Annotated in this window: 157 protein-coding genes and 11 pseudogenes (1 of these 168 only partly in view); 86 read left to right on the top strand and 82 right to left on the bottom strand. The window is 58.9% G+C overall.

Annotated features, from left to right (window positions below; translation table 11 throughout):
- Positions 1-127 precede the first annotated feature (127 nt).
- Both ACVWZM_RS08170 and ACVWZM_RS08175 read right to left on the bottom strand, forming a co-directional pair.
- Positions 128-676 (bottom strand): LabA-like NYN domain-containing protein, encoded by a 549-nt coding sequence (locus ACVWZM_RS08170; protein WP_456852473.1) that lies wholly within the window; start codon positions 674-676, stop codon positions 128-130.
- Between the two features lie 930 nt (positions 677-1,606).
- Positions 1,607-2,452 carry a Crp/Fnr family transcriptional regulator gene (locus ACVWZM_RS08175; RefSeq protein WP_456852475.1) on the bottom strand — a complete coding sequence of 282 codons (846 nt, stop codon included), beginning with the start codon at positions 2,450-2,452 and terminating at the stop codon, positions 1,607-1,609.
- A 1,545-nt stretch (positions 2,453-3,997) separates the two neighbouring features.
- Here ACVWZM_RS08175 and ACVWZM_RS08180 point away from each other — a divergent pair.
- The 9 genes from ACVWZM_RS08180 to ACVWZM_RS08220 all read left to right on the top strand — a co-directional run bounded on the left by ACVWZM_RS08180 (position 3,998) and on the right by ACVWZM_RS08220 (position 18,787).
- Positions 3,998-5,164 carry an acyl-CoA dehydrogenase family protein gene (locus ACVWZM_RS08180; protein WP_456852477.1) on the top strand — a complete coding sequence of 389 codons (1,167 nt, stop codon included), beginning with the start codon at positions 3,998-4,000 and terminating at the stop codon, positions 5,162-5,164.
- 515 nt (positions 5,165-5,679) lie between these two features.
- Entirely contained in the window at positions 5,680-7,392 is a 1,713-nt protein-coding gene (locus tag ACVWZM_RS08185; RefSeq protein ID WP_456852479.1) for an MFS transporter, read from the top strand.
- A gap of 1,151 nt (positions 7,393-8,543) precedes the next feature.
- Positions 8,544-9,662: a branched-chain amino acid ABC transporter substrate-binding protein gene (locus ACVWZM_RS08190; protein WP_253624311.1), complete on the top strand. Its 1,119-nt coding sequence runs from the start codon at positions 8,544-8,546 to the stop codon at positions 9,660-9,662.
- A gap of 1,158 nt (positions 9,663-10,820) precedes the next feature.
- Positions 10,821-11,039 (top strand): hypothetical protein, encoded by a 219-nt coding sequence (locus ACVWZM_RS08195; protein ID WP_456852482.1) that lies wholly within the window; start codon positions 10,821-10,823, stop codon positions 11,037-11,039.
- A 1,313-nt stretch (positions 11,040-12,352) separates the two neighbouring features.
- Positions 12,353-13,867 carry an FAD-dependent oxidoreductase gene (locus ACVWZM_RS08200; RefSeq protein ID WP_456852484.1) on the top strand — a complete coding sequence of 505 codons (1,515 nt, stop codon included), beginning with the start codon at positions 12,353-12,355 and terminating at the stop codon, positions 13,865-13,867.
- Positions 13,868-13,888: 21 nt separating this feature from the next.
- A complete protein-coding gene (locus tag ACVWZM_RS08205) occupies positions 13,889-15,196 on the top strand; it encodes an aminotransferase class III-fold pyridoxal phosphate-dependent enzyme (RefSeq protein ID WP_456852486.1) in 1,308 nt (435 codons plus the stop codon).
- 31 nt (positions 15,197-15,227) lie between these two features.
- A complete protein-coding gene (locus ACVWZM_RS08210) occupies positions 15,228-16,166 on the top strand; it encodes a sulfotransferase family protein (protein ID WP_456852488.1) in 939 nt (312 codons plus the stop codon).
- Between the two features lie 20 nt (positions 16,167-16,186).
- Complete coding sequence (locus ACVWZM_RS08215; protein ID WP_456852490.1) at positions 16,187-17,410, top strand: MFS transporter; 1,224 nt, start codon at positions 16,187-16,189, stop codon at positions 17,408-17,410.
- Positions 17,411-17,428: 18 nt separating this feature from the next.
- On the top strand, positions 17,429-18,787 hold the full coding sequence (locus ACVWZM_RS08220; protein ID WP_456852492.1) for a condensation domain-containing protein: 1,359 nt from the start codon (positions 17,429-17,431) through the stop codon (positions 18,785-18,787).
- 699 nt (positions 18,788-19,486) lie between these two features.
- On the opposite strand, the gene ACVWZM_RS08225 is transcribed toward ACVWZM_RS08220, so the two are convergent.
- On the bottom strand, positions 19,487-20,134 hold the full coding sequence (locus tag ACVWZM_RS08225) for an FkbM family methyltransferase (protein ID WP_456852494.1): 648 nt from the start codon (positions 20,132-20,134) through the stop codon (positions 19,487-19,489).
- A 1,046-nt stretch (positions 20,135-21,180) separates the two neighbouring features.
- Between ACVWZM_RS08225 and ACVWZM_RS08230 the strand changes: the two genes are divergently transcribed.
- A complete protein-coding gene (locus ACVWZM_RS08230) occupies positions 21,181-21,495 on the top strand; it encodes a co-chaperone GroES (protein ID WP_229158150.1) in 315 nt (104 codons plus the stop codon).
- Positions 21,496-21,574: 79 nt separating this feature from the next.
- Positions 21,575-23,215, top strand: a complete 1,641-nt coding sequence (gene groL, locus ACVWZM_RS08235) for a chaperonin GroEL (RefSeq protein WP_456852496.1) — start codon at positions 21,575-21,577, stop codon at positions 23,213-23,215.
- A gap of 1,315 nt (positions 23,216-24,530) precedes the next feature.
- Here the strand turns inward: groL and noeE are convergent.
- The 3 genes from noeE to ACVWZM_RS08250 all read right to left on the bottom strand — a co-directional run bounded on the left by noeE (position 24,531) and on the right by ACVWZM_RS08250 (position 26,777).
- Positions 24,531-25,787 (bottom strand): nodulation protein NoeE, encoded by a 1,257-nt coding sequence (gene noeE, locus ACVWZM_RS08240; RefSeq protein ID WP_456852498.1) that lies wholly within the window; start codon positions 25,785-25,787, stop codon positions 24,531-24,533.
- Positions 25,788-25,901: 114 nt separating this feature from the next.
- The gene (locus ACVWZM_RS08245) at positions 25,902-26,378 is read right to left on the bottom strand and encodes a hypothetical protein (protein ID WP_456852500.1); all 477 of its coding nucleotides are present in this window, start codon (positions 26,376-26,378) and stop codon (positions 25,902-25,904) included.
- 30 nt (positions 26,379-26,408) lie between these two features.
- A complete protein-coding gene (locus tag ACVWZM_RS08250; RefSeq protein ID WP_244558879.1) occupies positions 26,409-26,777 on the bottom strand; it encodes an antibiotic biosynthesis monooxygenase family protein in 369 nt (122 codons plus the stop codon).
- Positions 26,778-26,874: 97 nt separating this feature from the next.
- On the opposite strand from ACVWZM_RS08250, the gene ACVWZM_RS08255 reads away from it, so the two are divergent.
- Entirely contained in the window at positions 26,875-27,348 is a 474-nt protein-coding gene (locus tag ACVWZM_RS08255; protein WP_253624321.1) for a MarR family winged helix-turn-helix transcriptional regulator, read from the top strand.
- Positions 27,349-27,414: 66 nt separating this feature from the next.
- Positions 27,415-27,747, top strand: a pseudogene (locus ACVWZM_RS08260) (IS5 family transposase); the annotation flags it as partial.
- Positions 27,748-27,816: 69 nt separating this feature from the next.
- On the opposite strand, the gene ACVWZM_RS08265 reads toward ACVWZM_RS08260, so the two are convergent.
- The gene (locus tag ACVWZM_RS08265) at positions 27,817-28,200 is read right to left on the bottom strand and encodes a hypothetical protein (protein ID WP_456852503.1); all 384 of its coding nucleotides are present in this window, start codon (positions 28,198-28,200) and stop codon (positions 27,817-27,819) included.
- Positions 28,201-30,753: 2,553 nt separating this feature from the next.
- Between ACVWZM_RS08265 and ACVWZM_RS08270 the strand changes: the two genes are divergently transcribed.
- Positions 30,754-32,298, top strand: a complete 1,545-nt coding sequence (locus ACVWZM_RS08270) for an acyl-CoA dehydrogenase family protein (protein ID WP_456852505.1) — start codon at positions 30,754-30,756, stop codon at positions 32,296-32,298.
- Between the two features lie 460 nt (positions 32,299-32,758).
- Here ACVWZM_RS08270 and ACVWZM_RS08275 read toward each other — a convergent pair whose 3' ends face one another.
- From ACVWZM_RS08275 to ACVWZM_RS08320, 10 genes are all read right to left on the bottom strand, one after another.
- Positions 32,759-33,469: a hypothetical protein gene (locus ACVWZM_RS08275; RefSeq protein WP_456852507.1), complete on the bottom strand. Its 711-nt coding sequence runs from the start codon at positions 33,467-33,469 to the stop codon at positions 32,759-32,761.
- Entirely contained in the window at positions 33,466-34,686 is a 1,221-nt protein-coding gene (gene alr, locus ACVWZM_RS08280; protein ID WP_456852509.1) for an alanine racemase, read from the bottom strand. Before alr ends, ACVWZM_RS08275 begins: the two co-directional genes overlap by 4 nt.
- Complete coding sequence (locus ACVWZM_RS08285) at positions 34,652-35,740, bottom strand: NAD(P)/FAD-dependent oxidoreductase (protein ID WP_456852511.1); 1,089 nt, start codon at positions 35,738-35,740, stop codon at positions 34,652-34,654. Before ACVWZM_RS08285 ends, alr begins: the two co-directional genes overlap by 35 nt.
- Positions 35,740-36,078, bottom strand: coding sequence for a cupin domain-containing protein (locus tag ACVWZM_RS08290; protein ID WP_456852513.1), 339 nt, complete (start codon positions 36,076-36,078; stop codon positions 35,740-35,742). Before ACVWZM_RS08290 ends, ACVWZM_RS08285 begins: the two co-directional genes overlap by 1 nt.
- Before the next feature lie 53 nt (positions 36,079-36,131).
- On the bottom strand, positions 36,132-37,466 hold the full coding sequence (locus ACVWZM_RS08295; protein ID WP_456852515.1) for a lysine N(6)-hydroxylase/L-ornithine N(5)-oxygenase family protein: 1,335 nt from the start codon (positions 37,464-37,466) through the stop codon (positions 36,132-36,134).
- Positions 37,467-38,684 carry an MFS transporter gene (locus ACVWZM_RS08300; protein ID WP_456852517.1) on the bottom strand — a complete coding sequence of 406 codons (1,218 nt, stop codon included), beginning with the start codon at positions 38,682-38,684 and terminating at the stop codon, positions 37,467-37,469. It lies immediately after the preceding gene.
- The gene (locus tag ACVWZM_RS08305; RefSeq protein WP_456852519.1) at positions 38,681-40,285 is read right to left on the bottom strand and encodes a class I tRNA ligase family protein; all 1,605 of its coding nucleotides are present in this window, start codon (positions 40,283-40,285) and stop codon (positions 38,681-38,683) included. The genes ACVWZM_RS08300 and ACVWZM_RS08305 overlap by 4 nt, the downstream gene beginning before the upstream one ends.
- A 298-nt stretch (positions 40,286-40,583) precedes the next feature.
- A complete protein-coding gene (locus ACVWZM_RS08310) occupies positions 40,584-40,709 on the bottom strand; it encodes a hypothetical protein (RefSeq protein ID WP_456852521.1) in 126 nt (41 codons plus the stop codon).
- Between the two features lie 837 nt (positions 40,710-41,546).
- Positions 41,547-42,383: a YopT-type cysteine protease domain-containing protein gene (locus tag ACVWZM_RS08315; RefSeq protein ID WP_456852523.1), complete on the bottom strand. Its 837-nt coding sequence runs from the start codon at positions 42,381-42,383 to the stop codon at positions 41,547-41,549.
- Positions 42,384-42,889: 506 nt separating this feature from the next.
- On the bottom strand, positions 42,890-43,225 hold the full coding sequence (locus ACVWZM_RS08320) for a DUF7694 domain-containing protein (protein ID WP_456852525.1): 336 nt from the start codon (positions 43,223-43,225) through the stop codon (positions 42,890-42,892).
- 3,523 nt (positions 43,226-46,748) lie between these two features.
- On the opposite strand from ACVWZM_RS08320, the gene ACVWZM_RS08325 reads away from it, so the two are divergent.
- From ACVWZM_RS08325 to ACVWZM_RS08360, 8 genes are all read left to right on the top strand, one after another.
- Entirely contained in the window at positions 46,749-47,057 is a 309-nt protein-coding gene (locus ACVWZM_RS08325; RefSeq protein WP_456856641.1) for a hypothetical protein, read from the top strand.
- A gap of 182 nt (positions 47,058-47,239) precedes the next feature.
- Positions 47,240-48,289: an anthranilate phosphoribosyltransferase gene (gene trpD / locus ACVWZM_RS08330; RefSeq protein ID WP_456856643.1), complete on the top strand. Its 1,050-nt coding sequence runs from the start codon at positions 47,240-47,242 to the stop codon at positions 48,287-48,289.
- A 211-nt stretch (positions 48,290-48,500) separates the two neighbouring features.
- Positions 48,501-48,683 carry a hypothetical protein gene (locus ACVWZM_RS08335; RefSeq protein ID WP_253624336.1) on the top strand — a complete coding sequence of 61 codons (183 nt, stop codon included), beginning with the start codon at positions 48,501-48,503 and terminating at the stop codon, positions 48,681-48,683.
- 273 nt (positions 48,684-48,956) lie between these two features.
- Positions 48,957-49,259 (top strand): flavin reductase, encoded by a 303-nt coding sequence (locus ACVWZM_RS08340; RefSeq protein WP_456852527.1) that lies wholly within the window; start codon positions 48,957-48,959, stop codon positions 49,257-49,259.
- Between the two features lie 365 nt (positions 49,260-49,624).
- Positions 49,625-50,749 carry a M20 family metallopeptidase gene (locus tag ACVWZM_RS08345; RefSeq protein WP_253624338.1) on the top strand — a complete coding sequence of 375 codons (1,125 nt, stop codon included), beginning with the start codon at positions 49,625-49,627 and terminating at the stop codon, positions 50,747-50,749.
- 786 nt (positions 50,750-51,535) lie between these two features.
- Positions 51,536-51,811 carry a hypothetical protein gene (locus tag ACVWZM_RS08350; RefSeq protein ID WP_143271008.1) on the top strand — a complete coding sequence of 92 codons (276 nt, stop codon included), beginning with the start codon at positions 51,536-51,538 and terminating at the stop codon, positions 51,809-51,811.
- Positions 51,783-52,115, top strand: a complete 333-nt coding sequence (locus ACVWZM_RS08355) for a hypothetical protein (protein ID WP_456852530.1) — start codon at positions 51,783-51,785, stop codon at positions 52,113-52,115. Before ACVWZM_RS08350 ends, ACVWZM_RS08355 begins: the two co-directional genes overlap by 29 nt.
- A 120-nt stretch (positions 52,116-52,235) precedes the next feature.
- Positions 52,236-53,531: a preATP grasp domain-containing protein gene (locus ACVWZM_RS08360; RefSeq protein ID WP_456852532.1), complete on the top strand. Its 1,296-nt coding sequence runs from the start codon at positions 52,236-52,238 to the stop codon at positions 53,529-53,531.
- Between the two features lie 199 nt (positions 53,532-53,730).
- Here the strand turns inward: ACVWZM_RS08360 and ACVWZM_RS08365 are convergent, their stop codons facing one another.
- The 3 genes from ACVWZM_RS08365 to ACVWZM_RS08375 all read right to left on the bottom strand — a co-directional run bounded on the left by ACVWZM_RS08365 (position 53,731) and on the right by ACVWZM_RS08375 (position 60,234).
- Entirely contained in the window at positions 53,731-57,474 is a 3,744-nt protein-coding gene (locus ACVWZM_RS08365; RefSeq protein WP_456852534.1) for a Ulp1 family isopeptidase, read from the bottom strand.
- Between the two features lie 859 nt (positions 57,475-58,333).
- Positions 58,334-59,020, bottom strand: coding sequence for a 2OG-Fe(II) oxygenase (locus ACVWZM_RS08370; RefSeq protein WP_253624343.1), 687 nt, complete (start codon positions 59,018-59,020; stop codon positions 58,334-58,336).
- A gap of 5 nt (positions 59,021-59,025) precedes the next feature.
- Complete coding sequence (locus ACVWZM_RS08375; protein ID WP_456852537.1) at positions 59,026-60,234, bottom strand: GFA family protein; 1,209 nt, start codon at positions 60,232-60,234, stop codon at positions 59,026-59,028.
- A 13-nt stretch (positions 60,235-60,247) separates the two neighbouring features.
- Here ACVWZM_RS08375 and ACVWZM_RS08380 point away from each other — a divergent pair, with 13 nt between their 5' ends.
- Positions 60,248-60,451 (top strand): hypothetical protein, encoded by a 204-nt coding sequence (locus ACVWZM_RS08380; RefSeq protein ID WP_456852539.1) that lies wholly within the window; start codon positions 60,248-60,250, stop codon positions 60,449-60,451.
- Positions 60,452-61,131: 680 nt separating this feature from the next.
- A complete protein-coding gene (tcuC, locus tag ACVWZM_RS08385; protein ID WP_456856645.1) occupies positions 61,132-62,457 on the top strand; it encodes a tricarballylate/proton symporter TcuC in 1,326 nt (441 codons plus the stop codon).
- Between the two features lie 94 nt (positions 62,458-62,551).
- Here the strand turns inward: tcuC and ACVWZM_RS08390 are convergent, their stop codons facing one another.
- The 16 genes from ACVWZM_RS08390 to ACVWZM_RS08465 form a co-directional block, all read right to left on the bottom strand.
- Positions 62,552-63,394 (bottom strand): electron transfer flavoprotein subunit beta/FixA family protein, encoded by an 843-nt coding sequence (locus ACVWZM_RS08390; RefSeq protein WP_076829357.1) that lies wholly within the window; start codon positions 63,392-63,394, stop codon positions 62,552-62,554.
- Positions 63,395-63,613: 219 nt separating this feature from the next.
- On the bottom strand, positions 63,614-65,440 hold the full coding sequence (nifA, locus tag ACVWZM_RS08395; protein ID WP_456852541.1) for a nif-specific transcriptional activator NifA: 1,827 nt from the start codon (positions 65,438-65,440) through the stop codon (positions 63,614-63,616).
- Between the two features lie 177 nt (positions 65,441-65,617).
- Entirely contained in the window at positions 65,618-66,454 is an 837-nt protein-coding gene (locus tag ACVWZM_RS08400; protein WP_456852544.1) for an SDR family NAD(P)-dependent oxidoreductase, read from the bottom strand.
- Positions 66,455-67,427: 973 nt separating this feature from the next.
- On the bottom strand, positions 67,428-67,838 hold the full coding sequence (locus ACVWZM_RS08405) for a transposase (protein WP_456856646.1): 411 nt from the start codon (positions 67,836-67,838) through the stop codon (positions 67,428-67,430).
- A gap of 284 nt (positions 67,839-68,122) precedes the next feature.
- Positions 68,123-68,557, bottom strand: a complete 435-nt coding sequence (locus ACVWZM_RS08410) for a transposase (RefSeq protein WP_375166499.1) — start codon at positions 68,555-68,557, stop codon at positions 68,123-68,125.
- 433 nt (positions 68,558-68,990) lie between these two features.
- Positions 68,991-69,164: a hypothetical protein gene (locus ACVWZM_RS08415; RefSeq protein WP_456852546.1), complete on the bottom strand. Its 174-nt coding sequence runs from the start codon at positions 69,162-69,164 to the stop codon at positions 68,991-68,993.
- Positions 69,161-70,267: a nodulation protein NodZ gene (locus ACVWZM_RS08420; protein ID WP_456852548.1), complete on the bottom strand. Its 1,107-nt coding sequence runs from the start codon at positions 70,265-70,267 to the stop codon at positions 69,161-69,163. The genes ACVWZM_RS08415 and ACVWZM_RS08420 overlap by 4 nt, the downstream gene beginning before the upstream one ends.
- Before the next feature lie 179 nt (positions 70,268-70,446).
- A complete protein-coding gene (locus ACVWZM_RS08425) occupies positions 70,447-72,462 on the bottom strand; it encodes a carbamoyltransferase family protein (protein WP_253624349.1) in 2,016 nt (671 codons plus the stop codon).
- Between the two features lie 313 nt (positions 72,463-72,775).
- Positions 72,776-73,564 carry an ABC transporter permease gene (locus ACVWZM_RS08430; RefSeq protein WP_253624350.1) on the bottom strand — a complete coding sequence of 263 codons (789 nt, stop codon included), beginning with the start codon at positions 73,562-73,564 and terminating at the stop codon, positions 72,776-72,778.
- A gap of 3 nt (positions 73,565-73,567) precedes the next feature.
- The gene (gene nodI / locus ACVWZM_RS08435; protein WP_253624351.1) at positions 73,568-74,488 is read right to left on the bottom strand and encodes a nodulation factor ABC transporter ATP-binding protein NodI; all 921 of its coding nucleotides are present in this window, start codon (positions 74,486-74,488) and stop codon (positions 73,568-73,570) included.
- 1 nt (position 74,489) lies between these two features.
- A complete protein-coding gene (gene nodU / locus ACVWZM_RS08440; protein ID WP_253624352.1) occupies positions 74,490-76,199 on the bottom strand; it encodes a nodulation protein NodU in 1,710 nt (569 codons plus the stop codon).
- A 13-nt stretch (positions 76,200-76,212) separates the two neighbouring features.
- The gene (nodS, locus tag ACVWZM_RS08445) at positions 76,213-76,842 is read right to left on the bottom strand and encodes a nodulation methyltransferase NodS (protein ID WP_253624353.1); all 630 of its coding nucleotides are present in this window, start codon (positions 76,840-76,842) and stop codon (positions 76,213-76,215) included.
- 12 nt (positions 76,843-76,854) lie between these two features.
- Positions 76,855-78,231 (bottom strand): chitooligosaccharide synthase NodC, encoded by a 1,377-nt coding sequence (gene nodC, locus ACVWZM_RS08450; protein WP_456852551.1) that lies wholly within the window; start codon positions 78,229-78,231, stop codon positions 76,855-76,857.
- Positions 78,232-78,248: 17 nt separating this feature from the next.
- Positions 78,249-78,908, bottom strand: a complete 660-nt coding sequence (nodB, locus tag ACVWZM_RS08455; protein WP_456852553.1) for a chitooligosaccharide deacetylase NodB — start codon at positions 78,906-78,908, stop codon at positions 78,249-78,251.
- Positions 78,905-79,537 carry a NodA family N-acyltransferase gene (locus tag ACVWZM_RS08460; RefSeq protein WP_253624357.1) on the bottom strand — a complete coding sequence of 211 codons (633 nt, stop codon included), beginning with the start codon at positions 79,535-79,537 and terminating at the stop codon, positions 78,905-78,907. Before ACVWZM_RS08460 ends, nodB begins: the two co-directional genes overlap by 4 nt.
- Positions 79,538-79,578: 41 nt before the next feature.
- A complete protein-coding gene (locus tag ACVWZM_RS08465) occupies positions 79,579-79,926 on the bottom strand; it encodes a hypothetical protein (RefSeq protein WP_456852556.1) in 348 nt (115 codons plus the stop codon).
- Between the two features lie 444 nt (positions 79,927-80,370).
- On the opposite strand from ACVWZM_RS08465, the gene nodD1 reads away from it, so the two are divergent.
- From nodD1 to ACVWZM_RS08515, 10 genes and pseudogenes are all read left to right on the top strand, one after another.
- A complete protein-coding gene (gene nodD1, locus ACVWZM_RS08470) occupies positions 80,371-81,315 on the top strand; it encodes a transcriptional regulator NodD1 (protein WP_253624359.1) in 945 nt (314 codons plus the stop codon).
- A 633-nt stretch (positions 81,316-81,948) separates the two neighbouring features.
- Complete coding sequence (locus ACVWZM_RS08475) at positions 81,949-82,938, top strand: LysR family transcriptional regulator (RefSeq protein ID WP_456852558.1); 990 nt, start codon at positions 81,949-81,951, stop codon at positions 82,936-82,938.
- 604 nt (positions 82,939-83,542) lie between these two features.
- Positions 83,543-83,752: a hypothetical protein gene (locus ACVWZM_RS08480; RefSeq protein ID WP_456827067.1), complete on the top strand. Its 210-nt coding sequence runs from the start codon at positions 83,543-83,545 to the stop codon at positions 83,750-83,752.
- Positions 83,753-83,873: 121 nt separating this feature from the next.
- A complete protein-coding gene (locus tag ACVWZM_RS08485; RefSeq protein WP_456856648.1) occupies positions 83,874-84,587 on the top strand; it encodes a MerR family transcriptional regulator in 714 nt (237 codons plus the stop codon).
- A 444-nt stretch (positions 84,588-85,031) separates the two neighbouring features.
- On the top strand, positions 85,032-86,039 hold the full coding sequence (locus ACVWZM_RS08490; RefSeq protein WP_456852560.1) for a branched-chain amino acid ABC transporter substrate-binding protein: 1,008 nt from the start codon (positions 85,032-85,034) through the stop codon (positions 86,037-86,039).
- An 895-nt stretch (positions 86,040-86,934) separates the two neighbouring features.
- A pseudogene (locus ACVWZM_RS08495) lies at positions 86,935-87,192 on the top strand (transposase); the annotation flags it as partial.
- An 89-nt stretch (positions 87,193-87,281) separates the two neighbouring features.
- A complete protein-coding gene (locus ACVWZM_RS08500) occupies positions 87,282-88,385 on the top strand; it encodes an LLM class flavin-dependent oxidoreductase (RefSeq protein WP_456852562.1) in 1,104 nt (367 codons plus the stop codon).
- A gap of 1,232 nt (positions 88,386-89,617) precedes the next feature.
- The gene (locus ACVWZM_RS08505) at positions 89,618-89,965 is read left to right on the top strand and encodes a NolY (protein ID WP_456852564.1); all 348 of its coding nucleotides are present in this window, start codon (positions 89,618-89,620) and stop codon (positions 89,963-89,965) included.
- Positions 89,966-90,962: 997 nt separating this feature from the next.
- Positions 90,963-91,208 (top strand): hypothetical protein, encoded by a 246-nt coding sequence (locus ACVWZM_RS08510; protein WP_253624363.1) that lies wholly within the window; start codon positions 90,963-90,965, stop codon positions 91,206-91,208.
- An 871-nt stretch (positions 91,209-92,079) separates the two neighbouring features.
- The gene (locus ACVWZM_RS08515) at positions 92,080-92,802 is read left to right on the top strand and encodes an outer membrane protein (RefSeq protein ID WP_456856650.1); all 723 of its coding nucleotides are present in this window, start codon (positions 92,080-92,082) and stop codon (positions 92,800-92,802) included.
- A 317-nt stretch (positions 92,803-93,119) separates the two neighbouring features.
- Here ACVWZM_RS08515 and ACVWZM_RS08520 read toward each other — a convergent pair whose 3' ends face one another.
- Positions 93,120-93,845 carry a helix-turn-helix transcriptional regulator gene (locus ACVWZM_RS08520; RefSeq protein ID WP_253626025.1) on the bottom strand — a complete coding sequence of 242 codons (726 nt, stop codon included), beginning with the start codon at positions 93,843-93,845 and terminating at the stop codon, positions 93,120-93,122.
- Between the two features lie 1,332 nt (positions 93,846-95,177).
- On the opposite strand from ACVWZM_RS08520, the gene ACVWZM_RS08525 reads away from it, so the two are divergent.
- The gene (locus ACVWZM_RS08525) at positions 95,178-95,894 is read left to right on the top strand and encodes a sulfite exporter TauE/SafE family protein (RefSeq protein WP_456852566.1); all 717 of its coding nucleotides are present in this window, start codon (positions 95,178-95,180) and stop codon (positions 95,892-95,894) included.
- 970 nt (positions 95,895-96,864) lie between these two features.
- Here ACVWZM_RS08525 and ACVWZM_RS08530 read toward each other — a convergent pair.
- Positions 96,865-98,179: pseudogene (locus ACVWZM_RS08530) on the bottom strand (DUF2130 domain-containing protein).
- A 496-nt stretch (positions 98,180-98,675) separates the two neighbouring features.
- Here ACVWZM_RS08530 and hemN point away from each other — a divergent pair.
- The 3 genes from hemN (at position 98,676) to ACVWZM_RS08545 (ending at position 104,841) form a co-directional block, all read left to right on the top strand.
- A complete protein-coding gene (gene hemN / locus ACVWZM_RS08535) occupies positions 98,676-100,010 on the top strand; it encodes an oxygen-independent coproporphyrinogen III oxidase (RefSeq protein WP_456852568.1) in 1,335 nt (444 codons plus the stop codon).
- A gap of 1,099 nt (positions 100,011-101,109) precedes the next feature.
- Entirely contained in the window at positions 101,110-102,696 is a 1,587-nt protein-coding gene (locus ACVWZM_RS08540; RefSeq protein WP_456852570.1) for a carbohydrate porin, read from the top strand.
- A 333-nt stretch (positions 102,697-103,029) separates the two neighbouring features.
- Positions 103,030-104,841, top strand: a complete 1,812-nt coding sequence (locus tag ACVWZM_RS08545; protein ID WP_456852572.1) for a hypothetical protein — start codon at positions 103,030-103,032, stop codon at positions 104,839-104,841.
- A gap of 458 nt (positions 104,842-105,299) precedes the next feature.
- Here the strand turns inward: ACVWZM_RS08545 and ACVWZM_RS08550 are convergent, their stop codons facing one another.
- Positions 105,300-107,543, bottom strand: coding sequence for a hypothetical protein (locus ACVWZM_RS08550; protein WP_456852574.1), 2,244 nt, complete (start codon positions 107,541-107,543; stop codon positions 105,300-105,302).
- Between the two features lie 934 nt (positions 107,544-108,477).
- The gene (nopM, locus tag ACVWZM_RS08555) at positions 108,478-110,229 is read right to left on the bottom strand and encodes a T3SS effector NEL-type E3 ubiquitin ligase NopM (RefSeq protein WP_456828422.1); all 1,752 of its coding nucleotides are present in this window, start codon (positions 110,227-110,229) and stop codon (positions 108,478-108,480) included.
- A gap of 505 nt (positions 110,230-110,734) precedes the next feature.
- Between nopM and ACVWZM_RS08560 the strand changes: the two genes are divergently transcribed.
- Together ACVWZM_RS08560 and ACVWZM_RS08565 are read left to right on the top strand one after the other, a co-directional pair.
- On the top strand, positions 110,735-111,742 hold the full coding sequence (locus tag ACVWZM_RS08560) for a hypothetical protein (RefSeq protein ID WP_456852576.1): 1,008 nt from the start codon (positions 110,735-110,737) through the stop codon (positions 111,740-111,742).
- Positions 111,714-112,562 (top strand): NEL domain-containing protein, encoded by an 849-nt coding sequence (locus ACVWZM_RS08565; protein WP_456852578.1) that lies wholly within the window; start codon positions 111,714-111,716, stop codon positions 112,560-112,562. The genes ACVWZM_RS08560 and ACVWZM_RS08565 overlap by 29 nt, the downstream gene beginning before the upstream one ends.
- A gap of 667 nt (positions 112,563-113,229) precedes the next feature.
- On the opposite strand, the gene ACVWZM_RS08570 is transcribed toward ACVWZM_RS08565, so the two are convergent.
- The 3 genes from ACVWZM_RS08570 to ACVWZM_RS08580 form a co-directional block, all read right to left on the bottom strand.
- Complete coding sequence (locus tag ACVWZM_RS08570; RefSeq protein WP_456852580.1) at positions 113,230-114,270, bottom strand: pectinesterase family protein; 1,041 nt, start codon at positions 114,268-114,270, stop codon at positions 113,230-113,232.
- A gap of 223 nt (positions 114,271-114,493) precedes the next feature.
- Complete coding sequence (locus tag ACVWZM_RS08575; RefSeq protein WP_456827056.1) at positions 114,494-115,792, bottom strand: glycoside hydrolase family 28 protein; 1,299 nt, start codon at positions 115,790-115,792, stop codon at positions 114,494-114,496.
- 1,704 nt (positions 115,793-117,496) lie between these two features.
- Entirely contained in the window at positions 117,497-117,826 is a 330-nt protein-coding gene (locus ACVWZM_RS08580) for a hypothetical protein (RefSeq protein ID WP_456827055.1), read from the bottom strand.
- Between ACVWZM_RS08580 and ACVWZM_RS08585 the strand changes: the two genes are divergently transcribed.
- Positions 117,826-119,286: an MATE family efflux transporter gene (locus tag ACVWZM_RS08585; RefSeq protein ID WP_456852582.1), complete on the top strand. Its 1,461-nt coding sequence runs from the start codon at positions 117,826-117,828 to the stop codon at positions 119,284-119,286. The genes ACVWZM_RS08580 and ACVWZM_RS08585 overlap by 1 nt on opposite strands.
- A gap of 206 nt (positions 119,287-119,492) precedes the next feature.
- On the opposite strand, the gene ACVWZM_RS08590 is transcribed toward ACVWZM_RS08585, so the two are convergent.
- Positions 119,493-119,699, bottom strand: a complete 207-nt coding sequence (locus ACVWZM_RS08590) for a hypothetical protein (RefSeq protein WP_253624384.1) — start codon at positions 119,697-119,699, stop codon at positions 119,493-119,495.
- Positions 119,700-121,339: 1,640 nt separating this feature from the next.
- Here ACVWZM_RS08590 and ACVWZM_RS08595 point away from each other — a divergent pair.
- Positions 121,340-122,773 carry an NEL-type E3 ubiquitin ligase domain-containing protein gene (locus ACVWZM_RS08595; RefSeq protein WP_456852584.1) on the top strand — a complete coding sequence of 478 codons (1,434 nt, stop codon included), beginning with the start codon at positions 121,340-121,342 and terminating at the stop codon, positions 122,771-122,773.
- Positions 122,774-124,581: 1,808 nt separating this feature from the next.
- Complete coding sequence (locus ACVWZM_RS08600) at positions 124,582-124,833, top strand: hypothetical protein (protein WP_456852586.1); 252 nt, start codon at positions 124,582-124,584, stop codon at positions 124,831-124,833.
- A gap of 232 nt (positions 124,834-125,065) precedes the next feature.
- On the opposite strand, the gene ACVWZM_RS08605 is transcribed toward ACVWZM_RS08600, so the two are convergent.
- Positions 125,066-125,212 (bottom strand): hypothetical protein, encoded by a 147-nt coding sequence (locus ACVWZM_RS08605; RefSeq protein ID WP_456827052.1) that lies wholly within the window; start codon positions 125,210-125,212, stop codon positions 125,066-125,068.
- Between the two features lie 962 nt (positions 125,213-126,174).
- Here ACVWZM_RS08605 and ACVWZM_RS08610 point away from each other — a divergent pair.
- The 6 genes and pseudogenes from ACVWZM_RS08610 (at position 126,175) to ACVWZM_RS08635 (ending at position 128,968) form a co-directional block, all read left to right on the top strand.
- The gene (locus ACVWZM_RS08610) at positions 126,175-126,996 is read left to right on the top strand and encodes a type IV toxin-antitoxin system AbiEi family antitoxin domain-containing protein (RefSeq protein ID WP_456852588.1); all 822 of its coding nucleotides are present in this window, start codon (positions 126,175-126,177) and stop codon (positions 126,994-126,996) included.
- 22 nt (positions 126,997-127,018) lie between these two features.
- A complete protein-coding gene (locus tag ACVWZM_RS08615; protein ID WP_456852590.1) occupies positions 127,019-127,339 on the top strand; it encodes a nucleotidyl transferase AbiEii/AbiGii toxin family protein in 321 nt (106 codons plus the stop codon).
- Positions 127,236-127,871: a nucleotidyl transferase AbiEii/AbiGii toxin family protein gene (locus tag ACVWZM_RS08620; RefSeq protein WP_456856652.1), complete on the top strand. Its 636-nt coding sequence runs from the start codon at positions 127,236-127,238 to the stop codon at positions 127,869-127,871. Before ACVWZM_RS08615 ends, ACVWZM_RS08620 begins: the two co-directional genes overlap by 104 nt.
- Before the next feature lie 63 nt (positions 127,872-127,934).
- Positions 127,935-128,357 carry a hypothetical protein gene (locus ACVWZM_RS08625; protein WP_456852592.1) on the top strand — a complete coding sequence of 141 codons (423 nt, stop codon included), beginning with the start codon at positions 127,935-127,937 and terminating at the stop codon, positions 128,355-128,357.
- 113 nt (positions 128,358-128,470) lie between these two features.
- Positions 128,471-128,679 (top strand): annotated as a pseudogene (locus ACVWZM_RS08630) (nSTAND3 domain-containing NTPase); the annotation flags it as partial.
- Between the two features lie 52 nt (positions 128,680-128,731).
- Positions 128,732-128,968 carry an nSTAND3 domain-containing NTPase gene (locus ACVWZM_RS08635; RefSeq protein WP_456828420.1) on the top strand — a complete coding sequence of 79 codons (237 nt, stop codon included), beginning with the start codon at positions 128,732-128,734 and terminating at the stop codon, positions 128,966-128,968.
- Positions 128,969-129,307: 339 nt separating this feature from the next.
- Here the strand turns inward: ACVWZM_RS08635 and ACVWZM_RS08640 are convergent, their stop codons facing one another.
- The 4 genes from ACVWZM_RS08640 to ACVWZM_RS08655 form a co-directional block, all read right to left on the bottom strand.
- Positions 129,308-129,979, bottom strand: a complete 672-nt coding sequence (locus ACVWZM_RS08640) for a response regulator transcription factor (RefSeq protein ID WP_456827050.1) — start codon at positions 129,977-129,979, stop codon at positions 129,308-129,310.
- Complete coding sequence (locus ACVWZM_RS08645; RefSeq protein ID WP_456852594.1) at positions 129,976-132,657, bottom strand: PAS domain S-box protein; 2,682 nt, start codon at positions 132,655-132,657, stop codon at positions 129,976-129,978. Before ACVWZM_RS08645 ends, ACVWZM_RS08640 begins: the two co-directional genes overlap by 4 nt.
- A gap of 89 nt (positions 132,658-132,746) precedes the next feature.
- Positions 132,747-133,193, bottom strand: coding sequence for a hypothetical protein (locus tag ACVWZM_RS08650; RefSeq protein WP_456852596.1), 447 nt, complete (start codon positions 133,191-133,193; stop codon positions 132,747-132,749).
- 30 nt (positions 133,194-133,223) lie between these two features.
- Positions 133,224-133,604 (bottom strand): antibiotic biosynthesis monooxygenase family protein, encoded by a 381-nt coding sequence (locus ACVWZM_RS08655; RefSeq protein WP_456852598.1) that lies wholly within the window; start codon positions 133,602-133,604, stop codon positions 133,224-133,226.
- Between the two features lie 86 nt (positions 133,605-133,690).
- Between ACVWZM_RS08655 and ACVWZM_RS08660 the strand changes: the two genes are divergently transcribed.
- Together ACVWZM_RS08660 and ACVWZM_RS08665 are read left to right on the top strand one after the other, a co-directional pair.
- Positions 133,691-134,164 carry a MarR family winged helix-turn-helix transcriptional regulator gene (locus tag ACVWZM_RS08660; RefSeq protein ID WP_253624398.1) on the top strand — a complete coding sequence of 158 codons (474 nt, stop codon included), beginning with the start codon at positions 133,691-133,693 and terminating at the stop codon, positions 134,162-134,164.
- A gap of 253 nt (positions 134,165-134,417) precedes the next feature.
- Positions 134,418-134,914, top strand: a pseudogene (locus tag ACVWZM_RS08665) (transposase); the annotation flags it as partial.
- Here the strand turns inward: ACVWZM_RS08665 and ACVWZM_RS08670 are convergent.
- Positions 134,818-136,152, bottom strand: a complete 1,335-nt coding sequence (locus tag ACVWZM_RS08670; RefSeq protein ID WP_456852600.1) for an IS5 family transposase — start codon at positions 136,150-136,152, stop codon at positions 134,818-134,820. The pseudogene ACVWZM_RS08665 and the gene ACVWZM_RS08670 sit on opposite strands and share 97 nt — an antisense overlap.
- Before the next feature lie 171 nt (positions 136,153-136,323).
- Between ACVWZM_RS08670 and ACVWZM_RS08675 the strand changes: the two are divergent.
- Positions 136,324-136,444, top strand: a pseudogene (locus ACVWZM_RS08675) (IS630 family transposase); the annotation flags it as partial.
- A gap of 31 nt (positions 136,445-136,475) precedes the next feature.
- Here ACVWZM_RS08675 and ACVWZM_RS08680 read toward each other — a convergent pair.
- From ACVWZM_RS08680 to ACVWZM_RS08695, 4 genes and pseudogenes are all read right to left on the bottom strand, one after another.
- Entirely contained in the window at positions 136,476-137,123 is a 648-nt protein-coding gene (locus ACVWZM_RS08680) for a 4'-phosphopantetheinyl transferase family protein (RefSeq protein ID WP_253624399.1), read from the bottom strand.
- A 232-nt stretch (positions 137,124-137,355) separates the two neighbouring features.
- A pseudogene (locus ACVWZM_RS08685) lies at positions 137,356-149,830 on the bottom strand (amino acid adenylation domain-containing protein); the annotation flags it as partial.
- 11 nt (positions 149,831-149,841) lie between these two features.
- Positions 149,842-150,228, bottom strand: a complete 387-nt coding sequence (locus ACVWZM_RS08690) for an ectoine synthase (protein ID WP_253624401.1) — start codon at positions 150,226-150,228, stop codon at positions 149,842-149,844.
- A 625-nt stretch (positions 150,229-150,853) separates the two neighbouring features.
- Positions 150,854-151,573, bottom strand: a complete 720-nt coding sequence (locus ACVWZM_RS08695) for an aspartate/glutamate racemase family protein (RefSeq protein ID WP_456852602.1) — start codon at positions 151,571-151,573, stop codon at positions 150,854-150,856.
- A 119-nt stretch (positions 151,574-151,692) separates the two neighbouring features.
- On the opposite strand from ACVWZM_RS08695, the gene ACVWZM_RS08700 reads away from it, so the two are divergent.
- Both ACVWZM_RS08700 and ACVWZM_RS08705 read left to right on the top strand, forming a co-directional pair.
- Positions 151,693-151,968: an AsnC family transcriptional regulator gene (locus ACVWZM_RS08700; RefSeq protein WP_456852604.1), complete on the top strand. Its 276-nt coding sequence runs from the start codon at positions 151,693-151,695 to the stop codon at positions 151,966-151,968.
- Positions 151,934-152,152 carry an Lrp/AsnC ligand binding domain-containing protein gene (locus ACVWZM_RS08705; protein WP_456852606.1) on the top strand — a complete coding sequence of 73 codons (219 nt, stop codon included), beginning with the start codon at positions 151,934-151,936 and terminating at the stop codon, positions 152,150-152,152. The genes ACVWZM_RS08700 and ACVWZM_RS08705 overlap by 35 nt, the downstream gene beginning before the upstream one ends.
- Here ACVWZM_RS08705 and ACVWZM_RS08710 read toward each other — a convergent pair.
- The 7 genes from ACVWZM_RS08710 to ACVWZM_RS08740 form a co-directional block, all read right to left on the bottom strand.
- Positions 152,086-154,308 (bottom strand): prolyl oligopeptidase family serine peptidase, encoded by a 2,223-nt coding sequence (locus ACVWZM_RS08710; protein WP_456852608.1) that lies wholly within the window; start codon positions 154,306-154,308, stop codon positions 152,086-152,088. The two genes, ACVWZM_RS08705 and ACVWZM_RS08710, sit on opposite strands and share 67 nt — an antisense overlap.
- A gap of 815 nt (positions 154,309-155,123) precedes the next feature.
- A complete protein-coding gene (locus tag ACVWZM_RS08715; RefSeq protein ID WP_456852610.1) occupies positions 155,124-156,320 on the bottom strand; it encodes a Fic family protein in 1,197 nt (398 codons plus the stop codon).
- Positions 156,321-156,459: 139 nt separating this feature from the next.
- Entirely contained in the window at positions 156,460-156,768 is a 309-nt protein-coding gene (locus ACVWZM_RS08720) for a type II toxin-antitoxin system MqsA family antitoxin (protein WP_456852612.1), read from the bottom strand.
- A 48-nt stretch (positions 156,769-156,816) separates the two neighbouring features.
- Positions 156,817-157,125: a helix-turn-helix domain-containing protein gene (locus ACVWZM_RS08725; RefSeq protein WP_456827036.1), complete on the bottom strand. Its 309-nt coding sequence runs from the start codon at positions 157,123-157,125 to the stop codon at positions 156,817-156,819.
- Between the two features lie 63 nt (positions 157,126-157,188).
- The gene (locus ACVWZM_RS08730; protein ID WP_456852614.1) at positions 157,189-157,635 is read right to left on the bottom strand and encodes a type II toxin-antitoxin system RelE/ParE family toxin; all 447 of its coding nucleotides are present in this window, start codon (positions 157,633-157,635) and stop codon (positions 157,189-157,191) included.
- A 294-nt stretch (positions 157,636-157,929) separates the two neighbouring features.
- Positions 157,930-158,148, bottom strand: a complete 219-nt coding sequence (locus ACVWZM_RS08735; protein WP_456852616.1) for a hypothetical protein — start codon at positions 158,146-158,148, stop codon at positions 157,930-157,932.
- A gap of 1,197 nt (positions 158,149-159,345) precedes the next feature.
- A complete protein-coding gene (locus ACVWZM_RS08740) occupies positions 159,346-159,495 on the bottom strand; it encodes a hypothetical protein (protein ID WP_456852618.1) in 150 nt (49 codons plus the stop codon).
- A gap of 268 nt (positions 159,496-159,763) precedes the next feature.
- On the opposite strand from ACVWZM_RS08740, the gene ACVWZM_RS08745 reads away from it, so the two are divergent.
- The 6 genes and pseudogenes from ACVWZM_RS08745 to ACVWZM_RS08770 all read left to right on the top strand — a co-directional run bounded on the left by ACVWZM_RS08745 (position 159,764) and on the right by ACVWZM_RS08770 (position 166,223).
- Positions 159,764-160,453, top strand: coding sequence for an outer membrane protein (locus ACVWZM_RS08745; protein ID WP_456852620.1), 690 nt, complete (start codon positions 159,764-159,766; stop codon positions 160,451-160,453).
- A 70-nt stretch (positions 160,454-160,523) separates the two neighbouring features.
- Positions 160,524-161,645 carry a type III polyketide synthase gene (locus tag ACVWZM_RS08750; protein ID WP_456852622.1) on the top strand — a complete coding sequence of 374 codons (1,122 nt, stop codon included), beginning with the start codon at positions 160,524-160,526 and terminating at the stop codon, positions 161,643-161,645.
- A gap of 255 nt (positions 161,646-161,900) precedes the next feature.
- Positions 161,901-162,512 carry a hypothetical protein gene (locus tag ACVWZM_RS08755; protein WP_456852624.1) on the top strand — a complete coding sequence of 204 codons (612 nt, stop codon included), beginning with the start codon at positions 161,901-161,903 and terminating at the stop codon, positions 162,510-162,512.
- A gap of 653 nt (positions 162,513-163,165) precedes the next feature.
- A pseudogene (locus tag ACVWZM_RS08760) lies at positions 163,166-163,965 on the top strand (ATP-binding cassette domain-containing protein).
- Positions 163,962-165,521: an ABC transporter permease/substrate-binding protein gene (locus ACVWZM_RS08765; RefSeq protein WP_456852626.1), complete on the top strand. Its 1,560-nt coding sequence runs from the start codon at positions 163,962-163,964 to the stop codon at positions 165,519-165,521. Before ACVWZM_RS08760 ends, ACVWZM_RS08765 begins: the two are co-directional and overlap by 4 nt.
- Positions 165,522-165,893: 372 nt before the next feature.
- Positions 165,894-166,223: a hypothetical protein gene (locus ACVWZM_RS08770; protein WP_456852628.1), complete on the top strand. Its 330-nt coding sequence runs from the start codon at positions 165,894-165,896 to the stop codon at positions 166,221-166,223.
- Between the two features lie 179 nt (positions 166,224-166,402).
- On the opposite strand, the gene ACVWZM_RS08775 is transcribed toward ACVWZM_RS08770, so the two are convergent.
- Complete coding sequence (locus ACVWZM_RS08775) at positions 166,403-166,705, bottom strand: HU family DNA-binding protein (RefSeq protein WP_456852630.1); 303 nt, start codon at positions 166,703-166,705, stop codon at positions 166,403-166,405.
- A 344-nt stretch (positions 166,706-167,049) separates the two neighbouring features.
- Here ACVWZM_RS08775 and ACVWZM_RS08780 point away from each other — a divergent pair, with 344 nt between their 5' ends.
- Both ACVWZM_RS08780 and ACVWZM_RS08785 read left to right on the top strand, forming a co-directional pair.
- Positions 167,050-168,483 carry an ATP-binding protein gene (locus ACVWZM_RS08780; protein WP_456852632.1) on the top strand — a complete coding sequence of 478 codons (1,434 nt, stop codon included), beginning with the start codon at positions 167,050-167,052 and terminating at the stop codon, positions 168,481-168,483.
- A gap of 733 nt (positions 168,484-169,216) precedes the next feature.
- On the top strand, positions 169,217-169,408 hold the full coding sequence (locus ACVWZM_RS08785) for a hypothetical protein (protein WP_456852634.1): 192 nt from the start codon (positions 169,217-169,219) through the stop codon (positions 169,406-169,408).
- Positions 169,409-169,505: 97 nt separating this feature from the next.
- On the opposite strand, the gene ACVWZM_RS08790 is transcribed toward ACVWZM_RS08785, so the two are convergent.
- From ACVWZM_RS08790 to ACVWZM_RS08805, 4 genes and pseudogenes are all read right to left on the bottom strand, one after another.
- On the bottom strand, positions 169,506-169,877 hold the full coding sequence (locus ACVWZM_RS08790; protein WP_456856654.1) for a PIN domain-containing protein: 372 nt from the start codon (positions 169,875-169,877) through the stop codon (positions 169,506-169,508).
- Between the two features lie 105 nt (positions 169,878-169,982).
- Positions 169,983-170,111, bottom strand: a pseudogene (locus ACVWZM_RS08795) (type II toxin-antitoxin system RelE/ParE family toxin); the annotation flags it as partial.
- Positions 170,101-170,379, bottom strand: coding sequence for a type II toxin-antitoxin system ParD family antitoxin (locus ACVWZM_RS08800; protein WP_456852636.1), 279 nt, complete (start codon positions 170,377-170,379; stop codon positions 170,101-170,103). The gene ACVWZM_RS08800 and the pseudogene ACVWZM_RS08795, both read right to left, overlap by 11 nt.
- 1,353 nt (positions 170,380-171,732) lie before the next feature.
- Positions 171,733-172,056, bottom strand: a pseudogene (locus ACVWZM_RS08805) (nucleotidyl transferase AbiEii/AbiGii toxin family protein); the annotation flags it as partial.
- A 131-nt stretch (positions 172,057-172,187) separates the two neighbouring features.
- On the opposite strand from ACVWZM_RS08805, the gene ACVWZM_RS08810 reads away from it, so the two are divergent.
- A complete protein-coding gene (locus tag ACVWZM_RS08810) occupies positions 172,188-172,781 on the top strand; it encodes a hypothetical protein (RefSeq protein ID WP_456852638.1) in 594 nt (197 codons plus the stop codon).
- Positions 172,771-173,721, top strand: coding sequence for a nucleotidyl transferase AbiEii/AbiGii toxin family protein (locus tag ACVWZM_RS08815; RefSeq protein ID WP_456852640.1), 951 nt, complete (start codon positions 172,771-172,773; stop codon positions 173,719-173,721). Before ACVWZM_RS08810 ends, ACVWZM_RS08815 begins: the two co-directional genes overlap by 11 nt.
- 417 nt (positions 173,722-174,138) lie before the next feature.
- Here ACVWZM_RS08815 and ACVWZM_RS08820 read toward each other — a convergent pair whose 3' ends face one another.
- Positions 174,139-175,125, bottom strand: a complete 987-nt coding sequence (locus tag ACVWZM_RS08820; RefSeq protein ID WP_456852642.1) for a hypothetical protein — start codon at positions 175,123-175,125, stop codon at positions 174,139-174,141.
- A 795-nt stretch (positions 175,126-175,920) separates the two neighbouring features.
- Here ACVWZM_RS08820 and ACVWZM_RS08825 point away from each other — a divergent pair.
- The 6 genes from ACVWZM_RS08825 (at position 175,921) to ACVWZM_RS08850 (ending at position 180,971) form a co-directional block, all read left to right on the top strand.
- Positions 175,921-176,823: a DUF6662 family protein gene (locus tag ACVWZM_RS08825; protein WP_456852644.1), complete on the top strand. Its 903-nt coding sequence runs from the start codon at positions 175,921-175,923 to the stop codon at positions 176,821-176,823.
- An 18-nt stretch (positions 176,824-176,841) separates the two neighbouring features.
- The gene (locus ACVWZM_RS08830; protein ID WP_456852646.1) at positions 176,842-177,300 is read left to right on the top strand and encodes an FMN-binding protein; all 459 of its coding nucleotides are present in this window, start codon (positions 176,842-176,844) and stop codon (positions 177,298-177,300) included.
- A gap of 2 nt (positions 177,301-177,302) precedes the next feature.
- Entirely contained in the window at positions 177,303-178,118 is an 816-nt protein-coding gene (locus tag ACVWZM_RS08835; RefSeq protein ID WP_456852648.1) for an FAD:protein FMN transferase, read from the top strand.
- A 51-nt stretch (positions 178,119-178,169) separates the two neighbouring features.
- The gene (locus tag ACVWZM_RS08840) at positions 178,170-178,607 is read left to right on the top strand and encodes a cytochrome b/b6 domain-containing protein (RefSeq protein WP_456852650.1); all 438 of its coding nucleotides are present in this window, start codon (positions 178,170-178,172) and stop codon (positions 178,605-178,607) included.
- Between the two features lie 128 nt (positions 178,608-178,735).
- Positions 178,736-179,434 carry an AAA family ATPase gene (locus ACVWZM_RS08845; RefSeq protein ID WP_456852652.1) on the top strand — a complete coding sequence of 233 codons (699 nt, stop codon included), beginning with the start codon at positions 178,736-178,738 and terminating at the stop codon, positions 179,432-179,434.
- Positions 179,435-179,795: 361 nt separating this feature from the next.
- Entirely contained in the window at positions 179,796-180,971 is a 1,176-nt protein-coding gene (locus ACVWZM_RS08850; protein ID WP_456852654.1) for a Fic family protein, read from the top strand.
- A gap of 18 nt (positions 180,972-180,989) precedes the next feature.
- Here the strand turns inward: ACVWZM_RS08850 and ACVWZM_RS08855 are convergent.
- Positions 180,990-181,157, bottom strand: a pseudogene (locus ACVWZM_RS08855) (recombinase family protein); the annotation flags it as partial.
- A gap of 377 nt (positions 181,158-181,534) precedes the next feature.
- Here ACVWZM_RS08855 and ACVWZM_RS08860 point away from each other — a divergent pair.
- Positions 181,535-181,876, top strand: coding sequence for a helix-turn-helix domain-containing protein (locus ACVWZM_RS08860; protein WP_456852656.1), 342 nt, complete (start codon positions 181,535-181,537; stop codon positions 181,874-181,876).
- 312 nt (positions 181,877-182,188) lie between these two features.
- Here ACVWZM_RS08860 and ACVWZM_RS08865 read toward each other — a convergent pair whose 3' ends face one another.
- The 7 genes from ACVWZM_RS08865 to ACVWZM_RS08895 form a co-directional block, all read right to left on the bottom strand.
- Positions 182,189-182,767, bottom strand: a complete 579-nt coding sequence (locus ACVWZM_RS08865) for a DUF6035 family protein (RefSeq protein WP_456856655.1) — start codon at positions 182,765-182,767, stop codon at positions 182,189-182,191.
- Positions 182,768-182,792: 25 nt separating this feature from the next.
- On the bottom strand, positions 182,793-183,065 hold the full coding sequence (locus ACVWZM_RS08870; protein ID WP_456852658.1) for a DUF7830 domain-containing protein: 273 nt from the start codon (positions 183,063-183,065) through the stop codon (positions 182,793-182,795).
- Between the two features lie 106 nt (positions 183,066-183,171).
- Positions 183,172-183,843 carry a hypothetical protein gene (locus tag ACVWZM_RS08875; protein WP_456852660.1) on the bottom strand — a complete coding sequence of 224 codons (672 nt, stop codon included), beginning with the start codon at positions 183,841-183,843 and terminating at the stop codon, positions 183,172-183,174.
- Positions 183,844-184,399: 556 nt separating this feature from the next.
- Positions 184,400-185,155 carry a hypothetical protein gene (locus ACVWZM_RS08880; protein WP_456852662.1) on the bottom strand — a complete coding sequence of 252 codons (756 nt, stop codon included), beginning with the start codon at positions 185,153-185,155 and terminating at the stop codon, positions 184,400-184,402.
- A 284-nt stretch (positions 185,156-185,439) separates the two neighbouring features.
- Positions 185,440-185,853, bottom strand: coding sequence for a hypothetical protein (locus tag ACVWZM_RS08885; protein WP_456852664.1), 414 nt, complete (start codon positions 185,851-185,853; stop codon positions 185,440-185,442).
- A gap of 571 nt (positions 185,854-186,424) precedes the next feature.
- Positions 186,425-186,631: a cold-shock protein gene (locus ACVWZM_RS08890; protein ID WP_050424578.1), complete on the bottom strand. Its 207-nt coding sequence runs from the start codon at positions 186,629-186,631 to the stop codon at positions 186,425-186,427.
- 220 nt (positions 186,632-186,851) lie between these two features.
- A complete protein-coding gene (locus ACVWZM_RS08895) occupies positions 186,852-188,474 on the bottom strand; it encodes an acyltransferase family protein (protein WP_456852666.1) in 1,623 nt (540 codons plus the stop codon).
- Positions 188,475-189,446: 972 nt separating this feature from the next.
- Between ACVWZM_RS08895 and ACVWZM_RS08900 the strand changes: the two genes are divergently transcribed.
- From ACVWZM_RS08900 to ACVWZM_RS08910, 3 genes are all read left to right on the top strand, one after another.
- The gene (locus ACVWZM_RS08900) at positions 189,447-191,687 is read left to right on the top strand and encodes a tetratricopeptide repeat protein (RefSeq protein WP_456852668.1); all 2,241 of its coding nucleotides are present in this window, start codon (positions 189,447-189,449) and stop codon (positions 191,685-191,687) included.
- Between the two features lie 355 nt (positions 191,688-192,042).
- Positions 192,043-193,221, top strand: a complete 1,179-nt coding sequence (locus ACVWZM_RS08905; RefSeq protein WP_456852670.1) for an MFS transporter — start codon at positions 192,043-192,045, stop codon at positions 193,219-193,221.
- 16 nt (positions 193,222-193,237) lie between these two features.
- Positions 193,238-193,603: a DUF3088 domain-containing protein gene (locus ACVWZM_RS08910; RefSeq protein WP_456852672.1), complete on the top strand. Its 366-nt coding sequence runs from the start codon at positions 193,238-193,240 to the stop codon at positions 193,601-193,603.
- A gap of 14 nt (positions 193,604-193,617) precedes the next feature.
- Here ACVWZM_RS08910 and ACVWZM_RS08915 read toward each other — a convergent pair whose 3' ends face one another.
- The 3 genes from ACVWZM_RS08915 to ACVWZM_RS08925 all read right to left on the bottom strand — a co-directional run bounded on the left by ACVWZM_RS08915 (position 193,618) and on the right by ACVWZM_RS08925 (position 199,782).
- Positions 193,618-194,592, bottom strand: a complete 975-nt coding sequence (locus ACVWZM_RS08915) for a LysR substrate-binding domain-containing protein (protein ID WP_456852674.1) — start codon at positions 194,590-194,592, stop codon at positions 193,618-193,620.
- Positions 194,593-195,191: 599 nt separating this feature from the next.
- The gene (locus ACVWZM_RS08920; protein WP_456852676.1) at positions 195,192-197,312 is read right to left on the bottom strand and encodes a prolyl oligopeptidase family serine peptidase; all 2,121 of its coding nucleotides are present in this window, start codon (positions 197,310-197,312) and stop codon (positions 195,192-195,194) included.
- Between the two features lie 628 nt (positions 197,313-197,940).
- Positions 197,941-199,782 carry an alpha,alpha-trehalose-phosphate synthase (UDP-forming) gene (locus tag ACVWZM_RS08925; RefSeq protein WP_456852678.1) on the bottom strand — a complete coding sequence of 614 codons (1,842 nt, stop codon included), beginning with the start codon at positions 199,780-199,782 and terminating at the stop codon, positions 197,941-197,943.
- Between the two features lie 626 nt (positions 199,783-200,408).
- On the opposite strand from ACVWZM_RS08925, the gene ACVWZM_RS08930 reads away from it, so the two are divergent.
- Positions 200,409-201,245, top strand: coding sequence for a Crp/Fnr family transcriptional regulator (locus ACVWZM_RS08930; RefSeq protein ID WP_456852680.1), 837 nt, complete (start codon positions 200,409-200,411; stop codon positions 201,243-201,245).
- Between the two features lie 1,531 nt (positions 201,246-202,776).
- Here ACVWZM_RS08930 and ACVWZM_RS08935 read toward each other — a convergent pair.
- Together ACVWZM_RS08935 and ACVWZM_RS08940 are read right to left on the bottom strand one after the other, a co-directional pair.
- Positions 202,777-203,475 carry a DUF2285 domain-containing protein gene (locus tag ACVWZM_RS08935; protein ID WP_456852682.1) on the bottom strand — a complete coding sequence of 233 codons (699 nt, stop codon included), beginning with the start codon at positions 203,473-203,475 and terminating at the stop codon, positions 202,777-202,779.
- Positions 203,375-203,665, bottom strand: coding sequence for a transcriptional regulator domain-containing protein (locus tag ACVWZM_RS08940; RefSeq protein ID WP_456852684.1), 291 nt, complete (start codon positions 203,663-203,665; stop codon positions 203,375-203,377). Before ACVWZM_RS08940 ends, ACVWZM_RS08935 begins: the two co-directional genes overlap by 101 nt.
- Before the next feature lie 669 nt (positions 203,666-204,334).
- Between ACVWZM_RS08940 and aepX the strand changes: the two genes are divergently transcribed.
- From aepX to ACVWZM_RS08975, 7 genes are all read left to right on the top strand, one after another.
- Positions 204,335-205,300 (top strand): phosphoenolpyruvate mutase, encoded by a 966-nt coding sequence (gene aepX / locus ACVWZM_RS08945; protein ID WP_456852686.1) that lies wholly within the window; start codon positions 204,335-204,337, stop codon positions 205,298-205,300.
- Between the two features lie 253 nt (positions 205,301-205,553).
- On the top strand, positions 205,554-206,741 hold the full coding sequence (locus ACVWZM_RS08950; protein WP_456852688.1) for a pyridoxal phosphate-dependent aminotransferase: 1,188 nt from the start codon (positions 205,554-205,556) through the stop codon (positions 206,739-206,741).
- Between the two features lie 46 nt (positions 206,742-206,787).
- On the top strand, positions 206,788-207,582 hold the full coding sequence (locus ACVWZM_RS08955; protein WP_456852690.1) for a phosphocholine cytidylyltransferase family protein: 795 nt from the start codon (positions 206,788-206,790) through the stop codon (positions 207,580-207,582).
- Positions 207,583-207,589: 7 nt separating this feature from the next.
- Positions 207,590-208,195, top strand: coding sequence for a CDP-alcohol phosphatidyltransferase family protein (locus tag ACVWZM_RS08960; protein ID WP_456852692.1), 606 nt, complete (start codon positions 207,590-207,592; stop codon positions 208,193-208,195).
- Between the two features lie 214 nt (positions 208,196-208,409).
- A complete protein-coding gene (locus ACVWZM_RS08965; RefSeq protein ID WP_456852694.1) occupies positions 208,410-209,957 on the top strand; it encodes a hypothetical protein in 1,548 nt (515 codons plus the stop codon).
- Positions 209,958-210,008: 51 nt separating this feature from the next.
- Positions 210,009-210,806 carry an SDR family NAD(P)-dependent oxidoreductase gene (locus ACVWZM_RS08970; protein ID WP_456852696.1) on the top strand — a complete coding sequence of 266 codons (798 nt, stop codon included), beginning with the start codon at positions 210,009-210,011 and terminating at the stop codon, positions 210,804-210,806.
- A gap of 26 nt (positions 210,807-210,832) precedes the next feature.
- Complete coding sequence (locus ACVWZM_RS08975) at positions 210,833-211,966, top strand: NAD(P)/FAD-dependent oxidoreductase (RefSeq protein ID WP_456852698.1); 1,134 nt, start codon at positions 210,833-210,835, stop codon at positions 211,964-211,966.
- Positions 211,967-212,474: 508 nt separating this feature from the next.
- Here ACVWZM_RS08975 and ACVWZM_RS08980 read toward each other — a convergent pair.
- The gene (locus tag ACVWZM_RS08980; RefSeq protein ID WP_456852700.1) at positions 212,475-212,771 is read right to left on the bottom strand and encodes a hypothetical protein; all 297 of its coding nucleotides are present in this window, start codon (positions 212,769-212,771) and stop codon (positions 212,475-212,477) included.
- Between the two features lie 375 nt (positions 212,772-213,146).
- Between ACVWZM_RS08980 and ACVWZM_RS08985 the strand changes: the two genes are divergently transcribed.
- Entirely contained in the window at positions 213,147-214,664 is a 1,518-nt protein-coding gene (locus tag ACVWZM_RS08985; protein WP_456852702.1) for a DUF2235 domain-containing protein, read from the top strand.
- Between the two features lie 148 nt (positions 214,665-214,812).
- Here ACVWZM_RS08985 and ACVWZM_RS08990 read toward each other — a convergent pair whose 3' ends face one another.
- Positions 214,813-216,624, bottom strand: coding sequence for a S8 family serine peptidase (locus ACVWZM_RS08990; protein ID WP_456852704.1), 1,812 nt, complete (start codon positions 216,622-216,624; stop codon positions 214,813-214,815).
- Between the two features lie 157 nt (positions 216,625-216,781).
- Here ACVWZM_RS08990 and ACVWZM_RS08995 point away from each other — a divergent pair, with 157 nt between their 5' ends.
- The 3 genes from ACVWZM_RS08995 to ACVWZM_RS09005 form a co-directional block, all read left to right on the top strand.
- Positions 216,782-223,891 carry a hypothetical protein gene (locus ACVWZM_RS08995; RefSeq protein WP_456852706.1) on the top strand — a complete coding sequence of 2,370 codons (7,110 nt, stop codon included), beginning with the start codon at positions 216,782-216,784 and terminating at the stop codon, positions 223,889-223,891.
- A 30-nt stretch (positions 223,892-223,921) separates the two neighbouring features.
- Complete coding sequence (locus ACVWZM_RS09000) at positions 223,922-230,596, top strand: hypothetical protein (RefSeq protein WP_456852708.1); 6,675 nt, start codon at positions 223,922-223,924, stop codon at positions 230,594-230,596.
- A gap of 73 nt (positions 230,597-230,669) precedes the next feature.
- On the top strand, positions 230,670-230,686 hold the start of the coding sequence (locus ACVWZM_RS09005) for a hypothetical protein (RefSeq protein ID WP_456852710.1). 1,798 nt of this gene lie beyond the right edge of the window; only the first 17 of its 1,815 coding nucleotides appear in the window; it begins with the start codon at positions 230,670-230,672; the stop codon falls past the right edge of the window.

Below are 230,686 nucleotides of genomic sequence, written 5' to 3' on the forward strand. Positions count from 1 at the left end.
CATGAACTAGCGCGAGAAGCACCGACAGGAGGAAAGTCATCCTGAGATAGTCATGCTGTTGGATGGAGCGGGCGCGCCGCGGGTATCACGGCCACTTGTCATCAACCTGCACCGCATCACGCATGCGCTATTCCGTGTTGGCCGACTCTCGCTTGGCAACACCGGTCGTGAGCCCGAGCCGTTCGGTCGGATCGCGCCCGAGCTTCGGCTTCAGCTGCGCTAGTTCAATAAAATCGTCCGCCTGCCGCCGAAGCTCGTCTGCGATCATCGGCGGCTGGATCGCAGTGGTGGAGATGACGGTGACACTGACGCCGCGACGCTGCACCGCTTCAACCAACGAGCGGAAGTCACCGTCACCAGAGAATAGGACCATCTGATCGATATGCTCCGCGAGTTCCATGGCATCGACTGCAAGCTCGATGTTCGTGTTGCCCTTCGCCTTGCGCCGGCCGCTGGTATCGAGGAATTCCTTGGTTGCCTTGGTGACGACGGTGTAGCCGTTGTAGTCCAGCCAATCGATGAGCGGCCGGATCGACGAATACTCCAGATCCTCAGCAATCGTCGTGTAATAGAACGCCCGCAGCAGCGAGCCCCGCATCCAATACTCATCGAGCAGGCGCTTGTAGTCGACTTGGAGGTTTGGACCGTCGATAAAGAGGGCAAGCTTTTCCGACATTACTGCTCCAACCTCCAAAATGGATGCGCGGGGCCGCGCGGGCTATCGACTGTCCGTCTGCGAGGTAAACTGGGGCTGGCAGCCAAGGGGTGCCGTGCAATGACCCGGAAAGAGCTTTATGTCGAACTCATGCACCGCGGATCCCCTGTTTCATCCAGTTCATGTCATCGGTTCAAGGATCCAGCGGAGGCCCTTTCGAAGTTCTGTTGCTTGCCTGCGCCAGGCGCACGTGCAAGATCTAGCTTGTCAAGCTGACCGTTCGAAACGCTGAGCGCAGGTGCAGAACTGCAATCGGCGCTGCTTTGTACGAAGGCCGTTGAGCGCAAGGATAAGCGGAACGGAAGTCGCCACCGCAATCAGACCGTACTCGACGGAGGTCGCCCCAGCCCTGGCCGTCCAAAACCGCGGAAAAGCAGATGATCTCATGACAATGTCATTTCTGGCGGCTCCCTCCCCGCTTGGCATTCTAGCCCATAAATTCCGTTCAACTTTCAGCACTTTGCGCTAGGTCACGTGAGGTTATTTCAGATCACTTCACAACATGCGCTTTGATGCGCGCAATATCCCTCTTGCAGCACCGCTATTCGCACTATTCACCTATCGTCCCGCGGTGATCGACAGCAGTTCATGTTTCCGTCTGCATGCCCCGGCAAAGAATACTTTGATTCCCTTCGGCTGCGCTCCGACGAACTCAGTACGCAACGGACGAGCAAACTTCATTTTAGCCCGAGCGTCTCATTAGTGCCCTTCGCCCGAGAGTTGCCATCCCGATTAGGCTTTGACGTCATGACCGAGCCTGGATCCGGCGTCCAGCTCCAGGTGCCGTCGTCGCAAATCGGCGCAGCAACCGGGCATCAGACGTCGCGAAAGCGGCTATTGCCCGGGAAGAAACTAAGCTCCCTGAGCCTAACTCATCCGAGCAGGCCTCGCTCAGACCCTGACTGCTCGACCAAAGAACCCACGCGTCTCAAGACAATGAACCGAAGAGGCATAAGCGCTCGAGACACGCTTATAGCAACAGCATGCCTTTTGCTCGAGGGACTTGCGATCATCAATCTGCAAAACGCCGCGCACCTTGCGAATCAGCCCGTTTCCCTCGAATCGGACGAGCGTCTCCGTGACCGCGGCAAGGCGCAATCCTAAGCCGTCGGAAAGGCAATGATGGGTAATGGGCAGCATAGGGGCGTCAACAGCATCGCTTGCCAAACAGAGCCAGGAGGCGAGTCGCTGTTCGCGATCGTGCCGAACTCCGCACAATGCTGTCTGAACGCACTGAAACGTCATCGCTTGGATGTAACCAACGAGATGCTCTCGGATCTCAGGGCGTTCCTTTATCACTCGACGCAAATCCTCGATACGGGTCCGGTGCGCGATTCCCGCAAAGAGCACGACCGATTGACGCGTCGAAAGACGCCCTCCCCACAAGAACGCGGCGCCGAGCACGCCCCGATATCCTACGACTGCCGTTTCAAGCATGCTACCCGCCGTGAGAATTCTCAGCGAAGCGAGACCCGACTCTATGAAGTAGACGTGCTCGACATGCTTATTCGGTTCATGCAGAGTCATACCTTTTCTCAAGGTGATCGGCTCAAGGATCTCCCCTATTGCCGCAAGGTCTTGCAAAGAAAGTCGCCCCAGAATCGCATTTTTGATCAAGGCCGCTCCTTGGGCCGCACCAAGAGAGGACGAAGCATTGGCAGCCTGCTGAACGCCCTTGTGAGCAACACTTTCGGAGCAGTCCAGCGCATCGACAACGGCGGGCACGTGGTCGGCCATGGTCCCTTTTTCTAGCGTGCTTTTTGTGCTCCGCGCGGTAAGAGGCCCCGCCCCCACCCACTAGGGAGACGAGGGCGGAGCCCGCCCCCCTTGCCCTGAAGCGGTAAGCCAGGCTGTGCCATAGATTCACGGGAGTTCTGGTCTCCCGCGCGTTTTACGCCGTCGCGTAAGATAATTTCAGACAGCCACACCACCAGGCTTTGAGACGCGCATTCTCTTGCTTCGCAACGTTCCAGCTCGCACTGCTCGTCTGTCATTGCCGAAGCTTCATAGAGAACTTTTTATCATCGTTCGGTCATATTCATGTAGACCACACGTAGTTGAGAATGCTCCGACTAATGCCGTACGCGAGGTACAAACGATCCAGCTCCTCGACAAAGCGTGTCACCTCGGCCTCAGATTTGATCGTTTCGTACGAGCGCAAAAAGAGATCTCAGGGCGGTTTCCTTTGGGTATGTCCGACGTAGAATATCGCCTCGTCCAAGACCTGCGCTGCGGCGGCTATATGAGCAGCGACAGTTCGCTGAAGATAGAGCCGCCGGCGGCCGCGAAAGGTTGACTCACGCCAAGAATCTGCGCCAGTCCCTTGCGTTCGCTACGACAGACTACGAACAGGCGGATCACTTGCTGGGCAGACCTCCAAATTCTTCGTAGGCTGCTGGAAGCTCTCTAGTCGCTTGCATGAGCTGAGAACTCTCGTAGCACCTTAAGGCGGCGACTTGTGCGATGGCAGCGCCGGAAGCCGCCGTCGCATTCTACAAGCACCTTGCATCTGCTGTCCGCTTCTAATCAACAGCTCAAGCGGCGCGGACGAGCCTCGCTCAACTTCGATACAAGTACACAACTGTGCCAGCGCTGCCGTGAACCTTGGCTGCGACCAGCGATACGTCATGTTCCCAGCTACGATTAGCGGCAAATAGCTGAGGCCGGCTATCCGGCCTATTTCAGTCCGCTCGCCTCGCGCCATGTCCGCTTGATGACATCGTGACTGGAACCAGACACAGAGCTCGCACGCATCCTGTTGACGCAACTCGTGCCAGGCGATCTCGCCCCGTGCAAACACAGCTGGCGGACCATGTTTGATGGCACGTCGATTGCTGGGGAAACGGTAAGGGATCCGCGGGCTAGAGCGCGCCAAGTCAGGAATTGACGACGTGGGCTGAAGTGGCCTGCCACCATGTGTGAAAAATCGCCAGCTTGAGAAGACATGACAAGACATGCGCTGTCACCCCTCGCAGTCATCGTGCAGCCGAGTTGGATGGATCTCGCCGCCGCCTATGGTCTGATTTGCCGGTTCAGCCTCAGTACAACGCCGAGCCACATCTTGGCCAGCTTTCCCGGCCCTCAAGGCCCGTTTCTTTGGCCCGATCCGTTCGGGATGTGATTTAGAGAGGAGACCGCCTGCAATCCGATCACAATCGATATCAACGCAATCGACGATCTTCTCCGACTGGAATCAATCCGGCCGGGCCTCCGCCATGCGTGCACAATCCACATCAATCATGCCGCTGCGCCGCTGGGCGTCTCAAGACACCGAGGACAAATATGAACACTCCGCCAGAGATGATCGCGCCAGAAACCGACGTTACGGCAGCGACAAGGGATAATCTGTCGCCGCTGCTGGCCGATATCCGCGCGCGTCGGAACGAATTCACCCGCGCGCAGAAGCTTCCAGACGACATCATCGACGCTTTCAAGCGCGCCGGCGTCTATCGGGCCATGGCCGCCAAGCGCTTCGGCGGCGAAGAGCGAACGCCGGCCGATTTTTGCCGCCTGATCGAGCGCATTTCCGAAGCGGACGGATCGGCAGGCTGGGTCGCCAGCTTCGGTGACGGGGCTTGCTATCTATCCGCTCTTCCAGACGACACGCTTTGCGAAGTATACGCAAATGGACCTGACGTGGTGTACGCAGGTGCGGTCTTCCCGCTCCAGACCGCTAAACGAAGCGCCGACGGGTTTGTCGTGAACGGCGTGTGGCCATTCGCCAGCGGCTCACCGGGGGCGGAGCTGATAGGCGTTGGGATCACTGTGGCAGATGATCCAACAGGTGGTCTTGCACGTGTAGCCGTGATGCCGGCCGAGAAGGTGACAATCCGTCCCAATTGGGACGTCATCGGCCTGCAGGGCACCGGCAGCCATGACGTCGTTGTCGACGATGTCATTGTGCCGGAGAAGTGGACCCTGATCCGCGGCGGTCCGCCGACACTCGACGGGCCGATCTACCGTTACCCGTCAGTGGCTTTCGCTGCGCAGGCGCATGCGATTGTCGGCATCGGTATTGCGCGCTCCGCGCTAGACGAGGTGATCGCCATGGCCCGAAGCCGCGCCTCGATCACTGGAGCGCCCGTGATGGCAGAGCGCGGCTATATCCAACTGGAAGTGGCCAGAGCCGAAGCCATGCTGCGTTCCGCCCGCTCTTTCTTCTATGATGCAACCGAGGAGCTATGGAAGGAAGCGTTGGAGGGCACGGTCCGGCCGAACACGACGACGCTGATGCGGCTCGCCGCGACCAATGCCGCCCGACAAAGCGCTGAGGTCTGCAAGGTCGCGAGCGGTCTCGCCGGAACTGGCTCGCTCTATACGACGAGCAACCTGGCGCGCGCGATGTGCGACAGCTTCGTGGTTGCCCAGCACGCCGCTTTAAACGAAGGCACTCTTCAGAGCGCCGGCCGCCTCTTGCTCGGAAGTCCAGCGCCGCCGGGCTTTCCATGAAGTCGTTCAACCACGGCAACTCCGCACGGCCTGCAGCAACGGAGCGTCCGACCTGCGTCATGATGCCGGAACGCACAGCGTCGATCCCGCGCGATCGTGCGCAATCTAGCCGCCTCTGCACTTGGCCACTGCTATACAGATCGAATTGGATTAAAGCGCCCATGCGAGCGAGCAGTGAAGGAGCGCTTCACCGTATCTCGCGACGAATGATTCCGCACTCGTGGACTTCGCCAATCTGTCCGTTACGTACAAAGTTTGCGCGCAAGACATGTATCGGCAATGCAAGCGACGCACTGGAGCGAATAGGCACGAGGCGGATCTCACTCATCCGATCTACAGCGCCAGGTAAGCCAGGAATGCGTGCTTACTGAAATGGAGAGATCGGAAAACAAGCCGAACACCGCCATGCGATCGGCGCCTCGTTCACGACTAAGCCAATGTGACGCGATATCGCGCCAGGAACATCCTTGTGATCCGCATTAGAATCAAATCATGGTAGATCATCACGATCTGACATGACCGATTCAACCACAGTCCAGTCGCGTAGCGCCGAACGCATCACGGCGCCTCTGCGGCACGCGACGTTTCGCCGTATCTGGCTTGCGAGCCTCCTGTCCAATATCGGCAGCTTGATTCAAGGTGTCGGTGCAGCCTGGGCGATGACGCAGATGACGTCCTCGGCTGACAAAGTCGCGTTGGTGCAGACCGCGCTATTGCTGCCAGTGATGCTGATTTCGATGCCAGCCGGCGCGATCGCCGATATGTACGATCGCCGCATCGTGGCGCTGGTTTCGCTTGGCATCGCGCTTGCCGGCGCAACCGGCCTGACTGTGGCCGTCTGGCTTGGTTTGGCCACACCGAATGTCTTGCTCGTACTCTGCTTCGTGGTCGGCAGCGGGATGGCCCTTATGGGACCGGCGTGGCAATCGTCCGTAAGCGAACAAGTGCCGTTGGAAGCGCAGCTGCCTGCGGCCATTGCGCTGAATGGCATCAGCTACAATATCGCACGGAGCGTCGGCCCGGCAATTGGCGGCGTGGTGGTAGCCAGCGCCGGTGCAGTGGCCGCATTCGCGCTCAACACGCTGCTCTATCTGCCGCTGATGGTCGCGTTGTTCCTTTGGAAGCGCGTCAGCGCCCCCTCACGCTTGCCGCCCGAAAGATTGAGCCGCGCAATGGTGTCTGGCGTGCGCTACATCAGCAATTCGCCATCGATCAAAGTTGTATTGCTTCGCACCCTTATAACCGGCGTCGGAGGCGGCGCGATTACTGCGCTGATGCCTCTGGTGGTGCGGGATGTGTTGCATGGCGACGCCCAGACCTACGGCATCATGCTCGGCGCCTTCGGCCTGGGTGCCGTGGTCGGCGCGCTGAACATCGCCGAGATCCGCAAACGAATGAGCGGCGAGGCCGCGATCCGCGCGTGCGCGTTGTCCATGGGCGCGGCGATGGCCGCGGTCGCGCTCAGTCGCCAACCGGTGTTGACCGCGGCGGCACTGGTCCTGGCTGGAGCCGTGTGGATGATGACATGGGCGGTGTTCAACATCGGGGTGCAGCTGTCGGCACCGCGCTGGGTGACCGGACGCTCGCTTGCAGCCTATCAAGCGGCGAGCTCAGGCGGGATCGCCGTCGGCAGCTGGGGTTGGGGCCATCTGACCGACGCGGCCGGCGTTGAAATTGCGTTGCTGGTGTCGGCCGCCCTGATGCTCGCCTCACCACTCATCGGCCGTTGGCTACCTATGCCCCGTGTCGGCGCGCGCGGCGAAGAGCCTGAGCTGCTCGCCGATCCCGAAATACGGCTCGCGTTGACCGACCGAAGCGGGCCGCTCGTCGTCGAGATCGAATACCGAATTGCACAAGAGAACGCCCGCGCTTTTCACAATATCATGCAGGACGTGCAATTGTCGCGCCAGCGCAATGGCGCCTATGGCTGGTCGATCGCGCGCGACATCGCCGATCCCGAATTGTGGACCGAACGCTATCACTTTCCGACCTGGTTCGATTATTTGCGCTGGCGCAACCGCCCGACCCAGTCGGAACGTGCCCTGGAGCGGCGGGCCATTCACTTCCACATCGGTCCTGCGCCGGTACGTGTTCGCCGCATGCTGGAGAGGCCATTCGGCTCGGTACGCTGGAAGGACGACACGCCCGAGGGTGCGAGCGCGGAAATGCGGCCGGAGATGGCAAGCGCGGCAAACGCACGTAGCCGGGCGCTTCGGCCGACCAAGTAACCCGGTTTTCCGAAGCCCGGAACCTTCGCGGACGGACGTGCTCGAATATGCAGAAGGTCGAGTTCCGGGCAGGCTGCACGGCTAGTTCAACGTGCGAGCAGCCCGCCAGCGCCTGACCAAGGCCAGCTCGCCGGCCGTGTCACCCGAGCACTGATGCACTTCTGACAGGCTTCGAACTCCGCTCTTGCTACGCTGCGCTTCAACGAGTTGCGGCGCAATAACGCTGCAAAGATGCACCATCACGCAGAGAAAGCAGGAATAGTGCAATCAGAATCGCCAAGAATTTAGCTTAGCGAACTGCCACTCTGTGCTTCGTTATAGGTCCAATCGAGGGCGATTCATGCGCAATCATGACCTTGTCTCGGGTAGTCTCCTCGCGCTGACCGCAACCAGCGTCGCGCTCCTCTGCTCAAGCCTGCTCGTCTTTGCCTTCATTTGAAACGAGCGCCGGTTGCCTTGTCGCCTTATGAATTGCCGGCCTCGCCATCAAGTATCAAGAGTTCAACGACCTGTAAGGACGACAAGGATTTCTGACCTCGTCGCGGGCTCGGCTGACGCCGATGTCGGTGAGGCATGTGGTCCGTCTTTCGAATGGCGGACGATGTGAACGATCGCCTCATCTCTCTCCCGTCCAGACCGCTTACCTCTCACGTACGCATTCCTGACGCGACGAGCTCTGTACGTTGCGGACTGAGCTATTACTTTCCTGGCTGCACGTTTCCGCTAGTGTTCGTCCAACGTAGCGCCGCGCGTTGAACGAGCGGCGGGCGATATGAGATGGGCAACGCGTTGCGAGAATGAGACGGGACGAACGTTTGTACGTTAATGTTGCTCGTTGATATAGCTCTACCCTTGCGTACGCGCCCCGGCTCCTCCTCACTCTGCTGGAACGGCATCGGAAAATGTCCTTTGTACTGCTTTCGGACGATGAGCTGCCTGCCGATAGTTCACCGTTTTATAGGGTTCGGCGTGACGGACTGCTTCTCCACCGGCTCAAGGTGGGCTGCTCCTCCATCATGGCAGTGCACTCGAAGGGGTTCGATGCGCGACCATGACTTTATCTCCGGCTGCTTTTAGGCGCTGGCCGTCGCCCGGATCGCTTTGCTTTGTTCGACTTACTCGCCGCTGTATTTACCTTGTGAGGACCATCCATGACATCACTCAAGCTGATCGGCTTTGCGTTTGGAGCACTGATTGCGCTGTCCACCGCGGCACTGGCAGAGGACATCACCATCGCCGTCGCTGGACCGATAACTGGGGGCGAGTCCGCCTTCGGGCGACAGATGAAGAACGGCGCCGAGATGGCGGTGGAGCAGATCAACGCTTCCGGCGGCGCACTCGGCAAGAGGCTCGCCCTCGACATTGAGGACGATGCCTGCGATCCTAAGCAGGCGCGATCGGTCGCGGAGAAGATCGCTGCCGCCAAGACCCCATTCGTTGCCGGGCACTTTTGCTCTTCGTCGTCGATCCCGGCTTCAGAAGCCTATGCGGACGGCAACGTACTGCAGATCACGCCCGCCTCGACCAACCCCCTGTTCACCGAGCGCAAGCTATGGAACGTGGCGCGCGTCTGCGGCCGCGACGACCAGCAGGGCCAGGTTGCTGCCGACTATATCGCCAAGCATTTCAAGGGCAAGAACATCGGCATTCTCAACGACAAGACCACCTATGGCAAGGGGCTTGCCGACGAGACGAAGAGGGCCCTCAACAAGGCCGGCGTCATCGAGAAGATTTACGAGTCCTATAACAAGGGCGACAAGGATTTCAATGCGATTGTCTCGCGTCTAAAGCGGGACAATATCGACCTCGTCTATGTCGGCGGCTATCACCAGGAAGCAGGTCTCATCCTGCGCCAGATGCGTGATCAGGGCCTGAAGACCGTACTGATGTCGGGTGACGCCTTGGCTGACAAGGAATTTGCCTCGATCACCGGCGCAGCTGGAGCGGGTACGCTCTTCACTTTCGGGCCAGACCCACGCAAGAAGCCGGTGGCGGCTGCCATCGTCAGTAAGTTCAGAGCCAGGAACATCGATCCCGAAGGGTACACCCTCTACACCTACGCTGCGGTTCAGGTCTGGACCCAGGCCGCAACCAAGGCCGGCACCACAGATCCGAGGAAGGTGATGGACGTGATCAAGGCGGGCTCCTGGGACACGGTGATTGGCAAGCTGGAATACGACGCCAAGGGTGACATCAAGCAGCTCGACTACGTCGTTTACAGGTGGGATGACAAGGCCGGCTACAGCGAGACCAACCCGAGCGCGTTTTGACGCATCTTAGGCCGACGCATCAAAGCTGGCGTGTCTCCCGGAGCGGTGATCAATGCCGATCGATCGATTACTCCAGGGCAGTAAACTACGGCCGGAAGAAATTGAATGTCTGAGCTTGGCCTATGCACAGACACTGCATTCGCTTTGCTTGGTTGATCGAGACGACCCTATCGCTGAAATCGTCGCGAAGAAGGTCATCGCGATCGGCGCAAGTGGGGTTAGCGATCCAGCAGAGATATCAAAGCTAGCTGTGGAGCAGCTTCGTATCCATAGATCGCTATCCGCATAAAGCGACCACCGCGTGCATACGCCGATCGTTGACCTTTACCCGATCGATGCACGGCCCGCTCTCCAGGCTCAGCGCCTCCACCGGGTTGGAGGCAATGGAGCTTGTTAGACCTGCCTAACGCAGATCTATGAGGGATCGACAAGATGAAAGGGCTGATCGAGAGCCTGCAGACTCACATCCGTGCGATACGTATCACTGATGTTTATCGATCCACGAAGCGGTTCGACCGGAAATTACGCGGCCCCGCCCCATGAAGAACAAGGGCGGGGCCGCTCCCCTCCCCCAGGGGGACGCCGCGCGGCGGATCATAATGGCTTTGTCTAACGTCCATCATCTGCGGATTAACCATTCGGTATACGGCCGAGCGCGTCAGTCGGATTGCGGCTTTCGGCCCTCTGCATTCTGCGTGACATTGCGCAAGACGAGTTCAGAAAGCTGCACGACTAGCTGTTTGAGACGCGCGATCTCCTGTCTGCAGCGCACCAACTCACGCTCTTCATCTGTCGTTGTCGACTCATAGCGGCTCCCAACCGCATGATGCATTTGACCCTCTATCCGACCAATAGCCGCGAACGACAGTTCAAGCACACTCTATTGCCCTGTAATTTTACGGGCACATCGGCCTTTCTACGCCACTAAACATTGTACGCAGCGATCCAACTGTCTCGCCGGCCCTGGCAATGTGTTATCCGCGCTACAGATTGGACCGCTTCGTACTAAACTCACTGGCATGACCGGCAAGGACGTCGAGTTTTGTCCTCTTGGAGCCGGAACGACTCAGCAGGAACGGCGATCGCCTCGTCAGCCTGGGATAGGTTTCGGGTAGGCACGACCGAGCGCCGGTTGTAATTGGCTTTGAGGCGAATGCATTGTTCGTGGGCGAAATCCAGCGCAATTCGCCCACCCGGCCAGCGCCCCGCCGCGATCTCGCCGCAGCGAACGGCTGTCCCCGATCGGATTTCGGGGAAGGCCAGCAAGCTTCAGAAAATCCGCATCGTCAACCGCTGAAGAACCCGCGGCCACAGGAGAGCGATTTCCGTGTTGCCAGCACAGCTCTGGCGCTTGGCTGGGATGTGCCCGCCGAATAAGCCGTGCCCCGCAACTCCCCAGTAAGGATGCTCAGATCGGGCTCCAGGTCTGTCGTGCCCGGACCAATCTGCCGGTATTGGTAGAATGATCATCGCGCATTTGAGATCGTCGACGCCGACCGTGTCATTCGGCTGGCTAACAAGACACTCAAATGGTGCGCTGAAGATTCCCGGCCGCCAATCAGAAAGCACGTCAGCTTCTGGAAAGGCCAACAGGCATGAGCTCACATGGAAAACATGCGCGCAACGACGCCTCGATCGCGGTGCGGTGCACGACCATCAAAAAAAAGCGGATGCAACACGTGAGTCTATCCCTCTCGGAGCACTTAGCTGCTTGTGAAAGACGGTCAGCTTGAAATTGTATGCGGATCAGCTCAAAGAGCTTGATTCGCACGCGGCGTCACGTTGTACCATCTCAGAGCAGCTAACGAGGATACCCGAGCTGCCACAATGAGACGATGACGCCGATGCGGTCGGATGTGTACAGCAGAGTGCAATGCCACTGTTCCAATCATCGTCTATGAGATTACGCAAAGGAGGACAATTCACACCAGATTTGTCAGACATGATCCTTTCGCTGTTTGAATTTGCGGTGAAAGCCTTGCCGCAAATACCGCCGACAGTCCTCCCTCTGTCGACGGAAGTTGGCGCGATGCTTAGCAGCCTCGCTCCCCCAGACTGACTCACGCCCGGCCATCGATCAGGCCGGGCCTTTTTTTGCCGTCTATGGAGGGCGCAGCTTGAGTCACTCCAGCCAGCGTCTGATGATTGCGGAGAGTTGTGAAAGAAAATGCATTGCTGGTGGGTCCATCATCACACGGACCGGTTGAGTTTCCCGCGATCAAACCGCGCACAATTCGCACAATGATATATGAGAGTAGTGACCGATCGACGCTTTCCAGCGTGTGCGACCTTAAAAGCTCCCCGCATGGCGCCTCGAAGCGGAACTTGCGAGCGCCTTCTCGATCACGAAAATATATGTTTGGTGCTCACAACAGGAGCACAGGTGGGTGAATTTGCTTTGAGAGCTCTTAGATCTATCAAAAATTACGTTCGGAAGAAGCCGCTTGCTCATATTCATGCGGTTGCTGCCTCGAAGGGCTTGAATCGCACGCGGCGTCATATTGTACGATCTCACGGCGATGATCCTTGCAGATGATCCTTGCAGATGAGCGAGGCCAAACCGGATAATCCGAGGCGATCGTATGGATCAGCCGCGCGTTCAGCACTCGCGATGAGACTGATGGCACCTGCTCTCTAATGAATACGGCGCTATTGTGCATCGGCGATATTTGTTGCCAGAAGATGGGAAAATGATGGCCGATATTGTTGATGTATGCGTAATCGGGAGTGGCGCCAGCGGCTCGACGGTCGCTCACGAGATCGCGCAACGCGGATTGCGAGTACTGCTTCTCGAGGAAGGTCGAAGACTTCCTCCCGGCGCTTCGCTGGCGAGCGTCCAAAATGGGATGGATAGCGCGCTGGTGCAGTCTGCGGCAGGGACGTTGACGCCGTTCGGGCGTCCGTGGACCGTCTGCGCGCTCGGCGGCGGAATGACTTTGTATGCCGGAATAGCCTTCCGCTGTCGCGCCATCGATTTTGACGCACGAGCGCATGTGGCCGGGGACGCGCTCGACCCGAGCTGGCCGATTGACTACACCGAACTACGCCCATTCTATGATGAGCTGGAACGGCACGTCGGAGTCGCCCGCTTGGCCGGAGCGGACCCGCTCGAGCCGCCGAGCGATCCCCCCGTTCTGCCACCGCACCAGTACAGCGTGCAGGGCCAGTTGATTGCCGATGCCGGGGCACGCCTGGGCCGGCTGCCGTTCCCCACTCCATTGGCAATCAACTCGATGCCGTATCGCGGCCGGCCAGCCTGTGGCTGCGAGGGACCATGCAACGAACATCTGTGCCCGAGCGGCGCGAGGGCCGACGCACGCTCGCCGTTCACGGGTATCGCCCTGCCGCCGGACGCGCTGACGGTTGCGCCCGGCAGCAAGGCCGTCCGCATCGATCTCGGCAACGCCAGTCGAGCCGATTCGGTGGAATGGATGGATACGCTCAACCGACAACGCGCTCGGGTCCGCGCCCGCTGCGTGGTACTCGCGGGCAACGCGGTGCAGTCTGCCGCCCTGCTCCTACGGTCGACGCAACAGGCAGCGCCCAACGGCATCGGCAACGCATCTGGCATGGTAGGCAGTGGCATCTCCTTTAAGATCAGCGGCTACGTGTCCGGTAGGACCACGATAAATCCGCCGATCACGCCCCAGCTTGGCCGCCCCTTCTCCACTGTCGCGGTGTCCGATCACTACCTGGACGACGAGGCGCCTTCGGGGCTTGGCGGAATGATCTACGAAGCAAGTCCGCCTGAACGCACGGATTCCGACGGAGAGATAAGGCTACGGCTGCATTTTTTGGCGGCCGATCAGCCCATGCGCAACAATGCGGTCCGGCTGGCCACCAGCCGGGACGGGCTGGGTTTGCCCAAGATCATTCTCGATTATCGGACCCATCCCCTCGACAAGCGCCGACTAGGTTACTTGTCCCGACATGCGTCGAACTTGCTGGCCGAGGCTGGGGTAACACAAGTCGATTATCAAGATTCCAACTATCAGTTCGGCAGCGGCCACCTGCATGGCGGCTGTCGGGCGGGACTCGATCCGACACAATCGGTGGTTGACCGATGGGGTCGCGTGCATGACATCGACAATCTCTATGTCGCGGATGGCGGCTTCTTCCCCTATGCCGGAGGCGTCAACCCGACCTTCACCATTCAGGCGAACGCGCTGCGGATCGCTCGAAGAATAGTCACGCAACTGGCGTAAAGAGCGCAACGGAGACGGGTTTTGTCGATCAGCACGCCTACTGCCGCCGTGACCGCGACCGACGGGCATGGATCGGCACTGCGACGCGCCCTGCGCGTCACCGCCTCGCAGAAGTGGGATCTCAACAGGCGTTTTCCGGTCGTGATGACGCGCGCGTCAGGCGCGCATGCATGGGACATCAATGGAAAGCAATACGTCGATTTCACTTCCTGTAGCGGTGCTGCGCCGCTGGGGGCCGGATTCGAGCCGGTCGTGGCGCACGCAGCCGCTGAGATGCGCCGTACCGGCGGGATTCTGCCCGGACCGCTGTCCGTGCACCGGGTCGAATTGGCCGAACGGCTGGCGGAGATCTTCCCCGTCGCGGAACGCTCAATGTTTTTCCGTACCGGATCTTGCGCTACCACCGCAGCCGTGCGCCTTGCCCGCGCGTTCACGGGCCTCAACCATGTACTGACCAGCGGATATCACGGCTGGCATGACTGGCAGCTGCAGGACCGACCGGAGATGGGGCTGCCCAATCGGGACCGGGACAGCGTGGACTTCCGCTACAACCTAGACTTGCTCGACGAGCTGGCAAGTGTCCAGCGCGTCGCCGCGGTGATCATCACCCCGGAGGTCAACTTCTTCCCGCCTGAATACCATCAGGAACTGCAGAGGCTGGTGCATCGGCACGGCGCCCTGCTTATTCTTGACGAGGTGATGACCGGATTTCGCTACGCCCATGGCGGGTACCACATGGCGATTGGCCTCACGCCCGATCTGATTACACTGAGCAAAGGACTGGCGAACGGAATGGCGCTGTCGGCAGTCGCGGGCCGAGCGGACGTACTCGCCGCGGCCGAAAAGACATACATGGGAAACACCTACCAGCGCGAAGTCACCCCGTTCGCCGCTGCATTGAGCACCCTGCACGCCCTGCGCGATGGGACCGCGCTGGCCCGGATGGGCGAGGTCGGCGAGCAATTGATCAAGGGGCTCAACGGCGTCTTCACAAGACAGCAGGTCGCGGCATGGGCGTTTGCCTGGCCCACCATGTTCGACGTCGTATTTGCTGACGCCGAACTTGGCCATGCCTTCTTCCAGGAAATGTGGGGTCGGGGCTTTCTGATGCAGTATGGTGGGCGTTTCATGCCATCGGCGGCGGTATCCGACACCGATGTGCAGGCCGCCGTCGAAGCAGCTGGAGATGCCCTTCCGGCGGCGCTGTCCCGCATGGAGAGCCCGGCTCGCGACCCGGATCCAGTCGCAGCCGCAGTAAGGTTCGCCAGAGATCATTTCGTTGCCACCCCGGGAGCGGTTCGGCGCTGGTTCAATGCGCCCGTCGACTGACAAGCACGCATGTCGAACAGAGAACAAGGCCATGTCGCAACCGGATCCATTTTCCACATCGCCGGTGCTTCTCGGAGGTGACAACCGGTCGGGCACCACCCTGCTGAGTATCGTGCTCGACTCGCATCTGGATCTGGTAGCCGGGCCAGAGATCGACTTCCTCGAACCGCCCAATCTCGGGCCGCACATTCTTGGTGCCATCGATCTGCTTGCGGCCGATTCACGGCTCATGGGCGCACGCAAGAACACAATTGATCCGTTCTGGTACGACGGGATGCATTTTTTGGTGCAGTGCCGCCGCTTCGGTCTCGACTTCGATGACGTGCGCGAACTTGTCGGCAAGGTCATGGTCGTCACCGGCAATGACATTGTTTCGTTCGCCGACCGATGCCACCTCATCAACGAGATCGGCGAGTTGCGCCGGACGCGCAGCGGAGCCCAACGCTGGGGATTGAAACTGCAGCGGAAGATCACCCGGATCGACGACTTCGCCCGCCTGTGGCCGCGTGCACATTTCGTGCATATCGTGCGGGACGGCCGCGACGTTGCCGCCTCTCATCTGAGGACAGTTCCTGATTGGGGGTACCGAACAATTGCCGATGCCGCCCAGGGCTGGGCTGAAGTGGTATCCCGGCCGCACGGAATCGCGCCGCCTGGCCGTTACCTCGAGGTGCGTTACGAGGACCTTGTCAGCAGTCCCCGCAGTACTCTGGCGGCGATTTTGGATCACCTCGGCTTGCCTTGGGACGAGGCCGTGCTGCGTCACGCTGAATACGAACACGCGTTGTTCGAACAACCGCACGACCATCCGGCAGCCGAGGCTGCGGGAAAGCCGCTGCATCAGGGACGGATCGGTCGCCATGTCCAGGATTTGACGCCAGCTCAGATTTTGGAGTTCGAGGAGATCGCCGGAAGTGAACTGGCCCGATTAGGCTATCTGTCCACCTCAACCCCGTCTGGCGACGCGTGAGTCGCCGGCACCGATCTGGTGTGCCTCACCGGCTGCCAAACAGCTACCTTGCGCTGCTCGTTGGTCAGACCATTTCCTTGCTGGGCTCCAACGTAACCGTGCTGGCGCTGCCGCTCACTGCAATTACCCTGCTGGATGCCGGACCGGCGCAGGCGGGGCTCTTGCTGGCCTGCGGTCGGGCACCGTGCCTTTTCGTGAGCCTGTTCGCTGGGGTCATCGTCGACCGTCTCCCGCACCGACGAATCCTTCTGACCGCCAATGTGGTGATGGCGGTAACGCTCGCCACCATTCCGTTGTGCGCCAGCCTTGGACATCTGGGAATGGTTCAGCTGTACGTGACAACCGTGCTGGTTGGGGTAGCCGCGGTGATCGCCGACGTGGCTTATCTGGCGTGCATACCCGCAGTCCTGGACCGGTCTCAGCTGGTTCGGGCGCAGAGCTCATTGGAATTCAGCCAGGCGACCGCGATGGCCGCAGGTCCGTTTCTGGCCGGCTGGCTCATCAACGCGTTTTCCGCTCCAACCGCAATCCTGGCCGACTGCGTCTCCTTTCTGCTTGCCGCCGCGTTGCTCTCGCTGGTGCCGATGCGTGCCGCCTCATGCTCAGCGGCCCCCTCGAGCACTGTGCTCGTCCAAATGGCGGAAGGGTTGGCGAGCGTGTTCGGCAATCCAGTTTTAAGGGCCGTTACCCTGGCCACCGGCACATTCATCTTTTGGCACAACGCGTATTCTGCGGCTTTTCTGCTGCATCTGACCAGGACTCTCGAATTCGACAGCCGGATCGTCGGCATGGTTCTCGGCATCGGCGCGCTTGGTGGTGTGGTGGGCGCGGCAGGCTCACCATGGGCGGGCCGGACAATTGGGCTTGGTCCCGTATTAATGACCGGTTTGGCGGTGAGCGCGGCAGGCATGAGCCTTGCGGCCCTGCTCACCGGGCCCTGGTGGGCAGCAGTGGCATGCGTGGCGCTCTCCCAATTCATTCTGTGGATCGGCCAGGGACTCTACCACGTGCAGCAAGTTCCAATTCGATATGGGTTGGTCCCGCAGCACCTGCAAGGCCGGGTCAATGCGAGCATCCGCTGCGTCGTGTGGGGACTGGGCTCATTGGGCGCACTGGTCGGCGGCGCGGCCGCCGCTGCAACGGGCCTGCGCACCATGTTGCTGACCAGCAGCGTGCTAGGCACTGCCTCGATACTCTGGATCTGGCGCTCGCCGCTGCGCCGCATGCGCAGCTTGCACCTGTAACCATCGCGACGACCCTTCATGGACATCAAGGAATTTTGCGAGACTGATCGGCAGCCGGGTCGGCTGATGGTATGGCGGGTCAGCGTTCCCGACCCGGTCAGCTGGCGGCCCGACCCGCGCCGTCCGTCCCATGTTCAGGAGGACCATCTTCGCTTTGCGCAAGATGGCCGGCCCGGCTGGCTCGGCACCGCCTTCGACTTGCCGGGCGAGTTCAACAGCGCTGCGCTGACCAAATCGATCCTTGGCTGGGTCGACCGGCACGAGGCGCTACGCAGCCGGTTGGTCAAGGATGGATCGGCAATTCGTCGTGCCACGATTGATCGAGGCGCGGCAGCGCTTGAAAAAACCGTCGTGAGTTACTGCGCCGATCCCGATGAAATAGCTCAATTACTGGAAGAGCTGTTCGACGCAGAGACCAAGCCGCTGTCCTGGCCGGCATATGTCTTCGTGACGATCACCCGGCCGACATCGACAAGCCTCCTCTTGGCCTGCGACCACTCCGTCAGCGATGCCTATTCCATCGCCTTGGTGCCATACGAAATCCGCGAGCTGTACACAGCCGCAATCCTAGGAGTGGCGCCCGGGCTGGCACCGGTGAGCAGCTATCTGGACCACGCTGAATCCGAACGAGCGCGACTGGGCGATTTGACCGATGATCATCCTGCTATCGCTCACTGGCGCGAACTGATCGCCGCAACCGGCGGTCAATTGCCGGATTTTCCGCTACCACTCGGTGTCCCGGAGGGGACCTTACAACGCACAGGGCGAATGTGGCTGCTCGATGCGGCACAAGCATCTGAGTTCGATCGCGGCTGCAGGTCCCAGGGCGGAAACGCGACGACGGGATTATTCGCCTGTCTGGCGCTCGCCGGAAAGACACTGGCAGACCAACGAGAATTCCTCGCCGTTGCCCCCTTTCACACGCGGTACGATCTGCCCTCGATGCGCTCGGTAGGATGGTATGTCGGGATGGGCCCGGTGCGTTTCCGCCTGGCTGGCACGTTGCCGGAACTCCTGCGCGCCGCGCGGCTCGAGCTCAAGCGAGCCAAGAAAACCGCTCAGGTGCCATTTCCAAAAGCGATGGAGCTGCTCGGCACCGCGCTGCGCGACCGTTTCATGGTCTCTTATATGGACAATCGCATTGTGCCGGGGTCAGACCTGTGGCCGCGGTGGCGGACACGATTTATGATCAGTCGTAGTTCTGATGCTTGCGAGACATACCTGTGGATCAGTCGCTGGCAGGACGGAATTTATGTGCACTTCCGTCACCCCGGCACCGCCCTCGCGCGAACCGCGATGGATCACTATCTCGCTGAAGTGGCGGCGCACGCTCATTTCATCAGTCGCGCTCGTCCGCTGCCGCAAGTTTCGAACTGATCAAAAGGCGCACAGCATCCTCACCTGCCTTTTTTGCACTGAGCCTGGCGATGGCACAGTCCTTGCCAAGTCTCGGCCGTGAGATTAATTCGTCCCAGAACGGCCGAGGAGGCCTACGGGATGATCGGCTGCTGCAGTTATGCTCTCATGGATAAAGGGAGCTTCAAATGAAGCCTGCTGCGACCAAGTTGTCCGCAGATTCAGACCCGTTCGAACAAGGAAGACGCCAGGGATGGCGTGAGCAACGGCATGAAATAACAATAGCGGCGCCAAGTGCGTGACGAAATCCGACCAACTCAAGGAGCTACGCGAACTCATGCAATTGCTTTGGCATTTGTTCGAACGGGTGCACGAGCTTCCAAGAGGCCCAGAACATACAGCAGCCGTTCAGACGCTCAAACGCTTGGAGCGCCGGCTGGTCGTCCTGGTTCAAGCATCTGAAACGGCTCGGGCGACTGACCGCAAACTCGCCGGTCGTGCCGGCTCGCCAAGCCGGTGATTGTCACACTCTCACCAAAGCCTCGACGTGGCCGCCATCGGCGGGATCTGCAATAACAGCCGCGAACAAAAACGACGCTTGCAAGCCTGTCCGACCGCTACGTCTGTTCGCCCTATTGATCACTGGTTGTGCAGCTTTGGGCGGCATAACTGCGCAAATCAGTCTTCCAGCCACGAATGAGCGCCGTATTCAAGTAGCCGTTAGAAGCGCGTATTTTTGAGCAATACATCGCCTTCCACGTCGCGCGGATAATGCGCCGCCACTTCGAACGACGGTAACAGGTCAAGAATGGCCTGGAGAGACAGCTGCCCTTCGTACAGCTCGCGGTCGCTGTATTCCGTGTAGATGAAGCGCGTGTTGCTGACGGTCTGCATGCCGCCGGCGATGACGTCGGCTTCGGCTCCCTGGACATCCATCCAGATGAAATCGACGCTGTTCAGCCCGGCTTCGTTGCACCAATCGTCAAGCCGCCGCGTTTGAACCGGGACGGGAAGATCGAAACGAACCCAATCATACTCAGTCAAATGATTTTTCGGGCGGCGTATCGAGCCGGAAAGGTCCCATTCCTTCGCATCACCATCTGCATTGCTTGGATGGAATTCGATCACCCCGTTTCGATCGCTGATCGCGATTTCAAGCAACCTCACCTTGTCGAGAGATGGGCCCAGCTTCTTCTTGAAGCGCGCGATCGCTCTGGGGTCAGGTTCGAAGCAGTAGAGCTGCGCTTGCGGGCACAGGTTGAGAAAGTGTTGCGTGTCGGTTCCGTCGTTGCATCCGATATCCAGGATCACCGGATCCGACTTCTGAAGAAGGGAAACAATGTGCTGATGTATTTCCACAGAAGACACCGGTCCTGCCCCAATAGTTGAGATTTGTGCTCGAAGCCGCAATCACATGCCAGACGCCCCCGCACAATGCATATCAACGTATATAATTCATATGCCTATCCCCCTTTATCCAAGGCCATCTGGACGGTGATACCAAAGGGGAGTCTGTCGCGGTGGGAGCCGCAGCGATTGTCCTGGGGCGACAGAGCTATCCGGAAGGACGTAAATCGGAAAACGTGCATGAGAAGCGGATAGCCATGCCGGTGTGCGATCCCTCGCCCTCGAGACTAGAGATCGTCTTTCTCTAAACATCGTCGTGCCGGCGCATTACCCGTCGGCGGCTCTCGATGGAGCGGTCGAGGACAGAGTGACCGCTCCCACGCAACGATGACCAATCACCGTCTATCGCAGTTGCAGACCAGCCAATGTCGCCCTCCATCTGATAGTCGGCGTTCCGGATTCGCGCACTCTCGATCCTTCGGCTCACGACTTTTAGGCAGTTTGGCCTGAAGGAGCGCGATCACGCTGGAGATTCAGAGAGCGCGCCCCAGGCCACGCTGACCGCCGCTGAATGATGGTCGCAGAACTCACCGCAACGTTCGCCGATGGCGCTCGGAGAAAACAGCATTGGTGCGGCGCGAACTCCTTAAGGAGCATCGATCACGGCCACTCCGACGGGGCACGTGGCCTCCCAGGTGGTCGGGCGCTCCCGACGAATCGGCTCGGTTCCGGAAGGCTACGTCAATTCGGGCCGTCGACCGCGGGTCACGCTACGTTCCGCTACCCTTCACTTCGCGGGATCCGCGGCGTGCATCCAGAGACCGCGAGATAAGGGTATAGGGGGAATATGGTTGTGTTGACGAAATGCAATGTCATTTTCGCAACAGCTTGGCTGTCTCTAGACATGATGACGTCTGCTTCCGACCTAGGACACGCGCAGTCCAGGCGCACGATTCAGCAGAACCGCAGGCAAGAGGCGCTCCTCATCGTTGGCCTGGCTCTTGCTATCACCGATACTGTTGCAATGAGGCGAAACGCCAACTCGTTCAAACGCTCAGGAGGTCCGTATGAATTTCCGTCCGCTTCACGACCGCGTCGTGGTCAGGCGCATCGACGCTGAAGAGAAGACCGCTGGCGGTATCATCATTCCCGACACAGCCAAGGAAAAACCCTCGCAAGGCGAAGTCATCGCCGTTGGCCCGGGCGGCCGCGACGAGACCGGCAAGCTGATTCCGATCGACGTCCAGGTCGGCGACCGTGTTCTGTTCGGCAAGTGGTCGGGCACCGAAGTCAAGATCGACAGCCAGGAGCTGTTGATAATGAAGGAAAGCGACATCATGGGCGTTCTCACCGATGTGTTTTCCAAGAAGAAGGCCGCCTGACCCGGCTACTCGCACATCTCACCCCGACGGGCGCCTGTTGGCGCGCCGAAGGATGAGAGAATAACCGAAGGAATTGTTTATGACAGCCAAAGAAGTCAAATTCGGAGTAGACGCGCGCGACCGCATGCTGCGTGGTGTGGACATCCTCGCCAACGCGGTACAGGTCACGCTCGGTCCGAAGGGCCGCAACGTGGTGCTCGAGAAGTCGTTCGGCGCTCCCCGCATCACCAAGGACGGCGTCGCCGTCGCCAAGGAGGTCGAGCTGGAGGAGAAGTTCGAGAACATGGGCGCCCAGATGGTGCGCGAAGTCGCCTCCAAGGCTGCTGACGCGGCTGGCGACGGCACCACCACGGCGACCGTGCTTGCGGCCGCAATTGTGCGCGAAGGCGCCAAGTCGGTCGCCGCCGGCATGAACCCGATGGATCTGAAGCGCGGTATCGACCTCGCGGTCGAAGCCGTCGTGGCGGACCTCCAGAAAAATTCGAAGAAGGTCACCTCGAACGAGGAGATCGCCCAGGTCGGCACCATTTCGGCCAACGGCGATGCCGAGATCGGCAAGTTCCTCGCCGACGCCATGAAGAAGGTCGGCAACGAGGGCGTGATCACGGTCGAGGAAGCCAAGTCGCTCGAGACCGAACTCGACGTCGTCGAGGGCATGCAGTTCGACCGTGGCTACATCTCGCCCTACTTCGTCACCAACGCCGACAAGATGCGCGTTGAGATGGATGACGCCTACATCCTCATCAACGAGAAGAAGCTCTCCTCGCTGAACGAGCTGCTGCCGCTGCTCGAGGCCGTGGTGCAGACCGGCAAGCCGCTGGTCATCGTCGCCGAGGACGTCGAAGGCGAAGCCCTCGCCACCCTCGTCGTCAACCGCCTGCGTGGCGGCCTGAAGGTCGCGGCCGTCAAGGCTCCGGGCTTCGGCGATCGCCGCAAGGCCATGCTGCAGGACATCGCGATCCTGACCGGCGGCCAGGCCATCTCGGAAGACCTCGGCATCAAGCTCGAGAACGTCACGCTGCAGATGCTCGGCCGCGCCAAGAAGGTGATGATCGACAAGGAGAACACCACGATCGTCAACGGCGCCGGCAAGAAGGCCGACATCGACGCCCGCGTTGCCCAGATCAAGGCGCAGATCGAGGAAACCACCTCGGACTACGACCGTGAGAAGCTGCAGGAGCGTCTCGCCAAGCTCGCGGGCGGCGTCGCAGTGATCCGCGTCGGCGGCTCGACCGAAGTCGAAGTGAAGGAGCGCAAGGATCGCGTTGATGACGCGATGCACGCGACCCGCGCGGCTGTCGAGGAAGGTGTCCTGCCGGGCGGCGGCGTCGCCCTGCTCCGTGCCTCCGAGCAGCTCAAGGGTCTGCGCACCAAGAACGACGACCAGAAGACCGGCGTCGAGATCGTGCGCAAGGCGCTTTCCTGGCCGGCCCGCCAGATCGCGATCAACGCTGGCGAAGACGGCTCGATCGTGGTCGGCAAAGTCCTCGAGAACGATCAATATTCTTTCGGCTTCGATGCCCAGACGGGCGAGTACAGCAATCTCGTAACCAAGGGCATCATCGATCCGACCAAGGTCGTGCGCATCGCGGTCCAGAACGCGTCCTCGGTGGCGGCTCTGCTGATCACCACGGAAGCGATGGTCGCCGAGCTGCCGAAGAAGGCCGCGGCGGGTCCCGCAATCCCTCCCGGCGCCGGCATGGGCGGTATGGATTTCTGACGCCGGCCATCAAAGGCTCGACAATCGGGATAGGGGGAGTCTCGCGACTCTCCCCTCCCACACCACCGTCCATACGGGTCCGTATACGGCGGTTCACCGGATTAAGCGCGAACGGTTTGTTTTGCGTCCGCGCCAGAGGCTCAGATAGTGGTCTCCGTCGTGTCGGCTTCGGCCCCTTTGAGCGGCGCCGTCCGGGCTTCACCCTTTCCCGCCGCTCCAAAGGCCAGTGACCTGGATTTCAGCCGCATGGCCGGCTCGAGGCTTCCACATCCAAACGTCTTTCCAGCGTTCGGGCCTTCAGCGAAACTCGTTCCGCCTACTATGCCGTCTGCTGACTTCTCCGTCGCGATCACGGACCTTGCGGCCCGCTCAGTCCGGTCGCCCGGACACGCCGAAGATCTCCCGAGGTAAGTTCGACCGCCTTCCCTGCACGCCCGCCGAATTTACCACCCCAACCCTTGATGACTGTGGACTTTGCGATCATTGGCTCGCTCGTCCGGTTGGGTAGGCCTCGTTATCCGGTTTTTGTCCATCGGGCCGCAGGTTTGCTCCACGCTTCCTTCAGACCCCACCTCGCGATGACGCCCTTGCGCTTCGCTAACCCTTCGCCGCCATCAGGCTGGGTAAAGGACTTCCACCTCCAAGCTGTCGAACATGCTCGGCACACCATGCGGAGCCCTGGCAGGAATGCCAGGGCTTTTCAGCTTCGGGCGAACCATCCAGACACCATTTGAGCTGGATCGGCAGGTGGCGTCGAGAGCCGCATCGGTCATCCCTGCCAGCAGCGGTTGGTCCGATCAAGCCTCTTCTGACGTATCCTCCGCGCCTGTTGCTTTGCGAAGTAGAGCGGGACGACCGGTATCTTTTCGAGCATGGTATTATTCCATCTAGCTCGGTCCAGGTTGCCATCGCGAACACCCGCATGCTTTCACCTTGGTGGATCCGCGCATTGAACAGGCTCCAGAGCTCCGGCCGCTGGTTGCGGGGATCCCATATGCATGATTTCGATCGATTCAGATTCGAGACGGCGCAGATGTTTTGGCAGCATGTAAGTTCTTTGGATGCTGGATTTCGGTTCTTCACCGCTCCGCGACGCCGGCCTAGAGGAGTAATGTTGGCGGCGGACGGGCCCGGCGCTGCGCGTGGCTATTCAGAAGGTCGAGCGCGCGTTGGGCAGAAGACCGACACAGCCTGAGACCTGTCGCATTCCGCCGCAATGCTGTGGCATCAGCCTCACACCTATTACGTAGATCAGCTCGTTATAGGCTAAGGGCTAAATCAGCCAGCAGGTTTTGATCGCAAGCATGCAGATCACCTAAGCTACATTGATGATCTGCTCAAGCCGCGCAACCTGACCTCGCAAGATCTCGATAGCCGCATCGCGAGTTCGAATAGCATCCAGCCTTGCAGCTCGATCAGCTTCTGACGCCAACAGTGCCTGTTGCAACTGTGTCGGTGAATTGGCCAGCTGCAAATTCTCCTCAAGCTCGGCAGACGACGGATCTTGCGATTGCACCACGGAGGAGTCGGACGCGGAGCGAAAGTTCTGCGCAACCTGTCGAGCAATGTGGACTTGCCCACCAGATTGAGATGGCCCGGACGATGCCCCCTTGCCAACTCGCAAATCCCACCAGGTTCGGAATACCTGTCGATAGAGCTCAGTTAGCTGAGGTCCTCTATCGACGACCCCGGCTTGCTGTGCACGGAGCAGTTCCGCCTCATATCCGAGTTCTGTCAAGAGCTCGGTGCCAACCAGATCGGTCACGGTTTGCATCTCTTCAATGCTTAGTTGGGATTGCCATGCATCGACAGAGCTTTGGTCGACCGCGTTTCGTTCCAGGATTTTTCGATCTCCGAAGCGGCTTGATCGAAGATAGTCTACTTGTCCAAAGCCTGCCGATGCGTTCGCCGCCGGATCACAGCCGAGTCCAGTCAGCAGGCGTCGAACCTCTTCGTCCGAATGGGCCACAAGCAGTTCGTATCGCACGAGCTGTGTGTGCGGGCGCGTGCGCTGCGCCGCCAATCTGGGAAGGCCTAGAACCAAATCGGAAAGTGCAGATATCAAGACATCTGGCACGCGGAGCACGAGATCGGCGAGACTGGACACGCTGAGCGAATAGGAGCTTTCCGCCCGAAGCGGGATTCCCCACGTGGATTTCAGTGAAGCCGCGATGGCATAGGGATTGCGCATCAGAAGGATGTGTGGCGCTCGCGGATAGACACGTTCAAGAAATTCAAGCGCTGCCCAATAGCGTGGCGTTTTGTCTATGATGATTCGCTTGCCTGCTGCTGCCAGATACTGACCATATGCTGCGTCGGCGAAAGCGCGATCGGCAATCGTCCGATCGATACGCGCTAGGAATTCGGAGTTTGCGCCCTCAATCAAGGAGGGGCCTGCCGGGTGGCCTTGGTCCACCCTGCCAAAAGCCTCGAGCGCCAGCATCAACCAGGGTTCAGGCGGAGCCGCAATTTCTGGGTGTTGCTGAAGCAAATGCGCCAGGAGCGTCGTCCCCGATCGTGGAAGTCCAAGCAGAAAGCAGACCGCGGGCGGACGGTTAAAAGTACCATTCATAATTCAGACCTCATGCTTCAGCAGCGAATTCATAGCCGCTCGTTCGACTGAGCCAACCCAGCCGCGGGGCTAGGGGCGCGTACTCATAAAGTTACGACAATACCTGGCGTCAGGTCAGTTGTTCGCGCAGTTCCGGTTCAGGTGATCAAGCGGGATTGCGGCGCAACCATCCTTCATTTTGAGACCGTCCCGCATGTTGAGAGCAAGAAGTGTAATGTTTGTTGCGCCGGCGACGAGCTCGATCGCCTGCACAGCATAGAACGTGGCATCGAATTCTGCCGCCTGAGCCTTGGACGCAAGGAAGAGCGCAGACGGAATAAGAATCAGGATGCCGTTTCCTGTAACGAATGGCATGCGCTTGAATTTGGCCGCGATCAGTCCGGCCCGGCGCCCCTTTGCCAAGATGACACCTGTAGCACCGGTCACAGCGAGCACCGGAATCAGCAACAAGAAACCCCACGCTATGGTGTTCTTAACCGCTGCAACTGTGGCATGGAACGCGAACAGCTCACTGAGTACCGTCGATAGCCAAAATGTGCCGATCGTTGCGATAGCCAAGGCGCCAGCGACAGGATGGATCAACTTGATCATGAGTATCTTCACTTCCTAAAAACAGCAGGGCTAGGCAACGCAGATGCCGGGCACGGCAACTTTCTGGAACAGATGAGGGGAAGCTATCGCCGAGGCCGGATAGCTGGCGATTTTTGCTAGAAAGTCAGGATGGGTGAAGGCCGCGCGGAAGTGTGCGGTGGATTCCCAGACGGCGTAGTTCAGATAGGTCGAGCTGTCGCCGAGAGCCCTGTGCAGCTGAGTGGAAATGAAGCCCGGCTGTCGCTTCATGAACGCTGCGTCATCCTGCCAGGTCTTGAGAAAAGCCGCCTCATCGGCCTTGTCGAGAGTGAATGGGTTTACCAGGACGACAGAATTTGCCTCAATTGCGATCTGGCGGTCGATCGGGAAGGAAGGGTCGAGTGGGCGTAGCAGCGACATGAGTGCCTCCATGGCTATTTAATCTATGATACCTAATTGGTATTATGACTACATAACAACTTGACGTCATGATGTCAATATAAAGCAATGGTGACAAATGAAAAGAGCCAAGCGAACCCCCGAGGGTGACGCCCTGACCGACCTTGTTCTCGATCTATTCAGGCTCGACAGCCTACTTCTGACGGTCGGCGACCGTCTGGTCGCCCCGCTTGGCCTAACAAGCGCACGCTGGCAGGTGCTTGGCGCCATTGTGTCCGCCGAACGTCCCCAACCGGTCGCTTGGCTCGCTCGCGACCTCGGCGGCAACCGTCAAAACGTGCAGCGGATTATCAATGATCTGCACAGGGAGGGCCTCGTATCTTTTGAGGTCAACCCGCATCACCGACGGGCGCAGCTCGTCGTGCTCACTGATAATGGACAGCGCGCCTTCGAAGCCGCAATGGAATTGCAGGCTCCCTGGATCAACGATCTTTCAGAAGGGCTGTCGGTCAAGGATATACGGATCGTCCATCGCGTGATCACGGCCTTGCGAGATAAACTTGAGGGCAGCCGTGAGGACAAGTCGGCCTGACATGGCAAAAGCATTGTGCTCGGCCCGTCGCCCGCGATTCAAGCTCCCAAACTGGGGCCTCGAATCATGCGCCATAAACTAACGGACTACGAATGGGCAGCTATCAAGTCGATGCTACCAAACAAGCCGCGTGGAGTTCCTCGGGTAAACGACCGACGCGTCCTCAATGGCATCTTCTAGGTCCTGCGATCTGGGGCACCTTGGCGCGATTTGCCGGATCATTTTGGCCCTTACACTACCTGCTATAACCGCTTTGTTCGCTGGCGCCGGGCCGGTGTCTGGGGCCGAATCATAGACGCACTCGCCGCTGCTCACGATGCGGCCGTCCAGATGATCGACACCTCTATTGTCCGCGTTCATCAGCACGGATCGTGCATCGCCAAGAACCAGAGGCAATCGTGTGCACCGACTTGCGAAAGTTGACCGGCTGTGCCGCCAGCACCACCTTGAGATCAGACCGTAACGCAATCAACGGATGCGCCGAAGCGCCGATAGCACTGTCGAAAGCGTCGCCAGCTCCACTCCGGGCTCGACCCGGATGCGTGCCCCGCCCACCTCGATCTCAATCATCCCGCCAAGCTTGCCTGGGGGCGATGCGATCTGCGGCAGCACCTTATGCGCGGACGCGAACCGGTCCGGTTCGTCTGCCGTCGCCGGACCGCTCTCGGCAGCGATCCGGACCGGCACGAAGCCTGGCGCCTGAAAGCTCGCTGCCGTCGCGAACTTGCGCCGCCACACCGTCGCAGCCCACGGACAACGCCATGGCGCCGAGGACCTCGGAAATATTAGCCCTTCCTCGAAGCTCTCCGCCACGATTTGGGCCTTCTCTTCCGCCGTCCAGTACCGTGCCAACGCTGCCCCGTGATCACCTCGATCCCACGATAGGAGCCGCCTTCCTGCCTGGCATCAACCACGGCTTCATGCATCTGCCATAGCCCACCTCAAAAAACAGGTCATACCAGGCTGTATCGCAGCTCATTCGCGCGATGCCCAGGTGGGGCGTTCATGCCGGTTACCATGTGATTGATGCTGTTGAGTGTTCGACAGATCGCGGGATCTCTGGCGAAGGAACAACTTGCTCAAGAGGCTGCAAAGATACTCCACTGCTGCGAGCCGTTCGCTTGATCAAAGATCAAGCGGCGCGGCCAGTTGTCCGGGCTGTACAAGCAACGGCCAAAGCCCACAGAGCCAACCGAGCACCGAACGCAGCCGCAAGACCGCCAATCTGACGCATCAGTTTCACAAATTGAAGAGGTTCCTCGCTGAGGCCAGTTGAGATTGCCGAAACCGCTGGTCGCCGAAATCAGCAGCCGTACGTTGGGCTGAAAAAATACGAAATGAAAATTACCTGCCCATAGCAGCATAATCTGAAAAAATTTGGGTTCCGAAAATAACAGGTGTCAATCCTCTAGAGAATTGCCACATCTATAACGGCGGTATCATAGTCCCAACCTTCCAATTTTGCTTATCGGCTCCCGTTTCCAGGGGCAAACACTCAAACTCGAGCCCCGCGCACCCAGTTCGTGGGTGGACACGTCAATCCGCTATGGAAATGCGCGCAAGGTCGGCCGACTTTGAAGCAAAGCAGTGAGCCGCCGGGGCAGCGGCCTTGCGTTGTCCAGTGCTCCCAACTTATCCTCGCAACCCGAGCTGAGCCGAAGGCCCGGCATCGGCGAGCCACCGCCCTCGCCGACCTCTGGCGACACTCGGTCAGCCACTTCTCGACCCGGCCAGCTCATTATTGTTGAGTCCCAGACTGCTGATTGCTTGACGCGCCCGTGTTCTGATTTATTGAATTGCTTGGCTTCTGGCGACGCAGGACCTACCAGCCCCTGCTGTGCCTTCACTGCTTTCCGTCCCGTTCATTGCTTCCAACACAGACATTCCATGCGGACCAATGCTCATAACGAGAGGTTTGCCGTCCCGTGACTTTGCCTGAACAACGAACAACCTCGCAACGACTTTGACGTCCGTAAAGCCGGCGTTCTGGAGGTCTTGTCGAATACGACGGCTTCATCCCACGCCGACCTGGAGCGCACCGAGAGCCTCGACTCTCCATCAGAGCCGAGGTTCGCAAATGAAGCCTATGACCGCCTGCACCTAAGATGCGGATGAACTCTTCTTTTGTAGATCAAGCCACCTTGTCAGCTAGCGTTTTCAGCGCGTGGCTGAGAGGACGCGCCAGCTCCCCGAATACGCGGCCTGGCTGTAACACTTCGCCGATGGTAGCCGTGCGTCCGGATGTCTTCGCGGATTTGCTCGCTCACCGACCGTACGACGCGTTTCTTCCGCCAGTTCCTGTTGAAATGGAGCGGAATGGAATCGCCCCGAGGAACAACGAGAAGGTCGTTCCGTTCGTTCACGTAGATATCGTACATGGATCCTCGCTCCCGACGAACATAGGCCGATGCTCAAGCGTTTTGGTGACTTTGACGACACGGTCGCGAGAAACCCACATGAGCCGCTTTGCTCCTCGAGAGGGTCACAATCAAGCCGCCGCCTCCACGGCAACGCGGCGCCGAGCGTGAACTAGCCAAGTCGCAAGAATCCCGCACGCGGACATCGAAAGACGCCTCGGCGTCTTCCTCAAGTTCCGTTTCCACGTCGGTCTTCAAATTACTCAGCATGCTGCGGCAATAACCTGCAACGTAGTGAGCGAGAGGAAGGCCTCGGGGTCTACGAGCAGCTTGCCGACCAACCTTTTGACGTCCTCTGGAAAACGGCCCCAGCACCTCTGGGGGCCAAGGGCCGGTACTGGGGCCGCCATCTTGCCTGACTCAGGGATAAGAGACGGGCGGCTTGAAAATACGGAGCGGGCCAAACTGGGCAATTAGCATATCTGAATCTCGGCCACGTTTTCCAACGAGAAGCGATCGTAGCCGACCTTGCACCCCCGCCTGAACTGGATGCGCGCCAATATTCTTTTCACCAAAGCGGCGGTTGACTCGCTTCTGAACGTTGGGCCCCCTCTGTCGCGAGGTCGGCGCAGCGTCTCGGTTCGAAATCGCTCCGACATCGATCGGGCCGACTTCGTAAAGCTCGATGTGGGGAATCACCGGTGCCAGTCGGCGGGACGGTCCGGGTCGCCGTCTGGCAGACCGTCAGTCTGATCAAGACTCTTCCGCTTCGCAGAACTCTGCTGAGTGAGCGGTGCCACGAGCCTGCTGCACGTCGTTCGCTCATCGGGGAAGCGGACAACGCCGGGCGCCACGTTCTAATGCGGAGTAAAGGGGTCCTCAGAACCGACGATGCGCTCTGACCGGCAATTCCGCGGGCGTCCTGTTGCCTAGCGTCCCCCGCACAAATTCTGGGGCTCTGGCGAGCGAGCTATACCAATGTGTATTCCGGCGAGCCGCAGGGATAATTGGCATAAAGCGCAGGGGCAATCATTCTGGCTGCATGGCTATGTCCTCTCAAGTTTGCGCCCTTTTCGAGGAGGCGCCGGAACGCTCAGCCGGAGTTCGTGCTTCCAGCCTATACTCCACTCTGATCGATGACCTCAGTCAGTTAAATTTCGCAGACGCGGATGACCGTCGAGCATTCCCTCCGACCCTACATAGTATGCTGGCAAGGCATGGACTGTTCGGGCTCACCATACCGGCAGATCGCGGCGGATTGGCTCTTTCCCTCCAAAAGGCCATCGAGCTCATCTCTGCCACTGCATCTTTCGATGTCTCCGCTGCCTCTACCCTCGTCATCCATAACTTTCTGGCCTTGCCCTGCATCGAAGCGGCACCGCATCTCCCCAACCAAGAGCAGGTCATACGGGGTGCAACACGCGGCGATCTTTGCGCTTTCGCTTTGACGGAGCCTGGAGCAGGTTCTGCCCCGAGGCACATAGAAGCTTCGGCATTCATGCATGAAGATAAGGTTCGCATCTGCGGCCGTAAGATTTGGATTGGCCTCGCTGACTGGGCCCGGTGGATCGTTTGTTTTGCGCGAGCGTCTGGTCATGATGCCAAAGGTCGCCTCGTTGGTGTACTGGTTGATAGGCAGGCTCCCGGCCTTAAAGTCACGCACGAGCATCGCACCCTCGGTTTGCGTGGAATTATACAGAATACTCTCGAGTTCCAGGATGTCGAGGTGCCACGTGCTTACGTGCTTTCTCGCGACCAAGACGGTTGGGGCGCAGCGGCATCCAGCATGAACCGCGGCCGAATAGGCGTGGCTGCGATGGGCCTTGGCGCCCTTGAGCGCGCGATCCAGGTCGCGGCTTCATATGCAAATCATCGTCGCCTAGGTAAGCTGCGCATGATTGAGAACAGCTACATAGAGCAGCTGTTTGGGCAGATGGTACTTCGCCGCGAAGTCGTGAAGGCGATGCTTACGGCATCCTGCCGACTCGTCTCTGGGCAGGGATCTCCCAATAACCACCTTGCGTCGGCAACGAAGGTACTGTCGTCCGAATGGTGCGGCCTTGTCGCCGATCAATGCGTCCAACTGTTGGGTGGCCGAGGGTACGACGAGGGGACGCCCTTAGCTAAAATCTATCGTGACGCCCGTATTCTCCGCATCTTCGAAGGTCCGACGGAGACGCTTTTATCCCATCTTGGCCGTTGTCTTCTTTCCAGAGCCACACGCGACGAAATAGCCGATCTTTTTGTCTCTCTGGGTGCGGCGTCGGTCCATGCGGACGCCGTTGAGGAGCTCCGCGGCCTCGATGAGACAGATGGTGCCGTGCTAATCTATGCAGGTTGGCTCACCACATTGGGATTAGCAAAAGCTGTCATGACTGCTGGCACTTTCACTGCCTCGAACTGTGCCACAGCGGCGGCTGATCTGGTCAGCACCGAACTAGCTGCTGTGCGTTCTCGCGCGCCGACACGCCTAAGTGTCGAACGCCGCAGTCATGCCAGCCAGACGCTGGCCAATTTTCTTCAAGACGCGGCATGCTCCATCCGCTCCCCTGTTCTCACAGACGATTACCTTAAATTGGTACAATATGTCTAACGTCCAGCCACGAGCTGGAGCGAAGGCGAACTGCCACACAGGCATTGCGGATGCGCCGAGTCTCCTCGAGCATGACCTGACCTTGTCAGGGACAACAAGCCGCTGACCACGCAAAGCTGCCAGTTCATGATGGCGCATCGCGTCAGCCTTGAGATGCTCCATTCACCGCCCCGCCGGACGAAGGATCCACGATCGCGCGGCGCGGGACTTTCCGGCGAAAACGATCTGTGGCTCTTGCAGCATTTTCGCTCTGGACCGTTGCTTGCTCGCGGCGTCCGCATTTGAGACGACGTTGAACTACGCTTGCTAAGGCTCGGATCCGCGTAACAATCCCTACTTCACTGAATCGATGCTCAAAACCGACTTGCATTTCGTCTTTTCTGTTGATGCCCACGACGAAGCAAGCGCCGCTCCCCTCCTCCCCCTTCTGCATGTCTCGTAAGACGAACGCGAATAACCTTCACACCTGCTCGTTACTGAAATGAAGGAAATTACAGACGTCAAAGTACTTTGCCTCATTCAAGCGGAATCCAAATGCCGATATTCGGCTCGTCAGAACACGCGGATCGAAAGCAAACGCCTGGAAGCCGTTCGAGCAATCTAATCGGACGTAGTCATCTGTCCGCACGACAGCCTGAACGTTTATCCCGCACAGATCATAATATTCTAGCCGCGCCGCGGTCGCTGCCTCGCTCGTTGAAAAGAGCGACAAAGCGAGATCAAAGGGCGTCCGGCAGATTAGCGTGAGAAATTCGATTGGACGATCCATGGTGCCAAGAAAATTGAACGGCAAAATGCAAAGCACTCTTCCGTCATATCGCCGCATGATCTCATCGACCAGACGCCTTCTTTTGAAGAATCTGTTGGCCTCGCAGCGGACAATAGCCGCGTTGTCATCCTTTAACCTTCGCGCACGAGGTGGATTGATATCGACACCGAGGTAATCACTGTCATCGTTCTTGATGCCGACAAGGCGGTAGCAACTGCAACCTACCTCAATAATCAACCGGTATGTGGTCGAACGCAGGAGTTCAAGATAGAAGGCTCTCTCACGTTCATGGAACTGACGCACCCGAGCGGTGAAGTAGCCCGGACGCATGAGCCGCATACCTTCGTCGCCCAGATAGATCGCTCGATTCACTTGGCGAGATCGGAATGCAGAGGAGTTCATTGGCGCCTCATCTCATCCCGCTTGGCCGAAACATAAAGTCTGCGACATCGTTGTCCGATCGCCGTGGTTAATTCATCGCTCAGCATATTCGCGGCCGAAGCCACATCTGCGACGGTCTGCTCGGGGCAGATCAGGTCGACCGTTGTACCCGGCGCAGTCCAGCTCTCGGGCAGATCTGTCACATCGATACTGATGAGATCCATCGAAACGAAGCCGACGATTGGCGCGCGAGCACCACATATGAAGACATGACCTCGATTGCTGAGACTACGCGGAAACCCATCTGCATAACCGATAGAGGCGGTCGCGACACGCATCCGTCTCTTCACTGGGTATGACCTGTGGTATCCTATCGCTTCCCCGATCTTTACTCTGCGACTTTGAATGATTCGCGTTCGCAGGCGAACGACTTGCGACGGCCTGAAGTCGGGATCACCGGATACGGAAAGGCCGAGAATTCCTCCACCCGACCTTATGAGGTCGAAATGAAATTCACATCCGGCAAATAGCCCCGCGGAGTTCGACAGCGAAAGGATCGCTTTGGGAAACAGATAGGTGAGTTTGCGGAACTGATACAATTGTTGCCGACTGATTTCGTTGCGCCACTCCGCGCAGGCGAGTTGGCTCATGAACAGCACGACCGGCAACTCCGACAGCCCCCTTTCATTCTCGGCGGCTTTTTGCAGCTCATCGATGGGAAACCCCAGTCGAGACAAGCCCGTGTCGACATGGATACCTGCGGGCAACAACCGGTTGCGAAGGCGGCAATGCCCAAGCCATGCATCCAGCTGTTCCCTGCTGTTCAGGATCGGCAGCAAGTCATGGTGCTCGATAGCCGCCTCCGAACCGGGCATAACCCCATGAAGCAGGTAGATTTTCGCAGCTAAAGGCAGCACCTTGCGCAGGGCCACGCCTTCTTCCACATCGGCCACGAAGAAATGCCCGCAGCCAAGCCGCGCAAGAAACGGCGCTATGCGGAGCGCGCCAAGGCCGTAGGCGTCTGCCTTGAGAACTGCGCCGCAAGCGCTTTGGGGCGCCAGCATCCGAAACTTCCGGTAGTTAGATTCTATCGCGCCGAGATCAACAACCATGGTCGATCTCGATGTATTGGCATAACCGGCATCTGACAGATTATCAGAGAGATTGGAGTTGAGACCAATCACATCCGGCATATGCCGCCCCTCATGTCGCCGTACTGTCGTGCCGATCCGCAGCATATAGGGATCGTACCGCCTCTTCCGCACACGCCGGCCCAAAGCGAAACCCATTACCCGAACCACCGCCGATCACATGCAAACCTGCGATATCTTTCGCAGGACAGGAGAACGGGACACCATCCGCCGAATAGCCGTCGCAGAACACACGTGCTGATGCCACTGCTGGCACTTCGGCGGAAAACCACTTGGCCAGAATTGCGGTAGCACGCGCGAGATCATCCGAACTGAGCCGCAGTTCATCGGAGGCCGGATCCACATCCCATTCCTGCGAGGTAAAGCTAAACAGCCAGTAACCCTGCTCGATCATGGGAATGAGGAACGCGTAGTCATCGAATAGCCCGATCATTGGACAGTTCGGCGTGGGCCGTGCGGCCAAATGGAGCGCGACTACCTTCTTAACTCGCAATCCCGATTCGTCTGTTAGATGCCGGCGCAACGGTGACCCTGGTAACCAGGGCCCGATTGCAAGAATGGCCCGCTTCGTCGAGAGCTCGCTGTTATCAGAGGTCTGGAGAAGAATATTGCGTGGCCCCTTCCGTATTCTTGTAATTGATGTACGCTGGCTTATTGAAACACCTTCACTCTTGAGCCTTTGAGTCAGATCCTGAATGATGGAATCGACTTGACAGTACGAACCACGATCCAACAGGACGGCCACATCGCCGGGGACCAAAAACTGTGGCAGCGATAATAGCCTCTCGGCCAGAGCGAAGGATGTTGATGGGGTCGGGTGGCCCACGCTGCTCTGTCGCGCGAGTTCGCCGGGATTGCGCGTCAACCAAAACACATCACAGTCTCGTCCCTCGGGCCATTGTCCGTCAGGATAGATCCCGCGCCAGAATTTTGAACCACAATCGATGAGGCTCCTTTCCTTCTGGTTACGACAGATGTTGATCTGGATCCCAGGCGCAAACCCGCTGGTACCAGATCCAACGATATCTCTTTCGACGATGACTATTCTTTTTTCCGGGCCATCGCTCGCTGCGATGAAGGCAGCACTGAGGCCCATAATGCCGGCCCCGATGACTGCGAGGTCATAGATCTTGTCAGTCATTAAGTTTGTTTCCAGGAGATGGAGAAGGCGCTCAGAACTTCGCTGCCACTATTCCGCAAGTGATGGGTCTGATTTGGCCGCAGAAACACCAGATCGCCGGCCTTCACGGCCAACTCACCATCGTCGGTCACTACCTGACCGCGCCCGCTCGTGATCCGCCAGATCTCGGTCGAAGGATGGGAATGAGGCGTCGACACCGCGAGTGGATCGAGGCGGAATTCGATAAATTCAACCGGAACGGTGATCTCCGGATCATCTATGCCTTTGACGTCCTGTACCAGTACGCCGGGGCTATAGACCGTTACGTCCCCTAAAATCATCAGCTGAGCATTCTTCACGGTGTATCTCCAATCGTGCAGCGGGATCGCGACACGTTGCCCATTGCCGATCCTCAGCGGGCGCTCTCAGGCACCGCACCATGCCACTTGAGAGCTCCTGTTGCAGGCCCGCAATCGTAAGCTACCCGACCAATGATCGAATTGAGCACCGTTGAGGCGCGCCAAGGAACCAAACTCAGATTTGTGTCGGCGATGCCATGTTGAAATCGTGCGCCATTCTGGACGTATAAGCGGCAGCTTTCGGGGCCATCAAACCGGGCCCGGAACTCCTTGCCGACCACGATCTCCCGAGAGCCACCAGGCGCACTCACAATCGAAAGCCGGTTTGCGACCGGCTCCAGAAAGGGAGGGATCTCGGTACGGTAGCCCGTGGCCAGCACGATAATGTCAGCGACATGTTCTGCGCGGACGCCGGTGGCCTGCTGACGCACTCCCAGGCGAAATGGAGATGTGGCACGCAGCTCCTCAGCCATGGTGTCGACGCGTATTTCGACCTGAGCGGGATACGAACCTCGACCAACCTCGCGATCGTAAAGTGCGTTGTAGATCGCGCGTAGTGTCGATGGGTTGACGCCATCGCTCGCCAAAACCTGCCGTGCAAGGGTTTGCTTTCTGGCGGCGTCGCTTTGCTCAAGGAACCATGCGCCAAACTGTGGAAAGAACCACTCATTGACGAAGGGGCTATCTTCGAGGGCAAATATGCTTGCGCGGCGCGTGACCCAGACCAAGGCTCCCAGCGCGCCGCATGCACCGGTTAGCAGATGAAGAAATATTTCTGCTCCGCTTTGTCCTCCACCGACCACAACAACACGCTTGTTGGGAAACTCGCGGCGTCGCAGGAGAAAGGTACTCGCGTGAAACACCTGATTCTCCGGTGCATTTCTGCTCCAGTCAGGAACAGAGGGCACCCGGCCTACGCCGACCACTGCCGTACGGGTCTGATAATCGCGGCGGTTGGTAGCGATACTGAACGCATCACCGCGTAGTTCGACTGCAATAACCTGTTCGCCGAATTGAACGTTCGCTAGCTTTTCTGCTGCCCATTTCAAATAATCTTCAAATTCGCTCCGGCCAACCGAAGCGATTCCTCGAACAATGGCTTGATAAAGCCGTCTTTTCTCGTGCAGGTAGGCGAGAAAGCTATATGCACTGGTCGGATCTGCTGGCGTTACCAGGTCCTTTAAGGGGCTGGTTTGCATAAGAGCCCCGTCTAGAAGCAACCCTGGATGCCAACTCGGCGCCTCCGATCTTTCCAGGATGTGTAAGGAAATTTCCGGAATCGGGGCCGCGAGCGCTGCCAGGCTCAGATTCGCCGGGCCTGCGCCGATTGCCGTTACCTGATGGCCGCCGCCCTGCTTCGGCATCACACTGTCCGCGAGACGAGCCATTTAGCGCTCCCGGCCGGTTGAAAACACTTGAATTGCGAGAACGATGCCATTGCTACCGACAAGCATCATCATGCTGATCAGCAGATCATCGAAGCTGTGGGCACTCACGATCTGCCCGGCGATATATGGAAATCCGAATAGACCAACGAAGTAGGAAAGCGTGAAGACCTGAGAAGCAACCGCCAATGATGTCCCGTCTGTACCTGCAATGAAGACGACCATACCGTTCAGAGCCGAATAGCTAAGTCCGTATCCAAGGGCGAATATCGCTGTACCGAGGATGTAGATCTCCGCACTCCTTGCATTGATCAAAAGCAAGAATAGTCCCGCCATGGTGCACACGACGAGAAACGCAGCGACCCACTCAAGCCGGACCTTTCCGATGACGGGCGCCGCCGCGAAGCGCAAGAAAACAGCCGTCAACGTGAAGACTATAAAGAATGTATCGGCGGATTGCCCCCGCGATGAAGCGTAAAGCGTCTGGAACGTGGACAGACCGGAAAACACGCATGCGCCGATGCCGATCATGACGATCGGATAACGCGTATTCGACTTGAAGGCCTCTCGCACGCCCTCAAACGTGAGTCGAACAGTCGCCATTTTGATCTGAGGAGCCTGCGCCAGTGCCCTGCCGGCCAACTCCAGCAGCATGGCGCCAACGAGACATGCAGCCGCGAATAGAGAGTAGACTGCGATATAGGATCCGAAAATCTCCACGACGGTGCGCGCCAGGGGAACAGCAAGTCCGATCCCCAGCATCTGGGATCCGGAAAGCAAGGTGAGATACTTGACACGAGCCGCAGGCCGCACGCGTTCCAGTATTTGAAGCGGCGCCAGCATATAGAAGATTGACCATCCAATGCCGAGCGAGAGCCCGCCGAGATAAGCGAGGAACATAGAAGCCGGCGCCGCTGCAAAACAGATCATTGCAATTGCCATCACCGCGGCAGCAAGGGTGATCGTTCGCATCACCCCAAATAGATCGGCGATCCAGCCAGCTACAAGCGAACATAGTATTGTCGCGATTGTACCGGTCGAAATAACTGTTCCTGCTATGGATGCGCTCTGTGGAGCCGACCGCAGAGCATCCACGAGAAAGAAGCTCGACCCATACGACGCGGCCACGTTGATGCTACCAAGCATGAATGGAATCGAGACCTCGAGCGGCACTTCATCGGGCAACTTCTCGGCGGCGATAATGTTCGCTGCAGCGCTCATTGTGCAACTTTTCCCGGAAGGCATCGGTCAATGTCTGCGGCTGTCAAGCTGCGCCCATCGATTCTTGGTACGCTTCCGCTTCGTTCGGATGAGGGTCTCGCCGCGCAGGCTGCGAGGGGATGTCCTTCATGACCGAGCCAGTGCCACAGAGCTTCTGTTATCCTGGGCATCAGCGGCCAACCCAGTATGCTGAAGCCCATCAGCCATGTGTAAGCGATCTGATGGTTCGGATTGGAATCAAGACAATCGAGCCATTCGGTTACCGATCTGGACGCGTGCGATACGCGCAGATGATCTAGCGAGAGAGCGGAGCACTGTTGGTCGTACAGCCGGTCCAGCGTGATCATCATTGCATCATCTACGTGACACGCGGCGAAGGCCGGCATCGCGTTGATGATGTCCGTGCAACGGTTGATGACCCCAGCGCTCTTGTCGAGAATTGCATTATAGCGATTAATCAGTTGTTTTGGGATCAGATCGGTTTCCGCTTCTTCGGGGCAGATTTCCGACAGACATGCTCTGAGAATATCGATAGATATATCCGGCACTTGAGCTATTTCACCCGCCCAAATCACGTGGCCGCGGCTGGTGGAGAACTTCGATCCGTTCAACCGAAGGAAACGATTAAAGAAAATTCGGTCAAATTGACGAAATGACTCTTGGCCCAATGCGCATCCGGTAACTCCCACGAGCATCGGAATTGTATTGTCGATGCCGGTCGCGCCGATCAGGAAAGTATCGGAATTGCGCGCAAAGGCACTTGGCGTGCCGGATGTCTCCACATCTTTATGCCCGCAATAGAGGGAATGAGCATAGAGCAACGAGGAGTAGCTAAACAGGATCTGACGTGTGTTGAACTGCTGCGAATTCCAGGACAATCCATGCAGGCCAGGAACGGTCAACCGCATTTGCTGCCCTTTGCGTGCGATATACCGCTTCCCTATCTCCACAAAGCCAGGTTCGATAGCCGCATCGTCCCACGCCCGGACGAGTTGGTCTTTTCGTGCAATTGAGAGAAAGGCAGAAATGTTATCTGTCCATTCTACAATCCGTCCCCGCCTCGACACCGGATTTCGTGCTTCATCTGGCTCGAAATGATGTCCACACTGTTCGCAGAAGAAGCTCCCTGCGGACGCATCGCATACGGGGCAGGTTGCACCAAACCAGCCTCCAATGCAGAAACGCTCTTCCGTTGGCGTCAGAGCAGAACCAGCATCGTCGACGGGTAGCCGCGCTGCGCGAAATTCCAGCGATCCTGCTGCAGATAACGCATCCATGAGCACGTTGCTGACATTGGAAAACCGCTGAAGATTTCTACCGTGGGCTGGATCATCGAAATGGTCGAAAACGATCCCTAGTGAGGCGAGATCATCAGCAATCCCGACGTGGAAGCCATGAGCCAAGTCCGACGGGTCGATGTTCTCGCGGGCTGCTCGGACTAGAACATGGTTCTCGAAACCGTCGGTCGTCAGACCGGAGCGAACATGATGGCCTGCCCTCTTCAGGTGCCTTTGTAGAACGTCTATTCTGAGAAATGGGCCGGCAGCGTGGCCAAGATGTGCCCTGCCATTAGCCGTCAAGTTGACGGGCGAGATATACACGTCGGCGGGATTCGTATTCGTTACGCTTAGCGGTGTGATGATTGGGCTTCTTCTCATATCTGCACAAATGACATCCAGGAACAGATCCTGAAAACACCCGAATAGACATCCGGATAATTCGCCACGACAACGGGAATACGCGCGCGGCTTGATAGGTTACGGCTCCCATCGGGTTGCGGATCCAGGGCGTTCAAAGCGTGTCACACATTGTTTGAATACCTCTAGACCCTCTCCTAGCTGGACACGTCACGGGTCGGTTCATCTCAGCTCGCAACCTGGCCACCCTCTCCACCTCTGCTTAGTCAATCTCACGGGTCGCCTCTGGAGCGATCAAGATGACGCCGTGAAGAAGCAAGCGGCGCGCCAATTCAAAATCGTTGATTTTGCCCATGCCGCTGCCTGCATTTAGGTCGGCTACCAACATTTGGTCATGAATCTGACAGGCGGCTCGGCAGGGCCGGTAAGAGTCCGCCACAGGCTCTTTCCCATTACTCCCTCACGAGCAACAGGACCTGTGGAATGGGCAAGCGATCCCGGCCTGGGCGGCTTCGAGCTCACGATCTACACCGGGCGACCATTCTGGCCATTGCAAGGTTTCAGATGATGCCGCCCAAGCGGACGACCGCGCAGCGATCAAATCGGCCCGCGCGAAAGGGATGCATGCGCTCTCACTGGACGAGATCCGATAGCTTACTGCGAAACACGGACCTTACCGACCAGCCGATTGCGTTTCGGAGCAGGTCGTTTCCGCGCGTCGCTGAGAACTGGCCGGCGAACGTGCCGACCTCCGCAGGTCGGCAAGGCCATTGAAGCCGACACCAGGAGCTTAACCCTGTTTTTGGAAGGTTGAGACGGCTTCAATCCTGCGCCTCAAGGAGTCGAGTGGTCGCCCCAACTCAACCGAGACCATTCAACAGACACCGTTATTGCGCTTTCCCGCGGCGCGCAATCCTGGCGTAGGGCGACTCAGCCTCCTTAAGTTTGAGGCAGGCGTCCTCTGTCGTGCGTGAGCTGTCGGTCTCTTCCAAGCAAGCAAGGCAATCTCGCGAACGTACAGCACCTCATGCGCAACCATCGTGAATCTCGGCGCCAAGCTGCGACACCTTCAGGGCACTGCCGGGACGTGGGCAGCAAATTCGATCTTCGATGGCTTCGGTGTTGGCACCTCAAACCAATGCGGCTTCCGATCGCGATCGTTGCCGTCATGCAAAACAATTCGGGCGAGGACGTCGGAGCGGCCTCCGGAGCCCTGATATGCCACTCACGTCATTCTTTGCGTGACGACCGTGGATATTCGAAGCCTGTTCGGGGGATTCCTGTATCGGTCGCCGAGACTTTTAAACAACTCGCCCATCTGGTCTGACCGAACAGTAAATTCTCCATAATTTGGATCAAACAGGGTCGTCATTCCATTCGATGTCGAGGTCGCAATTGTATGCGCGTTACGCGGTTTAAAACGCAGGCTGATCAGATAGACCGATGGATCGTGGGTAACTTCACGCACTATCCGGGCAATTCCGGAGGACGTTCCAAACTCATATCGAGTCTGAGCGTTCGCAGGATCTAATCCCGCCTCCCGCAACATAGCGGTTTTTGCCTGAAGGTTGGTAGAATTCCCCGCCCTGTCACTTCGCAACAACGCCTTGAGATCTTCATACCGTTGCTGCCGCACTGCCGCCGAGGCATGATTTTCAGCGCCCGGTACCAGCGCGCTCATTCGAGACGATGGACTACTGGCGAGATTGAGGAGCCACTCAGCTGCCAAGCCCACGCAGATGCCATTGACATTGGCGCCAGATAATTCGGCAGTTCTGTATCGGAACAAAGGCTGGCTCGGCTCCGCCGGAGAAGCTGAACTTGAACCGGAAGACAGAGAAGAGGTGGTGAGGTCCGATGAGACCGGGGTGTGAACGTTCGCATCCGAGGTATACGGCCTGCTGCAGCAGAGCCCCATTTTATCCGACAGCTCTTCGGGAGGCAGGCTCTCTTCCTGCGCGAGAGCCGTAAGCACTTGCTCGAAGTTGCTGTTATCCGTCGACTGACTCAGTTCGTCAGCTTGATCGGCGCGCGTGGCTTGATCAATTACCGGATTGAACATGGCGGTCCCGTGCCTCTAGCGCATGCTTGCCTGGACCGAGTGGGGCTGGGCGAGCTCTACCTGCGAATGGTATTGCGGCAAGCTGACGACGAGCTGACGAGCAAGAACGGGTTGGAGAAGCCGCCGCATGGCGTCTCTTGGATGGCCACCTTTTCCGCTTACCTAATCTCGGCCGAAATGCCGGCGCCCTGATCGACGACTTCAAGGATACGGAGCGGTCGGGCACAGTCGTCGGAGGACGCAATTTTATCCCGAGCTCGGGTTTGGCGCGGCTCTCCACGCAGATTTGACGCGGCGATGGCCCGATTCTGACGCTGTCGTTCCCTCAATTCGCCAGCACGGGACTCGCCGGGCCGGTGCGTTATCATCGCCTCCTGCTTCGCTGGGCTGGCAAGCCCGCGACGTTAGGCAAACGGAACAGCCGACACCTTCCGTTGCGGTGTGGGGCTGACAACATCGCCGAACCACTTCTTTTCATCTGCCACGCGGACAATCCTTAGCCTACCTCATAATGCGGTCGCACTCATGCGGGCAAACCACATTGCCGCCTCCGATGGGCCGAGCCCAACGACGCCTACAAAGCCCGATGGCGGCATTGGGATGTCCCGATGAGTTGGCCTCCACAGATGCAGGCAATACCGACTGTTATTTACATATTGCGAGTGTGGGGGATGCAGCTGCATCACGCATTCCTCTTCATCCCAGAACAGGTCTTTGACGAAGCACATCTCTTCCCAATTCGGACAACGTCGCGGTGTTGAGACAGCGACATGCTCCCAGCCAGGACGAATTAATCCGCTGATCCTCAGTTCACAGCCGCAAGGTCCCTGTACAATGAACATGCCGCAAGGACCTGATCCTGGAAGGCTGGCAAACTGGCCATACTGTACGCGACCGGCCTCCAGCCTCTCTATTATTTGCGTCCGCACGTTTCCTCCTTTGCCTCGTGGACCGCCTTGAAGTCGATGTAGATGACGTTGTTGTTTTGCAACTCACAACTTGGCGCATGTTCCGTCCTCTTTGGGACGGCGCTCCAATACCATTCTTCAGCGAACCACCTGCTGAGAAAGCCGCAGATGTCCATCACTTGTTCTCCTGTCTTTTTGGACGCTGACGCCCTGCCCAGGCGCTTGCCAGTCCTTGCGGGGCCTTTATTGCCCGAATGCAAACCGTGCAAGATCCACTCGATAATGACCCGGCGCATAGGTTGAGAATTGCCACTCTGGGAGGCTCGGCGGCTATGGGAGCCGACATCTCGATTACCGCACGAGGCCCATGCGGAGCGCCTTGCTCATTGACTGCAGTGTACACCGCCGAACAACGTGCGCGTCAGCATACGATGTAGCGTTTAGCTTTAGCAGTTAACGCACAATGTTTCGTTGCGTGCGCCGCGTCGAGGTCTCGCGGAGATGCGCTTGATCCTACAGAGGCGTCGAGGGCCACCACCTCATCGCCGCCGGATCGACCACCATGCTTGGTATGCACTCCGACATGGCCTGACATCTACATTCCATTATCGCTCGCAATACCACAGCATATTTCGCCTATCCTCGTTCAATGCTTCGCGAGCGCGATTATTGCTGCCTCACCACCTGTCCTACGATCATTCGCTGCTTTCTGCTCGCCGGCTCTGAAACAGTGCCAATGCGTCATCTATGTGACCGTAATTGATTCGTGCGGTAGCAAAATCGAAATGGGCTCGCGTCACGCCGTGACGGTTAAGCATACATTGTCCCCATACCGATAACATCCATGGGTTGATGCGATCTCGTAAGCTAGTGGTCAGAGAAGCTGATTAGTCTATCTATCTTGAGGCACTGCAATCGCGCTGCCGCCGGCTGCCCCTTGCCGCGTCCCTACAATGCAACCCCCACCCCCTATTTGTCGAATGTCGCTAGCGAGCTCTTTCCTTCTTTCGATGCCGATGTCGCCTTCCGGACACCAAGGTGGCAACTCCGACCAAGGGCAGCGAGCTCGCGTAGCTTCCTTCGCATCAAGGCTGCGCCGGCACCTGTCTGCTCGTGGCATGCTGATTGCTGCAGTTGAGTCCAGGCTGAGTCCAGGCGCCACTTATCTGGCTATTTGTTTAGCTCTGAGCGATGCGCTGCCCAGCGCCCCTCAGCTTTGGTAACACCATCTCTAACCGCCCATTGCATGAGAACGCCATCACCTGGATGCGGGTGGCGCTGCAAACAAGACTCCGACAACCCGAACCATGAAGGAAGACTGCGAACTTATGAACGATACGATGCATCCGGAAACCAACCGTTCCCCGCGGACCAGTGCGGCACGTGGTCAATGACTCACTGGCGCGCACCGAAGGACCCCACTGTCAGGCATTATGGTGCCGATTGCCGTTGTTCGCAGGCGCAACGGCGATGGAACCTATGGCCGCTGGCCGCACTCCTCTTGGGTGCGCTGCTCTGGGCCAGCATTTACTGGATCGTCGCAGCGGTCTTATGAGCCAAAGAAGCAAGCAGAACCGAAAAATCGCAAGGAAAGCTGCGTCGGGTGGCACGCCCACGCACCTCCCGACCTCGGCGGTCCGATTGCAGGGCAGGAATATGCCCGCCGTCAGTGGGAAGCGGACACTTCTTTCACGAGCCAGCCTTGTCTTTCACGAGCCAGCCTTGCGCCCCGGCTTGGCTAGCGGGATATGAATTCGCAACTGAGGCAAGAAGACGCACCCGGCATACCATGCCGAACCAGCTTCGAGGCCACTCAATGTGCCTCGAAGCCAAAAGGCCGATCGTGGACCAAAGCGCCATATTCAGCGCTACTTGCTTGGATGCGCCGATTGCCGAGTGACATTTGCTCCGCGATTGGCGCTGCGGCCGTCCAGCTTTGGCGCAGCTTCTCGATGCCCAGCAAAGCCCTAGAGCTCTCGCTCTGGCCATGTTTCGTCCTCCCTTCTACGCGTCTGCCACTCTTGGGCACGCCGAGCCAGCTTATCGTACTCGATCGCAACGTTAAGAAGCCTGTCTCTGGGTTTACCGTAAGCAAGTCCTTCCGCCCTTTTTCGCGTTGCTTCCGCACGGCTTCGCCAGTGGTCGGGCTGATAGAGTTTACTTTTCGGATTCATGCCGTGAGCATGCAATTGAGACATCAAAGAAATGCGACACCGGCGCTCCGTATAATCACGTAAGAGCCGGCGGCCATCAAAGCGCCATTCGCCACCCAGCGGTTACTCGGTCGACTTGAATCAAGAAGAGGCTTGAATCATACGCAGCGTCAGATTGTACGATCCTGGACAGGCTGGGACCGCCTCCGACAATCCGGACGCTTGCTGCAGGCAGTGAGAAGAGCGAATGTGTCAAACATCTAAACTCACCTGGCGAGAGTCGCGCGGGATCACACGCTTCTACAGACACGTGCCTGTTCACACGTTATCCGAGGCTACCTCGGCCAACGGCGGAAGCAATCGGGCCCTTCGATATTTCTACAGAAGGCATCATCCCGATCGCCGTCTCCACATTAATGTGGCGCGCAGGCCGACTACACTAAACATGACCTGCTGGTGTCCCAGCAGGGTTCGTTATTCAGGATCAATTGCGTCATCAGCTAGCGCACCTGGCGTTTGGCCCTCTCTCTGCCTCGATAGGTCCGGCACCAGGCCGCAGGTCTTGTTCGATCCCGTATCGCGCCGGCGTGACGGCAACTATCGGCCGTGAGGTGGGGCTGCGCTCAAACACCGAACGACGTACCACGCCGAATACCTCAGGACATCGAGGCATACCAGAGTAGGCGAGACGGAACTCGGGAGCATTGCACCTGGCGCTACACGTCTATTGGCCGACGGACAGAGGATTTTGCGCTTCGCTCAAGACATCGCAGACCACCACTCTTAAGGAATGACATGACTCAAGACCAACTGACCGGTTTGGCTTCGCTCCTCAAATCCTGCCGCGCCGTCGCTCTAGCTGCCGCAGTGACTGCTGTAATCCCGCGGCAGGTAAACGCGCGAGATCAAGCCCCGACTCCCGAGGAGAGACAGGCGTGTATGGAGGACGTGTTCCGCCTTTGCAGCAATCACATACCGAGCTACGTCGCCATCCTTGCTTGCCTCAGATCCAAGCACAACAGCCTCAGCCAGCAATGCCGTTACGTGATCTCCTCACGAGATACGGGCAAGAATGGCGGCACCTCGAAGTAGAGGATCAAGTGGCCTGCTCGCCCGCCTCACGTTCCGAGATAGCCCACCTCGCACGCAGGACGGTCACGAAACGTCGGCAGGGAAGCAAGGAGCTCGGCCATTCACGACGGTTTGGTCCCTTGATGCTTATCTGGATAGGCAAATGCAACAATTGCCCTAGATAGCCGCCCGCATCGTCAAAAACATTACGTAAGCTTGGACTGCGTTCTGCAATTTCCTACGACGAACTAGATGCGAGAACACCCGCCGTCTCCATGGCCGACCTGGCCATTCAGGTCGGCGGCAGAACGCCGATCACAAGTTATCTCGATCCTGGGCAGATCATCGCGGCCGCCGACCAGGCGCGCGCCGGCGGGATGCTCCCGGCTATGGGCTGCTTTCCGAAGTGCGGAGTTCGCCAGAGCCGTGACAATCGCCGGTGTTGCGTTCGCCATCTTTGCTGGCGTAGCGACGGCCCTGCTCTCATCGGCCAGCGATCTCTTGACAGCATCCACGACATGGAGAGCTTGACCCTCACGTAGCGTCAGGTTGTAGCCTTGCCAAAATGGTGGTGCCCAAACCACCCGATCACTCAAACGTCGACGTTCGGCCGTGCGTCGATGGGCACGACGGCTTCATCAAGACAGGCAGTGCCATGTCTCTTCAACAAACGCCTCCGTTGAAGCGAAGCGCTTCGGATGCCGACAATGAACGTGTAAAGTCGATGGAAGCGCTGAAATCAATTATCGGTAAAGTTGCTACCGGCGCCACTCTGACCCGTGCGGAAGCTGCGTCAGCATTCGACGGCCTGTTGTCGGGTCATGCGACTCCGTCGCAGATCGGCGGCTTGTTGATGGGTTTGCGAGTCAGGGGCGAAACGATCGAAGAGGTCACCGGAGCCGTCTCCGCGGTGCGAGAGAGAATGCCGCGGATCGAGATCGCATGCGATCCCATCAATATGGTTAGTACGAGCGACAGCGTTGCGTATTCGGCCGCCGTCATGACCTGCGCCTCCTTTATCGTCGCCGGAGCCGACGTTCCTGTCGCCAGGCATGCCCACAGCGATACATCTTCAAGTCCTAGCACGGCAGGCCTGTTGGCGCATCTCGGTGTCAACGTTGACCTCAAGCCTGAGGCCGTTGCGCGCTGTGTCAACGAAGCCGGAATCGGCTTCTCATTTGCGTCGGCCCATTATCCAGCGATGCGGCGCGTCGGCCAGATCCGGACCGCACTTGGGACCCATACCATCCTTAACCTCATCGGGCCCCTGTCCAATCCGACCAGGGCCAAGCGGCAGATCGTTGGGACATTTGCTCGCGAATGGGTCCAGCCTCTGGCTTACGTGTTGAAAAACCTCGGCGCCGAATCGGCATGGGTGGTTCATGGCTCTGACGGGGTCGGCGAAGTTACCCTCGCCGGACCGACCTTTGTTGCTGCGCTTGCGGCCGGCACAGTGCGCACCTTTGAAGTAACGCCGGAACAAGCCGGGCTTGCCCGATGCGACAAGGAGACGCTGGAGAGCGGCGAAGCGAAGGCCAATGCCGTCGCCCTGCAAGACGTACTCAATGGCATTCCAGGTCCACTTCGCGACGCTGCACTTCTAAATGCGGCGGCGACACTGATCGTGGCCGGCCGCATCCAGACGCTGCAGGAGGGCGTCGCCCTTGCACAACATGCGCTTGACGGTGGCCGCGCAGCCGTTCGACTGAAACGCCTGATTGCGGTCTCCAACGGCTCCGGGTTCGAAGGAGATTCCGGCGGAGGCCGATCGTGACAAGCGCTAAGCAATTTCAGCTGCGAATGGGCGTCGACTCCTTGGAGCTTTCGATGAGCATGTGCCGCCTGCCGCGCGCCGATCAAGGCAATCCGCATTAAGCACGCGGGTTCGAGAGCCGTTCCTGTTCATCTGCGAGAGTCTGCTGCGGGCCTGTTGCCGAGAGAGAGACCCGCGGCGTGCGCTGCGTTCCAAAGGAGATAATCAGATAATGTCATCACAGAAGCTGGAGGCACTCGGATCCATCGCAATGATAGAACACATCATTCGAAAGTTTCGTGAATTGATCGATACGGACGGCTCGATCCCGCCCGAGCTGCGGGGTTCGCTGCATGCGACGCTCGATGTGCATCTTCTAGATGCGAAAAAGCGTGTTCTCTTGCGAGTGCATTGAGCGCGCTAACCAGGGCGGCACTCCGGTCGAAAGCTGATTATGAAGCACCAGTTATCCCCTGGCTAGGGAAACTGCTGTCTATCCAGCCGGCAGACCTCCGTCCGGCAATGCGAACTCTGGCAAACGGTGCCGCCATCGTGACATCGTGACGCCCGGAGCGGCCGGCGGACGACGTCGACCGATAGAGAATTACATGACTCCATCTGCATCGCACTCGTCGTGCTTGCTTGTCGGCATTCGCTCCTCTGAGTTGCACGACGCAATACTTGGTAGGTGCAGTTCTGCAATCAATCTTATCCGCAGCGACGAGGAGGGCTTAGTCTGCGTTTTTGCGGCCAGGATGGAGCGACACGTGTTCATCGCTTCGGCACCGCTTCCTGGACTCAAAGCATGATTGATGTGCCGTTATTGTACCAAGCATTTTGCGCGCTCGAATGCGCTTGGTATGACGACAAGATCATTGGCACACATAGGATATTTATCGGACAAGTTTCCGCAGCGCGGACTGGCCACGGCTATACATTGTTCAATTTCGAGCGCGCGCTTCGAGTTCTGCGCAGAACGTCGTTAGAATAGAATACGTATTGAGCGGACGACCGGTACTGGAGCGACAGTTATCAAACAATCATCCCGCCGACTCGTGGATTGGTTTGGTTCTTACGGGCCACCTCACGTTGAGAAACACGCATTCCTCGCGACTAGCTACACTTTCCTGCCGCATGCTGGACCCACATGGTCCACGACGTAAACTACCAGCTTTGGTAGCTCAGTTCTCCTCGGTAGGCGCGTAGCATCGCGGCAAGATCGTGGTTCAAACGCGCACTGCGTCGCAATAGACGGCCAAGCTGAGATCTCCGTGCTCGATCTCGATGCGGGCAAGTGGGCGTACCATGATCTTGGGCGAGTGATGAAAGTTCAGATTCGAGGGGCATCAGACAACTATGTCCAGTCACCCGTTTGAAACCTCCGCGATCCTCGATGGCATCCGCCGATGGGTCGAACTCGAGTCGCCGACGGAGCGGCCGGATCAGCTCAACAAGCTGGCTGACGTGGTAGCGGCAGGCTATCGCGACCTACCGGCGACCATCGAACGCATTGCGGGACGCGAGGGTTGCGGCGATCACCTGGTCACGCGCTCGTCCTGGGGTCAAGGCGTGCCGGGCATTCTGGTCTTGAGCCATCTCGACACAGTTCATCCGATGGGATCCATAAGACGACTACCGTTCAAAATCAACGGTGACAGCGCGTTCGGCCCGGGCACCTACGACATGAAGGGCGGTGCCTATCTGGCCTATCATGCATTTCGGCAGATCTGCGCCGACGACGCACGCCCACCGCTCGGCATCACCCACCTCTACGTGTCGGATGAGGAGATCGGCAGCCCGACCTCGCGGGCGCTGATCGAGGCAGAGGGCCGCAAGGCGAAATATGTGCTGGTTACCGAACCAGCGCGCGACGGCGGCAAGGTCATCACCGGGCGCAAGGGCGTTGGCCGCTTCGATGTGCTCATCAAGGGCGCATCGGCGCACGCCGGTACACGTCCCGAGGACGGCCGTAGCGCGATCCGGGAATTAGCCAATGTGATCCAGACGCTCGAGGCAATGAACGACCTTTCGCGCGGCATCACCGTCAACGTTGGCGTCGTCCGCGGCGGCACTAAACCAAATGTCGTCGCCGAACAGGCTTATGCGGAAGTCGATCTGCGCGTGCCGACCATGGCTCATGCAGACGAGTTGGTGCCAAGAATCCTCCGAATGACCTCGCGCACCGATGACGTTCGCCTGAAAGTATTGGGCGGCTTGAACCGTCCTCCCTATGAGAAGAGCAAGGCCGGCGCTACGCTCTACGAACACGCCAGGCAACTTGCCGCTGAGATCGGTTTCGATCTGCTCGACGCGTTCAGCGGCGGCGGCTCCGACGCGAATTTCACCGCGCCGCATACCGCAACCCTCGATGGCCTGGGCGTAGACGGCAAGGGCGCGCATACGCATTATGAGCAACTCTATATTTCATCGATCGAACCTCGCGCGCGGCTGCTGTATCGCCTCTGTCAGACACTGCGATAACCACGAAACGGGAGGTGAGCGTGCCTAAGCGGAAGTTGTCGCGGAATCGGCTACAGCTGCGAGCAGTCGATCGCTGGACGTGCGAGCCTCTCCAACAAGGACCCGGTCAGCAGCAGAACCGTTCTCATAAGAGCGCAACTTTCTGACGCAAATCGCGCTGCAAGCTCTCCACCCACCCCCGGGGTCTGCCCCGACATACCCATTGGGATGTACACGCAGGTTGTCAGAAAGGACTTGAAACGGACGTAACGTTAAGTTGTACGATATTTCGGTTGGCACGCATCTTCATCCGCCGCCGGGACTGACGAATGTCTCAGCTGGTCAGAACAATCCCGCACCCTGGTTGGTCATGATCTTCATCCCTGGCGGCCTGTCGGTCGAAACAGTAACGCAACGCGCCTTGAACGCAGCCTTACGCCTCGCGGCTAGTTGCAATGGTCGGGCATTGCAGAATCGCAACATTGTGGCTGGCGCAAGTCGGCCCAGCAACGAGCAGGTGACGTGAGAAGAGATCAATGCAGAGTTCGATGCAGCGCCCTTGCAGGGCGCGGCGGCCTCTTCCCGATATTGAACCCGAACCCCTCTTCTGGCGGAACACAGTCCCAAAAGCAGTCCGCCGAACCGGCTCTTCGCTCCGTTCATGCCGGCCTGCCGGTGGGTTCTCGTCGCGGAGATGTGCGACCGGCCGTGAACCTCCAGAGGATTTCAACGGGCCCCCGCTGCAAGTATCACTCGGCGTGAACGGAACGGCACCGAAGAGATTGCCTGGTATCCTGGAGCAGCAAGTTGAAAGAGCCTGACGGCGTCAACAAAGTCTTGTTGATCGATCATATTGAAGGCCAGTGCCGGGCCATCATCGGCTTCAAGGATGGAGACGCCAGAGCTGCCTATATGTGCGGCGAGCCTGTCTGTCAAAGACCAGGCAAGAAACAGTCATCATGGTGCGCTTACCACTACGGGCAGATGCACACCACCACTGCTGAGCCAAGCAGAATGAGTAATCAATCGCCAGCGATTGGCCAGGCAATATCCGTTGATCGCACCCGTAACGACCATCAATAGCTGCGTTGTCCTGCCGAAGGTCGTGATTATCGCTTGTGCAACGGACGCCAAACCATGTGATGGCGGCCTCGCGAGCGCGTTGCGAGGTCGCGCCCGGATCGAAGCAGAAGCGCTGATGGCGCATGTCCGGTCGCGGCTCGCCCGGCTCAAGGTTCCAAGCGAGATCATTTTCAAGCATGGGGAAGGTCCAGCATTTTGTGCCGAAGGAAGCCAGCAGGCAATCAAGCGGCAAGGGAGGCGGCAGTTGAGTTCGGGGGATGCAGACACGCCGTGCTTTCCAGCAACCCTGCCGATGATGCCGTGATGCCACGAAATGATCTTGTCGGCCGCATTTCCAGGTCACGGGCAGCCAGTTCATCCGTTTTTGCTAACGCTCTCTGAGTAACCGACTACGCAAAGGTGACCGATGCCACGGATCATAATCATGAATGCCGGTACGCCCCAAATGTCGGGCCCCGATCTGACAGCAGCTCAACTCGCGCTCGCTGCCAACTCGGCTTACCGTTCGACGTGGTTTGCTAAGGAGGGTGATCTGATCGTCTCGCCACTTTCCATCCCGGCAGATCTGCTCTCCTACATCGGCGAGACACTCGATTTCGACGCCTCAAGCGTTTCATTGCTTGTACCTGAATTTGGTCACGAAGCGCCGGTCTTGAATGATTGCACCCTGCTGTCCAGCAGCATCGTTGAGGGACTCAACAGCCATATTCGTCAAACATCTTCGTGGAGCATGTATCCCTGCTACTCCAGCGAAGGCGTCGCGCGATTGGCGGCGATGCTGGGCATTCCGCAAACCGGGGACGATTTCGCTCTGCAGCGAGGACCTGATCTGCTGAATCGCAAGAGCCATTTCCGTCAATTGGCGACAAGTGTCGCGCTTCCGATGCCAAATGGAATCGTCACGACGAACTCGAACGAATTGTTCCGGGCGGTCAACTTGCTCCGGCACGAGACCGGCAGGGTCATCGTGAAGCTGGACAATGGGGCCGGCGGCGTCGGAAATATCATCCTGGCCAGTAACGAAAGCGGTCCACTGCCTGGGGCAAGAGATACACGGCGGATTCTATGGCCGTCGTTTGATCCTGACGCACTTTGGGCCGAGATGGCCACGGCGTCGTGCAGCACGCTGGTCGTGGAATCATATCACCTCGCCAGGTCCCTCTTCTATCTTGAGTATGAGATCGAGAATGATGGTTTAATCTTCATCAACAGTGGAAACATACGTCTGCGTCGAAGCACAGATCAATCCGAAAAGGCTCTGATCTGGACAGGACTAGAGCTTCCAAGCGATCTGAGGAATGAGCAATGGTTGACTGCGCAGACGCATGCTCACCGCTTCGTGTCCCTTGTCCGCAATCTAGGATATCGCGGACCGGTTAATATTGACGCCATTTTCACGAACGACGGGCGGCTGCTCTTCAATGAAGCGAACGGCCGCTGGGGTGGCGGCTCGGTATTACACAGCATTGCCGTCCGGCTCCTGGGCTTCGACTACTCCGGTTCCCACGTTATTTCATCCGTGAGGAATGTTCGATCGGGTTCGCTCAAGGCTGCACATGAACGTTTCGCCAGGGAGGGTTTTCTATTCGATGGCACACGCAAGCAGGGCGTGATCCCGCTCGCCAGTGACCAGGAGGCTGGCACGGTGGAGTGCCTCGTGATTGCGTATGACCGGCCCGCCGCCGACGATCTCAAACAACGGCTACTCACATTGGTTTGATTGGGGTCATGGTAACCGCATGTATCCTGCCACTCCAATCATTCGAACTTACCCCTGCTTCCGACAGCGTGCTGGAGGACGGTACCTGGGAGGTGACCGGGATCCGCGTCCATCTCGCCTGATGCGGATATCCGTTGCCGGCTGCGCTGTTCAGCCGACAGACGGATCCGGGCGAAAACCGGCGGTCGGATGGAGTCCGTCAGCGTAAGGCGCGATCAGTCCCGAGGCGATCCTGAAGTGCCGGTCGATCGGCGATGAGGCGATCGAGGTGCAGCGGCTCACGGTCCGGCCGCTCTCCTTGCGCCAATCGTCCGACCAACGCTCGCGTCGCGTCCACCACGAAGACTCCGCAATCATGACCGTTCTGCTGCTGGGCCATCCGTGCCGCTTGCAAGCGGGAGCCAAGACGTGCTGCGAGCTGTTCTGCAACGGCACGGTTGCGAAGCCCGGCAGAGTCATAGTGATAGGCAACCGCGGCTGTCGGCACGCGCCGATCAACCAGCAGCAGCGACCAGTGCGATCCGCCGCCAGCAACTCCACCATCATTCACGGGGACGAACAAGAAGTTGGCGACATCTGTATGTTCCTCATTGAAGATCTGCAGCAGGATCTGCATGCGGTCGCTCTCACTTGGCACCAGACGCAATAGCTGGGCTTGCGCCGGGTGTACAAATCGCGTCTGGCGAGCAAGATCGGGATTGTTCCAATATAACTCCTCTTCAACCAGCGCGTAGTCGGCGGCGATATGTTCGTCGTGCAACCATTCGGTCAGGCCAAGCCGCTGTCCGTTGTGCCCGTCCACCTTGACCGCCGGAGCCACGCCTTGGATGCCGGCATCAGTTGGCGTGCGTGATGGCCTAAACTGGCCATCATCACGCAATTCTTGAGACAGCAAATCCATCAGGGCCTCGACACCGCGCTCGACATCAGACGAACGAGTCTCGACAGAGGCTGGCGTAGCCGGCAGCATGCTCCAATCAAAGTCGGGCGACATCGGCAGCGACCAGCTCGAGGTTGGTCCAGCGATTGCTGGCCTTGCTACTTGATCTATCTCTGGCGCGCGCTCGGGGCTGGCTAACCCGGGCCACGCCGGAAGGTCTACCAACGTCCCCCAAAGGTGATCCTGATCGTAAGCCGTCGGCAGAAGCAATGGCCAGCTGACAAGCCGCTGCGGTGATCGTTGCTGCGAAGCTTCGTCCACAACGTGCCCCGGGGCAGCTCGTGGCGGTGGCTCGTAGCCATGTCCATTCTGTTCCTGTGAAACGGAAGCATCTGGCTGATTGGCTGGAAGCTGCGCCAACGCTTCGGCTTCTGAACCGCTGTTGTGGCTCGACTGCCGCTCGAACGCGCCGTTTTGCGGATCATTGTCGATCCGCTGTCTCTTCGTCGATCTAGCGCCCGCCACCACGTGCTCATCATCGCCAACAACGTACTCGGTGGAGAGCAAATCGTCCCAATCAAGTGCGTTGATCAGCCCCTCCGCGGCAATCGCATTCTCGTAGTTCTCGCTCAAGGCATCCAGGCGCTCTCCAGGATCTGGAGCCTCGTGAGGGTGCGGGATCGGCGCGAGCAGCGAGGACGTGCTGGCCGCAGGCGGTCCCCCCGACAGATGGTCGTGCTCTTCCGCGGCAACATCCACAGGCGAATTGACGGCACCTAGGGGGGCATTGTCCGGCGCGACTTCATCAGTTGTGCGCCTGAGTTCCGTGGTACGCACACCTGCGGCCGATTTTGCCAGACGTGCCAGTGCAGCACCAGTCTTTGCATGACCGCCGGACCCGTTGTACGTCTGGAGATGTCCATCCAGCGACTCGTCGGATATCCGGGCGGCAATGCTCTGCTTATGCCGCGAGTAATCGCTGAAACTGATAAGGAAAGGTGCATCGTTTCTGGCAGTCGGCCACGATTCTGCGGTTTTGTAGTGTTCGATCAGGTCCGCATCTTCGGGATAAGGGCTGAGCTCAGCACCGTGCTTCCTCGGCGCAATTCCGGCAGCCGAGGCCCGCAAATGTCCCAGTGCCGTGAGGGCGCGCCGTTTGCCGCTCTTGTCAAAAGCTGCTGCATCCTTATCCAGCGACTTATCGTAAAGCCTGACAGCAATGGCCAGCTTTTCGTTTGCAACAAGCCATCGGCTGAATCTTCGGAGAATCCGTACATTGGTTTGGGCGGTTATCTTCTCGAAGTTCGCCTTGATGAGCGCGTTCTCCAGCCCGGAAATGAGCGGCGCATCCTCAGCATGCAGGGATACGGGTTTTCTCCCACCGGTCCGCACATGCTTTAGCGCGGCACGGATCGCGTTGGACCCACCGGACTGCTTATAGAGATCCATATCTTCGATGAGCGACTTATCCTTATCCAGCCAATCCTCAAGGCGAGCGGCAATGCTCTGCCTATTGTTTTCGCGCAGGTAGTGACTGAAATTGGTCATAACACTCGCATAGGTCCTGGCAAGCTTTGATGTGCCGGCGGCGGCCGCGTCTTCCTTGTACTGCTTGATGAGTGCTGCGTCGTCCGGATAGGCTTTTAGGTCAGGTTGGCCTGCGACGGGTGCAACTCCGCCCGCTGCCAGAGAGGTCCGCAGATGAGCCAGTGCCGTACGCACATTCGTGGCACCGCCCTTTGCTATGAATTCCTCGATCTCTTCATCCAGTCTCTCGTGGTCAAGCCGTTCCGCTATTGGTTGCCTGTCGTTGCCAAAGAGCCAGCGGTCGAAGCCTAAAAGATAATCTACATTGCTGCTGGCTGTGCGCTCGGCAGCCCCGCCCCTGAGGAGCGCTTCCCTGAGCCCGAGAATGAGGGGAATATCCTCAGAATAAAGGAGATCGGCGCTGCGCCCGATCTGGCCTGCTTGCCGAGCCAGATAAACCGAGGGGCTCGGTTGATCCATGACGCTCGAGGGCGCATCCCGCTCGTAACCTTGCGCAGGCAGCATCTCTGGCCAGCCGACCGTTCGCTGCCACACACTGTCGGGCGCAACGACGTCTGCCGACCGCATTTCATCCGTTCCGACCGAGGCTTCCGTATCGGGACGAAAGCCGCCATCAAGCTCGACCGCGTCATCGCCGGCCAGTGTCTTTCGCAAGTGGGCTAGTGCAGCTCGAACCTTCGGGTGATGATCGGGGGTGGCCTCATAGCGCATGAGGTCTTCATCCAGCGACTTGTCGTGAAGCCGGGCAGCGATGGCGAGCTTGGCATTGTTACGCAGGTACTCACTGAATTTGCCTAGGGCAGTTCCATACTTGTATGCCGTCGCTGCTTCCTTCTTGGCCTCGTTAATGACAGTCGACTTGTACTCCTTGATGAGCTCGGCGTCCTGAGCAAAGGGGCCAGTCCGCGATGGGATCACCCCCCCTCCGCCCGCCATCTGAGAGGTCCGCAGATGGCCGAGCGCAGTGAGGATACCCCGCCCGCCAATCTCTTCGAAAGCCGCTGCATCGCTGTTCAGCGTACTCTCGTGAAGACGCTGGGCAATTCCCTGCTTGCTATGTTTGACGAGCCAGCGTCCGAACCTGAGAAGCGAACCGACGTGCCCCTTCGCAGTACGCTCCTTGAATCCGCGCTTGATGAGTGCTGCTCTCAACCCCTCGACGAGAGGCACATCTTCAGAATAAAGGGGCTGCCTGCTACGGCCTGCGAAAGCCCACACCGCCTGGCCCTGGCTCGACTGCTGCACGGAGGGCAGCAGCATCGCCCGGGAGCTTCCGCCATGCGACAGCCTCGAATATTCTTGCTGATCGGTATCCGTAAGGGGCATCGCCACGCTTCGCGATGCGCCGACCAGCTGGGCGGAGGTCTGCTCCGGCACGCCACTACCCGCATTGGCGATCTCTCTCAGCTGTTGTCCGAATGCCGCCGCGTCCGCCAAGGGGGAGACCGACGAGTTGTCTTGCGCGCCCGCGCTGCCCGACTGCTGAAGCGCGCGACCAGGAGAGGGAAAGTTCATTCGCAGTCACTTTCGACGGTGAAATATCTGGGCCTCGGCTGCGGCAAGGGACAATCGGCGATCGAGCGAGTGCGATTAGAGCATCAGCTAACCGCTTCTCTTTCGCCTGTCCTTTGCACTAGACCCTGGTTTCGCCACACCGTCCCAAATGGTCCCAGCATCCGCCTGCTTTGCTAGGTCGGATAGCTGTCGAGAACCTGACGAGCCCATAGCTTTCTACGAGCGGCGCGACAACACGGTCGTGCACGCGCCGGAACACCCGCAGTTCGAAAACAGTGACGAAGTTCCGCGACGTTGCCCCGGTATACTTATGAGGCAGGTTGCGCGATTCTGCCGATCGTGGCTTCCATGGCCCGGATCAGCATTCTGGCAGCCTGGGCGAGGAGCAGCCTGTCCGCGCGGGTGTTTGCGTCGACTCCCTTAAGCCAGAGCAATTTCGGTCGCCGAATTCACCATCTACCGCCACGCTCATTGCAGCAAGCGATCAGCTGACGATGGGTGCCAACGAAGGCATCGCCGCATAGGCCCTCCAAAACAAATGGACCCGGCAAAAAACGTATTCACTGCTCGAAACACCCGGTTCCCGCGTTGACCAACGTTGGCGCACCTCGACCCGGTAGAATCTGGAACCGCCGACGCGCCTTTGTGGGCGCGAGCTCGCTCCGGGGATCCTGGCGGGTCACCACGTCATTCCTTTCCGAATGGCTCTCGCCGACGGCCCTCACCGGAGCCAACCTGAAAGCGCGCGCCGCAGCGACAAACCATCTCGCAAGACAGATCTTCTGCAAGATGGGTGCGATCTGCCGATCTCACTGCCTGAGAGCACTTGCGCCACTCAACCGATTCGTAAATTTTTGAGCTAGCTTGCTTTATGGCCGCTGCTAGAGCTTTCGATGACGCGCCGGTTTGTGCCGCTGCGCTTCGAACAGAAATAGACCAGCGACCGGCGCTCCCCGGCGGATACAGCCTTCACCTCATGGCGCAGCCTACATGTTGTGACGAGCACCGCACCAAGTGGTGGTCGAAATACCTGCTGCTCATACGCGCTCGGATATACGACGAATTCGCCCCCCTCAAAATCCTGCGCGAGCTGCACAATTACGGAGTACTCAAAGTCTGGATCGCTCTCCGCATCCAAATGGATGCCTACAAACGAACCAGGCGGCATACGATGCAATTGGCATCTGCGAATCACATAATCCGACGATGCTCCCAGGATCCGGTTTAAGGCGAAGCCGCGGTCCTTCCTTTCAAGTAGATCGATGATTTGCCCCGCCGCTGCGCCATCCACGTTGCTGGGATTGCGGCCGGGCGGGTCCACCCTCACGCGTTTGACAAAGACGTTGTGCGAGTCGCCAGCATCTCCCAATCGCACCTCTTCTTCGGGAATCTCAGCCTGCAGCTGATTGATCCTTGCCAATTCATCCTGCGTAAATAACGTCTGGGGGCTGATCACGATCGTACCCTTCACCAGCAGCTCTACGCGGAATTTCGTCAGAGCCTCTTCTGAAAGTAGGCCTTTTTTGTCGTTTGCTGAACGCGCCATTGGGTTCACTCCGGGGTTTGTTCTTCAATGCAGAGCCAGGCTCCTGGTCGCTTCGAGCGGAATGCTTGTTCCCAATGCTCGCCATCGAAGTCATCAATTCTGATGCCTTCGATCGTTCTTTTATCCAGGCATCGAACATTGACGCTGAATCCGGAGGGATTCGACCGCGGGCGATAGAATGGCTTGACGCCGCAAACGCGACAAAACGTGTGCCGGGCGATGTTCTTATTGAACTGGTAAGTGGTGAGGAACTCTTCGCCGCATTCAATCGTGAGCCTATCGCCAGGTACCAGCAAATGCATAAATCCGGACATCCGGCAGATCGAGCAATTGCATCGAACTGCAGATAGCTGCCGCGGCGCCCGCACGAGGAATTTGACAGAACCACAATGACAATGGCCACGGTGTTCGATTTCAGCTCGGTCATTTTGCTCAAGTGAGGAAATTCGGAGCAGATCCTGGCACCACTTTAAGTTCAGTCGATAGGCCCGATCGAACTCGTCCAGAAAACGACCATTGCGATCCGCCGAGACAAGTTCGCCAATGAGGCGGCTTGTCATCTCTCCATGATACTTCTCGGCTGGATCTTCTCCACCGACGTGGCTGCGGAAGTACTCAAGATCGTCGGGCCGCGTGTCAAAGGTTTTGACCGTGGTGGTCCACAGCGCCTGGATCATCTCCGCAGCGTGCAGCTCAAAGGCGACCATGTAGGCGCAACGCACCACGGGGTCTTTTGCTGATAATCCGTCATAGAGAGAATGCAGGTACCGGTTCGTCGTGGCGCTATAGTTGGGACGTATTGCTCTGCCGAGCAGTCGCGATGCATCCCTTCTGAACAGGTTCGAGTGAAACGCTTCGGTCAGCAGAATGTCGGGTAGCGCCGCCTTGCCACCCTGGATAATTCGGCCATAGCCGCCCGTCTCATCCCAGCAAATGAAATTTGCGACGACGCTGGTCAGCTCAATATCCCTGGGAAGATCCCGATTATGATGCATTGCATCGAATATGAGATCCTTTTGCGATCCTGCCTGCAGATAGGGAAACGCCTGCGACATCGCCAGATATTCAGGCAGCAGGCTAGCAAACTGCTTTTCGGACAGCTTCTCAGCAAAGGGATGTGTGCCAAACAGAGCTCGCGCGCGCTCAGTCAAATGCGCGCAAAATATCTGCGGAGGCTGATCCCGCGAAAATCGAGAAGCGTCAGAAGACGTCATTTGGACGATAGCCATGAGGAGAGAACAAACCCTGAAGAAACGAATTCTCGTCGTGACCAACTATTGGCCGGTCGAGACAGAAGAGCTCGATGGCTCGATGGCGCTCATGACCGCCGTCGCCTTCCAGGCGAACTCTACTCTTTGCATCCTCGCGGCCCCCTTAGCCGGGCGTCTTGAGCCCAATCCTTTTCACACATGGAGCACGCCCATTGATTGATGCGGCGACAACCCTGTCAGAAAAAGGAGGCGCATCTGCCGCGCTCTTGAGAGTTTCAGCCGCGATCTGCACGAGATGTCGGCAGCTCGCCGCCACGAGCATCTGAGAAAACACCGCCGCTGGTTCTTACCCGTTCCGCCTGCACTCGTCCGCTCCTGTTGTCTCGCACGTTTTCAGCAATCGTCATGCCAAAACCCGCTCTCACGCCATAAGCTTCGGAATAGTTTGGGAAAACGCTCATACGGGCTCGTCAGGGCAAGTGTCTTGAGTCTGACACGGTTTGCATGGCTGTCGGAGATCAAGCAGCGAATAAGTGTCAGCCTCTGCCCGCGAGGGGCATACGTCCTTGACCACCGAGATTGCTCCAACAAGCCACATAGCTGCCGTGAGCCGGCAAACGAATCACCTTCTGAATTCTCAACTTTGGTTTGAAATGAAGTTAGCTTGCGGCAATTGTCGTTGAGATCTGCTGGTGCTCCGCGAACCGGCGCTGAAATATCTGCACTAATCTAATTATCGCCGAAAATACGCCGAAAAGATCTGGCGCCTTCCGCGCGGCCGGTACTGTCACCAACGACAAAGTCACGGCCTGACGCAATTGGGCTGGCGTGAGGTTTTCCGAACCGGCCATTCTTGACGGGAAGGAAACTCGCGTGTCACAAAGACTTACTCAGCCCGGGATGGTTAAATCGCGCGTCAATGCGATCCTGCGTGCAACCAGCGGCAATTTCCTCGAGCAATTCGACTTTTTCCTGTTTGGCTTTTACGCCAGCGCTATCGGACGAGCCTTCTTCCCGTCCGAAAGTGAAACAGCCTCGTTGCTCAACACCTTCGGCGTGTTCTGGCTCGGAGCCTTAATGCGTCCAGTAGGCGCAATCGTCCTCGGCGCCTATATCGACCAGATCGGCCGTCGACAAGGCCTGATCATCACGCTATCGATCATGGCGATCGGCACTGTCATCATCGCCTTCTGTCCTAGTTACGCGACCATTGGCATTGCTGCCCCGATTATCGTTTTAGCCGGACGGCTGCTGCAGGGTTTTTCCGCCGGCGTCGAGGTCGGCGGCGTTTCAGTCTACCTGGCGGAGATCGCAACCCCAGGCAATCGCGGCTTCTATACATCCTTTCAATCGTCCAGCCAGCAGGTCGCGATCTTTGTCGCGGCGAGCGTGGGCTACCTGCTGAACGGGTCGATGCCGGCCGAAACCGTTGCCTCCTGGGGGTGGCGCATTCCGTTCTTTCTCGGCTGCCTTATCATCCCGCTTATCTTCCTTCTTCGTCGAACACTGGAGGAAACGCCGGAATTTCTGGCGATGAAAAAGCACCCGAAAGCCCGCGAGATCTTTGCCTCGGCGCTGGTCAGCTGGCGCGTGGTCGTTCTCGGAATGATGATGGCGATCCTGAGCACAACGACCTTCTATTTCGTCACCGTTTACACGCCCACTTTCGGCAAGACAGTCTTGAAGCTATCCGCTCAGGACGCTCTCCTTGTTACTCTCCTGGTCGCCATGACCAATTTCTTCTGGAATCCGATTGGCGGCGCCGTCTCCGACCGTATCGGCCGAAAGCCCGTTCTGCTCGCCATTGCCGGCCTTGCATTGATGACCGCGTATCCGGCTTTGAACTGGCTGGTAAGCGCTCCCACCTTCGGGAAGATGTTGGCGGTCGCGATGATGTTCTCGTTCTATTTTGGCACCTACAGTGGAACTATGTTGGGCGCGCTCGTTGAGATCGTGCCCGCGCATGTGCGCACAACTTGCTTTTCTTTGGCCTTCGCACTTGCGGCCGCCTTGTTTGGGACCTTTACGCCATTGGCCTCGACCTGGCTCATTGAGCGGACCAACGACAAGGCCTCCCCGGGGTATTGGCTGATGTTTTCAGCCGCGCTCGGCATCATCGCGGCACTGACGATCTATCGGGGCACCGCCAAACCGTCGAGAACCGCGGACCGTTCACACCCTGAACCAAAGGACAGCACTTTGGGCGTGCAGACGGCATCGCCCTAGCATGATGCTTCCTGATGCAGACCGATTTCGCCTCGTCGTCACTGCCACTTCGAAGCTGGCCTTGTGTTATGGCCTGACTGAGCTTCTATCCAGATCAAGCATCACGGGCGGATGCCGCAAGATCGGCTTCGAGCTTGGGTTGATGCTTGAAAATGGCGTCTATCAGCGCCTGCGCCGGTTGCTCTGTGGCCTCAACCAAAGCCGCCTTCTCAGCGCGTGCAGATGGCGCGAACACTCGCTTGACGACGGTCGGCGAGCCCTTGAGACCGCATTTGGAGATGTCCTCGACGCCAGCGTCGTGCGCGCTCCATTTCACGATCGGCGCCCGTGCGGCACGTAAGGCATCCGCCATCGCGCCGCGCCGAATCTGGTTTGTCGCCTCCAGCATGGTGACGAGACAGGGAAGTCTCGTGTGCAGCACCTGGATACCACCTTCCGAACGTCGTTCTGCTTCGATTGTATGTGCGACGAGATCCAGGGATCTAACCTTGGCGACGTAGGTAAGCTGCAGCACGCCCAGCCGCTTTGCGATGCCGGGCCCAACCTGCGCGGTATCGCCGTCGATGGTCTGCTTACCCGTGAAGATGAGGTTTACCGGGCCATATTCCTTACCAATCTTCCGGATAGCTGTTGCCAGTGCATACGTCGTGGCAAGGGTGTCGGAGCCCGCAAAGCATCGATCGGTGAGCAGTACGGCGCGATCGGCGCCATAGGTCAGCGCCTTCCTTAAAGAGTCTTCCGCCGAGGGCGGGCCCATTGTCAGCACGGTTATTTCGCCGCCGAACCGATCGCGCAGTTCCAGCGCGGCCTCAAGCGCAAAGAGGTCATATGGGTTGATGATGGTCGGCACACCCTGACGCATGATTGTATTAGTAACGGGGTGCACGCGGATCTGCGCAGAGTCAGGAACCTGTTTGATGCAGACGACATTGTGCACGGAGTTGCTCCAAAAGTTGCGACAGCTGCGAAGAGGCCAGCAAGTCTCGTACCATCACGACTCTCCTTGGGCTTTGCTCGCTATTACAAAGGCCTGGACCGGGCCGATCGAGCGACCTGGCCCGGTTTTGCGAGGGACGAATACCGACATGCGTCGGGGCCGCGACAGCGCCCTAACGCCGACAGGCACGCCAGGTAAGTGACGCCAAGATCCTTGCGTTCAAAACCGCTTGATTTCGATTCCGTATTTCCTCAACGCGTAACCAATCTGGCGCGGCGTTAGCCCCAGCAAGCGCGCTGCTTTTGCCTGCACCCATCCAGATTTTTCCATGGCCGCAATGACTCGCTCGCGATCGGCGATCTTCGCGCCGCTTACGAGGACTGTACCGGGAGGAGCAGTCAGCGAGGCCAACTCGCTGCCGCCTGGCGGAGCCGGCGCGGTCGCTTCCGATAGCGGAGCGATCGACTTAGCCAGCACCGGCGTGCTCGGGACCGGTGGCATGATCATCTGCTCCGATGTACTTTTCCACAGCATCGCGGAAAGACATTGGCCGTGGCAACAGGCGAAATCGTTTCTCACGATCGCTGGCCCAGCGGACAGCGTCGCCGTGCGCTGAATGCAGTTCTCGAGTTCTCGGACATTTCCGGGAAATCCGCAGTTCATCAGCACATCAATCGCGCTCGGCTCCAAGGTCAGCGTACGCCCGTTCTCATTGTTGAAGTTCCTGAGAAACTCGCTGGCCAACAGCGGAATATCACTGCGCCGTTCGCGCAGCGGTGGCAGGAGCAAGGGAACGACGCTGATCCGATAGTATAGGTCAGCACGAAACTCGCTCTTTGCCACGGCCTCTTCCAAATTCCTGTTGGTCGCTGCTATGACACGAACATCGACCTTGATGGTCTGGTTGCTGCCGACGCGCTCGAACTCTTGCTCTTGCAGAACTCGCAGCAATTTCGCCTGGAACGGCGCCGAGATCTCGCCGATCTCGTCAAGAAATAGTGTCCCTTTGTCAGCAAGCTCGAAGCGCCCCTTGCGCGAGCTGAACGCGCCGGTGAAGGCACCTTTTTCATGGCCAAACAATTCGGACTCCAGGACCGTCTCAGGCAGCGCCGCGCAATTCAGTTTGACGAAGGCCCGCTTGGCGCGAGATGACGACTCGTGAATGGCTTTGGCTACCAGCTCCTTTCCGGTCCCGGATTCACCGCGCAATAGAACTGTGCTGTTCGACTTGGCTACAATCGCGATCTTCTCGAGAAGCCCACGGAGCGCCGGGCTATCGCCAATGATGCCGTGGACCGGAACCTTCTTACGATCCCGTGCAGGTTGCCTAAGCTCAAACAATTGCTTTTGTAACCGGTCCTTCTCCACCATCAGCCGTTCGCGATCGCAAGCGAACAAGCGATGCAGCTTCACTGTCTGCCCCACCAAGTTGGCGATCATGGCGAGTAGCTGTGTATCGTGATCGAGCCGCAGACTCGACCTGTCGTCCCGGATACGGTCAACTGTCAGCGTACCCACGACCTTGGGGTCGATGCGAATTGGAACCCCGATGAACGACACGGGCGTACCATCCGAGGCGCCCAGCACCTCGAGATCGGCGGCGCTGAATGCCGGATCGGCTGCCACATTTTCGGCGACAAGAGGCCGGTCCGCCGCGACGACTTGCTCGATCGCCTTTCGGGGCAAGCGCAGCCGGTAGCGTTCGTCGCTGCCTTCGCTCCAACCGGCGCCCACGGTGATGTCTGGCATCCCATCATCGTCGAACAGTGAGACGATACCGTGTCGCATCTGCACAAACGATTGCAGAAGATCGAGGACGTTGGCCAATGTGACTTCAAGTCGGCAAGGAGCGTTCAGTATCTTCGATATTTCGAAAATGCCGGTCAGTGCGCTCTCGCGCAACGGCTCGAAGGAGAGCTCGCGTTCCGGCTCCACTTGTGAGGCAGGTCTTTCGCGTGCGGTAGCGATATGCAGCATGAGACGGTCTCCGATGTTTTGATCATCCTCCCTGGCGCCTTGTTCTGGTTTGCGAGCTTCGTTCTGCATGTCATTCTCGATCTAGCGCCAAGTGATAACGAGATGACATAGAAACGTAACAGCTTTTCGTAACACGACGATAAACTTTCAGTGCGTTTGCTTCTGCGGAATGGGTGACCGACGCCAGCGTAGAACGCACGTTCCACTGCTGCAGCTCACGTCAGCTGCGTTGCCAGACGAGGCCAATCACAGATGTTGCCCACCGTTGATTGGCAGCTCGGCTCCCGTGACGTAGCTCGCAGCATCTGAACACAGGAAGAAGATGACCTTAGCCACCTCATCGGGCGTTCCCACTCTGCGCAGCGGGATCGTTGGCACAAGACGCGCTTCGGTGTCGGGCGACAACATGTCCGTCCCGATTTCGCCGGGAGCAATCGCGTTCACACGAATGCCGTGCGGCGCATAATCATGGGCCATTTCGCGTGTGAGACTTGCAAGCGCCGCCTTCGACGTCGCATAGGCACTTCCAGCAAACGGATGCACCTTCGATCCGGCGATCGAAGTCACATTGACGATCGATCCCGACCCAGCTCTCAGCTCGTCAAACAAACCCTGCGCCAGCAGGATCGGAGCCACGAGATTGAGGTGGAAGACCCTCATCCAAGTCTCGGTGGATGTCGTCAAGGATGTTAGCCGGTCCCCGCTAGGTGTTTTGGGCGAAATCCCGGCATTATTCACCAGCGCATGCAAAACTCCGCCGCTCAGGCGTTTCTTCACTTCGCTCACCGCGCGCGGCAGCATTCGATGGTCGCTTAGGTCGATCTGGACATGATCCTCATTCCCTGATTCCCACGGGCAGCGCTCGCCGTCAAACGGCCGGCGCGCGCAAGAAATGATACGCCAGCCAGCTTCTGAAAACAGCTTGGCGGTAGCGTGACCAATTCCGCGCGACGCTCCGGTTAGCAGCATCGCCTTCCGTTCTCCTCGATGCACGCCAGCTTTATCGACATGAAAAGGACAAGTCGAGTGCATCGCCGATGGTGCGGCTGGGATCAGATCGTCATTTGGCAGATCGAGACCCACGCCCACCTCCTCTCCTGTTGCGTGCTCGCGCACTCCAAGCAGGAATTGGGCCATCATAACCGAGGCGACGCCGCTCCGGCTTTGCGGCCTGGTGTCGCGCACGCAGAACGGTCTGGCGGTGGCTGTGAGGCGTCGCGTTGTCTTTGCGACAATAGTGGCGCGCTACCGACAAAATGTCAGGAGTCAGTTCTCGTCTGTGTCGCGCGCAAGACAGGTCACGAGGCGTACGCTGAATCCTGAACGCACAATTGAAGGCGCTAACCGCGGGCAGAATTTGCGCAGCGCACCGATCGGTCAACGGAGTCCGGCCCGTCCCGCCGTAGCTCGATCGATCCAAAGCTAACGTAATCATCATCGCACGTCCGATTTTCCTGCGCGCGACTCTGACCTGCAGTTCATCGCCAATGATGGTCAGATTAGCCCCACCTCCGGGCTATCTGTGGACAACCACGCTCCCTGGCTGCGCCAGAACACCTTCAGAAGATCGCCGCAGCGAAGCACGGAAGACGAACCGACTGAGTGGATCTTTGCCCGGGACGTCCTTCGTCTGCATGGTCTACGTTCCGTCGACGATCTCGCCCAGATGAAGCCCATTTTTCGCTGAAGGGGAGATTGCGGCCCGCGAATAAAATTTGGGGCATCAGGGCCTAAAGGATCATGTCGGCTCCAGTGAACTGGACCCGCGGAGCATGAGCAATTGAACCGGCTTGTTAAACTCACCGCTCCTGATCCCTCTCTTCGCGCTGCCGGAGTCTCGCTCTGCTGCAGTTACTCTGGGCATGTGGTCAACGCATCAGCGTTGCCCTCCACCATGTCCACAGCCTTCGCGGCCTACATCCGTTCGCACCAGACCGCCATCGGCGTGCGATAGCCGTGCGCCTGATGAAAGCGACGATCGTTATAGAATGCGATCTAGCTCGCGACCCCTGCCTTGGCATCGTGGCAGTCGGCATAGCCCTTGAGATAGATGTCCTCATGCCTCATGCTTGAGCGACCGCCACAACCGTTCGCTGAAGACCTTGTCTATGCAACTACCGCGGGCATCCATGGAGATCTTGACCCCTGCGTTCGCTAACGCGCCGGTGAAGGCCGGACTGGTGAATTGGCTGCCCTGATCGGTGTTGAAGATCTCCGGAGTGCCATACTTCGCCAGCGCCTCGTCCAGAGCCGCTCCGAAGAACGCGACGTCCATCGTGTTCGACAACCGCCACGCCAGAACCGCACGGCTCGCCCAGTCGATGATGGCGACGAGATAAAGAAAGCCGCGACCGATGGGCAGATACGTGATGTCGGGCGCCCATAGCTGGTTTGGCCGTCGATCGTCATGTTGCGGAAAAGATAGGGATATGTCTTGTGGCCCGCACCGACCCCGTCGTGATCGGATTTGGTCCCAGTGCCGAGGTGCCCATCTTCCGCATCAACCGCTGCACCGCTTGCGATTGACCTGAAGCCCCTCCCCCTTCAGCATCGCGGTCATTCGCCGCGAGCCCGGGAACGGTCAGACGCTGAACAGCTCGTCGAGACGCCGCATGAGGGTAAGGTCGTTGTGGTTGCCCCGCCGTGGCAGCCGGCAGACCCCAGAGCGCGCGATACCGAGCAACATGCATTGCCGCCGAGTCGACAGGGCCAAGTCGGCGCTATCGAGCATTTCTCGACGGTCCGGCGCGCTCACCTTGCGGACCTTCGCGCTAACCAATCGCGCTCGACTGTCAGTTGTCCAATCTTGGCGTACAGCTTCTCGATCCCGCGTTCGCGAACATCCTCACTCTCGCCCGACACCCGCGTCAAAGGCCCGGGCCGCCTGGTCCAGCAGTTGCTTCTTCCAGGCATAGATCTGGTTCGGTGAACCTCATAGCGCTGGGCCAGATCGGCCACCGTCGCCTGCTCCCGCATCGCTTCCAGCGCGATCTCTGCCTTCAGTACCGCGTCGACCTTGCGTCTCGTCTTCGTCGTCACCATGCCTCCGTCTATCAAACGGAGCAGCCTCTTCCAACCAAGCATGCGGTCCCAAAAATCGGAGTCCATTTCACCAGCATGCCGCGACGAATTTCGGAAACGGTGAGCGAGGTGATGGACAAAGGGTTTTTCGAGCTGCGCAGCCATCCAAGCCGGGGGCGACTCCGACAGGCCGCTTGAGGACATTGCTGATGATGTTGTTGGCGAGAGCAAGGCCCATCCCGGTCGCCATTGCGGCCTCCTTCGCGACGCTTTCACGTCCAGATCAGCGGCGCCAGATCCCCAGCTTCCAACCCTTCTCGTCCCACTTACGCGCAAGCGCTGTGGCGAGGTCTTGCTCCGTCTCCAGGCCTTGAGGCTCGAACTGCACGGCGTCAGCTTTGGTTAGCGTAGCGCAGCACTTTTCGATTCCCCGCTTCCGCAGCGTAATAGCGCCGACTGTGTCGACCGTCCCCAGTAACGCCGGCGGCGAGAATATGGGTGGCCCTTCTCCGACGCCAGGATCAACGAGATTGACGAGGCTCGCGCGAGGCGATGACGAAGACTGGTTGCACCTTTTTGAGCGCGGCGGAGCCACTCTTCACGGATTTCGAGTACCGCGGTCGCCATCTAGCTCCTGGCGGGTGGCGTCCTTTGATGGATCCTCGCCGCCAGGAGCTGCTTTGGCAACAATTCTGCGCGCGGAGAAAAAGTGACAGTACTTCTCGATGCAAAGAGCGGCCAACAGATTAATCAGGCGAACAACGACTTTCATAGCGTCACAAGCTCTTGGGACGCTTCTTCAATCAAGATTAGCCGGCCCGGATCGTTCAGGTCGAATTCTACCACGCGTGGCGCAAACAGGCGGGCATAGCGCGTGAATGCGCTCGTCGGGGGAAAACGAATTGCAGTGTCGCACCTCGCAAGAAGATACATTTCGATAAGAGCGGAAAAGCCGCCCGCGGCTCCGAGCGCGCCACTGTGCAATGGTCCGGCTTGAGGCGACTGGAAACTCTTTGGAACCGTGAAGACATCAGGAAATATCGCCGAGATCTCTTCGAGGACGACCGCACTGTCCGTGCAAAGGAACACTCTCGCAGGTTTTGCGTGCGGCAACGCTTTGGCCATTTCGACGGCATTGCAGACCTGTCGCAGGGCCCGCTCCGGATCGGTCCAATACGGGGTATGCCCCATAATGTCTTCGCCGTTGCCATGTCGAACATGCACGCCGATCATGCTGTATGGCTCAAACTGCTCGCGGTAGATCGCATCAATCCTGGCCTGAATCTCAGATCGTGGTTTGATGGTCCGAAAAATTTCCCGTTCTGCTTCTTGATCGCAGCGCCACATCAGGCAGGCGTCACACACAACAGTGTTCGCATCACTGTCTTGCTCGCTTTGAAACAATTGATCGAGTTCGTCGCGCTCTTTGAAAATTTGCTCGTCCGGCCGATAGACGCAGTCGATCGATGGCTTATTCCACCAACTCGGGAAGAATGGTCCTGGAAACGAACGCTGATTGATCTGGTCGTCGCAAATCACCCGTACGCCGGCAATGTCTTGAACTGGTTCAAAGAACACTGGAAAGGCATTGATGAAGGGTTGGTCGAGATAACAGGATCCTCGCCAATCGATGACCAGGTTTCGCCCGGTCCGCTGTGCAAAACGCCAAGCTGCCGCCAGCGACCACAGGCAGTCACCGAATCCCGTACGTCGTCGGGAAACTACGAACCTATCATTCCTCGAACCGCTCCGCATGGCCTCCTCCCGGGCTCCTGGTTGGACAAGTGACGCCATTGTAGACATCTCATGTATCATCTCGTCCGACGTCACGACCTGAAATCGCGGTGCCGGCGAGCTGCGTCTGTAGAACTTCATAGCAGCGCTATCCGTGATGGGCCGCGTTCTCGCAACACTTTCCGTCTTGTCTTGAGCGGTGTTGCGGCGACGCGCCGATTTCAGCCGGATGCCCGATGCCCCTCGTGCGTCGGATGGCCTGGCCTCCTCCATGCAGGCATCGGCATGGCCATGCTCACGAGTTCCGGCTATGTTTCGCTTTACACTGTGTTGCGGCCGCAAGCCGCGCGCGGCGGATGCAGACGGATGCCTCGCAGCTCCCACACGAGGCGCAATTCCTTCACGAGATCTTCACGCCTGGCCTGGCCCAGCATGGTTGCGTCGAGCAGCCCGCCGAGCGACGCCTCGCCCTCGACCCGCATCAAGATCTCGAAAAGCTCCTGTGAGATGCGCATACTATCGCGGGTGGAAGGTCCCGTGCGGATCTCGCAGACCGTCTCCTGCCGATCTACCGCTACGTGAGAGCGGACACGATGTAGCGATGCATAGGGTGGCAATGAAACGCCCAGTGCGCTCCAATCCTGCAATGTTGCCGCCCGCTTCTTGACCAGGAACGGCCCGACCACAAGTCCGTCCAAATCGGTCGTCAAGAAGGTAACGATCGCGTCTGACACCGAATCAACGATCGGCTCGGCATTGTTGTTAAACGACGTGTTTAGAAGGATCGGTATTCCAGTTCGCTTCTTGAACGCGTTGATTAAATCCCAATAAGCTGGGTTTGTCTCGCGCGACACCGTTTGCAGCCGAGCGGTCCCGTCAACGTGCGTGATCGCACCGAGCACGCTACGCTGGGCTTCACGCACGCGAACCACAAAGTTCATGAACGGCAGCTCCCTCGTGCCGCCTGGAAGCTCGAAGAACTCGCTCGCATGCTCAACCAGTACAGACGGCGCAAACGGACGATAACTCTCGCGCTTTTTGACCATCTCGTTAATTCGGTTCTTGTTATCGGCTGGCCGCGGGTCCGCAAGAATGCTGCGGTTACCAAGCGCACGTGGGCCGAACTCAGAGCGCCCCTGAACCCAGCCGATTACAGCGCCATTTGCCATCCAGTCTGCCGCACTGGATGCTATGTCATCAGCTCGTTGAATGTCGAGGTGGCTTGACCATGCGTTGAGCTCACACTCTACGGCTTGCTCATTGCCGAGATCGGGCCCCCAATAAACGTCCGGCAGTCGCTCGCGCGGCGCCGGCCTGCCCAGCTCGTTTGACACGATCAATGCAGCGCCGAGCGCGCAACCGGCGTCGTGCGCCGCGGGTTGAACAAAGATGTCGTCAAATAGCCCGGAATAAAGCAGCTTACCGTTCAGCGTGCAATTATGGGCTACCCCTCCAGCCAGGCACAAGCGTGTCATGCCTGTCGCTTCACGATGGTGCCGCAGGATGTGAAACACGATCCGCTCCAGCGCCTCCTGCAGCGAAGCGCTGACATCTCGATGTTGTTGGGTGAATGGCATTCCTTTTCGCCGAACCTCGATGTGGCGGACCAGGGCCGGAGCGATCCGATCCAGGTGAACGCGATAGCCACCCTTGTCCAACAACTCGTAGAACTGCGCGAAGAGTTCGCGATAGGGAGCGGGATCACCATACGGGGCAAGCCCCATCACTTTGTACTCGTCGAACAATCCGTAGCCGAGATATCGGATCGTCTCGAGATAGAACAGCCCCAGGGAGTTACGTTCCGGGAAGCTTGCAAGTTGCGCAATTTCGATGCCAGACCCCACCGCCAATAAGCCGGAGAGAAAATCGCCACTACCGTCGATCGTAAAAATGAGACTTTGTTCGAACCCGGACATGGCAAACGCGCTCATGGCATGCGCTTCGTGGTGATTTACGAAGGAAAGCCGCGACGGATCGATCTCGGCGTCAAACTCCCGTGCCAGCAGCTGGCGCATCAACAGTTTGGCGTCCAACGGAACGGGCTTGGAAACAGAAAGACGCTCGAGCATTGTATTGCAGTAGGCTTCAGTCGCGTAGAACGCGATACGGTCGATCTCGCCGAGTTCAACTCCTGCGGTAGAAAGGCAGTATCGGATGGAGTTGCTCGGCAACTTGTTGGAGTGCTTGACGCGGTTGAGGCGCTCCTCTTCGACGGCAGCAATCACGCGGCCATCCTGCACAAGAACCGCAGCGCCATCGTGAAGAAATGTACTCGGCAGCTCCGACGATCTTTCATAGATTCTGTCAAGACCACCACTTAATCCCAGGCACAACATCCGGCTCTCCATTTGATTAAGGCGGGAACGACAACTGCGTTCCACCTATCCAATCTGTGCGGTCACGCTCCGTCGGGTGCGCGGGCCAGACAACACAATACAACTTTGCAATTCCGTCTCGGCGCCTAGCGACAGGCGCTCAGAAAGTAACGGTGCCGCCGTCCGCACCGATCGACGGAACAGATGGCCGGAGACCTTGCTCGATCGCGGCCTCTCAAGTCCATTGCAGCGGCCGCTGCGACAGACCAGGTCATCCCGAGCTACCGCACGACGCATCGTGACTGTGAATTTCTCCATTCTCGCTGAACTCACGTCAACGCAGCAGACGGCGCCGAAATACTGCTATCGACGCAAAAAAGGGCACGACCGTGTAAACGCAGAGCGCGGCGACATGCAGGGCAGCACTGTCGACACCGCGTTCAAGCATCGCTGGGCGAATAAGGTCGACCGAATGTGCGAGAGGCAACAAGCCGACGAAATGCTGAAATGAGCCGGGCAGTTGGCTCGTCGGAAAGACCACGCCACACAAAAACACCATAGGACTGAGGACAAGTGTCTGGTAAAATACGAAGTAATCGTAACTTGGCGCAAGAGATATGACGACCATGGCCAGGCTGGCGAAGACAAGGCCAGTAAGGGCGATTGTTGGCATCGCATACAGAATGGATAGCCAGGATGCATAACCCAGCGTGACAGCGACGATCCCGATCGCTGTTCCGGCCAGAACGGACTTACTGGCCGCCCACACCAGTTCACCCAAAACGATATCGCCAAGCGTGAGCTCAGTGGAGAGGATTGCTTCCCAAGTACGCTTGGCGTCCATGCGTGCAAAGGCTGCATACATGGTTTCAAAGGTCGCGGACGTCATGGCACTGGTCGCGACCAAGCCTGCCGCAAGGAACGCGATGTACGACGTCCCCTCAACGCGCCCCACGATCAGCCCAAGGCCAAAGCCGAGGCCAAACAGATGGGTCAAGGGATCTGCGAGGTTGCCGAGAATCGATGCAAGCGCAACTTTCTTCCATGCTAGGAAGTTCCGACGCCATACTGCGATCCAGTTGTACGCGTTAGTGGGCATCACCGCCGCATAACTTTCACCCATCGCTCACTTCTCCATCTCGCGCCCGGTCAGCCGCAAAAACACGTCTTCGAGATTTGGGGAGCGCTGCAGAACACGAAGTCCCGCTCGCCCCTGCAGTTGCACGCGGACCTGCTCCGGATATGGCGCATAACAGAAGAGCGTCTCTCCACTCACTTCGATGTGCCGCGCATGGGGCCTGATCAGCTCGCGAAGCTGATGTGGATCACCTCCATAGATTTCGACCACGTTGCAGCCGATATGCTCGTCGATTAGCACATCTGGCTTGCCTTCGGCGATCTTGCGTCCACCCTCGAGGACACACAGCCGATCGCACAGGCGTTCGGCCTCTTCCATAAAGTGAGTGGTCAAGAGAATCGTCTTGCCGCGCGCCAGCAGAACTCGCAGGCGCTCCCAGATCAAGTGGCGGGCGTGCGGATCCAAACCAGTCGTCGGCTCGTCCATCACGAGCAGATGCGGGTCATTTATAAGCGCGCGTGCCAAGGTCAGTCGCCGCTTCATGCCACCCGACAGTTCTGAGACCCGTGCGTCTGCCTTGGTTTCGAGCCGCGCGAACTCGAGCAGCGACGGTACGACGGCCTCGATCTTGCGGGCGCTCATGCCAAAATAGCGACCAAACACCAGCAGATTCTCGCGTACGGTAAACTCAAGCTCAAGGTTGTCGAACTGCGGTACGACACCGATCCGCATGCGTGCGACACGAGCGCGCGCCGGTACAGGTTCATTGAGTACCATTATCTTGCCTGCGTCCGGCGAGATCATGCCGAGGAGCATACGGGCGATCGTGCTCTTGCCGGCTCCATTTGGCCCGAGTAGACCAAAGCACTCTCCGCGGGCAACCGAGAACGACAGTTCATCGACGATAGTTCTGCCGCCAAATGACTTTGTGACGCCGGCAAGGTCGATTGCTACCGTGGACATGCTCATCTTAGGCCGACTGGAGCCGTTTAGCCGGCGGTTGCTTCCTTATGACCGGCTTAGTCCAAAGCTGGCCGTCACACCACACATGCTCAACGCGCCCCCATTGACAGGCTGCTGCGGCGTCCGGAAAGAATCCCCGCCCGTTTAGGTTTGCGCTCGTGTTGCAGAGCAGCGGAAGGCCCGTAAGGCGCTCGAATTCGACGAGCAGCTCAGCGACCTTGTGCGGAGAGCTGCGGGAGATTGTCTGCAGTCGCGCCGAACCATCCAGATGGATGACAGCGGGGATCTTGTCGCACCATTCCGCTCTGGTCTGATGATCGAACAGCATGTAGGGGTCCGGCGTACCTGGGTTGAATATCTCTGGCGCGCGATCCTCCAAGCAGATCGGCGCCACCGGTCGGAAGTGCTCACGACACTTAATGTCGTTGAGATGATCCTTCATCGCCGGTGACGTCGGAGCCGCCAGAATACTTCTGCCGCCCAACGCTCGCGGACCCAGCTCGGCGCGCCCGGACAGGAACACTACCGGCTTGTTGTCGGCGAGAATGCCGGCGAGCTCACGCAGACTGCACGGCTCGGCCTCCCATTCCGACAACCCCTCGGTGGCCTGCAGAGCCGGACCGCTGTAAACAGACCATTCCAACGGTCCAAACCCATTTCGCGCCGCCATAGCCGCGCAAGCAGCACCTATTGCCGAGCCGCTGTCATTCGGGAAAGGCGGTACCCACACCTCATCGAACAGGCCCGTCGCGCGAAGCGCACTATTCCACTTGATGTTGAGACCGCACCCACCTGCCACACATAGATTTCGCGCGCCCGGAAGAGAGGAGTGCTGCAACAGAACCATCGCGATTTCGCGAACCAGAAGACGTTCCAGGAACATATGGAACGAGGCAAGGATGTCCTCCGCTCGTTTGCCCGTAAGGCGCAATGCGCTTGCCTCGAAAAACTCGTGCGTGGCCGCAAGCAACGCTTCCGGATTGTGGATGTCTGCGCGGTAGCGACGAGCCTGCTCCGTGTCCGCGGCAAAGCGCTTCTCGTAGAGTTCTTGAAAAACTGCGACAACGCCTTCATCGACAGAGCCAAGCGCGATGTACGCCATCAGCTTGCCGGCGATGCCCAAATCCCAACTGGTGCGGCTCGGCTGCCTGTAAGGCCCGAAGTGAAGGCCGGCGGCAGCATAGGCCTGACCAATCATGGGAAACAGGGATCCCACGAGCCGCGTGCCGCGAGGTTCGACATAGTAAAGGCGGGGAAAGATGGAGCCGTCCCATACCAGACAGAACGCGGGTTTTCCGGTACTGGCAAAGGGGCTGGTGCTATAGGCTGACGCAACGTGGCCCGTGACGTGCGGGTAACTTTTATAGGGAAAGACCTTGTCGCCGAGGATCAGGCCAAAGCCTTCGACGGAATCAAGAAGGCCCTCAGCATGACGCTCGACATATGGCCCCCCTTTCAGCGTGATCGGCACCGCCCCACTAAGGACCTGGAACCGCGACTCGATCTCTCCATCCCAGCCATCGATGACGAACTGATCAATGTCTCGCGGATCAAGACCATGCTCTGCCAACACACGCACGACCTCATCGAGGTTGTCGATGGATTGATAGCGTGGGTTGTTGCCGCGCTTTTCCTGCTCGGTGCAAAAGACGAGCCGCCCGTCCTCGACAAGAGCAATTGCGCCGTCATGTGTTAATTTGATGCCGCAGATGCGCATACGACCCCCTGATCTAATGACCGACAATTGAGTGCTTTAACGACTGCCCCGACTTCCGGAACAGGACCAGCAAGCAGTCTTCGTTGACCGACGTGGTTTGGCAGTGCAGACGCTCCACCTCCAACAGACTCTCCTTGAAGAGAGAGATCACCGTCTCGGCACCAGCGGCATGACCCCAGTGCCGACAGGTGGCATCACGCGCGGACCCGAACACCAAAGAGCCGTCTGGGGCAAGCATGCTCACCAGGTTGCGGACCGCCGCGTGCATCTCGGAAACGTCATTGAGATAGTAGAGAACCTCGGCGACGACGATCAGGTCGAACTTCTCTGTGGTCGAAAACTGCTGAATATTGCAGGTTATCCAATTTATATGTGACCGATGCCCGGTCCGCAGGCGCGCTCGTTCGATCGCCTGCGGCATGACATCGACCACCGTTAGGCGTTGGCAACGCGGTGCAAGCATTTCCGTGAATGCCCCGGCTGCGCATCCGACTTCGAGGGCATGCTCGACACCCCCATTGCAAGACGACATCCGGAGCATCTGCGCGTACCGTTCCTGCTCGAACGCACTGCTGTCGAGATGCCATGGATCATCCACAGCGAGCTCGCGTTCCAGTAATTGATGGTTCTTGTACACAGTCATGCGCCGATAGACCTACTTATACGCGCTCGATCGTTTCCGACCGCAAATGCTCTCCGGCGCCGCCAAGCGCGATGGACGGTGAGGAACCGCCGACTTCGGAATTGTGCCAGAAGCCGTCCCTGTAGCCACAGGACCTGCTGCACTGTTCGGCACCGGCATGACCGCCTGCTCATCTCCTTCAGTCGGCTCGTTGACGATCGTGCGCGACAGCCAATCGCTGTTGCTCAATGTACAAAGGGCATACGCCTTGAGCGGCAGTAAAAGAAAGATGTTTATCGGTGTGTGGAGCGAGAAGCCGATAAATCGCAATTCCCCCGCCCGAAGTGCAGCTACACTGCACCGAACGATCGTCATCGCCGCAATTGTCAAGCCTGTCCACCAGGGTACAGATCCGCCGACTGCAAGCTCGGCAAGCGCAGCCAGTGCTGAAAGGGCGAGTAGCAGTGGGCCAAGATTCTGCCCGACAACGTCCAATGTGAGGTAGCCATCGAGTTCCGGCAGCAGACGCAATGCGAGAAACGTATCGCGAAAGGTGCTGCGCGCCCAGCGCAGCTGCTGACGCAGGTATGGCCCGAGAGTGTCAGGGACAACGGTTGCCGCAATCGCGTCCGGAACATACTCGGTTCGAAATCCCGCCTTGAGCATGAGAATCGTCAGATGGCGATCTTCGCCGAAATCACTCGGCTTGCCGCGAAAGAATTGCGTTTCGTATTGATCTAGCAGCAGGGCAAGAGCAGAGCGACGATACATCGCACATGGACCGCAGCAGCACATGACCGCACCGAACCGAGCTTGCGCCGCACGCTCTTCGTTGCACGCCAACCAGTATTCCATGTCGATCAGACTGGTCAGCCATGTATCGTTGCGATTGCTCGCTACCAGCTGGCCCATCGCGGCACCAATGTCGGGGTCCCGCATCTTCGCCGCAAGCTTGGTGACCACGTCGGCGGCCAGTATCGTATCCGAATCGACGTTAAGCACCAAGTCACCGGACGAGCCGCGTATTGCGGCGATCTGCGCTTTGCGCTTGCCAACATTCCTAGCAAGCAAGATGATGCTGAAGCGCGCATCGTTGGCATAGATCTCATGTACAGGCCCCACAACGTCGCGATTTGCCGAGCCATCGTCAACCACATAGACCCGCAGCTCTCCTTCGTAGTCTTGCCTGGCGAGCGAATCCAAACACTGCGCGAGCGTGTCCGGTTTCTCGTTGAAGCAAGGCACGACAATATCCACACTTGGCAGAGCCAGCGCGGATTGTCCCAGATCGTTCCGCAACGATGGGGCATTCCCCCGCCGCGCATACAGCGCCTGCGTGCTTTTGTAGATGGTCGAGAGCAGCGCGTAAGACGAAACCGCGACGGCGCTGGTTGTAGCGAGCAGGTCCATAGGGTGCCAGTTGTTGTTCAGTGAAGCTGAGGGAGCGGGCGGATCACGAAGCCGCGGCGTTGTAGTGCTGGAACCAGGTAAGAGAGCGCTCTAACCGTCTGGTCTCGCCAACTTGCATCAGCGCACGGCCCGTCCTCATCAGGAGGATATCCGTCGTGCAGGAGAACAATTGAACCCGGTCGAACGGCTCCGAGTACCGAAGTTACAATTCTGTCCACCCCGGGCTGGGACCAATCTCTCGGATCGACCGACCAGTGCACAGCCGTAAGGCCAGCCTGTGCCGACGTAGCGAGCACCTCTTCGGTCCATTTACCGTAGGGGGCCCGCATGTGCCTGGGCGCAGCCTGCCGACATGCCGAACGAATCGCCTCGCTGGCCATTAGCACCTCACCGCGCACCTGAGCCGGCTCGCATCTCGACAGATCCGGATGCGTCATCGTGTGGTTCGCCACCTCGTGGCCTTGCGCGATCATCCGCCGAATGAGCTCGGGCTGCTCGGCCGCGTAGGTACCGATCACAAAGAACGTCGCTGGCACCCGATGTTGCGTCAACACATCGAGAACCTCTGGCGTGCAGAATGGATTTGGCCCATCGTCAAAGGTCAAATAGACAGGGAAGCTCCCGCTCACATCGGCGTAGTCGCAAGGCACGGCAGACACGGGGACAAGCTCTTTCACAGCTCGGGCCCGTTCCGATCGATCATTGCGCCGGCGGGCCACTCGCTGATCGCGCTTTGAACCGGGAACACCACCACGATCACCTCTTCGATGCGGATCGGCGACAGATTGGGATAGACATCCGGATGCGTGGAGCGGACGCGAAGGCCCGACATGAGGGTCGCGAGGCCCTGTCTTTGCACAAGTCGGGTAAGATGCTTCTCAAGCGCGGGCCGGACCGTCCCGAAGCCGAACGGGACTCCAAGTTCGTGCAGCATAGGATACATCACCCGCATCGCGTGGCTGATTCCCAGTCCCTCGAGATCCGGCCGCACGGCATACAGCCCGAGTTCGGCCACGAGTAGATCGACTGCACCAATCTTGATGAAGCGGCGCAGTAGTCCGACGTGAGCAGCTACACCATGGGCGTCGCGACCAATCACGCGGACCTCAGGCCTGGCGCCCGCCCAACTTCTGTTGCCTTCAAATGGCTGCGCATTGAAAGCACCGGTCGGCCCGTAACTCTTGCGAAAAAATTCGGCGAGCTCGGCATGCTCGGTAAGCCGCAGCTCGTTTTCCCAGCGAACGCTCCAATGAACTTGAGTGCGCGCAGAAGGCGCTTCCGCGGTCCGAGATGCGACAATGTTCATGGCAGGCTTTCCTACGCGAGTCATTTCAAGAGCGGGCTCAGTCACGCAAACTCACTCACCGGACGCAGATCGATCGAGAAATGCGCCGTCGCGCTTTGTTGGATGCCGGTTCTCCTTTGCGCTCGGCGCCGGAGCAGATCGCCTGGGGTGGCGCCTTTGTGTGCGATCAGCTGATCGCGCCGTTGAGGCTCGTCATCCAGACCGAATGCTGTGCCGAAGGTGTACGGACGGGGCGATTTGATCGTACAGATGTTATCTGCACCATGGAGCCCTTCCGCCTCGTCTATGGCGGCCGTCGGCGCTTTGCCGCTCGTGACCGGACCATCGATGCGGACCACCTCGTTGAGGGAGCGTCCCAATGACACCAGATCACCTTGGTTCTCATGCATCTTCGACACGCCCCGAATGCGATCGACAGTCAAGCCAATGGACTGTCGCCAGATCTATTTGGCATCCGCAATCTGCGCTTGCCTCTGTGTTGCGACACTAGGTCGATGCTGATCCGGCCCTCAAGTGTACGCGGGTAAACCGCCGATATGGAAAGGGTTGGAATGCACATACGAAGGTTTACCGAGCGCATCGCGTTACTTCGAATGCGCGGGTCGCGCCGGTCAAGACCGACGCAACACGTACGCATTCGCTTTGAATTGCCGCCCAGGGCGTCGACAGCCGCCACTCGCGTTCAAGGACTTTCCGAGAGCCCGCGCAGCGACCAACAGCCATTGTGGTGTTCCGATTATTTTCCAAACTGATGTTTGCTATCCAACAACCCGCAGTTTGGTAAAATCGATTGTTTCGATAGAATGCATCCACACGATGGATAGACTCAAAAGATGCGATTCAAGGGACTCGATCTAAACCTGCTCGTTGCGCTCGATGCTCTGATGACCGAGCGCAACCTCACAGCAGCGGCGCGCAAGATAAACCTGAGCCAGCCCGCTATGAGCGCGGCAATCGCGCGGCTGCGCACCTACTTCGGCGATGAACTTTTCACGATGCGCGGTCGAGAGCTCGTCCCGACACCGGGCGCGGAAGCGCTCGCGGGTCCCGTTCGCGAGGCCCTGTTGCACATTCAAATTTCGATTATTTCGCGAGATTCGTTCGACCCTGCTCAGTCCAGCCGTCGCTTCAGGGTCATTCTCTCCGATTTCATGACAATCGTCTTTTTTCGACGAATTATGGACCGTATCGCACAGGAAGCCCCGGCTGTGCGCTTTGAATTGCTGCCCTTTTCGGATGAGCCCGACGAGTTGCTCCGCCGGGGCGAGGTCGACTTTCTCATTCTGCCAGAGTTGTTTATGTCGAGCGCTCATCCCAAGGCGACGCTGTTCGACGAGACTCTCGTATGCGTGGGATGCCGCACGAACAAGCAGCTGTCACGTCAACTGACATTCGAAAAATACCTTTCGATGGGTCACGTTACGGCCAAATTCGGACGGGCGCTGAGGCCCAACCTGGAAGAATGGTTTTTGCTTGAACATGGCCTAAAGAGACGGATCGAGGTGGTAGTGCAAGGCTTTAGCCTTATCCCACCCATAATATTGGACACCCGCCGTATTGGCACGATGCCTTTGCGACTCGCTAGGCACTTCGAAAAGCGGATGCCCGTGCGGATCGTCGCACCACCCTTGCCTCTGCCCATATTCACTGAAGCATTGCAATGGCCTGCGTTTCACAACACCGACCCAGCGAGTGTTTGGATGAGGCGAATATTGTTGGAAGAGGCGTCCAACATCGCATCGGGGCATTTCGAGACATCTACTCGCAGGCGATGTTAAGTTCAGCATAAGCCGATTCCGGCCGTGTCTCGAGTATGGCGGCACGCCATTAATTCTCCGCCGACGCTTTCCATTTCTCGACGCTCGATGTTGCAGATGCCTGACGTTAGATGACGAAGCGCTCCGAGGGCTTGGCAGGTTGAGCGCGTAATGTTCCGGCTGAGGTTGGGATACCGGCGGTACAGGTCAACGGACGTCCAGCGTTGCTGCGGTACATAATCCTTATTGGTGCGCAAATGTCCGGCACGTTCAATTATTCGCTTGAATCCCACGCTGCGTGAGGTTGTAGGCTGCGCGCCTTGGCTCGCGCTGCGTTAAGCGGCGGTCGACCGGGCGCACAGCCGAACTCACGGCTTTGGCGGAACACTTGGACTGGTGCCAATAGTTAACGACCGGGTCTTGTTACGAGGTTCGCCGGAGCGGCGAGCCTATTAGCTTCGGGCTTGTAACGGCCTCCGGCTCCTGATGTCCGCCAACGGCCGAACTGTCCATTGTTGCGATGATTCCGCGACCTTCTTCTCGCGATCGCAAGGTGGGACGAAACCGATTCGGACGAGCCGGTGAGACCGTCCCAGACGTGGCCGCGGCCGGTCGTTTATACACCGCAAGCCCGTTTGCGCCGGACAAGAAGATATGCGTTTCAAAGGACTGGATCTAAATCTTCTCGTGGCGCTCGATGCTCTAATGACCGAGCGCAGCCTGACTGCAGCGGCAGGTAAGATCAGCCTTAGCCAGCCGGCCATGAGTGCAGCCGTCGCCCGACTGCGCTCCTATTTTGGTGACGAGTTGTTTGCAATGAGAGGACGGGCACTTGTCCTGACCCCACGCGCGGAGGGACTCGCCGCTCCGGTTCGTGAGGCGCTGATGCACATTCAGCACTCGATTATCGCGCGGGAGGCCTTCGACCCTGCCCGATCGAACCGGCGGTTCAGGATCTGCCTGTCAGATTTCATAACCGTCGTATTCTTCCGCCACGTCGTGGAGCGCGTCGCGCGAGAAGCACCCAATGTCAGATTCGAGCTGGTGACGCTCACTGATGAGCACGATGAACTGCTTCGGCGCGGCGAGGTCGATTTTGTCATCCTGCCGGAACTATTCATGTCCGGTACGCACCCCAGAGCGGCCTTGTTCGAGGAGAGCCTCGTTTGCGTGGGCTGCCACACGAACAGTCACCTACTGAGGCGGTTGACATTTGATCGGTATATGTCGATGGGCCACGTTGCGGTCAAGCTCGGCGGCACACGCAAGACCTTCGTCGAAGATTCCTTGTTGCTCGATCTCGGCCTCAATCGGCGCATCGATATTGTTGTGCAGAGCTTCAGCATGATCCCGCCCCTGCTAGTGGGCACAGGCCGCATAGGGACCATACCCTTAAGGCTCGCAAAGCATTTTCAAAGAACCGCGCCGCTCCGGATTGCCGCGCTTCCCCAGCCATTCCCCACCTTCACCGAGGCAGTCCAATGGCCAGTCCTGAATAACAGCGACCCAGAAAGCATCTGGCTGCGGGAGATATTGCTGCAGGAGGCAGCTCGCATGGCAACTGCGCGTGAAGAGGCATTCAGCATTAGCGGTTCGGAGCAAGCAGATGATGCCGGCAGCTTCGCAGGATCGGTCTCGCCGTGAGCGCAAGGACGTTGGCAAAGGTGAGCGAACCCGGCACCCGGACCGTGTCGCAACGCGTGCAATTTCGGATCGTCTCGCTCGAACTCGTTGTCTCTCGTCAAAGCTCCTCATAGTTGGCGACCGTCACAAGCCCGAGGCCGTCCTTCTCGCACCGGCGACGGGCTCGACGTAAAGCGGTCGCTCGAGCATTAGCCCGGCTTTGAGAGACAGAGAGGCCGCTACGCGCCCGCGCCAAAGCTACGCTGGCGCATTGCAAGCCCGGCTTGCGGCCGCGCCGCTCCCGTGACGGCAGGATCGGCTCGGCGGCTAATCGCATCAACACGGCGAATCGGTCGCGGCGCTCGCAATGAGCGGACGGTTCGGACCCGTCTGAGACCCAGCACCACGACAGCGAACGCAGTGCCGATTGATTGTGCATATGAATGTTGGACTCGCTCCGTCCAAGCAAGGCATCGCACGTGCGTGTTGCTCTGTCGCATCACCCTGGAGCGCATCGCATCTTCGTCTCTCTACGCCGCCGGTCTGACTTCTTTTGGCCGCACCTCGGCCAAACGTCTTGACGAGGTGCGCTATGCCGACGCAATGACGAACAAGGAGCCGTACGTTGGAGCAATACAGTGGAGTATTCGATCCCGAAGAGCTTTCTGTCTTGGGAAGTCTTTTTGACAGGGCAGTCTCCGCGCTGCCGCCATCAATGCGAACTCCGGAAAATCGAACGGCGATCGCCAAACTCATCCTGGAGCGTACAGCGGCCGGCAATACCCAGCTGACATGCTTAACGAACCTGTTGATCACCATTTCCCCTCAGGGTTGATCGCGCGCCGTTCTAAGGATAGTCACCACACCTGCGCTGGAATGGAAGACGATCCAGCTAGAGCTTTGAAATAGCTTGAATCCAACGTGACGTCAGGTTGTAGGCTTTGAAATTGAACAACATGAGCAAAGCTACACCAAGACGGCGTCGATGGCGCATTGGCGAACTTGCGGAAGCGACCGGAGTGACGGTACGCACGCTGCATCATTATGAACACACCGGCCTGTTAGCCGCTTCAGAGCGCACGGACGGCGGCCATCGGATGTACGACCGCGAAAGCGTCCAGCGGGTTCATCAGATCCGGGCGCTACGCGAGCTCGGCTTCTCCCTTTACGAGATCCGTAAAGCTATGGAGGGAACGACTTCACTGACCGACCTATTGCGCAAGCATTTGGAGCGTATAGAGCTTCAAGTTGCTCGAGCAACGCTGTTGCGAGATCGATTGCGCAACATGACGACCGACAGTGACGTTCAGGTCAGCGTGGATGAGCTACCTGCCACCTTGGACGCCATGTCGCGGGTTGAGACACGTAGGCAAACATCCCGATGCACATGCAAGTTGGCTGCAGAACGCGAGGAGCGATGGCGACGCATTCGGGACGACCTCCGCGATTGTATGGATAGAGGCGAACACCCTTGCGGCGAGCGCGCGAAGGCCGTCGCGATTGCCGCGCGCTTGCTGATCGGCGAAATCGCTGGAGCGGATTCTCGGGTTTCGACGATCCTGAAGGTCCTTGCACGCCTAAGTGCCCCACGCAGTTTGGCCGGTTGGGATCCCTGCCTCATGCAATATCTCGATCTTGCCCTCACCGGCCTGGAGGATCAGCCATACTGAGATCACAAGGCGGCTTCGGACGGCTTGACCTGTCCGCTCTGCCGGCTCGATCGTCATGGCGGTTCGGCGTGATCCGCCGGCTTTGATGCCCGGCGGCAGCTCTACCAATCACCGGTCAGATTTTCTGCGAGGGTCTCGGCGATCGGCCGCTTTCTCTGATGCATTGAGCGAAGCTCCCGTTCAAGGAAGGCTTGAATCGCACGTAACGTCAAATTGTAGGCTCCGCCATGGTCGTTGCCCGAGCTGACGCATGCTTCGCTTGGCGATCCTTCGACCTGCGGACCCGTGCTGGCCGCAGACAGTTGGGCTTAGATCGAGGTGAGCACTAGGAGTTTTGCAGTGTTGAATAGGCGTTACACTCCGGCTGCAGCTGCAGCCTTCCTTTTCTGTGCCCTCGCCTCGACTGCGAGGGCTTCGGACGTTCCGATTGCCGTGGCCGGCCCAATGAGCGGAAGCAGCGCGGCGTTCGGCGCGCAGATGCGCAACGGCGCCGCCGCGGCTGTCGAGGCATTGAACGCTTCGGGCCTCCTTCCCGACACCAAGGTGATACTGAGTGTCGCTGATGACGCCTGCGACCCGAAGCAAGCGGTCGCCGTTGCAAATAAGCTTGCAATGGCCCAGGTGCGCCTGGTCGTCGGCCATTTTTGCTCGTCTTCGTCCATCCCAGCCTCCGACGTCTATGCCGAAGCAGGTATCATCCAATTGTCACCTGGTTCGACAAATCCTCAGCTAACGGAACGCGGCATCCAGACCGTGTTTCGGATCTGCGGCCGCGACGACCAGCAGGGCACCGTTGCGGCTGAATACATTCACCGACATTACCATAGCGACAAGATCGCAGTGCTCGACGACAAGAGCACCGCCGGCAAAGGTATCGCCGATGCGGTTGAGGCACAGCTTCAGGGATTCGGCGAACACGTCATTCGGCAGAGCTATATAGCCGGTGAAAAGGATTATACGGCGCTGATTTCTAGATTGAAGAAGGACGGGGTACGCCTCGCCTATATCGGCGGTTATCACACCGAGATTGGGCTGATCATCCGTCAGGCATCAGAAGCAGAGGCCGGCCTTACCGTCATGGCCAACGACCCGTTGATGACCTCCGAATTCTGGGGCATCACCAGCAGCGCGGGAAACGGTACGCTATTTACCTTTATGCCCGACGTGGCAACGAATGCCAATGCGGCCGACGCGGTGGCCAAACTCAAGGCTTCCGAGCTGTCGTCCGAAGGCTACACACTTTACGCCTATGCCGCAGTGCAGGCGTGGGCAGAGGCGGTGAAGCGGGCCGGTTCCCTCAATGCTGCGCGGGTCGCAACCGAACTCCGTTCACGACCGATCGAAACAGCCGTTGGTCCGGTCAGGTTCGATACCAAGGGAGACAATGCAGGCCCAGGCTTTGTGGTTTACCGCTGGCTCGACGGGCATGTTGAAGCGCTGGATCAGAATTGATCGACGCGACCACAGCCCTTCTCCCTTAACCCAGCTACCGACACAGATGATGAAACGACATCGGGACCTTGCTGCCGTTATACTCGCGAGCTCTCTTGTGCTCGCGGCTTTCGGAGCGCTTGTCGCCCTCGCTGCAGCGCTCGCAGAATTGCCAGACGTCGACGTAGAGGAGGAGTTACGTCCGATGTTAGACAAATAGCATCCCGATAAGGGCCCGTTCTTGCGACGCTTCACTGCCAAACATCCGCAACAGTCTGATTGGCAATGCTGCGAGTTCCGGCCGTTGCCGCTCATGCGACAGCAGCCATGACAACCAAACCGCCGCGGCAATCTCTCTGTCGGCCGCGCATGCTGACAAATGCAACTGTACTTCCCAACCTCCAGCGACCTCACATTGCGCGAAACGCGATTGCGATCCAATCGCTGTTTCGCCAGCGCGTCCCTTGTCGATTCTGCCAGCGCCTCGACCGATCCCCAAGCGACTTACGTCAAACTTAAGGTCTGTGCGAACGCGATCCCACCGCCGGCCAGTTTGATGCGACGCAGCTTGTTGCGAAGCGAATTGCCGATAACAACCTCACATTGATTCCGGCAGTCGGTAATTCGGGCATGGCGCCTCAACAATCGGGCAGAGTTACAACATTGAGAATATTATCGACATGACTTCGATCAGCTCTCCTATCGCCTGCGCGTCCTTGGACGTTGTTCTACTTTCGGGCATAGCCGCCGATCCGTTTGGCAAGAAGGATGGAACGCTCCATCTGACATCGCGGAAACTTGGAATATCTACTGCGTGTCTTGAGCCAACCTTCGTAAGGGCGCCGACGACAGCTGATGTCGCATTGCATATTGCCTGCACTTCGAGTGCAAGTGCTGTGCAAAACGGAACGGACAGATGAAACGACCGAGATTCACAGAAGAGCAAATTATCGCGATACTGAACGAGCATGGGGCTGGTGCGAAACCGGCTGATCTAGCTCACAGACACAAGATCTCTGAAGCGGCGATCTACGACTGGAAGGCCAAGTTCGGCGGCATGGACGTTTCGGCCGCCAAGCGGTTGAGCGCCCTGGAAGAGGAGAACGCGAAGCTAAAGAAGCTTCTGGTCGAGCACATGCTTGGCGTGGATGCACTTCGCGAACTCCTATCAAAGTAGTCGCAACCAATATGCAGGTTCTCACGCCCACGCTGCATGGCGCAAGCCCAGAGCGTTAGCTCCCGCAGAATAGCCAGATCGGCCAAGTGATGCACACCACGTCTTTGACGCCGAAGGCACAAAGCAACCAGGACTCCCATTCCGAAATCGGAGATGATCGAGTGAAAAGCGGCCTTCCTTCAAGACTGACATGCGCAATCTTTGACCACTTGGACGACGACGGCCGCGACATTGCGCGACAGTATGAAGATCGTCTCAAGCTGGCGGAGGCGTGTGATTCTCTGGGCTTTTATGCTTATCACCTGGCGGAGCACCACTGCACCCCTCATGGCAGAGGGCCCTCGCCGAACCTGTTTCTAGCAAGTCTTGCGCAGCGCACCCGGAGGCTTCGCTTTGGTCCGCTCGTTCTGTTGCTCAATCTCTATCATCCATTGCGCGCGTTCGAAGAGATCTGCATGCTTGATCAATTGAGCGGCGGCAGGCTCGAACTCGGTATCGGGCGCGGCTCCCAGCCGATCGAATGGGGCTATTTCGGCATCAGCGCAGGCGCGGCGCCAAGCCGCTATGTGGAAGCCAGCGAAATCTTAAATGTTGCGCTGAAGAGCGATACGTTATCCTACCAAGGAAGCCATTTTGAGCTGAACAGTGTACCCTTAACCTTGAGGCCTCATCAGCGCCCTTATCCACCGACCTGGATCGCCAGCAATCGGACCGAATCGGCGGAATGGGCCGCGGCAAATGGTGCAAATCTGGCGTGTGTCGGCCCCGCCTCTGCTGTCCGAAGCATTACGGATGCTTTTCGTTGCCGTCGAGCGCGCTGCACAGCCGCGGACGATCGAGAGCCATTCCTAGGGTTGGCTCGTATGATCGTGATTGCGAGATCTGACGGAGACGCTCATGCGGCTGCCGAAACCGCTTATGGACAATGGCTGGATAGCTTTAAGTTCCTTTACGAGTTGAACGCCAATCCGACACCGCCGACCCTGCCGCTGTCGTTCGATGCAGCGCTGGAGAGCCAATTGTGCGTCGTCGGAACGCCAGCTTCCGTCCGACAGCAGCTTCTTAACCAGATGGAAGAGGCAGGTACCAACTACCTACTCTGCCAGCTTGCATTCGGGAACCTTCCGCTCGACAATTCACTATACACCGCGAGCGCGATCAGAGCCGAAATCATCGATAGCTTTGGCTGACAATGTCTATTCAACTTCGCTACTTCGGGATGCCCGGCCCCTTCTTGGCATGCGGTACGTGCCCATTGGCGTACGATCAAGGCGTTCTTTCTTGCTCGACGGGAGATCCCAAACCGATAAGGATATAGGCGCGACCTCAAGCATCACTTTGCCGGCCGCGCAGCCGATGTCGTCGGCAGCGACATGACAGGTTGAATAGCGTTGGCATGACAAACCGGCTCAACCCGTATGCGGGCTTGTCTTATGCGTCGTCCAGAGCAGGTCAAGGATAGTCGCGCGCGCTATCCGCGGACTGGATGCATCCCATCAAAACTTTCGATTTTACGGATTTCAGCCAAATGCACCATAGTCGCTCACCGATTTCCGGAAAGCATCTTTGACGAAGCTCGTGTGATCATGGACCCCCTTTGCTTTCTGCCAAGTCGCAGGCCGGCTCAAGCCTTTCGCGCCAACATCACCAACGATATCCCTCGACCTTTGAAACCGCGCCACCAGCGGCCTAGCTTCAGCCGGCTGGCTCGCCGAAAAGTATGGCCTTCATTCGAAGTCGCCGACAGCAATTTCGTCATCCTAAAGGCGTTCCCGAAGATTAGGCGCTTCGCACGCGCATTGGCCGGGTTGCATGCGTGCGTCGCATAGAAGCCAGGCAGGCGCACTGCCTCTTGCGCCAGCCTCGGCAAGGCTTGTCGGCCTGACCAGGTGGACAGCCCCGTTACTTCCGCGATGTCGCGATTCCCATGCTATGCGACCTCAGCTATCTGACCTCCTTAAACACAAAAGGGACGTGCTGGTATCAGTGGCGCCTATCGACGTCGATTTCGGCGACGCGAAAGGCTATGCGACAACACTAGCCGCCCACTTACGCGCTGTGATCGCGGGGTTCTCATGCCGCCCATCCGCTCCGCGCTGTTTGATGGGCTCGACCTATGCCAACGGCGTTCCTGCGAGGTCCGCTAGCTTGGAGTGCGCCGGCGCGATAGCTCAATCAAGGACGAGCGTTCTACCACGCAGCGCACAGCGCTCTATAGCGACCAGACCTCCTTCGGGTTTTTCTGCGAAACCAGCCTGTCCCTTTCTTCGGTTGCACATGCGCGAGGTGTCTTGTCCAGCGGCAATTCGGTCACGCACCGCATCGGCGGCCTCGCAAACCGGAACGCACACAAAAACTACACGTCAATCTCGTTTAATTAGTCTGGAGCAACACTGTGGAACTTGATCCTTCGAATTCACGCATGCAGGACCTTGAGGATCGCATCGACCTACAACTCGATATCGTGGCAACTCTCGTACGCGAAGGAAGCAACGAGCTCGAGGCAATCCAGCTGCTCAACGCACTCACGAACGAAATGATATCAGCGGAACTGGAGCTCGGCCAGCTCGGCGATACGAGCGCCGGTGGCCATCCTGGCGGCGGGCGAGCAGCGCGAATGAGACGGGACCATGGCGTCTACAATCCAGAAGAGCTTCAAATCTTGGGGCGCCTTCTCGATCAGGCAGTGGCCGCCTTACCGCCTGCACTGCGCACTCCGGCCAACCAGATGCGGATTGCCAGATTGATTCTGGCACGTGCGGCGGGCTGAGAGCCGTTTTGCTCTTCTGCGATTGACGGCCGCCCGGCGAGAGCTTCATCGCTGGGCTGACCGTGGCTGTGCTCTCCTACCCACGGATAAGGCCGGTTCAAGACCGCGGCTCACCGCTACGTGAGTGAGCCGTTTCCACGTGCTGATCATTTCGCTTCGAGGAGCGAGACATCCATCCGATTTCCCCTGGACTGCACCTCAAACGCTTGATCATGGCATCTTACACGGTCGCAGTTTACTCCAAGGCAGATAGGGGGCGCACGATCCGAGATATTCGTGCGAGACACCGCACGGTTGACCGCGCCTTCCGATATTCGGATCTTGGCAGCATAAGCTAGCTCCCTGATCGCGGCCGCATTGTTCTAAAGTTGCGGGCCACCTGATATTTCGTTGCCAGAACGAGCTCCTGGCAGATCAACGCAATTGTCGCGATAGCTTGTCCCGTTTCTTTGGTGCGACCCATCCGGAGCAGAATCGTATCGCAAACGTGGTGCCGCGCGCAGGAACCGGCGGATGTGGCCAGGCTGTTGACGCATGTCGGGAAGCACACGAACGGATTGTCGAGAATGAGCCACACAGCTGGACGCGACATAAAGAGCGCATACGACATCTCCCAGAACACTTCTTAGCCTTGAAAGTGGAAGGTAGCGAACGGCCTGCTCCGTAAGACGGCTGTAGTTCGACTGCCCCTTGGGAGCGTGAGCCCGGCGAACGGCGAAGGGCGAACGCCGGGCAACAAGATGCGGGGCGCAAAGAGGCAAATGTCAACGCAGGGTCTCTTCAGACAATTCAGAATCGTTCGACTCGCGCTGGCACTTCAACACTCGGTCATCCGGACTTCAACAAGCGGCATTATAAAGTTCGCTGTAGCGCCGCGGGCAGCTCGACACACATTTTGGCTGTGGCTCCGACTTCTTGCCGGTCAGGACAGGCCGCAGCTCGTCGGTACGCTTCGGACGAATCTTTTACCTTGTGCTAGGAGTCGAGGAGTTTCGAGATGGATCAGGTCATATCCGACCAGGTGCAAGCGCCAGAGGCTATCGTAAGTATCGCATTTGAAAAAGCGTGGCGCTTTGTCGAGAAGGACCCAGTTCTGGCGCATCATCTCAAGACGTTCCTTCACCGCCGCTTGCGAGCATTACTGGAGTGTTCGATCAGGACCGGCGAACGGAATACCCTGCATCTGGCAAACGAAGCGATACGCAATTTACGAGCGGAACTGGCGTCGCCGAGCAAACAGTAGGTGGTTCGTTCCTCTAGCTGGCCGCCCCCCTTGTTATCGGCAGGAACGGGACGGTGTCGTCAACTCCGAAGGGTCAGGTCGTGGTCGAGCTGAGTTCTCACTGCTCATCTTCTACACCGACGACTGCGTCAGAGAGCGCTGCTCGTGCAGCTCTCGTGGTCCCTACACCAGTAGGATAGAAACGGGAGCACACCGGCAACGAAAGGCGGGACAAGCACGCGTTGCCCCGACGTGACACAATGCGCACCGTATCTGGCGGCCTGGCATGCGTCTCAGCAATTTCGATGCGGGCTTCATCCGGCGCGGTGACCAACATTCTGCGGCAGACGATCTTGGCGGCGCACCGGCTCGATTGGCTTTCCTGTCGCGGCAAGAGCAGTTACAGCTCGCCAGATACCGCTCCGGATCTTCAGGATGTCCGAATTTAGATCGATCAATGCCTCTGATGGGTCATTTCCGACGTTACCACAATCTTAAGTCGCCACACGACTCCTGACCCAAGATAAATTCAAATCCCATCCCGATAAGGACGCCTTCATCTGTGCGGCTCATGACGAAACCCGCTGAACGACGCGCAGCCGGACATATCGCCAGGAACCTGATTGTGGCGGTGCTTCAGCAAATGCGCTCGCAGCATTGCGTCGCACAGTGCCATCACGATCGCATCGCCTTCAGGTAAAGGCGCCACGAGGCGCCCTATCAATGTCGCTGCATCTTCGTCCAGGCGTCGCAAGTTAGGCGCCTCACAACCTGACGCACCGTGCGTTTCGACCCATTTCTTGCGGAGGAATGTTGTGCCTCAGTTACAGCAATTCGCAAGCATGTTGTTAAGACGCACGGCGCCGGGGGCATCAAAAGGAATGACACTGGAATGAAGAATTTGCTGATTCTGACCGCAAGCATCGCACTCAGCGCTGCAACTCCCACATTCGGCGCTGACCTCGCCGGGCAGCCTGTCAACATCAAGGCGCCCACATTGCCGGTGGTAGCCCCGATCAACGACTGGAGCGGCTACTATATCGGTCTCAATGGCGGCTGGGGATCGAGTCACAATTGCTGGAATTTCAACGGCGCCACTTCCGAGGGCTGCCATAATTCGACCGGCGGCACCGTCGGCGGCCAGATCGGCTATCGCTGGCAGATCTTCAGAACGGTGTACGGCATCGAAGGTCAGGGCAACTGGGCCGACTTCAGCGGCTCCAATGTCAGCACCGCTTTCCCAGCGGACACCGTTGGCACCAAGACAGATGCATTTGGATTGCTCACCGGCCACATCGGCTACGCATTCAATGCCGTGCTGCTTTACGCCAAGGGCGGTGCGGCGGTGACCAGCAACACCTATCACGTCAACTCAGTGGCTGCTGGCACCGAGCTTGGCAGGAATAACGATGTTCGCTGGGGTGGCGCGCTCGGCGCTGGCGCCGAAGTCGGCCTGACCCCGAACTGGTCGGCTGGCCTCGAGTATAATCACTTGTTCATGCAGGGCAGCAACGTAAGCTTCCCCACGGCCGTTGGCTTCGATCGCGTTCACCACGACATCGATCTTGTCACGGCACGGCTCAACTACAAGTTCGGCCCAGCGTTTGCGAAATAGCGAACACCACGCGCGCAAGCGTTAAATCGAGAGCCCCGACTAACGGTCGGGGTTCTTTCTCGAAATGCTGCCCTACCGCCTCGCAACCAGCCAGCGGAACCGGCTCGAACTCGTCTAGGCTTAGATCACTGGCTGGCAGAGCAGACCGCAGGCACACCCGAGGGCACCAAGCCAGTCGGCTTGACATGCGTCGTCAAACTCCAGAACCTCACGCAACGTGAGTTTCCCGTCGCCTGTCTCAACGAAGCACTGTTCGAATGACATGAGCCTTGCCAGGGCTTGGCGTCAATGGCACTTCCTGGCGTGAGGATGGGATCTCAAAGAATATTGAGGCGAATGGCTATAGCGGTCGCCTGGATCCGGCTGGTCGCACCCAGCTTTCGCATTGCATTCTTGATATGAAAATTGACCGTATTTTCGCTAATTTTTAGGATCTTCCCAATTTCCCAGGACGATTTCCCCTCTGCCACCCACCGCATGCAACTGATCTCCCGTTGCGACAATGCGATTTGTTTCCCGCCGCCGCCATTAGAAGGTCGAGCAATCTCGCCATAGGCGCTGTGAAAGAGCGAAGCCAGGGCATTGAGATGACCGATGCGATTCTGAGGATCAGCATCGTCGGACGGAGATGCGAAGGACACCACAGATACTTGGCCCAACGGGCCAAATAGAGGTACGCTCATGCCATGCTTCAGCCCGGCCTCCCTAGCCTCATCCAATACGCGTCTCTCGTCCGGTTGAAGCTGACAATGGTCAGCGAGTTGGTCCCACAGAAACGGACGCGAATGCATCGGCGTCCGCCGGACCACCGGATCGATGGTGTGGTACTTGCGTTTGAAGTATCGATCGCACCAGGCCGGCGGCCAATTCACAGCGACAGTCGGCGGTGGATACTCAGCCAACCGAAGCGGCTCTACGAAGTTGAGGGCTCCGTAAGCAACTTCACTGAATCCTTCCTCGGTGGCACGGTTTACAAGAAGATCGAACAACGCTCTCAGCGAATGCGTCTGGTTTGCGCATTCGGTGAAGCTAAAGAGATCCACGATGGGCGCTTCGGCACGCCGATCCGGCTCGCCATCGCTGCGTTCGATTGCATTTGTTTCAGGCCGAGCCAAATTCCATTCCATGAGCTGAACTCTCAGGTTTGCTCTTCGTGAAGTCCGGAGCGCGCGCTGCGTCAGACGCCATTCCCGAATTTTTCGTCTTCCGCCAACTGCGGCGCGACAATTGTTCCGTCAAACGCCGGGATCCAGCTGCTATCCTCGTCGGACACCCGACGGCACGCCGCAACCGAAGCGCCGTCAAATTCCGTCCGATCAGTCCTGCTCGCCGATGACGCGCTGGCCAAGCAGGCGATCACCGCATTGTCGTTCGTCTGATGGTCTGTGCCCTCGATGCTGCCTTAAATAGTGCGGCCAAAGCAGCCCTGAATGATAAGATCGGCTCTACTCAGATTAAATGGTAAGGAGCGACTGTCCTTCCCGAAAGACGCCTGGCTTCGCCTCAAGGTTGAGCGCGATGATACCCTGAACGTTGACCTTCGCGATTCAAGCGGGATGGAGCACGTTGGCCAACTTGGCGGTGCCGGACTCGATCTTCGCAGTTCTGACATCGGCCTTCTGCTTCCTGCCGACAGGAAGGTCATTTTTTCTTCCCCATCCTGCGAATTGCTGTCGCGGATTCTTCGCTCATCCTCCGTCCTTCGACGGCGTCGGGAATGCGGCCTGCGAGCAACGCGGAAGAGCCGCACCAGCAGGTGACCGCGTGATATAACGGCCCGGCGCCTGATCAGGCGCGTTGAAGAGGTCCAGCGCACCTGAATTGAAGGCACAGATGATCCGCGCGCCAGGTGCGCAATGGGAGATGCGTGCAGAAACGACACCTGCCGGCCGCAGAGGACACCTTGCATGCGCATCTCCATAAGGGAGAGGACCTGGGCGCGGATCAGCAAGTGCCGTACCAACTGGCGGCCTCGCAAGATTCAATCCTCGATACCAGGGATTCAAGGCAAGAGCCCGGTTTCGGCGCACGAGGGCTTGAAGCAATGGCGACAACTGGAGGAAACGCGACAGCGCCACTTGCGCTAGGCTCCCACGGCCTGGAAAGAGTGCTGCTCGGCGCGGCGGCTCCCAAGCGCCTTTCAAACAGCCGGGTGCTGGCACCACTTTCACATCTTGGTCAAGTACCAATGCTGACAATTGAAGAAGCCGATCCACAAATGGCAATCGTGTGGGAACCTGGTGCCAACTGCGGCGTGCGGCCGCGCGGCATCCGATTGAGCGCTCGCTTGGACTTCTTCCCTCGCGGAAAGACAATTGGGACTGCGTGCAGTTAGTGCAAGGCAAGCGAAGAACTTTTCGCAGGGCTGGTGACGTATGCTTTCTCTGTTCTTCGCGATTATCTCACTGCTCTATGCAATGGTTGGCCAAGCCGGTGGAACCGCGTTCCTAGCGCTTATGGCGTTTTCTAGCTTGCCGTCCACAGAGATGCGCCCGACGGCGCTTGGCCTCAACATTGTTGTCGCGAGTTATTCCACGTGGTTCTTAAACCGCAATAAAGTCATCGACTGGATAGCGCTCCGGCCGCTTCTACTGTCATCAATGCCGGCAGCACTTGCCGGCAGCTTGCTGGTGCTCGGGGAGCACGTTTACAGGACGTTGACCGGTCTTGTCCTCCTTTTGGCGAGCGCTGTGATGATCCTGCGGCGCGGCCGCGTTGCCCATCGTATTTTCGAAACTCCGCTCTGGGGAAGCGTGGGCATTGGAGCGGTCATCGGGTTTGTTTCGGGTCTGACCGGCGTGGGCGGAGGAGTATTCCTCGCGCCCGCGCTCATGACACTGAACTGGGCGTCAGCCAGGCAAGTCACCCTGCTGTCGCCTCCGTTCATCCTAGCGAATTCCACAGTGGGCTTCGTTGGAGTTCTTTTCACCGGCCAGTTTCCGTGTTCGGATTCGGCCATTTACGCAATCGCCGCACTGGGAGGAGCCGTCGCAGGAACGGTTATCGGCCTGAAATGTCTGAGCCAGGCAGCTATTAGGTTCATCCTCGTGGCGGTTCTGCTCATTGCCGGCGTGCAGTTGGTTCGCACCTAAATGCCGCTGGATCTGATTTTGCTGCAGCTGTCGTTGCGGTCATCGAGCACCACCGAGGCTCATCAATCGCAAAGATTCCAAAACGAACGATCCGAGCCCCTGAAGCAGAACAGACGCGTATCGTCTGACTTGGACGTGCCAGGGAGTGCAGAAGCTGACAATGCCCGCGCGTTGCGATTCCGGCACAGCCTGCGGCCTGTTTGGGAATTGGTGAACTCGCAGCGCTCCCAATGGCGCGGCCGAATTAAAGCGCCCCGACGCACCTGCCGGGGTTTGAAGTGCGCCGGGGCAGCCCCAGCATCATCAGTACATCCGTGACGACGCTTTGCGCAATGAGACAAGCGGCGTGGCGGAATTGAGGCTGATCCATCCTTATGACGTGGAATGCAAAAATGTTTTTCACGCCGGTTCGATGGCTATTGAAACTCACGTTGCGTCACGTTGTACGATCTCGCACCCTGCGTTTCATCAACCGAGACTCCTTGTCTGACAATCCCAGCTTGAAGAGCATTCCGCTCGTTGCATCCGGAGGCGCCGCGCTAAATACTGTCCCTACCCTCGTTCGCCTATACCATTTTATCCTGCACAACCTAGGCAGCCCGGAACGCAAATCGGAACACGACATCGCGTCCCAAAGCGTTTCCCGTCCAAGCCGCTGAATGCAAATGGGCTCAAATCCCGTCTGCGCAGGTTTGAAAAGGCGCGACTGACAACGATGCGGCAGATTGTGTAGCTTCAATACAAGCGCCGACTAGCGCTCCTCGACGAGCCCTTCTACCGTAAGAAAAACAACATCGACGCCGAGACCCGCCGGCGCTTTCTCACCATTACGTGCAAGCGTGCGGCAAAGGGGCTATTGCGCGAGGGAGAAGTGCAAGGCGCGAGCCGAACGGTAGCATGCCCACCTGTCGGTTCGCACAGGGTGTATGAAATCGAAGCCGAAAGAAGCTCAACTGTGCGTCGCATTTGATTATGACGCTTTGCGCTCCGATTGGGCCAAGCATTCCAGCAGCGGTGCATCGAGGCTCGGGATTTCCGGCATCGCCTTGCCGGCGATCGCCTGAAGGTCACCGACCATGCCAACGGTAGATTCGATGACAGAGAGGATCTGCGTCTCGCGCTTGGCCCATTGTCGGCCCATGAACTTGCGCTCCTTGTCGAGATCTTCTCGCATGTCGTTGAATTTTTCAACGACAGCTTCTACCCGCTGGCGGAACCTGGTGCCGGTCAGATACCGGTACACCTGCTCCATTTTGGTTTGCTGGCCTTGCTGCACCAGGCGCGAGCTGCTCAAATCAATCAGCCCCTGACGGAGCGCGATCGCGACCGCAACAGCACAGCGGGGATGAGCAACCCATATTCCGTCGATCAGATCGAAAAATTCGACGTGCTTCGGCAGCGCCTGTGAAATGATGAGGGCCACATCTGCGCCACACCGCCTTTGGTCGTCGCGCAGTTTCCCGAGCCAGCCGTCGCTCCATGCCTTCGTACGCTTGGATTCCCAAAGGATGAGGCCCGCAGGATGACCGATTGAACCGTTGACCTGCTGGACGACGTCCGCACCCAGCTCTCCCTTGCCGATCGGCTCGATTGTATCAGTGGGAAAACGGCTGCGAAGCAGCTCTTCGAGCTCGAGCTCAAGCACTTCGCCCTGGGATTGCTGCGAGCCCTGCTCAGCCTTGCGCTTCAACTCTTCGATCGTCCGCGCCATGGATTCGATCGTTTGATCCTTCTCGAGCACCCGAAAGCGGGCGGCTTCGTCGGCTTCCTGCCTGGCTTTGGCCCGGATATCTGCGATTGAGGCCTGCACGCGCTTTTTCGATGGTCAGATCGAGTTCACGTTTCTCTTCGTCAAGGGCACGTTGCCTGCGGATCAGTTCGGCCTGAGCCTGCTGCGCCTCAGCAAGTTTGGCATTGTTGGCCTCCAGGCTTTGACGAAGCTCGGCTGCTTCGGCAGCTTTTGCCAGCAGCTCGGCCGCCGCGGCCTGCCGAGCCTTCTTCGCTTCCATGGCGACGAGTTCGGTGCGCTCGGCCGCCAGGCGCGCGGTCACTTGATCCTCGATCTGTTCGCGTTGCCTCGCCAGTTGCTCCTGCTCATGGCGCAAGGCCTCGGCCTTGCGGGCAACCTCGGCATCCTTGTCCGCCAACTGTCGCTGAAAACGTCGGCGAGTTTCCTCGATCAGGGGAGCAGCAAGAGATTGGGTGAGGTGAATCTCATGATTGCAGTTCGGGCAATGGAGAATAGGCTGATGCGCGGCGCCCGCCGCGGGTGCTTTCAGGTTCATGAGCCCTCCTGGCCGATTGGCCCTGTGCTGCCGGCCCAGCGTGGCGCGGACTACCAATCGGATTTAGCGTGATTTCCTGACTCGATCGAACGCCTGGGGCATCCACATCAGCTTTTCCACCGAAAACACCTTGAAAGGCTGAGGCCGACTGGTTCGCCGCCGGCAACGCCTTGGATCCTGTCTTTGTCGCAAAAGCCCCCGCGTTGGAGAATGCAGACGCAATGTGCGCTCCGATGAATCATTGTTCCTGCGCACAATGATTGGGCGGATCGAGCCCGGGCGGCCGAGCTCATGTGAGACATTTGTTCTCTTACCGGGTGCAAATGATGGCTAGCGCCTGACTTTCTCTCCGCTCCCAGTTCGCAGGCTGTCCTGGCAGCTACATCGAAGAAGGGTCTCGAGCTTCAGGATCAAGGCAGTGCCTTTTGACTTAACGCAAAGACAGAGCAGAGGATATCCGTCAGCCTCATAGCGTATCAGCGCGGAAAGGTAAGCGTTGCAGACCTCACTCCTGAACAAGTATTGTGATGCTCGCCTGCCCTGGTACACCATCTACCCAACGGTACCGGATTTCTCTGCTGCGGTCGGCGCCACGACCTGTGAGGCGTGGTTGCGGCGGCTGCCGCCTGACGAATCCGTATCGCTCTACCTTCACGTTCCGTTCTGCCGGTCGATCTGCTGGTATTGCGGCTTCCCAACAAGCCTCACTCACAGCGAGCGGCCGATTCGCAATTACCTGCTGGCGGTACGTGAGGAAATTCGTCTGGTCACAGAGCAAACGCCTCACGGTCTTCCGGTGAGCGACCTGCATTTCGGCGGCGGCACGCCGACTACTATCCCACCGGCCGATTTCTTGGCTCTGATGGAGCTCTTGCGCCGCTGCTTCGCGTTCAGCAAATCGACCGCGCTCGCCGTCGAGATCGACCCCCGCGCGTTCACGGCCGAGATGGCGGAAACCTTGGGATTAGCAGGCGTCAGCCGCGCGAGCATCGGCGTGCAAAGCTTCGATCCCGTAGTTCAAAGGGCGGTCAACCGTCTCCAAAGCGAAGCGCAGGTCGCTTTTGCGGTCGAACGCCTTCGCCAACATGGAATAAGCCGTATCAATTTCGACCTGCTCTTCGGATTGCCGCATCAGACCGTGCAATCCTGCGTGAACTCAGCGCAGACGGCTTTGACCATGCGGCCCGACCGCCTTGCGGTGTTCGGCTATGCCCATGTTCCCTCCTACATGAAACGTCAGCGCCAGATCGACGAGACGGCGCTGCCCGACAATGTTGCACGCGCCGAGCAAGCTGCAGCCATGGCAGATACGCTGGTGTCCGCCGGATATCGCCAAATCGGGCTCGACCATTTTGCCCTCCCGGACGACGAGCTCGCGCACTCGCAGAAAACCGGCCGGCTGCGCCGCAACTCGCTGGGCTATTCGGCCGATACGTGTAACACAGTGATCGGCTTTGGTCCGTCAGCCATCGGCCGTCTGCGCGATGGTTACGTGCAGAACGAGACGGCAACCGGTTCCTATAGCCGACAGATTAGCGCTGGCCATCTGGCAACCTCAAAGGGCCACTGCCTCACCGCCGAGGATCGCCTTCGGGCTGCAATCATCGAGCGGCTGATGTGCGATTTGCAGGCCGACGTGCCGGCAATCTGCGCCGCCCACGGATTTGCTCCGATGCCCTTTGTCGATTCAGCTGACCGTCTGGGAATGCTTGCCGAAGACGGGATACTGGACATCGAAGAGGGTTTCGTCCGAGTCAAACCAGAGCACCGTTTTGTCATTCGCGCTGTTGCTGCCGCGTTCGACGCTTACCTCGACCGCGCCCCCTATTAGCAGGCGACGGATAGGGAAGCTCTGGCATCCAGTGACGACCTCATGATTGAAGCGACTTGGTGAGTTTCCGGCGTCCCGACAAATTCCCAGAGGTCAGCCCAAAGCCAGGCGCCAGCAGCACTGGAGCCCACGAGGACAGGAGAACCACCAAGGCACAGAAAATGCCCCGCGACGGCCCTCGCAAGAGCGGTCGCAAATCCGAAGCAACCGCATCGTCAATCATCACCATCGCGCCTCGTCCAGCATTCCTCTTTCGACCGGTTTGCTTCGCCGATCCGAGGGCTTGCGGTGTTCGCGCGCTCCAGAGGTCCCGACTGCCGATAATGTCATGTTCGCGGTCCTCCTCGATCGCTTGCCCATTTGCTTCCTGCGCGCCTTGAAGGACCTGCCGCTTCACTCAAGACGCGCCGTTTAAGCGCGTCGGCTGAACCTCAATTCCTCATAGGAAGGGCAACCATTGCGCACGATCAACTACCAATCTCAGCAGGTTGATTGAGATCACGGGCGCATGCCAAGCGGGACCAACGAAAGCCGCACACGGGAAGGACCCGCTATGCAAGACAGATTCGGCCGTCCCAACGGCTCTTACGGCGCCAGCTGCTCGCCCGCCTCAACCAAAGCGGCTCGAAGGCTGTCTCGTCCGTTCACCTATGACGACCATGATGGGCATCGTCGTGCGATCTGCGAGCGCAGCATTCCAGAGGCGGCTGGTCGCGGATCCAGTCGATTGTCTGGCGCATCACCAAACTCCGTGAACCCGTGCCTCGTGCACCACGAGATTTGCTTCCTGGTGCTTGCCACTTCGTCAGTAAAGGGATCTTCCCGCAAGGTACCCGCCAACACCAGCCTGCTCTGTCCCAGGGCGAGCAGCCTGGCTGTGTTCATAGAGTGAGGGCGAGGGTAAAGGCACGCGTCCTCAACCTCTTGCCGCGCCAGCGCGCACCGCTCTCTTTCGGCGCTCCGGCCTGATGCGCAAGTTATTTGTAGAGCGGATCATCTGCTGCCTCCTCGGGAACGAAAATGTTGGGATGCCACTCTCGGCCAATCAGGCGACAGTTCTTTCCGATCATGACTGGCTGACACGGACCTGAAGTACGCTATGCGTGATTGGTTTCTTGCGGCGACGTCGCTTCGAGCATCTTCGGCCGCCTTGGCATCTGTTTTCACGTTTCGGCCAATCGGCAAACGATGGAGACGGGCTATCGCAGTTTCGCTCGCGGCTTGCCTGTTCGGCAACGCCGCGCGGGCACAAACCGGTGACGAGTTCGATCCCGGAAACGACACTGTAGGTCAAGCCGGCGAAGGCAGACAAGCTTCCGGTCCGGCGATAAAGTTGCGGACCGGGATGATGCGTGCAATCCGGCCTCGGCGCCCGTGGTCTGCGGCACGTGCCAATACGTCTGGCGAAAAGCGCAGCAGTGTTGATAGATTTGCTCAGACGCGAACGCAAAAGCCCATCGATCCCTTCGCCAGGTACGACAATCTGCGTGAAAAAGGGTTGTGGCTCGCCATTCCTGGTCCTGCAGATACGATTGATCAGGAGGACGGCGGCGTTCGGTCCGCGCTGGCAGATGTCGGCATTGGCTATATCGGCTGGACACACAACATGTTTGTAGATAATCAGCTGCCGAATGCAGCGAGAAGCCCAATCGCAAACCAGCTTTACATGGGCCAGAACCCGACCTTCGCTTCGGCGAACTTCTTGATTGTCACTTACGATCTCAGCCGATTTGGCATTCCCGATGGCCAGATTGTCGTCGGAGCCGAGCAGCAATACTGGACGTGGGACCGCCCGGGGCCTGACAGAGTGGGGTTCAACACGCTCGCCTACTACCAGACTTTGCTCGACAGGAAACTCGAACTCAAACTTGGTTACCTGAGAAACCAAAATGAGTTTGCCGGCACATTGTTCGGAGGGATGACCGGATCGAACATGTTCGCCTTAATCCAGGCAGGGGTGAGCACCAATGCTGCGCCCACGCCGGCGGTCAACCTGAAGTACAATTTTGATGATCGCTTCTACAACAAGTTCTCACTTCAGCGCTCAATCAGTCCGGATGGTCCCTATGCCGAGATAAGGGAGAATCCCGCCGGCTTGAACTGGAGCACGGCCAATGCGGGCACGCTTCTCATCGATGAAATCGGCTACAGGAGCAAGGCCGCTCCTGGATCGCCCGACACATGGCTGCGGGCCGGCGCTGGTTTCAACACCAGCCGCTACAAGAATTTGGCGGACCCGGATCAACAGCGAGTAAGCGGCAACAATTTCCAGTACATCGCTGCGGACCGGCAATTTTGGCAAACTGATGCCACTGGGTCGCCGTCTCGCGGACTCTATGGCGGATTCTCTTTCATGGCAGCTCCGCCTGACCTCAACAGGATCAGCCAGTATTACGAGCTTCGTCTTTATACGAAAGGGCCGTTTGATAGTCGCCCCAAGGATCTGGTTGCTCTTGTCGCCAGCAACACGACCTGGAGCAAATTCGCCGTGGATGCTGCCCTGGCTAAGGGCCAACTTGCGCATCGCGATACCCTGGCGATCACGGGCACATATACTGCCCATCTTGCCCCGGGCATCTATGCAAGCGCCGGACTGTCATACATCCACAACCCGACAAGCGTCACACATACGCTTCACACCGAGCACGCCCTCAATCTGCTGGTGTCTACGCTGGTTTTCTTCTGATTATGGCAAGCGGCGTTCTGCTGCCACCTTCGCGTGCCCCCGGGAACCGGAACTCTGCGATCTGCTTGCAGGATCGGTCCTGCATCTGAGTTTGATGAGCCGGTGACATCCGATGTAAAGGGACGCCACCTGTAAGTGATTGCGCAAAATGGAGGGCGTTAGGTCTGTAGGGACGGTCGACGGATCGTCGAGAAGAGGCTGATACCGAACGCCGTCATTTGCGGGATTGGCCAACACCAATAACCTCAAGTACGGAACCTTAACCACGTCAGGTTCTCGAAAGCTTGACCGACTAGGCAGACCTGTTCAGGTGATCCTGGACGAGAGGTTAGCGTGGACCCGCAAGATTTTGATCCGTCTAACGTGCCAGCTTGGCCGCAGGTGCAGCACGACGTCTCGCAAGAGCTGCAAACGAGCCAAGCCGGACAAGAAGGCTTTGAGCAGCACTTGGCTGAGACAAGGCAGTCCGAACCTGCGTCCGTCGGCGCTGGTGGCTCCTATCCCCATCTAGCTGCCGAAGACCGCGACCTTATCGACAGGGCGATTGCTCAATATAGGGCTCAGAAGGGTCTACAACCGAACACGGTCAAGCTTTATACTCACGCACTTTTTCGACTGGCGAATGATCTCCGCCGCCGTGGCCAAACGACTGACCTAAGGGACCACCAGTCCCTGGTTATTCACCTAGATACTTACTTTCCGAAAGACGCCCTCATGAAGACAGGCGTAAGCGTGCTTCGTGCGTCTCATGATTCCGGTCATTCGGTTTCTCGCGGGCGACCGCGCGCGCTCCCCTCGGCGAAAGACACATCTAGCGATGGCCAGCAATCCCCGGACGAAGCGATGGATCCACGTGCCAGAAGCAATCTCCTGGCAAGCGAGGATGTCCCCATCAATCATGAACCTGACACAGTTCAATCGAGAGCATCGAAAAGAAAGAGGACGCTGAACGATCTGGAAGAAGTTCAGGTATATAGGAAACCGAACGCAAGCGCCGCTTCGACAGGAAGTGGCGGAGCAATGCCGGTCGCTTCAACGGGCGTCATAATCCGGGGACAGTGGGACAGACGGCCTCTTTATCCCGAGGATGCTGCCGATATCTTCAGGCTTGAGGAGGCGCTTTTTGAGGGCGGGACGGCTGCCGTTACGGCGAAGCAGCATGCAGGTTTTCTTATTGGCTATAGTCGTTGGCTCTTCGCAAATAACAAACCAAGCATTGTTGCTCGGTTAGACGGCAAATCGCTGAACGATGGCAGTGACATGCGCGAGTTCAGCGGTGCCTCTAATAGCGATAGACTCGCTAGAGCATTAGAGCATCTGCGGACCTTTCGGTCGACGGGAACCGTCGCGCCCATCGTGCGTCCAGGGCGTACGCGCGCTAAGCTCAATCCTTCCGTTCAGAACCCGGCGCTCATCAATCCCGAAGGCGCCTTACTGACAGAACCGACACGCATCGACATCGCCGCTGCGCAGCACCGCACGTCGTACGAAGCTAATCGGCAAGTGGAGCATCAGGAGGGACACGACAATCAAGCTGTCCCGTCGGCTCTCCTCGAAGGGGCGGTCGCGGTCGAGCCAGAGCAGCTTCCTCAGGAGCAGCTTCGGCGCCTGCAGGACCATCTCGATGACCAAGCTATCCCCTTGCTAGCTTCCCTGCCTTCAGAGGAGCTTCAGCAACTGGAAACGGAATTGGCCAACGAGCTCCAGCGGCAATCGGAGAATCCCCCTGCTCCCTCGTTTTCCTTTGACCCAGTAGAGTTTATCATTGATCCAGAGCAGTTCTCACCAGCGGAGTTTCGGCGACTGCTCGAGGATGAAGATGCGCAGGAGGAGCTTACCGAGGGACGAGATGATCAACCCGCCACCTCGGCTTTCGTCCAGGAGCAAGTCGCATCCGATTTAGAGCAGCTCCCTCAGGCAGATCTTCGGCGAGTACTGGATCATCTCGATGATCAACCCAGCGGCTCGCCAGTTTCCGTTTCTCCAGGGGAGCTGCGGCAACTGGAAAAGGACCTGCACGACGCGCTTCACGGACTACGGGATGATCACCTCGCTCCTCCTGTCTCCATTGATCCCGACGAATTTACCTTCGAGCTCGAGCAGTCTTCTCCAGAGGAGATTCGGCGACTGCTTGATGATGAATAACCAGAGGAGAATTAGGAAGGGTGGGACGTCGCTTTCGTGCAAGGCACATCACCGCCTTGCGACAAGATTCACCAGGACGCCCGGCTCGACCTTGAGGCGCGCGAAGAAGCGGCTCGACCGGGTGGCCTGACTCCCGGAAAGCCGGAGACACAACAATGCGGCAACATGCCTGCGGGTCAATAGGGTTTGAGCAGCAGTTAAAACGAGCCGCAAAATCAACTCCTCTAATCAGAGCTCCGCAAAAGTAGATGGACCGATCCGGCGCTCTGACGTCGGAGAGGACGATGTACCGACGAGCTGCGAGGTGGCCGCTTGGGAAGCTAACAGAGCCAACATCGCCGTTGAAATCAGGCGTGTACGCACGCCACCTCTGCAATCTGCATCGATGAAGCGTCCGCGTGATGGAATGCCTCGCGCGCGCTGCCTGACAGCATTTGGAATTGCAGCCAACCGTTTCTTCACCGAGGTTCGGGATAGATGCGAACGCGCTGGCGTCCTTCGTTTTCCACCAACTCGCCCCTATAAGGCATTCCTCGGATCTCGAAATAGCTCGGCCGCCCCGGCGCGGGCATGATACGCTCGCCTTCCAGAACGCGGACGAGGTAAGGCGGCAGGAACCGCTCTCTGTGCTCCCAGCCGCCCCGGATCAGATGGCCAAGATCAACCACACCTTCCCCGGGTCGTCTTGCGCTTACGATTGGCGCTGGGTGGTGTAGCGGCCGGGATGGCCCGGCTTCGTTCATCCCGCCAATGCGCGGGTGATGGATCAGGTGAATATCCCTGCGACCGCCCGGTCCAAATGTCGCCGAATAGCGCTCCCCATTAATCGCAAATTGGCTTGGCCCGAACTGGTTTGGCAGCAGATTGATGTTGCCCAACGCATCGATCAACACCTCTGAGGCGGCCTGGGAGCCGTGGCGCCAATTCACCCCAACGATCGCTCCGATGTCCCGCAGCTCCGGAGTCGCCCCCGGTGGGCCCGCGAACGACGAAGCTGCTGCAAATTCAGGTGGCGCAGAGCGCGCATCGTCGCGCAAATCATGCGGTGTGGGCGGATCCAGATCAACGAAGGATTCGAGACCGCCGTAGATGTTGGACGATCGAGGCCTCACGGACGACGGCGATGCAGGTTCTTGCACCTGCTGCCCAAGCCAGGCCCAAGCTCCCTGGCTTGGGGTGGCCGGAGTGGCAGGAAGCTCGAATGGCGGATGAGCCTGCGCGGCCCAGTGCGGCGCAGGCATTGGTGAGGCGGGCCCATGGATCTGCTCACCAAGCCAATCCCAGGCTCCAGCACTCGGCGTCGCAGGCGTTGCGGGAAGCGGTTGAGATGAGCTGGTCTGCCAACCGCTGTGCGGCACCGGCATCGATGAACCGGGCCCGTGCATTTGCTCTCCAAGCCACTGCCAAGCCCCCGCGCTCGGCGTGGCAGGCGTTGCAGGAAATTCCTGTGGCGAGTGGGCCTGTGGAGCAGCCACCTCAGAAGGCTGACCTGCGTACTCAGAAGGCGGCAATCCCAATGCCCTGTTCGCCTCGAGGATTTGCTGGTAGAGCCCAAGCCTGACCAGATCAGCGTTGATCTTGCCGTCTTTGGTTTCTTGCTTGTATTCCTCGACGTCTTGGACGAGTCCAGGGGTAGAAAGTCGGCCGGCGATCGGCGGTCTGTCGTGCGTCTGCAGCCACTCACTTAGTCTGAACATGCGGCGAGTTTGCCTATCGATCGTCTTGGGATCGATCCTGCCGGTTGCCTTTTCCGCCGCCGCCCACATGCGGATGAAGCTTGCGTCCTCAGCACGAGGGGCCAGCCGGCGGACATCGGCTGCCAATGCGTTTCCGGCACCGACTTCACGAAGCTTCTTTAGGGCCGCCTTGATGCGCCTGCCGCGGTCCTTTGCGTAAGTGTCTACGTCCTCATCGAGCTCAGCTTCCAGCTGGTGGTTTTCCACATCGGGATTTTCCAGCTGCGCATTCTCCAGTTCGCGGCGAATTCGATCGGCAATCGAGGGCCTGCCGGCGTCGCTTAGGCGCGCGCTCAAATGGCGTAAATCGGCTGCCGCGTTCTTGATCGTACCGTCGCTGAGATTACCCGCCGCCTTGTTTCGGAAATCCTCGATGAGCTCCTCATCGGCCCGGGAGACCCCACGCGTCCGGCCTGGCTGCCTGGCGTGATCAATTCGTAGGTTCGTCGAAATAACGTTAGATTGCCCCGCGTCGCGCGACGACTTTGCGCTGCTCCCGCCAAGGGCCTTGCCAAGTCCCGACTTGAAGCGTGACCATATTCCGCGGCTTTTTCCACTCTTGGCCGACGCGGCAGACTCAGCCTCCGGAAAGCTGTAGCGTGCGCTGCTGAACAGATCATCTCGCAAACTAGACTGCGGTTGCGCCGAAGCGGGAAGCTGAAAGCTCGGAATGTCTACGCTCCTGCGCGTGCCGCCTAGCGCGCTCTCCCTAGAACTGGAACGCGGCGGCGTCCGCATCGAACCGCCAAAATCGTCCCTCCGCACTGCTCGACCACCTGCTGCGGGAGACCGATCAGGCGAAGTTGAATTCCTATGATCAATCGGATCGAGGTTCAAGTCCTGCAGCCGCCCTTCAAAGTCAGCCTGCTCGCTTGGGCTACCCGCTCGCTGCCCAGTCCGCCCCTGAAGGGCGGCGTATTCGCGCATCCAGGCTCCTGAATCGAAGAATGGGTCAACCGGATCCATCCTGCTCTCCTCATGTTTGCATAGGCCCTGCAGCAATCCGCACTTCCTGGATTACGGCCAGGCAGCAGTTCGTTCAGCAAGGGTCAGATTCTCTGATTGTTGTAGCTGCAAGCTTTCCAAAAGCTGACGAGATCAGGATATTGCTGCACGCAACAGCGCCTTCGCATCACCCGCCTGACGACAGGACGGGGTCGCTCCGGTTTTGCCGAACCTCTTCGCCGGCAGCGAGTTGGTCGACGGATATAACAATGGATCGCCTGTCGATCGTGCGCCGAATTCAAACATCACGGCGGGATTCACATAGCCTCTACCCGTCTCCGACAGATAATACGTGACGAGTATCTTGTCGTCCGTGTCATCAACTTTGGCGCTGAGCTTGTCCTATTGCAGGCGCTCATTGATGACGGACAATGTCTTTTCCTTGACGCTGTTTTGACTGAGAACCGCAAGGCTTCCCGTGCAATCTCGAGACTGCCCCACTGGAGCGCGCGCACGACCTCACCTGCAGGACGGCTTGTCCATCGTAAGCTGCCGACGCGGTGCATGCTTGAACTGCACAACTTGCTTGCCAAGATGGAGCAGGCGGGAGGCGCCCGAAGTCAAATAGACCTGCCGAACGGTTAGCTGCCTCGTCAACCTGAGCCCGTTGGCTGGGCAGCGCCTCCGGAACTGATGATTTCACCGCTGTGCGACTTGGTCTCTCAACAACTTTTCGACCGATGGAGCTCTCGTCCCATAGCGGCTTTCGGCCCTACGCCCTCCCTCGCCTCGCGCGCGGGATTTCGTCGCTCGGCAAAAACGAAAAGCTCAGACCGACGGCAGCGCACTTTCCAAGGTGCAAAAGCACGTTGGCAGCGATGGACGAGGCTTCACGATCGATCTTTACGTGCCGCCGCAGAGCAATGATAAACATCTCTGCAGCGGTTCGGGAGCGTCATAGTTCGAGGCCATGCTCTGCCAGCACACGGTCCATGACCTCGCGTTTGATCTCGCCAGCGATCTCGTTTCGGACTTGCGCTCCGAGCACCCGCTCGGCATCCGCGTCGCCCAGCAGACCATGCTCGGCCAGTCGCTGGCCGAGGCGGCTTTGAAACTCCTCGCCCATGGCTTCGAGCACCCGGTCTTGCATCGCGGCATGTTCGTCCGAAGCGATGCGCTCCAGCACCGTGTCCCAGGGCTGCCAGCGGCTTGCCATATAGTCGATGAACTCGCTTGCTTCGCGCCTCCGGACCAGATCCAGCGCGTCCGTCGCATCATCCTCGCTTACGTCAGCGACCGCCAAGAAGCGCATGTCAGGAGCGATGTGACTGAGCTCGAGCGGCTCGCGCAGCCGATGTTGATAGGCCAAGTAGACCTCGACGTCGTCTACGTTCGGGTTGACGCTAGCGAGCAAGTTGACCCTGTCGCGCGCGATCTCGTCCAGCGCCTCCAGGCGAAACGCGAGACGACCGCACTGGATCAGTTCGCCAAGCCGGTTGTCATATAGCCCATCCTTGACCTCAGCGTTGATGCGCGCCGTCTGCATACCGTTCCAGTGCAACGTAACACGATCCTCGCAGCTGGTGTTAGCCTCGGAAGCCTGTGCAAAGAACTGCTCGCGCAAATCCGCATTGGCAGCCGCCTGCCGCAGATCATTGGCCACGGCCTGCCGAAACGCGTCATTGCCGTAGTTCACAGTGCCACGTAGCCTTTCCAGGAACTGTGCGTAGTCCTGGGCGCCAGGCTCATCGGCAAAGTTCTGCCATTCGGCCAGCGTGGCCGGGTCGTCTGCGAGCCAGTGTGCCGCAGCCTCATGCAGGGATTGCTGCGCAAGCTGCGGTGGTGGCGCTTCGGCCGCCGCCAGATGAGCGAGAATGTCGTCCGGCAGCGGGTTATCCCCGAACTCGGGGCTCTGCAGATGCGGGTAGTTGAGGCTATTCATCGGCACGAGAGCATCTAGCAGACCTTCAGGCAGGCTGGTCAGCCGGTTACCACTGGCGTTGAGCGATTGGAGCGTGCTCGGAAGTAGGTCGGGAAGGCTGGCCAATAGATTGCTGCTGACATTGAGTTCAACGAGCCGCGACGGGAGCGACTCGGGCAGATCGGTCAACTGATTGCCGCCAACCGCAAGCGAGGTAAGCCCGCTCGGGAGAGCGTCCGGCAGGCTGGCTAGCCGGTTGTCGTTCGCGTTCAGGATCTCGAGGGTGGCCGGAAGGTTGGCCGGCAGACTGGTCAATCTATTGTCGGCGACCTCCAGCTCAGAGAGGGTCGCCGGAAGATCGTCCGGCAAACTGGTCAAGCGGTTATGGCTGATGAAAAGACGCCGGAGACCGGGTGGGAGCATGGCGGGCAGGCTGCTTAGCTCGTTGTGCCTGGCGCGCAGTTCCAGCAATCTTGGCGACAGGGCGGCGGGCAAAACGGTCAGCGAAAGCGAGGACAAATCCAGCGAGTGCGAGCCTGTGTTCTCCGTATTCCTGATTCGTGTGCGCCCCTGCCGCCGATTCTCGGCCTGGCCCTGCCCCACTTCGGCAACCCAGTTGTCGATGACCTGCGCGCGCGCGGAAGCCGGGGTCCGATAGCCCGTCAAGCTTTCGACCAAATTCGCCACGGCGCGGTTGAAACCGCCGAGGTAGCTTTCCTGGTCCGCCTCTTCGGAAGGCGCTGAGGAAGAAGAACCTGCGTTCCACTGTGCCCGTCCCGCGTCCATCAATTTCTCCATCATCAGAAACAAGAATGCCCCCCGCGAAGCGGGCGGTTGCACAGCGCGAATGTCCCTCGATAACCGCTACAAGTGCTCTACGGTCCCGGGTCCGAGTGGGTACGGGTTCACACGAGTCCAAGCGCGGCAAATGGATCGACACTGCTGCGAGCTTTGCCACCACTTCTTTGACCAGATAAGTCCGGTAGCACCCGCTCCCAGGGCAGCGTTCCGCCGTTAACAGCCTTACCTGTCGAGCAGCTGACGAGTGTCGCTGCAGAACCTCGGATCGCTCGTTTGCCACGGGGATGACCGAAGCACGTGCAGGTTGGAGATAACTGCCCTCGGCGGAGATCGAGTCACTCCAGCGTCGTCGCACCGACAGTCATTCGGCTTGGATACCATCGTTGCCACCCTACGGTGATAGTCTGTCAGCTTATCGAAAGCTAAGTGTCTTAGGTACAAGAGCAGGTCACCATGGGCTGAGGCTACTCAGTTTCATAAGGAGGGTGAGTTGGATCCTTTTGAGGCAGGACAGATTCAGCGCGGCGGAGGCGTCCCTTCTGCATCTTCCGGACAAGAGGGCGGGCAAAACGGGGCGGCGGCGCAGTGGAACGCAGTCGTGACCGGCTACGCCGCAAACTCCGGGCACTCAGTCCATGCAGAGAACGACGAAGACGAGGTGCTCGAGAGTTGGGCTGCCGAACCGGAGGTAGGCCCGCTCGAGGATCGGGAAGAAGCGGTGCGCCGAGTGAATGCTCTCGGTGAGGCCATTACACTGAATCTCGCATCGCTGTCGCTTACAAGCCTGCCTAGACTTCCGAGCGCCATCGTTATGCTTGATCTGCCCTTCAACCGGCTGACCACTCTGCCCGATAACCTGCCTGCTTCGCTCCGATGTCTAAACGTCAGTGCCAATCAACTGGCCAGTTTGCCTTCGCTTCCAACCGAACTCAGAGGCCTCGACGCGAGCTCCAACCGGCTGAGGAGCTTGCCTGAGGTCCTACCCGCTGCGCTGGAGTTTCTCGACCTCAGCCACAATCAGTTGCAGGATCTGCCCGCGGTCCTACCTGCTTCGCTCCGGTTTCTCTACGCCAACCACAATCAGTTGACGAATCTGCCGGCGGTCCTTCCTGCCACGCTCCAGTTTCTCGACGTCAGCGAAAACCAACTCACGCGTTTGCCGGAGGCCCTTCCTGCTTCAATTGAGTTGCTCGATGCCAGCCAAAACCAGTTGACGAGTTTGCCCGAGGACCTGCTGACGCAGTTTCGCGCTGATGGCAGGATAGGTCTGACTGAAAATCCGTTGCCCGAGCAGGTGTTAGCGAATCTGGGTACGATACTTAGCGCCGGTGACTATGTCGGTCCGACCGTCCACCTTTGGCGCGATGACGAGAGTGAATCGTCCGGGACGGACGATGAGGCGGCCGATGCTCTCATCGAGAAGGTCGCAGACTGGCTCCGCGCCAATCCACAGGAGGCTGATCGAGGAGGTGCTGGCAGCTTGGCAGAGCCTTGTTGAAGAGCCCGGCGCCCGGGAATACACGCTCTTCCTTGGCAAACTGTTCGACTCCGTGAACTCAGGTAATGAAGAATTCCGCCAGTCGGTCGCCGATGATCTGCGGCAGGCGGCGAACGACCCGCAATTATGCAAGCGCTACTTCCAACTGGCCCTGGACGCCAACCAGAGCTGCGAGGATCGCCGAACTTTGACTTGGAACGGCATGCAGACCGCACGGCTCATCGCGGACGTCGAAAACGGCGCCTATAACAACAAGGCCCGGCTTCCCGATCTCATCGATCTGGGGCGGGTCATGTTTCGCCTGGACGCGCTGGAGAGAATTGCGCGCGAGAAGGTTCACTCGCTAGGCTCGGGCAACAACGTCGAAGACATCGACGCGATTGAGGTCTCTCTTGCTTATCAAAATAAGCTCCGCGAGCGACTGGGATTGCAACACGTCGCGCCGAACATGCGCTTCTTTGAAGTCTCCGGCGTCACCGACGCTGACGTTGATAGCGCAGAGGCATCCGTGCGGGAGAGGGAGGCGACGGAATTCGCCGACTATTTGGCGGTGGACTGGCAACCTTGGGACGACGTTGTGAGTCATATCGCGCCCAAAGACCATGCCATGGCGCACGACGAGCTCATAGCTGCAATGGGGCCGGAGTTCGCCAGGCGGCTGCAGCAACAGCTCACCGACAGAGGTTTGATCGGGGTCGAAGCTGACCTTGTCGAGGATGCCAAGCTAGAGTTGGGTGCCGCAGTTCGTAGGGAAATCGCCCGTGAGATCAAGGGCGCTCTCAGAGACAAGGTGCTCAATGATCACGGCCTCAAACTGTAAATCGACTTTTGCTGCAGAAAGCTGCTAAGTCTCCTGTTGCAGTTTTCTTCCGGTGGGGCGAGTGGGTCGCCGAGAGAATTCGCGTGATGCGCAGCGAGTGCTGCGGAACGCCGATCTAAGGCACCGGCGTTGCTCGACTCATCCATCGGTGTTTCACTTAAGCGACGAGGGCCGATCTCGCGATGATGCGGATGTCCTCGGCGGCGAGGGCGGCAATGGATAGAGCGAATTGCCGAAATCAAGATAGGCGCTGTTTGTAGGCTCCCGATCCAGGATGGATGAACGTCGGACTCCACCGTAGTTGCCCCGCAGTATCGGCTGATCGAGCCGACCGCTACTGGCTGAGCTACGCGGGTCCCGAACATCACCGGCCGAGCGAAGATAGCCGCGAAGTATCAGCTCACTTCGTTGTCCGCAGATCTGCGCAAGGAGCTGAACAAGCAAATCAGCCAGTGCCGAGCTATGACGACGGCGCTGACGTGACGGTCCGCAGCGCTTGCCGACACTGAGCCGCCAAAAGGAAAAGATGATTTGCGAGCTGGCGCGGATGCATGTGGGCGCACCGCGAACCGATGAGATCGTCGGGTTGGCCCCTTCTATCGCTTTGACTCGGGCGCCAGTTGGGTTTCTATACAAGACTCTCCATGACAACTGGGCTCTCCTCCCGTCATTCATCCGAGAATCGCCGTCGAAGCCCTTCGCCCTGACCGCTGCTCTGTGTTCCATCGTGATGGCTGGTTGGCAACCAATCTGTGGCGCCTCCGAAGAACACGCTCAGCGACCATCTCGCAGCTTCGCCATCTGTCAATTGATGGGAGTGAGGCTCGCGGCCTGAGGGGTTGGCCCCGCCGCCGAATGATCTGTATTCAGCATAATAGCTTGTCTTCAACGTGAAGGTCTTACCGGGCGTCCATTCGCGCCACCCTTCCGCGATCACGGGGGCATCTATCTTCGCTGACAGGAAGACCACTGTGGCGTAGGGGCGCCAAGGGCGGCCAAGTGCGATATAGCCCGCAACAGGGTCGGCAGTTAGCCTGCAATGATCAAAAACATAGCCACTGTCCTCATCCCGCGTTGCCTTGCTCTGAGCGGTATAGATGACCGCTTGATTGGCGATGCCGTGCAACTCACATTGCCGAAACCAGGCCTTGGCGTTGCCGAATATAAAATCGACATGCCCCTCGATGTAGCACTTCGAGAAGTATTGTCGTGACATTCGGCCGTTCGGTCCCTTGCCAGCAAACAGCGTGTCCTGGGCGCCTAGCAGGCGCACGCGCGTAATGACGTCCCGGTCTCCGGTAACTGACAGCGCTACTGCTTGCGAGGGGGGATTGGCTGGATTGAGGGCGTAGTCGTTCTGGATCGTCAGATTTTCGAGCCGGAAGTCATCGCCAGTGGCATTCAGTGTTGCCGAACGCGCGGTTCCTCCCGCATTGATCGCGCCGTCGCCATACACAATGACCGTATCCTCCGGTTTGCCGCCAGTCCCCACGATATGAATACCGGATTTTGAGGTGTTGACCTTCTCGCGATAGGTCCCCGGCGCAATCCGAACATCCCCGCCTTGCGCCGGCAACGCGTCGATGGCTTCCTGCAGGGAGTGATAGTCTGCATTTGCGGCATGCGACACCAATAATGCCTCGGCGTATACTGCCGGGAGACAGAAACATCCAGCCAGAAGCGCGGCGGACATCAAAATCATTCTCATTTGACCTCCCCTTGGTCGCGTTTGCGGCGCGTTCTGTGCAGTCGATGTAACGGGCGGCCGCGAGATAACCCCGAGGATCCTGAGCGCAACTTTCGCAATGTCCGCCCTTGCTAATCAGTCGCAGCGGGGCGCGAGCCATGAGGCTTTATTCCGCCAATATCGGCAATCCAAGCCCATCGATGCGGCCTCTCCGTTCCGACGCTCCGCGCCGGCGTCGTAGTGTTTACCGGTCGGTGTCTCGGAATGCGCTGGAACAAGCGTCCGATCCGCGCGACGGCGGTTCTGTCGTTTGTCCCGGCAGCGGCGGCGATACGTCAGAATGATCGGCTGTCACCTTTGCATGTTCGAGCTGCCAACTCGCGGAACTGGCAAATCGGACATCCTCGAGTGTTACGTCAAGGGCATGCCGCTCGTCTGCGCCACGCATCATCAGCACGCCATTGTCGCCACGCACATGGCGCAGAACAATCTGCCGATAGATCGGAATCCTCGAGCCCTGTGCACGTGGATCGTATTTCGTATCGAACGCCAGCGGCCACCGGTTGCCCCTCAGGCAGATGTTTTCATAAGTCACGCGCTCGACCAGACCGCCTCGACTGACATCGCTCTTGATGCGCAGACCAGACGTCGTTCCATCCAGCGTCAGATTACGCACCACTATGTCGCTGGCCCCGGAATTCACCTCGCTACCGATCGACATGCCGTGCCCCCAGCCGAAATAATTGTCGGTGATGGAGATATGGCTGCTCGGGCCATTATCGCCGGCTTTGATTGCGACGTTGTCGTCTCCCGTTCGGATGAAGCTGCGGGTAATGGTCACATCCTGGCTCGCGCCAGGATCGATGCCGTCGGTATTGCGGGCGTCCGCCGGTGCATCGATCGTGAGGCCCCAAAACGTGGCCCCCTCGACCCGGTTCATCGCGATGTGAAAATTGGGCGCATTGCGCAAGGTGACACCCGCGAACGTGATGTCTTGCGCATGATCGATCTGGATCAAACGCGGGGCGTTTTGGTTGCCGCGCTCGGCTTGGGCTCGGCGGGCCAGCTGCCACCAGCTTTCGGCGCCGCCGACCATGGTTGCACCGCCCTGACCATCGATGATGCCGTCTCCGTAGATACCGCCGCCACGGGTTTTGGAAAAGCTGATGAACGGCCGGCAACCATCGCCCTTGCCCGAGATGCGACCACACTGTCCACGGCCCTTGTCGTAAGCAGCCGGTTCGGGGATGGCGATGAGCTTGGCGCCTCGCCCGATCCATAACGTCACCCCCGATTTCATCTCGAGAGGCCCCGACCGGAACTCGCCTCGTCCTAAATAAACGGCGGCCCCCGACGGGCATTGGTTGATGGCATCTTGCAAGGTGACCGTATCTTGCTTGCCGGACGGCACAGGCCGGTCGCAGATCGTCTGAGGTGCAATGGGTTCGGTAACGATGCGACGATCTTGTGCATTGGCGGCCGGACTGAGAATGATGCAGGCAATGATGGATAACGGACTGCATGCTCGAAAAGGCTGTTTCATCGACCTCGTCTCTCCGCCGCGTTGATCGATGCGGCGTAATTGTCTCACGTACACGGAACTGATCCGTCGCGGCTCGCCTCACTCGCCGCGCATGATGACATTTATAAGACGCAGAGCACGCATAGACTTTTACGAGCTCGCAGCAGCATTGCTGCAAGGGGCGATGAACGGCCCTGCAAGGGCGCACACAGCAAGGCTTACAGGTCAGCCAGTAATCCGCTGTCGATGTCTTTATTTCACCGATGAGAGCCCGACAGGAACACTCTGGGCCACAAACGCATCTTCATCGCTCGCTCCAAGAGCACTGTGCGCGAAAGCAATCCAGTTGAGCCAGGGTTATCGAAGCAAAGCCGACTGAAGCCAAGTCGCACGCTCGATACCGGTTAGACGTGTCGTGCCGCGCCGCAGTTTAACAGGCGCCAGAGCATCTGCGGCGATGCCTCGTGTGTGGCCTAATAGCCGCTCGGCAAGTGGCGAGGCGGTTGATCCGCGGCTCGAGATGCCAGCTCATCGTCAAGCAATCGCCGAATCTCTCCTGGCGGCATGCGTGGCTGATCCCGCTGGCCCTGCCCGACGCCCCTGGTCCTGACTGCCGGTGAACCACCGCGCTGTTTCTTGAAGCGCCCGCAAAGCTATACCTACCCTAATCGGGCAAGCTGTCGAAAAGCTGACGAGGCTACGGCCGGCACCGGATCGCATTCGTCGCGGGCCCCTCTTCCTGGCGTCTACGAATTTAGGTGACTGCCGCTAACCGCTCTCTTCCGGATCGAATTGTAATCGCTTGCGGCCCCATGATCAGTCAGTTCTCGTCATCATTCATGATTCATGCGATGCCGGACGAGGCATGGTCGGCGTTCCCGGTCAGCACCGCCCGGAACATCGCAAGCCCTGCCCCACGGCCGCGCACCACCTTGATCATTGAACGCCCGCTCCAGATACGTCTATCAGCAATCTCAACGACCTGAAGACGAACAAGACGATCACTCGGCGTGGGTCCGGGTGGAGAGCTTTTGACTCGTCAAAATGCTACGATACCGTTCTGCAATTCCGAAAGCGCAACGCGTCCAAAACGCCCGAGCTTAGCGGCAGAGCCGCCCCCGTTATCCAGTTCACCCTCCGGTTTGCAACACGATGCGTCTCGATATCTTTACCAGCTCCATGACAATACCTCTCTGTGTTAACGTCCGCGGCGTCAGCTTTCAACGGTCCCATGATCGGCTCGAAAACGCCACAGTAGCATTCTGATCAACAGGATCATTGACGCTTCGGGATTCGCGCGGTGGCGTGTTGCGTATTGAACTATTGACTGCAGAGTTGCGCTGTCGTGCATCGATCGGCGGCGAGACCGCTCGAGCCTCAAGTCTCCGCTCGAGCTCCGCCAATTCTGCCTTACATTCGGCTATAACCGATTGGGCACAAAGTATCTTGACCTTGAGCTCGTCCCGTTGCCTGAATAGTTGCTCAGGATCCCAATCGTCCTGCATCAGCTCATCAATCATCTGACGGCGCAAGCTCCGATGCCTCGCTTGTTCAGCTTCAAAGGAAACAGCTCGGCATCTTGCCGGTGATCGACGCTCACGCCTGCGATGTCGTGGAGCGCGCCTGGTGACACCCCTGAAGTCGAACGGATCCGGCAATCCTCATTTGAAAACCCGTATGGGTTACTGGAGAAACATCATGGCCGCATAAATCTTCTCACATCTTTCAAGCAATCGACATGCCAATGGCGCTTGAGAGTTTTTCATTGAAGAATGATGCGCCTCTCGCAGCATTAAGTCGCTGCAAACGTCCTGTTGTCGCGCTTGAGCCAGTCAGCGTCTGAAACGCAACAGCCGAAGTCGCGAGCACAACGCTCATAACAACGACTGCTTTCCTTGGAGGCCAAACGCTCTCACCATTTTTGAGCGGAGCGTCATCAATTGAGAACATGCTATCAGCAATGACAGTGCCGATGACCCGACCGTCATTGCAGCGCAAGTGCCGTGTCAGCAGGGCAATCAGCTGAAGCGCGGAATCCAGAGCGGTGTCATTCAATGAGAAAGACTGGGGACGACACGCACCGATCATCCTGCCGTTGCCAGTTGGTCAAATGGGTAACGCGCCATCGTCTCAGTGGCGAACTCGCCGCAACCGCGACACTCGCGACCCCGATCGCACTCACGCAACTTGCGCAGATCGCGATGATGGCGACGGATCTGGCCTGGATCGGCCACATCGGCACCGAGGCCCTCGCGGCAGCCGCGCTTGCCGGCATGATCTTATCGGTTGGCCTGACCTTCGCAGCTGGCGTGATCTCGGCAGTGGGACCACTCGCGGCGCAAGCACGTGGCGCGGCAAACACAGCTCTGGTACGGAGCTCGCTGCGCATGGGGCTATGGATTGCACTCGTTCTATGGGCACCGATCATGGTTTTGCCAGTGCAAGGCGAGCAAATCGTGCTTGCGCTTGGCCAGGAGCCAGCTATCGCGCGCTTAGCTCAGCAATATCTGCTCGGGCTCGCCTGGGGCATCTTGCCGGCGCTGTGGTTTTTGGCGATCCGCGGTTTCATGGCAGCGGTCGATCGCCCGGCGCCAGCCTTGTGGATCACGCTCGCCGCCATTCCGACCAACGCAGTGCTGGCCTATCTGTTGATCACCGGCAAATTCGGCTTGCCGCAACTTGACTTGTTCGGGGCCGGCCTTGCGACCAGTCTGGTGAACAGTGGGACCTTTCTGGCCGGTATTTGGTTCGTTACATACTGCCATCCTTTTCGCGACTACCAGGTGCTGCGATATTTTTGGCGGTTCGATTGGCCATTGATGCGGGAGCTCCTCGTGGTCGGCACTCCGATTTCGGTCGCTATTTTCATGGAATCGGGTCTCTTTTCTGCGACCGCACTCCTGATGGGTGTGATTAGCACCACCGCGGTTGCCGCCCATCAGATCGCATTCCAGGTTGCGGCCGCCCTGTTCATGATCCCGTTTTGCATCGGAATGGCGGTGAGCGTGCGCATCGGACACGCACTCGGCCGCAACGATCTAGCAGGTATCAGACAAGCTGGTTTTGCCGCCATGCTGCTTGGAGTCCTGATCGCGGCGGTCGCTACGATTGCGGTGGTCGGCACGCGCTTTGAAATCGCCGAGCTGTTCGTCGACCAGACGGCCAGCAACGCGGACGCCACGATCAAGCTGACTGCAGCTCTCATCCTTGTCGGAGCGAGCTTCTTCATTACTGATGCACTTCAGAGCATTGCCGCTGGCGGCCTGCGCGGCTTAAGGGACACGCGTGTGCCGCTGCTCTTCGCAGGCATCGCTTACTGGCTGATCGGCCTTTCGGTCAGCTACGTGCTCGGCTTGAAAACTGGCCTCGGTGCCATCGGTATCTGGATCGGCTTGTCCATCGGCAAGGCCGTTTACGCAGCCATGCTTGTGATACGTTTGCGCGTTTTGGCGAACAGAACTCCCGTAGCAGCCATGAGCCAGGCTTCAGCTCGAGCGGTGGTGGGCCCGCCATGAGCCGACGCTATCGCGCAAGCAGAAGATGCGCGTGAATGACAGGCTCCCCAGTCTGTGGAGCGCGGTTCCTCATTCTCTTCGGACCACACAGGCGGCCGGCTCCTAGCCTATTCCAATGGCCAGTCTTCGGGATCCGAATCTTCGGCACCCTTGTTCCTGAACGTAGAAGAACCCCGGCGGGATACGCGGGCCCTGGAGCTCCAGCCCTATGGCGTCGGCGGCTGAAGCCCAGCCGAGGAGACCCAATCGTCAATATCTGCTGCAATTTCCGCGGTGCGGGCTCGCTTCAGCAGATTATCTCGCTCCGCGCCCGCAGGCATGGTCGCCGCCATTTCAGCAAGACCTCTTGCAAATACGGCCAGGCGGTCCTGCAGTGATGTTGTTTGCCTCGCATGATTTCGCTTTTTCTTCACTGAGGCGTTCCTCGTTTCAAGCGTCGTCGCTCTGCGGATCTTCGAGCAGCATAACTTCCGACAAGAGTTTTACCACGCCAACCTAGGTTTAGTTGCGAGATAACTCTCGACGGTTCGCGTGCAGCAAGCCATCGGACGCGATGTCGCTACCGTTTCTGTGGCAAAAAAACAGGCCACTCCATATTGGCTAGGGCTTTCTAAGTGGCTTACTCCATTTGCTTCTTGGACTAACATGCGGCCGGGGCTTTGGCTTGAGGTGATCGATTGAAGCCGATGCCGGACATCGCCCATATAGACAAGATCTTTGCCTTCCTGCTTGCCAATAGCAGCCGGAGCAAAGGCGTCGGCTCAGGGATGAAAGCGCCTTGATTGACGATATTGCGCCTGCGAGCTGAATCCTTTGCTTGACGGTCATTCCCTTGGGACGGGATGAAGCAGCTATGGTGTGTTTCTCAGCAGGCGGTCGCGGTCGACGAAAATCCATCCACGGCGAATGCGATGCGCCGCTGGCCCCCGCGGCATTCAGGACACCCGGGCCGCACATCGCACGATCTACTGTGCTGGAGCGGGCGATCACAGTAGCGCGCCCACGGAAACCAAATGCAAGGATCGGTGAGCCACTTTTTGTAGCCGGGCGGAAGGCCCGCCAGCTTCTCGCAAGCTTGCCGGCGTAGCTGTGCTGCCACCGTCCGCGGAGTGAGAAGAGCGTGGACAATCCTTTCCCATCCAGTCCGGCAGCTTTGATACAAGTGCAACGGGCCGCCGCGGAAGATCGTCAGGCAGGCGAGGCGTTCGAGCAGCAGTTGGCAAGCGCCAGCGAGCCTCACGAGGAGACCGGGCTGTACGCCGGACCAGTCAGTTTCCAACCAGCAAAGCGGTTCAAGGTGACCTGCCTCTGAGTATTTCGTCCGGATGGAGTTATGGTCCGGCCTGAGCAGCAGTCTGGAGTCCGACGCTGCGAATGTGGAATTGAAATATTTGAGCAGCTGCGCGACAGCACAGGATCCTCACCAAGCGAACATAGAGTAGCTTTGCAACCGCTTCATGGCGGATGACCTGACGCTCGTCAGCTTATGGACAGCTGAGCTTCCTACCATGCGAACGTCTCGATCTAGCCGATAGAACCGCCTAATCGGCTGAGTCCAAACATGTCATGGAGTTTAATGAATACCGAACGAGCTCAGCCTGGCGCTGGCGTACCTTCCGAATCCGAAAGCACCGCACCAGCGTCTGCGGCCGCCGGGCAGTCCCCCTCATGCCTTCCCCAGTGGGCGTCAGCCCTGACGCGGTGGGTCACGGGAGCGGCCGGCGCCGACCTCGTCTCGTCGCAGGACAGCGCCCTGGCGAGCTGGGCAGCAGAAGAGGGGCAGGGCCAAAACGAGAATCGGCAAGAGGGGGTCAACCGGACGAGGGCATGGCGGGACGAGGGTAATGTCAGAGACGAGCTGAATTTGTCGTCATTGTCCCTGACCAGCTTGCCAGCCTCACTCCCGCCCAGGCTCCGGACCGTCATCGTCATCGGTAACCAGTTGAGCAGCCTGCCGGCCCAGCTTCCGGGCGGACTCCGGGACCTCTACGCCTCTGACAACCGGCTGACTAGCCTGCCCGCCCTTCCGAGCAGGCTGCGGAACCTCCACCTCATGGCCAACGAGCTGACCAGCCTGCCGGCAGAGCTGCCATCCAGGCTCCGCAGCTTGATGGTCGATGGCAACCAGCTGACCGATCTGCCCGCCCTTCCCGCCACGATCGAGGAGTTCTCCGCCAGCAATAACCAGCTGACCAGTCTGCCCGACCTTCCAGCCAGGCTCCGCCGCTTGGACGTAAGCGAAAATCAGCTGACGAGCCTGCCCAATCTTCCAGCCAGACTGCGCTACCTGGACGCAAGCGACAACCAGCTGACAAGCCTGCCCGAGATTCCGGCTAGAGTTGGATACCTGGACGTCAGCGAAAATCAGCTGACCAATCTGCCCGAGACGCTCCCGGTCAGCCTTGAAATGCTCGGCGCCCGCAATAATCAGCTGACCGGCCTGCCCGCGACCGCGCTGACGCAGCTCGGCAGCGCGTCCAGCATCGACCTGCGGTCTAATCCGATACCGCCCCCGGTGCTAGCCGATTTGGCGTCAGTCACGCGTGGCGCGGATTATGCCGGTCCGCAGGTCTTGCTGTCGATGCCGCTACAACCGGTGGAACATCAGCCGCCTCTCCTGCACGCGGTTGTCGCGGATTGGCTCGCGGACGAGCCCGGCGCAGTGGACACATGGCAGGGCTTCGCCGAAGAGCCGGGTGCGCAGGACTTCGCACTGTTTCTCGAAAGGCTCGCGGGCACCGTGAACTATGGTCATCAGGCGTTCCGCGACCAGGTGGCCGAGAGTCTGCTACAAGCCGCGATGAGGCCGCAGCTGCGCAAGCAGTATTTCGAGCTGGCCAATGGAGCGACTGCATCCTGCGAGGACCGCATCACTTTGACCTGGAACGGCATGCAGACCGCACGCGTAAACGCTGATGTCAAGGATGGGCTCTATGACAATCGGCTCGACCAATTGCTCCAACACGGCCGTGTCATGTTTCGTTTGGGGGCGCTTGACGACATCGCACGCGAGACGGTCAGCTCGCTGCGTCGCGCCGACCCGGAGGCCGATATCGACGAGATCGAGGTCTATCTTGCCTATCAGACCCAGCTACGGGATCGGCTTGAACTGCGCCACATCGCCCCCGATATGCGCTTCTTGAATCTCGCTGAGGTCACGGCGGACGACGTTGCCAGGGCTGAGACGTCGGTGCGGCAACAGGAAGCGACGGGTTTTGCGGATTTTCTGGCAACGCGCTGGGAGCCCTGGGATGCGGCAGTGAGGCGGATCGCCCCCGATGATCATGCCGCGGCGCGGGACCGGATTGCCGATGCGCTCGAAGATGAGTTTCCGGCGCGCTTGAACGAGCGACTCGCGGAGCATGGCCTGACGGATGATGTCGATGCCCAGCGGGTGGTCGGAGCCCAGATCCTCAGCGAAATCGCTCACGAGATCAAAGGCGAGCTGATGCATAAGGTTCTCCGGGAGCACGGCCTCGAGCCCTGATCGATGCGATAGCCGCCCTGCAGTCTCGTTTGGTCGTTACGGGACGAGCGATTGTTCAGGTTGAATGGATACGCGCAGTTGCCGTCTGCTGACTACATCCGACCAGTCCGGCGTGTTGTTCACGCGCCGGCCGTGCCCAGAAACCCGCAATTCTCAACTTGTAAGCGCCGCCGGAAGGTCATTGCTCGGCTGGATTTCGACGAACAGACCATGTCCGACGGGTCCGAATACAAGGCTGTGCCAGGACGCGACTGGCATTGCCTGGATCGAACTTGATCACGCGCAGGATACTTCGGCAGCGCGGGCCAATGAATCTCCGTTCCCATCGGCGCAAGGTTTCATAGCTCAACGCCCAGGGCGATCGTCTGGCATCGGCTTCGCGGCACAGAGCGCCTCGCCGTAGGTCTGCGAGCAGGATAGCTAGGGTGCCCGCCCCACAGCTACCGGGCCGGAAGGCAACCCCTGCTGACCATCCGAGGGCGTCACGCGGCTCACCTTCAGAATGTCGATGATCCAAAGTCACTTCGGCGCGCTCGGCTCGACGTCATGCCGAGGGAGGCCGATGACGTAAGCGTGACGGAATAGATCGATGCCAATTTCGAGCCGCCCGATCGCGAGCAGCTACGCTGCGGCTTCGTCAGCTTTTCGAAAGCTTGCTCTGGTAGGATGTCTGCTCAGGTGATCTTGGACGTGAGGCTACGTGGATCCGCACAATTGTGACCCATCCAACGTAACAGTTTGGTCGCAGGTGCAGCATGCCACCTCGGAAGAACAGCAAGAGGGTCGGCGAGGCACCAGGCGTTTGAGCCGTCCTTGGCGACGGCGCTCCCAGCCAGCAGCGGTACATGCCCTCATCAGTCTGAAAAAGACCGGCGCCGAATTGATGACGCGACGTATAATGCGGCGGCTCGGACCCGTTAAAAGGCGCACATTAAGCCTGCATACTACCGAACTTGGCCGATTGCGGGCATGTTCTCCGCTTTCGACGTCGAGCGTTTGATCTGCGCAATCAGCAATCCTATCGCTCACGTCAACGAATTCTAATAGCCGAAGGATGAAGGCGCCGCTGAGCAATCTTCGCGATTGCTGCGAGCCCGACGCTCGCCGTGCGATTCCACCCAGGCCCCTCAGAAAACGACGAGAGTTTCATTGAAATGATGACGCGTGCCAATCGGCGCAGCGAGGCCGCCCTTGACCCGTATCGCCCTGCTCTTCGTAGATTCTCCGAGGCGCTTCTTTTAGAGGGCCAGACGATATCTGGACTGGACCATGACGCGCGGGTTAAGTCCGCTCGGAGGCTGTTCCCGTACGACAAGACTCTCATCTCCGCGCTGAATTTGTTTCGTGCTGCGGAGCTCCGCGAAAAATTTGGGTCGTGATGCGGAGCCCGCCTCCGGTCCAGGCGCCTCGAGCGGGCAGCTGAGCGTTGCAGCTTGGCGGAGTAGTCCTGCGTAGCAGAATTGGCGCCTGCTATTCACCGACAAGATCTGTCCGGTCCCGTCCTGATAAATTATCATCGTCGGGGAACATCACTGACATTACCGCTGTATTGTATGGTTTTGTGAACAACGACGACTTTGGCTCTCGAGATAAGAAACCAAGCGGATCACGGTGGATCATTCAACTGCCGCACGGCCTGTCATCACAATGCCGAGCTGACGATCGGAAAAGTGACGTCGATTTTCCGCTCTCGATCTCATTCAACGTGCATAGCGCAGGGGCCGCGGAGCCTGAAGCAATCCCTATCATTGCGCTTGACATACTGACCCCGCTCCTAACGACCTCGTCTTGAGGCCAAGATAGCGGGCATGTCGCCGCAATCTCACTACGCGAACGCCCTCTACGAAGCCGTCGGATTATTTTGCTGCTCGGGCAGCCGTTGGACCAAATGTGCGAGCCAGGCGAACGTCCGCCATAAACTTTCGTATCGTCAGGTGCTCCCCTTGAGGTGCCCCAATCTTTACCAAGGTTCGATTGAGCCGCTGATCACGATCCTCTTAGCTGCATGTGCGGCTGGCTACAGCGACAACTCATTCGTCTTCGCCGGCTTCGTCAACTGATAGCTGATCAGGAGGTCGCGAATTCTATTTTTCGTCGGAGTGGCAGCCTTTGCCGAAATGTGGATAGAGATACTGATGGAACCATTCGAGCTTGCGTGGTGCGAGTTCGAATACCAACAGGCTCTCAGATTCCTTGAAAAGATGGAGAACAGGGCGGACGACGTCTAGTCCCAGAGCGCGGAGATTCAGCCGTTCTGATTCGTCATGCGGAAGGGCCTGTGGGCCAAACACTCTATGACAGCGCACGGCCACGCACGCCAGCAATGTCCTTCAGCGCGCCAGCGAACCGGCCACGCACGAACCCGTGCCGCTCGATGAGATGGCGGGCAACGGTAGTCTTGCCGGACCCAATAAAGCCCTTGAGGCCGATGATGATCATGAAAGGAAGCTCCCGATTGGAACCATACGGTCTCAATCGGTATTGTTTCCTTCGAGCGCGTTTCGGGATCCCTTCGCGCCGCCGGACGACTCCCGGATCAAAACATCAATTTCACCCGACAAGAATCGCCAATCTGATGTTTTTGCGGACCGCCCGGGTGCCTTGACTCCGCAGCCACTCCGAGAACAGAAAGTGCCTTTCGAAATTTTGCATCTAGCCAGATCGGGCGGTCGCGCGTCACCCGCATGGGGAAGGGCCCTGGCAGGACCCAAGTGTTGCAACTGTGCGAAATGTTCGACGCTGGCGACAGGTGCGAAGGGCTAGATCATGGAGGCGAGGCTGATCTCGGGCGACGTCGGTCCGAGGTTGGCCGGTGCGACCGCTAGGACACATGACCATGTCAGTTTCTCGAAAGGTTGCCCGAGTAGCAAACTTGGTCAGGTGATCTTGGACGTGAGGCTAACATGGACCGGCAGGACTTTGATCCATCTAATGTACCAGCTGGACCGCTAACGCAGCACGCCGTTTCGGAAGGGTCGCAGACGGGCCAAGCCGGACAAGAGGTCTTTGAGCAGCACTTGCCCCAGGCAAGCCAGGCTGCTGCCAGCACGGGGGATTACTATCCCCATCTGTCTAGAGAAGACCAGAACGTTATCGATCATGCAATTGCTCAATATGCGGCTCAAAAAAGGCCACAGCCTACAACGCTTAGTAAGAATACTCAGACACTTCGTCGACTGGTGGATGAAATCCGCGCTCGCGGCCAAACCACCCCTCTAACGGACCACCAGTCCCTGCTCGATTACGTACGTACTTACTTTCCAAAAGACCGCCATATGACGTCGGCGGTGTGTTCAAGCGGGCTTAGCTGGACAATCTTATGTAGGAAAATCCCCATTTTTCGAGGATTTAGCTACATAGCATTATGTTGAAAAATGCCTGCATTTCGGGTATATTCGTACATGATGCTTGACCGGCGCCGAACCCTTTCCTCTTACCTGACGGACCTACTGGCCAGCGGGCGGATATCTTTTACCCGCGACGAGGCCATCGCCGAGTTGGGTACGACTTCTCGCGGATTTCTCGCCGCAGCAAAACGGCTACAAGACAAAAAGGCACTCATCAATCCGCGGCAGGGCTTTTACGTGGTCTTCCCGCCGCAATACCTGGCTCGTGGCGCGCCTCCGCCTCAGTGGTACATCGACGATCTAATGAAGCACGAGGGCCACCCTTACTACGTCGGATTGATGAAGGCCGCCGAGATACACGGAGCTTCCCACCAAGCTGTCATGCAATTTCAGACCGTAACAGACAAGCGGATACCGAAAACCCGCGCTGGCCGTTCGATCCTCACGTTTTTCTACCGCAAGGACATAAACCCTCTTACGGAAGCGATCACCGATCAAAAGACGGATACAGGCCGGTTCAAGCTGTCCTCGCCCGAACTCACCGGTCTCGACTTGTTGCGTTACATGCATGTGGCCGGAACAATCGACAGTATCGCTACCGTGCTTTCCGATCTCGGTGCCAAGATGAAGGCAAGGGAGCTACAAAAACTCGCGCCCGCCTTTGAGCGCTCTGTCATCCAGCGGCTCGGCTACCTGCTCGATTTCGTCAAACATGGCCAGGCCGCCGAAGGGCTTCACGCCCACCTACAAAACGAAAAGCTGCTGCCCTGGGTCAACCTCGATCCATCCAAGCGTACTGGCAAATCCCGCAATCCGACCGAGCGCGACGCCCGCTGGAACGTTCTGGTTCACCGTCGTCCGGAGCTCGATCAATGATCCCGGCCATGAACATCGTTGCGTGGAGCCAAACGGCCCATGGCCGGAAGACCGTCAGATCGAGCAGGATCTCATTATATCCCGCGCGCTCGTCGAAATCTTCAAGGATAACTATCTGAAGAAAGAACTGCGGTTTCGTGGCGGCACCGCACTCAATAAACTACACTTTCCAAGCGCATATCGGTACTCGGAAGACATCGATCTTACGCGCACAACCGAGGGCCCCGGTCGGTCCAATCATCGACCATCTCCGAGCTGCGCTGGAGCCGTGGATGGGCCGCGGCCACTACGATCTCGGAGACATAGGACCGAAGCTTACTTTCACGATCAAAGCCGAGGATGAAAATGCCTCGCAGCCCATTCGAGTCAAAGTTGAAATCGCCACACGCGAACGAACCGCCTACGACGGAGAGAAGACCTTCCCATTCGAAGTTAAGAACCCCTGGTTCAACGGGAAAGCGGATATTACGTCGTTCAGCCGAGAAGAAATCCTAGCGACGAAACTCCGTGCACTTTTCCAACGCGATAAAGGCCGAGATCTCGTTGATCTTGCGAAGGCCGTTGCGCTGTTTGACGGGCTCGACGCTGCACGTGTCGTCGAGCTGTTTGGCAAACATCTGAGTGCGTCCGGCCAAACCATTTATCGAGCCGAGGCCGAGGAGCGCATGTGGGCTAAGCTGGAAGATCCCTCATTCTTGGCCGACGTGCGCCCGCTGATGGCTCCCGATGACGCGGAAGAATTTGACTCCGACGCGGAGCGGACCGCGTTCGTGACCGTCTTCACTGAATTCGTAAAGCGCCTACCGAGCCAAGCTTGGTTGGATACGCCTGCCATGGCGAAAAAGAACGAAATGCCTGAATTGGCTAAAGCCTAGCGCCATGACTCGCCCGAACGCTCCGATCGCATTGCGACGCCAACCACCTACGAACTGCATTCGTTGGGTTGGAAGGCATTTCAGCAATTACGCGTGTCTGTAGCCTCAGAGATCTGGGGGCAGACCGTTCAGGGCTTTTTCGACTCGCATGACGGAGGCCGCGACGGCGCGTTCTACGGCACCTGGACTTCCAACAAGGGGGAGACGTTCACAGGCAACTTCACGGTTCAACGCAAGTTTTCGCAGAAGCCGCACCGGCACCTGAGACTGACTTTCCTGAAGGATGAACTCGCCAAAGCTGCTCGTCTCGCGTCACGGGGGCTTGCGGACAACTACTTTCTCTTCACGAATATGCGACTCACTGCCACGACCGATGAAACCGTTCGTGCCGTGTTTGAAGCCATTCCAGGGCTGAACACTGCCGCATCTACGGCGCAGACCAAATTTCCCAATTCATCCGGGAGTCTGCACGCCTCCGGATGCTGATCCCTCATATTTATGGTCTTGGAGATCTCAGTCAAATCCTCGGCCACCGCGCCTATGACCAGGCGCAGGAAATTCTCAGCGCGCTCGGTGATGACGACATGAACAAGTTTGTCATGACCGATGCATTCCGTGCCGCAGCTCGTGCCATTGTCGAACGTAGCTTCGTTCTTTTTCTCGGCGAACCGGCATGTGGAAAATCTGCGATCGCAGCGGCGCTCGCTCTCGCGCTCTGGACGAATGGAACTGCTTTACAGCGAAGTTACGCGACCCGTCCGAATTTGTGGCTGCGTCGAACCCACATGAAAGGCAGTTTTTCTGGGTGGATGACGCCTTTGGAGCCACCCAGCTTGATTGGCAAATGACGTCAGAATGGAATGCCAACCTTTCCCCATATTCGGGCAGCAATTCGACGCGGGGCCAAATTTGTCTTCACATCCCGGGATTACATTTACAAAAACGCCAGAACTTTTCTGAAGGAATCCGCTCTACCGGTAATCCAGGATTCACAGGTCGTCATTCGCGTGGAGCAGCTGTCAAAAGACGAGCGGGAGCAAATCCTCTACAATCATATTCGCCTCGGTGCTCAGTCCGTACCTTCAAGCGTCAGTTAAAACCGCATCTCGACACGGTCGCTGCTCACCAGCGTTTCAGCCCGAGATCGCACGGCGTCTTGGAAATCCGCCTTCACGAACAGCTTTTGATTTCTTCAAGCGCACTGAATGATTTGGTCGGGCGCCCCGTACAATTGCTGCATTGTCGCCTGTGCGCCGTAGCCACGCGATTTCAAAAAATTCTCTGTCGCCGCACGGACCGAGGCGTCGTTGTCAACAACGGAAATCACAGGCGCGGACAAGACGAGCCGTCCTGAAGGGGGAATAGGGGCTGCAAGCATTAGCCGCCTTCGGCGAAAGATGGGCTGGACTGATGAAATTGTAAAATCATACTTGTGTTTATTCAGGACGATTGGCGCGAATTCCCAACGTCTCAGTCATTCTGATCAAGTCGGCCAGCGACCGTGCACGCATCTTCTTCATTACGTGTCCCCGGTAGATCTTGACCGTGATCTCGGCGAGCCCAAGCTCGGCGGCTACCTGCTTGTTCATCAGGCCGGCAGCGACCAGTTTCATCACCGCCTGCTCGCGCAGGCTTAAGCTCTCAAATCGACACTGCAGGTTCGCGACGATGTGCTGAGCCTCCCGTCTTTTGCGATCGCGTTCGGTCGCCGCAACCACGGCATCAAGCAGTTCCTGATCGCGAAACGGTTTGCTGAGAAAATCGACCGCTCCTTCCTTCATGGCCCTGACGGTCATGGGGATGTCGCCATGGCCGGTAATGAAAATGATCGGAATACGTATGTTCAACCTCGCTAGCTCGGTCTGGTAGTCAAGGCCGCTCAAGCCTGGCAGCCGGACATCAAGAACTAGACAGCTAATAACGTCCGGGATTGTGCTCTGCAGCATTTCGTGCGCCGATCCGAATGCAATAACGCCTAGCCCTACCGATTGAAAAAGATTCGTAAGCGAGCGACGCATGGAGATGTCATCCTCGACGACGAAGACAACCGCCCTTGTCGAGGACTCGGCGTTGCTGACTTCACTTGGCGAGTCAAATCGTCCTGTCACGAGACGGCCTCCTTATGCAGCGGTAGGGCAACCTGGAAGGTCGCGCCCGGTCCACTTTTGTGGACCATTGACAGCCGTCCTCCGTGAGCTTCCACAATCGACCGGCAGATCGAAAGACCCATTCCAAGGCCACTCGACTTGGTGGTGAAGAAAGGATCCAAGACGCGGTCCGCGTCGTTCTCGGCGATGCCGACGCCGCAATCGGTCACGGCAAGTTGGATGTGCCCCACATCGTCCTTTGATGATTGAATCAGCAGTTCGCACGTCCGGTCGGTAACTACCTCCATGGCTTCGATTCCGTTCATCACCAGATTGATGATCACCTGTTGTAGCTGAATCCGATCGCCAAGGATCGGAGGCAGCCCTGCCGTCAACTCGGTTCTTAACGTCACTCGGTGGCTCACCAGCTCTCGTGTTACCAGCGCAATGACCTCCTTAACGACCTCATTGATGTCGAGCAGCACCATCTCAATGTCGCCTTTCTTCGCGAGCGCGCGAATACGACGGATCACCTCGCTTGCCCGGGTTGCGTCTTCGAGGATCCACTCCACCGAAGAGCGCGCAGCGGAAAGATTAGGAGCTTCCCGCCCCATCCAACCGAGGCACGCATCGGCGTTGCTGATAATAGCGGCGAGTGGTTGGCTTATTTCATGGGCGATGGAAGTTGTCAGCTCTCCTAAGGTCGTTATACGCGTTACATGCGCAAGCTCCGCTTGTGCCTTTCGTAGTTCTTGTTCGGCTTGATCGGCGCGAATGGTCGCGGTGATGTCAGTGCTGACGCCACGGTAGCCGAGAAAGTTCCCCTTTCCATCGAAAAAGGGCTTGCCACTCGTGCGGACGTAGATCGGAGAACCTGTCCGATTCACGGTGCGGTAGACGAGATCCCGAAACGGAAGATGGGCCTCCAACGTCGCCCGATGCTGCCGCCACTTCTCGGGCTCCTCCTCGAGGTCGCACGCAATGTCCCAGCGAAGCAGGCCGATCAATCCCGTCGCCAAAATTCCCGCAGCGTTGGTGTGCTCGGATAAGCGAGTGACCTGATGATCCGGCCCAGTCTCCCAGAGCCAATCGGAAGCTGTTTCGGTGTAGTCGCGAAAGCGCTGTTCGCTTTCGCGCAGCGCGGCAAGTGTGTTTTCCAGGCGCTCCCTAGCTGCGTGTTGCTCGGTGACATCCATATGTGTTCCGATCAGCTCGCTGACGTTACCATCGCTGCCGACCACCACCTGCGCAACGGAGTGTATGCGTCGTATCCTGCCATCTGGTAGAAGGATACGAAAATCATATTCGAACCGCCCCTCCTTCTGTTCAATCGCCTGGCGCTGCACCTCCTCCAGCCGCGGCAAGTCGTCCGGATGGATGCGCGATCGAATGGCCTCGATTGATACCGGCTCTTGTGGGCGAAAGCCGAACAGACGATCGATCTCGGCGGAGCGATACACGAAATCTAGACCGTAGACGTCCCAGGACCAGCTGCCCGTGTGACTGAGATGCTGGGCTTCGGCCAGATAGGCCTCGCTGCGGCGCAGCTGTCGTTCTGCTCGCCTGACCGCCGTAATATCCGTAGCTGCCCCAACAAACTCGATCTCACCAGAGGCCGTTCTCGTCGCTCGTACCTGCGCATGGATGTGCTTTACCGAGCCGTCTGGTAGCAGAAGCCGGTATTCGTGCTCGAAATCGCTCGGGTCTCGCATCGCGCGCTCGATAATTTCTTGAACCGAAGCCCTATCATCTGGATGAGTGCGCTCAACGACGAGCTGCGGCCCCGGCGGCGTCTGGGGATCTAATTGGAAAATCCGAAATGTCTCCTTTGACCAGAAGGCCTCGCCCGTGGTGGGGTTCCAGCTGAAGCTGCCTGTGTGACTCAACTCCTGCGCCTGGGCCAAATGTGCTTCGCTCCGCTGCAGGGCAAGTTCGGTCCGCCTTCGCTCCGTGATATCTTCGCAGGCGATAAGGACAATGGGCTGCTCATCCGCCCAGAGCATGGCTTTGGCGCTTTCACGTACCCACAAGACCGAGCCGTCCTTCCTGACCTTCTGGACGTTCCAAGTGCGCGTTTTTCCGAGATCCTCCAGGCACGTCCGAACGCATTCCCGAACGGACGCGCGATCCTCCTCGAGAAATACCTCCAGCACGGATTGACCGATCAGTTCAGCACGAGCATAGCCGAGTTGTGTCGCGCCGAATGTATTGACGTTGAGAACAGTGCCGGCTTCATCGACCATGAAGTACATGGCCGGATTGTGCTCGAAAATGGCGCGCCACTGCTTTTCGCGATCCTGCAAATCGGCCGCACTCCGCTGAAGCTTGGCCGCAATCACACGCGCAGCCTCTCTTTCCTGGCGGAGCTTACCGATCAGGTGCGCTCCCACAATCGAGGCAATAAAGAATGCAACAATCACCGGCAGGTCTTGGGGGTCATCGATTCGTAGGCTGAATGCCGGCGGCGCAAAGTAGTAAGCGAGAGCGGCGATGGTTACGATGCAAAGCGCAGACGACGCGATGAAGCTGCCCATCAGCAAAAACAGCAAGATCACTAACAAATACGCGAACGCCGTCGTGGCGAAATGCGCGTGAAGGTACAAGCAGGCCAGTGTTACCACGGTCAGCGTTATGCTGCCGAAGATAAACTGAAGGCCCGAACGTTCTGCTGCTGATTTGGCTGCGCATTCTGATGCCATCCGGCCTGTTCTCCGGCGGGAGATAGGGCGCGTACTCATAAAGCCACGACAATACCGGGCGCCACGTCAGTTGTCCGCGCAGTTCCGGTTCAAGCGGGTTTGTGGCGCAACCATCCCTTCATTTTGAGACCGTCCCGCATGTTGAGAGCAAGAAGTGTAATGTTTGTTCCGCCGGCGACGAGCTCGATCGCCTGCACAGCATAGAACGTGGCATCGAATTCTGCCCCCTGAGCCTTGGACGCAAGGAAGAGCGCAGACGGAATAAGAATCAGGATGCCGTTTCCTGCAATGAATGGCATGCGCTTGAATTTGGCACCGATCAGTCCGGCCCGGCGCGCCTTTGCCAAGATGACACCCGTACCACCGGTCGCAGCGAGCGCCGGAATCAGCAACAAGAAGCCCCACGGTATGGTGCTCTTAACCGCTGCAACTGTGGCATGGGACGCGAACAGCTCGCTGAGTACCGTCGATAGCCAAAATGTGCCGATCGTTGCTATAGCCAAGGCGCCAGCGACAGGATGGATCAACTTGATCATGAGTATCTTCCCTTCCTAAAAGCAGCAGGGCTAGGCAACGCAGATGCCGGGCACGGCAACTTTCTGGAACAGATGAGGGGAGGCTATCGCCGAGGCCGGATAGCTTGCGATTTTTGCTAGAAAGTCAGGATGGGTAAAGGCCGCGCGGAAGTGTGCGGTGGATTCCCAGACCGCGTAGTTCAGATAGGTCGAGCTGTCTCCGAGAGCTCTGTGCAGCTGAGTGGAAATGAAGCCCGGCTGTCGCTTCATGAACGCTGCGTCGTCCTGCCAGGACTTGAGAAAAGCCGCCTCATCGGCTTTGTCGAGAGTGAATGGGTTCACCAGGACGACAGAACTTGCGTCAATAGCGATCTGGCGGTCGATCGGAAAGGAAGGGTCGAGCGTGCGTAGCAGCGACATGAGTGCCTCCATGGCTATTTAATCTATGATGCCTAATTGGTATTATGACTACATAAACAAATTGACGTCATGATGTCAATATAAAACGATGGTGACAAATGAAAAGAGCCAAGCGAACCCCCGAGGGTGACGCCCTGACCGACCTTGTTCTCGATCTGTTCAGGCTCGACAGCCTACTTCTGACGGCCGGCGACCGTCTGGTCGCCCCGCTTGGCCTAACAAGCGCACGCTGGCAGGTGCTTGGCGCCATTGTGTCCGCCGAACGTCCCCAACCGGTCGCTTGGCTCGCTCGCGACCTCGGCGGCAATCGTCAAAACGTGCAGCGGATTATCAATGATCTGCACAGGGAGGGCCTCGTATCTTTTGAGGTCAACCCGCATCACCGACGGGCGCAGCTCGTCGTACTCACTGAGAATGGACAGCGCGCCTTCGAAGCCGCAATGGAATTGCAGGCTCCCTGGATCAACGATCTTTCAGAAGGGCTGTCGGTCAAGGATATACGGATTGTCCATCGCGTGATCACGGCCTTGCGGGATAAACTTGAGGGCAGCCGTGAGGACAAGTCGGCCTGACATGCACGAGGACAGCGGCTGCAGTGCTGTCATGACGTTGAGCCGGAAACAATCAGGCGCGCCTCGCCGAACCAGAAAGAACAAAGACAAGCTGCCGCCGGATCGGTCATGCGGAAGAAAGCGCAATGGTACTGTGCCCAGATACGAAAGCGAAGTTCCGCGACTGCTTTGTATGCCGTAGGGCCATCACGCCCTTGATGCGGAGGACTTGTCTCTGAGTGGTTGGCCGGAATCGAGCGCGTGCAGCGACGCCGAACGTCGTACGCACAGCTACGTGCGGCATGGTACGACCACGTTGTTTGCTGCACGCGATGTTTATCATTGGCAAATGCTACAAGCTCCACCGAGCGGTCGAGTTCTTGAAGTTTCTCAAAGAGATCGGTGTTCAAATCCCTGAAGGGCTCGATGTCCATATCGTCATGGACAACTACGCCACCCACAAGACACCTAAGATTAAAGCGTGGCTCGCTCGCCGGCCGCACTATCATGTCCACTTCACGCCGACTTCTGCGTCCTGGATCAACCAGGTTGAGTTTGCCGAACTTACCAGAAAGCAGATCCAGCGAGGCGTTCATACCTCCGTCCAGGCAGCTCGAGGCCGGCATCCGCATCTTCATCGAGTCGTTCGTGAAGAACTGGCGGCAGCGCCCGGCTCAAGCGGTGTTTCGAGCCGGGACGGTCTCGAAGAAGGCTCGGACGATGACACGCAAGAGCTCTGCGAGCCATCGCAGCAGCAGGCCGAAGTTATAGCCGGCAGCGGCGAGAACAGCGTTGATGCGGTCGCCGAGGCGTCCCTTGAGATAATTTCTGTCCATGCGGTGCTCGGCCTTGACGTGGCCGATGACAGGCTCGACAGCCGCGCGACGCTTCATCTCGCGACGGATGGAAGCTGTGACCCGGCGAACCTGACCCGAGATCCAGACCCTGAACCGATGCGGGTGGTTGTGACCGCGATATCCTTTGTCGACGTGGATACGGCGAGCCTCCACCCCGGTAAGCTTCTCCATGTCGGCGATTACGGGACCGAGCGTGTGCCCATCGAAGGGATTGCCATGCAGGGCCTTGGCATGGAGCACGAACTGGCCGCCCTTCGGAGACGTCACGGGGGTGGCGATGCTGACCTTGCAGCCGAACTCGTAGGGCGCGCGGGCTTTACCTTTGCCGATGCACTCAACCTCCGGAGCATGTAACGCATAGACCTTCGGACCGCGCTGATGCTGATCCTGGCTGCGCACCTGCTGCGCTAAACCGAGCAATGAGCCGAAGCGAGCTTCCAGCACCGTATCGCCATCAATCTTGCGGCGGATGTCGCGGATGATCCGGCCAAGCCGTGTCCGCAGGAACTTGAGCTGCCGCCGGGCGCGTTTGAACTGGTGGGCGTGGGTATAGCGGCCGGTCATGATGGCGGCGCGCTTGGCCAAGCGCAGATAGCTCTGGCGCAGCGGCACACGGTTGCGCTTGGCGAGCCCGACCAGCTTGATGATTGCTCGATGCAGCAGCCTCGCGTCGGTCGGATGTGCAACCGCCTTGGGCTGCACTGTGGTATCGACGACCACCCGTTCCAAGTCCTTGGGACCGATAGCGCCGGTCTTGTGCGCCACTGAAAGACTTTCCTGGATCAACGCGACGAGCTGTTCCTCGCCGAGCCGCTGCCGCCAGCGTGTCATCGACGATCGATCGAACGGCAGACGGTGGCAGAAGCTCAATTCGCCGCAGAAGTATTGGTAATAGGGGTTCTCGATCCAGCGAGCGCACAGCACCTCATCTGATAGGTTGTGCATGTGCTTCAAAATGAACAGGCCGGCGACTAGCCGCGTCGGCAAGCCCGGCTGTCCCGACCCTGCTTGGCACACCGAACTGAAGCGCTCATTCAGGATGTTCCAGTCGATCAGCGCTGCCAACCGCACCAGCGGATGACCCATGTCGATGATCTGATCAAGCGCCGGAAGCAACAGGTCTTTCTGGCGATCATCCCGCGGCTTGCTCATCGCATCCCCCAATGTCGACGACGCCGTCAGGGAATCACGAATCGTCCAAAAGCAAAACCTAAAACGCAAGAAAGCGAGGTCCAACACCCCGCTTTCCTGCAAAATCGAATACTACATCAAGACGAATTCTACTTATTTCTCAGGTCAATCCGCATTCTTCACGGACGACTCATCGAACTCCACAACAAAAACCCGAAGCCATTTCAAATGGACCAAGTCCGCCGACCAGATTTTGGCATCCGTCAAACGCTTCTGTCACAAAGCCCAACAGACTTTATGTGGCGAACTTTAGATTCACGTGACTAGCTGGGGTATCGATTGCTTTAGTGGGGTGACTGCTGATCTTGGAGAGGCTCTTCGACCTCATACGTCCGCGAATAAGCCACCCCGATTACATTTTTAGAAATAAGTAACTCGAGCGAAAACGTGCGATTTGCCTTGGACACGTGTCCTGATCGCGCAAAGATATCAATTTCCACGTCCTGGAACTCCAGAAACTGGCGATCCATTGGAAAGCACGCCTTATACACCGCCTCTTTCAAAACAAAGAGATCGCGCCGCTCGAGGGTGTGTAGATCGTACATTCGCCGTTCATTAGGAGTGGCAATCAATTCGATCAGATTTTCCGGCAGAGGTTCATTAGGCTCAATGTCGACGCCGAGAGCTGCAATCCTTTTCGTTCCTGCAATAGCGGCGGCTGCGACTGTATCGTGGTGGGCCAAAGATCCGACCACGCCGGCTGGCCAGAGCGGAACACCAGAGCGTGTCTTCGGAATCGCCATTGGTGGGAATCCCAATTGCCCAAGAAGTGTTCGGGCAGCTACTCTTGCGGCACCGCTTTCGCGACGGACTTTGGCAACGGCGCGTCCCATCGACATAACTTCGGAAGCGTACAGAGTGGATCCGTCGCAGCGTTCTATCGGACGGATACCGACCATGATGTTCCGTTGATCAATTGTGACAATCTCCATTACTTGGTCCCGCTAGCTTTTCGAACATTTGAGGGTCGACCAGAGCGGCGGCGGTCGCCCACATACGGACCGCTTCTGATCTGCGCCTGAATTTGATCGGGGGGCAGTTAGAGTCTCGGTGGTTTTGCAGCGAGATCGAAGTCTGGACCACCGAGCCGCTTGCCGACCTGTGGGGTATTTTGGGGCTTGAGACTGACCTTCGAACCCAAGCTTTTCGAGAGAAAGTCCTTGTCTATTTAACAGTCCCGCTTAGCGCCCTTGAAATGGCCCGAGCCAGAACTTGCCGGTTTTCTGGATTGCTCACCATTGTCGTGTGATTGCCTGGCATCGGCACCGCATGAATGGCCGCGGCATCCAAAACCAAGTCCCAACCCTTCTTTGGCGAGTTTGCCTTGTGATGCGGTTGTTCGTCGGGTGGTACCCCAGAGCTGATGAGAGGCTCGCTGGCATAAAACTGATGTATCTCGATCGGGAGCGGCGGAACTCGGTACGATTGTAGCGCCCGGTGAAATGCCACGGCCCTTTGATACATCGAAACATCGCTGTGGAGATCGTGGTCTGGAGGTAACGCTCCTATTTGCTGCGCCTTTTCGAGCAACTCAGAAATGGAACATTGCTCAGGGTTTCGTTCGAAAACCTCGCCATATTCATCCCGCGAGATTCCACAACGCTCCAAAACAAATTCTCGAGCCAAATTGATATGTGATGCGTTTGAAGAATCTGCAGGTGAACCAACATCGATGAACGCCATGAATGATACAACTTCGTCGATGCTGAGGAATTGCTCGGCAATTGCATAGGCCAGGATTGCACCTGATGAGTATCCAGCAAAGCGGTATGGGTCTCGTGGCTGGATCTCTTTAATCGCACGGATCACCTCTGCAGCCATCGCCTCAAGAGTGGGTGAGCAAACGTCATTGAAGGGCGGCCATGGCAGAGCGTAGACCGGGCAATCTACATCCATTTCCGCCACCAAACCGAAGACATAGGAATAATCCCCAAAACCTGAGGGGACAAAGAAGAGCGGTGGCTGCGATCCGGTTGATCGAACGGAAATTACCCCTCGGCTACTGGGCTGTGGCTCCACATGAACCTTTGATGCAAACTCCTTCAGAGCAGGGGTTTGGAAGAGATCGGCAGCGCCAAAGCTCAGCCCAAGTTCTAATGCTCGACTGAGCATCTGCACGGCCAGGAGCGAGTGGCCGCCCAGTTCGAAGAAGTGGTCGTGGCGGCTGATGCGCTCGACACCGAGGAGCTCGGCCCAGATCCGCGCCAGCGCGGTCTCGACCGCGCCCTGCGGCGCCTCATAGGCCGCCAGCGCATAGGCTGCATCCGCCGGCGCCGGCAGCGCGTTGCGATCGAGCTTGCCGTTCGGCGTCAGCGGCAGCGCGGCGATCGGCACGAACGCCGCCGGCACCATGTAGTCCGGCAGCAGGCTACTCAAGTGAGCGCGCAAGGCGCCCGCAAGCCCGCCTGCATCACCCTCGTCCGCAGCCCGCGGCGCGCAGACCACATAGGCGATCAGATGCTTGTCGCCGGCGCGGCTCTGGCGCGTCACCACCACCGCCTCGCGCACCCAGGCGTGCTCGCAAAGCTTTGCTACGATCTCGCCCGGTTCGATGCGGTAGCCGCGGATTTTCACCTGGTCGTCGTTGCGGCCCAAAAACTCAATATTGCCGTCCGGCAAATAACGCCCGAGGTCTCCGGTCCGGTACAGCCGATCGCCCTCGACAAAGGGACTGGCGATGAACCGCTCGGCCGTCAGTTCAGGGCGGTTCAAATACCCGCGCGCCACTCCCGCCCCGCCAATGTAAAGCTCGCCGACCGCACCAAACGGCACGGGCGCGCCATGACCGTCCAGCAGGTACACCCGCGTGTTGGCGATTGGACGCCCGATCGGAACCACTGTCCCATCAAAATCAGCCGGGCAATTCCAGACCGTCGCGCAAACTGTTGTCTCGGTCGGGCCATACGCGTTGACAATTGATGCCGGGGCAAGACTTCGGATGAGTTCAGCCTTCGGCAGCTCGCCAGCAAGAATGAGAACTTGCGAAGCCAAACATCCCAGATTCTTACTTGCCGGTAGCAACGCGGGGGGTAACGTCGCATGGGTGATAGCTTCGCTTCGGAGATAATCCGATAGCTTGTTACTCGCTTGACGGATCTCGTCCGCAGGCAAGTGCAATGCGGCTCCAGAGCCAAACGCCATAACAAGCTCCCAAGCGCTTGCATCAAATCCAATGGAGGCGAACTGCACGACTCGGCTCTTAGAAGAAGCGCGAAAAAGGCCGAGCTGAGTAAACAGCAGATTGACCAGCCCCCGATGCTGGACCATGACGCCCTTTGGGGTTCCCGTGGATCCTGAGGTGTAGATCACATAGGCAAGATGGCTGGATGTGAGGCCAAGCGCGCGCGGGTCGGGGTCCGAATCCGGCCGTTCGGTCCAGGCCGGCGTGGCCGTCGCGAGATCGACCACCGTCAGAGCGTTCAGCACCTCGCGGCCGAGTGCTGCGCGTCCGGCGGCATCGCATAGCAGCAGGCGCGGCGCGGCATCCTCGACAACCTGCCGCAGCCGTTCGCCGGGATAGGCCGGGTCCAGCGGCAGATAGGCACCGCCCGCCTTGAGGATCGCCAAAAGCCCGACCACCATCGCCAGACTACGTTCCAGGCAGATCGCCACTGGCTGGTCCGGCTTGACCCCGAGGGCGATCAGATGATGCGCCAGCCGGTTGGCCCTCGCGTTGAGCTCACCATAGCTCAGCCGCTCATCTTCGCAGACCAGCGCCACCGCCTCCGGCGCCTTGTGCACCTGTGCCTCGAACAGCTCATGGATGCACCGTTCCGACGGATAAGGCGCCGCGGTTCGGTTCAATTCCTCCAGCAGATAGCTGCGCTCCTCGGCCGGCAGGATGTCGAGCTCGCGCACCGGCATGTTGGGGGCATGCTCCAGCGCCTCGGCCAGTTGCTCGAGCGCCCGCTGCATGTAGCCGCAGACCCGATGAGCAGAAACAGGCTCCGCCACCTGCGCCGTCAGGCCGAGCGCTTCGCCATAATCCTCGACCGACAAGTTTACGGGATAGTTGGTGCGCTCCTCGCCGCCGAGCCATTCCACGCCCGACAGGACATCATCCGTTCCGAGGCCGGGCGTGGCCGCCGGCCTGTTGTGACGGTAGTTCAACAGCGCGCTGAACAGCGGCGCCGGCGCCGCAACGCCGCTGCAGCGTTGCGCCAGCGCCAGCGAAGCATGCTCATGCGCAAGCAGCTCGGAAAGCTGCGCGTGGGTACTGCGCACGCTCGCCGCAACCCCGGTCTCGTCCAGGGCAAGCCGCACAGGCAGCGTGTTGATGAACAGGCCCATTGTACGGTCGGCGCCCGCGCCCGCATGCATTCGGCCGAACAGCACCGTGCCGAACACCACCTGCTCTCGGCCGCTGCTGCGCGCCACCACCTGCCCCCAGGCCAGATGGCACAGGCTGGCCAAGCTCACCCCGAGCCGTTGCGCCTGTTCGCGCAGCCGCTCGTTGAGCGCCGGCGGCAGCATCCGATGCGCCTCGCCGACGCCGCTGCCGTCGCCATAGACCTCGCTTAGCCCAAACGGCATGGTCGGCTCGTCGATGTCGGCCAGCATCTTTCGGAAGAATTCTTCGTGCGCTTGCGCACTCACGCCGAGCCGCGTTTGCATGACCAGATTGCGGAACGGCTGCGGCTCTGACAACTCATGCGCACGCCCCTCGAGCACGGCGCGCACCTCGGTATGCATCACCTCCAGCGTCGTGTGATCGCCGATCAAATGGTGCTGCAACTGCAGCAGCAGCCAGCGCCTGCTGGCGGGCTCGCGCGCGATCACAAACCGCAACAAGGGTGCCTGGCCAATTTCGATGCGCTGCCGGCGCGGATCAAACCGGCGCCGGAGCTCATCGGCACCGGCGCTTTCGCAGCCATCCAGCTCGACCTCGCTCACGTGTAGCGGCGCGCGCCGCCAGACGACCTGGACCGGGCTCGACAGCCCCTCCCAAACAAACGCCGTACGCAGGATGTCGTGCCGATCCACCACCTGCTGAACCGCACCAAGATAACGCTCCAACAGGGCACGCTCGGCAAACGCCACCTGCGACACCATCAGGTAGGGATCGCCCCGTCTGGCTAGCAGATGATGGAACAGGATGCCGTCTTGCAGCGGCGACAGGCCATAGATGTCCTGGATGTTGCTGACGCCGCCGGGCACTGTGGCGACGACCCGATCGATCTCACCCTGTGTCAGCTCAATCAGCGGCAGCATCGGCGGCGTAATGGCGGTGTTTTGCTCGGTGATCAGGTTGACGGGGGCTGCCACCTCGTGATGGCTGCCGAGGCTGGCGGCAAGATCGGCCAGCACCGGCCTGGCGAACAAGGTGCGTACCTCCACCCCGAGCGACAGCCGCCGCAGCCGCTCCAAGACCTGCACAGCCAAGAGCGAGTGGCCGCCCAGTTCGAAGAAGTGGTCGTGGCGCCCGATGCGCTCGACACCGAGCAGCTCGGCCCAGATCCGCGCCAGCGCCATCTCGACCGCGCCCTGCGGCGCCTCATAGGCCGCCAGCGCATAGGCTTCATCGGCCGGCGCCGGCAGCGCGTTGCGATCGAGCTTGCCGTTCACCGTCAGCGGCAGCGCGGCGATCGGCACGAACGCCGCCGGCACCATGTAGTCCGGCAGCCGGCTACTTAAGTGCGCGCGCAAGGCGCCCGCAAGCCCGCCTCCATCGCCCTCGTCCGAGCCGGCCTCGGGGGTGCCGGTCTCGGGCGCGCAGACCACATAGGCGATCAGATGCTTGTCGCCGGCGCGACTCTGGCGCGCCACCACCACCGCCTCGCGCACCCAGGCGTGCTCGCAAAGCTTTGCTACGATCTCGCCCGGTTCGATGCGGTAGCCGCGGATCTTCACCTGGTCGTCGTTGCGGCCCAAAAACTCAATATTGCCGTCCGGCAGATAACGCCCGAGGTCGCCGGTCCGGTACAGCCGATCGCCCTCGCCAAAGGGACTGGCGATGAACCGCTCGGCCGTCAGTTCAGGGCGGTTCAAATAGCCCCGCGCGACCCCCGCCCCGCCGATGTAAAGCTCGCCCACCGCGCCGAACGGCACGGGCGCGCCATGACCGTCCAGCAGGTACACCCGCGTGTTGGCGATTGGGCGCCCGATCGGGACCACCGATCCATCAAAATCAGCCGGACAAGTCCAGGCGGTCACGTCGATAGCAGCTTCCGTGGGACCGTACAGATTGTGCAGACCCGTCCAGGGCAATACGCGACGAACCTTCTGCACAAGAGAGGCAGACAGCGCCTCACCACTACAGATGAGACGCTTCAGCGATGTGCAGCGATCAACCCCCTTCGCGTCCATGAAGCTGATCAGCATCGATGGTACAAAGTGAGCTGTGGTGATGTGTTGGCTGACTATCAAGTTGACAAGCGCATCAGGGTCTTTGTGCGCACCAGGAAGCGCCAGCACCAGGCTCGCCCCTTCAAACAACGTCCAGAAGAATTCCCAGGCCGAGACATCGAAGCCAAATGGGGTCTTCTGCAAGACAACGTCAGTCGCATTGAGTGCGTAGGCTTTTTGCATCCAGATCAGGCGATTGATAATAGCCCGATGCTCATTCTGCGCTCCTTTGGGCGTTCCGGTTGAGCCTGAGGTGTAGATCACATAGGCGAGATGGCTGGATGTGAGGCCAAGCGCGCGCGGGTCGGGGTCCGAATCCGGCCGTTCGGCCCAGGCCGGCGTGGCCGTTGCCAGATCGACCACTGTCACAGCATTCAGCACGTCGGGGCCAAGTGCTGCGCGTCCAGCGGCATCGCAAAGCAGCAGCCGCGGCGCGGCATCGTCGACAACCTGCCGCAGCCGCTCGCCGGGATAGGCCGGGTCCAGCGGCAGATAGGCACCGCCCGCCTTGAGGATCGCCAAAAGTCCGACCACCATCGCCAGACTACGTTCCAGGCAGATCGCCACTGGCTGGTCCGGCTTGACCCCGAGGGCGATCAGATGATGCGCCAGCCGGTTGGCCCGTGCGTTGAGCTCGCCATAGCTCAGCCGCTCATCATCACAGACCAGCGCCACCGCCTCCGGTGCCTTTTGCACCTGCGCCTCGAACAGCTCATGGATGCACCGTTCCGACGGGTAAGGCGCCGCCGTCCGGTTCAACTCCTCCAGCAGATAGCTGCGCTCGGCAGTCGACAGCAGCTCAATCCGGCGGACCTCTTGCTGCGCATCGGCAGCCATCGCCCGCAGCAGCGCCAGCAGATAACCACGCTGCCGCTCGATGGTCGCCTGATCGAACAGCGCCGTGACATAACCCAGCGTTCCGGCGATCTCCTCGCCGTGCTCGCCAAGGCTCAGCTCCAGGTCGAACTTGATCTGATCGATCTCGGAGACAGCCTCTACACTCAGCCCCGGCAGCTCCAATGACCCAACCGCATTGTTGTCCCAGGCCAGCATCACCTGCAACAACGGCGTGTGATCAAGAGCCCGGGGCGGCTGCACGATCTCCACCACCTGCTCGAACGGCAGGTCCTGATGCTCCTGCGCAGCCAGCACCGTGCGCCGCGTCCGCTCCAGAAGCTCCGACACGCTCGGCTCGCCTGACAGGTCCAGCCGAAGCGCCAGGGTGTTGACGAAGAAGCCGATCAGCTCTTCGATCTCCCGGTGCCCCCGATTGGCGCTCGGCACGCCGATCACAAGGTCGTCCTGTCCCGACAGACGCGACAGCACCGCCGCCCAGGCCGCCAGCACCGTCATGAACAACGTCGTGCCATGCTGCAGGCTCAGCCGCTTCAGCTCCCGCGTCAGATCCGCATCGATGACGATCGGGACCGTGGCCGCGGCAAACGACTGCTGGGCCGGCCGCACACGGTCGGTCGGCAAGACAAGACGGGTCGTGCCTGCCAGGGCATCGCCCCAATACTGCGCCTGCTTCTGCAGCCGTTCCCCCGACAGCCATTGGCGTTGCCAGGCGGCGTAATCCGGATACTGGATCGCCAACGCCGGCAAAGGATCGTCCTGCCCGGCCTCGAATGCCCGGTAAAGCTGACTGAGTTCACGCAGCAGCACGCCCATCGACCAGCCGTCCGAGACGATGTGATGCTGGGTCAGCAGGAAGACGTGCTCATCATTCGACATCCGCACCAGATGCCCGCGGATCAGCGGACCGCGCGCAAGATCAAATGGCGTACGCGCCTCTTCATGGCACAGATCCAAAAGTGCCGCTTCCGCATCCGATCTCTCCCGCAGATCGTGGTCGACTATCGGCAATCCCGCATCCGGCGGCAGGACCTCAACGCGGGGCTTGCCTTGCGTCGCGACAAAGACACTGCGCAGCGCCTCATGACGCGCAAACAGACGGTCGAGGCTGCGCTGCCAGGCGCTGCGGTCGAGCACCCCGCGCAGTCGCAGGGCCAGCGGAATGTGATAGTTCGTGCTGCCTACGTTCAGCTGCGCCAAAAACCATAGCCGCTGCTGCGCAAACGACAGCACCAGCGGCTCATGCCGCGACACGACCGCAATCGACGGCAGCTGTTGCGGACCGGAGCGGCTCAGCAGCTCGACGATGCTTGCCGCCAGATCAATCAGCACTGGCCTGGCGAACAGCGTCGACAGCGGCAGTTCGATCCCGACAGCCTGTGACAGCCGGCTCGACATCTGCACGGCCAAGAGCGAGTGGCCGCCCAGTTCGAAGAAGTGGTCGTGGCGGCTGATGCGCTCGACACCGAGCAGCTCGGCCCAGATCCGCGCCAGCGCCGTCTCGACCGCGCCCTGCGGCGCCTCATAGGCCGCCAGCGCATAGGCTTCATCGGCCGGCGCCGGCAGCGCGTTGCGATCGAGCTTGCCGTTCGGCGTTAGCGGCAGCGCGGCGATCGGCACGAACGCAGCCGGCACCATGTAGTCCGGCAGCCGGCTACTTAAGTGCGCGCGCAAGGCACCTGCAAGCCCGCCTGCATCGCCCTCGTTCGAGCCGGCCTCGGGGGTGCCGGTCTCGGGCGCGCAGACCACATAGGCGATCAGATGCTTGTCGCCGGCGCGGCTCTGGCGCGTGACCACCACCGCCTCGCGCACCCAGGCGTGCTCGCAAAGCTTTGCTACGATCTCGCCCGGCTCGATGCGGTAGCCGCGGATCTTCACCTGGTCGTCGTTGCGGCCCAGGAACTCCAGATTGCCGTCCGGCAGATAACGCCCGAGGTCGCCGGTCCGGTACAGCCGATCGCCCTCGACAAAGGGACTGGCGATGAACCGCTCGGCCGTCAGTTCAGGGCGGTTCAGGTAGCCCCGCGCGACCCCCGCCCCGCCAATGTAAAGCTCGCCCACCGCGCCGAACGGCACGGGCGCGCCATGACCGTCCAGCAGGTACACCCGCGTGTTGGCGATTGGGCGCCCGATCGGGACCACCGACCCATCAAAATCAGCCGGACAAGTCCAGGCCGTCGCAAACGTCGTCGTCTCAGTGGGCCCGTAGCAGTGAATGAGACGTACGGGGCCTTTTTCTTTCAGCAATCTCAGAAATGAGGCGAGATCACCGCGCTCACCTCCGCAGAGGAGGTACTTCAGCTGCGCCAACGTCGGAGCAATCGAGGACGTATATTGGTTGAACAATGCTGTTGTCAGAAACAGTGTTGTCACGCGGCACTGTTCTAGCGCCCGGGCAAAACTGGAAGTATCCCTGACGGTGGCGGGATCCAATGCAACAATGCAACCACCGTTAAGCAGCGGTGCCCATACTTCGAATGTGCTTGCGTCGAAGGCGGGATTGCCAGCCCATGCCACCCGATCTCCTGCATCGACCTTCACATATCCACTGTTGATCACGAGCCGGTTGACGGCACGATGAGGAACAACGACTCCTTTCGGAAGGCCAGTTGAGCCGGAGGTGTACATGACGTAAGCGGCAGTTTCAGCGCTCAACGCCAGCCCAGGTCCGGAACTACATCCCGTTCCAGCTATGAGCGACTCAATAGAAAGAACAGGTATCGTCGCCTCAACCAGGTCATCCCCGCAAAGCACCAAGCGTGCAGCACAATCGGCCATCAACAATTCTTGCCGCGCCATCGGAAGGGCGGGATCGATCGGGACATACACTCCGCCCGCCTTCAGGATCGCCAGCTGCGCCACCACAAGAGCGGCGGAGCGGTCCAGCACGGTAGCAATGCGATTCCCAGGCTTGATCCCGAGAGCGATCAGATGATGCGCCAGCCGGTTTGCCCGTGCGTTGAGCTCACCATAGCTCAGCCGCTCATCTTCGCAGACCAGTGCCACCGCCTCCGGCGCCTTTTGCACCTGTGCCTCGAACAGCTCATGGATGCACCGCTCCGACGGATACGGCGCCGCCGTTCGGTTCAACTCCTCCAAGAGATAGCTGCGCTCCTCGGCCGGCAGGATGTCGATGCAGCCGACCTCTTGCTGCGCATCGGCAGCCATCGCCCGCAGCAGCGCCAGCAGATAACCACGCTGCCGCTCGATGGTCGCGCGATCGAACAGCGCCGTAACATAACCCAGTGTTCCGGCGATCTCCTCGCCGTGCTCGCCAAGGTTCAGCTCCAGGTCGAACTCGACCTGGTCAACCTCCTCCCCGGCAACTTCGATACTCAGTCCCGGCAGCTCCAATGACCCAACCGCATTGTTGTCCCAGGCCAGCATCACCTGCAACAACGGCGTGTGATCAAGAGCCCGGGGCGGCTGCACGATCTCCACCACCTGCTCGAACGGCAGGTCCTGATGCTCCTGCGCAGCCAGCACCGTGCGCCGCGTCCGCTCCAGAAGCTCCGACACGCTCGGCTCGCCTGACAGGTCCAGCCGAAGCGCCAGGGTGTTGACGAAGAAGCCGATCAGCTCTTCGATCTCCCGGTGCCCCCGATTGGCGCTCGGCACGCCGATCACAAGGTCGTCCTGTCCCGACAGACGCGACAGCACCGCCGCCCAGGCCGCCAGCACCGTCATGAACAACGTCGTGCCATGCTGCAGGCTCAGCCGCTTCAGCTCCCGCGTCAGATCCGCATCGATGACGATCGGGACCGTGGCCGCGGCAAACGACTGCTGGGCCGGCCGCACACGGTCGGTCGGCAAGACAAGACGGGGCGTGCCTGCCAGGGCATCGCGCCAATACTGCGCCTGCTTCTGCAGCCGTTCCCCCGACAGCCATTGGCGTTGCCAGGCGGCGTAATCCGGATACTGGATCGCCAACGCCGGCAAAGGATCGTCCTGCCCGGCCTCGAATGCCCGGTAAAGCTGACTGAGTTCACGCAGCAGCACGCCCATCGACCAGCCGTCCGAGACGATGTGATGCTGGGTCAGCAGGAAGACGTGCTCATCATTCGACATCCGCACCAGATGCCCGCGGATCAGTGGACCGCGCGCAAGATCAAATGGCGTACGCGCCTCTTCATGGCACAGATCCAAAAGTGCCGCTTCCGCATCAGCTCTGTGCCGAAGATCGTGCTCAAGTACCGGCAATCCCGCATCCGGCGGCAGGACCTCAACGCGGGGCTTGCCTTGCGTCGCGACAAAGACACTGCGCAGCGCCTCATGACGCGCAAACAGACGGTCAAGGCTGCGCTGCCAGGCGCTGCGGTCGAGCACCCCGCGCAGTCGCAGGGCCAGCGGAATGTGATAGTTCGTGCTGCCTACGTTCAGCTGCGCCAAAAACCATAGCCGCTGCTGCGCAAACGACAGCACCAGCGGCTCATGCCGCGACACGACCGCAATCGACGGCAGCTGTTGCGGACCGGAGCGGCTCAGCAGCTCGACGATGCTTGCCGCCAGATCAATCAGCACTGGCCTGGCGAACAGCGTCGACAGCGGCAGTTCGATCCCGACAGCCTGTGACAGCCGGCTCGACATCTGCACGGCCAAGAGCGAGTGGCCGCCCAGTTCGAAGAAGTGGTCGTGGCGGCTGATGCGCTCGACACCGAGCAGCTCGGCCCAGATCCGCGCCAGCGCCGTCTCGACCGCGCCCTGCGGCGCCTCATAGGCCGCCAGCGCATAGGCTTCATCGGCCGGCGCCGGCAGCGCGTTGCGATCGAGCTTGCCGTTCGGCGTTAGCGGCAGCGCGGCGATCGGCACGAACGCAGCCGGCACCATGTAGTCCGGCAGCCGGCTACTTAAGTGCGCGCGCAAGGCACCTGCAAGCCCGCCTGCATCGCCCTCGTTCGAGCCGGCCTCGGGGGTGCCGGTCTCGGGCGCGCAGACCACATAGGCGATCAGATGCTTGTCGCCGGCGCGGCTCTGGCGCGTGACCACCACCGCCTCGCGCACCCAGGCGTGCTCGCAAAGCTTTGCTACGATCTCGCCCGGCTCGATGCGGTAGCCGCGGATCTTCACCTGGTCGTCGTTGCGGCCCAGGAACTCCAGATTGCCGTCCGGCAGATAACGCCCGAGGTCGCCGGTCCGGTACAGCCGATCGCCCTCGACAAAGGGACTGGCGATGAACCGCTCGGCCGTCAGTTCAGGGCGGTTCAGGTAGCCCCGCGCGACCCCCGCCCCGCCAATGTAAAGCTCGCCCACCGCGCCGAACGGCACGGGCGCGCCATGACCGTCCAGCAGGTACACCCGCGTGTTAGCAATTGGACGCCCCAATGTGAGGCATCTCGGGCCAACATGACGGATCAGCTGCAAGGTGGTGCTCGGAAATGACGCTGATTTCTGTGGACCCATATTGATTGATCAATCTCGCGTTCGGGTGCGCTTCGAAGAACGCCCTAAGCAGTGGAGTGGCCTGCAATCGCTCGCCGGCTGTATAAAGCTCTCTTAAAGAGGGCAGTTGCACGCGCCGCGTGCTCCAGACTTCTGCAAGATGATTCAATGCCACGAATGGGAGGAAAAGCCGCTCGATCTCCTCCCGCTCGATAAACTCCAGCAGGTCGGAGAAGCGTCTCCTGGTTTCTTCCCGCAGGAGCACAAGTACTCCGCCGTCCTTCCAACAAATGAACAATTCCTGGCAGGACACATCGAAGTTCAGGGTCGCGAACTGAAGTGTACGCAGTTTCGACGTGCCAATCCCCGCCAGCGAATTCACAAGCGAGCCGTGGGACATTTCGACGCCTTTGGGCGTTCCGGTCGAGCCTGAGGTGTAGATCACATAGGCGAGATGGCGCGATGTGAGACCAAGCGTGCGCGGGTCGGGGTCCGAAGGGGCCAATTCGCGCCAGGCCGGGGTGCCAGTATCCAGATCGACCACGCTGACATCGGCGAGCCCCTCGCGGCCCAGTGCGGTTCGGCCGGCGGCATCGCAAAGCAGCAGTCGCGGTTCTGCATCGCCGACAATCTGCCGCAGCCGCGCCGGTGGATAAGCTGGATCCAGCGGCAGATAGGCGCCGCCCGCCTTGAGGATCGCCAAGACACCAATCACCATCGCCACGCTGCGTTCCAGGCAGATCGCCACCGGCTGGTCCGGCTTGACCCCGAGCTCGATCAGATGATGCGCCAACCGGTTGGCCCGCGCATTGAGTTCGCGATAGCTCAATCTCTCCTTCTCATGAACCACCGCTACCGCCTCCGGCGCCTTCTGCACCTGCGCCTCGAACAGCTCATGGATGCACAGCCCCGACGGATAAGGCGCCGCCGTCCGGTTCAACTCCTCCAGTAGATATTTGCGCTCGTCGTTCGACAGAATGTCGATGCGGCCGACCGGCTGTCCCGCATTGGCCGTCACGTCGCGTGACAAAGTTTGCAAAGGCTGCGTCATGCAGTCGATCTTCGCCTTGCTCAATATGTCGAGCCTGCCGGGTCGTTGAGCTTGTGGCGCTCGGTTCCGTTAAGGGGCGGGTTGAAGATGCTGACGAGGATCAGGTCCTTGTCCTTCCCTCCGCGCAGAAGATGCTTGTCATGCTTGTCAAGTACATACATGTCGCCCTTACGAATGGAGAAGACATTGCCGTCCATGTCCTCGACCTCTCCCTCTCCGGCGATGCAGTAGCAGGCTTCGAGGTGATTGCGGTATTGCAGAAGCGAAACGGTGTTAGCGCGGACCACGGTGTGACAGACGCTGAAACCCATGCCGTCCTTCTCCGTCAGGAGGCGGTGGCTCGTACCATTGCCCCAATCAACGAAGTGATCGGTCGCTTCAACATCGTGCAGGCTACGCACAATCATGGCGTTCGATTGTCGGATACACGTTAAATTCATTGTTGCGGCAGCTGGAGGAGGTCGTTGTACTGACCGGCAAGCGCGGCTTCCGCGCACTGCCGAAGCATCGGCGACACCCGAAAGGCCTCCCGAGCCATCGTCGGCGTCTGGACAAAAATATCGGCGCGAGGGTATGCCGCAGCAGAGCCGAAGGCGTGCACGTGCCACCTTGACGCTCCCCCATGTTCGCGGTGCGGCCGCCTGCGTTGGCATGGTCGAGAATGCTGCTGGTGATGTTGCCGGCCAGACAAAGCGTTTCCGGTCGCAGATTTGGCAAGTTGTTTCCTTCCTTCGCTGCTCCTCGCGGCGCGAATACAGCACCGCAGGCTCTCAGCTAACTGAGCAAACGTCATGCCATGGTCGCACGCAGATAAGAGATGAATTTGTAACTGTCTCAGCTGGCTAGCGAGCGGAAATCAGCGGGGCAGTGAAGCCAATCTGACAAACTGCTAAGTTCAAGCGAACAATTTTCCTTGATGAGCTGCGCGCTGCCCGAGATGGCATGCAGCGCGTTGAGACCGCTGGAACGGCCAGGTGGCTTCACCGCGGACGAGATCAGACGTCGATCGGCGATGCGATTGTCGCTGCGCGCTTAGGGAGGCGGCATGAGCCGACCACTGCCCTCTGCGAAGTCAGCTGCCGCCCTGGCATGCAGCCTCGCCGAATCGAACACCGGCAATTGTGTATGTTCGGGACCGATGAGAAGACCAATCTCCGTGCAGCCAAGGATGAGCGCGTCGGCGCCCCGGGCGCGACCTCGCGCAATGATGTCGATAACTTCCTGGCGCGAGTGATCAGAAACCGTGCCGCAGCACAGCTCATCGAAAATGACATCGTGGATCCGGCTCCGCTCGTGCTCCGCCGGTATGACCGGCGAAAGGCCGAACCGCTGCCGCAGGCGATCACAATAGAACGGCTGCTCCATCGTATAGCGCGTCCCAAGCAAGAGTGGTCGCTTGACGAAAGCGGCGAGCAGAGCCGCAGCGGTCACATCGACGATGTGGATGAGCGGCACACTCAGCTCGGCAGCAACAATGTCGGCAATCACATGCATCGTATTGGTGCAGATCAGGATGCAGCTGGCGCCTGCATCGACCAACTGCCGGGCGATCCGCGCCAGATAAGCAGCGGCTTGTTTCCATTCTCCCGCCTTCTGAAGGGCGACGATATCGCCGAAGTCAACAGAGCGAAGCAAGATGTCTGCCGAGGCGAGACCGCCGCGGCGCTGACGGACGATCTCGTTGATTTCCTTGTAATAGATGGCCGTGCTTTCCCAGCTCATTCCCCCGATTAGCCCGATGGTTCGCTGCACTTTACGATCTCCACTTGATACGAAGGCGACACAGGCGTGCCGCGCCTTCGGCTGGCAAATCTCGGCATTTTTTCTTGCGATCTCTCTGGAAAGTGCAAATCAAAGGCCTTATCTCTGCGATGGCAAAACTCTTCTCACCCGAGCTGCGAAGCCGGCTGAAAGGGCATGCCGTCGCCCGAAAGATTCTGGACAAGTTGCAGCTCGACGCAACGACTCCCGTGACGACGCTTGCCGGATCGAGCGATCTTTCGGTGTCCGCCTGTTGGCGGCGCGTCAAGCACCGTGGAGGACGACGGTCTGATCGGCGCGTCGCCCTGGTTGACCGAAGCAAAACCAACGTAGCGATGACTGTGTTCATAGGTGTCCGCCGTCGCGCCACTCGATGGCTGGCTTGAGGATTTCCGGTGGGCCATTGCAGATATTCCGGAAATCCTCGAAGCCTCTCGCTTAACCGGCGAAACCGATTGTCTGCTCCGCCTCGTGGTGCCGGCCCCAGAGGTCTATGATGCAGTTTACAAGAAGCTGATCGCCTGCCTCGACTTTGCTGACGTCAGCTCGTTCACCGGCATGAAGAGCTGAGGTTTACGACCATAGTGCCGTCGACCTATGCTTAGGGTGCGGCTCCTGGTGGCTCGGGGGGAAAGCCGCCTGGATGCGTATGTGTATTCCAGAGCCAGCCGGCGCGCATGTTCGATGAGATTGGCCGCGGCGCTGTGGCCCCCATCGAGGTTCTCAAAGTAGAAGTAAGGTTGGCCAAGCGCAGCAAGCTTTGCGGCGGCCTTGCGGCCGTGCGCTGGATGGACGCGGTCGTCCTTGGTGGAGGTGAAAATGAAAGGCTCCGGGTAGCTCCTGCCCGGTACCAGCTTTTGATAGGGCGAGTAGCCCTCGATCCACTCTCGTTGTTCGGGAATGGCCGGGTCGCCATACTCGGCGGTCCAGGACGCGCCGGCGCCCAAGTGGGTGAATCGAAGCATGTCGAACAACGGCACCTGTATGATCGCCGCGTTGAAAAGGTCGGGGCGCTGGGTCATTGCGGCGCCGACCAGCAGGCCCCCTTGACTGCTGCCGATCACGCCGAGCCGGCGCGGACTTGTGACTTTCCGGCGGATCAGATCGTCGGCGACCGCGATGAAATCATCCCATGTCTTTTGCTTCGTTGCCCCCTGGCCAGCCTCGTGCCATGGTGGACCGAACTCGCCGCCTCCGCGCAGGTTGGCAACAACATACGCATTCCCCTGCTCGAGCCATAGCCGACCTACAGTTCCTGCGTAGGAAGGGAGAAGCGGAACCTGAAACCCGCCATAACCATAGAGCAACGTCGGGATTGCCCCGTCGAATCTTGCGCTCCTTGGTCGCACCAGGAAGTACGGAATCCTCGTACCATCGCGCGAAGTTGCCTTGAACTGCTCGACGACATGCTTCGATGCGTCGAACGCCGCAGGTGCTGTCTTCAAGAGTTCGAGCCGTTTGCTTTCGGCATCAAAGTACCAAAGCGACGTTGGCGCGAGATAGTCAGAGACGCTAAACATCATCTCGTCCGCTTGCTGGGAAACGGCTGATAGGCTGACGCTCGCATTCTCCGGCAGCGGGATCGGCTTGGCATGCCATCTGCCCTGATCGTACCTGTAGACGAATGCCTTGCTTTGAACATTGTCCAAAATCGTCAGCACCAGGAAATTCCTGCTGCTGCCAAATCCGCGGAGTGCCTGGCGGCAATTGGGCTGGAAAACGACAGATGGTTTGGCCCGTAGCGGATCCTGCTTCCATTCGGCCAAGTCATACGAGATCATTGAGCCGGCCTTGAAGCTGGCCTCGCCGCTCCGCATCCAGTCTTCGTCCAGTTTCACAAGCAGGCGGCCACTCGCGATGCCGACGATCGCCGACTTCTTCGGCAGATCGAGCGCGATCGGCCCCGCGGGCCCGAACAGCACATACTGGCGCTCGAAGCCGTTGATCCGACGGGCGACGCCGGTCACATGGATCCGCCCTTCACCAAGCACCAATGGCACAATTTTGAAGTCGGTGCGCTCGCCACGAAAGATTTCGCGCGCCTGATCGAGCGGCTGAGCGCGCTTGAGTTCCTTCAATACGAAAGCGTAGCCAGCCTCGGTCGTGGTCCCCTCGCCCCAATCACGTGCAACAAGGACAGTGTCACGATCGAGCCAGCTGACGCTCTGCTTGCCCTCTGGCAGCTCGAATCCACCTGTAACAAAGCTTTTGGCGTCACGATCGAACTCGCGTATGGACACGGCGTCCTTGCCACCATCGGAAAGTTCGACGAGGCAACGGCGTCCAAAGCAGCTGCGCCCCTTGTAGACCCAGTTCTTGTTCTCGGCGGCAGCGAGCGCATCGATGTCCAGGATGGTCTCCCATCGGGGATCCTCGCTGCGATAGCTCTCAAGGGTGGTACGCCGCCAGATGCCACGCACATGGCTCTCGTCCTGCCAGAAATTTTCGAGACCTTGTCTTCCCAGCGAAACGTACGGAATCCGGTGTTTTTCCTGGAGGATGGTTAGGGCGTCCCGATAAAGGCGATCATAGCGAGGATCCGACTGCAGCGAGCCGAGCGTCTTTTCGTTCTCGGCCTGAGCCCAGGCCAATGCGCGCGGCCCCTCGGACTCCTCGAGCCAGAGGAACGGATCGTCCGCCGGCGTCGCACCGGACTGCCCGTGGAGCAGCGCGACTGTCAGACATATGATCGAGAGCAACCCGGCGCGCATAACAGACTTTTTCATTGTCTTATCCTCGGACGGGCACGCACAAGGCGAGCCCGCAGGCTCTTGCGACTGGGTAACAGTCGCGAAATTCGTGTTGCGAGCGTGCACGCACTATGTCACGCCGCCCGCAACTCGACTGTGCAAGCCGTATGCCGTCTGGAAAACAGCGGTTTCTGACGCGTCGTACCGCATCGCCAGGTCAGCTTCCCGACATTGGGTCTGAAGCTGACAATCAGGTGTCCGCCGGGCAACGTTACGGCATCAAACAGCCTCGCCTGCCCTTTGAGGCCACTGGTTCGACCTGGGAAATCGACAGTGCGATATCGCGGCGGAGCCGCTTCTCGCTTGCGTTCGGACAGAAGAGGCAAGCTGTTAGCCGCCGGAGTGTTGGTGCCCGGCGTCCCCGTCCACCAGGGACAAAGTTGCGGGGCACCCGGTGTTTCCAATAGGGCCGGCCGGTCCGGCCTTCGCGCGGAGCATAGACGGCATGTCCGCATTTCGCGCAGACGAAACGCGCTTTCCTGTCGAGCCGCGCGCGCGTCGCCGCGCGACGGAGAACCTGATAATCGTCCTTGCTCATCGCTATGAGCGCATCACTCGTGATGCTGTGCATCGATGCAAGGTCAACCACTCTCTTGAGAGTCCTTCGGAGAAATCACCTCGACCATCTACCGAATCTCCCTTTCTCCGGCGTGATCATTGAGCATTTGCGGGATCGCGTGCTATGGAAAATCGCTTGGCGTCTTACGGAAGTCCGAGCCGACGGCATGACCGACGGCGGGGCGAAGCCGCAACTCGCGGCGCCACCGATTGTCAGCCTGGCATGGCGGCCGTCAGGTGTCCGCACCGGAAAGAATGGGTTCTTCGCCGAAGGGGCGGTTAATGATCGATAGCGCGTCGGGCGCGGTGAAGACGCGGTTGCGCGCATAGCCGGTACGCTCGTTCAAGATTTTATGCTCGACCAGTTGTTCTACCGCTTGCGAGGCTGCAGGCACCGTAATGCTGAGAAGCGAGGCCAGACGCTTGACGGTCAGCACCGGATAGTGCGGCAGAACATCGAGTGCGCGCAGGCTGGCTGAACCCTGGCGAAACTTCCGCCGCTTCCGCCATAGATCGCCAAGAGCAGACAAGGCGTCGCGGGTCTTCAGGAGCTCATCTGTGGTGCCGACAATCGCGTCCGCCATGAAGCCGACCGCTTCGTGCCATTCGAGGCGCTGCTGAGCCGCCTTGAGCGATTCGTAGTAAGCTGTCTTGTGGGCTTCAATATACGGTGACAGGTAAATCGGCATCATGCCTTCAGCGGCCATCATCAATGGCAACAGCAGACGGCCAACGCGGCCATTGCCATCACGAAACGGGTGGACTGCCTCGAAATGTGCATGCGCAACCGCCATTCGCACAATGAAGCTCTGGTACATCGCCTGCATGCCCTCGCAGCGCATATACTTCATCGTGTCCTCAAGACACGCGGCAATGTCCGACGGCGGCGTCGGATTGTAGGTCGAGTAAGCAAGATCGCCTTTGCCGCCGATCCAGACCACAACCTGGCGAAGATCGCCGGGCTTGTCTTTGTATTCGGCGTCGCCGCGCATGACGGCGCGATGCAGATCCTGCACCAAACCGCTTGTAAAGATTTCCAGTTTCTCTTGTCTGGCCCGCGGCAGGAAGTCATCGAGCGCGAGCGCGTAGTCACGCACCTGAACTAGCGCCTCGCTCAGCTGGGAATCTTCGCTTTCTTCGCCGGACAGCAATTCGTCAAGCGTGCTGTTGGTGCCTTCGATCGCCGAGCTGCTGACAGCTTCCCGCCGTGGCAAGATGCGGCTGATCAGATACGGGTCCTTTAGTTCGGCCGCGAGCGTCTCGATGCGCACCAAGGCTGTATCCGCCGCCCTGAGCCGGGCAAGGATCGACCCCACGGCAACGCCGTCCTCAGGCGGGGGCAGCGGAACCACGCCATAATGCGCCGCATAGGGCGCCGGTAGCCGCTTCAATCGTTCCCGCACGGCGTGAGTGAGATGATCGCGCTTCAACGGAAACCTTTCGCAGAGGAGCCAAGTCCAGATCCATAATAAAGGTTACTTATATATACTTCAATAAAATGGCCGACGCAGGATCCTACGTAAGGCTTACCGAGTTCCTTTTCTAAGGAACCGCTTGCACGTACTGTCGTTACGACTCATGTACCGTAACGACAGTACGGGGACGTTTCATCGCCGATCCTACGGTAGTCAGACCTCGTTCATATTTGTCGAATGCACTCGGCCCGCCCCGGAAAACGGCGCCGGCCCTGCGTTGCGACAGACCAAGCTTGGTTCGGACCTTGCGGATCGTCTCCTCGAGCCCAGCGAAGGGCCTCGGCGAGGCGCAAAAAATTATTGGGGTTTGGGGTGTGAGCCGCCGCATGTGATGGATCGGCCTTGAGCCTCGGCTTCGATCCTGGCGCGCCGACACGGTCGACGGCCATACTTCGACGACCATCGAAAAATAACGCGGGTGTGCGCGTGTGTGGGTGGCCGCGCCCACCACTCAGGCGGCTTCAGACTCTTGCGCGAGCGCGCGCTCCACGGCGTCCGGATCACGATCGATAATCGTCAGATAGGCGCGCGCGGTCTGATCGGGAGCATATCGCCCTTGCTCCCAATCTCGCAGGCTGGCGAGCTTGACAGAGAAGCGCAGGGCAAACTCCTCCTGCGTCAGTCCGACCTTCTTTCGAATTGCCTTCACATCGATCGTTGCCGGCACGAACGTCTTGTAAGTCGCCGGATCGGCCTCGCCGCGCGCGATCGCGCGGCCCTCCTTCGCCGACTGGATCAGCCGCTTACCAAGGGTGGTCATCGTTATCCCTCCAGACACACTTCACACTTCGTCACACCGAACACTCAAAACCCAACTACACACTCAATGACCTGAGATTGAAGCAACCTTGATCGCTACTCCTTTTCGATAGTCATCCGCATATCCCTCAAGTTCTTTCTTGAGGGCGTTCCGCTCCGCCTTGCTCAAATTTGCCGCCTCTCCCTTGTTGATTAAGGCCAGCAGCAGGACCGGCACGTCGTTGCCCGCGAAATAGTGGACGGTCCGATATCCGCCACTCTTGCCTTTACCGCGACCAGGGAAACGCACTTTGCGAGCTCCGCCGGTCCCCTTCATCATATCGCCCTGCGTCGGATCTTCGGCGATCGCGGTAACGATGGCCATCTGCTCCTCTTCCGAGAGGCCAGCCGATGCTGCGTCGGCAAGGAATGTCGGGGTTCGGATCACGCTCTGCACAATGTACGGGAAACCCGTAGTTATTTCAAGGGGGGTCTTGGTCGTCGGATCAGAGAGGTAGACGTAGATCGACATTGGTCAGGATCGCTTTCAGTTATGCGATCCGAGCTGTGGGGATGTTTCCGGCCATTGCGGTAACGGAACCAACCTCCACCGCGCGGAATATCGCGGTTGGGATGATTCCCGTCACCAAGTGCGTCTTGGACCCGGAAGCGTCTCTTGGAATAGCCCGGCGCGGGCATCAAGAGCGTTGACCTGCTGGTTGCTCTAAAGCATCGAACTCCTGCGCCCGAAAGTGCAGGTCAGGAAACTGTATACCCTGATTCTCGGCATGCTTGGAAGCCAGCGCGCTCGCTCCGGCGGCGCGCTTCACCGCCTCATGGCGAACGCCTCGACCTCCTCGAGCGTGGCGGTGTACTGGCGGCCGGCCCAGCCGAGCAGAATGTGGCCGGATTGAAGTACCATGTAGCCGACACCGTAATACTTGCGCAGCCAGGAGCGGGCTGGCGCCTTGGCCAGAGTATAGCCGCCCTTGGTCAGCCGCCGGCGGAGGCGATCTTCACGGATCTTGGTGGTGGTGGTGTTCATAGCAACGGTTTCCATCTATTTGGGTTTGCTACCGTTGCGATGAGCCGACTGGCGGTCAGGAGCGGATGACCGGGCGGCGGGGCATGATGCCTTGCCCACGCTTAGAGCGATCCTGATCGCGTTTCAAGGGGTGGCGCGACAGGATTGACGATGTCGCTGATGATGTTGGTGTCGAGAAGATAACGCGTCACAGATCGGCCTTACGCCCTTCTTCACGGGGGGCGCGTCAGGTCGAGATCGGCACCAACGAGCGGCGAGCGACGCAACGCACTCAAGATGCCACCGGGCTTCGGTGGCTCGCCAGAAACGGTCTGTTGCGCCGCGCGTCGGAGATGCCCGGCTTCCGTCTGTCTGTTTCCGCTTGGACAAAGTCCCGCGCGGCCTTCTGTGCGGAATCATATGAGTTTGTCGCGGCAAGCCGTGTTGCCATCGTCGATAGGCCTGGCGGCCGTCGGATACACTGACGGGATTTCGCGGCAGGTTGACATGTCGAACGAAATCGAATCGGTCGTCGCCAAGTATTTTGGCGATGCCCGCAACGAGATGTGAGCCCGTCAGGAACCAGTCATCGGCAACGCCGTCGGAACATGTGCCTAGGTTGCGGTCTTGCCTGATGTCGTGGGTCGCTTGGGTGTCGAATGCTGATCGAGACGGTGGCGACTACCACGCGCAGCACGGCCGACGCTTGGCAGATCACAAGCATCACCGCCAAAGGTCCGTGCTGATCGAGTCCGGCCGGGGCCCTTAGCGCTGGATCGCGCGGCGGGGCAAGCGCGTTAGTCCGCAAGGCGCTTGCGATTGTTCTGATATTGTGTCCGACCATCTCGATGTAGCTGGGAGCATTGCCATTCTCGTAGGTCAGGCTAACGGCGTTGACTTCCTTGGCGTGTAGCAAACTTTGCGGTAGCTTCAGCAAACGACGAGCCATCGGCAGCTGAAAGGGCAGCAGTCTCTCCCACCTTCTCGATCGTTTTGCGCGGAAGCAACAATTCACGTCCCATCTTCCGTCACGCCACCACGTGGTCCAATCCAGAAGCAAACAATCGGCGCTTCCCTCGGATTGGTCGGCCAGCTTTCAAAAACCCAGAAGCTGAGCCCGTACTCGCGCATCACCTTCTCTGTCGACATTCGTGCCGAGAGGCTCGTCATAGGCGGCAAAATATAGTTCTAGTCGCCGCACCAGTTCTGGCTCGGATATCAAAACGTCCAGAATGCGAGAATTCGGCGGTCGCGTTCGCGGGTCTTTTCCGCGTTCAGCAAATCGTTTTCTGTGATTGGTCGCCCGCGAAACCGTTCGTCGAACATCGTTCGAATTGAGGCCAAGCCGTCGGCATCGGTGATGAGCATTCGCCTCTATCGTAGTAGTGACGCATGAACCCAACCGGATACGGCGCCCGGAGCCCGGCTGCAACCGTGGCCACATCGAAATCCGATCCGCGCCTGGTCAATCTGGTGCGCCTGCTTGCTCGGCAGACGAGCCATTCATTCCCAGAGGCGGACACAATCTTTCCAGTCACCTACCAAGCCTATCAATTGATCAACAAGACAGACACATGGCATGCATCCGCGTCCGTGAACCCCTCAAGAACATTGACCTCGATTTGGGTCGAGAAGAATGAAACGGCTGCTCCTGGGCACGATAGTCATCATCTTGCTGGTCGCAGCTGTCGCCGATCTGGCCACGCGGCTCTGCCAGCGAAGCGGTTCAGACATCGGTATCAATCGCGGCGGTGGCCGTCGATGCTGGGAGTACGTCAACGCCGGAGATGTGGTCCGTGCGCAGCCTCCTGCCCTGACGTATCCTGGTGCGACAGGAGGCCCGCTCGGCGGTGAAATCGGTTTCCGCTGGCAGATCGCGAACTCGGTGTTCGGCATCGCGGTGAAAGGCAACTGCGCCAATCCCGAAGACTGTAACGCTAAACTCGTTCTGCCGGGCCTTCAGGATGAAAGCCAGATTGTCACAGGCGGCCCGGTTAAGGACCCGTTCGGTTACACCCGGAATGAGGTGCTTGTGTACGTAACAGGCGCTACTACAGTCGCCCGCAATAAATATCGGCTGCGCGAGCTTGCGACTCCGCCGCTCCTCGTCAACGGCCGCGAGGGCCAACGGGGCGGTGCAGCAGGGGTGGACGTAAAGCTTCTTTTTCTGCCCACTAGGCCGTCAGCGCTGAGTACGATTGCGTGTTCATGGGCCCTCCGATCATTGGCTTTTGCCCAACCGGAATCGCAGGCTTTTCAAACGGGCGCCGCAGGAACTGCCCGCATTGGGCAGGACATCAACATCGGATTGGTCCACGTGAACTAACGCATGGATGTCGCGGACGTCCTTGATCTTCGCTTTGGTGTGAATCTCTGTCGAGCGACGAGAGTAACTGATGCCCAGAATTTTGGCTGTTGGAACGGCTTTGCCACCGTTTCGTTTCTCTCAAACCGACGTCAAGGCATTGGCGGGTCACCACTTCGTATCCAGAATGGAGAAGCTGAAGAGATATCTTACAGTATTCGATCATGCGTTAGTCGATCAGCGCTTCTTTTGTGTTGAGCCCGAATGGCTTCTCAGCGAGCATCGCATAAGTGAGACCAACCAGATCTACTTGGATTGGGCGAAGGAGCTCGCGTGCAAAGCGACAGTGCTCTGTCTCGACCGGGCTGGGGTTAAGCCCGAGCAAGTCGATCGGGTTTTGTTCGTCTCGACGACAGGGATAGCGACCCCTAGTCTCGACGTGGACCTGATCTTCAAGGTCGGGTTGCGACCAGATGTGGGACGGACGCCGATTTTTGGCCTCGGATGCGCTGGGGGAGCATCAGGAGTTAGCTTAGCAGGAGCCCTTTGCCGGGCAACCAACGAACGCATTCTCCTCGTTGCTGTGGAGCTGACTTCCCTTACATTCCAACCGAATGATCTCACGCCAAAGAACGTTGTCGCCTCAAGCCTCTTTGGAGATGGCGCTGCCGCGTTATTAATCGGGCCAGCTGAAAGCGGTTCTGGCAAGCTGGATATCGTGAGAAGTACGAGTTTGCTTCACCCGGACTCGACTTCTCTAATGGGCTGGCATTTTGGCGACTCGGGATTTGAGGTCGTGGTCTCCGAGCGCATTCCATCAATGATTAGCGAATTGATGCCAAGCGCAATGCGATCGTTGCTCGCGGAGGATGGCATCCTTCCCAGCCAAGTGAAGAGCTTTATCTTTCATCCCGGCGGGAGAAAAGTATTGGAAGTTTGTGAGCGGGGCCTTGGCAGGTCCTCTGAGAGCTTCTTTTCCAGCTATGAGACACTTCGACTTCATGGAAATATGTCCAGCGCAACTGTGCTATTCGTGCTGGAACACGTGCTGGCGCATGAGGAGCAAGCGCCTGGATCATTCGGTATCTTGGGCGCCTTCGGGCCAGGCTTCTCAGCCGAACTGACGCTACTGAAGTGGGCTGACACAGAAGCAGAACAGCCAAAGCCCGCCCACCTCGAGCTGTCGGGAAACCAATTGAAGCGGGTCGCCTAGTCGTGATCGGCATCACCAAACTGTCCGCCGGGTGCTGTCGAGCGCTCGCGTGCCCGAGATCTGCCGCTGGTCAGCTCTGTTCCACGGCACCCAGCAGCGTCTGCAAGACCGCTTACAGTTACAACATCGCTCCGGAACCGATCTTGACTGTCCTCTCTTAGACAACCTCAGACGGCGAGTTGATCAATTTGGAGTCTCGTCACGGTTAAGGCGCTCATGCATTGCCCTGCTGGCCTTGAAAACCGGAAAGCGCTTTTGCTCGAGAAACCTCCTTCCCGCATCGTCCAGTTCGATGCGCTCAGCGATCCGGAAGGCTCACTTCTCCTGATCGACGCCAATACTGCGCCCTACGTCCACAGATATACAGATGTGGAGCTGTTCCTGGCTTCACCTCACGCGGAGACGCGCGCTGTCGAGATCGCCACGATTACGGGAGTTGGGAGCTCGGCGCTCAGCAGCGCCGCGATGGCATGGGACATCTCTCGCGCGCTCGGACAGCCCGTGCTTGCGATTGTTCCCGGATACGGCATGGCGGACGTCATGCTACAGGCACTTGGAGGGTGGTTCGGCTTCGGCCTCTACGACTATGTGCATGCAAAGAGCCTGATCCAGAACACTCTCGCCAATGCCACGCCCCGGACCGCGAGCATCGGCCGTCAACTGTCCGCGTCCACACCGGACGCGAAGACGCTTCATGGCGCACCCGTTTTTCGCCACGGGTCTGGCTCCTCGGACGTACTGCACGCGCTCGTCCTTCATCGCGAGACTCCGTTCAGGCTGCTGGTTGGACACAGCAAGGGCGCCCTGCAGATTGGAAATGCGATCCGTTCCTTCCGTCGGAGCGAACGCAAGACCTCCACCTCGTGACGCTTGGCTGCCCGATCTCGAGTGATGTCGAAGGCGTGCGCTACTATCAATACCTTGGGCTGTTCGACGCCCTGGCACAGCTCAATATGTGGGGACACCTGCCAAACAAATGGCCGCCGACCTGGCACAGCACTAACCCCAAGTTGCCGCCCGCAATGGCGGCGGGAACATACACGGTAGACGCGTTCCTGCCTGCTCCAAGCCGAGATTCACCGTCCACTTAACTGCTGTGCGACATTCATCGGCAGCGAAAGCCTAGCTGATAGGGAGCTCGACAGGTCCAAGATTCCGGCCAATTCCCGTATTCCTCGTTTAGGAGGCGCTCTACATGCGACGAAAGCAACCGTGGCCAGGGGAGCGTTCAACGTTATGGAGGTCATTGGACCGGATGGAAGCTGTGCTCGCCACTGCGCTCTGCCTAGCTTGGCGCGAAGAGCGCGGCCACCACGAAGGTCCCCCTCTGCAAAGCGTGTGAGAAGCGCAACGGTACGTTTCGTACCGGAGTGCGGCGACGCCATTGCCAATTCCGAGTCTCAAACCACCAACCGTCTTGCCTCGTGTCGCGGCAGTCCCGCATAGACTTGCGAGCGTCCTTCCCGCAGAATGAAGCGAAGTTCGGATTCGGGACACTCGCGCACAGGTCCAGTCCAACCATGGCACTCGCACCGCTGATCGTCTACGCCCATGTCGGGAAGCACTTTGCCGACGGTCACGACGGCGAACGCATCACAGCCGTTGACGATGTCTCGCTCGATATTGCCGCGGGCGAATTCCTGGCGATCGTCGGCGCATCCGGCTCCGGCAAATCCACCTTGTTGCGGCTCGCCAACCGCCTGCTCGATCCCGACAGCGGCTGCATCATGGTGGAGGGCCAGGACGTGCGCGACATCGATCCGGTGCGCTTGCGCCGGCGCATAGGCTACGTCTTCCAGAGCGGCGGGCTGTTTCCACACATGCGCGTTTTCGACAACATCGCCGTCACACCGAGACTGCTCGGCTGGCCCACCGCCGAGATCGCCGCGCGGGTCGACGAGCTCCTCGACCTGGTGCGGCTCGATCGCTCCCTCCATCGCGATCGCCTTCCGCATGAACTGTCGGGCAGCAGCAGCAGCGTGTAGGCGTGGCGCGGGCGCTCGCCGCCCGCCCCCGCATCATGCTGATGGATGAACCCTTCGGCGCCCTCGATCCGCTGACCCGCGATACCCTCGGCGAGGAGTACCGCGCGCTGCATCGCAGTCTCGCCTTGACCACGGTCATGGTCACCCATGACATGACAGAGGCGTTGCTGCTTGCCGATCGCATCGCGGTGATGCGGGCCGGACGGGTTATGGCGCAAGGTCAGCCGGCTGAGCTGTCAAACAATAACGACCCCTATGTGGCGGAGCTATTGCGTACGCCCAGGCGCCAGGCTGAGCGGCTAAACGCCCTGCTCCCAGGAGCAAGCGCGGGATGAGTTTCCTGACCGACCCTCGTTGGCGCGACGCTGCGGCGCACCTGCCGGATTATCTTGGCAGCCATGTTCAGGTCAGCCTGGCAGCGCTCGCGCTCGGGCTTGTGATCAGCCTGCCGCTCGCGATCCTCGCACGCAACGATGCCGTGATCCGTAGCATCCTGCTGGGCCTCGCCAGCGTCGTCCAGACCGTGCCAGGACTGGCGCTGCTCGCGCTGTTCTACCCGCTTCTGCTCGCCATTGCGTCGTTGACACTTCACTGGTTCGGCTTCGACTTTTCCGCGTTCGGATTTTTGCCCGCCATGCTGGCGCTGGCGCTTTACTCCATGCTGCCGGTGCTGCGCAACACCATCACCGGGCTGAACGGCGTCGATCCCGCGTTGCTTGAGGCGGCGCAAGGGGTCGGAATGACGCCGCGGCAATCGCTGTTCACAGTGGAATTGCCGTTGGCGCTGCCAGTGATCATGGCCGGCATTCGTACCTCGGCGGTGTGGGTGATCGGGACCGCGACATTATCGACGCCGATCGGGCAGACCAGCCTCGGCAATTACATCTTCGCCGGCTTGCAGACCCAAAACTGGGTGCTCGTGCTGTTCGGCTGCGTCGCCTCGGCGCTGCTGGCGCTCGCGGTCGATCAACTATTAACGCTCATCGAGCGCGGATTGCGCGAGCGCAAACGCCTCCGCACCATGCTCGGCAGCGTCGGGATCGCCGCACTGGTCGCGGCGACGCTGATCCCTTCGATGGCACGGACCCCATCGGCCTACGTCATCGGCGCCAAGACGTTTGCCGAGCAATATGTGCTCTCCGCGCTGATTGAGCAGCGGCTCCAGGCGGCGGGATTGCAGGCCTCGACGCGCGAGGGGCTCGGCTCCAGCGTGATTTTCCAGGCGCTCGCGGCCAACAACATCGACGTCTATGTGGATTATTCCGGCACGCTGTGGGTCAACCAGTTTCACCGCACCGATATGCCGCCGCGCGAAACCTTGCTCGCCGAGTTGAAGGAGATCCTGGCAAAGCAGGACATCACCCTGCTCGGCGCGCTCGGTTTCGAGAACGCCTATGCGCTGGTGATGCCGCGGCAGCGCGCCGATGCACTCGGTATTCACTCGATCACCGACCTGGCCGCGCACGCGGCGACGCTGTCGATTGCGGGCGACTACGAGTTCTTCTCGCGCCCCGAATGGACCGCCCTGCACAAGGCTTACGGCCTCGCATTTCGCACGCAACGACAGATGCAGCCGGATTTCATGTATGCGGCCGTGGCGAGCGGCAACGTCGACGTCATCGCGGGTTATACCAGCGAGGGGCGGATCAAGGAATACGACCTGGTGACGCTGGCCGATCCCAAGCACGCGATCCCGCCCTATGATGCGGTCCTGCTGCTGGCACCGCGGCGGGCGCATGATGCGGCGTTGCAGGCGGCGCTGAAGCCGCTGCTTGGCCGGATCGACATCACGGCGATGCGCGAAGCTAATTTGCGTGCCAGTGGCCGCGATGCGAACTCCTCGCCCGCCGCGGTGGCGCGTTGGCTGTGGCAGGGGATCGGTGGGCCGTAGACGCAAGCTCAGAGTGTCAAATAGCTGGGAAGGCGGTGGACAGAAAGCGGTTGCCCTTCGCGCTGGCCGAGCGGCGGCGAGCGAGGGCGTGATGTGCGGCCCATGGTCACGAAGATGTTAAGCATTCCAGACATTGACCTGCACGGGCAAAACAGCGGAGGGGCAGTTGAGCCCCTAGCCGGCTGCTGCAATGGCTGCGCGAGCGCATCGATGCGCAGATGGCCGCAGGGGACGACTGTCGCAGCGTGATCGATGCCATCAGGCCCCACACGCAGCGGCTCTGGCCTGCCGCTCGCTTCCGGGCGCCGTTTCCTCGAGCACGCACGGGCCTGGTGCGAGATCCACCGCCATCGCACGGCGTCTGAGGTGGAGATGCGCCTCGCCCACGCGTTATCATCGGAGCGTCTCGCTCTGGTGGCTGCGAAGGTCGCCGGCATCGAGCCGATGCGGCCGGCGCTCTGGTTCGCTATCGCCGGCGGGGGTCAACAATATACCGCCGGCCTCCAGGTCGGCTTGATCGTCGATTGCACGGGCATCGTTAAGGATCCGCGGGCGACCAACAATCCAGTGATCCGTCGCCTGTTTGAGCAGGGCCTGGCACGAGCAGACGCCCTACAGATCGGCATCGACATCGCGGATGATTGCGCCGTAATCAACCGGAACGGGACTGCTTCGCGGCGTCTGTTCGCGGTGGGCCCCTGACCCGCGCCGCGTCTGGGAGATCGTCGCGATTCCCGACATCCGCAACCAGTGCGCCGAGCTGGCGGCGCGCGTCACGGCCGTCAGCGATCCGATCGTCGTTCCGCCGGACTTAGCGACGTTGAATGGAGAAGCATCGTCGCCGCCAGCGTCGATGCCCGCAACGCCGCTGTAAGGACCAGCTATACCGCGACTGCGTCTTTGGCAACCTTGAGCGGTGACGCTTTAACCGATTTGCAGGCAGGCTTGGCAGCGAATTTCATCGGCTCCTTCGTGAAGGGATTAACCCCCATGCGGGCCTCGGTAGCAGGCTTGTTCACGACCGACATTTTGACGAAGCCGGGAACGACGAACTCACCGGACTGATTCAATTCCTTGTAACCGATAGTCGCCAGCTCCTCGATGACGGCCTTTACGTCAGTCTTCGATAGCTGCGTTCCTTCAGCAATCGCGTCAATTACCTGGTTCTTGGTCATCTTGGCCATGATTAACTCCTTTGAGAGGCGCAGAACGGTTCATAACCCGATCACCCGATGTCCGAACGTGGTCGTGCCAGTGCACGAGGTCGAGCGGTTTGACCGCGAATTCGTGTCTCCTGTTCGCGATCGCCAGGCAGCGAGGGTGGCATTTCATGGCGGTCAAGAAAGAGCTCCAGGACGCCAGCGTCGAGCCCGTGTTCAATCCGAAAAAGATCGGGGCGGCGTTCTATCGGAGGGCGTTAATTTGCTGCAGCCGGGCATTGGGACGCCAATTGCCGCGGAGCGGGACAGCCCCTTGTAAATAACATAATCTCAATTATAATAATTCAGATTATCATGGATTAGGCAAAATGACCGCTTTCATCGGACGCCACCAGGACCTTGCTGTTCTTGAACGTGAGTTCGAAGCCCAACGTGCATCATTAGTTATTCTGTACGGGCGACGCCGCGTCGGCAAATCAACGCTTATCCAAAAGGCATCCCTGGATCGGTCGGCCATCTATTTTCAAGCGACCCTTGTCGACGATTCCCTCAACCTCGCTGCCTTCAAAGGGGAGATATCCCGCGTTCTCGGGAGCGATCCGATAATCGATGGAATCTCCGATTGGCTCGGCGTCCTGCACTACGTCGCCAAAAAAGCCGAAAAAACCAAAGGGCTCATCCTTGTTCTTGACGAATTTCCTTACCTCGTCGGCGGCAACTCGGCGCTTCCGTCCATCATGCAAAAGTTCTGGGATTCGAAAGTCGCCGAGCCCGGCGCCTTGAAAATCGTTCTCTGCGGATCGTTGATCGCGCAGATGGAAGAACTCCTCGCTGAGCGTAATCCCTTATATGGCCGCAAGACGCTGGCCCGCGAAATCCTTCCCATGTCACTCAGAGAGGCCGCCGAATTCGCGCCGCAATGGGATCCGGTCGACCAGATATCTCTCTTTTCTATCCTCGGCGGCGTTCCGTACTATTTGAGCATGTGCGACGCATCGCAGTCGCTTGCCCACAACGTCCAAAACTTGTTCCTCGTCCCCTCGGCGCCCCTTCAAGAGGAGCCGGAATTCTTACTTCGAGCCGAAGTCAATGAACCGCGTCGCTATGCGAGCGTCGCGGCCGCTATCGCAGATGGCGCGACCAAAGCCTCTGAAATCGTCGCCCGTGTCCCGGGGCTGAAAGAGGTAGCTCAGCTTTCGCCTTATCTCGTCCGCCTGCAGCAGATGCGCGTGATCGCGCGTGAGCGGTCTCTGGACGCCGATGAGCATGCGCGCAATCACAAATATTCGCTGCAGGATCCGCTCTTCAGGTTCTGGTATCGGTTCGTGCGCCCCAATCTCGGAGCTCTTGGCCGTGGATTCGGAGCCGAAGTTTGGAAGCGGAACATCCACCCTCAAATGAACAATTACATGGGACCGGCGTTCGAAACCGTCGCGCGCGATCACCTGCGTGATCATGCCCAAGAGCGCTTCGGCGTCCCGGCCTCCGAAATCGGCCGAGTCTGGGGGAATGATTTCGAGATCGACATCGCCGGCCGGCTCCTCGACGGATCCGCGGTCTTCGGCGAGTGCAAGTGGGAAAACGCGATGATCGGCGAATCCATCCGGAAGCACCTCGAGGAGTGCATTGCAAAGACCCGATATGCGGAAGAGTCTCAAGCGAGACACCTTGTTTTCTTCGCTCGCAAGGGCTTTTCTGACGCCTTGCGGAAAGCTTCCGAGATTGACAGTAGCGTTCAGTTGATCGACCTGGAGGAGTTGGTGCAAACACCAGAACCGCATCCCGCGCCTCGCGGACCCTGAAGTTTTTGACATGTCGTGGATCGACGAAGTGAAAGACAGGCCCGACCGTCCAGCAGTTCATCGAAATCGCTGGTAAGGAGCGCATTGCCAAATTGCCTCATCGTTCCCCTGCGCTTCATTGCTGTTGGGAAGCAATCTATGTGAGGCAACAACTCAGCATTCAAGACCTTTCTGGCGACGCACTGCGTTTACGTTTTGAAAGGGTTTGCTGCTCTGTCCGATACGCGAGTGCCGAGCCGCGTCGCTTACTGACTTCACTATCCAGCGCGCGCGCGGTTGGGACAGCGTCGGCTTCAATCGGCCGGCGACACTGTCGTGCGCAAAACGGGGACAGCAGAAGCCAGCAGATCCACGCTGAAGGTCCAGTGAACGTTGAGGAACAATCGATAAGCGGATCTGTGAAACGAGCATCGACGCAAATTTCGGCGCGGCGGCGATGCATCAAGAGAGTGAGAAAGTCCCTGCCCCATCTCGCCCCGATGCGCCCGCTTGCGGTAATTGAGGCGAAGAACAGGGCCAGATTGCCTGTCTGGAAACCGAGCTTCGTCCAGCCCAATTCTGCCCAGTTGGCGGTCGGAACCGGAAGCTCGGACCCGTTGGCATCGGCCACAATAATCCGCCTGAGCAACTCGATGAACCCTGGGCAGTAGCGGAGATACGCTCCAACGCGGCCGCACTGCATGCCGAGTTCGGCAAGGCCAGCCCTTCAATTTCGCTAGTCAAGAAGCTCGGCATGGCACTGGGAAAGGCAATGCTTGCTTCGACCACGTGGGGGGGCAAGAAGGTCGACCTCGCGATCAACACTGCGATCACGACCGGCATACCAACCGTCGGAGCTGTGGTCGCCGCCTTTTACAACGATCAATTCCATAAGGCGCTTGACGTTGTTAGACACTGGTTGGAGATCGTCGCTCAGAAGCTATGACATCTGTCCACACGCAGATATCGAGCGCTCGTGCTATTGCGCGCCGCATGCAGTTGGCGGCCCTGCCCTCCCGAACGCTCTCCAATTTGCCGCGGCATTACATCGATCCACGGATCGGATTGATGACCTGGACCCCGGCAAAATCTTTCTCATTGTCCGTTACCACGACGCAGTCGTTCGCACCGGCGACGGCGGCGATGATCATGTCGAGCCCGCTGTGTGGCCGGCCGGCGGCTCGTCCTTCCGCCATCAATCCCGCCCAGATGAGGCCCGCTTTCTCGTCGAACGGCAGGATGCGGCCCGCGAACAAAGCTTGAGGCCCCTCCGGACCTGAAAACCAGGCGTCGAGCGCTGCTCGTCTTTTGCCGTTCGGCTTCTCCAGGATGCCGCGACGGATTTCGGCGAGGGTCTCAGTCGAGATCCTCCGGCGTGATATCGCGAGCACCGTGCAGCACTCGCACGATCTCAACGCCGTTGGGAAACGCTTCGTAGAAGAGTACGTAGTTGCCGACCGGAAAGCTCCGCTCATACCCAACTCGGGCCGCTGTCGGCCCGCCAGTGGATTCTCGGCGAGCATCTGAAAGACGTTGCCGATACGATCGAGCACGCGGTCTGCAGCGGCGATATTGTCTGATGCGATGAAGAGCCAAATCTCGTCCAGGTCGGTCTCGGTCTGGGGCCGCCTGGTGAGATTACCCGCCATGCTTCCCGGCTTTCAGCCGTTCACGTCCTCGGGCCTTAATTTGTTCGACCAGTTCGCCGGGCTCAAACGGTTCGGCCGGACCGCTTTCAAGGCCTTCCTGTATGGCAGCACGCAATGCTTCAAGCTTCGCCTTGCGACGCTCCTCGCGTTCTTCAACAAGGCGCAGTCCCTCCCGCATCACTTCGCTAGCGGTTGCATAGCGACCGCTGTCGACGAGATCCTTGATGAAGCTCTCGTAGTGCTTGCCGACAGTATAACTCGTGGCCATACGCACCTCTTGCCTCATAATATATTACTTTATGCTATAGCTCGCAAGAGGTTTCTGAATACCGCGCCTCGTTTCTCCAGCCACGTGGGGGCTATAGAAGGACGGGGGCAAACGGTTGGTAAGTGACGAAATCTCTTGGCCCAGCCCGTCCGAGGCGCTGTTGCTAGCGCCCACCAACTTCGTGTGGGAGGCATGAACAACGACCAAGGGGATCAGCCCGCAATGCGCTGAGCACGGGCCACTATTCTGCGGCGTAAGGCCGGCGCCGGGGAACACGTAGTGAGGCCAGAGCGTTCAGATCGATGCGGTGGCATACCAATGATGCCGGGCTTTCAGCTCCTCGACGAGCCGCCGGACTTGTCGCGCCGGCGCCTTGAAATTGGCGGTCAGCTGCGAGGATCAGCACAAGCGCACCACCGAGAAATATCCCGGCCCGGTGACTCGTAGCGCCATCTCTCAATTTTAGGGCGGGAAAATGGGTGACCTCCGTGCCGGCTGGTCAGCGCGATCTCGAGCTGATTTCTCTGGCTGACCAACGCGCCGTTCGTAATTGGCGGCCAGCTGCAACAAGCGCACCTTGATGAACGGGTCAGCTTGCTCGGCAAGTTCCCGCACGGTCCGCGCCCTCTCTCTACAAAACTCGTCGTCCATGACATCCTACCAGAAATTGTCTCGCTGATAATGCCAGTTGAGAAGCGGGACTGCATATGACCGAGGTTACACTGCAAGATATTTTCCCCCAGTCCCAGCCCTTGGAAGCAAGCGCTCGCCTCATTTAGCAACAAGGGTCGGCGTGTCCTTACCCTTTCCGCCAGACGACTTTGCACGGGCAGGTCCTGTTCGGCGGAACGACCACTGTGAACCGCTCAGAAAGCGGCGAGGAGATCGCCCTTCAATGCTCCGCTCCTCTCCTCTGAGGCCTCTAGGTCCAGCACAGTGACAGGAGCCAAATCTGTCATGACATTATTGAGCAACAGATCACGCGGCAGGGCTTTCTTCATCCGGATGGCATTTTTGCTAAGTTAAGTGCCGCGCGCCTCGCCCCCGGTGCGGGTGACAGTTAAGGCAACCCTGCTTCATGCTGTTCGTCGACTGGCCTGCGGCGTCGCCGCGAGCTCTGATGGCGACTGCGGGGAGCAACAAGTGAATTTGTTGGATCCGTGGCCGAGGCCGCCGCCAAGCGCTTGCAGGGAACGGGTCCTGCGCAAGCTAGAATGCGAGACCTCCAACGCACGACAGCAAGCCGCAGCCTAGCTGATATTCGCGCGGCGACGGGGCCAACCGCCCCGTCGCTGTTTTTCGCTTCTGGTCGTAGATTGGGAAGGGCCGATCTGTCGCGCTACGCATTGCCCTTCAAAACGCGGGCTTTTCGGCGTGGGGCGTCAAGAATTCCCAAAGCGTATTCGCAACGCTCGTCAATGACCCCGGATCGACCGCGACCTGCTTGGTGAACGCGGCCCATTGATCTTTCTTGCCGGCGTCCTCGGTGAAGCTGGTCGTCAGTCCATCAGGGCGCGCGGTCGGAATCTCGGTGTTGCGGCGTTCGAACGTGGCCTGAATGGCGCGCGCCAATGCGTCCCCCTCAAACTTGTAGGAGCGGATCAGCACCCAGACGCCATAGAAGTCCTTCATGCGGCTATTCGCGGGGCCAAGCGCGACCATGGCCTGGAATTTCTCCGCGACGACTGCGGCAGAAAGGCTTTATCCAGATCAAATAAGAATAAAATCAACATCATAAGGTCGATTCTTTGCATGATTCTTCAAGGAAAAACCATGCAACTAGTCGATTTTTGATCTATATTCGAGGCATGACAAAGCTCGACGAATTGAAGCGCCACTTGAAGCCCGGCCAAGCATACCGGCGCGCCGATCTCGCGCGTTGGTCGACATCTGTCGATCGGCATCTCAGGGAGCTGGTTGAGAGCGGCACCCTCAGGAAGCTCGCCGGCGGCCTCTACATGCATCCGAAGGAAACGGCCTTTGGACCGGCACCGGCGGCCGACAAGGATGTGGTGAGTGCGTTCCTGAAGGACGATACGTTTCTGCTGGCGTCGCCGAATGCCTACAACAGTCTTGGCGTGGGCACGACGCAGCTCTATGACAAGACCGTGGTCTACAATCACAAGCGGCACGGCGAATTCCAGCTCGGCAACCGCAAGTTCGCGTTCCGTGTGAAGCCGCGCTTTCCAAAATCACTGACGAAGGAATTCCTGCTCGTCGATCTTGTCAACAACGTCGATCAGCTCGCCGAGGCCAAGGACGAAGTTCTCAAGCGTGTGGCGGAGCGTGCTGCCCAATCCGATCAGAAGCGCTTGCGTCGTGCGGTGCGCGATTACGGAAGCGAGCGCGCCAAGAAATTCTTTGAGCGCGCGCTGAGAGCGAGCGAATCGCATGCCGCGTGACTTTCTCCACAATCACCCGCAGTTTGCTGATCTGATCCGGATTGTGGCGGACGAGAAGAACATTGATCCGGCTCTGGTCGAGAAAGACTACTGGATCATGCATTGCCTTTATGGACTTGACGAGCTTGGCTTCATATTCCAGCTCAAAGGCGGCACATCACTCTCCAAAGGTCACAAGATCATCAGCCGGTTTTCGGAAGACATCGATATTCTGATTCAGCCGCTCCCCGGCCAGGATGTGAAAACCGGCAAAAACCAGAACAAACCGGCTCATATCAAGTCACGCAAGGACTTCTACGATTGGCTGGCTGGCGAGATCAAGATTGACGGCATCTCAAACGTCGAGCGCGATACCGAGTTCGATGATCTGCCGAATTATCGCAGCGCTGGCATCAAACTGAACTACACGACGGTCGTCGAGGCCATGGAAGGCTTGCGGGAGGGCGTCCTGCTTGAGGTCGGCTTCGACACGGTGTCGCCGAACGCGCCAAAAGACATCAGCTCGTGGCTCTACGATCGGGCTGTTGCAAGCAATGTGGACGTCATCGACGACCGCGCCATGGAGGTGCCTTGCTATGACGCCGGTTATACCTTCGTGGAAAAGCTGCAGACGGTATCAACGAAATTCCGCAAGCGGCAGGCGGATGGTAGCGATCCGGTTGGGTTCATGCGTCACTACTACGATGTCCATGAGTTGCTGAAACAGCCTGACGTTCAGAAATTCATCGGTACGAAAGCCTACAAGGCTCATAAGCAGGTACGCTTTAGGCAGGGTGATAATCAGAACATCGCAGAGAACCAGGCCTTCATCCTGAGCGACGCGGAGACACGCGCGCTGTACGCTGACGCTTACAAGCGCAGCAGCGCGCTCTATTACGCTGGTAAGCCGGCTTTTGAGCAAATACTGGCAGATATCGCGAAGTGGGCGAACAAGCTGTAGAGGCAAGAAACGACCCACTCAATGTTGCGGTAATCCGCTTCAGCGCGGCGAAGATTAGGTCAGACCTAATTCCGAGACACCGCTTCACGCATACATTACCCACCTCAGCGACGGCCTCAGCAATAGTGTTTTTGATGACGCATATGTCTATGATGGGGAAATGTTCGCAAAGGCACGTTTCGGGCTGATCCGCCTCGTAGACGCCGGTAAGAACCCATTCGCGTCGGGCGGTGGCCCAGTCTGTTGCCCTACTCAGCGCCAAGATTGCGGCCTTCAAATTTTCAAAATTGAACCCGTCTCCCATAATTCCTCAACGTGCGAGCCCTGATCGATGCCGCTACCCCGGTCCCGGCCGTTCGCGGCCCCAATAAAAAGACGGCCTAAATTTCACTGAGACACGACCCGATCTTGGCCAGCTCAACAGCGCCCTTGCCTGCCCTCGACTGCGGTCACCGAGACCTGGATGCCTGCCACTAGACTTGCGGCATTCTTCAAATCACCTGCAAATCGTTGCGGATTGCCGGGGTAGTAGCAATGACTGCGGTCAAGCGGAAATGTCAGGGATTCGACCGTCGCGCCCGCTGCTGATTTTAGATCGATAACCACGGTCTGCGAGCCATGCTGAGTGCCTCCGCTTCCTGACCAGGTCCACTCTGCCACGTATGTGTCGGACCTTTTTCCTTTATTATCGACAACCGAGACGTTGATCTGGCTGATCGTGCCCGACTTTGAACGGCTGCCATCAACCGTGTCAAAACTATCGAAAGTAAAATGCTTCGTCGCTGGTGCATCGCTGACTGAAGATACTGGCGGTGGTGTGGGCGCTGCGCTTGCTGACGGGGCAGGCGTCGACGGTTTCGATGCTGCCGTCGCGCAAGGCATCAGACTACAATAAGCATCTGTTGCTGCCTTGCGGACTGGCGGAATTGCACCGAGCAAGGCCGCGACCGCAACCAGCAGCGCGGTCAACGCCGTTGTTCGGCTCGTCAGCTGCTCAATGAACGTTTTCTTCGTCGAAGCGCTTCCGAATCGATCTGGTTGGGAGTGTCCGGCCGTTTGCTGCACGGGAGAATTGACAGCCGTTCCGATGTTAGTCGTGTTGTTGACGATGTTGTACGTAACTGCCGGAAACGATTGGGCCGGTTGATCCGGATGCCGCTCGGCTTCTTCGATCGCGTCAATTCCATCAGCGTTGATGCGAGCCGTGTGCGGAATGCTAAACGTTTCGATCAATCCTTTATCTTTCAGATAGCTCCAGGCGCGTTGAGCATCTGGCTCGGTCAACCCCGCACCGCTTGCCAGGTGCTCCACAAGAGTGGGATCGGAGGCCGTCTTGCTGTGATCGTAGAGCGCTTTCAGGAGGCGCATCGCCCGTGCCTGACTGCTTTGCGGTTCGGTCACCATCGTGGCTCCTTCAGCGGCAGCGGAGTCTAACAACGAAGCGCAACCGGAGGGCGGCAATTTTTGGCGCTAGGCACGCCTAAGTTTGCACGCGGTTTATGACGCTTTGTGCCAGTTTTGTGCCGTGGAGTTTCTGGGATCGAGTGGGAATCCTTGTCGGAATTCCTGTAACTAACTGGAAAGTAAAGGGGTTCTGATCGAAATGCTTAGGAATAGTTCGTAAGGCATGAAAAAACCCGCCAGAGGCGGGCTAATTCGTTGATTTTCATTTTGAAATCTTGGTTGCGGGGAGGCGCAGCCACCGATACCGACACTCGTTGATCGTGTCGATCTGAAAGCACTATCGCTTTTCCCAGTACCGGCCAAACCTACGATGTCTCATCCTATCCTTTGCACGGAGCGATGAGCGCCCGGACCGAATAAGCAAGCGGATCACGAGTCTCCGCTCCTTCGAACGCTGCTTGGGCTGCCGCGGCGGTTCGGCCGCGGCCAGCTTCAGCGTCTTACGTCGGCATGTCCTGCCCCGTGACCACGAGCGCGACAGATCCGCGCCTCGATTGGAATTTGTCAAAATTAGAAGCGCTCAAAACAACAAATCGGAAAAAAGCGCATAGGGAGTAAGCTGTTCTTATTGCTAACTTACATATTTCTCCCGAAGCCTTCCGAAAGGACGCTGAGTATCCCGCGAGTGAAGGCGCTGCGCGCGTTTAGATCAATTCCGAACTGAGGCGTATTGTCACACTTTCGTGTGTCCCTGTAGGCCAAGCCCCCTCAGGCTTTTCTTTGAAGGGGACAACAGTGAAGCGTTTGGTGGGACCGATATGCGCGGCAGCTGTGATGCTGACCGCTTGTCAGGCGCGTGCAGGGGAATCACCGTTCGGCTGGATTTACACCGCCGATGTGCATCCGCAGGGCACGTTTGAATACGAACACAAATCGTTCATGCAGTCAGGGCAGTCGCAGGGGCAGTATTTTTTCATGCAGAACAAGGAGGAGATCGAATACGGTCTCACCAACCAGTTACAGATTTCCGGCTACTTCAACTGGAGTTATGCCAACGCCTTCCGCAACGGCTTCGACGGGACGACGGGCGGACCGGGTGTGACTCAGTTTCTCGATGCTTCCTTCGACCCATACTCTCGTTACGAGAAGACTCGCTTCGATTCGGTTTCCTTCGAGGCGATCTACCAGGTCCTCAATCCCGTGACCGATCCGATCGGGCTTGCGCTCTACATCGAACCGGAGATCGGGCCCAAGGAGAAGGAGCTGGAATGGCGGGTGATCTTGCAGAAGAACTTCCTGGAGGATCGCCTTATTGCCGCCATCAATATCATGGGCAAGCATGAGCGCGAGGTCTACGCCGACGGCTCGATCGAAAGAGCTTCGCCGATCGACGTGACCTTCGGCATGTCCTATCTGGTGATGCCGAACTGGATGATCGGCTTCGAGACCCGCATTCACAACGAGTTCACCGGCTACTGGTTCAACAATCCCGAACATTCCGCATTCTTTGCCGGACCCGTCATTCACTATGGCCAGAAGGAATTCTGGTGGACGCTGGCTTGGCGTCACCAACTGCCCATGGTGATCACCTACAACGAGGACCAGGCTTCGGTGGTGAAGCACGGACGCATTTACGGCGACGAGCACGCGCGTGACGAAGTGATGTTTCGCCTCGGCGTGCCGTTCGCTATGAAATGAAGTTTCGAGGCATACAGCATGAAGTGGACACCACTCCTCACCGCGCCGGCAGCGATCATTCTGATCGCGCCCGCTGGCGCCACCGTTTATATGAGTGAACAGCAGGCGATGCAGGCGATCTTTCCCGGCGCATCGTTCTCCCCCGGCGGCAGGGCCGGAGTCTTCCGCGCTTCCTCGGGCGGGATCGTCGTGATCGACCGCGTGCTTGGTAAGCACGAATACATCAAATATGCAGTTGGCCTCACCGCGGGCGGCATAGTCAAGCACATCGAGATCCTCGAATACAACGAGTCCTATGGCTACGAGGTTCGCGAGGCTTCGTGGCGCTCGCAATTCATAGGCAAGAGCGCGAGCTCGCCGTTGCAGCTCAATGCCGATATCAAGAACATCAGCGGCGCGACCTTGTCATGCAAGCACATCACCGAAGGCGTGAGGCGTGTCGTCTTGCAGTACCAGAGCCTGAAGGGGCAGCAGTAGCCATGAGGCGCGCACGACCGCTGCTGGGCACGATCGTGGAGATTGAGGTCGAAGGCGTCACGCAAGCGAACGCTGAACGCGCGATTGCCGGTGCCTTCGATGCGGTATCGCTGGTTCAGCGTCTGATGAGTTTCCACGATGCGGGCAGCGACATCGGACGCATCAATCGCGCAGCGTTCCGCAGGCCCGTGGCGGTCCATCCCTGGACGGCACGGGTTCTGCGTCACGCAGCAGCGTTTCATGCCGCAAGCAACGGCCTGTTCGACTGCGCGGTCGGCTTCGAACTGATGCGCCGTGAGTTGCTGCCGTCCAACGACCTCGACCATGTCTGTAAGGGCGACTTCAGCGCAGTCCGCCTGTCGGAGGATAGGTCCGTGCGTTTGACGGCACCGGTGGCGATCGACCTTGGCGGAATAGCCAAGGGCTACGCGGTGGATCGCGCCATCGCTTCACTTCGCGCAGCGGGCGTCCGATGCGCGACTGTCAATGCCGGCGGAGACCTGCGCGTCATGGGCGAGATCGACCAGCCGATCCATGTGCACGTTCCAGGCCGGGGCTTGCTGCAGGCCGGATTTTTGCGCAACGGGGCCGTTGCGACCTCCTCCTCCATCGCCACCGTCGGCCGGAGCGGAGCACTTGAATCGCCGGACTCCATAACGGATAGACGAGCCTATTCAGTCGTCGCACCAAGCTGCATCGTCGCGGACGCTTTGACAAAGATCCTGGTCCAGAGCGGTGAGCCACAGCATCCCTGCTTCGTTCGCTTCGGCGCGACGGCTTTCATCAGCGGCGGTGATCTCCAGTCGGTGGCGGCCTGATCCATGCGGCTCGGCCTTGTTCAAAAGAGCGCTGTCTGGACCGCAACCGCAGTGGTCGCGCTGAGCGGCGTCGCCTGGTTCGTCCTGCACGACCTCAGCGACGCCGAGCCCGGTGAAACCGAACGGTTGCTATTGATGCTCCACGGCATCTCGGCCTATGCGGTTTTGGTCGCAATCGGCTCGCTGCTGCCGTTGCACGTGAGGTCGGGCTGGCACCGGCGCCGCAAGCGATGGACCGGCGGCACCACGCTGGCCATGCTTGTCTTGCTCGCCATGACGGGTCTCGTGCTCTATTACGGGGCCGAATCAACGCGGGAGCCGGCCCGATGGATCCACATCGCCGTCGGGCTTGCCTGCATGGCCTTGTTTCCCGTCCACGCGATGCTTGCGGCAACGGTCAGGCGCACCGCGGACAACGCGATGTCATCCCAGGATAGCGCGACGGAGAGTCGGAGTCGTTTTGCATCCGGAATCACTGATCGACGCTAGGCACAGGCTCTGCTTGCATGGCCGCAAAGCAGCGGGACAGCGTACTCTTGCCGAGCCATTGAACCCATAAACAAGGTTGAAGCGTTTGAAGGCAAGGGGCGCGCGAGCGGAAGGCTGCGGCCGACCACATGCTCCGGTCCAAGGAACAGCAGCTCGCGACCTTCAAACGCGAACAGGCTCGATCTATTTCGCAGGATATCCGCCCGGCAAACCGCAAATACGAGGCGCCTCAGCTCACCACAGATTACGCCAATCTCGATCTTGGCCCGACTGCCAAGCTAAACGATGAAGCACTGGCCGCCCATCGCGAGCTATGTCGTCGTGAGGAGGCGATGTCAGCATTAGTTGCCCTGGGGTACGATCGGACGTCGAGCGACAATGTTCTGAGCGAAACGCTCGGTCTTCTCCAACGAACAGCCAGCCTCACGATCATCGCCGAGCTGGAAAAGCATCCCGAAATGCTGCGATGGGTTCAAGAAGGCAGCAATTATCACCAGCATAACGGGCTAGAAACCTGTCTCTTGTGCGGCGGTCCGTTATCGGATGCACGGAAGCAGGCGTTGGAGCGTGCATTTGACGATGGCTTAGAGCAGTTTGTCGAGGAACTTGAGACCGCGCGCGCGAAGCTAACCTCACTCGCCTCAAGCTTGGACTTCAGCTCCTGGATTTCGGCATCCTTGGCGGCCGCGGTCTTCTGCAAATCGCTGCTGACCTTGGCCTTGGCCAATTCCACAGCGTTCTGCTTTTCCCGCTCGGCCAACTCCAGCCGTTCGTGCAGTTGTTTCTCAAAATCGCCGTCACGGACCTGCTTCAGAATCTCGGCATAGCCGGATTCGTCGACTTTGAAGGCCTTTTCACAGTGGGGACGGATGATCTCGTGCATTGTTCCTGTCCGAAGGGTTTGGGCGGCTGCTGTTGTCTAGAAAGCTTGGGGGAACCCGGCCCCCTGGCTGATTGGCTTTCTGATAGGCTCCCTTGCGGCATGAGAACAAAATTAGAACGTGCCGCTTTGGACGGTCAAGGCAGTGCGCAACGTTTCCGGGCATTTGCCCCGGTTTTCCGATCGGGCGAGTCGGTTTGGCGGGCGTACGGGAGAAAAGCTGCCCAAATGAAGGGCTCCGTCCTACCTAAGGAAAGGAAAACCCATTATCCTTTACTTACACGAATCGTAAGGAAAGGATAGCTTTCTTGGTTAATGCGACCGGAACCCGGCTGGGTACTTTCATCGAAAGCGCCGTAGGGGGCGAGGTCGTGCGCGCCTTCATGCCGCCCGCTCTCCCGCCGGTTCCGCCGATTGACCTGGTCAAGATCGTCGAGCTGCTGGATCGGGCGACGGCCGCCTTAGGCCGCCTGGACGGCGTGACCACCGTTCTACCAGCCCCGCCACTTTTCATCTACATGTACGTTCAGAAGGAAGCGGTCCTGTCGTCCCAGATCGAAGGCACGCAGTCCTCGCTTTCCGACCTCCTGCTCTTCGAAGCCGATGAACTTCCCCACGCTCCGATCGACGATGTCGAGGAAGTGTCGAGCTACGTGGCCGCCCTCAACCACGGCCTGCGCCGCCTGCGCACAGATAATTTTCCTCTGTCGCTGCGGCTGATCAGAGAGATTCACGGCGTACTGCTCCGCAACGGACGCGGAAGCACCAAACAGCCAGGCGAGTTTCGGCGATCCCAGAACTGGATCGGTGGAACGCGACCCGGGAACGCAACGTTTGTGCCCCCTCCCCCACATCTCGTCATGCAATGCCTTGATGAGCTGGAGCGCTTCCTTCATGCGGAGCATCAGGGCATTCCTCTCCTCATTAAAGCCGCTTTGGCGCACGTTCAATTTGAAACCATTCACCCATTCCTAGACGGCAACGGCCGTCTCGGCCGCCTGCTCATCACATTCCTTCTTTGTGAAGCGGGTGCCCTCAAAGAGCCTGTGCTCTATCTCAGCCTCTATTTCAAAACTCATCGAAAACGCTATTACGAGCTGCTTCAACGAGTCCGCGAGACCGGCGATTGGGAAAGCTGGATATCCTTCTTCCTTGAAGGCGTGATTGAAACCGCGACCCAGGCAACCGAAACCGCGCGCCAGCTATTGGAGCTGTTTGAAAAGGACCGGCGCGCCATATCCGCGCTTGGCCGGCCTGCGGCATCGACGCTGCGTGTGCATCAGCTTCTGCAGAAGCGCCCACTTCTATCGGTGCCGGCGACGACAAAAGAACTTGGTCTTTCGAAGCCTACTGTCGCCAAGGCGATGGAGCATCTGGAAAAACTCGGCATCGTCCGCGAAATCACCGCCAAGCAGAGGCGGCGGATATACGCCTACGTCCGCTACCTCGACATTCTCAATCAAGGCACCGAAGCGCCAGCATGAGACCATAACCACCAGCACGTCACCTTGGTCCAGCGCGGCGATGGCACGGGCGAGCTGTGGCCGATCGGCCCTCATACCGCTCATCTTTTCACTGAAGACCTTGACGGCGCCGGCAGCCTTTAGAGCGTCGACTTGCCCAGCATGATCCTGCTCGGAGGTCGACACGCAGGCGTAGCCGTGTTTCACTGTCTGTAATTTGCAACAGACTGATGCAACAGTCAAAGCGGTTACGAAGACTGATGACTACCAGTGTTGCAAGTTTTTGACTTGTGCAACAAGCTCGCCAGTGACTCACACACCATTCATCGTCGTGCGAGTCATCCTGATCCGATTCCAACTCCTCCTCGAGTGTTGGGATGAGCTCATCGTTCTCGCGAAGCGCTGAACGCTCGTTGGCATCTATAAACTTCACGGCCGTTACGGACTTGGCGGCTTCGAGTGCTTTGGACTGCAAAGCAGCCATAGCCGCCCGAAGCCAGTTCGAAAAGAATCCAATCGTGATCGGCCATCCGGCAGCGCCTGCGCGACGCCGAGGCCATCCACAAGGCAGCAAAGGGAGACCGATGATGAGCACAAAGAAGAAGCTGCCCGCCCATAGCCGGGGCTCCGGCAACATTTTCGCTGATCTCGGCTTAGCCAACGCCGAGGAGGATCAGCTCAAGGCCGCTCTCGTTATTCAGCTGAAACGGCTGATGGCTGAGCGGGAGATCACCCAGACCGAAGCCGCCAAGCTGGTCGAGATGAAGCAACCGGACCTGTCCAAGCTGCTTCGGAGCCATTTCAAGCTGGTTTCAGTGGAAAAGTTGCTGCGGATGCTGACAGCATTCGATCAGGATGTCGAAATAACGGTAAAGCCGCATAGGAAGCGTGGCGAGGTTGGCCGGATCACATTCATTCCGGCGTAGGACTGCTGAACGGGAGTTACATTTAAGGCGGCCGCAGCCGGGGCCGCACATGAACCTACCCTTCACTGCCCCAATTGTAACCACGAGATCCGGCTCAGGCCACTCAACACGGCATGCATCATACCCCTAAAGCAACTATCCCATGCCGGGCGGTCTGGCACGGCGACGTGGCGCTCGGCAAGTTTCCCTTTGATAGCGAGCCAGCGATCCTGATGTCCCGGCCTTCCCTCCATCTGCCGGGTCATATTCTCCGTCCAATAGGCAATGACTTCATCACGCAACTGCCGGTCCAAAGCCTTCGCTTCTTCCGCCTCATAATCGAAATAGTAGGCAGCGTTGCTGCTCGATCTCCTTCTTGACCGCGCTAAAAGGAACCACGGCTTCCTGCCACTTGTCGCCGACGGAGCCGACATTGCAGAACGGAACGCGGTAGTGGCATCGCAGGTGAAACTGCTTGGTTTCCTCCGACAAGCGAACCGTTTCCTCGTCGACGACAAAGACGTTTGAGTTATTGGAGAACAACAGGTCGTCAGTGGTCATGCGCCTGTAGTCTTCCGAGAAACTCGCCAAAACCCAGATCAGGTGCGCTCCAACCTCGCGATAGAACATCCGACGACTGACCACGACATCCAGAAAGATCGTCGATAGCTGGGCCTCAAAGGCAAACTGTCCTTCAGTCGAGGTCGCCTGCACATCGGGCTTGCGCCAAGTCCGGGGATCGTCCGCCGCACTCCAACTTTTCTCTTGAACGATTGTCTCTGTGTCGAATGCCGGGTCGGCCCGCAAACTGCGTTCAGTAAGCTGCTTGATGCGCTTGTGTGCTTCGCTTTCGCGCAGACCATGATACTTTCGCGCGCGGATTTCTTCTTCGCTTAACGCACCCCGCGTTATCGCGGGGCATGAGCCATCTTCTGTCTTATGGCGAGAAGAAGCGCTTGCGCATGTTGGCGACTAGGTGCACTGGCGTACCGCAAATCGCGCAAATATGCCGTGGCTGTCCCTTCTTCATCCGCTCGCGCATGGCGACACGCGCTTCCACCAATTCGCTGTAGCGGTGCGACGCTATGAACGTTGTTGCGCGCTGTACCTCACCTGAATTGAGGTCGATAACCTCTGCAATCTCTGGCTCATTCACTGGCGCCGCGAAAGCGCGCGGTTCGATGGTGACGTTATGGCCGGTAAAGGTCATTGGCGGGTGCCCAGGCGGGGAGGTCGAACAGACGACAAGCTTGGCCGATTCGCTCGTAATATGGTTCAATGATCTGGCTGGCCACGACTTCACTAATCCAAGCTGCCTATAGGGAGTGAAAGATGATTCCCACTAGGAAGCCCATAATGCCCGTCCATTCATGTGACCAACTCTCGACAAACGGTCGTGCGAGACCGAGCCAAAACAAGAGGCTGGCGATGCCCACGATCATGGTGAGCAGGATGCTGCCACGGATGAGCATCCGCTCCCGCGTCGTTCGCAGCAAAGCTGCCGCATCGTCATGAAGGGCCAACATGGCGACCCCGGTTTTGGCAGAAACCAGTACTATCGCCAGGATGACTGCTGACCAGAACCGGCCGTTTAGTGGAGTGAGGTGAGAGATCAGCCACCCCGCCGGTAAAACGAAGACTGACTTAAACAGGCCGTCCGCTGCTCCGTCGAACTTACTGGTCCACCATCGAAGCAGCGCATTGGGAACCTCTTCGGGGCTTCGCTTAAATTGGGTCAGAAAGCAGCCACCTATTGCGGAGCCAAATGCGAAAGAGCCGAAGAATGCGGCTGCTATAGAGTATTCTCGTGCTTCAGAAATAAGTGCGATCGCAAATAGGACCATCGTGTAAAATGCGCTGACCGTCGCCATGCCCCAAGATGGACCGTCTTCGATCCTGTGTGGGTTCATCTCGGTCCACTTCTTGGCAGGGATGAGGAAAGCGGCAAATATGCCCAGGAATAAGAGGTTATTGGCAAAAGGACTCATAGATTGCAGGCCCCGCGAGCCTTCGTAATAGGCAAAGCTGTATCAACTATAGCGAGTATGTCCGCCCTACTATTACTCGCAAGAACATTCTGGCGATAGCCGCGCTTAAGGGTCAATGCCATGGCGATGTCCGTCGTGCCCCGGCTCTGATACGCTTCAATGCGAACCGTGCCAGTGCGGCCAATACGTCCCACTTCTCCGACCAGGGAACACGCGCCAACCAGCGTCGGCTGGATACGCTAGTGCCATAGCCACGCCACGACACCGACGATGAGGATGGCCGCGACGATCGCCTGCCATCCCTTGGCGTCGAAGTCGAAGCCGGGACCTTTGAATTTCAGTTGATGGTCGGACATACAGCTCTCCATTGAAAACCTTGAGAGCCGGTGGGATTCCTTTGTCGGGGTTTCGGAGCTGATCCGCAACGCACATAATCGGTTATGCACGTTTCCCACAGGCAGCCGTGCGAATCCCGGTTTTCGTCAGTTCTTCCAGTGAGTTGTGAAACTCTATCCCCGTTATATACAAGATTTTCCAACACCCGCCGCTGAACACGTCAGCGTGCACCGGCTGGCACATTGCGCACGTGCTGCATCGTCAGCACCTCGTGGGCTTTCCCGTCCTCCCAGCTCATCGTAAGCCAGTTGGTGGAGGTCGGATACGATATGACAATTTTGGCTGGTCGGTACTTTGCCCCCTGTAAGAAGGGATGCTTGCTGACATCGAGCGGTTCGAGCAGCAACACAAAAACCAAGCCCATGATGCTGAGCGCCAGAGCTTCGATATCGTCTTGCGCATTGGTGAGTGGCTGCAACTGAAAGCGCGACTGGTTCAGCAGCGTATCGCCCGTGTTCATTACACAATAGAGCCCGGCCCCGTCGGGCCAGTGACGCGGGTCGTCGAGCATGTCCAGTATCGCCGCGTCCCGCGAGAACGTGCCGGAAAGCCGCTCCCGCCCCCTTGCAAGATTCTTCGAGACGGCAGCCGCTTTGGCCGTTTTCAACAGCCAGCGCTCAATGTCGTGCCCCGACACCAGGGCATGCCTCTTTCCCGCGTCGTGCTCAAGATACGATTTCAGCGACGCAAAGAGATACTGTGCCGCATCGTCGAGCGGATGCAGCGCGCTGTTGTGCTTGGTGCAAAGGCAGTTGGTCCGCAGGCTTTGGGACGCCAGTATCTTGGTCTCGTCCGGCGCAAGCCATGGCAGGCCGGCAACCGAGAATTCACCGTCCCCTTTTAACACCCGGATGACCGACTCTGAGATGATGTGTTCGCCGGATATTGGGGCAACACAAGACCCTAATTCCTTCATGTAACACTTGGCGACACTCGATGACGGCGGAAGCGACCTTAGCCCGAGAGTGGCGGCGGGCTTGTGCCAGTCTTTGCCGTTAAAGCAGCAATGGCGGGCGGTCTTCTGCGAACCGCACGGACAGGGGCCGTTTAAAACCGCTTCTCGCTTTCGCTTCCGCTCGCCCATCACGTACCCGCATGTTACGCCGCCTCAAACTTGTTTGTCGCATCTCCTCAGCACTACGGGTCAAATGCCGCACCCATCTTGGGTAGGGGACGGGTGATAGTTGGCGTCAAGCCACTTCATGCTGTACGCCGATCAGACTGGGCCTTCCTGCGGCGCCGCCGCGACCTGCGACGGCGATCGCAGGGAGCAGTATGTGGCTTAGCGGCATCCAACGCATGCGCATGGAGTTCGTTGGACGAGGGATCGATGGTTGATTGGCGCCGCTCTCTTTGATCGGCGACCGCTTTTTCGAGCGCAGAGAGGAATTGCCGCCCCTCTTGCGTGATTTCCCAGCCGAGAGCGTCACGAATGACAAACTTCGCCGAAAAGATATTCAGATCCGGGGCATGTTCGGCCAACCGCTTCATGCGATCGGTCCAGTCGCGGCCGCTGTTCATCAGGATCTCCACGGCGCGTCGGACTTCGGCAACAGAGGCCCGCCCGGTGGGCTGACCGGCCAGCACTTTCAGGACGGTCAGCTGGAAGGACACTTGCCGTGTCTCCGATGGGCTGTGTGCGCAGTTCCCGTCCAATGGTTCAAGATCAGGGAAACGTCGTCAACAGCATGGCGCCGTTAACCTCAACTATATTGGCTAACCCGGCGCCGGCGTCCTGAAATCGCTCGCCGGCTCATGCGCGAGCGGTCCTCGAGCGGGCACGCTATCAGCACGCCGCAGGCTCGTATCGTCCATAACGGACGAACTCGCCTCGGTGAGCTCGTTTTAGAATCGACAGCACAAGCTTTGCGTCGGCCGGTGCAGCAAGTTGCTACAAGGACATGCGCGGCGTACACCTCCTGGCCCGCTGGGCAGGAGTGTACGGTTCGGACCATTCATGGCACCGAGGATATTGTGTCAGGTCCACACTGCTCCAGGGCGGGCCGAATCCGAAACTGCTGTGGCACCGGCGCGCAATGCCTTGATTGAAGCCGCCAAGGGGCTTGCGGCAAAGCGTCAGTTGGAAGCGACGGTCGTAAAGAACCGCCCGGCGCACCAGATCAAGGCATCGCCGGACAGGCGCGAGATCACAAGTTGCAGAGGGCAGCCCGCAGGTGCACTTCAATCAGCCAACCCGAAGATCCTCAGCTGACGTCTTGCCCGAGCGCCCAGCCTTGAGCTCGTAACTGACCCGAGCCCCCTCCTCAAGGGTGGTGTAACCGGCCTTTTCCACGGCACTGATGTGTACGAACACATCGGCGCTTCCGTCCTCCGGCCGAATGAAGCCATAACCTTTGCTGGAATTGAACCACTTCACAATACCCATTGCCACGGCGGCATCTCCATCAGTGAACCTTCGTGATCTAGCGAAGAGTCTCGCAGCCATCAAGGTGGGCGGCAAAACGACGCTCGTCCGCCGCGGCAGTCACGCCCTCAACTTTTTGCCCGATGACCAAAGTGCTGACTGTTTTGTGCGACGGCCGGCAGCAAGACCCTGACGTCACAGATCTTCGTTTCAGGGGCGAGATCCGGATGGGCGTTCAGCCCGCGGCTCAATCATCGCGCGCCACCTTGTTACAGGATAGTTGCAGAGCCGACGACGTCGCATCCGGAGCCGAGCTTGCGCGAATGCTGCGGTCTCCCTTGCAGAACCAGGCGACGGCAAACTCCTTTGCGCAACCCGGAGCAGGATCAGCAATCCGTGTCATCTCTGTACGAAACGTACACTCGTTCTTACCATTACACGCTTCTGCAAGCGCATCCGTGGTGTTGCCGCGCGCTGACATCCAGCGGCAATTGCCGCCATACGTACCGGAAACGACCGAAATACCCGATTGCGTGATGGCATCTCCGGTCGCATCCCGCAGTGCATACGCGGCCGCCGCACCAACAAGAGCGGCAAAGCCGACGGTTCCCAATCGCACTACGAGCCTGCGCTGTTCCGCCGAGGCCGACTGATAGGCGCCGCGAATTCGCCGTCGGGCCGGCACTTCGAAGCCGAAATGCAACAGGATCGCGGCGCAAGTCGCCAGGGCGAAAGCAAGAGCGAACGCACCGAGATGGCCAACCAGTTGACTCGCCGTTTCCCAACGCACCACCGGAAAGCGCCGGAAGATGATGATGTGTATAAGATAGAGGGCAAAGCTGGCCTCGCCCAGAAAGACAAGCCACCTTGCTGACAACAGCCGTCCTGCAGTGCTGCTGGGCTGAGTCGCCGCAAAAAGGATGAGCGCAACCGGCGCCGCCAGGGCGATATTGTTGCGTGCAATATCGAACAGGCTCATGGAAGCCTCAAATGGCGGCTTGTGGGCGGTAAACCAGAACACCCAGCTAATCGCGCCGATGCCAACAAGTGCCGCGATGTCGAGCAGAGCACGAGACGGCCTGAAGTCCTGCGCCGACCACACTTCATGGAGCCTTGCCAAGCAACAGCCGAGAACGAACTCCCACACCCTGCAAAACGGCGAAAAGTAGACGATCCAGAGGATGAGCGTGTTCTTCCAGTTCGGCAGAGCCGCCTCCGTTCCATAGGCATGAAGCGCAAACAGGTTGATGCGGCCCTGCAGCATGAGCACGGCAAGGTCGATGCCAAGCTCGACTGCGACGGCTCCAATGGCGCACAAAACCGCGGCGGGCACAGTTCTGACCCGCGCAAGGAGAGGGCAAACGAGCGGAAAAACGAGATAGAAGAACCACTCGGTGCTCACCGACCAGGAGACGATGCCGACCTCCTCGTACTGCCAGACGGGAGCCACACCGGCGATATTTGCAAAAAACCAGGTTTGCACCATCCCGAGTTGAAACGGGACAAGGTGCGTTGAGAATCCTTCGGCCGGCGCCTTGGTTCCGAGGAGCCACGGCCAGACCATCGGTCCGGTCAGCAATTCGACGAGAAACAGAACAACGAACAGAGGATAGATTCGCGCTATGCGCGCCATGAGAAAGTCCGGGATCGCTTTCCGCGGGCTGCTCAAAATCGAGCTGCCATAGTTATATTGAATGACAAAGCCACTCAGCGTGAAGAAGACCGACATTCCGAGCAGGCCGAGTGTCCCGACGCTGATATCGAGTCCGAGGCTTGGTCCCTGCAAGAACACGCTGCCGCCGTGAGACAATGCGACCGCTGCCGCCGCGACAAACCGGATACCGGTCAGCGCGGGTATCTGCTTAACCATCGATGTCGCTCGTCATTTGCGAGGTGGGTACAAATCCTGGCGATCGATGGCACCAAAGGCCGGCGGTTGGACTGACCGCTAAAGGCAGGAAGGCTGATCGCATCGCGCGAGCGTGCCATGCGATCAGCCAAACTCCAGCGGTTGCTCAAATCCGTAATCAGAGCGCCCTCGCACCTTATTGGGAAGTCGGCTAGCGCTGAAACTCTGCCTTCTGGTAGGGCTACTCGGATCGAGGTCCATATTCCGACCGGCTCTGGCCCACGCTACGTCCCCTGACCTGTCTACTCGAACCGCGCCATTGTCTCACCGGAAGCCTTCCGGAATGGGTTGGCGCCAGCCAATTTGCTCCCTCTGCGAAGGGAGCTTGGACGCAAGGTACCCGATGAAAGCCCAGGTCACAGCAACGCGCTGTCGCCAAGGGCAGCCTCACAACGGATACATGCACCAGTTCACGTCCTACGCGGAAAACCGCAAAGGCTATCATCAGCCAGCCACCAGGAGGTTCATGTGCAGAAGCGGAGCGCACAAGGCGCCTATGCTCGTGGCACTCCTTGCGACGAGGTTTATTCTTACGCCCCCGCCGCCAGCCGGCCCAAGGCTGCTGAGCCTGAGATCGCGATACCTGAACGCATCGCAGACGGAACGAGCAGCCGATCCGAGTCGCGCGTTCAATCTTTTTGACAACGACTGTCAAGGAATCTCGCTGCGGATTGGTGCAGCAATTTACTATTCTTGTCCTGCACGACTGGCCGCGCCTTCGCTTGGGCCTGGCGTGCCAGAGAAGGAAAGGAGCATATGATGAAAAAGAAGATCGCTGAGATCAAGACCACGATCCGCACCACCACTCCGTACACGGGTACGCTCTAGGTTGGTGTGACGGATGCCTTGGATGCATCTACCTGATGAGAGCATGGCGGCATCGGAGGGTGGTCGTTTCGACCACCCTCTTTTGTGACAGTTCGGGAGAGTAAAATGGTTGATCTGATCCAGCAGCGCGTGCTTTCAGCCATATCAGCATCCGTCGAGCTCAGTGCGATTACGATTTTGAAGACGGAAGCGGGCATGGCACCGGTGCCAACGATCAAATCGGCACTCGCGAGCTCCAATTCCAACTTCTCTATCACTGACGGCGACTGGCGGACCGGCGGCTATCTTGCCGGGCTGCAAGCGCTCATTGACGCCGAACTAAGGTGGGCCAATGAAACTAGGCCCAAACTGGTTGAGGCGGCACAACAATCCTTGAAGCGGCTATTCCCCCTCCTAAACAGCGACGCCTTTACCGTGCCGAAGGATCTCACGAATACCTCGAGCAAGGAGGAGCGTACCCGGTTTTATCATCATGAATATCAAAACAAGCTCCTGGTCGGACTAGCCGAATTCCTGATCAACTGCGCCCAACAGCTCAACGAGCCTCACATCATCGTCATCGATCGGGCGGCTGCCCTGTCCGGCTCGGCCAAGAACCTGATCAAGCTGCTCGTCAGGCTGGACGACGGTGCGCGGTTGTTTCGGTTCGTTCTGATCGACTATGAACAACGCCTCTATTTCCCGGACGCCAGCGAGGTTCATTTCGGCAGATATAGCTCGCAAGAGCTGGGACCAACCTTTGATCCGGATCTCGCCGCGGAGAAGCATCGGCAGATCTATGAGGCAAGCGGCGGCAATCCGTTGATTGCAGACGCTTTGAGCAAATGCGCAGCCGCCGGATTGCCGGTGATCGGCTATCTCGACCCGGTCGCGATCGTGGACCTCTATCTGGCCAGCCTCAACACCGGGGAACGCCACAGTCTTCTCAAATCGTATATCGAATCCAACTGCACGACGCCTGATCTGATCGCGCAACGAAACTATGCAATTTTCGAACCGGCCACCGCAGATCATCTGCACGAAGAGCTGCACCAGGCGTGCCTGGAGCGTTATCTGGCGGGTAAGGCGCCTCTCGTCATGCTGCATGCGCTGTCGGTACGGGACAAGTACAAGCGTCTGGAGCTGCTTGCAGAACCAAGTCAAATCCTCCAGAGCATTGGCCTGTATGATCTCTGGTTTGGCTATTTCGGGGAAATTTTCGCCGACCCTACGCTTCGCACCTACGGCTCCGGGGATGCTACCGTGAACGCCGCCTTCATCAACGCGGCTTTTGTGCTGTACTCACTCGGCTGCGGGCGGGTGTCGGTGCCCTATCTGGATGAATTTGACAAAACCTTTCCCAAGAGCCGATACACGCCGACCGTTCTCTATGCCCAATCAATGACGTATGGACGCTATCAGCAGCCGGTCAACCTCACGCTGGCCGAAGAGTACGCGTTAAGGAACCTGGAGACCATCGAGCGGGATTTCAGGGGGCACGACAAGTACGACTACATCAAGGTGTTTGCGGAGAACGCCTATGCCTACATCAAGGCCAAACAGCAGAAGTACGACGAAGCCCTCGCCCTTTGCGCCGAAGGCCTTGGCAAGATGCTTAAGGCCTATGGCGACGAGCGCTTCAAGCTTCACCAATCGATTCTGATCTACAACACCAGTCAGGTCTATGAACTCATCGACGAACTTTCTCGGGCCGAGAAGCAGTTGCGTGAGGCCATTGCCTATGATCCCTACTATGGAGAGTATCACAACGACCTGGGGAACCTGCTTTCGAAAGTGGCTGGGAGGGAAGCTGAGGCTTTGGAGGCCTATGCACGCGCTATTGAACTTTGCCCACCCTATTATGAGGCTCACCTGAACAGGGCCGCGCTTCGCAGCAGAATGGGAGATGCCACTGGCGCACTCGCTGATCTCGACAGGACGCTTGTCATCAAGCCAAATGAATGGCGAGCTCACTTCGAGAAGGGCAACATCTTGATGCGGCAAGATAGGCCGAAGGCTGCCCTGGAGTCCTATCTGGTGGCAGCCGAGATCAATTCCAAAAACCCCGACTTACAGAGCAATATCGGCCTTGCCTATTCCGAGCTTGGCAAGGCGCACGAGAGCATCGCGCACTATGTTCGAGCTCTTGACCTTAACCCTCGACATGCGCTCACCCACAACAATCTCGCCATCGAGTACTTCAACGAGGGCCGGCAAGATATGTCACTGAACCACGCGACGGTCGCTGTCGAGATAGGAGGAGATCCAGACTACGTCCTCACCCGTGAGCACATTGAGAAAAGCCTGCAAGCTGACCTGGCTTCGCGGCGGGAGCGAGCTTCTGCATCTTCCGCGAAGCCGACGTGAGCTAGCGGCTCATAGCACTCTTGCCATCGAGCCCGAGCAGCATGAGACAGGATCGCTAACGACATGGGTGCTGCACCTCACAGCTCCGGCGGGTCTAGCGGATGCTGTTGCGGCAAGCGCTGCAACTCAGGCTGACCGGCAAGCAAGCGCCTGGGCCGGCATAGCCGGGAATGACCGAACGACGACAGGGAGGTAGATAGGTAAATGCGGTGCCTTTTGCCAAGCCGTCCTATTGCGAGAGCGTTCATCGTTGGCTTGCGGGCTCATCGCACCGATGCCGCGTCAAAAAGCCAGTGCCATCCATCTGTCCTTCCGCGTCAAGCGATCAGATGATCCCCGATGAGCTAAGTCAACAATGAGCGGGGCGAACACACGGCAGTTCATCTATCTCTCGCATTTGATCATTCAGATCGGCGGTTGGGCGTTCCGTATCGGCATCCTGATCGGCCTTCTGCAATCCGGCATGAGCGCCGCGGGTCTCGGCATTGCGGTTACTTTTGCGCCGATCATGCTTGGGAGCCTCTTCCTGTCGCCGTTGGTCGACCGAGGCGATCCGATCTCGGCCATGATGATCGTCAATGCTGTTCGCATATGCGCGCTGCTCGCCATCTTCGGCAGCGACCGAGCCAATTCCTTTCAGAGCTATGCCGCAATGGCCGTCCTGAGCCTGGTCCAGCCGGTCTATTTGTCTGCAGAGGTTGCTTTCTTCCGTCGTATTACATCGGAAGACGGCATGATCTCGGTGCTACGCAATATCGCCAATATCGACTGGCTCACCTATCTATTGGGAATGTTTGCAGGTGCCATGCTGTCCGATCAATTGCACTTGCCTGGCGTCTTGGCCTTCAACATATCGGCGATCATGCTGTCCTTGGTCGTGCTGCTTGGCATCAAGCAGCAGTTCAGAAGGACGCCAGCCGTGCTTGAGGCGCGGCCTTCCGGAACCGTGCTGGACTTGGCACCGCTCTATCCCGCATTCTTGGCTGTCTTTCTGCTCAACCTAGGCGCCGGCATCATCAACGTCTATCCTGCAATACATGCCACAGCTGACGGGGTTCTCGACAAAAGCATTCTACTGACGATCGTCATGACGAACGGCGTTTTTGCCTTGCTGGGCGCGCTGGCCGTCAAGCCAATTTACGATCTGCTGGGCGCTTTGCCAACCATTGCCGGGGCTGCAATCCTGCTTGCGGCATGCCTTGCGCTGATGTCACTCGATGCCGGCCTTTCCGTGGTGATCGCGTCCAGCAGCGCAATGCTTGGTTTCGGCCAGATCTTTGCGGCTGCCGCTCACGCGCACATGGTGTCGTCAGTGGCTCCCGACCGGGCCGGTCGCCTTTCAGGCTTATTTCAATGTTGCACCTATAGCGGCGTTGCGGGAAATGGCATTGCTTTGTCGATTCTAGGTGATTGGCTTGCTCTCGGCACGATCGTCCTCCTATGCGCGGCGAGCGCATTTGTTGCCTTCGCCGTTGCGACCTTCGCGGTGGTGCGATCAAGGGATTCTCAAACTTTCTCTCCTGCCGATCGCTAGATCAGGGAGCCACACCATGCCTTGGGATCAGCTGTTCCTTTTGGAGAGTCCCTTTGCGGATCCGGCCTTGCCGGGACGACAATTCTATTGTTGGCACTGCTTGCTATTAGACGGTTTGCTGTCCGCGTTTCCAAGCCGCGCTGCGAGGCTCGACGTTCGTCGGATTCCCTGGGCGAAGCCACGAGCCGCGCTCATCGAGAGGCTTGGGCAGGATCATCAGTCCGCGCCCGTTCTGATTTTGGAGAAGGAAAGCCCTTTACCAGTGAATGCGAAGTACGCAAACGGGCTCGCGTATGTCGACGATGTGTTTGCAATCCTTGATCTTCTGGCTGCGCGCCACGGATTTCCTGCGTCTTACCGTCGAACAGTCCGCAGCTGGTAGGTCCATGATGGCCATCAACGACTTGACGCCTGCAGGGACCCATCCGGGGGGCCCTTCGATTGAGCGGCTTGCTTGATCTGCCGGGTTGGGGCCTCGAAAGGCGATGGCTGATGATTCGGCATCAGTATTTCTGACAGCGCCCAGCGCTCAAACTGTTTGACAGCCGCGCTATTGCGCGCGTGCCCATTGACGAACATATAGATTGAGCGATTAACCGGCACGAAGCCGAATGGAGCTATAAGCTCTCCTTTCTCAAGGTTGCTTCTGACCAGAATTTGCGAGGATATTGCGGCTCCCAGCCCACTTTTGGCCGCCTCCATAGTCAAGGAAAATGTGTCGAACACGACCTTGCGCGATGCTTGCAAGCATATTGCAGCTGCGCTGGCCCATTCGCTCCAGGCGTCGAGCCTGTCAGCCTCGTGTAACAGAGAGATAGACAGAATATCTTCCGGACTTTTGATCGCCTCGAGCGTAGCTGGCGCACAGACTGGGCCAATCATCTCATTTGAAGCGTGCACCTCGCGGACGGGAAATGGCCGCTTCAGCGGTCCGGCGAGAAACACTACGTCCAACGCACCAACAGCGAGCGCGTCAAGATCGGCTTCGGTTTCAAAGACAAGGTCAATGTCCGGATAGAGTTTGCGGAACCGACCGATACGGGGCAACAGGCCGTGCGACAAAAACGTGGTTGAGCACCCGACCACCACAGAACGCCCTGCATGGCGCCTTCGCAGCTCGTAGCATCCTTTCTCGAGCATCGTGAATGCGCTTGCACAGTTGCGCTTGAGCTGTTCGCCATCGGATGTCAGCCGCACGCCCGAACTGTGCCGCACGAATAGTCTCCTGCCGAACCAATCCTCAAGCAGGCGCATCTGGTAGCTTACTGCGCCGGTCGTCATGTTTAGCCGCTCGGCCGCCCTTGAGAAACTTGGAAACTCGCTGACTGCCTCAAACAGATGGAGGCTTTTCAGGATCGGTAGCTTGCGCATCTTCTTTCCTGCCTCTCACTGGGATAGCTATTGTGGAGCCGTGCAGTGTGCACCGATCTTCTCCAGCGCCAACAACCGCCATCGCTGACTGCCGGGACCGCGCTCGACTGAGACTTCTTTCGGGTCGGCCTGTCACGGCGAACTCAACGACCTGGCTCCCTACCCCACCCGCAGGACCAGATATCGATCCAGGTACACAAACCCTCGAATCTTGGATTCCCTGAGGGGCAGTTGGATTTCAGACCATTCGGTGCGGGGTTCATCGCTACGCGATTTCTCCAGAAAAGCCAGGACGGAGCTTTAGGTTTGGAATAGCTACTCATGGGCCAATCCGGCTCAGCAAAACTACGGTCCTTCATGGGGAGAGGCCTGGCCAGCCATATTGCATGACGAACTGGACATTGCGGGCTTGTGTTCGAACACCTCTAGCGCTGTCGGGATCCGTCCAGTTCCCGTTAAACTCTGCAGCATCTGGTCCGTCGATTGGCTGGTTCTGTGTATCGCCTCGCATCTCGCCTCAATGATTTAGCTGGCGGACGCGGTGACCAGGATCATGAATGGTCTGGAGCCTGGTTCGATTGACCCGTCCGCCAGCTCATTCAGAACAAAAGCCGCCTCGATGCGTAGGTGTATTCAAGGGCTAGTCGACGCGCCGTTTCGATGAGGTTGGCCGCCGCGCTGTGCCCCCCATCGATGTTCTCGTAATAGAAGTAAGGTTGGCCAAGCGCGGCGAGCTTTGCTGCAGCCTTGCGGCCGTGCGCGGGATGCACGCGATCGTCCTTGGTGGAGGTCAGAATTAAAGGCGCTGGGTATGGCTTGCCCGGCTCCAGTTTCTGATAGGGCGAGTAGCCTTCGATCCACGCACGCTGCTCGGGAAAAGCGGGATCGCCGTACTCGCCGATCCAGGAGGCGCCGGCACCCAATTTGGTGTATCGAAGCATGTCAAACAGCGGCACCTGAATGATCGCCGCGTTGAAGAGCTCGGGACGTTGAGTGATTGCGGTGCCAACGAGTAGCCCGCCCTGGCTGCCGCCAATGACGCCGAGCCGGCGCGGATTTGTGATCTTGCGGCGGATCAGGTCCTCGGCAACGGCGATGAAATCATCCCACGTCGTCTGCTTCGCCGCCCGCTGGGCTGCTTGATGCCATTGCGGGCCAAACTCGCCGCCCCCTCGCAGATTTGCAACGACATAGGCATTGCCCTGTTCAAGCCAGAGCCGCCCCACAGGGCCTAGATAAGAGGGCAGAAGCGACGCCTGGAATCCGCCATAGCCATAAAGAAGTGTCGGAATGGCGCCGTCAAATCTCGCGTTTTTTGGTCGCACCAGAGAATACGGAATTGACGTGCCATCACGCGAAGTCGCTTCGAATTGCTCTACGACATGCTTAGACGCATCGAAGGCAGTCGGTGTTGTCTTCAATTGCTCGAGCTTTTGAGTTTTGGCATCAAAATACCAGACCGACGTTGGCCTGAGATAGCTTGAGACGGCGAACATGGCCTGGTCCGCCTCGTCGGAAGCGGCCGTCACACCTACATTGGTATGTTCCGGCAGCGGGATCGGCGTCGCCAACCAGGTTCCCTTATCGTGCTTGTAAACGAACGCTTTGCTTTGAACGTTGTCCAGGATCGTCAGGATCAACAGGTTCTTCGTGAAGCTAAGCCCGCTCAGCGCCTGACGAGGCCCAGGCTTGAAGACAAGCGAGGCTTTGGCGCGCAAGGGATCCCGTTTCCATTCAGTCAGGTCATACGAAATCAGCGAGCCGGCACTAAAGTTGGCATCACCCGACAGCATCCACTCCTCGTCAAGTTTCACAAGCAGGCGGCCCCTCACGAGGCCCACGATCTCCGCCTTCTTCGGCAGATTGAGTTTGACGGGCCCATCGGGGCGGAAGAGCACGTACTCATGCTCGAAAAACCCGATCGCACGAATCGCCCCCGTCGCATGAACATGGCCTTCACTGTCTCGAAGTACCAAAGGCACCGCCCGAACATCGCCAGGTTCGCCGCGAAAGACCTCGCGCGCCTCGCTGAGCGGCTGAGCGCGTTTGAGCTCCTTCACCACGAACGGGTAGCCGGCCTGCGTCAAAGTGCCCTCGCCCCAGTCCCTTGCAACAAGGAGCGTGTCACGATCGACCCAACTGACGCTCTGCTTGCCCTCTGGAAGATAAAAGCCGTCCGCAACGAAGGTCTTGGCCTTGCAGTCGAACTCGCGTATGGACGCAGCATCCTTGCCACCGTCGGAAAGGCTGATCAGGCAAAGGCGCTCTTCAGGCTGAAGGCAGCTCGCGCCTTGAAAGATCCAGTTCTTGTTCTCGGCAACAGCCAAAGCGTCCACGTCAAGGATGGTTTCCCACTGTGGGTCCTGGCGACGGTAGCTTTCAAGCGTGGTGCGCCGCCAGATGCCGCGCACATGGTCCTCGTCTTTCCAAAAGTTCTGCAACCCGCAACGTCCCAGGGAAACGTATGGAATTCGATCCTTGGCCTGCAAGATTGAGAGCGCCTGTTCGTAGAACCGGTGATAGCGAGGATCTGATTGGAGCACGCCGAGTGTCTTCTCATTCTCGGCACGGGCCCATGCCAATGCGCCCTGTCCTTCGATCTCCTCAAGCCAGAGGAATGGATCCTCCGTGACCGCCGCCACCTTTCGCTCCTGTGAAATCGCAGCGGAGGTGACGCAGGCAATCGAAAGCAGCGCTGCAGAGAGAAGTGACGTGTTCATGGACTTGCTCCGGCTGAGGTCGAGCGGCCACGCGGGCCTGGCGCGTCAAGCGGAAGCCGCAGAAAGTACGCAATACATGACATGGCTCGGCCCGCGCTCCCTCGCGAACCGTTCACTGCAAGCTGCATGCCGACCAAAGCGCCGCAAGTTTCAGCCGCTCACGGCTGCACGAGGATGTCCGCTTGCCGACATTGGTCGCCAAACAGACAGGGCGGTGTCGACAAGACCGAATGTCAGACAGCACCGTCGGATCTTTTGCGGCCAAGTACCGGAACAGAGAACCGCTCGCCGTCCGCCAAGGGAACGCTTTTCTCCAAATGCGAGGTATAATCTTCCGAGCTAGGTCATCGGGCAGACTTGTCGACGCGCTTCAGCATGACATAGAGCAGCGTGTTGATCAGCAGCCAGATCGCGATCAAGCTGATGGCAGTGCGCATGGCGATCTCCAATTCGTGACTGTAAGTATCTGCTGCGACATTCCGCTCATCATGTGGGCCAGCGCGGATCGAAAGAACCGCGCCAGCTGCCAGACCTGTATTGTGCCTCTCGCCTGCCGCAGAAGCGCAATTCGCCGTGTGCTGTTCGCTCCGTCAGTTCTCCCCGGCACCGGACTGCTATGCGACCAGAACTAGGCGATGCTGTCCGGTGTCGGCAGGACCCAGAGTCTGTCCTGCGTACGCATCAGTGGAGCCGCTAGCGCCTCAAAGCTTGACTCAACATCTGCATAGGCAGCCTCCTTCAAGGCGGTATCAGCGGGGGCGACCTGGTTGAAAGCAGTCAAAGCCGTGGCATAATTCTGGTACAGCGGCATTTGAGCTTCGTTGGTCCAGCCGAGACCGAGACGATGGAACTGATCAGCTGGGACAGTGACACGGCTCTTATCCAGCTCTCGAACATAATCCGCCGACCAGTCGTGGATGGTATAGGATTCAATCTTGTCCATCATCGAGCGCCACCGGGTGACACGCTCCTCAAGCGGCATGCGGATCGCCTTCGAGATAGCGGCTGCGATCTCTTCAGGGTTGTTCGGATCCACCACAAGTGCCTCGTTCTCGTTGAAGTCTTCAGCGGCGCCCGCGAACTTGGATAGGACCAGAACGCCGGGATCCTTCGGGTCTTGTGCCGCAACATATTCTTTCGCTACAAGATTCATGCCGTCGCGCAACGGGGTCACGACACCGACATGGGCTGCGCGGTAAAGCCGCGCGAGTGCGGCCTGGCTGAACGAATCGTTCTTGTAGTGGATCGGGCTCCATCTGTCTGTGCCATGCTCGGCATTGACGCGGTTGATCGCGCTCTCGACCTCTTCTTTATAGTTCTGATACTGCTCGACATCGGCGCGTGAGAACGGCGCGATCTGCAACAGGGGGATGCTGTGGGGCTCCGACCTTAGAAGCTGATTGAGCCCTTCGACCCGTTTGTCGATGCCCTTGGTGTAATCGAGCCGGTCCACGCCGATCGCAAACTTGGATCCCTCGAAGCTTTGCAATATTGACGAGACTTTTTCTTGCTCTGCAGGAGAAAGATCTGCAGCGAGATAGTCTGCGAACTGCTTGGGATCGATCCCGATTGGGAACTTTTTCAGTCGCGTCGGACCGCGCTCCGTGGTGACGACGCCATTCTCAGTCTCCAGTCCGAAATGTGTTCGGAGGTACGCCGAGTAGTTATTCAGATCCTGGTTCGTCTGGAATCCGATCAGGTCATACTTCAGCGTCGCCTTCACCAGTTCGCGATGATTGGGTACGCTATCGACCATTTCGGGCGCCGGCCACGGCGTGTGAAGGAAGAAGCCGGTCGGCCGGTCGATGCCGAGTTCATGCAGTCGGGCTCCGAGCGGGAGCAAATGATAATCATGCACCCAGAATGCGTCCCGATCCCGTACGTCGAAGACGGCACCCGCAATATAACTGTTGGTCCTTTGATAGCCTTCATAATCATTTTCATAATCGTGTTCATAATCGTCTTCCGAGACCGACATCCGGTCCGGCAGGGAGTGCAATGCCGGCCACAGCGTCGAGTTCGAAAAACCACGATAATAGCCAGCATGGTCAGCGGCCGGCAGATCGAGCCTGGCGACGAATCCCGCCCCAGTCTCGACCAGTGGCAGGGGCACCTGGGTCCCATCGCCGCGGTTTTCCGAGGAGCCGACCCAGACCGCGCCGGACCGTTGCACGACCGGCTCGAGGGCGGCTGCAAGGCCGCCGGTCTGGGGTTTACTGGGGTCGAAGGGCGCAACGCGGTTCGAAATGACGACAAGCTTCAAATCAGGTTGCTGGTTGACCACATCTGGCACCTCGTCCGAGGCAATAGAATGGGCGGGACCTGCACCGGCTTGTTCATTCAGCTCCGGCGGTATCCGGTCCAGCTGTTGGTCAAAGACGTGCCGGTTTTTGGTTTCATCTTGCTGGGTAGCGCCTGATGTACTGCTGTAGGCCAAGGCTGCCATGTAGAGCGCATCATATCGAACCATCTCAAAACTCCGTTTGACGATGTTTGCGTTTGATTCAGTCGCAGATCAGCCCCGAGAGATATCCCCACGACGCCAGGATGGCAGGGCCAGCTTTCGGGAAGCTGACCTGCGGCGAGCCAAATAGCCGCACTGCTGCTCTCATCCAGGATCTCGGCGCAATGGTTGCGTGTATCCGACTCGAAGAGGCAACAGCGCTTGGCTTTGTCACCTCGAGAAACGCGCGGAAGATCGCTGAGGTCATGGCCAGTCTCTCAAGATCATTATGCGCCTTCCGCGCCGCTTAGGAGGCGATCGCCGTAGTGACATCGCCTCCTGACCGCAGGCCGTCATCACTTGAGCGGCCACTCAGACAATTCATCGAGGATGTAAATGTAGTTGATTTATTCTGGAAACGCGCTGGTGGTCGGCATCGAAGACTCGACATGGACCATCGTATGCGCGGCCGGTGGCGGGCCCGATGCACACCCTCCGCCCCAATTAGTCGAAATTCATCAAAGAGAGGGCTTTCGACGCTGGATTTGGGCGCCGATTCGATGCGTGTTGCATCAACCGAGATCAAGACGTTGCTATAGTTACGTTCTTGTTACGGTGAGCGCTCAGGCTAACACCTGCTAGGAAAAGGGACCATGACCGATCGCGTGCCCACCATCCTACAAGCGCTTGATTGCTCCACAGATGGACATTCCAAGCAGTTGCTCCAAACACGGGCGGCGCTTCACCGTTTTGTTACGGGGAGCCCAACGAAGCGGCCCTTTGTAAAAAACGTGATCTTGGCGCGGCTTTCTATCGAACACCTCGCGGCAATAGGAAAGTGCCTTGAGCCTATCGTCCTGACAGAGCGCATGGTTCTGCAAGAGCCAAAGCGGCCGGTCGAGCACGTCTACTTTGTAGAAACCGGCCTCGTCTCTTTGAGGATCGTTGCCGCGGGAAGTATGCTAGAAACAGCAGTCATAGGATACCGGGGCGTGGTTGGCGCTTCATTTCTGTGGGGAGGACATTTTTCGACGCATCAATCCGTGGTCGTAATTCCCGGAAGCGCGCACAGAATCCGCGTAGATGATTTGCGTCGAATCATGAAAGAGCACCCAGAGGTCCGCGACCATCTATTCGAGTACGCTCAAGCCCTGACATTCCAGTGCGTCCAGACAGGATTGTGCGGAGTTCGGCACCATCGTGAACAACGGCTTGCGAGCTGGCTGTGCCTTGCAAGTGAAGCTGTCGACGCCCGCGTACTGCCAGTCACGCACGATTACCTTTCCTCAGTGCTGGGGCTTCGCCGCGCTGGGGTAACGGAAACACTGATCCGCTTTGAAGAGCAAGGACTGATTCGCAAGATGCGCGGGGTCTTGCAGATCGACGACCCGCAATTGCTCGAGGAAAAGGCATGCTGTTGCTATAAGCTCGTCTCCCGTGCCTATGCCTTGTCCTCAATCCCCACCGTCAGCGACGAGCAGGCGAGCTAATTATTTGGGTTCTGTCAGCAGCTGCAGATCCCAAATAAGAGATGAGCAGCGGAAGTTGAGCCCGTCTAGCAGTAGATAAAGTGTCGAGATCTCACCATCGACGCGAAGCCGCAACATATTGTTCCACGACCTTGCGAGACGCATCGAACGGCTCAGGCACGTTGCCTCAATGCTGGTGCTTGCTGCATCGATGTACCAACGTGACCTCAGCCAGATGGTTGGAGACGGTAGACGTTAGACTTTGACGACATCACCCATGTGGGCATGGTAGGCGTTCTTCTTCCGCATCGACCGCGATGACCCGCCGCTAAAACGGGGCCAACGACACACAACTAAGCCATCTGCTACTTTTGACGGTCAGCCGGCTCTGGCACGCCCTTATCGCGGAAACTCTCATTTTGCCAGACCTGGTAGGCGAACGCCGCTCGCAATTAAAGTAATTTACGAACTCGGCGACACGAGCTTAAGCCCTACAGGCTTATGCGGAGCCAGGCGAAGACGCGCTTTGATGCCACTGAATGCTCCCTTTTGTCGGCGATATAAGTCGCCTGACAATTCAGCAGCCCGTTCGCGATGCGGGTTGAAATGCTTCCGCCGCGAACTTCTTCACATGACTTTGAGCCGCCGTTTTCATGGGGACGCATGATGACTCCGCTCTTCGCGTCCCGTTCGCGTGACGGCGCCCCACGGATTGTTCTCGTTGGTCGAGATCGGGCCGGTAACTGGGTCGTCCGCGAACAACGTGGCGCATTTGGCGGCTTGTTTATCAGCCGCGCCCAAGCCATGAGATATGCTCTGTTCGAGAACGGCGGCCATCCAGAGAGTGTCATCGAGGTAGCGCGTACAATTGAACTGGATATTCGTACCAATCCATGAGCGCCACAACGGGGAAATCAGATGAGCCGCACGTTGCACTGGTAGGACGCTTAACTCGATTGAGCGGGTTATGCTCCCCGCCCAGGGGTGAACTCGCATAGTCTCATCAGAAGAGTCATTTTTAGGCCCGGCTCCTTGATGGATTTGCTATCCAGCCGCAGCCCAGTGAACACGGCGTTGAGCCAAGTTCCAGATCCGCTTGACTCGCTAACCGACTCAACTCCCGACCGCCAGACAGGCGAGATGACTGCGTCACCCACTATTTTGAGCGATTGATCAAGATGCCAGAAGCACGTTACTTGTTGAGTGATGAACGTTGCGCCACTCCAGGAGGCCGCATGGGACGCCTAGCCACCAGCCCCTGCTGCATCAGCTCGCATCCGCTTGCGAACTCAGAAAACCCGCCAGCCGCGATGTTTCGATGATCAACTGTCACCGCTTACGACCTTATTCTTCAGAGTGCAGTTGCGCCAACACTAACATCAGCTTCATGACGTGAGCTTTCACGGTAGGATGAACTGACGGGGCGCATTGATTGGCCAAACTGCCGCTCGTGCTCTGCGATCCGATTTATTATTGATGTCGAGCTTCAACCTTAATTGTGCCACGAAGCCGATCTGTGAGGCCGACTGCTATTCCGCGCCCCGCGATTGGACTAGCGCTCAGGGGCCGTGTGCTTGTCTTTGCTCCTGTGACGGAGCAGCTCACGATGGCCGCCCCGCATTAGGCGGAGCCCCATCTTGACCAAACGAATGGTTCGGCTGCGCAGATCGTGTGTTTTCCAGCCTCGATCGGGAAGCCGCGCCTTGCCAAAAAGGCCTTGCGCGATGCTACGATAGCTGTTGCCTTCCAGCCACCCGTCCACTGCACGTAAAGCGAGGATGTGCCGATCCCGAGCTCCGGTCGATTGAGCAAGAGGTGGCGATCCGACGGGACGCCGTTCGAGCGCTAACCAAAATCGGTGGGCGGCCCGTAAACGAAGGTCGAAGTTGCGGTCGAGCGGCAAGTCGACGGCCAGCATTGATCCTATCGGCGGGAGTTCTGTTAACCAGAGGCGATGCTTCGCTCCACCGAGCGGCACGATAGCATGCCATCCGTCCGGCGCTTCACGCAACTCGCTGCCTGCCACGTCGATGAACATAAGGCCAGACGGCTCAGACACAATCGAGCCGACCGCAGTGCGGACGGTCAGCACAGTCGAAAGCGCCTCGGGCGACCAGAAAACAGCCTGTTTGTCGAATGTTTTTTGCGGATCAGCCGGAAAACGTAAGTCCCCACTTCCGCCGGAAGTGATCCGTCGCGCTGGAGTGTTTGCTTCTGAGCCAAGACCTGAAGTCCTTTTGATATTCGGCATCGCGGCGCAACCACTCCCAGGCCATGTCGGCCGCTTCCGCCTGCTTGACTTGGTGGTATGCGCTCTCTGATCTCCAGTCGACACCTGACATCGCACAATTTCCCCGCATGCTCTGAATGCACGTGCAAGGTAACCGCAGGGTTGTGACGATTTGTGGTTGCAGCCGCGCACTATCCAACTTCGGATGCATTTCCGCGATGGAACGATTAACTTTTTCGATTTGGATGAACTCACTTCCGCTTAGCTACTGTCACTCTCCCCATCTCGGTAGTTAGGTGCAGGTGATCGCGAGGCTTGACGCGCTGCTTGCTTTCAGCGGATCGGAACAACGCCTATCAATAGGCTTCCCGAGCACGAATACGAAGAAACGAGCGCGTGAAATAATGACGACGCAGAATCGGCAATGTCTTTCACTCACCAGCCTCTTCGAGACTCAGACTGGCTCATTTGGCTGCTAAGGCGTCCGCCTCAGGCTGGTCTGCTCTGGCTCACCCGTCAGGATCAACTTTGAGCCAACGAGCGCGCTCTAAGTCTGCGGGGGCCTCGTAAGAAAGCGACAACTCGGCATGTTGCCCTGCCGATCGGCGCTGAAGGACCTAGCCCTCTACATTGTCGGACTGCCAAATGCTCGATTAGTCCGGCGGCCCCCGGGCGGGTGAGCAGAACTATTATTCTGCGCAGGCAGCGGCGCAGGCATGCAGTATTGATCAGATTTCGCAATATCGACCTAGCTCTGGCCCATCTTGGCCCAACAATTTAGGGCTCGGTCAACTACCAACCCTCGCAATTGATTCACGTGACAGAGGGGTGCCACCTTCACCGCACGAACGTCAGCAGTTCAAGCGCCCAAGGAATTGGCATGCAAGATCAACCTCACTCTATCTTAGCCAATCACCCTGAACGTTCCGCTGATTTGTCAATCGCAGCACAGTTGCGGTCCGAGATCTGCTCCAGCAGCCAGCTCTCCTTTCTTATGGAAGCGCACGACGGCCTCTCCGCCGCAATCGCAGAGCGCGCGGGCTTCAAAGGGCTCTGGGCGTCCGGTTTGTCGATCGCCTGCTCTCTCGGTTATCGTGATGCGAACGAAGCGTCCTGGAGCCAACTCGCCGACGCCATCGAACGGATCGTGGACTCAACTCAACTCCCCGTCCTCGTCGACGGCGATGGCGGCTTCGGGAATTTCAACAATGCTCGTCTACTGGCGCGCAAGCTCCATCAACGCGGCGCAGCCGGTGTCACGCTGGAGGACAGCTGCTTTCCGAAAATGAACTCGTTCGTCGGCAATCGGCATCCGCTCGCCGATGTCGACGAATTCTGCGGGCGTCTGCGCGCAGTGAAGGATGCACTGGCCGAGAACTTCGTCCTCGTGGCCCGGATCGAGGCACTGATTGGCGGTAAAGGGATGGACGAGGCGATTATGCGCGCTCACGCTTATGCTGACGCGGGAGCCGACGCAATCCTCATTCATTCGCGAATGAGTGCCGCAGATGAGGTCCTTGCGTTTGCACGCGTCTGGCAGAACAAATTGCCGGTCGTAATCGTTCCTACGAAATATTACCGGACATCAGCTTCTGTGTATCGCAAAGCGCGCATCTCCACGGTGATCTGGGCCAATCACTCGATGCGAGCGGCAATAACGGCGATGCGCCACGTCTGTCATCGAATTATGACCGAAGAGAACACTGCGAGCATTGAGCCTAATATTGCAACGCTTGATGAGATCTTCGAATTGCTAAGATACGACGAACTGGCCCGAGCGGAAGCTCGATACCTACCGGACCGGCGATCCGACACTTTTTGTTCAGACACGGCAGCGATTGCGTAGGACGATTGACATGAAGCCGTCTGCCGCGCAATCCGGCGCAAGGACTCACGATGACTGGCAGCTCGTCCTGGGACCGAAGTTGATGGCATGCTTCGGCAGCAGCTCCTCGGCCCTTTGGGGAGTCTCACGCACCGACAGCCGTCAATTGATTGATGAACATCCGCTTCAGCTTCAGCAGGTTGTCCTTCTGCTTACTGGACACGTTTGGCCTCGCAGCGCTGATGGTGACATGCCCAATTGACGGAGAGCATGCATGCTGGCGGAGCGAACGGCCTTCTTTAAATACCCAGACACTGCTGCCGCGTTGTCTGCGGTCAGAGCAGCTGCCGCGAGCGGCGACCAAATCATCGATCTGACCAAAGAGGAGATCCAGAGTGATTTAGCGCCAATGGTGCGGGAAGGCACGATCATCGCGATCAATCGCAATAACTGCAATACCGAGATAGAGAACTCGACGAAGCTCTGCGACGCGATCGCTCGCAGAATTTCCACCGACACTGGTCAATCCTGGTCGGCGGACGAAGTCGCAGTTACGAGCGGCTCCAAACACGCTCTCTTCATCGCAGCTATGGTACTTCTGAATCCTGGAGATGAGGTACTCATCCCAGCTCCACATTGGACTTCCTTTCCCGCGCAGGTTCGGTTGGCAGGCGCAGTGCCGATCTTCATCGAGACGAGAGACAACAATTACGTCCCGAAGCTTTCAGATCTGGCTTCGGCGGTCACGTCAAAGACAAAAGTGATCGTTGTCAACACACCGAACAATCCGACAGGTACGATTTACGATTACGAAACTCTTGCGGAAATTGCCCGGCTTGCGGCCGAACGAGATCTGTGGATTGTTTTCGATGAATGCTACGGGGCTTTCGCCCATGCTCCCCACACTCATCATTCCCTCGTCTCGGTGGCTCCTGCAGCGCGCAACCGCATTCTAATCGTCAATTCGTTCTCCAAATCTCTGGCTCTAGCCGGCTGGCGGATCGGCTATCTCGCCGGTCCGACAGCGGTCATTAGCGCCGCGCTGGCACTACAACGCGATACGGCCTGCAGTCCAGACGTCATTTCCCAGCATGCACTGCTCCATCATTTGGACTCCGGTGATGGCGCCTTCCAACAGAAACTTCAACGTCAGGTCAGCGAAGCGCGAACGCTGGGGCTGGCGGTCCTCTCGACGCTGAAGTCGATACCTCCACCCCCAGCTCAAGGCGGATTCCATTTCTATCTCGATCTCAAACAATGGCGGCGAAACATCAGGGGGCCCGGCCCGGAATTCGACGCCCATGAGGTCGCCAATGTATTGCTGATGGACGCTGGCGTCGCGACGGTTTCGGGCACGGTCTTTGGCGATCCAGACGGGGTCCGGCTCTCCTATGGAGTTGATCTTGGCTCGCTCGACAAGGGCTTGCGGCGCCTGTCCGCAACTTTGAACACGTGGAAATGAAGTCCTGGAGAATTCTTCCGTCCTTGGAATTATGAGGGTTCGTACCATGCCCGGATTTCCTCGCCACGCTGTCGTACTTGCAGCGGGCATTGGCTCACGTCTGCGGCCGCTGACAGATCTACGGCCCAAACCACTCGTCGAAGTCAACGGCACGCCAATCCTGCATAACGCCTTGCGGAACCTGCACGCCGTCGGCCTCGGTGAGGTGACGATTGTCGTCGGCTACCGCAAGGACGCCATCCAGTATGCCTGTGGCAACCGCTTCGGCGGGGTCGACATCAACTACGTCGAATCGACAGAATTCGATCGCACCGGCAGCGCGTATTCCCTGTGGCTGGCCCGTGACACACTGCTTTCGGGAGACTGCCTTCTCCTCGAGGGAGACGTTTTCTTCGAGCAAGATGCATTGCGCCGCCTGATCAGTTCCGCGAGCGATATGGCAGCAGTAGCTCCGTTCGACGAATTGATGGAAGGCTCGGCAGTTCTTCTGTCGGATAACGGCTTGATCACAGGTTTCCGGATGAAGCAAACGGCAGCCGATATTGTCCCATCCGGGCCGCAGCTATTCAAAACCATGAACCTGCTAAGATTTTCTGGCGCGACCCTCAAAGAAACGGTCGTTCCAGCCCTAAATGAAATTATCGGATCCGGATCCAGGCAGGCTTACACTGAGGAGCTTCTTGGTTATCTGGTCGAGCGGCGCGGCCTTCAGCTTACAGCCGCGCGATGCGATGATCTCAAATGGTGCGAAATCGACACCATCGAAGATCTGCACATCGCAGAGCGGATCTTCTCACCAGCGCACGGCACTCGCCGATCGCATGACCAGCAGGATCAGTGAGGTGCCAATGCTAAGATACCTTTGGGATCCCGCAAACGCCGTCACAACGGCGGGGCTTGTTTTTTCTTCCGCCAGCCTATTCCTCGCTCTGTCCGGAGACCTTGAGCTGTCAGTGGCAGTGGCGCTTTGGGCTGTCCTAGCAGATCACCTCGACGGAATCGTGGCCACCCGCACGCTGAATCGTGATCCAGGCGTTGCGAAAATGGGCAAGAGCCTGGATGGCTTCGGAGACATTATCTACGGAGCCGTTCTGCCCTCCGCGATCGTGATTCAGCTCAGCCACGCTTCCATCCTTTCCCTCGCGACCGCCACTGCTCTACTCGTGGCGGGAGCAATCAGGCTAAGCTATTTTGCAAATTTCGGCCGATCGTCCGACGGGCACTTTCTCGGTGTACCCCTGTCGTACGACGTTCCGCTATTGGCTCTCTTGTTCCTTCTCCAGCCTTCTATCAGTGCCGAATTATTCGAGTGGCTCGTGAACATCTGCTTCCTGCTGCTTGCCGCCGCTCACGTGGCGTCCATTCGCGTGCCCTCACCCGGCCCGGCAATGTATGTGGTCATCAGCATCTTCGTCGCAGCTTCCTCGGCTGCCTTGGCGAGCCGGTCTCTTTGACGACAGCTACGGGCAGATTATCGAACCGTCTGGAGGCAGGCATGATCGAAGCGCGTGGTACGGTTCCTTATAGGAGGACCTCCCATGTCCTTGTCTATGACGCCTTGCTTGAGCGTTGCGCCTTCCGAAGCCCCAAAACAGCTCGGCATCGTGAACCTGGCCGTGAAATACTGGTTATCCGGGCGTGCTTCGTATCTGCATCGAGGTGGCTGGCGTGACCATCCGGCCTGAACTCCTGCAGCGACGCGATCTGCGTCAACGAGAAGCCGAACGAGGCTGGATCTTTCGCGAAATCGGCGTCGAGCCGTTCATTCAATGCGCCGGCGTCCGCACCCTATATGGAGCAAGCAATCCGAGTGACGAAGTCATCGCAGCCATGAACGCGGCTGCAGAAGCTTTCGTGGACATGGACGAACTGGCCGAAGCTACAGGTCAACGGCTCGCTCAACTCACGGGCGCCGAATGGGGTGTGATTACCGCCGGCACCGCGGCGACGCTAGCGTTAGCCACTGCGGCGTGCATCGCCGGAAACAATCCGGAATTGATGTTGCGATTGCCGGAAACATCGGGGCCGCGCAGGAAGGTACTGATCCCCTCTGACCAGCGGTTCTCCTATGAACAGGCAATCCGTATCGCAGGCGGCGAGATTGTGAGTGTTGCCACTGTCGAAAAGCTGGCAGAGGCATTGGACGGAAGCGCCGCAATGATCTGCTTGCTTGGCCGCATGGATTCAGCGTCTGCCTTGCCAATAAGCTCAGTCCTCCCTCTCGCCCGGGCAGGCGGCGTGCCGATTCTCGTCGAGGCCGCCGGGCTTTCACCAGAAATGCCGGACCGCTGGATCAAATGTGGCGCCGACCTGGTGGTTTATGCGGGCGGAAAATATATCCGGGCGCCACAATCCACTGCGATCGTGCTTGGTCGTGAACGGCTTTGCAAGGCAATCTGGTGGAACGGAGCGCCCCACCAAGCCTTCGGCCGTGCAATGAAGGTCGGCAAGGAGGAGGTCGTGGGCGCTGTCGTCGCACTCGATCGCTGGATCAATTTTCGAACAGCCGCGAACGAACGTGACCAATGGCTTCCGCGCCTAAAGCAGATTGAGTCGCAGCTCAACTTTTTGCCAGGTGTTACGACTGAGGTGCTGTCCTGGCCTGGTTCTGTCACGGCCGTTCGGCTGAAGGTGAGCTGGGACCAGAATGACGTTGCATTCAGTGCAGAAGATCTAAGGCTTGCGCTCTTACGGCGGCGCCCACGCATTCTTATCCATGATTTTTGGTCAACGCCGACCTCAATCGTACTGGATCCCGTCAATCTCCGCGACGATGAGGCGGAAATAGTTGGCCGTGCTTTGGCAGACGCATTTAATCAGCCCCGCTGTATTGCTGAGCCTCGCTCGAGGCTTCCAGCAGAAACGGACTTCTCAGGGAGTTGGCGCATCGAAGTTCAATTCCTTCATGGCTCGGCGACACATCATCTCGACCTCGAGCAAAATGAGGCACTTGTATCTGGATTCCATCACACCGGATCGTCTTCCGGTCGGCTTTCCGGTGAGGTTCATGGCGGACATATTCGCTTCGAGGCTGTGCACCAGCAGATACCGATCTCCCTGTTCTATGGCTTCGAAGGAAAACTCGCCGAAGATCGCAGTATTGGTGGGACCGTCCGGCTCGGGGGCAGCGCCAAAGAACATCTCGGACCGGTCTTCAAGGGCCAATACGGGCCGGCGGAATTTCGGGCATCAAAACTTGCGCGCAATTCGAGGTAGCTCGACAGTAGATCATGGACACTATCGCACCAAAATTTGAGGGAGATTGAAATGAACGTTCAGAGGGTGGACGTAGGCTGCCAGAATCCATTGAGCTTGCATGGCAAAGTGGCATTGATCGTTGGCGGCTACGGAGCGATCGGTAAAACAATCTCCGAGATGTTGGCCCTGGCCGGCGCGACCACCATCGTTGCGGGACGAAGCGAGCGGGCGCAAGCTCTTGCCGCTGAACTGAGCACCCGAGGTTGCTCGGTCCACGGTGTCGAGTTAGACGCGTGCGATGTCGGCGCGGTGCACTTGCTTTCTGCTTCGCTGAGGCAGCAACATGGTTCTTTAGACATTCTGGTGAACTGCACCGGCTTCAACAAGGAGCAGACGCTGTTCGAGGTGACGCCGGAAGCCTTCGATGAGGTCTATTCGAAGACATTGCGTGCCGGAATGTTTCTCTCCCAGGCGGTCGCTGCTCAGCAATTATCGGCCGGAAGAGGCGGAAGCCATATCCATCTTCTTTCCCTTCGCTCATCGCTTGGTGTCCGAAACCGCGGCTATAGCGCCTTTTGCGCCGCGAAAGGCGGGCTCGCCGTGCTATTGAAGCAACTGGCAACTGAATTGGGGCCGCACGGCATCACCGTAAATGGCGTCGCACCTGGCGTGGTGCGGACGCAGAAGAACGAAAAAGCTTTAGACGACGCGGCCGCATTTGAGCGGGCCACTGCGAACATTCCCCTCGGGCGATTGGCGACACCTGAGGATGTCGCGGGCGCTGTGCACTTCTTCGTGTCTCCGCTATCCCGCTTCGTGACCGGCCAAATTCTCCGCATCGATGGCGGCCTCACCGCCAGTGCTTGAGCGGACGTTCCAGGAAGGAGAAGCTGATGAAAATCGCAGTCGTCGGGGCTGGCATCATTGGCAGCGCCATTGCCTATCACCTGGGAACGGCCGGCGCCCGAGTGACCATTTTCGATATCGGCGAACCTGGGACTGGCGTCTCCTCCACATCATTTGCATGTCTTAATGCGTTCGGCCAGGCCGAAGCCGACCTGCCATTCAGGCTCGAGGCTATCAAATACCATAGCAGGATCGCTCGCGACCTCGGAAGCGAGCGCCACCTCCACACAACTGGAACGCTGCGGCTTGCTTCTTTCGGGAATGATGCGACGAAGCTCGAGCAGAACGCCAAGGCCGTTCGCAAGTACGGAAGTCAGGTGGAATTCATTTCACCAGCTACCGCAAGTCGGCTCGAGCCGGCTATCATTGCTGATATCGCCACCGAAGCGGTTCTCGTTCCGGAAGAAGGATGGGTGAATGCGGGAGCACTATGCCGCGCTCTGATAGACGCATCCACCAGACAATTTGCGGTTCAGTATAGGCGAGAGCGTGTACTGGGTCTTGAGAGACTACAGTCAAAGGCACGACTGCGCCTTACGTCCGGAATTGAGGCATTCGATTCCCTCGTGCTAGCGGCCGGCAATGATACCAACGCGCTACTCATGTCCGCCAGGTTCGTTCCAATTAGGCTGACAGCAGCACCTGGGCCTCTTGTGGATCTTTCTTGTTCGCTCGGCTCGCAAGGTGTGCGACGAGCTGTTTACGCAGATAAGCTTCATGTCAGGCCGGGCGACCACGGCGGCGTTCTGGCTGGCGTCGCTCCGGTCGCTGGTGGCGCACCCGAGCATGAGCGAATGGAGGAGGAGCGCCATTCTCTCATTAGCTCCGCAAGCCAGTGGATCATGAATTTCGCGGAAATGGGACAAAGGTGGACCATTGCCGTCCGTCCGATGCCGGCGGATGGTCGGCCAATGATTGGCGCTCTTGACGAAGATCGCACAATATACGTCGCGGTCATGCACGGCGGAATAACTCTCGGTCCGCTAGTAGGACGCCTCGTCGCCTCTGAAATAATGGATGAGAATGAGGCTACCGAGCTGGCCGCCTATCGACCGAGGCGATCAATTGCGCAAGATGCCGATTGGCGCGAGCAAACGCTGTCACCAACTCGTCCAGTGTAGCCATCAAGAGCCGGTATTTCACTAACCACAAGCTTGCCCTCGGAGCATAGCGGCCAAGGAGCAGATCCGGCTCTGTGGAGCGCCGATGGCGGTATGGACGGTGATGCACTCCGATCGCATCCGTAGGCTCGGTGGAGGAAACTTGATCCCAAGCTGGCAGCTGGCCATCTTCGGCGCAGCCGCCCAGTTTTGGTTTAACCCAACAACAACAAACGGTTATCGGCCGCTCTCGGGAAGGCTATGGGTCGCGCAGAGGATGTTCTTCCCATAGCAATTGTAATGGTGTGCCAAGCGTTCTCTATCCCAAGGTAAGCGTTAAGGGGGGCGCCGTGGGCAAACGGGGCTTGCACGGTTTAGGCCGACCCACCATTTGAGCTGGTGAAGACCGAAGGAGGCCCAATGCTCCGTCTTTTGAATGCCGGTCGCTAGAACGAGTTCCTGCACCTTCCGGCTCTACCTTGGTGTTTTAAGGGGTCAGATTAAGCAGAGCGTTCATTGACCAGAAAGGTCACTCCTCAGACGAGTTCGAACGCACACCAAGCAAAAAAAGAGGAGGCCTCCCAGTTGGGTGGCCTCTTTCGTTGGATCCTACCCATTCATTGATGGACGGGAATAAAGGTGGCCGAGTTGGCGTGTCCGATGCATATTTATCGAATGTCCGCTGGCCATCGACATCATCCACGACATCGCGCGACTTCGCAATCTGGCTACAAACGATCCGTTCGACGACCCGCAGCGGCAGGCCGATAATGCCAAGGCCGAGGTAATTTCCCCGTTCGCCAGCGAAAGAAATCAGAAGCCGCATCGACTCGCTCTTTTATCAGCTCTATCCCTGAGCTCACGCATAGTGTCTCTCGAGCCGTCGACGTCCATCCTCCGGCACGGCGCTGGCCTGGCTGCCTCAGGGAGCAAAGCTGGATAGACGGCCCTCCAAGCAAGACGTGCGATCCAGATTATCCTCTGAGCAGCGGCGATCTCTCAGCCCTCACCAGCTGGCGCAAGCGTGCCGCGCCGACCAGGCTATCCTGTAAGGATGGCTTCCGCGGACGAACGAACGTTGCATGCAAGCTTCGCTTGGTGCGCGCAGGATTCGAGCGCGTCGTAGGCCCGGACGATGCATTTATCGGCTGCCTCCATGATATGGGTCGTTTAGTGGGGTACTTTTGGGGAATGGTGTGCGATGCCAAAAAATATCGTGATCTTCTCCGACGGCACAGGCCAAGCCGGCGGCATCAAGTTCGACGAAGCACGGACGAACGTCTACAAGCTCTATCGGGCGTGCCGTGTAGGCCCGGACACAAAGGTAGAACCAGCCGAACAGGTTGCCTTTTACGATGCCGGACTTGGCTCAGCATCCGATGGTGGTCACTTCAAAATCGGCTGGATGCGCTGGCTGTACAATCTCGCCAGCATGGCGACTGGGCTCGGCATCACCCGGAACATTGTCGACTGCTATGCGGCAATCATTAGCCTGTACGAAGAAGGTGATCGCATCTATCTGATCGGGTTCAGTCGCGGCGCATATACTGTGCGCTCGGTTGCGGGCGTCATGTCATCGTGCGGCATCCCGCGTAACCTGTCCGACGGCTCGCCGTTGCGCCGCGATTCCAAAAGCATCCACAAGCTCGCGGAGCATGCGGTCAAGAACGTCTATCAGTTCTGCCCGTCCTATAGCCGCAAGGATACCAAGGGCTATCACCAATTCCTGCTTGAAACCCGCGACGCCATCGCTGCGGAATTCAGGAAGAAACATGGCTGTTCTCAGACCGTCGGACGCACCGAGCAGGCGAACGTATTTCCTTACTTCATCGGCGTATTCGATACGGTGGCGGCTCTCGGGCACAAATATCTTGGGCCGGCGCTGGTGGTCTTCGGCATTGCGTTCTTGTTCGCTCTGCATTGGGGCAGCAGCCTGGTCGAACCCGTTTTCCCTTGGGCCGGGCTTTTCGCCCGTATCCTGAGTTACCTCGGCGTCGCCGCGGCGGTAATCGCCTTTGTCATGAACTATCTCAAGATTGCGCCGCCTCTGCCGGGTTATAGTTTCTGGAAGCGGATGCTGACGTTGCATCTGGCACCCCCCAAACACAAATTCTATGACACCACGCTCAACAGAAATGTCGGCTACGCCAAGCATGCAATTTCGATCGACGAGAACCGGGCTGATTTCAAGAGGGTGCCTTGGTCGCCGACGGCGGATAAAGAGGACGAACGCGACGCGCTGGGCAATTTGTATTTCGAGCAGGTCTGGTTTCCGGGCGTCCACGCTGATATCGGCGGGGGCTACCTGGAAAACGAAGCTCGCCTGTCGGATGTGGCGCTGAACTGGATGGTCGCGGGGGCATCCTTGATTCCGAATGGCCTCAAGCATGACGGTAGCGTGCTGCGACTTTCGCCTGATCCCGCAGGTCCTCAGCACAATGAACAGGCGGGTGGATTGCTCAGGGCCGGCGTGCGCCAACTCCCGGTGGACCCGAAAACAGGCGCATCCACCTCACCAATGCACAACTCCGTCTATACGCGCTTCGCGTCAGGATCGGTCCTGCTATACGACAGGATCGGCGAGTATCGTCCGGACAATCTGAAAGCCCACGTGGACTTCAAGCACTACTTCGATCAAAGCACGGCGAAGCCGCCCAACTACGTCGCTGACGACATCGAACTTAAATGGCAGAAGGCCAACCATGTTGGCCGCCTATAGACCGTGCGGCTGATGCTAACCTGCCCTCATCAGGTGTTCGAATGCAGACTGGTGGCGACTGCGAACGATGGTGAACAGCAGCTATCATCAGCATCGTTTGGGCGCTGCGCCGAAGGGAGCCCCTCTGTTTGTCCGGTCCGCATTCCGATCAGCTACCGGCCGGCGCCTTCGCTGCAGTAACGGAATTCAGCGCATTGACGCGTCCATGCCCCCAGGTGTTGGGGAGTGGCGTTGACGGTGCGTCGGCATGGTCAACAAGAAGCTTGGCGATCTCATCTTGCTTGAGTGCAGGCTTCACTTGAAGCATCGCCGCGACCACGCCGGCGACATGCGGAGCCGCCATGCTGGTCCCCTTCATGGCTGTAAATGGCTTGCCGGCGACGTCATTCTCGGGGCTCGGCTTCGCGTTGATCGCTCTTGCCGACGTAATCCACTGGCCCGGCGCGCACAGAGTGGGAAACTGGCGGTCATCCAGTGTGGGGCCCTGGCTCGAGAAGGCGGCGGGTTTGTGCAGGTCGGCAGAAGGCTTCGTGACGTATGCTCCGACCGAGATGGCTTTGAGAGCGGTTGCCGGAATGCTGGCCGTACTCGCTGGGCTCGTTTGCAAGGAAGTGAACGCGGTCGGAGGAATGCCCTTGCGTCCTGGCGCGTTCAGATAGCCGTGATATATGCCGGCGTCAGCTCCGGTCCCCACGATAGTACCCTTCAATGTAATCGACCATGTTCCAGGGGCGATTCTCGGACCATTCGACTGAAGGACTATGCTGATCCGGTTCTTGTCGTGGCGAGGTATGGCAATGCTGGATGCGATACTCACCGTCGATCGTCCGAGTGTGCCCCGGATGGGGTCGTCAGTTGCCGCAAGCGACATCGAGGCACCCGACGGATCGGCGATCGTGAGATCGACTCTTTCTGCGGTCGACTTCAGCCCGTACCAGATTTCAATATCAATCCTCTTAGCGATCTGCCTGTCATCGATGCGGAAAGTGATCCGATCCGCCGCACCGCGCGCAATCCTGCCTCGAACATGCTTGTTCTTGTTTCCATCGTTGCCGGCAGAGACCACGATGGCGCGCCCTTCGGTGCCCAGCGCCGCATCAATTGCCCTTTCATCGAAGCTCCGGCCGTCTCGTGCACCCAAAGATCCCCCCAGGCTCAGATTGATGACGCAAGCACAGTTGCGCTGTTTCGCCCGTTCCTGGATGTATTCGATCCCTTGCCGGATCAGCGCAAATCCCAGGGCGTCGAACCTGGTTGCGACAACGATCAGGTCCGCTGCCGGAGCGATTCCAACGAACGCAGTCGCCGGGCTGCCGGGCGAAGCTGCGCCATTGCCCGCAGCAATTCCCATGACATGGCTTCCATGCGGCTCTTCACGCACGTCTTTGGTGCGCAACGGCCGACCACCGGCTGCCAAGGCGCGATTTATGGCATCTTCGGTGAATTCCACGCCACGCCGAGCCGTACCGTCAACGTTGTTCCCAGGCGAGCCCTCCGCGGGAAACCGGGGCGGGCGGCCTCGTCGCGCCGGCACGGATTCGAGGCGCTGATCCCATATAGAGAGAATACGAGTCTTCCCATCCGGCTTGCGGAAGCTCGCATGCGTGTAATCGATGCCGGTATCCACGATGCCAACTATCACCCCCCGCCCTACCTCGCTTCCGATCACGGGCTGAAGCTGATTGGCCCTGATATCGGATCGGCTGACGTCGAGCGGCGAGTAAAGCGAGCGCGCGAGTTCGATATATTCGATTCCCAGGCGGTGGACCTCGGTAAGGCTCGACAGCGGCATATCGGCCGAGATGATGCCTCCTGCAGTCGCGTGCAGGCGCATCCCCAATGCCATGAGTTCGGCAAGATCGCCATGCCACTCGAACGTGACCGGCACACGTGTCATTGCCCGCTCGCGGGCTGGTGTGTCGTCGTACATCCATTGCAAATGCGGATCGATGACGGTCATGTTGCTTCTCGCAATCGCCGGTGGGTGAGGACACGTTCGATATTGACCGATCGATCGTTCTACGGCAAGTTGTATGAAGGCTCGGAGACTATTTCGTCCCGATGCAATTTCAAGACTTCTTATTTTCGGGCACGGCGTTTTTCTTAGGGGATAGAACATGGCGGGCGTCGCTGGGCCGGCTAGAATTTGCTTTATCGCCGTTCGCGCGATGGAAGACAGATCGGACGGACCGCTCGAGGCCGTCGTCATCGGCACCAATGACCTTGACGGCATTGAATGGCGCTACGTTTGCTACGATTTCGCCGTCCTGAAAAACCTCCTCAGAGATCGCGACAATCCGTTCGTTCCGGACAATCCTGTCTACGCGACAAACGCACGTTATCATGACGGCAGCGCCAACGACCCGCTCCTGGGGCACGTCAATGTCGATGACGATCAAGACCCGACGCCGCCCGCATCGGCGATCGAACTCCGCGGCATCGCTCTGTTTACGGCGTATCGCGCACCTACCGACTACGCGAGCGAGAACGATCCGATCAAGCGTCAGCAGATGGCCTGGGACGTCTTCGATGAAGGTCCGCTCGCCCGTTTCGATACGATCGCCCTGGCCCGCACGCTGGCCGACAAGCCAGCGCCGCGGTGGCAGGTATCGAAGCTCGTCATCGCGCCGGTGGCTGGAAAGTCCGGGTACTTCAAAGCACTCGCGGTCAGACTTCAAGTCCGCCTTGCCCTGAACGGCCACTGGATCAGGCCCAAAGTCGCCACCTATGGCGATCGCTACGATACCCGCTTTCACGTGGGCCTCGATCTCGCGCAGGCAACAACGACCCAATCCTTGTGGAGAGCCGCGGCAGCACCCAGAGGCGCGCTTTGCCAACTAATTCAAATTGCGCTCACGATTGGTCCTTGGGATCGCGATGAACCTGCCCTTAGCATCGTTCCACTTCGGTATCAAAACGCCGATCTCATCGACGCGATCGTCAAACCCGATGACGGGAATCTTTCCACCGATCAAATCGACGTAATCCCTCTGTTCGTCGACCAAGGCATCCCTAGCCAGCCTCCCAGCCGGCCGCGGCGGGAATTCGGGCTTCGCGCGGTCGAGCATCAATTCAATAAGGGCGCGAGCTCTTACGACATCATCCGGGTCGCACTGCGCTTCGAGCTCACCCTTTGGAGCTATAGCGGCAAGATAGGCAATATTCTCAAGCGGTTCTTTTCAAAACCCGAGCTCTTGCCGGTCAAGGGCCGGGTCCGCTTCTCCCAGGAGCAACGCGTCGGTGACATCGGCTCGCGTGGCCTCAAGCCGTTCGGACCGGTACATTGGATCGTCGCCGCCCGCCTCGATCCGCTCAATGTCGACCCCAAAGCGGATCCAAAGCTTCAGCGCCGCGATAAGATAACCGACTTCGTGATCGATGCGTTTGATGCCGTCATCAAAGATGAGCATGACAGTCTGCGCAAGGTCCGCGACGGCACGCCACTAAGCGTCATGCCCGCGCTGACCAAACGCAGTTCGGAGCGCGGAACACCATGGCACGTCGTCGGTTTGTTGCGCGAAAACTCCGCCTGGCGTCGTATCATCGTGCCGACCACCGGCACCGTCAAGGACGCGGCAGACGGACGGCGCCAAACGGCTTTCCTGTCCTTCGAGCCGCGCTTCATTCCCGATATGTGGCAGGGCGTCACCGCATTCGAACTCGTCGACAAAGGCAAGCCGGGCGAGGATCCCCGCTTCGCCTCTCCCTGCACGGCGACTTTCGCTCGCATGGTCGCGACCGAGGGCACGACGCCGGTCTGCAAGGCCCGCATTTCCGCGCCGTTCGTCGCAGCCAGCACTGATGTGCTACCCAGCGCATGCACAGACGGACCGGCATGGCAGCCCGCCATCACGCAGAGCGACGATCTGGGAGCCGTCCCGACGATCAAGTTCGGCTTCTCGCTCGAAAGCACGGATGGCTCCGAAATAGCGCTCGGTGCGCTGGGCTTCTCGCTTCTGAAGGTCCCGGACCTCACGATGGTCACCAAGGCCGATCTGACCGGGCTTATTGCCCGATCCGGAGGCGACGAGCTGCCGGATGCACAATTGGAGGCGATCGTCAAATTTCCGGTCGAGCGCGTGAAGCCAATCGGCCAGGACGACCTGCCTCCCCAGATCCGCAGGCAATTATTGGGGCGTCCGACACCGATCTCGGATGATCCGGACGAACCGCTCCTGTTCGAATTGAACTACGGCGGCGGGCCCAAGCAACCGGACGATGAAAAAATCATCCAGGCCTTGGTCGCAACGGAATCGCTCGCGCCGGGCCAAAACCAGTCGGTCTCCCTTTCGCTGCGCGCGATCAGAGCGACCACGACCACCACCGCGGCTGCGAAACAGCTGGCATTGGTCATCGACCCGACGCCCTTCCGGGTCGCGGCTGTGGAGTATGTCGAGCCGGCTCGAGCCGCCACCGATCAAAGCAACGAAGTCGCGATATGGAGCGACGAAGGTGACGTATCCTGGCGCGTGCTCGATCCAAACGAGACGGTGCGAATGGTCCTGCCGCCTCAGGTCATCGGCGAAGCGATGGAGAAGAACGCGACCGCGATCGCCGGCGCGCCCAAGGATATCGAACCAGCCCGCCCGGCGGCCGCCCGGTTCGGCGCACACGCGCGCCTGGAGGTCGATCCCACCTTTTCCGACACCAACTTCCGCGAGCCAGGCTGGAATCTGCGTCGTAACATGGGCTATCCGACCATGCGGACCCCGGGTTCTCGCTTGAAGGAGCTTCGGCTCGAGCTGCTCTATGGTTTGACAACCCGGATCAACACGACCGACAAGACCACCGACGCCTTCGTGACCGAGATTGGTGCAACGATTGGGGCGCCAGTGTCTGCTATCTCGGACACCGCGAGCGCATCTCGCGCGACACTGAGGGGCCATCTTCAACTCGCCAGCCTCGTGCTGCGTGCCCAGCGCAGACGACTTGCCGTCGACAAGCTGTGGAGCGGCCGTCCCGATGCCGAGTTGAAGATCGAGGACGGCGTCAGTTTCCGGCTGCGCACCGGAGTATCGGATCCGGCGCATGGACCTGCGACCCCGCTCCGCTGGCCCGTGCAAGGCGAGATCCCGACGGACACCGCTGGTCTGATCGAATCGAAGAAGCTCACCCAGACCTTCTCGACCAGTCAGGACGACCAGGAGAGCTTTCCCGGCGGGGTCGCGTGGGCGTTCGAAAGCGCCAATATCTTGATGAAGGTCTACAGCCGCCCCGATGCGGACGGGGGTTCGGCAAAAGGCGTCCATCTCTCCGCGCACGGCGGCTATGGTGGCCAGCGGGCGCTGTTCGACGAAAAGAAAACTGTCGTTGAGACCGAGACCGGCCAGGGCCGGGTCCACCGTTACAAACTCGAGCGGATCGGGCGTATCGGTGGCCTCTGGAATCGAGCCAAGCACGTCATCATCTACGAGCGGTCCGTTGTACCTTCAGCGCAATTCTTCAATCTCGACCCGATCGGTCTGCTGCAAGACGAACACGCCGGGCGCCCCATCCTTCGCAAGGTCGAGGAGTACGTCGAACTCCTGCAGCCGGTGCGCCGCTATCCAGAAGACGGAAAATCAATCGCCGCCGCCGGATTTCTCGTCGGCGTGGAGTTCAAGTCGGGCAAGATCCGTGTCGATAGCCGCTGGGGCGGCGATGTACGCCGCGAAGGCTGGCAGGTGCCCTTATGGAATAGGGCTTTCGCGAACCTGCCTCAGGTGCTGGCCCCAACGAAGCCCGACGATCCCCCGATCAATCCGGACGATCCCTCCCTGATCTATCCGAAGCCGCAGATTCGTTTCCTGCTGGCCGGAGAGGGTGGCGGCGAAATTTCCGCTGAAGTCGACGAGCCGGAAAAGCTCGTCTTCTACACTTCCGTGGTCGATGGCGAAAGCGGAGACGACACCGACGCATGGCGAGCGGTACGCGACGTCGACTTCGTCGATCTACCGCCACCGGCCGCGGGTCGCATGAAGCCCAACAGCGCGAATCTCAGCGACGCGATGATGCCATCGGAACCGGCGCACGCGCCGGGTTTTGAGCGGATGACCGTCGCTCTGGTTCGCGCGAAGGAACCGGCTGTCCTCACCCATGGTCGGGCTCCCAGCGGCCCCGGCACCATACTCAAGAATATAACGATCGCCCGCGCCGCAGCGCTAACCGCCGTAGGAGCCCCAAGCCCGCTGACGACCTTCGGGCAGTCACTCACGCAAAGCAGCTCCGACTTGCGGGCGGCCATCGATGCCAAAGTCGGCCAGGCGCTCGGTGTCCTCGAAAAACTGGATCCCGAAAAACCTCTCACCGATGTCAAGATCGACGCCATCGCAGCCATCGGCGCCGCGCTCGACCATCCCAGTTTCGTCGGCGATCTCAGGTCCGCGACGACCGATGTCAAGAAATCGCTCAGCTCGATCGATCTGAGCAGGATCGACCCAAAATCGCCTTGCGTCTCGCTCGCCGACCGATTGAACGACGCCGTGGAAGGACAGGTCGATCGTCTGCGTAAGGTCGCCCGCGAGACGATCGATTCCACGCTCGACGGTGGATTGAGGCCGATACGCAACATGGCCGGCATCGTTCGAGACGTAAGCGTCTTTCTCGACAGCGAGGATGCCTGGCTATCCCCGGACGAACGCTCCACCCTGATCGACAATCTGTCAGGATTGCAGAACCGGATCGCCACGGTGGCGGACGAAGTGCGAGCTGACATCGAGCTGCTGTCAAAACGGGTGACGGCAGATCTCGATGCCATCAAGGCAGTGGCCGGCGCTTCGCTCGGCGAAGCGCAAGACCTGTCAATTCCCGCCGCGCTCGCCAAAATCCACGATACATTCAAGACGCTGAAGGACGACGTCGGCGCGGCGACGATGGTCAATGGGTCGATCGCGGCATCCGCAAGCGCGACGCTTGACGAGCTGCGCAAGCAGGCCCAGCAAATCGATACCGAACTTTCGCATATCGACGACGCTGCAGCGCTTATGGCGGCGCGCCGCATCCTGCCGGCCATCCACGACACGTTGGGGCAGGCAATTGCAGCCGCCGACGGGCTCACTCACCTCGGTGCTGCGATCAGTGACGATACGAGGAAGGCTCTTGCCTCCTATGAGGCCTCACTCAAGCAGTTCGAAGACGCATTGAAGGCCCGTCTAGCAACTGCGGGTGGCTCGATCCAGACGCTCGGCACCAAACTCGACCAGATCATCGCCGAGGCGCAGAAAGCCGCGCGCGGCCTCGTCGTTTTTCTTGAGGATACGATCGACACGGGCCTTGCCGAGGCAACCAGCATCTTCGACCGAATAGCCGATGCGATCATCGTCCTCTCGGCTCCCGAAGATCCGGAAGACGACACCGAATCCGGCGCAGCAATCCATGAAGCACTGACCGCCGTAGCTGATACCAGCGGGTTGATCGAGAATGCTGTGGTTGCGCATGCTGAAATTGTCAGAGCCGGCCTAGGGAAGGTACTCGACACGCTCGCTGCTGGCATCGCCACCGCGATCGATGACGTGGGCAAGGAACTCAAGGATGCCTGCGCGATATTCGACAACTTCATAGGAGAGATACGCAAGGACGCGCAAAAGGTCGCCGACTGGCTGCAGAACGCCCTCGATGCCGACGGCTACAAGAAGCGGCTTAACGAGGCGGTAAAGCAAGCCATCAATGATGCACAGGGCTCCGTCGAAGATCTGAAGCGTCGTGCCGCGGCAGAAGCTGAACGTGTCACGCGTGAGGTCGAAAATCGTGCGCGACAGATCTCCGGCGCGGTCCAGGAGACCTTGCGCGATGCGCTGGGAACGGACCCCGTTAAATTGGCCGACGAGGCCAATCGGATCTATCAGGAAGGCAGCGACACCTTACGGGTCTTGCGTGCCGTTGGCGATCCTCCGAAGACGGATCGGCTCGGCTTCAATCGTCCAGAAGTCGCCTACGTGCTCACCGAGGCCAACAAGGTCGTCGATATGACCCCGGCGATTGCACTGGTCAACCGGGTCTCGGACACGCTTGCGGCGGCCGACAAGGCCGGCAAGGCGGTCGGGGACATGCTTCAATCGTTTGGCGTGCGGTTGCCCTCGAGTGGCTTTGCCGAGCAGTTCATACCGGACAAGCTGAAGCAATTGTCGGTCGCAGATCTCATACCGAATATGGGCGGGATCGACTTTCGCGGCCTGCTTCAGAGATTTGCCTTCCCGGATCTTGACGACTCCAAGGCCATCAAGGTTCAGCACGGTTTCGACAATGTTCAGATGCGTGCCTGGCTTCAGACCGACATCGATGTCCCGTTTACTGAGCCTGCGCCGCTGCTTTCGTTCGGCCCCGTCGAGATCGTTGTTGATGCAGCCAAGTTCAATGCCAAGGCGCGCATGTCGGTGGGCCGCGACGGGAGCCAAAAGACATTCAATGGACGCATCTTTGGTGACTGGCGGGTCGTGACAGGTGGTCAGGACATCCTGACCTTTCGTCAGACCGGACTGTATTTTGACGACACCGGCAAGATCGATTTCAAGATTGACCCGGAACGGGTCGAACTCGCCGACGCCCTCGCGTTCCTGACTGATTTCCTCGCTGCTTCCGGTGAGGGGGATGGGCTGGTCATTGAACCGCTGATGCGCGGCGGCGTGTCGGCCGGCATCGCCGCCACGCTCGACATCGACTTGCCGGACTTGCAGCTTGGCGTGTTCGGCATCTCGAATCTTTCGTTGCACATTCTGTTCGGCATCGCCGCGGTTCCTCAATTCGAGCTGATGTGTGAACTGTCGGTCGCCACCAAGACAATGCCGTTCACACTGAGCGTCTGGATCCTGAACGGCGGCGGATTCCTGACCCAGCGGCTGTCGTTCCTCCCGGTCGCCAAGCCGCATCCGATACTGACCTATTCCCTCGAGGTGGGCATCGTCGCCGGCGTTGGGCTAGGCTTCAACTTTGGCGTCGTGTCGGGCGGTGTCTGGCTTCAGGTCGGCTGTTCGATAACCATGACGTGGTCGACCGGCCCCGGTGGCAACACCACCGCAATTTCAGTCTTCATACTTGCGCGCGGCAACGTCGACGTTGCCGGCCTGATCACGGCGGCCATTTCGCTGCTGCTGGAGGTCACCTACGACGGCTCGCTGATGATCGGCTCGGGGACGCTCCGCCTGAGCTTCAAGATCAGCGTCTTCTACACGCTGCGGGTCTGCCAACATGTCGAATATCAGTTCGCCGGCGAGAAGAGGCAGTCGGAAGGCTATTCCGATTCCTACGCCTGATCTTGTTCTACCCCGAAGGACCCTTCGTCAATGGCTCCCGATCCGCGCAAGCTCAGAATAAAGGTCCAGGCGGACCGTCTGCCTGACGTGAGCAACAAGGCTCAGATCTCGCTACGGGTAAGTGCGGTGATCGATGGTTCGGACGGCGCGCTCGCGGCGGGCGCTGTCGATGAGATCCTGCCCTGGAAGTGGCACTTGGCGGACGGCAGTGGCAACTGGAATCCGCACGATGCCGCGGCCTGGCGGTTCTGGCGCATCGTCGAGGCGGCAGGTGGTCCGACCATCCAGGATCTGGATGGTCGAACCATCATCACTGCGGCCGCCAACGCACCAGTTGATTTCGATCCTCCCGGGCAGGACGGAACCCGGCGCTTTCATCGTCGACTCGAAGAGGAAATCACATCAATCGTCAACACGAGTGGCCTTGAAGCTGCCTTGTGCATGCCGGCGGGTACGGCAGAGGTGGCTGGGCGCACCGTCTTTGGGCTTGTCGAGAGTCTGACCGGATTGCCGCATCCGGTTGCGGTTGCCACCAACGTATTTACCGTCTTCACGATCGACCCAGCGCCTGACAAGAGCACCACTTTCATCGCGGCACCCTTGTTTGGTCCGTCAGGCGGCGGCACTTACACGATCGATCCGGCCGGCCCCGTCGTGATGTCGGATCTGAACGGCGAATTCTGTCGCCTCGATCTTGCGCCGGCCACCGGTCCTGGCCCCGGGCCCATGTTCGCGACCGGGTCTGTCGACATGCGACCGAGCTTGTCCTGGGACGATCTCAGTCCGACCGCCGATCCCCAGCGGCTCATCGACATGGCGACCATGCTGATCAAAAGGCCGGCCGTCGGGCACGGCTTGACCGATGAGGACTGGGCCGCCTCTCTGTCACGACGGATCGCCGAAGTCGTCGATCCGTTCGCCCGTGTGCTCGGCGTGCTGGATGCCGCCGTGACGACTGAAATCACGAAGACCGCGGGCGGTGACGAATTGCGACGCGCGCTCGCCCATGATCTTGCTTCGGAAACGACGCCGAAGTTTCTCGTGGCCCTGGATTCGATCGCATGGTGGGTCGTGGGCAAACGCAGCACCGCTTCCGCGATTGCACTGCCACCCGGCTTCTCGATTTTGGAGGGTCTTTCCCTCCGCCAAGCCGACCACTGGAAGCTCACCGCGGCCCTGATCCTGGGCGCTGCCGAACGTGACCCCGGAAGCGTCAGCAATAATCTGCTCCGCGCCCGCTTTGCTTCCGTCAGCTCACGCAGACTGAAAGGGCTGCTCGGCTTGCCGCTTGATCCGCCGGGGTCGGCCATCGTCCGCGAAATGGAGAGTATCGAGGCGGATGACGGCCTGCGGAAGTTCGTCGCGCGCAATTGGCTCGGTGGACCGGATCTTTCATCCGCCGGTCCGCATCCGTTAGCGATCGCTACGCCTCGAATCATCGCGGCACGCACCTTAAGTTTGCCGCCCAACGCTCAGGCGTTCGGCCCAGGAGCCGCCTCACCGGTACCGGGCGCACTGCTGGACCTCGCCGGCGCCGCATCCGCAGCTCCCATAGCGCCCGCAGCACCGACGAATGTTTCGTTCGATATCGCCCTCACGCCGCCGGCGGGCGATTTCAGCCTGACGGTCGCATTCGTGGCAGCGCCAGGGCGCCCCACCCCTCCCGAAATTCGTATCGCTGGGACGACGGCGTCCGCCACGTTGGATGTTGCCATTTTTCAGGATGGCGCTTCCGTCGCTTCGACGACGGTCACCCGTGGCGCAGCGATCCACGTCGAGATTGCAATCATCCGACCAGCGGACAATGCGGCAGTTGTCGTCACATTGTCGGCTGCCGGTTCCACGCCCGTGCCGGCCGACCGCCTGCTTGATGGGGCGTTCTACCTGTCGATGAAGGCCGATGTTTCAGACATTCCGGATGTCTTTATCGTCAGGCCCGACGCGACTGCGACCCCGCTGCGTACGGCACTGGATCGCATCACCACCGGCCCCGGTCTGCGCGCCGACCTCGCATTGGCCGTGATCGGGCCATACATTCCTGGACTGACGGCCGGACGATTGACATGGGACGCGCCCCAGCCCCTAAACGAGCAAGAAGCGACCGCGAAGCTTCCTCTCGACGTGCGGCTTCAAGCCAGTGTTGCCGCCCTGGTCGGTGCCGAGCGCACCGATGGCACCCGTCCAGCCGCTTCATTATACGATCTGATCGCCGGTGCTGCGCTCACGGACGCGGGACTGGCAACTACCAGTCCCGGCAGTGATGAGGAAAAACTTGCCAACCTGCTGAAGGCCGTGGTCGAGGCTGCGCGCCGCGATGCCGTTCGCCATGCCGGCAGGCTCGTGCCTTCGGCGGCAGACGAGTCAGGTGACGGTGACGATTCCAGTCGCCGGCTCACCGTTAATTCCCCTCCGCTCGTTTTCCGTTTCGATCAGCTCCAGAGCATTGCCGGCGCCGCCGACTTATGGACCCGCCTATCCGGCGTCGGCGTCCTGATGGCTCGTACCAGCGCGTTGAGCGATCCGATCCAGGCGTGGCGCAGCCTCAACGTCGCCACGCTGCATGCTCCCGACACACCGTCACCAGGTTCGGCCCGAGCTGTGCTTAGTGAGGCCAACGCGGTGATGGTCCGTGACCTTGCCTGGGCCAGCGGAGCCATTGTCGATCCTGTCCCATTGCAGGTCGGGGAGATCGGCGGCGTGCGGGCCGCGTTGATTTCATATGACAATCGCTCGCCGGTTGCCGAAATGCCCAGCGATACAGCGCTCGAAAATGTTCCATCCTCCTTCCCGCGCCGCATCGAAGCCTATCGGTTTCCACCGACGAGCGGTGCTGGATCCACCGACTATCGCCTGTTCGCATTGTCGTTCGGCTACGCATTCCACGTCGTCCCATACGTCATCGGCCACGGAGCGACCCTGCCTCCAATATTGCGCAGCGATCCTGCTGATCCATTGACGATCCGGCCGATCGAGACGTCCGGACCGCTCAAGGGACAAATCAAGATCGCAACCAGCACCGACGCGGTGCGTCGGTCGGCGCTCTACCGACGAACGCGTCCGATCGGGGCGCCGAGGCTTGCGGGCGACCGCGCCAAGGCCATTCCCGACGGTGTCGTGCCGCTCGCCGGCGAACTGCCGATACGGCCAGCTCCCGTGACCATCGGAGGCGATGTGCAAGGGCGTTTCTTCCTCGATCGGGAAGGACGTGCCGGCGTCCTCGAAGTCCGTGCCGGTCCTGCCCCGGGCTTGCGGATCGATATCGGCCGGATGGAGTGGCCAGAAACGAACGAAGCGCGCAAGCTGACCATCACATTTCGGGGCCGCTCGGGGCCGGACGAAGCGATCAAGGACCTGCTGACATTAACGCACGACGTTACCAGAAGCGGGGCGATCCGGATCGAAGCTTTCACCGCGATCACGACGATCGCCGCGGGAGTTGATGAACCGGAATGGGCCGAGGATGAGTTCGATTTTCCGGCGGCAATGCAAGACTTGCAGCAGCCCGCCGGCGACATCGCGCAATGGCGAGACGTCCTGATCATTGTCATGACCGACAAAGACGTCGACATCGAGCCGCCGATCGTGACGCCGATCGTGACGCCGACCGTCAATCAGCTCGATAATTCTGGAAAAACCGCAAGCGTCGCAGTTGGTAAGCCGCGAATTGCGCCGGAATCGGGCCACCAGATGCGCGCGACGTACGTGCTCGACGGCATCCAGGTCGGTGCCGCGACGGGCGCTCGCCAGATGACAATCCAATTGCAGCGCCCGACGGTGGAATTTGGCACCTACGGGCGATGGGTGAACCCTCCCCTGTTCGACGATCTAGTTGTCGCCAGCCGCCCGGTTGTTGCCAAGGCGCTTGACGCGGCACTTGGCGTAGCAACGAGCCCGAACAAGACCAAGGACGATCGCTCGCTCGATGATCCGGCCGTGACGCAATTGTACGGCGAGCTGGTATGTATCTTTCCGACTTTCCAGAAGTTCAAGATGGCCGCAATCGGAGCTGGTTGGGATTCGCTTGAGGACGTGCTCGGCTTTGATGGCTCCGGCCGTCGGCACGTTCCAGCGCCGCCGTCCTTAACCATCAAGGTCGATTCGAACGAACGAGAAGGTCTGAGCGGGGATACCGCCACGCTCTTGCCGGGTCGCATCTACGAGTTGCGCGTCTATGCGGGATTGCCGGACCAGCAAGACAAGCTTTGCCCTTTCACCCGCGACCAGCGGCTATCGCCGGCCGTGAAGGCCACGCTCAGGCGTTGTCCGATCGATGCGACGATGCGGCTGGCTGGCCCACTGGTGCTGACGCTCGAAGTCGCGACGGAAACTGTACCCGAGATCTTCGGAACAGAGCCACTGAACATCGACCTGCGCCGCGCGCCTGAATATGCGGAGCAGGCATGGATTTCACTGGCGGAGACTGTCACAGCAAGAAAGTCGACTTATCCGGCCTTGCGCTATTGCCATCTCGCGGCGCTCGAATCGCAACGCTGGAGCTGGCGCGGAAGGCCGCAGGACGATCAGTGGTACCGGTTGGCGACGGCCGGAGCTGAAGCAACCGAGCAGCCCCGCTACCGCGAGCTGTTCGAAACGTCGTTCTCAGACCGTCGCAACGATGACGTCGGCGAAATCTTCGAGCGCCGCATCGAGCGTGCCCATGTCTATGGCGGCCGAAGGCGGCGCAGCGATCATACGGCAAGCGACCCGGTACCCCGCCTGTTCGACAAGAGCCTCGACTGGCGTGGCGGCATGAATCTATGGCGCTTTGGCCTGCGCATCGTGAGCCGCTACAAGGCGATGCGGCCCGGACGACCGGAATTCATGCGCTCCAGTCATCGGGGACCGAACGGCAGCGCGAGCTGGCAGAACAAGGTACTGGCGGATCGTTCCAACGATCGTCGTCCCAAGCGTCCAGGTCTTGCGATCGTGCTGCCACTGACCGAACGCGCCATGGCATGGGGTACGGTTCCCCCGTTGCTGGCCCTGTTCAACGAACAGCTCTATCCGAATTTCCACGTCGGAGATGGCATCGATGCCACGGTCGAAATGGCCCGGCATCCGATGACCCGAGCCGAACGAAAAACGCGGATCGAAACTATCAACAAGCTTTTGAATCCATCGGACGGCTCCGCGCCGCCGACCGGAGAGGCGCTCGACAGATTGGTTGCGGAACGGACCGCGCTCCAGCGCAACATCGACTCGGGCGCCGACGGACCGACCGATGCTCTCAAATACTGGCAAGAGCAGGGCCCGGATCCTATCCGGAGCGGAGCCGGGTCCGGTGGCGCGATTGTGCCGCTGCGGATCGACGGCCCGATCGGCTACACATTTGACATCGCAACCGAGGCCGGACGCTTCGACCACGCCGGTCTCATGATTACGCCCGTCAAACCGGACCTCGTACCTTGGTCGTTCGTGAAGCTGAAATTTCGTCGTTTCGAGGCTCCCGAAAGCATCGATCCCGCGACTGCCCTTACCAGCCAAGGACCGGCGCCGGCAACGTACAACAAATTCTACAGCGAACCGCGGCTCCTCGCGATGAACGATGCAGCGAATCGCTTCCGGCTATCCAACAGCCGCGAGATCATGCGGAATTTCGGGCCGAAAGACTTTGGGGATCTCAAGGACGTGGTCGCCCACGGTGTCTTCCCCGCTGAGCACGAAGGGCTCGTGGTCGAGATCTCCGACATGGAAAATCTGGACGGCTCGTCGATGGCTTTTCGGTTTACCGACGACAGCGACAGTGAGTTCGTTCGTATCACATTCGGCGTGACGAACGACGGTGCAAGACGGAGCATCGTCTTCCAATTCTTCACTCAATTGGGTAACGCCGGAACTTGGACGCTGGACGTACCGCCCGGCGGCAACGTGCAGTTGCGTCTGATCATATCGGCTCGGGACAAACCGGAGAAAGGCGAGACATACAAGCCTGCGGGCGACGTCGCGGTGCGCGCCCGAATCGGGCGCGATACCACCGATGAGATCCTGTCACCGAGCGAAAATCGCTGGCTGTCGGTGGCGTGCCTGCCGCTGACGAGCGCAATCGAGGTCCCCATCGACGCCCCTGTCACGATGGTCGTGAAGGCGACGGGAGCACAGGCGGCCGTGGCGCCAGCGAGGCTCTCTACCTTCACGCCATCGCTATGGTGGCAGTTCGCGGAGGCCATGTCTCTGTTCGACGCCATCATCGATGGCGTGGCGTCGAGAGTGTCGACGGATGATCTGATCGCATCGGTGACAGGATCCGTGGTCTCAATCGGATGCAAGCCGGCGGCGCAAGGCCCATCACATAAGCTGCAATCGCTCGTGCCGGCAGCTTATCAGCAGGCGGGGCAGCTTGAGGAAGTCCTCGTCCTTGTCCTGACCCGCAACATTCACGATGCGCTCGACCGCATTCGAGAGCGGCCCGTCGCGGTCAAGCTCTGGGACGGAACATCCACATCGATGGACCTCGCCAAACCCGACTGGCCAACGTTCGAGGATCCCAATGAGACGCCCACGCTCGGCGATGGCGGTCAGATTCGCTTCCTTCGCATTTTGCGCCCCAAGACACGCGCGATGGGAGGCTATCTCGAGACCGCGCCGGCATTTCCTTTGGATATGTTTCAGTACGAAACGATCGAAGGGGACGTCGATATGAATCCTCCGGACGCCAAAGGGATGGTGCTCGGAATGTCGATGCCTATTGCTTGGCAACGCGTGTGACGTGCCCACTCATTCGCCAAACGTGACTTGGCATCGCGATACTGCCGGCAAACTGCTCATATCGGGGGACCAAATGGCTGACGGGGACGT

The organism is Bradyrhizobium sp. USDA 4501, from assembly GCF_054062115.1.

Coding starts and splice junctions, on each gene's coding strand:
- ACVWZM_RS08170 (WP_456852473.1), bottom strand. CDS start 676: ATGTCGGAAAAGCTTGCCCTCTTTATCGACGGTCCAAACCTCCAAGTC.
- ACVWZM_RS08175 (WP_456852475.1), bottom strand. CDS start 2,452: ATGGCCGACCACGTGCCCGCCGTTGTCGATGCGCTGGACTGCTCCGAA.
- ACVWZM_RS08180 (WP_456852477.1), top strand. CDS start 3,998: ATGAACACTCCGCCAGAGATGATCGCGCCAGAAACCGACGTTACGGCA.
- ACVWZM_RS08185 (WP_456852479.1), top strand. CDS start 5,680: ATGACCGATTCAACCACAGTCCAGTCGCGTAGCGCCGAACGCATCACG.
- ACVWZM_RS08190 (WP_253624311.1), top strand. CDS start 8,544: ATGACATCACTCAAGCTGATCGGCTTTGCGTTTGGAGCACTGATTGCG.
- ACVWZM_RS08200 (WP_456852484.1), top strand. CDS start 12,353: ATGATGGCCGATATTGTTGATGTATGCGTAATCGGGAGTGGCGCCAGC.
- ACVWZM_RS08210 (WP_456852488.1), top strand. CDS start 15,228: ATGTCGCAACCGGATCCATTTTCCACATCGCCGGTGCTTCTCGGAGGT.
- ACVWZM_RS08220 (WP_456852492.1), top strand. CDS start 17,429: ATGGACATCAAGGAATTTTGCGAGACTGATCGGCAGCCGGGTCGGCTG.
- ACVWZM_RS08230 (WP_229158150.1), top strand. CDS start 21,181: ATGAATTTCCGTCCGCTTCACGACCGCGTCGTGGTCAGGCGCATCGAC.
- groL (WP_456852496.1), top strand. CDS start 21,575: ATGACAGCCAAAGAAGTCAAATTCGGAGTAGACGCGCGCGACCGCATG.
- noeE (WP_456852498.1), bottom strand. CDS start 25,787: ATGAATGGTACTTTTAACCGTCCGCCCGCGGTCTGCTTTCTGCTTGGA.
- ACVWZM_RS08245 (WP_456852500.1), bottom strand. CDS start 26,378: ATGATCAAGTTGATCCATCCTGTCGCTGGCGCCTTGGCTATCGCAACG.
- ACVWZM_RS08250 (WP_244558879.1), bottom strand. CDS start 26,777: ATGTCGCTGCTACGCCCACTCGACCCTTCCTTCCCGATCGACCGCCAG.
- ACVWZM_RS08255 (WP_253624321.1), top strand. CDS start 26,875: ATGAAAAGAGCCAAGCGAACCCCCGAGGGTGACGCCCTGACCGACCTT.
- ACVWZM_RS08270 (WP_456852505.1), top strand. CDS start 30,754: ATGTCCTCTCAAGTTTGCGCCCTTTTCGAGGAGGCGCCGGAACGCTCA.
- ACVWZM_RS08275 (WP_456852507.1), bottom strand. CDS start 33,469: ATGAACTCCTCTGCATTCCGATCTCGCCAAGTGAATCGAGCGATCTAT.
- alr (WP_456852509.1), bottom strand. CDS start 34,686: ATGCTGCGGATCGGCACGACAGTACGGCGACATGAGGGGCGGCATATG.
- ACVWZM_RS08285 (WP_456852511.1), bottom strand. CDS start 35,740: ATGACTGACAAGATCTATGACCTCGCAGTCATCGGGGCCGGCATTATG.
- ACVWZM_RS08295 (WP_456852515.1), bottom strand. CDS start 37,466: ATGGCTCGTCTCGCGGACAGTGTGATGCCGAAGCAGGGCGGCGGCCAT.
- ACVWZM_RS08300 (WP_456852517.1), bottom strand. CDS start 38,684: ATGAGCGCTGCAGCGAACATTATCGCCGCCGAGAAGTTGCCCGATGAA.
- ACVWZM_RS08310 (WP_456852521.1), bottom strand. CDS start 40,709: ATGTTGGTAGCCGACCTAAATGCAGGCAGCGGCATGGGCAAAATCAAC.
- ACVWZM_RS08315 (WP_456852523.1), bottom strand. CDS start 42,383: ATGTTCAATCCGGTAATTGATCAAGCCACGCGCGCCGATCAAGCTGAC.
- ACVWZM_RS08320 (WP_456852525.1), bottom strand. CDS start 43,225: ATGTTCATTGTACAGGGACCTTGCGGCTGTGAACTGAGGATCAGCGGA.
- trpD (WP_456856643.1), top strand. CDS start 47,240: ATGGAAGCGCTGAAATCAATTATCGGTAAAGTTGCTACCGGCGCCACT.
- ACVWZM_RS08335 (WP_253624336.1), top strand. CDS start 48,501: ATGTCATCACAGAAGCTGGAGGCACTCGGATCCATCGCAATGATAGAA.
- ACVWZM_RS08345 (WP_253624338.1), top strand. CDS start 49,625: ATGTCCAGTCACCCGTTTGAAACCTCCGCGATCCTCGATGGCATCCGC.
- ACVWZM_RS08360 (WP_456852532.1), top strand. CDS start 52,236: ATGAATGCCGGTACGCCCCAAATGTCGGGCCCCGATCTGACAGCAGCT.
- ACVWZM_RS08365 (WP_456852534.1), bottom strand. CDS start 57,474: ATGAACTTTCCCTCTCCTGGTCGCGCGCTTCAGCAGTCGGGCAGCGCG.
- ACVWZM_RS08370 (WP_253624343.1), bottom strand. CDS start 59,020: ATGGCGCGTTCAGCAAACGACAAAAAAGGCCTACTTTCAGAAGAGGCT.
- ACVWZM_RS08375 (WP_456852537.1), bottom strand. CDS start 60,234: ATGACGTCTTCTGACGCTTCTCGATTTTCGCGGGATCAGCCTCCGCAG.
- ACVWZM_RS08380 (WP_456852539.1), top strand. CDS start 60,248: ATGAGGAGAGAACAAACCCTGAAGAAACGAATTCTCGTCGTGACCAAC.
- tcuC (WP_456856645.1), top strand. CDS start 61,132: ATGGTTAAATCGCGCGTCAATGCGATCCTGCGTGCAACCAGCGGCAAT.
- nifA (WP_456852541.1), bottom strand. CDS start 65,440: ATGCAGAACGAAGCTCGCAAACCAGAACAAGGCGCCAGGGAGGATGAT.
- ACVWZM_RS08410 (WP_375166499.1), bottom strand. CDS start 68,557: ATGGCTGCGCAGCTCGAAAAACCCTTTGTCCATCACCTCGCTCACCGT.
- ACVWZM_RS08415 (WP_456852546.1), bottom strand. CDS start 69,164: ATGAAAGTCGTTGTTCGCCTGATTAATCTGTTGGCCGCTCTTTGCATC.
- ACVWZM_RS08420 (WP_456852548.1), bottom strand. CDS start 70,267: ATGAAGTTCTACAGACGCAGCTCGCCGGCACCGCGATTTCAGGTCGTG.
- ACVWZM_RS08425 (WP_253624349.1), bottom strand. CDS start 72,462: ATGTTGTGCCTGGGATTAAGTGGTGGTCTTGACAGAATCTATGAAAGA.
- ACVWZM_RS08430 (WP_253624350.1), bottom strand. CDS start 73,564: ATGGGTGAAAGTTATGCGGCGGTGATGCCCACTAACGCGTACAACTGG.
- nodI (WP_253624351.1), bottom strand. CDS start 74,488: ATGAGCATGTCCACGGTAGCAATCGACCTTGCCGGCGTCACAAAGTCA.
- nodU (WP_253624352.1), bottom strand. CDS start 76,199: ATGCGCATCTGCGGCATCAAATTAACACATGACGGCGCAATTGCTCTT.
- nodS (WP_253624353.1), bottom strand. CDS start 76,842: ATGACTGTGTACAAGAACCATCAATTACTGGAACGCGAGCTCGCTGTG.
- nodC (WP_456852551.1), bottom strand. CDS start 78,231: ATGGACCTGCTCGCTACAACCAGCGCCGTCGCGGTTTCGTCTTACGCG.
- ACVWZM_RS08460 (WP_253624357.1), bottom strand. CDS start 79,537: ATGAACATTGTCGCATCTCGGACCGCGGAAGCGCCTTCTGCGCGCACT.
- ACVWZM_RS08465 (WP_456852556.1), bottom strand. CDS start 79,926: ATGCATGAGAACCAAGGTGATCTGGTGTCATTGGGACGCTCCCTCAAC.
- nodD1 (WP_253624359.1), top strand. CDS start 80,371: ATGCGATTCAAGGGACTCGATCTAAACCTGCTCGTTGCGCTCGATGCT.
- ACVWZM_RS08475 (WP_456852558.1), top strand. CDS start 81,949: ATGCGTTTCAAAGGACTGGATCTAAATCTTCTCGTGGCGCTCGATGCT.
- ACVWZM_RS08485 (WP_456856648.1), top strand. CDS start 83,874: ATGAGCAAAGCTACACCAAGACGGCGTCGATGGCGCATTGGCGAACTT.
- ACVWZM_RS08490 (WP_456852560.1), top strand. CDS start 85,032: ATGAGCGGAAGCAGCGCGGCGTTCGGCGCGCAGATGCGCAACGGCGCC.
- ACVWZM_RS08505 (WP_456852564.1), top strand. CDS start 89,618: ATGCAGGACCTTGAGGATCGCATCGACCTACAACTCGATATCGTGGCA.
- ACVWZM_RS08510 (WP_253624363.1), top strand. CDS start 90,963: ATGGATCAGGTCATATCCGACCAGGTGCAAGCGCCAGAGGCTATCGTA.
- ACVWZM_RS08515 (WP_456856650.1), top strand. CDS start 92,080: ATGAAGAATTTGCTGATTCTGACCGCAAGCATCGCACTCAGCGCTGCA.
- ACVWZM_RS08525 (WP_456852566.1), top strand. CDS start 95,178: ATGCTTTCTCTGTTCTTCGCGATTATCTCACTGCTCTATGCAATGGTT.
- ACVWZM_RS08540 (WP_456852570.1), top strand. CDS start 101,110: ATGCGTGATTGGTTTCTTGCGGCGACGTCGCTTCGAGCATCTTCGGCC.
- ACVWZM_RS08550 (WP_456852574.1), bottom strand. CDS start 107,543: ATGGATCCGGTTGACCCATTCTTCGATTCAGGAGCCTGGATGCGCGAA.
- nopM (WP_456828422.1), bottom strand. CDS start 110,229: ATGGACGCGGGACGGGCACAGTGGAACGCAGGTTCTTCTTCCTCAGCG.
- ACVWZM_RS08570 (WP_456852580.1), bottom strand. CDS start 114,270: ATGAGAATGATTTTGATGTCCGCCGCGCTTCTGGCTGGATGTTTCTGT.
- ACVWZM_RS08575 (WP_456827056.1), bottom strand. CDS start 115,792: ATGAAACAGCCTTTTCGAGCATGCAGTCCGTTATCCATCATTGCCTGC.
- ACVWZM_RS08585 (WP_456852582.1), top strand. CDS start 117,826: ATGAGAAAGACTGGGGACGACACGCACCGATCATCCTGCCGTTGCCAG.
- ACVWZM_RS08595 (WP_456852584.1), top strand. CDS start 121,340: ATGGCCAACGAGCTGACCAGCCTGCCGGCAGAGCTGCCATCCAGGCTC.
- ACVWZM_RS08600 (WP_456852586.1), top strand. CDS start 124,582: ATGTCGCCGCAATCTCACTACGCGAACGCCCTCTACGAAGCCGTCGGA.
- ACVWZM_RS08605 (WP_456827052.1), bottom strand. CDS start 125,212: ATGATCATCATCGGCCTCAAGGGCTTTATTGGGTCCGGCAAGACTACC.
- ACVWZM_RS08610 (WP_456852588.1), top strand. CDS start 126,175: ATGATGCTTGACCGGCGCCGAACCCTTTCCTCTTACCTGACGGACCTA.
- ACVWZM_RS08635 (WP_456828420.1), top strand. CDS start 128,732: ATGCCAACCTTTCCCCATATTCGGGCAGCAATTCGACGCGGGGCCAAA.
- ACVWZM_RS08645 (WP_456852594.1), bottom strand. CDS start 132,657: ATGGCATCAGAATGCGCAGCCAAATCAGCAGCAGAACGTTCGGGCCTT.
- ACVWZM_RS08650 (WP_456852596.1), bottom strand. CDS start 133,193: ATGATCAAGTTGATCCATCCTGTCGCTGGCGCCTTGGCTATAGCAACG.
- ACVWZM_RS08655 (WP_456852598.1), bottom strand. CDS start 133,604: ATGGAGGCACTCATGTCGCTGCTACGCACGCTCGACCCTTCCTTTCCG.
- ACVWZM_RS08660 (WP_253624398.1), top strand. CDS start 133,691: ATGAAAAGAGCCAAGCGAACCCCCGAGGGTGACGCCCTGACCGACCTT.
- ACVWZM_RS08670 (WP_456852600.1), bottom strand. CDS start 136,152: ATGAGCAAGCCGCGGGATGATCGCCAGAAAGACCTGTTGCTTCCGGCG.
- ACVWZM_RS08680 (WP_253624399.1), bottom strand. CDS start 137,123: ATGGAGATTGTCACAATTGATCAACGGAACATCATGGTCGGTATCCGT.
- ACVWZM_RS08690 (WP_253624401.1), bottom strand. CDS start 150,228: ATGATTGTGCGTAGCCTGCACGATGTTGAAGCGACCGATCACTTCGTT.
- ACVWZM_RS08700 (WP_456852604.1), top strand. CDS start 151,693: ATGGCAAAACTCTTCTCACCCGAGCTGCGAAGCCGGCTGAAAGGGCAT.
- ACVWZM_RS08710 (WP_456852608.1), bottom strand. CDS start 154,308: ATGAAAAAGTCTGTTATGCGCGCCGGGTTGCTCTCGATCATATGTCTG.
- ACVWZM_RS08720 (WP_456852612.1), bottom strand. CDS start 156,768: ATGGTCGTCGAAGTATGGCCGTCGACCGTGTCGGCGCGCCAGGATCGA.
- ACVWZM_RS08725 (WP_456827036.1), bottom strand. CDS start 157,125: ATGACCACCCTTGGTAAGCGGCTGATCCAGTCGGCGAAGGAGGGCCGC.
- ACVWZM_RS08730 (WP_456852614.1), bottom strand. CDS start 157,635: ATGTCGATCTACGTCTACCTCTCTGATCCGACGACCAAGACCCCCCTT.
- ACVWZM_RS08735 (WP_456852616.1), bottom strand. CDS start 158,148: ATGAACACCACCACCACCAAGATCCGTGAAGATCGCCTCCGCCGGCGG.
- ACVWZM_RS08740 (WP_456852618.1), bottom strand. CDS start 159,495: ATGCTCATCACCGATGCCGACGGCTTGGCCTCAATTCGAACGATGTTC.
- ACVWZM_RS08745 (WP_456852620.1), top strand. CDS start 159,764: ATGAAACGGCTGCTCCTGGGCACGATAGTCATCATCTTGCTGGTCGCA.
- ACVWZM_RS08750 (WP_456852622.1), top strand. CDS start 160,524: ATGCCCAGAATTTTGGCTGTTGGAACGGCTTTGCCACCGTTTCGTTTC.
- ACVWZM_RS08765 (WP_456852626.1), top strand. CDS start 163,962: ATGAGTTTCCTGACCGACCCTCGTTGGCGCGACGCTGCGGCGCACCTG.
- ACVWZM_RS08770 (WP_456852628.1), top strand. CDS start 165,894: ATGCGCCTCGCCCACGCGTTATCATCGGAGCGTCTCGCTCTGGTGGCT.
- ACVWZM_RS08775 (WP_456852630.1), bottom strand. CDS start 166,705: ATGGCCAAGATGACCAAGAACCAGGTAATTGACGCGATTGCTGAAGGA.
- ACVWZM_RS08780 (WP_456852632.1), top strand. CDS start 167,050: ATGACCGCTTTCATCGGACGCCACCAGGACCTTGCTGTTCTTGAACGT.
- ACVWZM_RS08785 (WP_456852634.1), top strand. CDS start 169,217: ATGGCACTGGGAAAGGCAATGCTTGCTTCGACCACGTGGGGGGGCAAG.
- ACVWZM_RS08800 (WP_456852636.1), bottom strand. CDS start 170,379: ATGGCCACGAGTTATACTGTCGGCAAGCACTACGAGAGCTTCATCAAG.
- ACVWZM_RS08810 (WP_456852638.1), top strand. CDS start 172,188: ATGACAAAGCTCGACGAATTGAAGCGCCACTTGAAGCCCGGCCAAGCA.
- ACVWZM_RS08815 (WP_456852640.1), top strand. CDS start 172,771: ATGCCGCGTGACTTTCTCCACAATCACCCGCAGTTTGCTGATCTGATC.
- ACVWZM_RS08820 (WP_456852642.1), bottom strand. CDS start 175,125: ATGGTGACCGAACCGCAAAGCAGTCAGGCACGGGCGATGCGCCTCCTG.
- ACVWZM_RS08830 (WP_456852646.1), top strand. CDS start 176,842: ATGAAGTGGACACCACTCCTCACCGCGCCGGCAGCGATCATTCTGATC.
- ACVWZM_RS08835 (WP_456852648.1), top strand. CDS start 177,303: ATGAGGCGCGCACGACCGCTGCTGGGCACGATCGTGGAGATTGAGGTC.
- ACVWZM_RS08845 (WP_456852652.1), top strand. CDS start 178,736: ATGCTCCGGTCCAAGGAACAGCAGCTCGCGACCTTCAAACGCGAACAG.
- ACVWZM_RS08860 (WP_456852656.1), top strand. CDS start 181,535: ATGATGAGCACAAAGAAGAAGCTGCCCGCCCATAGCCGGGGCTCCGGC.
- ACVWZM_RS08870 (WP_456852658.1), bottom strand. CDS start 183,065: ATGACCTTTACCGGCCATAACGTCACCATCGAACCGCGCGCTTTCGCG.
- ACVWZM_RS08875 (WP_456852660.1), bottom strand. CDS start 183,843: ATGAGTCCTTTTGCCAATAACCTCTTATTCCTGGGCATATTTGCCGCT.
- ACVWZM_RS08880 (WP_456852662.1), bottom strand. CDS start 185,155: ATGAAGGAATTAGGGTCTTGTGTTGCCCCAATATCCGGCGAACACATC.
- ACVWZM_RS08895 (WP_456852666.1), bottom strand. CDS start 188,474: ATGGTTAAGCAGATACCCGCGCTGACCGGTATCCGGTTTGTCGCGGCG.
- ACVWZM_RS08900 (WP_456852668.1), top strand. CDS start 189,447: ATGGTTGATCTGATCCAGCAGCGCGTGCTTTCAGCCATATCAGCATCC.
- ACVWZM_RS08905 (WP_456852670.1), top strand. CDS start 192,043: ATGAGCGGGGCGAACACACGGCAGTTCATCTATCTCTCGCATTTGATC.
- ACVWZM_RS08910 (WP_456852672.1), top strand. CDS start 193,238: ATGCCTTGGGATCAGCTGTTCCTTTTGGAGAGTCCCTTTGCGGATCCG.
- ACVWZM_RS08915 (WP_456852674.1), bottom strand. CDS start 194,592: ATGCGCAAGCTACCGATCCTGAAAAGCCTCCATCTGTTTGAGGCAGTC.
- ACVWZM_RS08920 (WP_456852676.1), bottom strand. CDS start 197,312: ATGAACACGTCACTTCTCTCTGCAGCGCTGCTTTCGATTGCCTGCGTC.
- ACVWZM_RS08925 (WP_456852678.1), bottom strand. CDS start 199,782: ATGGTTCGATATGATGCGCTCTACATGGCAGCCTTGGCCTACAGCAGT.
- ACVWZM_RS08930 (WP_456852680.1), top strand. CDS start 200,409: ATGACCGATCGCGTGCCCACCATCCTACAAGCGCTTGATTGCTCCACA.
- ACVWZM_RS08935 (WP_456852682.1), bottom strand. CDS start 203,475: ATGCCGAATATCAAAAGGACTTCAGGTCTTGGCTCAGAAGCAAACACT.
- ACVWZM_RS08940 (WP_456852684.1), bottom strand. CDS start 203,665: ATGCATCCGAAGTTGGATAGTGCGCGGCTGCAACCACAAATCGTCACA.
- aepX (WP_456852686.1), top strand. CDS start 204,335: ATGCAAGATCAACCTCACTCTATCTTAGCCAATCACCCTGAACGTTCC.
- ACVWZM_RS08950 (WP_456852688.1), top strand. CDS start 205,554: ATGCTGGCGGAGCGAACGGCCTTCTTTAAATACCCAGACACTGCTGCC.
- ACVWZM_RS08955 (WP_456852690.1), top strand. CDS start 206,788: ATGCCCGGATTTCCTCGCCACGCTGTCGTACTTGCAGCGGGCATTGGC.
- ACVWZM_RS08960 (WP_456852692.1), top strand. CDS start 207,590: ATGCTAAGATACCTTTGGGATCCCGCAAACGCCGTCACAACGGCGGGG.
- ACVWZM_RS08970 (WP_456852696.1), top strand. CDS start 210,009: ATGAACGTTCAGAGGGTGGACGTAGGCTGCCAGAATCCATTGAGCTTG.
- ACVWZM_RS08975 (WP_456852698.1), top strand. CDS start 210,833: ATGAAAATCGCAGTCGTCGGGGCTGGCATCATTGGCAGCGCCATTGCC.
- ACVWZM_RS08980 (WP_456852700.1), bottom strand. CDS start 212,771: ATGCGGCTTCTGATTTCTTTCGCTGGCGAACGGGGAAATTACCTCGGC.
- ACVWZM_RS08985 (WP_456852702.1), top strand. CDS start 213,147: ATGCCAAAAAATATCGTGATCTTCTCCGACGGCACAGGCCAAGCCGGC.
- ACVWZM_RS08990 (WP_456852704.1), bottom strand. CDS start 216,624: ATGACCGTCATCGATCCGCATTTGCAATGGATGTACGACGACACACCA.
- ACVWZM_RS08995 (WP_456852706.1), top strand. CDS start 216,782: ATGGCGGGCGTCGCTGGGCCGGCTAGAATTTGCTTTATCGCCGTTCGC.
- ACVWZM_RS09000 (WP_456852708.1), top strand. CDS start 223,922: ATGGCTCCCGATCCGCGCAAGCTCAGAATAAAGGTCCAGGCGGACCGT.